This window comes from Paenibacillus sp. PastF-3, assembly GCF_029893135.1.
Classification (GTDB): Bacteria; Bacillota; Bacilli; order Paenibacillales; family Paenibacillaceae; genus Paenibacillus_AQ; species Paenibacillus_AQ nitricinens.
Genome location: NZ_JARXWM010000002.1, coordinates 519,044 through 703,306, shown reverse-complemented (window position 1 = coordinate 703,306; position 184,263 = coordinate 519,044). Strand labels below are relative to the sequence as shown.

At 44.2% G+C, this 184,263-nt stretch carries 174 protein-coding genes, 2 riboswitches and 1 other annotated feature (1 of these 177 running past the window's edge); of the genes, 151 read left to right on the top strand and 23 right to left on the bottom strand.

The genetic code is table 11. The features are described 5' to 3' along the window. Positions 1-289 precede the first annotated feature (289 nt). The 3 genes from M2444_RS07240 to M2444_RS07230 all read left to right on the top strand — a co-directional run bounded on the left by M2444_RS07240 (position 290) and on the right by M2444_RS07230 (position 3,981). Positions 290-1,942: a spore germination protein gene (locus tag M2444_RS07240; protein WP_256989805.1), complete on the top strand. Its 1,653-nt coding sequence runs from the start codon at positions 290-292 to the stop codon at positions 1,940-1,942. Positions 1,943-2,069: 127 nt separating this feature from the next. Then, on the top strand, positions 2,070-3,404 hold the full coding sequence (lysA, locus tag M2444_RS07235; RefSeq protein WP_094870107.1) for a diaminopimelate decarboxylase: 1,335 nt from the start codon (positions 2,070-2,072) through the stop codon (positions 3,402-3,404). 145 nt (positions 3,405-3,549) lie between these two features. Continuing rightward, on the top strand, positions 3,550-3,981 hold the full coding sequence (locus tag M2444_RS07230; protein ID WP_042190291.1) for a peptidylprolyl isomerase: 432 nt from the start codon (positions 3,550-3,552) through the stop codon (positions 3,979-3,981). A 58-nt stretch (positions 3,982-4,039) separates the two neighbouring features. On the opposite strand, the gene M2444_RS07225 is transcribed toward M2444_RS07230, so the two are convergent. After that, positions 4,040-4,798, bottom strand: a complete 759-nt coding sequence (locus tag M2444_RS07225; protein ID WP_280786614.1) for a YwaF family protein — start codon at positions 4,796-4,798, stop codon at positions 4,040-4,042. Positions 4,799-5,076: 278 nt separating this feature from the next. Here M2444_RS07225 and M2444_RS07220 point away from each other — a divergent pair, with 278 nt between their 5' ends. Next, the gene (locus M2444_RS07220; protein ID WP_280786613.1) at positions 5,077-8,529 is read left to right on the top strand and encodes a collagen binding domain-containing protein; all 3,453 of its coding nucleotides are present in this window, start codon (positions 5,077-5,079) and stop codon (positions 8,527-8,529) included. 110 nt (positions 8,530-8,639) lie between these two features. Here M2444_RS07220 and M2444_RS07215 read toward each other — a convergent pair whose 3' ends face one another. Further along, positions 8,640-9,743 (bottom strand): sensor histidine kinase, encoded by a 1,104-nt coding sequence (locus M2444_RS07215; RefSeq protein ID WP_280786612.1) that lies wholly within the window; start codon positions 9,741-9,743, stop codon positions 8,640-8,642. Further along, the gene (locus tag M2444_RS07210; RefSeq protein WP_280786611.1) at positions 9,740-10,450 is read right to left on the bottom strand and encodes a response regulator transcription factor; all 711 of its coding nucleotides are present in this window, start codon (positions 10,448-10,450) and stop codon (positions 9,740-9,742) included. The genes M2444_RS07215 and M2444_RS07210 overlap by 4 nt, the downstream gene beginning before the upstream one ends. A gap of 521 nt (positions 10,451-10,971) precedes the next feature. Between M2444_RS07210 and mscL the strand changes: the two genes are divergently transcribed. The 21 genes from mscL to M2444_RS07105 all read left to right on the top strand — a co-directional run bounded on the left by mscL (position 10,972) and on the right by M2444_RS07105 (position 30,160). Then, on the top strand, positions 10,972-11,376 hold the full coding sequence (mscL, locus tag M2444_RS07205; RefSeq protein ID WP_076284542.1) for a large-conductance mechanosensitive channel protein MscL: 405 nt from the start codon (positions 10,972-10,974) through the stop codon (positions 11,374-11,376). 318 nt (positions 11,377-11,694) lie between these two features. Next, positions 11,695-11,870: riboswitch (FMN riboswitch) on the top strand. A 216-nt stretch (positions 11,871-12,086) separates the two neighbouring features. Further along, entirely contained in the window at positions 12,087-13,187 is a 1,101-nt protein-coding gene (gene ribD, locus M2444_RS07200) for a bifunctional diaminohydroxyphosphoribosylaminopyrimidine deaminase/5-amino-6-(5-phosphoribosylamino)uracil reductase RibD (protein ID WP_094870102.1), read from the top strand. A 101-nt stretch (positions 13,188-13,288) separates the two neighbouring features. Next, positions 13,289-13,957, top strand: a complete 669-nt coding sequence (gene ribE / locus M2444_RS07195) for a riboflavin synthase (RefSeq protein ID WP_094876364.1) — start codon at positions 13,289-13,291, stop codon at positions 13,955-13,957. A 62-nt stretch (positions 13,958-14,019) separates the two neighbouring features. Next, positions 14,020-15,273: a bifunctional 3,4-dihydroxy-2-butanone-4-phosphate synthase/GTP cyclohydrolase II gene (locus M2444_RS07190; RefSeq protein ID WP_094870100.1), complete on the top strand. Its 1,254-nt coding sequence runs from the start codon at positions 14,020-14,022 to the stop codon at positions 15,271-15,273. 36 nt (positions 15,274-15,309) lie between these two features. Continuing rightward, complete coding sequence (ribH, locus tag M2444_RS07185) at positions 15,310-15,777, top strand: 6,7-dimethyl-8-ribityllumazine synthase (protein WP_036676377.1); 468 nt, start codon at positions 15,310-15,312, stop codon at positions 15,775-15,777. 136 nt (positions 15,778-15,913) lie between these two features. Then, on the top strand, positions 15,914-16,705 hold the full coding sequence (locus tag M2444_RS07180; protein WP_094876365.1) for a segregation and condensation protein A: 792 nt from the start codon (positions 15,914-15,916) through the stop codon (positions 16,703-16,705). Beyond that, positions 16,674-17,276, top strand: coding sequence for an SMC-Scp complex subunit ScpB (scpB, locus tag M2444_RS07175; RefSeq protein WP_094870098.1), 603 nt, complete (start codon positions 16,674-16,676; stop codon positions 17,274-17,276). Before M2444_RS07180 ends, scpB begins: the two co-directional genes overlap by 32 nt. 185 nt (positions 17,277-17,461) lie before the next feature. After that, on the top strand, positions 17,462-18,175 hold the full coding sequence (locus M2444_RS07170; protein ID WP_280786610.1) for a DUF2953 domain-containing protein: 714 nt from the start codon (positions 17,462-17,464) through the stop codon (positions 18,173-18,175). 84 nt (positions 18,176-18,259) lie between these two features. Next, entirely contained in the window at positions 18,260-18,769 is a 510-nt protein-coding gene (ytfJ, locus tag M2444_RS07165; RefSeq protein WP_094876366.1) for a GerW family sporulation protein, read from the top strand. Positions 18,770-18,935: 166 nt separating this feature from the next. Next, positions 18,936-20,135 (top strand): D-alanyl-D-alanine carboxypeptidase family protein, encoded by a 1,200-nt coding sequence (locus M2444_RS07160; RefSeq protein WP_094876367.1) that lies wholly within the window; start codon positions 18,936-18,938, stop codon positions 20,133-20,135. A gap of 35 nt (positions 20,136-20,170) precedes the next feature. Continuing rightward, positions 20,171-20,836, top strand: coding sequence for a nucleoside recognition domain-containing protein (locus tag M2444_RS07155; RefSeq protein WP_094870094.1), 666 nt, complete (start codon positions 20,171-20,173; stop codon positions 20,834-20,836). Between the two features lie 52 nt (positions 20,837-20,888). Then, entirely contained in the window at positions 20,889-21,377 is a 489-nt protein-coding gene (locus tag M2444_RS07150; RefSeq protein ID WP_042190265.1) for a spore maturation protein, read from the top strand. Between the two features lie 66 nt (positions 21,378-21,443). Next, positions 21,444-21,788 (top strand): peptidoglycan recognition protein family protein, encoded by a 345-nt coding sequence (locus M2444_RS07145; RefSeq protein ID WP_094870092.1) that lies wholly within the window; start codon positions 21,444-21,446, stop codon positions 21,786-21,788. Between the two features lie 20 nt (positions 21,789-21,808). Continuing rightward, entirely contained in the window at positions 21,809-22,567 is a 759-nt protein-coding gene (locus tag M2444_RS07140) for a pseudouridine synthase (RefSeq protein ID WP_094870091.1), read from the top strand. Positions 22,568-22,687: 120 nt separating this feature from the next. Then, positions 22,688-23,209 (top strand): redoxin domain-containing protein, encoded by a 522-nt coding sequence (locus tag M2444_RS07135; protein ID WP_094870090.1) that lies wholly within the window; start codon positions 22,688-22,690, stop codon positions 23,207-23,209. After that, positions 23,209-24,894 carry a cytochrome c biogenesis protein ResB gene (gene resB, locus M2444_RS07130; RefSeq protein ID WP_280786609.1) on the top strand — a complete coding sequence of 562 codons (1,686 nt, stop codon included), beginning with the start codon at positions 23,209-23,211 and terminating at the stop codon, positions 24,892-24,894. Before M2444_RS07135 ends, resB begins: the two co-directional genes overlap by 1 nt. Next, positions 24,891-26,153, top strand: coding sequence for a cytochrome c biogenesis protein CcsA (ccsA, locus tag M2444_RS07125; RefSeq protein WP_094870088.1), 1,263 nt, complete (start codon positions 24,891-24,893; stop codon positions 26,151-26,153). Before resB ends, ccsA begins: the two co-directional genes overlap by 4 nt. A 77-nt stretch (positions 26,154-26,230) precedes the next feature. Further along, complete coding sequence (locus tag M2444_RS07120) at positions 26,231-26,947, top strand: response regulator transcription factor (RefSeq protein ID WP_036676174.1); 717 nt, start codon at positions 26,231-26,233, stop codon at positions 26,945-26,947. Then, complete coding sequence (locus tag M2444_RS07115) at positions 26,948-28,384, top strand: ATP-binding protein (RefSeq protein WP_280786608.1); 1,437 nt, start codon at positions 26,948-26,950, stop codon at positions 28,382-28,384. 118 nt (positions 28,385-28,502) lie between these two features. Beyond that, on the top strand, positions 28,503-29,996 hold the full coding sequence (gene glpK, locus M2444_RS07110) for a glycerol kinase GlpK (protein ID WP_280786607.1): 1,494 nt from the start codon (positions 28,503-28,505) through the stop codon (positions 29,994-29,996). A 14-nt stretch (positions 29,997-30,010) separates the two neighbouring features. Continuing rightward, on the top strand, positions 30,011-30,160 hold the full coding sequence (locus tag M2444_RS07105; RefSeq protein ID WP_179283631.1) for a helix-hairpin-helix domain-containing protein: 150 nt from the start codon (positions 30,011-30,013) through the stop codon (positions 30,158-30,160). 222 nt (positions 30,161-30,382) lie between these two features. On the opposite strand, the gene M2444_RS07100 is transcribed toward M2444_RS07105, so the two are convergent. The 4 genes from M2444_RS07100 to M2444_RS07085 form a co-directional block, all read right to left on the bottom strand. Next, positions 30,383-30,751, bottom strand: a complete 369-nt coding sequence (locus tag M2444_RS07100; protein ID WP_094870084.1) for a carboxymuconolactone decarboxylase family protein — start codon at positions 30,749-30,751, stop codon at positions 30,383-30,385. A gap of 10 nt (positions 30,752-30,761) precedes the next feature. After that, entirely contained in the window at positions 30,762-32,402 is a 1,641-nt protein-coding gene (locus M2444_RS07095; protein WP_094870083.1) for a thiamine pyrophosphate-binding protein, read from the bottom strand. Between the two features lie 157 nt (positions 32,403-32,559). Further along, positions 32,560-32,655, bottom strand: a riboswitch (cyclic di-GMP riboswitch). 190 nt (positions 32,656-32,845) lie between these two features. After that, a complete protein-coding gene (locus M2444_RS07090; RefSeq protein WP_094870082.1) occupies positions 32,846-34,096 on the bottom strand; it encodes a methyl-accepting chemotaxis protein in 1,251 nt (416 codons plus the stop codon). Between the two features lie 122 nt (positions 34,097-34,218). Further along, on the bottom strand, positions 34,219-35,175 hold the full coding sequence (locus tag M2444_RS07085) for a helix-turn-helix transcriptional regulator (RefSeq protein ID WP_280786606.1): 957 nt from the start codon (positions 35,173-35,175) through the stop codon (positions 34,219-34,221). 173 nt (positions 35,176-35,348) lie between these two features. On the opposite strand from M2444_RS07085, the gene M2444_RS07080 reads away from it, so the two are divergent. After that, entirely contained in the window at positions 35,349-36,182 is an 834-nt protein-coding gene (locus tag M2444_RS07080) for an SDR family NAD(P)-dependent oxidoreductase (protein WP_280786605.1), read from the top strand. Positions 36,183-36,254: 72 nt separating this feature from the next. On the opposite strand, the gene serA is transcribed toward M2444_RS07080, so the two are convergent. Both serA and M2444_RS07070 read right to left on the bottom strand, forming a co-directional pair. Then, entirely contained in the window at positions 36,255-37,847 is a 1,593-nt protein-coding gene (gene serA / locus M2444_RS07075; protein ID WP_042190237.1) for a phosphoglycerate dehydrogenase, read from the bottom strand. A gap of 246 nt (positions 37,848-38,093) precedes the next feature. Further along, positions 38,094-38,324 (bottom strand) — a binding site (T-box leader). 110 nt (positions 38,325-38,434) lie between these two features. Beyond that, positions 38,435-39,346, bottom strand: coding sequence for a hypothetical protein (locus M2444_RS07070; protein ID WP_094870079.1), 912 nt, complete (start codon positions 39,344-39,346; stop codon positions 38,435-38,437). Between the two features lie 115 nt (positions 39,347-39,461). Here M2444_RS07070 and M2444_RS07065 point away from each other — a divergent pair, with 115 nt between their 5' ends. Genes M2444_RS07065 through M2444_RS07055 form a run of 3 tightly spaced genes read left to right on the top strand, consistent with a single transcriptional unit; the run spans position 39,462 to position 41,259 of the window. Beyond that, positions 39,462-40,055, top strand: a complete 594-nt coding sequence (locus M2444_RS07065) for a CPBP family intramembrane glutamic endopeptidase (protein WP_042190233.1) — start codon at positions 39,462-39,464, stop codon at positions 40,053-40,055. Then, positions 40,052-40,420 (top strand): hypothetical protein, encoded by a 369-nt coding sequence (locus M2444_RS07060; protein WP_094870078.1) that lies wholly within the window; start codon positions 40,052-40,054, stop codon positions 40,418-40,420. Before M2444_RS07065 ends, M2444_RS07060 begins: the two co-directional genes overlap by 4 nt. Continuing rightward, positions 40,414-41,259 (top strand): metallophosphoesterase, encoded by an 846-nt coding sequence (locus tag M2444_RS07055; RefSeq protein WP_280786604.1) that lies wholly within the window; start codon positions 40,414-40,416, stop codon positions 41,257-41,259. Before M2444_RS07060 ends, M2444_RS07055 begins: the two co-directional genes overlap by 7 nt. Positions 41,260-41,355: 96 nt before the next feature. On the opposite strand, the gene M2444_RS07050 is transcribed toward M2444_RS07055, so the two are convergent. Beyond that, on the bottom strand, positions 41,356-42,264 hold the full coding sequence (locus M2444_RS07050) for a polysaccharide deacetylase family protein (RefSeq protein ID WP_373455816.1): 909 nt from the start codon (positions 42,262-42,264) through the stop codon (positions 41,356-41,358). An 85-nt stretch (positions 42,265-42,349) separates the two neighbouring features. On the opposite strand from M2444_RS07050, the gene M2444_RS07045 reads away from it, so the two are divergent. The 40 genes from M2444_RS07045 to M2444_RS06850 all read left to right on the top strand — a co-directional run bounded on the left by M2444_RS07045 (position 42,350) and on the right by M2444_RS06850 (position 79,497). Continuing rightward, positions 42,350-42,745: a hypothetical protein gene (locus M2444_RS07045; protein ID WP_094870076.1), complete on the top strand. Its 396-nt coding sequence runs from the start codon at positions 42,350-42,352 to the stop codon at positions 42,743-42,745. 263 nt (positions 42,746-43,008) lie between these two features. Beyond that, positions 43,009-43,623, top strand: a complete 615-nt coding sequence (locus tag M2444_RS07040; protein WP_042190227.1) for a genetic competence negative regulator — start codon at positions 43,009-43,011, stop codon at positions 43,621-43,623. 148 nt (positions 43,624-43,771) lie between these two features. Next, complete coding sequence (gene prsW, locus M2444_RS07035) at positions 43,772-44,467, top strand: glutamic-type intramembrane protease PrsW (protein ID WP_094876377.1); 696 nt, start codon at positions 43,772-43,774, stop codon at positions 44,465-44,467. A gap of 360 nt (positions 44,468-44,827) precedes the next feature. After that, the gene (ypeB, locus tag M2444_RS07030; RefSeq protein ID WP_280786603.1) at positions 44,828-46,186 is read left to right on the top strand and encodes a germination protein YpeB; all 1,359 of its coding nucleotides are present in this window, start codon (positions 44,828-44,830) and stop codon (positions 46,184-46,186) included. 130 nt (positions 46,187-46,316) lie between these two features. Next, positions 46,317-46,970 (top strand): flagellar brake protein, encoded by a 654-nt coding sequence (locus tag M2444_RS07025; protein ID WP_280786602.1) that lies wholly within the window; start codon positions 46,317-46,319, stop codon positions 46,968-46,970. Between the two features lie 207 nt (positions 46,971-47,177). Further along, positions 47,178-47,888 (top strand): (d)CMP kinase, encoded by a 711-nt coding sequence (gene cmk, locus M2444_RS07020; protein ID WP_280786601.1) that lies wholly within the window; start codon positions 47,178-47,180, stop codon positions 47,886-47,888. Then, entirely contained in the window at positions 47,885-48,472 is a 588-nt protein-coding gene (locus tag M2444_RS07015) for a lysophospholipid acyltransferase family protein (RefSeq protein WP_094870073.1), read from the top strand. The genes cmk and M2444_RS07015 overlap by 4 nt, the downstream gene beginning before the upstream one ends. Positions 48,473-48,647: 175 nt before the next feature. Beyond that, entirely contained in the window at positions 48,648-49,970 is a 1,323-nt protein-coding gene (gene rpsA, locus M2444_RS07010; protein ID WP_179281584.1) for a 30S ribosomal protein S1, read from the top strand. Between the two features lie 169 nt (positions 49,971-50,139). Next, positions 50,140-51,465, top strand: a complete 1,326-nt coding sequence (gene der, locus M2444_RS07005) for a ribosome biogenesis GTPase Der (protein ID WP_280786600.1) — start codon at positions 50,140-50,142, stop codon at positions 51,463-51,465. A gap of 12 nt (positions 51,466-51,477) precedes the next feature. After that, positions 51,478-52,095 carry a glycerol-3-phosphate 1-O-acyltransferase PlsY gene (gene plsY, locus M2444_RS07000; RefSeq protein WP_094870072.1) on the top strand — a complete coding sequence of 206 codons (618 nt, stop codon included), beginning with the start codon at positions 51,478-51,480 and terminating at the stop codon, positions 52,093-52,095. After that, entirely contained in the window at positions 52,088-53,128 is a 1,041-nt protein-coding gene (locus M2444_RS06995; protein ID WP_094870071.1) for an NAD(P)H-dependent glycerol-3-phosphate dehydrogenase, read from the top strand. Before plsY ends, M2444_RS06995 begins: the two co-directional genes overlap by 8 nt. 66 nt (positions 53,129-53,194) lie before the next feature. After that, a complete protein-coding gene (locus M2444_RS06990) occupies positions 53,195-53,470 on the top strand; it encodes a stage VI sporulation protein F (RefSeq protein WP_076284557.1) in 276 nt (91 codons plus the stop codon). A 195-nt stretch (positions 53,471-53,665) separates the two neighbouring features. Continuing rightward, the gene (locus tag M2444_RS06985; protein WP_094870070.1) at positions 53,666-53,845 is read left to right on the top strand and encodes a DUF2768 family protein; all 180 of its coding nucleotides are present in this window, start codon (positions 53,666-53,668) and stop codon (positions 53,843-53,845) included. A 34-nt stretch (positions 53,846-53,879) separates the two neighbouring features. Further along, complete coding sequence (locus M2444_RS06980; protein WP_280786599.1) at positions 53,880-54,248, top strand: 2Fe-2S iron-sulfur cluster-binding protein; 369 nt, start codon at positions 53,880-53,882, stop codon at positions 54,246-54,248. A gap of 30 nt (positions 54,249-54,278) precedes the next feature. Beyond that, positions 54,279-55,025: a hypothetical protein gene (locus tag M2444_RS06975; RefSeq protein WP_280786598.1), complete on the top strand. Its 747-nt coding sequence runs from the start codon at positions 54,279-54,281 to the stop codon at positions 55,023-55,025. A gap of 231 nt (positions 55,026-55,256) precedes the next feature. Beyond that, positions 55,257-57,311, top strand: coding sequence for a serine hydrolase domain-containing protein (locus M2444_RS06970; RefSeq protein ID WP_280786597.1), 2,055 nt, complete (start codon positions 55,257-55,259; stop codon positions 57,309-57,311). Positions 57,312-57,721: 410 nt separating this feature from the next. Continuing rightward, a complete protein-coding gene (gene spoIVA, locus M2444_RS06965) occupies positions 57,722-59,200 on the top strand; it encodes a stage IV sporulation protein A (RefSeq protein WP_094870067.1) in 1,479 nt (492 codons plus the stop codon). Between the two features lie 375 nt (positions 59,201-59,575). Beyond that, the gene (locus M2444_RS06960; protein WP_036676223.1) at positions 59,576-59,848 is read left to right on the top strand and encodes an HU family DNA-binding protein; all 273 of its coding nucleotides are present in this window, start codon (positions 59,576-59,578) and stop codon (positions 59,846-59,848) included. Positions 59,849-59,965: 117 nt separating this feature from the next. Then, on the top strand, positions 59,966-60,214 hold the full coding sequence (gene mtrB, locus M2444_RS06955; protein ID WP_042190204.1) for a trp RNA-binding attenuation protein MtrB: 249 nt from the start codon (positions 59,966-59,968) through the stop codon (positions 60,212-60,214). A gap of 94 nt (positions 60,215-60,308) precedes the next feature. After that, entirely contained in the window at positions 60,309-60,851 is a 543-nt protein-coding gene (locus M2444_RS06950; RefSeq protein WP_094870066.1) for a hypothetical protein, read from the top strand. Positions 60,852-60,966: 115 nt separating this feature from the next. Beyond that, a complete protein-coding gene (locus M2444_RS06945; protein WP_094870065.1) occupies positions 60,967-61,836 on the top strand; it encodes a heptaprenyl diphosphate synthase component 1 in 870 nt (289 codons plus the stop codon). A 3-nt stretch (positions 61,837-61,839) separates the two neighbouring features. Further along, complete coding sequence (locus M2444_RS06940; protein WP_094870064.1) at positions 61,840-62,592, top strand: demethylmenaquinone methyltransferase; 753 nt, start codon at positions 61,840-61,842, stop codon at positions 62,590-62,592. Continuing rightward, positions 62,585-63,460, top strand: a complete 876-nt coding sequence (locus M2444_RS06935) for a UbiA-like polyprenyltransferase (RefSeq protein WP_042190197.1) — start codon at positions 62,585-62,587, stop codon at positions 63,458-63,460. Before M2444_RS06940 ends, M2444_RS06935 begins: the two co-directional genes overlap by 8 nt. Continuing rightward, positions 63,457-64,059, top strand: coding sequence for a UbiX family flavin prenyltransferase (locus M2444_RS06930; protein WP_042190195.1), 603 nt, complete (start codon positions 63,457-63,459; stop codon positions 64,057-64,059). The genes M2444_RS06935 and M2444_RS06930 overlap by 4 nt, the downstream gene beginning before the upstream one ends. 4 nt (positions 64,060-64,063) lie before the next feature. Then, entirely contained in the window at positions 64,064-64,924 is an 861-nt protein-coding gene (locus M2444_RS06925) for a menaquinone biosynthetic enzyme MqnA/MqnD family protein (protein WP_094870063.1), read from the top strand. Further along, positions 64,921-65,889 (top strand): polyprenyl synthetase family protein, encoded by a 969-nt coding sequence (locus M2444_RS06920; RefSeq protein WP_094876383.1) that lies wholly within the window; start codon positions 64,921-64,923, stop codon positions 65,887-65,889. Before M2444_RS06925 ends, M2444_RS06920 begins: the two co-directional genes overlap by 4 nt. A 99-nt stretch (positions 65,890-65,988) precedes the next feature. After that, positions 65,989-66,432: a nucleoside-diphosphate kinase gene (gene ndk, locus M2444_RS06915; protein WP_094876384.1), complete on the top strand. Its 444-nt coding sequence runs from the start codon at positions 65,989-65,991 to the stop codon at positions 66,430-66,432. A gap of 27 nt (positions 66,433-66,459) precedes the next feature. Further along, on the top strand, positions 66,460-67,263 hold the full coding sequence (locus M2444_RS06910; RefSeq protein WP_280786596.1) for a CheR family methyltransferase: 804 nt from the start codon (positions 66,460-66,462) through the stop codon (positions 67,261-67,263). A gap of 107 nt (positions 67,264-67,370) precedes the next feature. Continuing rightward, complete coding sequence (locus tag M2444_RS06905; protein ID WP_170880309.1) at positions 67,371-67,532, top strand: hypothetical protein; 162 nt, start codon at positions 67,371-67,373, stop codon at positions 67,530-67,532. A gap of 533 nt (positions 67,533-68,065) precedes the next feature. After that, on the top strand, positions 68,066-69,235 hold the full coding sequence (aroC, locus tag M2444_RS06900; RefSeq protein ID WP_094870059.1) for a chorismate synthase: 1,170 nt from the start codon (positions 68,066-68,068) through the stop codon (positions 69,233-69,235). A gap of 2 nt (positions 69,236-69,237) precedes the next feature. Next, positions 69,238-70,341: a 3-dehydroquinate synthase gene (aroB, locus tag M2444_RS06895; protein WP_280786595.1), complete on the top strand. Its 1,104-nt coding sequence runs from the start codon at positions 69,238-69,240 to the stop codon at positions 70,339-70,341. Further along, a complete protein-coding gene (gene aroH / locus M2444_RS06890; protein WP_042190180.1) occupies positions 70,335-70,709 on the top strand; it encodes a chorismate mutase in 375 nt (124 codons plus the stop codon). Before aroB ends, aroH begins: the two co-directional genes overlap by 7 nt. Positions 70,710-71,045: 336 nt before the next feature. Next, on the top strand, positions 71,046-72,611 hold the full coding sequence (gene trpE / locus M2444_RS06885) for an anthranilate synthase component I (protein WP_280786594.1): 1,566 nt from the start codon (positions 71,046-71,048) through the stop codon (positions 72,609-72,611). A gap of 39 nt (positions 72,612-72,650) precedes the next feature. Then, positions 72,651-73,691 carry an anthranilate phosphoribosyltransferase gene (trpD, locus tag M2444_RS06880; protein ID WP_280786593.1) on the top strand — a complete coding sequence of 347 codons (1,041 nt, stop codon included), beginning with the start codon at positions 72,651-72,653 and terminating at the stop codon, positions 73,689-73,691. Continuing rightward, a complete protein-coding gene (trpC, locus tag M2444_RS06875) occupies positions 73,681-74,511 on the top strand; it encodes an indole-3-glycerol phosphate synthase TrpC (RefSeq protein WP_280786592.1) in 831 nt (276 codons plus the stop codon). Before trpD ends, trpC begins: the two co-directional genes overlap by 11 nt. Then, positions 74,504-75,181, top strand: coding sequence for a phosphoribosylanthranilate isomerase (locus M2444_RS06870; protein ID WP_280786624.1), 678 nt, complete (start codon positions 74,504-74,506; stop codon positions 75,179-75,181). The genes trpC and M2444_RS06870 overlap by 8 nt, the downstream gene beginning before the upstream one ends. Beyond that, the gene (gene trpB, locus M2444_RS06865) at positions 75,178-76,377 is read left to right on the top strand and encodes a tryptophan synthase subunit beta (protein ID WP_042190170.1); all 1,200 of its coding nucleotides are present in this window, start codon (positions 75,178-75,180) and stop codon (positions 76,375-76,377) included. Before M2444_RS06870 ends, trpB begins: the two co-directional genes overlap by 4 nt. Further along, positions 76,374-77,198, top strand: coding sequence for a tryptophan synthase subunit alpha (gene trpA, locus M2444_RS06860; protein WP_280786591.1), 825 nt, complete (start codon positions 76,374-76,376; stop codon positions 77,196-77,198). The genes trpB and trpA overlap by 4 nt, the downstream gene beginning before the upstream one ends. A gap of 59 nt (positions 77,199-77,257) precedes the next feature. Next, complete coding sequence (gene hisC / locus M2444_RS06855; protein WP_280786590.1) at positions 77,258-78,355, top strand: histidinol-phosphate transaminase; 1,098 nt, start codon at positions 77,258-77,260, stop codon at positions 78,353-78,355. Between the two features lie 47 nt (positions 78,356-78,402). Further along, positions 78,403-79,497 (top strand): prephenate dehydrogenase, encoded by a 1,095-nt coding sequence (locus M2444_RS06850; protein ID WP_094870050.1) that lies wholly within the window; start codon positions 78,403-78,405, stop codon positions 79,495-79,497. Between the two features lie 343 nt (positions 79,498-79,840). Here the strand turns inward: M2444_RS06850 and M2444_RS06845 are convergent, their stop codons facing one another. Continuing rightward, on the bottom strand, positions 79,841-81,073 hold the full coding sequence (locus M2444_RS06845) for a CynX/NimT family MFS transporter (RefSeq protein ID WP_280786589.1): 1,233 nt from the start codon (positions 81,071-81,073) through the stop codon (positions 79,841-79,843). A 249-nt stretch (positions 81,074-81,322) separates the two neighbouring features. Continuing rightward, on the bottom strand, positions 81,323-81,889 hold the full coding sequence (locus tag M2444_RS06840) for a helix-turn-helix domain-containing protein (protein ID WP_280786588.1): 567 nt from the start codon (positions 81,887-81,889) through the stop codon (positions 81,323-81,325). An 808-nt stretch (positions 81,890-82,697) separates the two neighbouring features. Here M2444_RS06840 and M2444_RS06835 point away from each other — a divergent pair. The 5 genes from M2444_RS06835 (at position 82,698) to M2444_RS06815 (ending at position 86,243) form a co-directional block, all read left to right on the top strand. Continuing rightward, a complete protein-coding gene (locus M2444_RS06835) occupies positions 82,698-83,285 on the top strand; it encodes an RNA polymerase sigma factor (RefSeq protein WP_042190156.1) in 588 nt (195 codons plus the stop codon). Between the two features lie 5 nt (positions 83,286-83,290). After that, entirely contained in the window at positions 83,291-83,881 is a 591-nt protein-coding gene (locus tag M2444_RS06830) for an anti-sigma factor family protein (protein WP_143812129.1), read from the top strand. Between the two features lie 179 nt (positions 83,882-84,060). Next, positions 84,061-84,648: a histidine phosphatase family protein gene (locus M2444_RS06825; RefSeq protein ID WP_094870047.1), complete on the top strand. Its 588-nt coding sequence runs from the start codon at positions 84,061-84,063 to the stop codon at positions 84,646-84,648. Between the two features lie 89 nt (positions 84,649-84,737). Further along, positions 84,738-85,820 (top strand): hypothetical protein, encoded by a 1,083-nt coding sequence (locus tag M2444_RS06820; RefSeq protein ID WP_280786587.1) that lies wholly within the window; start codon positions 84,738-84,740, stop codon positions 85,818-85,820. A 243-nt stretch (positions 85,821-86,063) separates the two neighbouring features. Beyond that, a complete protein-coding gene (locus tag M2444_RS06815) occupies positions 86,064-86,243 on the top strand; it encodes an IDEAL domain-containing protein (RefSeq protein WP_042129535.1) in 180 nt (59 codons plus the stop codon). Between the two features lie 95 nt (positions 86,244-86,338). Here M2444_RS06815 and M2444_RS06810 read toward each other — a convergent pair whose 3' ends face one another. Further along, the gene (locus tag M2444_RS06810) at positions 86,339-86,566 is read right to left on the bottom strand and encodes a hypothetical protein (protein ID WP_280786586.1); all 228 of its coding nucleotides are present in this window, start codon (positions 86,564-86,566) and stop codon (positions 86,339-86,341) included. Between the two features lie 268 nt (positions 86,567-86,834). Between M2444_RS06810 and ltrA the strand changes: the two genes are divergently transcribed. From ltrA to M2444_RS06770, 8 genes are all read left to right on the top strand, one after another. Beyond that, positions 86,835-88,097 (top strand): group II intron reverse transcriptase/maturase, encoded by a 1,263-nt coding sequence (gene ltrA / locus M2444_RS06805; RefSeq protein ID WP_280786585.1) that lies wholly within the window; start codon positions 86,835-86,837, stop codon positions 88,095-88,097. Between the two features lie 131 nt (positions 88,098-88,228). Continuing rightward, positions 88,229-88,384 (top strand): hypothetical protein, encoded by a 156-nt coding sequence (locus tag M2444_RS06800; RefSeq protein WP_280786584.1) that lies wholly within the window; start codon positions 88,229-88,231, stop codon positions 88,382-88,384. 881 nt (positions 88,385-89,265) lie between these two features. Continuing rightward, positions 89,266-89,685 (top strand): DUF2487 family protein, encoded by a 420-nt coding sequence (locus M2444_RS06795; protein ID WP_280786583.1) that lies wholly within the window; start codon positions 89,266-89,268, stop codon positions 89,683-89,685. 239 nt (positions 89,686-89,924) lie between these two features. Further along, positions 89,925-90,479, top strand: coding sequence for a QcrA and Rieske domain-containing protein (locus M2444_RS06790; RefSeq protein WP_094874664.1), 555 nt, complete (start codon positions 89,925-89,927; stop codon positions 90,477-90,479). A 6-nt stretch (positions 90,480-90,485) separates the two neighbouring features. Next, positions 90,486-91,157: a menaquinol-cytochrome c reductase cytochrome b subunit gene (qcrB, locus tag M2444_RS06785; protein ID WP_042129529.1), complete on the top strand. Its 672-nt coding sequence runs from the start codon at positions 90,486-90,488 to the stop codon at positions 91,155-91,157. A gap of 26 nt (positions 91,158-91,183) precedes the next feature. Beyond that, positions 91,184-92,056, top strand: a complete 873-nt coding sequence (locus tag M2444_RS06780) for a menaquinol-cytochrome c reductase cytochrome b/c subunit (RefSeq protein WP_094874665.1) — start codon at positions 91,184-91,186, stop codon at positions 92,054-92,056. Positions 92,057-92,149: 93 nt separating this feature from the next. Then, positions 92,150-92,791: a DUF1405 domain-containing protein gene (locus tag M2444_RS06775; protein ID WP_256990515.1), complete on the top strand. Its 642-nt coding sequence runs from the start codon at positions 92,150-92,152 to the stop codon at positions 92,789-92,791. 154 nt (positions 92,792-92,945) lie between these two features. Beyond that, entirely contained in the window at positions 92,946-93,845 is a 900-nt protein-coding gene (locus tag M2444_RS06770; protein ID WP_280786582.1) for a sporulation protein YpjB, read from the top strand. A 137-nt stretch (positions 93,846-93,982) separates the two neighbouring features. Here the strand turns inward: M2444_RS06770 and M2444_RS06765 are convergent, their stop codons facing one another. Continuing rightward, positions 93,983-94,852: a YitT family protein gene (locus tag M2444_RS06765; RefSeq protein WP_042190138.1), complete on the bottom strand. Its 870-nt coding sequence runs from the start codon at positions 94,850-94,852 to the stop codon at positions 93,983-93,985. A 168-nt stretch (positions 94,853-95,020) separates the two neighbouring features. Between M2444_RS06765 and M2444_RS06760 the strand changes: the two genes are divergently transcribed. The 26 genes from M2444_RS06760 to M2444_RS06635 all read left to right on the top strand — a co-directional run bounded on the left by M2444_RS06760 (position 95,021) and on the right by M2444_RS06635 (position 120,012). Next, positions 95,021-95,350, top strand: coding sequence for a nucleotide pyrophosphohydrolase (locus M2444_RS06760; RefSeq protein WP_036676271.1), 330 nt, complete (start codon positions 95,021-95,023; stop codon positions 95,348-95,350). Positions 95,351-95,409: 59 nt separating this feature from the next. Continuing rightward, on the top strand, positions 95,410-95,931 hold the full coding sequence (locus M2444_RS06755; protein ID WP_280786581.1) for a tetratricopeptide repeat protein: 522 nt from the start codon (positions 95,410-95,412) through the stop codon (positions 95,929-95,931). Positions 95,932-95,964: 33 nt separating this feature from the next. Next, complete coding sequence (gene dapB, locus M2444_RS06750) at positions 95,965-96,768, top strand: 4-hydroxy-tetrahydrodipicolinate reductase (protein WP_094874669.1); 804 nt, start codon at positions 95,965-95,967, stop codon at positions 96,766-96,768. 15 nt (positions 96,769-96,783) lie between these two features. Continuing rightward, positions 96,784-97,206: a methylglyoxal synthase gene (locus M2444_RS06745; protein ID WP_042129517.1), complete on the top strand. Its 423-nt coding sequence runs from the start codon at positions 96,784-96,786 to the stop codon at positions 97,204-97,206. Continuing rightward, the gene (gene bshB1, locus M2444_RS06740) at positions 97,203-97,913 is read left to right on the top strand and encodes a bacillithiol biosynthesis deacetylase BshB1 (RefSeq protein ID WP_280786580.1); all 711 of its coding nucleotides are present in this window, start codon (positions 97,203-97,205) and stop codon (positions 97,911-97,913) included. Before M2444_RS06745 ends, bshB1 begins: the two co-directional genes overlap by 4 nt. A 20-nt stretch (positions 97,914-97,933) precedes the next feature. After that, positions 97,934-99,091, top strand: coding sequence for an N-acetyl-alpha-D-glucosaminyl L-malate synthase BshA (bshA, locus tag M2444_RS06735; RefSeq protein WP_094877091.1), 1,158 nt, complete (start codon positions 97,934-97,936; stop codon positions 99,089-99,091). A gap of 10 nt (positions 99,092-99,101) precedes the next feature. Further along, entirely contained in the window at positions 99,102-100,466 is a 1,365-nt protein-coding gene (locus M2444_RS06730; protein ID WP_280786579.1) for a CCA tRNA nucleotidyltransferase, read from the top strand. Further along, complete coding sequence (locus M2444_RS06725) at positions 100,456-101,256, top strand: biotin--[acetyl-CoA-carboxylase] ligase (RefSeq protein WP_280786578.1); 801 nt, start codon at positions 100,456-100,458, stop codon at positions 101,254-101,256. The genes M2444_RS06730 and M2444_RS06725 overlap by 11 nt, the downstream gene beginning before the upstream one ends. A gap of 345 nt (positions 101,257-101,601) precedes the next feature. Next, positions 101,602-102,468, top strand: a complete 867-nt coding sequence (gene panB, locus M2444_RS06720) for a 3-methyl-2-oxobutanoate hydroxymethyltransferase (protein ID WP_094872550.1) — start codon at positions 101,602-101,604, stop codon at positions 102,466-102,468. Position 102,469: 1 nt separating this feature from the next. Next, positions 102,470-103,360, top strand: a complete 891-nt coding sequence (panC, locus tag M2444_RS06715) for a pantoate--beta-alanine ligase (protein WP_280786577.1) — start codon at positions 102,470-102,472, stop codon at positions 103,358-103,360. Beyond that, positions 103,353-103,736: an aspartate 1-decarboxylase gene (panD, locus tag M2444_RS06710; protein WP_094872553.1), complete on the top strand. Its 384-nt coding sequence runs from the start codon at positions 103,353-103,355 to the stop codon at positions 103,734-103,736. The genes panC and panD overlap by 8 nt, the downstream gene beginning before the upstream one ends. A 111-nt stretch (positions 103,737-103,847) precedes the next feature. Next, positions 103,848-104,489, top strand: a complete 642-nt coding sequence (locus M2444_RS06705) for a tetratricopeptide repeat protein (RefSeq protein WP_042190119.1) — start codon at positions 103,848-103,850, stop codon at positions 104,487-104,489. A gap of 136 nt (positions 104,490-104,625) precedes the next feature. Beyond that, positions 104,626-107,487 carry an ATP-dependent DNA helicase DinG gene (dinG, locus tag M2444_RS06700; RefSeq protein WP_280786576.1) on the top strand — a complete coding sequence of 954 codons (2,862 nt, stop codon included), beginning with the start codon at positions 104,626-104,628 and terminating at the stop codon, positions 107,485-107,487. A 131-nt stretch (positions 107,488-107,618) separates the two neighbouring features. Further along, entirely contained in the window at positions 107,619-108,272 is a 654-nt protein-coding gene (locus tag M2444_RS06695; RefSeq protein ID WP_094872557.1) for a redox-sensing transcriptional repressor Rex, read from the top strand. Continuing rightward, positions 108,259-109,560 (top strand): amidohydrolase, encoded by a 1,302-nt coding sequence (locus M2444_RS06690; RefSeq protein WP_280786575.1) that lies wholly within the window; start codon positions 108,259-108,261, stop codon positions 109,558-109,560. The genes M2444_RS06695 and M2444_RS06690 overlap by 14 nt, the downstream gene beginning before the upstream one ends. A gap of 169 nt (positions 109,561-109,729) precedes the next feature. After that, positions 109,730-110,248 carry a cell wall elongation regulator TseB-like domain-containing protein gene (locus M2444_RS06685; RefSeq protein ID WP_094872560.1) on the top strand — a complete coding sequence of 173 codons (519 nt, stop codon included), beginning with the start codon at positions 109,730-109,732 and terminating at the stop codon, positions 110,246-110,248. 405 nt (positions 110,249-110,653) lie between these two features. After that, positions 110,654-111,196: a hypothetical protein gene (locus M2444_RS06680; protein ID WP_094872562.1), complete on the top strand. Its 543-nt coding sequence runs from the start codon at positions 110,654-110,656 to the stop codon at positions 111,194-111,196. Further along, positions 111,189-112,691 carry an AAA family ATPase gene (locus M2444_RS06675; RefSeq protein WP_280786574.1) on the top strand — a complete coding sequence of 501 codons (1,503 nt, stop codon included), beginning with the start codon at positions 111,189-111,191 and terminating at the stop codon, positions 112,689-112,691. Before M2444_RS06680 ends, M2444_RS06675 begins: the two co-directional genes overlap by 8 nt. 133 nt (positions 112,692-112,824) lie before the next feature. Beyond that, on the top strand, positions 112,825-113,697 hold the full coding sequence (locus M2444_RS06670) for a 3-hydroxyacyl-CoA dehydrogenase family protein (RefSeq protein WP_094872565.1): 873 nt from the start codon (positions 112,825-112,827) through the stop codon (positions 113,695-113,697). Beyond that, the gene (locus M2444_RS06665) at positions 113,694-114,902 is read left to right on the top strand and encodes an acetate/propionate family kinase (protein ID WP_094872567.1); all 1,209 of its coding nucleotides are present in this window, start codon (positions 113,694-113,696) and stop codon (positions 114,900-114,902) included. Before M2444_RS06670 ends, M2444_RS06665 begins: the two co-directional genes overlap by 4 nt. A 21-nt stretch (positions 114,903-114,923) precedes the next feature. After that, a complete protein-coding gene (gene asnS, locus M2444_RS06660) occupies positions 114,924-116,222 on the top strand; it encodes an asparagine--tRNA ligase (protein WP_094877086.1) in 1,299 nt (432 codons plus the stop codon). Positions 116,223-116,245: 23 nt separating this feature from the next. After that, positions 116,246-116,995 carry a DnaD domain-containing protein gene (locus M2444_RS06655; protein ID WP_094872571.1) on the top strand — a complete coding sequence of 250 codons (750 nt, stop codon included), beginning with the start codon at positions 116,246-116,248 and terminating at the stop codon, positions 116,993-116,995. Positions 116,996-117,143: 148 nt separating this feature from the next. Beyond that, positions 117,144-117,677, top strand: a complete 534-nt coding sequence (locus tag M2444_RS06650; protein ID WP_280786573.1) for an RNA polymerase sigma factor — start codon at positions 117,144-117,146, stop codon at positions 117,675-117,677. Next, positions 117,674-118,162: a hypothetical protein gene (locus M2444_RS06645; RefSeq protein ID WP_280786572.1), complete on the top strand. Its 489-nt coding sequence runs from the start codon at positions 117,674-117,676 to the stop codon at positions 118,160-118,162. Before M2444_RS06650 ends, M2444_RS06645 begins: the two co-directional genes overlap by 4 nt. A gap of 18 nt (positions 118,163-118,180) precedes the next feature. Then, complete coding sequence (locus tag M2444_RS06640) at positions 118,181-119,284, top strand: hypothetical protein (protein WP_094877082.1); 1,104 nt, start codon at positions 118,181-118,183, stop codon at positions 119,282-119,284. Then, positions 119,281-120,012 carry a hypothetical protein gene (locus tag M2444_RS06635; RefSeq protein ID WP_094877081.1) on the top strand — a complete coding sequence of 244 codons (732 nt, stop codon included), beginning with the start codon at positions 119,281-119,283 and terminating at the stop codon, positions 120,010-120,012. The genes M2444_RS06640 and M2444_RS06635 overlap by 4 nt, the downstream gene beginning before the upstream one ends. Positions 120,013-120,091: 79 nt before the next feature. Here the strand turns inward: M2444_RS06635 and proC are convergent, their stop codons facing one another. The 5 genes from proC to M2444_RS06610 form a co-directional block, all read right to left on the bottom strand. Continuing rightward, a complete protein-coding gene (gene proC / locus M2444_RS06630) occupies positions 120,092-120,961 on the bottom strand; it encodes a pyrroline-5-carboxylate reductase (RefSeq protein ID WP_094872578.1) in 870 nt (289 codons plus the stop codon). A 49-nt stretch (positions 120,962-121,010) separates the two neighbouring features. Further along, positions 121,011-122,258, bottom strand: coding sequence for a glutamate-5-semialdehyde dehydrogenase (locus tag M2444_RS06625; protein WP_280786571.1), 1,248 nt, complete (start codon positions 122,256-122,258; stop codon positions 121,011-121,013). A 36-nt stretch (positions 122,259-122,294) separates the two neighbouring features. Continuing rightward, positions 122,295-123,398: a glutamate 5-kinase gene (gene proB / locus M2444_RS06620; protein WP_094872581.1), complete on the bottom strand. Its 1,104-nt coding sequence runs from the start codon at positions 123,396-123,398 to the stop codon at positions 122,295-122,297. A gap of 612 nt (positions 123,399-124,010) precedes the next feature. Continuing rightward, positions 124,011-124,922 (bottom strand): LysR family transcriptional regulator, encoded by a 912-nt coding sequence (locus tag M2444_RS06615; protein ID WP_076284590.1) that lies wholly within the window; start codon positions 124,920-124,922, stop codon positions 124,011-124,013. Between the two features lie 189 nt (positions 124,923-125,111). Further along, a complete protein-coding gene (locus tag M2444_RS06610; RefSeq protein WP_280786570.1) occupies positions 125,112-126,461 on the bottom strand; it encodes an FAD-binding oxidoreductase in 1,350 nt (449 codons plus the stop codon). Positions 126,462-126,719: 258 nt separating this feature from the next. On the opposite strand from M2444_RS06610, the gene leuC reads away from it, so the two are divergent. The 25 genes from leuC to M2444_RS06485 all read left to right on the top strand — a co-directional run bounded on the left by leuC (position 126,720) and on the right by M2444_RS06485 (position 163,742). Further along, a complete protein-coding gene (gene leuC, locus M2444_RS06605) occupies positions 126,720-128,144 on the top strand; it encodes a 3-isopropylmalate dehydratase large subunit (RefSeq protein WP_094877077.1) in 1,425 nt (474 codons plus the stop codon). Positions 128,145-128,173: 29 nt separating this feature from the next. After that, positions 128,174-128,776: a 3-isopropylmalate dehydratase small subunit gene (gene leuD / locus M2444_RS06600; protein WP_094872585.1), complete on the top strand. Its 603-nt coding sequence runs from the start codon at positions 128,174-128,176 to the stop codon at positions 128,774-128,776. A gap of 186 nt (positions 128,777-128,962) precedes the next feature. Then, positions 128,963-130,531, top strand: coding sequence for an N-acetylmuramoyl-L-alanine amidase family protein (locus M2444_RS06595; RefSeq protein WP_280786569.1), 1,569 nt, complete (start codon positions 128,963-128,965; stop codon positions 130,529-130,531). A 147-nt stretch (positions 130,532-130,678) separates the two neighbouring features. Further along, positions 130,679-132,118 (top strand): N-acetylmuramoyl-L-alanine amidase family protein, encoded by a 1,440-nt coding sequence (locus tag M2444_RS06590; protein WP_094872588.1) that lies wholly within the window; start codon positions 130,679-130,681, stop codon positions 132,116-132,118. 114 nt (positions 132,119-132,232) lie between these two features. Continuing rightward, positions 132,233-132,892 carry a GerMN domain-containing protein gene (locus tag M2444_RS06585; RefSeq protein WP_094877075.1) on the top strand — a complete coding sequence of 220 codons (660 nt, stop codon included), beginning with the start codon at positions 132,233-132,235 and terminating at the stop codon, positions 132,890-132,892. Positions 132,893-132,979: 87 nt separating this feature from the next. After that, entirely contained in the window at positions 132,980-135,712 is a 2,733-nt protein-coding gene (locus M2444_RS06580; RefSeq protein WP_280786568.1) for an S-layer homology domain-containing protein, read from the top strand. 219 nt (positions 135,713-135,931) lie between these two features. After that, on the top strand, positions 135,932-136,612 hold the full coding sequence (gene nth / locus M2444_RS06575; protein WP_280786567.1) for an endonuclease III: 681 nt from the start codon (positions 135,932-135,934) through the stop codon (positions 136,610-136,612). A gap of 25 nt (positions 136,613-136,637) precedes the next feature. Beyond that, positions 136,638-136,904, top strand: coding sequence for a hypothetical protein (locus M2444_RS06570; RefSeq protein WP_042129455.1), 267 nt, complete (start codon positions 136,638-136,640; stop codon positions 136,902-136,904). A gap of 292 nt (positions 136,905-137,196) precedes the next feature. Next, a complete protein-coding gene (locus M2444_RS06565) occupies positions 137,197-140,883 on the top strand; it encodes a dynamin family protein (protein WP_280786566.1) in 3,687 nt (1,228 codons plus the stop codon). A 149-nt stretch (positions 140,884-141,032) separates the two neighbouring features. Next, complete coding sequence (gene purT, locus M2444_RS06560; RefSeq protein ID WP_094872595.1) at positions 141,033-142,223, top strand: formate-dependent phosphoribosylglycinamide formyltransferase; 1,191 nt, start codon at positions 141,033-141,035, stop codon at positions 142,221-142,223. After that, positions 142,213-142,677, top strand: coding sequence for a GNAT family N-acetyltransferase (locus M2444_RS06555; protein WP_256989949.1), 465 nt, complete (start codon positions 142,213-142,215; stop codon positions 142,675-142,677). Before purT ends, M2444_RS06555 begins: the two co-directional genes overlap by 11 nt. 345 nt (positions 142,678-143,022) lie before the next feature. Further along, complete coding sequence (locus M2444_RS06550) at positions 143,023-144,675, top strand: response regulator (RefSeq protein ID WP_280786565.1); 1,653 nt, start codon at positions 143,023-143,025, stop codon at positions 144,673-144,675. A gap of 2 nt (positions 144,676-144,677) precedes the next feature. Further along, entirely contained in the window at positions 144,678-146,507 is a 1,830-nt protein-coding gene (locus M2444_RS06545; protein WP_094872598.1) for a sensor histidine kinase, read from the top strand. Next, positions 146,504-147,526 (top strand): substrate-binding domain-containing protein, encoded by a 1,023-nt coding sequence (locus M2444_RS06540; RefSeq protein ID WP_076284597.1) that lies wholly within the window; start codon positions 146,504-146,506, stop codon positions 147,524-147,526. Before M2444_RS06545 ends, M2444_RS06540 begins: the two co-directional genes overlap by 4 nt. A gap of 282 nt (positions 147,527-147,808) precedes the next feature. Beyond that, the gene (locus M2444_RS06535; protein WP_094872599.1) at positions 147,809-148,885 is read left to right on the top strand and encodes a galactose ABC transporter substrate-binding protein; all 1,077 of its coding nucleotides are present in this window, start codon (positions 147,809-147,811) and stop codon (positions 148,883-148,885) included. A gap of 145 nt (positions 148,886-149,030) precedes the next feature. Further along, complete coding sequence (locus M2444_RS06530) at positions 149,031-150,542, top strand: sugar ABC transporter ATP-binding protein (RefSeq protein WP_094872600.1); 1,512 nt, start codon at positions 149,031-149,033, stop codon at positions 150,540-150,542. 52 nt (positions 150,543-150,594) lie between these two features. Then, on the top strand, positions 150,595-151,602 hold the full coding sequence (gene mglC, locus M2444_RS06525; protein WP_280786564.1) for a galactose/methyl galactoside ABC transporter permease MglC: 1,008 nt from the start codon (positions 150,595-150,597) through the stop codon (positions 151,600-151,602). A 604-nt stretch (positions 151,603-152,206) separates the two neighbouring features. Then, positions 152,207-154,171 carry a WG repeat-containing protein gene (locus M2444_RS06520; RefSeq protein WP_280786563.1) on the top strand — a complete coding sequence of 655 codons (1,965 nt, stop codon included), beginning with the start codon at positions 152,207-152,209 and terminating at the stop codon, positions 154,169-154,171. A gap of 256 nt (positions 154,172-154,427) precedes the next feature. Beyond that, complete coding sequence (locus M2444_RS06515; protein WP_280786562.1) at positions 154,428-155,183, top strand: CAP domain-containing protein; 756 nt, start codon at positions 154,428-154,430, stop codon at positions 155,181-155,183. Between the two features lie 248 nt (positions 155,184-155,431). Next, positions 155,432-156,268, top strand: coding sequence for a GDSL-type esterase/lipase family protein (locus M2444_RS06510; RefSeq protein WP_341135303.1), 837 nt, complete (start codon positions 155,432-155,434; stop codon positions 156,266-156,268). Between the two features lie 64 nt (positions 156,269-156,332). Beyond that, positions 156,333-157,313, top strand: a complete 981-nt coding sequence (locus M2444_RS06505) for an ABC transporter ATP-binding protein (protein WP_094874813.1) — start codon at positions 156,333-156,335, stop codon at positions 157,311-157,313. Beyond that, complete coding sequence (locus tag M2444_RS06500; RefSeq protein ID WP_094879024.1) at positions 157,306-158,295, top strand: ABC transporter permease; 990 nt, start codon at positions 157,306-157,308, stop codon at positions 158,293-158,295. The genes M2444_RS06505 and M2444_RS06500 overlap by 8 nt, the downstream gene beginning before the upstream one ends. Positions 158,296-158,462: 167 nt before the next feature. Continuing rightward, positions 158,463-160,445 (top strand): DNA topoisomerase IV subunit B, encoded by a 1,983-nt coding sequence (parE, locus tag M2444_RS06495; RefSeq protein WP_042190046.1) that lies wholly within the window; start codon positions 158,463-158,465, stop codon positions 160,443-160,445. 252 nt (positions 160,446-160,697) lie between these two features. Beyond that, positions 160,698-163,139 carry a DNA gyrase subunit A gene (gene gyrA, locus M2444_RS06490; RefSeq protein ID WP_094870246.1) on the top strand — a complete coding sequence of 814 codons (2,442 nt, stop codon included), beginning with the start codon at positions 160,698-160,700 and terminating at the stop codon, positions 163,137-163,139. A gap of 171 nt (positions 163,140-163,310) precedes the next feature. Further along, positions 163,311-163,742 carry a MarR family winged helix-turn-helix transcriptional regulator gene (locus tag M2444_RS06485; RefSeq protein ID WP_094870245.1) on the top strand — a complete coding sequence of 144 codons (432 nt, stop codon included), beginning with the start codon at positions 163,311-163,313 and terminating at the stop codon, positions 163,740-163,742. 107 nt (positions 163,743-163,849) lie between these two features. On the opposite strand, the gene M2444_RS06480 is transcribed toward M2444_RS06485, so the two are convergent. Continuing rightward, entirely contained in the window at positions 163,850-164,596 is a 747-nt protein-coding gene (locus tag M2444_RS06480; protein WP_280786560.1) for an RluA family pseudouridine synthase, read from the bottom strand. Between the two features lie 3 nt (positions 164,597-164,599). Further along, the gene (locus M2444_RS06475) at positions 164,600-165,463 is read right to left on the bottom strand and encodes a class I SAM-dependent methyltransferase (RefSeq protein ID WP_042190039.1); all 864 of its coding nucleotides are present in this window, start codon (positions 165,461-165,463) and stop codon (positions 164,600-164,602) included. A gap of 228 nt (positions 165,464-165,691) precedes the next feature. Here M2444_RS06475 and M2444_RS06470 point away from each other — a divergent pair, with 228 nt between their 5' ends. The 4 genes from M2444_RS06470 to M2444_RS06455 all read left to right on the top strand — a co-directional run bounded on the left by M2444_RS06470 (position 165,692) and on the right by M2444_RS06455 (position 168,413). Beyond that, the gene (locus M2444_RS06470) at positions 165,692-166,552 is read left to right on the top strand and encodes a helix-turn-helix domain-containing protein (RefSeq protein ID WP_280786559.1); all 861 of its coding nucleotides are present in this window, start codon (positions 165,692-165,694) and stop codon (positions 166,550-166,552) included. Positions 166,553-166,644: 92 nt separating this feature from the next. Further along, the gene (locus tag M2444_RS06465; protein ID WP_076299603.1) at positions 166,645-167,010 is read left to right on the top strand and encodes a VOC family protein; all 366 of its coding nucleotides are present in this window, start codon (positions 166,645-166,647) and stop codon (positions 167,008-167,010) included. 169 nt (positions 167,011-167,179) lie between these two features. Continuing rightward, positions 167,180-167,632: a flavodoxin gene (locus M2444_RS06460; protein WP_094870242.1), complete on the top strand. Its 453-nt coding sequence runs from the start codon at positions 167,180-167,182 to the stop codon at positions 167,630-167,632. A 25-nt stretch (positions 167,633-167,657) separates the two neighbouring features. Continuing rightward, entirely contained in the window at positions 167,658-168,413 is a 756-nt protein-coding gene (locus M2444_RS06455) for a hypothetical protein (RefSeq protein ID WP_143812133.1), read from the top strand. 78 nt (positions 168,414-168,491) lie between these two features. Here the strand turns inward: M2444_RS06455 and M2444_RS06450 are convergent, their stop codons facing one another. Together M2444_RS06450 and M2444_RS06445 are read right to left on the bottom strand one after the other, a co-directional pair. Further along, positions 168,492-169,337: a GNAT family N-acetyltransferase gene (locus M2444_RS06450; RefSeq protein ID WP_094870240.1), complete on the bottom strand. Its 846-nt coding sequence runs from the start codon at positions 169,335-169,337 to the stop codon at positions 168,492-168,494. 83 nt (positions 169,338-169,420) lie between these two features. Next, positions 169,421-169,714, bottom strand: a complete 294-nt coding sequence (locus M2444_RS06445) for a GNAT family N-acetyltransferase (RefSeq protein WP_042190028.1) — start codon at positions 169,712-169,714, stop codon at positions 169,421-169,423. 809 nt (positions 169,715-170,523) lie between these two features. On the opposite strand from M2444_RS06445, the gene M2444_RS06440 reads away from it, so the two are divergent. From M2444_RS06440 to M2444_RS06375, 14 genes are all read left to right on the top strand, one after another. Then, positions 170,524-171,426, top strand: coding sequence for an ArsR/SmtB family transcription factor (locus M2444_RS06440; RefSeq protein ID WP_280786558.1), 903 nt, complete (start codon positions 170,524-170,526; stop codon positions 171,424-171,426). Positions 171,427-171,658: 232 nt separating this feature from the next. Further along, positions 171,659-173,407, top strand: coding sequence for an ABC transporter substrate-binding protein (locus tag M2444_RS06435; RefSeq protein ID WP_280786557.1), 1,749 nt, complete (start codon positions 171,659-171,661; stop codon positions 173,405-173,407). A gap of 60 nt (positions 173,408-173,467) precedes the next feature. Beyond that, positions 173,468-174,421: an ABC transporter permease gene (locus M2444_RS06430; protein WP_094870237.1), complete on the top strand. Its 954-nt coding sequence runs from the start codon at positions 173,468-173,470 to the stop codon at positions 174,419-174,421. Between the two features lie 16 nt (positions 174,422-174,437). Beyond that, positions 174,438-175,361: an oligopeptide ABC transporter permease gene (opp4C, locus tag M2444_RS06425; protein ID WP_094870236.1), complete on the top strand. Its 924-nt coding sequence runs from the start codon at positions 174,438-174,440 to the stop codon at positions 175,359-175,361. Positions 175,362-175,372: 11 nt separating this feature from the next. Beyond that, positions 175,373-176,356, top strand: a complete 984-nt coding sequence (locus tag M2444_RS06420) for an ABC transporter ATP-binding protein (protein ID WP_280786556.1) — start codon at positions 175,373-175,375, stop codon at positions 176,354-176,356. After that, the gene (locus M2444_RS06415; protein WP_280786555.1) at positions 176,349-177,314 is read left to right on the top strand and encodes an ABC transporter ATP-binding protein; all 966 of its coding nucleotides are present in this window, start codon (positions 176,349-176,351) and stop codon (positions 177,312-177,314) included. The genes M2444_RS06420 and M2444_RS06415 overlap by 8 nt, the downstream gene beginning before the upstream one ends. A 211-nt stretch (positions 177,315-177,525) precedes the next feature. Then, a complete protein-coding gene (locus M2444_RS06410) occupies positions 177,526-178,134 on the top strand; it encodes a 50S ribosomal protein L25 (RefSeq protein ID WP_179281591.1) in 609 nt (202 codons plus the stop codon). 323 nt (positions 178,135-178,457) lie between these two features. Then, a complete protein-coding gene (locus tag M2444_RS06405) occupies positions 178,458-180,302 on the top strand; it encodes a fibronectin type III domain-containing protein (RefSeq protein WP_256990350.1) in 1,845 nt (614 codons plus the stop codon). A 450-nt stretch (positions 180,303-180,752) separates the two neighbouring features. After that, a complete protein-coding gene (locus M2444_RS06400; RefSeq protein ID WP_280786554.1) occupies positions 180,753-181,298 on the top strand; it encodes a hypothetical protein in 546 nt (181 codons plus the stop codon). A 189-nt stretch (positions 181,299-181,487) separates the two neighbouring features. Continuing rightward, entirely contained in the window at positions 181,488-181,820 is a 333-nt protein-coding gene (locus M2444_RS06395) for an HIT family protein (RefSeq protein ID WP_280786623.1), read from the top strand. 241 nt (positions 181,821-182,061) lie between these two features. Further along, entirely contained in the window at positions 182,062-182,706 is a 645-nt protein-coding gene (locus M2444_RS06390; RefSeq protein WP_094870231.1) for a YhbD family protein, read from the top strand. A gap of 11 nt (positions 182,707-182,717) precedes the next feature. Beyond that, positions 182,718-183,404 carry a hypothetical protein gene (locus tag M2444_RS06385; RefSeq protein ID WP_094870230.1) on the top strand — a complete coding sequence of 229 codons (687 nt, stop codon included), beginning with the start codon at positions 182,718-182,720 and terminating at the stop codon, positions 183,402-183,404. Beyond that, positions 183,397-184,053 carry a hypothetical protein gene (locus M2444_RS06380; protein ID WP_094875523.1) on the top strand — a complete coding sequence of 219 codons (657 nt, stop codon included), beginning with the start codon at positions 183,397-183,399 and terminating at the stop codon, positions 184,051-184,053. Before M2444_RS06385 ends, M2444_RS06380 begins: the two co-directional genes overlap by 8 nt. Positions 184,054-184,098: 45 nt before the next feature. Next, a protein-coding gene (locus tag M2444_RS06375) for an MDR family MFS transporter (RefSeq protein WP_094875525.1) crosses the window boundary here: on the top strand, positions 184,099-184,263 show its 5' end (the start). Its footprint extends 1,374 nt past the window's final position; only the first 165 of its 1,539 coding nucleotides appear in the window; it begins with the start codon at positions 184,099-184,101; its stop codon lies off the right edge, out of view.

The window sequence follows — 184,263 nt, the reverse complement described above, 5'->3', positions numbered from 1 at the left end:
CTCAGATGAGCTAGGGTCAGAAGAGCAAAGCGCTGAAGCATCAGCACAACCGGATTCCGGGCAGCAGGATGCAGAGGCCTCAGATGAGCTAGGGTTAGAAGAGCAAAGCGCTGAAACATCAGCACAACCGGATTCCGGCCAGCAGGATGCAGAGGCCTCAGATGAGCTTGGGAATCAGGATCAGAATGAGCCTAGTAAAGGATTTTTTGCCAGATTATTCGGCTTAGATTCAGACTCTGAATCCGAAGATGAGGCGCAAGATCAGAATACCCAACAAGCAGGCGGGTCATTGTCTGCAACAGAGTCAGGGGAAGAATCGCAAGCCAAAGTGACGCCAAAGTCCAAACTATCTAAGAAGCAAGCACAACAAGAATCACAAGACAGTAATCTAAAGGGAAGCGGCGGGCTACAGAAGAAACGAGACCGCGAGCACTCCAACTCGTTAAAAGAATCCGTCATTTACTGGCAAGGTAATGATGAAATCCCTATGTCCCTGCAAGATACGAAACAAACACTTACTGAGGTAATGGGACTTGGCACAAGCTTTGATGTGACGTTTAGACAGATGTCCTTTGGCGGACATAAGACAGCTCTACTCTGTTTAAGTGGATTTACTAATACAGATGTGACCGATGATATTCTGAAACGTCTGACCTATCTCACATCTGAGAATCTGTCAACGGGTGTGCTGTCTAGCTTTATGAATGAATATGTCCCTCACATTCAGGTGGAAGAGGGAAATTCTTTAAGTGAAAGTATCGAGAAAGTACTAGAAGGCTTGAGCGTGCTATTCGTCGAAGGTGAGAACAAAGTTATCATCATGGATACTCGTTCTTATCCTAGTCGCAGTCCAGCCGAGCCTTCGATTGATCGGGTGGTGCGCGGTGCGCGCGACGGTTTTACAGAGACTTTACTGAGCAATATCTCGCTTGTAAGAAGACGGGTTCGTGATCCAGGGCTGAAATATGAGCTATTTCGGGTTGGACGACGGACACAGACAGATGTCTGCGTGGCTTACATTGATGATATTGTTGATAAAACACAAGTTAAGTCTGTTATCGACAAAATCAAAAGCATTGATATTGATGGTATTCCTCTGGCAGATAAACAATTAGAGGAGGCAATTATCGGCGGTGGATGGAATCCATATCCTATGGTGCGTTATTCTGAACGCCCTGACGTCGTAGCTTCCAATTTATTAGAGGGACGGGTAATACTGTTTGTAGATACCTCACCTATTGTTATTGTTCTTCCAACTACTTTTTTTGATCTTTGTCAGCATGCAGAGGAGAATCGTCAGACTCCTTTTATGGGAACGTACTTGCGGTGGGTCCGTTTCATCGGTATATTTGCGTCCATGTTTCTGCTGCCGCTATGGATGTTGCTTGTCATTCATCCTGAACTAAAGCCGGCTGTGCTGGATTTCATTGGACCTCAAAAGACCGCCAGAATTCCAATACTCGCCCAGTTTCTAATTGTGGAGCTTGGGGTTGATTTACTGCGGATGGCCGCAGTACACACACCAACGCCTTTAGGATCAGCGATGGGTCTGATTGCTGCCATACTGATTGGTGATATAGCGGTACAGAGTGGTTTGTTTGTAAATGAGGTAGTTCTGTATATGGCTGTTGCCTCCATCGGTATGTTTGCAACCCCGAGTTATGAGCTGGGTCTTGCGAATCGAATAGTCAGGCTTGTGTTATTAGTAGCCGTTGCGGCATTCCAGGTGCCAGGATTTATGATTGGCACGACGTTACTGACTATTTTCCTAACTACCCATCGGTCCTATAACTCCTCTTATATGTGGCCGTTTATACCTTTTAATGCAAAGGCAATGAGTGAAATTCTAGTGCGCAAGCCAGTCTTAAGCTCGAAGAATAGGCCGTCTTTCAATAAAACTAGAGACAATACAAGAGTGCCGCCTACTCAAAAGAATGATTAACAATCGTAGGAAAATACAAAACTACTGCAAATTAGTCCATTCAATGGAGTTCCCACTGTCTGTTATACTGAATACACTAAAGACAGGGTGGAACCTTGATATTCCACAGAAATTGGAGGACTAAAGAATGTTTCTACACGGTACTAGCCGAATTAACGATGCTGGGCATTTGGAGATCGGCGGATGTGATGTAACTGAATTGAAGGCGGAATATGGAACCCCGCTATATATATTGGACGAGCAATTGGTGAGACAACGTTGCCGGGAATATATGGATGCTTTTAAATCCTCTGGACTTGGGTTCCAAGTAGCTTACGCAAGTAAGGCGTTCTCAGTAATGGCTATGGTTCGTTTGGCTGATGAAGAAGGCTTGTCGCTTGATGTTGTATCGGATGGCGAACTTTATACTGCTTTGCAAGCTGGCTTTCCTGCAGAACGTATTCATTTTCATGGCAACAATAAGACGTCAGAAGAGATTGAAATGGCGATTGATGCCGGGATCGGCTGCTTTGTAGTCGATAATCTGGTAGAACTTAATCTTTTGCAGTCGATTGCATCACGTAAAGAAGTTAAGGTTAACATCTTATTACGTGTGACACCAGGTGTCGAAGCACATACGCATGAGTATATTACAACAGGCCAGACCGATTCCAAATTCGGATTTGATATCGGTAATGGAGCAGCTTATGAAGCAGTTAAAGCAGCAGTCAGCAAAAAGAATTTAGTGCTGCTTGGCGTACACTCCCATATTGGTTCTCAAATTTTTGAAACGGATGGATTTCAGCTTGCTGTTGAACGTGTAGCGAGTTTTGCTCGTAGTGTTAAAGAAGGTTTGGATGTGGACTTCCGTGTAGTAAACCTAGGTGGAGGTTTCGGTATTCGTTATGTTGAGGGTGATACCCCGTTACATGTTTCTGAATATGTAGGTGCAATTACGGATGCCGTGAAGACTCATTTTGCTGGAATTTATAATGCTTTGCCTGAAATTTGGGTGGAGCCGGGCCGCAGTATTGTTGGAGATGCAGGGACTACACTTTATACAGTAGGTACGAACAAGGATATTCCAGGCGTGCGTAAGTATGTTGCTGTTGACGGTGGGATGACTGATAATCCACGTCCTGCATTGTACCAATCTAAATACGAGGCATTACTTGCTAATCGTGCGAATGAAGAGGCTACAGAAACTGTATCCATCGCTGGTAAATGCTGCGAGAGCGGAGATATGCTGATATGGGATGTTGAACTGCCTGAGGCTGAAAGCGGTGATCTGTTGGCTGTAGCCTGCACAGGCGCTTACAATTACTCGATGGCGAGCAACTATAACCGGATTCGTCGTCCGGCCTTAGTGTTCGTTCAGAACGGACACAGCGATCTTGTAGTGCGCCGCGAAAGCTATAATGATCTTATTGCCAACGATATTGTTCCTGAGCGTATCGCTAAACAAGCTGCTGTAGCTAAGTAACAGCCGTTAATGTTAGGTAGGGAAAACTGGTAAGGCATAGAGAGCAAGCAGGAATTACTCCTGCTTGCTTTGCTTTGTGCGTGGTTTCATAGTAATATAATTGAGGTATTCTAAATTTGTTAATTTTGAAAGGGGTCATTTACATATGGCAAAGCAAGCGAAAATTACTCTTGAAAATGGCGGCGTAGTGCTGATCGACTTGTTCGATCAAGATGCACCAAACACTGTAGCTAACTTTGAAAAGCTAGCAAAAGATGGTTTCTACAATGGATTGACATTCCACCGTGTTATCCCTGGTTTTGTAGCTCAAGGCGGATGTCCTAACGGAACTGGATCTGGTGGTCCAGGATACACAATCAACTGCGAAATCAACCCAAACAAACACGAGCGCGGAACACTTGCTATGGCACATGCGGGTAAGAACACAGGCGGAAGCCAGTTCTACATCTGCTATGCACCGCAACCACACTTAGATGGAGTTCACACAGTATTCGGTAAAGTAGTTGAAGGTATGGATCTTGTTGATACTTTCAAAGGACGCGACAAAATGACTTCGGTAGAAATCATCGAAGCTTAAGAATTCTTAATTTAAAAAGGCTAGTCTCCAGATTATCGGAGGCTGGCCTTTTTCTTATTTAATAAGGAATCCGGCTTATTCTTTTACGTCTCGATTTACGCTGCTCTGGCACCCAGAAGAATACCAAATACATGAGCAGAAACACAAAGAAGGCAAACAACTCTTCAACAAGCAGGTAATAAGGATAAGGTCCGAAATAATCCAATACAGAATAAGTGCTGGGCTTATGAGATAGGAACATGTAGTTAGACCCTAGGATGTAATTGGCGATCCACACACAGGCGGCCACAATGTTTAGTCCAAACAGGGTGAACAGGAGAGATTTCCAAGTGGGCTTATAGCCCTCAATCCAGGTCATATAAAGAGAAGCCAGAACAATACCACCATGTGCTATAAAGAACAGTAGAAATCGGAAATGAGGGAACGGATAGACCAGATTCGGTGTGAGTAAAGCAATGAATGCTCCACCTATCCCAGCAAAATACAGAAAGGAGTAAAGTGTTCGGCTGCGAGTTATCAGCATGATAACAGATAATAGTAAAGTAATTCCGCATAGTTCGAATGGGAGTGAGCTGCTGGATTGCCATACGCCTTGAGAGAGGTACCATATTTGAAGTCCTGTTTCTGAGAATAAAAGTACAATGATCAGCAGCAAACGCACACTTTGCCGAAGTCTCACATCAGTCCGAATCTCGAATCTTAAACTGTAAAACAGTATACAGACCAATGTAATGATAGACAGAGCAATCCAATGTGAAGGGGAGAACATAATGAAATCCTCCGTACGCTGTCGATCAAAATAAGATGAAAGATGCATGAACCAACCTCCTTCGTACCTGAAAAGTACTTCAAAAAACAAATTTATAAACATTGATATTTTCTGTTTCTGAACATCCATAAAATGGTTAAATATGTATGGATTCTGTCAACTGCCCACAAAAGGATGTCTTTTCATTATTTTAACATAAGATGGGGCGATGGGCGCGGTATTACATAAGAAGCAATCGAGCATGCGGAATGGCAGAGATTACGCTTCAAGTGGGGATACAAACACAGAAAAATCAAATTGGAAAAGGAATTGGAGGCTATAGGATAATGTTAAAGAAAAGAATAAGTGTGATGATCGTTATTCTGTTGCTTGTAGCGCAATATGCTTATGGCATCGGGTTCACTCCACAAGTACAAGCAGCGGCAATCGATCAAGAGCGGAATATCATCACCAGTGTCTCAATGGCTGTATATGGTGCAGACGGGCAGACGGTTACGGATAGCGTCTATGAACAAGATGCTAATGTAACATTAGATTATGCGTGGTCTCTTCCTAAAGCTCATCAATACAAGCAGGGAGATACCTTTACCTTTCAGCTTCCAGAGCAGTTTCGGCTTTTTAATGATATTAACGGTGTGTTAGTCTCAGAGGATGGAGATGTAGGAACTTTTACAGTTGAGCAGTTATCACATCAAGTAACTATGATCTTTAATGACTACATAGAAACGCATGATGACGTGCAAGGAACGCTTCGGATCAATACTAAGTTTGATAAACAAAAGATCTCAGGAAGTACTATTCAGCAGATTTTATTTCCGGTAAGCGGTGGTGTTCAGACGGTTACTGTGAATTTTAAACCAAATGTAGGATCGACCATTGAGAAGAGGGGGATTCCTCAGGGTTTTAATGCAGACCATATTCTATGGTCGGTTGACGTAAATAAATCATTAAAAACTGTTGGAAATGCAGTTGTAACGGACCCTATACCATCAGGTTTGTCACTTAGCACTCCGGTTACTGTGAGTGTGTATCAACTGAGTATCCAGTTGGACGGTTCGGTAACGCAAGGAGCACTACTCGATACCAGTAAATATTCTACAGCGTTCACTGGAGGAACGTTAAATGTTCATTTCACTGATCCTGCGATATCGAGTGCATACCGTATTGAATACTCCACAGCTATTACTGATGAGCATCGGCTAAGCTTCACGAATACAGCGACTTTTGCAGGAGAGGGGCAAGTTCCTGTAAGTTCCTCTGCTACTGTTCAAGTAGAACGAGGAGGAAGTTTGAACAAGTATTCTAGCGGATATGACTGGAGCAATCAAATCATTTCCTGGGCAATCGAATATAATTTTAATGAACAAAAGATCTTGCAGGGAGATGCAAAACTAGCGGATTTATTTGATGATTCTCAAGCGTTAGTAGCGGATTCGTTAAAAGTGTATAAGGTGCAGTTGGATTCAACGGGTGCTCCAACGTTAGGAAATCTTTTGAAAAAGGATCTTGATTACACTGTAGTTGCAGCTTCAGACGTGAGTAAGACGGGGTTCTCCTTGCAATTTAATCAGGATGTATCCTTCCCCTTTCGAATTGAATATAAGACTAAAGCAGTAAACCGTGTGTTTGCAGATACTACAATCACGAATACAGTTACGGATAGTACCTACACTGAACAGGCTACTCGTTTAATACGTTCAGCCATTCTGTATAAGAATTTATCAGACGTAAATTATCAGAATAAAACGGTTGGATGGAAAGTCACATTAAACAGTGATAACTATCCAATGGACCGGGTTGAAATTACAGAAACGTTCCCGTTTGGTGGATTGAAATTCATCCCAGAATCGCTTGTCATTAGAGATTCTAAAGGGTCCGTATTGAATCCTTCCAAATATAGTTTGGTTTACAATGCTCCTGTTCAGTTCAATAAAGGATTCAAGGTGGTCTTTAATTCGCAGATTACTGGTCTTTATACGGTTAGCTATACAACGGAATTTAATAAGGATTGGATTTGGTCTAATACTGAAAATTTCAATAACAAGGTTAGGATGGACTGGATTGACACGTCCGAAATTCCTCGCACCACAGAAGCAGAAGGTCTATTTATCCCAAGAGATGAAGCGAAAAGTAATGGCTTGAAATTTGGTTCCTATAATGCTTCGACTAAAGATTTAGCTTGGACATTAGGGGTCAACTATAATAGCAAAACGGTTGCAGAGTCAGAGGTCGTGGATATTTTGAAATCGGGTCAAACCCTGGTTCCTGGATCGCTGAAAGTGTACACCATGAATGTTGCTAAGAATGGAGATCCAACGAAAGGTATCGAGGTAAACAGTAGCAAATACACTTATAGTGTCAGTGCTACTAACGAGTTGAAGGTCTCTTTTAAAGACAGCATTCATTCCGCTTATTATATCGACTTTCATACAAGTCTTGAAGGCCAAGTCATCGGTACTTCTATTGAGAATAAGGCCAATCTTTATGATGGAATAAAGAAGGCTTCCAAGGATTTAAATGCTTCTGTAACGATCCCTCATGGGGATGAATATCTCTTAAAGGATGGTGCTCAGAAAGGTGATAAAATAGATTGGAGTATTCAAATCAATAGCGGTCAGTCTACGGTGAAGAATGCTGTAATCAAAGATACGCCTAGTGCTAATCAGATTTTACTGCAGGACTCCTTCCACTTGTATCCAACAAACGTAGCAGAGAACGGGGACATAACCAAAAGATACCCTGAATTGATTCAGGGTATCGATTACAGCCTAGAAATAAAAACGGATGTAGACGGCAAGCAGTCGTTTGATTTAAGCTTCGCCAAGGAGATTAGTAAACCTTATATTCTCGACTATCAATCCCTGATTATGGCGAATACAGGAGATAAAGTTACTAATACTGTTCGTTTCAGTGGTCATAATGTTAATGAAATTAGTAAAGATTCTTTTAAAGAAATTATCGTCGGTGTGTCGAGTGGTTCAGGATCAGGTAGCGGGGTTAGAGGCTCCTTGATGATCAAGAAGCTGGATGCAGAGGACAACTTGAAGACGCTGGGAGATGCAACTTTTGCACTCTATCGTCAAAACGGCTCAGACCGGGTATTTATGAATAGCTTAACCACAGATTCCACAGGTACAGCAACATTCAATAAATTATGGTTGGGTAACTACGTATTGATTGAGACGATAGCTCCTATTGGCTATGTACTTGATCCTACAGAGCATCCAGTGTCCGTTCAGTCTTCATCAACGAATCAACTCGTAATTACAAATCAAAAAGCAATTGAGCCTACGCCTACTGCAACACCAGAGTCAACTATAGCTCCAACAGCAACACCGACACCGACCTCATCAGCTTCGTCGGAACCAATGGTTACTCCGTCAACAGATCCGACTGTAGCACCAACTTCAACACCGATATCAGGAATCCCAGGAGGCACGGTGACACCAACATCCACGAGTTCGCTGGTGCCGGGAGTAATCATCAATGATCCGGCAGTACCTGCTGGCCCTGGGAATACGACCAATCTGGAATCCACGACATCAGAAGAAGTGGGAACTCCGGATTTAGTTATTACAGATGAAGATGTTCCGTTAAGAGAAGTCGACATTGTTGATGAGGAAGTACCGAAGGGGCCGGTGAACAACAGCACTTCAAGTGCTCCTCAGCTTCCTAAGACGGGAGAAAGTAGCTCTGCACCGCTTTATATGATTGGTATTGGATTAATAGCCATTGGCTTTATTCTAAACCGTGTGTTTAAACGGAGGGGAAACAGGTAGCAAGTCTTTGTTTAGAGTATGAACAGCGATTGAAATAAAAAAGCATCCGGCAAAAAATTGTCGGGTGCTTTTTTACGTTTGCCCAAAACTCAAAAACATCCCCACAAACATCAATCGATCGCTGGGAAGGAAGTCTCAAATTCAGTTTGTTTGGGTGTGCTTTTGGCAGAAATAGCCCCACCGTGGAGCTCTGTGATGCTCTTAGCAATCGCGAGTCCTAATCCGCTTCCACCAGTCTCTCGGGAACGTGATTTATCGACGCGATAAAATCGCTTAAATAAGTGGGGGAGATCCGTGGCAGGGATCGGGTTGCCGTAATTCTTGCATGTAGCAATCACTCTATCGCCTGTTCTATAAACTGTAATATCTAGAATCTTACCTTCTTTACCGTATCTAACCGCATTGGTAAATAGATTCTCATATAATCGAACTAACTCATCCGCATCACCAAGGATAATCAAAGGGCCCTTATCCGTATGAATACGATAGGTCATATCCGCTTGCTCAAGTACGGGAGCGAATTCCTCGACAAGCTGTTCAAGCAGCTTTCCGAGATCAACAGGCTCAATATTAAGGGGGAGCCCGCTGCTGCTAACTCGTGTATATTCGAATAAATCGTCAATTAGCTTTTTAAGAGTCAGAGATTTCTCATAGGCAATATTCACATAATAACGAAGCTCGACCTCGGTCTTATAACGATCCTTTTCGATATACTCCAGAAATCCGAGTACAGAAGTTAGAGGGGTTCGGAGATCATGTGATACACCTGTAATTAGGTCGTTTTTGGCTTTCGCAGCTGCTCGTTCTTCCTCTATAGCAGATTTTAGCTTGCCAGCCATGAGGTTCATATTTTCGGCGAGTTTACCAAGTTCATCCGTACCTGATACCGGTACCTGAAAAGATAAATTGCCGTCTGCAATAGCTTGAACCCCGCTCGTAATGTTTTGAAGATTACTGGTTGTATTTCTGGATAGTTTAAGGATGAAAAAAATAAATAAAGGAATTCCAATAAGAATCACTACAGGAATAGACCCGATGTTATTGATTACCCAGTGGATGAGTCTAACCCCCCAGAAAGAACGAGAAGGGTTTAGCCATAGCAATAGGGATATACCATAATAGCCGACCAATACGATTGCTGCTGTAAGTGCTAGACTCGTTAGGCTGAAGCCAACGATTTTCCAGGATAGGGTATCGAATCGTTTAAAGTTCAACTAGAAGGACCTCCTTTCTCCAATTTGTAGCCAACGCCCCATACCGTCTTCAAATATTGTGGTTTTCTCGGATTAGCTTCAATTTTTTCTCTGATTTTTCGAATGTGAACCATGAGCGTATTATTGCTTTCGAGAAATTGTTCTTTCCATACTTTAGCGTAAATTTGCTCCATGCTTAGTACTTGTCCCCTGTGACGGGCGAGCAGCTCCAGAATTGCAAATTCTCTCGGAGTAAGTTTTACTGGGTGATCATCCACGCTAACTTCATGCGTAATCGAGTTAATAACCAAGCCATCAATGATGATATCATCCTGTTTGGCACTTAGATCTAACATGTAATTCCGGGTTCTACGCAGCTGAGATTTAATGCGGGCGACAAGCTCCAACGGACTAAAAGGCTTCGTAACATAATCATCCGCACCTACACTGAGTCCCGTGATTTTGTCTAGTTCCTGACCCTTAGCAGATAACATAATAATTGGAAATTTATGTGTTTCGCGAATTTTAATACAAGCCTCGATACCATCCATGTTGGGCATCATGATATCTAGAACCATTAGGTCTATAGTTTCATTCTTGATAATTTCAAGTGCTTCCAGCCCGTCACGGGCAGTGAACAGACGGTATCCCTCGTTCTCCAGATAGATCTGCATGAGTTTAATAATTTCTGCTTCGTCGTCAACCAAAAGTAATGTTGCGTTGTGCATTACTCAGCGTCCTTTCTTGTAAAGCCTCCTTACTACAAGAAGTATACATTTCCGTAAAACATTCAGGCAAATGGCAGATCACGTGCTGAAAGACTAACAACGATCCAAGAGAAACTTAAAGCTAGAATATAGCCGCCTGCATAACAGAGATGCGGATGCAAAAAAGTACTGATAGCTTGGGAAAGCTGTCGGTACAGCCCCAATTACCCAAATACTCGAAGCACCATTCTAGGTTGTTATTTCCTTTAGCTTGCTCCCATCGAAGAGCCTCAATCCATGTTTTAATCTGTGCAGAAAGAACGAGCTGGGGCTTGGAATGCTTTTTTTAAAAGTTGAAAAAGTTTCCATGTTAGGAATCTTCCTTTTTGTAGTTCGTAATCCTTATTTAACATGAGATTTCTTAACAACGGTGGCAGGCAAAAGTAAAGGTAAACTTAATAGTTTCTTAACAAGTCTTAAGATTTGGGAAGCGGCTATGCTATAATAATTTCAAATTCAATAGGTTGGAGGAGAATTGGAAGATGTGGAAAGAGTTTAAAGCTTTTGCCCTGAAAGGAAATGTACTAGATTTAGCCATTGCTGTCGTTATCGGAGCAGCTTTTGGTAAGATTGTGACCTCATTAGTATCTGACATCATTACGCCAATTGTTGGCTTGATAACAGGTGGTATAGATCTGAAGGATCGGGCTCTAAGTGTTATGGTTATGCATAATGAACTGATTATTCCTTATGGGCAATTTTTGCAGGCGGTCGTTGATTTCTTTATTATTTCCTTCTCAATCTTTATGGTGATTAAACTGGCTAATAAATTCCAGCGCAAAGAAGCCGTTAAAGTTGAAGTGGTGGAGACGCCAGCACCCGCAGAAGATATCGTGTTGCTAACGGAAATTCGTGATCTATTGAAACAACAAGAACGTGGTTTGTAATTGAAAAGGAAAAGAAGCGCCTGGAGATAAAGTCCTGGCGCTTCTTTGTTTTCTTCTTTTTATGAAATTATGGAATGGATTATAACTGTACCTCCGTTGGCTTTCTATAGCCCAATAAAAGGGATGGATGTGTAAGAGAGAGACGAATTCTTATAAAAGTTTGTTAATATAAAACCATATCGTTTCTTCTTGTAATCACCATACCTCTCAGAATCAAGTTACAAATTTTAAGTAAATATATAAAACGCACTTGCATTTCGAAGGTGTAAGTGATAATTTTGTTAGTAAGGAAAACTTGAACCTCAATTAAATAAAGGATCAATCCTTCAGGGCAGGGTGTAATTCCCTACCGGCGGTGATGTTGTTGTAGAGTGCTTATTTCTTAAGTTTATCTACCACACTTAGTCCGCTACCCGGCTCGCGTTGTTGACGCGAACGGTGGACCCGGTGAAATTCCGGGACCGACAGTATAGTCTGGATGGAAGAAGGAGAGGTTAACCGCTTGTCTGTTTTAGACAGGTGGACTGCAGTGTTTTCATTTATTATGTGCGATATTTCACAATTACCGTCGTTTGACGGTTATTTACGCACACTTTTATTTGGACTGCCGCTAAACTCTCGCATAACCCATCTTTACTCCTCCTGGAGAATGAGATGGGTTTTTCTGTTTTTATGCATCAGATAGACAGTAAGTGGATAGGAGGAACGAGATGGACAACATGAATGACGAGTTTTATATGTCGCTAGCGCTGGATATGGCAGAACGGGCCCAAGGACAGACCGGAATTAACCCAGTTGTTGGCTGCGTGGTTGTAAAAAATGGAGCGATGATTGGGCTTGGAACTCATTTGCAGCGCGGAACGGGTCATGCTGAGGTGCATGCCTTGAACATGGCGGCTGGTCAAGCTCAAGGCAGCACTGCCTATGTAACACTCGAACCGTGTAGCCACTATGGTAAGACCCCGCCCTGCAGCCAAAGGCTGATCGACGAGGGAGTAGCCAGAGTGGTAGTCGCTTGTGAAGACCCTAACCCTCAGGTGGCGGGTCGTGGGGTTCAAATGCTGCGTGAAGCTGGTATTGAAGTAGAGGTAGGGTTGCTGCGTGATCGTGCGTTGCGGCTGAATGAGCGGTTTATCAAATATATTTTGACAAAACAGCCGTTTGTTACACTCAAGAGTGCCAGTACGCTGGATGGTAACCTAGCTACCAAATCTGGTGACAGTAAATGGATTTCGAATGGAGAAGCGCGGGAGATCGTACATACACTGCGGCATCGGCATCAGGGAATTATGGTCGGTGTGAACACAGTCATTGCAGATAATCCTTCACTGACCACAAGAACGGAAGTGCCGGGCATTAGCCCGATACGGATTGTAATTGATTCTGGACTACGTATTCCATTGGATTCAGCAGTTGTAAGTGACGGTCTAGCGCCTACTATCATCGTGACAACTGAAGCTGCAGATGCTGAAAAGAAAGCAGCGCTTCTTCAAGCAGGTGTGCAAATCATTGTTAGCGGAGCAGGACCACGCGTGGATTTGAAGGCTGCTATGGTAACGCTCGGTGAAATGGAAATCGGATCGATTTTACTTGAAGGCGGAGGTACGTTAAATGGAGCGATGCTGGAGAGTGGGCTAGTTGATCGAGTGATTCTCTTTTTCGCTCCAAAGATTGTTGGCGGTGGTGCTGAAGCGAAAGGGACGTTTGTATTTCCAGGTGTAGAGTTAATGAAGGATGCGATTTCTCTGGAGGGATTGGAAGTAAAAGTGCTCGGAGATAATGTATGTATCAGCGGTACTCCGGTACGCTAAAGTGAATGGTTACAAAACTTAATCGTGTGCTTCCAGAGCAATTTTTGTTCGGAGAGATAGCGGAGAAGTGTTACTCACATAAAACTCCTAGGAGGGAAAGCATGTTCACTGGATTAGTCGAAGAAGTTGGCACTCTGAGAAGTGTCTCCGCCGGTGGAGAAATGATGGTGCTGAACATTGCCGCTTCCGTCATCATGGATGATTTGAAGATTGGTGATAGCGTATCGGTTAATGGCGTCTGTCTTACAGCGACAACTTTAGGCGAGAACTATTTTACTGTGGATGTCATGCCTCAGACCTATCGAAACAGTAATCTGAAGGAGCTACGTCCTGGCAGTAGGATGAATCTGGAGCGAGCAATGGCTGCCGGTGGTCGGTTTGGAGGTCATATTGTTCAGGGACATGTAGATGGCACTGCTGTCATCAAAAGCGTAAAGCGTGATCAGAATGCAGTAGTCTATGAGATTGCGCCGGATCGCAAATCGCTGTTTAAATATATCATCCCTAAAGGGTCGATCACGATTGATGGCATTAGCTTAACAGTAGTAAAGACGACGGCTTCATCGTTTACTGTATCCATTATTCCGCATACGCTAGGGGAAACTGTGCTAACTTATAAGCGGGCAGGGGATAGTGTAAATATTGAGTGTGATGTCCTGGGCAAATATGTAGATCATCTTCTGCATTATGGCTCTGCTGCACAGGATGAAGAAAATGATAGCAGCTCCGGGATTAGTCGTGATTTCTTGGCGGCAAACGGATTTGTATAAATAATGAGTAAGCTTACGAAGATGGAAATAACCCTTCGTAAAGCTATTAGGAGGATAGGATCATGAGCGAACAATCGAAGAAGGATAGTGTCTTGGATCCGATTGAAGAAGCGATATATGATTTAATGCGCGGCAAAGTCATCATCGTCGTGGATGATGAAGATCGTGAGAATGAAGGGGATTTTATAGCTCTTGCTGAACGGGCGACACCAGAAGTCATCAATTTTATGATCACTGAGGGACGTGGTTTGGTCTGTATGCCAATTACCGCTGAACGTGCGGAAGAGCTTGAACTACAGGCTATGGTCAGTCACAATACAGATAATCACGGCACAGCCTTTACTGTATCCGTTGACCATATAGATACAACTACTGGTATATCAGCGGGGGAAAGATCCTTGACTGTAAAGGCCATGATTGACCCTAAAGCGAAGCCGTCTGATTTCCGTAGACCTGGCCATATGTTCCCGCTGATTGCGAAAAAAGGCGGCGTACTGCGCCGTTCCGGACATACAGAGGCTGCTGTTGATTTAGCCCGTATGTGTGGTGCATATCCGGCCAGTGTGATTTGTGAAATCATCAAGGAAGATGGCACGATGGCCCGGTTGCCTGATCTGGTTGAAATTGCGAAGAAGCATGATCTGAAGTTGATCAGTATCAAGGATCTCATTCACTATCGTAATGAAAAGGAACAGCTCGTGAATCGTGAGGTATCCGTGCGTCTGCCTACCGATTTCGGTGAGTTTCAGACCATTGCGTATACGAATGAAGTGGATGATAAAGAACATGTAGCTTTGGTGAAGGGCGATATTTCTGGTGATGAGCCCGTATTAGTACGAGTACATTCCGAATGCTTGACGGGTGACGTATTCCACTCCCATCGCTGCGATTGTGGTCCCCAGTTTGAAGCAGCGCTTCGACAGATCGAAGCTGCTGGTAGAGGCGTATTGCTCTATATGCGCCAAGAAGGCAGAGGCATCGGTCTTATTAATAAGCTTAAAGCTTATAAGCTTCAAGAAGAAGGACTCGATACTGTAGATGCCAATCTAAAGCTTGGTTTTCCAGCAGATTTACGTGATTACGGGATCGGTGCACAGATTCTGAAGGATTTAGGGATAAGCCAAATTCGTCTCTTAACCAACAACCCGCGTAAGATCAAAGGGCTGGAGGGCTATGGACTGGAAGTTGTTGAGCGTGTGCCAATACAAATGCCGGAAAATAAAGATAACACCAATTATCTCCATACAAAGCAGGCGAAGCTTGGACATTTGCTGTCTTTTGACGACATTGAACAAAATGAGGATTCCAAAGTATAATCACACACAATAAAAAACGAAGGGTAGATGAATGATATGCCGAAATATTTAGAAGGACATTTAGTTTCCGAAGGATTAAAATACGGAGTTGTAGTAGGACGTTTTAATGAATTTATTACCAGTAAGCTATTATCCGGTGCACTAGATGCCTTTAAGCGCCATGGTGTTGGTGATGATGAGGTGGATGTAGCTTGGGTTCCAGGTGTGTTTGAAATTCCGTTGATCGCTCAAAAAATGGCGGAAAGCGGTAAATACGACGCTGTAATCACTTTAGGAACCGTTATTCGTGGGTCTACAACGCATTATGATTATGTATGTAATGAAGTCGCTAAAGGGGTAGCGGCTATTAATCTTAAAACCGGCGTACCGACAATTTTTGGCGTAGTTACTACTGAAAATATTGAACAGGCCATTGAGCGTTCAGGAACCAAAGCAGGAAATAAAGGCTGGGATGCTGCGACTGCTGCGATTGAAATGGCGAATCTTAACAAACTGTTTAAGTAAGACAGCTATTGACGAATCAGTCGAATTCGTGCTTATTTATAGTATAAGAAGAAAGCATGGATTATAGAGCCCTTTCTACTTGTGTAGCGTCCATTTGGGCGCTGCACTTTACTTTTTTTTGGCGGGAGGATGCTTCGTGACTGTATTGTACAAGCTGGAAACGTTTGAAGGTCCGCTGGATCTGCTATTGCATTTAATTGATAAGGCGGAAATCGACATCCAGGACATTCCGGTCGCCGAGATCACCGAACAGTATATGGAGTACCTGCGAAGTATGCAGGAGCTTGAACTGGATATTACGAGTGAATTTCTCGTGATGGCCGCAACCCTATTATCTATAAAGAGCAAGCTATTGCTGCCCAAACCACCGGTCATTGAGATCGATGATTTTGAATATTACGAAGAAGATGAATTTGATCCACGAACTGAACTCGTTCAGCGACTGATTGAGTATCGTAAATTCAAGAGTATTGCTGTTCATTTAATGGATATGGAGAGCGAGCGGAGCTTGATTTTTACGAAGGAGCCGGAGGATCTGGGGCCATTCGTGCCAGAAGAGATTGACCATACGCTAAAAGGATTACATACTTCCGACCTTATAGCTGCTTTCCGTAAAGCACTAAGTAAGGCGGCAAGAAGGTCATCTTACCAGCGGATCACCCGGGACGAAATATCGGTAAAAGATCGTATACGTGATGTATCGGATGCGCTGCAGCGCAGAGGAAAGGGCGGAAGGCTCCACTTCTCAGCACTGCTGCACGATGAAATGGCGCGACACGAGATCGTAGTTACTTTTCTTGCGATTCTGGAACTGATGAAAATGAAGGCGATATTGTGCTACCAAGAGAAATTGTTTGATGACATCGTAATGGAGTGGAGAGGAGGAGAACACTTCAATGGATTACAAAACGCTGAAATCGATTATTGAGGGCCTGTTGTTTCTATCAGGTGATGAAGGGATCTCTGTGCGGCAAGTTGCCGAAATTACGGAGCAGCGTCCAGAGCTAGCGGCTGGAGCATTAGAAGAACTCAAAGAGGATTATGTAACACAGGAACGGGGGCTGCAGGTAGTCCAAATTGCTGGGAATTATCGGCTGGCAACCTTGCCTGAGCACGCCCATTATTTTGAGCGTTTGGCTTATTCCCCTTCCAGATCAACGCTGTCTCAGGCTGCATTAGAGACATTGGCGATCGTGGCCTATCGTCAGCCGATTACACGGGTAGAGATCGAAGAGATTCGAGGCGTGAAATCGGAACGTGCCATTCATACGCTGAATAATAAGGATTTGATTCATGAGGTAGGTCGTGCGGAAGCCATAGGGCGCCCAATCTTGTATGGGACGACGAAATCATTCTTGGAGAGCTTTGGTCTCGCAAGTCTGAATGAGCTGCCTGAACCATCAAACTTCGAATCCACTGATAATTTGGAAGAGGAGACACAGCTATTGTTCAATAAGCTGGATACCCAAATGTCGTTTGAGGATATTGAGCAATCATAGCTTTTTTTGTTATTCCGCAATGATTTGTATTGCTGGGACAGCCCATAAACCATTGATATGGTTTATGGGCTGTCCCTATTTTTATGAATGGCCACATTTTTTAATCAAACCCCGAATTTTTTCCAGCATAAATTGCCATACTAAACCAAAGGTTCCCATAATTAAGGTTTCTTGGAGGTAAATACGTGACATTATGGCTTGGAATTCCCCTCGGATTGCTGGTAGTGGCAATGATTCTGCTTTTGTCTTCATCTATTGATTTCCGCATCCGGTGCTATAAACATGACAAAAATGATCTGCTCGAGTTAGATGTTAAAACTCTTTTTGGTCTGATCAAACTCCACTATGAGCTGCCCCGATTGGTCTTTAAGGGATTGGAGCAAGGCGTGATTGGGAAGTTTAAAGAAACGGGTACGGCAACAACAGGTGTCGATACTGTAAAGGAAGAGCATTTCGATAAAGAGAGAGTAGAACACTGGCGGAAAAATATACAGCTAGCAGTGAGATCTACACGTGGATTGAAGAAGTGGTTTAAGGAAACCGTATCTCATGTCAAAATATCAAAGCTTGACTGGTCCACGGACTTCTCACTAGGTGATGCAGCAGACACAGCCATAGCATCAGGAGCCGCCTGGGGATTGAAATGGAGCATCGTAGGGTTTATTTCGCAGAGGGTTAAATTGAAACATAATCCACGAGTGTTTGTGAAGCCTGTTTTTCAGGATGAGCCAAGTTTTTCAATGGAGTTGGTATGTGAGGGGAAAATGTCCGTTTCCTATACCTTATACGCATTATTGCGGCTGCTTCTACGTGTCTTGCGAGTGTCGGGGGGAATCGGTAAGTGGAGAAAGTTACTAAAACGGATGCGAAGGGAACCTCACGGGCAAAGTTTAGAATGAAAGTTACATACAAATGTGTGGAAGTGGGGATGATAAGCGCTGTAGAAGCAAGAGTAATCGTACTCAATCAAAGGAGGAAACAATATGAGCGACCATCCTATTCAGGGCCTAATGCAAACAGCGATGGAAAATATTAAGGGTATGGTAGATGTTAATACGATTGTTGGAGATCCAGTACAAACACCTGATGGTAGTATTATTCTGCCGATCAGTAAGGTGGCTTTTGGGTTTGCTGCAGGGGGTAGTGATTATCGAGTGGAGGATTCTATAAGTGGATCCAGCTCCCAAGGCGGCGTCAAAATGCTTCCTTTTGGTGGCGGTAGCGGGGGTGGGGTTTCCATCAGACCGATCGCTTTTCTAGTGGTTGGTAAGGATGGGGTGAACATTGTGCCACTCGACAATCAAACACATTTGTTCGAGAAAATCATCGATGCTACACCTGGGCTCATCGACAAAATCCAGACGATGTTCCAAAGCAGCAGTTCCTCAAGCCAAGCTGGGACACCCGCTGCTCAAGCTTCACAACCACCAGCTCAAGCCTCACAAGCACCTGCTAAACCCGATCCAAGTACATCTCAATCTTCAACACATTAGATACACATAATTGTTCAAATAGCCTCGGGGATATCGCCATACATCAGGCGGTGTCCCTTTTTGTGTGGAGAGGACATACCCTAAGGCTGGTCCGCATACACTTGTACAACATAGGCATGAAATGAATCACTCTACTTAAGAACCGATAAGAATCCGGAGGATAAATATGAAGACAATAACCCGTAAATTTCCAATCGCCTTATTACTGAGCATTTTGCTGCTGTTTCTGACACCGCTAACGTTGATTCATGCGGAGAACAGCTCCATATCTACGCATGCAAGGGCAGCGGCGCTGATTGATGTGGAATCCGGGCGTATTTTGTATAGCAGTCGAGGAGATGAGCCTATGCTTATTGCCAGCCTGACTAAAATAATGACCGCCCTCGTTGCTATTGAGAATGGTGATTTAGCCTCAAAAGTCAAAGTTGGTAAAAATGCTTTCGCCAAAGAAGGCTCCTCTATTTATTTACAGCAAGGTGAAGAGATGACGCTGGAAAATATGCTGTATGGTTTAATGCTGCGCTCAGGGAATGATGCGGCAACAGCGATCGCTGAACATATCGGCGGTTCTGAAGAAGGGTTTGTATACCTGATGAACAATAAAGCTGAAGAGCTCGGATTAAAAAATACTCATTTTGCTAATCCGCATGGTCTAGATGCTGAAGGCCATTATTCGAGTGCTAATGACTTAGCTGTACTGACAGCGTATGCTCTTCACAATCCTGTATTTAAGCAAATCGTGAAGACGCAGGAGAAAACTGCTGACAATCCAAATGAGAAATGGGATTACAAGTGGAGAAACAAGAATAAAATGCTGTACTTATATGAGGGTGCTGACGGTGTGAAGACAGGGTATACCAAAAAAGCGCTACGATGCCTTGTCAGCTCTGCGACCAGAAACGGACAGCAGCTTGTCGCAGTCACCATAAATGATGGAGATGACTGGAATGATCATGCCTCACTGCTGAATTTTGGGTTTAATCACTACCCACTAAAAACAATGATCGAACGCGGGGACCCCGTGAGCGGTTATAACTTCGTGACAGCTAAAAAGTTTGCCTATCCGCTCGGACCAGGCGAGCAGGATAGAGTGACCACCAAACTTGTCTTAAATCAAAAGATTACCGAACCCGCTCAAGCAGCAAGATCGAACTTTGGATTGCAAGGGGTTCTGGTTCTAGATCTCGGTGGCAAGGAGATAGGCCGGGTTCCAGTGTATACACGAGAGTCCTTACCTCCTGAGGAATCTGCTTATACTAAAAAATATAGTACAACGCAAGCGCTAACTTATCCTGCCGATAATTGGTTTCAGGCTATAGGGAGTGCACTGAAGGCGTTATTTAAATTGGGCGAAAGTTCCAAGTAAGCAGATAGCTGATTAATGAAGAGGGAGGCGTATCCATGATTAACGGGATCTGGCTAGGAATGATCATCATCGGTTTTCTGTTCGCCGCCGTTAACGGCAGAATGGATGAATTTACAGCCGCCGTATTCGACGGAGCCAAGAGTGGGGTTACAGTAAGTTTCGGCTTAATAAGTGTACTTGTATTCTGGCTAGGAATCATGCGGATCGCAGAGGATGCTGGTTTGCTTAAAAAAATAGCCAAGATTCTTGGGCCAATCGTAGCCTTCCTCTTTCCAGATGTGCCAAAGGGTCATCCTGCAATCGGATATATTCTCTCCAACATGAGCGCTAATTTGCTTGGACTTGGCAATGCGGCTACACCTATGGGGATCAAGGCGATGCAGGAGCTGCAGAAGCTCAATCCGGATAAAGAAACGGCCACACCAGCCATGTGTACCTTGCTAGCGCTTAACACAGCAAGTATTACGCTGATTCCCGCGACCCTAATTGCGATCCGATTGAATTATAATTCGACAGATCCTGCGGGGATAGTCGGCACAACCCTTGCTGCAACAGCAGTGGCGACTCTTGCAGCGATTGCGGCGGACCGTTTTTTCCGAAGGATGACATTGTTGCGCAAACCTCCAAAGCCGCCGTCAGCCAAGTCTGGTTCTGTTCCAATGGCGAAGACTTCGCTGCCTAATTCTTCATTGAAAGGGTGAACATGACTTGTACCAGTTAATCAGTCTCATATCGGCATGGGCGATTCCGGTCATGATTACGTTCATCCCGCTCTATGCTTTTACGCGTAAAGTCCCAGTGTATGAGTCATTTGTTGAAGGGGCAAAAGATGGATTTGGTACGGCAATCGCGATTATTCCTCATCTTGTAGGTATGCTTGTAGCGATCAGCGTCTTTCGCGCATCGGGCGCACTCGACTTCCTAATGGGATTTATATCTCCTGCGCTAAGGGGGCTTGGTGTACCTCCAGAAGTGCTGCCACTAGGCCTTCTGCGGCCTCTCACAGGGACAGGCTCTCTTGCTTATACCACGGATCTGATTCGCGTTCATGGACCAGACTCTCTAATCGGCATGATTGCCTCTACCATACAGGGCAGCACGGACACAACACTTTATGTATTAACAGTTTATTTTGGAGCTGTAGGTGTGCGTAACGGCCGTTATGCGCTTAAGGTAGGTCTCTTCTCCGATGTCGTTGGCTTCGTCGCCGCGATCGCGGTCTGCCTCTTGCTTTTTGGTTAGTCGGCGTCACCCTCAAACCTCCCTCGACATATGCTATTGCAGCAATGTGGAGGGAGGCAATCCGCTATGAACTATAAAGGTTTTATCCTGCATCAGTCTCGCTGTACTTCCATAAATGGCAAAGGTTTTGATTTTTGGGTTGGTGTTGAAGGAGCCATTTATGCAGCACCGCTGCTGACCGATCCGGAGTATATTCACATTTGCTTGGAAGGTGATTTCAGCCGGGAAGACGGCACCCCTCCATTATCTGGAAGGAAAGAGCAGCTATTTGCCACAGATAAACTCATTTTAGAACTGGTAGAGCGCTACCAAATCTCCCCTTTAATCATCGAACCCCACAATAATTACTGCCCAGGAGCATTTTTTCCATGGAATGAACTTGTGATTTATCCCTCTGATGGTTATCATTAATCTGAGGTGACTAGTCGAAAATGGAAAGATTACAGAAAATTTTGGCGCAGGCCGGTGTGGCGTCCAGACGTAAGTGTGAAGAAATGATTTTGGCCGGTAAAGTGGAAGTCAACGGGGAACTCGTAACTACGCTTGGCACGAAGGTGGACCCCGCAACAGATATTATTAAAGTCTCCGGTAGACTGATCCGGGGCGAGAACAAAATCTATATTATGTTCAACAAACCTAAAGGCGTTATTACAAGTGCTTCCGATCCAAAGGGTCGCAAGGTTGTAACAGACTACCTTAAAGGAATTACAGAACGGGTTTACCCTGTAGGCCGTCTGGATTACGATACGGAAGGACTGCTGCTGTTAACGAATGATGGAGATTTCGCTAACTTGCTTACCCATCCTAAGCATCATGTACCTAAGACGTATCATGCAACGGTCAAGGGTATTCCGCATGGCACCGCATTGGACAAGCTAAAAGCCGGCATCAAGCTGGAGGATGGCATGACAGCGCCTGCTGAGGTGGAGTACAAGGATATTGACGAAGCGAATAAAGAAGCAGTAATCAGCATAACGATTCACGAGGGACGTAACCGTCAGGTACGACGCATGTTTGATGCGATTTCACACCCCGTTATCCGTCTGAAGCGGATTTCTTTCGGGGATATTATGCTGCAAAATCTTAAACGTGGCTCCTACCGTCATTTGACCAAAGATGAAATTAACCATCTGCAGCAAATTGCCAAAGCAGGATTACTCAAAGAAAGAACTCCACGTAAAGAGTCATAAAGACACACAATATTCACAATTAAACCCCCTAATGCTGTGACGAAATTCGCTATAATGTTCATAGGATGTTCACACCTTACAACATAAGTATGAGTTGCGTCACAGAAGGGGGCTTTACATGTGGGTAAAGCGAGAAAACCAATTCAAATCGTAATTCTGTTTCTAATCGTTCTAGTGGGTGGTTATGCAATTGGTTCCTCTGTATTTGGTGGAAGCGGAAAACCAGAGGAAGGTAGTAAAGCGCCTGCCATTGATTTGCTGGGTCTTGATGGACTAGGGCATACATTAGACGAGTATAAGGGTAAGACTATTGTGCTGAATTTCTGGGGCTCATGGTGCACGCCTTGTGTAAAAGAAATGCCGGCTCTCCAAGCACAATGGGAAAAATGGAAGGACAAAGATGTAGTCGTTATTGGAATCAACGTAGGTGAAGATCAGATGACTGTTGAAAATTTTGTGAAGCAAGTCGATATTGATTTTCCGATTTTGATGGACACGGGACGAGACGCTGTACGAAGTTATGGTATTTCTCCACTCCCCACTACTTTTTTCATTAATGCAAAGGGTAAAATTGACAGCATTCATATTGGCCAGCTTGATTTAGATTCACTAGATGATCAAATTGGGAAGCTGGTGGATTGATGAGTGAACGCGAGGCTTTTATAACCAATACCAAATGTGAATGTGGCCACCAGAACCCTGTAGGCACTGTTCTATGTGAAGCATGTGGAAAGCCGCTTGGCAAAGAATCGGACTGGGGCGAGAATCTGGAAATGCGTTATGATGGTGTAGCCCGTCGTTCGCAGCGTGTTAATCCAAGCATTATTGATCGAGTTTGGAACTTTTTTTCATCTGTAAAAATAGCCATTTATCTTATCGTTTTGACACTGTTAGGCTCTATGCTGGGAACCGTTTTCCCACAGGAGAGTACTTTTCTTAATATTGATGCATCGACTTATTATAAGCAGGAGTACGGAACAGCTGGGGACATCTACTATAAACTTGGACTTTCACATACATACGAATCCTGGTGGTTTGTGACTCTACTCGTAATGATTGGCGCTTCATTAGTCATTTGTAGTTTGGACAGAGTACTTCCGCTGTATAAGGCATTAACTAGGCAGAAGATTCGGAAACATCGTCAGTTCTTAATCCGGCAAAAGGCTGTGCTAGTTACTGAAGTGCATGAAGAACCAGAAGCTTGGGTTGCTCGGGTGGTTCAGCCTATGCGTAAAAAGGGCTACCGAGTCAAGACGGATGGAGGAGCGCTGCTGGCAGAGAAACACCGCTTCAGCCGCTGGGGACCTTACGTAATACATATTGGTTTGATTATTTTTTTACTTGCTGTACTGGCAAGAGGATTGCCGGGTCTCAACATGGATCAGCATCTTGCTTTCCCGCAAGGGGAGATTACACAGATTCCGGATACCACCTACTATTTGAAAAACGAGAAATTCACCGTAGAGTTCTACACAGATGAAGAGATGCCTGAGGAGTTTCGGGGCAAAAAAATCCTTCCAAAATTATTCCAAACTAAAGCAGTGCTATATAAATGTACCGCGGATTGCGCAGATCCTACTAAGGAACCGCAGCTTACCGAGGTGACAACACATGATATCCAAGTAAACTCACCTTTGGATTATAAAGGATTGAAAGCGTATCAGTTTGATTATGATCTAACACCTGTACTGCGTTCTGTACAGCCAGTGCTTAAGAACTCCACCACTGGGGAGTCGTACGGTAAATTTAAACTGGATATGAAGAATCCGCAGCGTACAATTACAGCGGGACCCTATACGATGACTTTAAAAGAAAAGTATATGGATTTTGGACTCAATGAGGATGGTCAGCCGATATCTAAGTCGCCTTATCCGAATGCACCAGCATTCTTATTCTTGATTCAAGGACCGGATTTGCCAGCAGAAGGGCAGCAGTACTTCTATTTTCCTAAGCAGGTAGATAAGTCTCAGTTTCAGCAGGTGGCTATTAACGATAAGCTTGGTGGCAGCAATAGATTTCTTGAGCTTGAAGTGGACAACATGAGCGATGTTGATTTTTCGGAATCGACTACATACTTGAATATACGTATTGATCGTGCAATGCCTTTTGTATGGTTAGGTGCAGCAATCGTGATGCTGGGTTTAGTCCTTGGATTCTACTGGCAGCATAGACGCATCTGGCTTACCGTTGTAAACGGAGAGCTAATACTCGGAGGACATACGAACAAGAATTGGTTCGGTTTCCGTCGTGAGATCGTTTCTATTTTAGAAAAAGTAGATATGGTAGTCGATGAAAAATCAATAGATAATGGAGGAGGCCTAACATGAGCTTGCTCGATATCAGCAGCGCTGTCTTTATTGCCGCATTCTTATTATACAGCGGGTCGTTTATGTTATTCACTATCGCTATCATGGGTCGCAAGTGGTCGGGCCGCAAGCCAGAGGAACATACTGCTCGATGGGGTAAAATAGCTTTTATTGTTTCTTCTATAGGTCTTATCTTTCATCTTATTTATTTCTTTACACGTTGGTTTGGTGCAGGACATATTCCAGTCAGCAATATGTATGAGTTCATGACTTTCTTATCCATGATGGTTATGGTAGCCTTTACAGTGATATACGCGATCTATCGCAAAGTTATTCTCGGTCTGTTTGCAGTTCCAATTAGCATCATTGTGATGGCGTACGCAGCTGTATTTCCACAGGAGGTTCAGCCGTTAATTCCATCCCTGCAATCGAACTATCTCAAGATCCACGTAACACTGGCAGCACTGGGTGAATCCTTTTTCGCGGTAGGATTTGCGGCAGGACTGATGTATCTGCTGCGGACTGTTAATTTTGCAAGTAAAGAGAAGGCGGATCGTAAGCAACAGAGACTGATTGAATTTACTCTCTTTTCAATCATTGTTATAATTGGGTTTCTGGGTTCAGTTTTTGCTTTCCGCGGAGCAGGTTATGAGACTGTTTTTGTCCGTCACAACGTTACGATTGACAGCGCAGGGCAGGAAAATAGTACAATAGAGAAAGTGAGTTATCGAATGCCGCCGATTGTGGCTCCTCACAATAGCGAAATTGAAAGCTTCCAGTCGTTTCTTGGCATGAAAGAACCTCTCTTTGAAGCTCCTTCATGGATGAATGGTGTGAATGCTGGCCGGAAGTTTAATACTGTAATCTGGTCGATTCTTTCCGGATTACTCCTTTACGGAATTCTTCGCTTGATCGTACGCAAGCCGCTAGGCGCAGCGATTCACCCGGTTATGGAGGGGATTGATGAAGGCGATCTAGATGAGATAACGTATAGGGCGATAGCCATTGGCTTTCCTATTTTTACATTAGGCGCTTTGATTTTTGCAATGATATGGGCGCAAATAGCCTGGGGAAGATTCTGGGGATGGGACCCCAAAGAGGTCTGGGCACTCGTTACTTGGCTCTTCTATAGTGCTTATCTTCATTTACGATTGGCTCGTGGATGGCAAGGGCGAAAATCTGCCTGGCTTGCCGTTCTAGGTTTTTTGGTCGTAATGTTTACCTTAGTTGGCGTTAATCTAGTCATCGCCGGACTTCATTCTTATGCGGGGACGGACTGAGCATAGTTTACCTGCTAACACAGCACAATGGATTTAAGGTTACGTTCTACTGTATTTGATGAAGGGGTTGTTGTGAAATGGCAGATCATTTAAACAGAATTCTGGTAGTGGATGATGAGGAACGCATTCGCCGCCTGCTAAAGATGTATCTTGAAAAAGAAGGTTATGAAATCGACGAAGCTGAAGATGGCGAAATTGCTCTTCGTAAAGCAACAGCAAATGACTACGGTCTAATTTTGCTGGATGTTATGCTGCCTGGCATTGATGGAATGGAAGTGCTGACCCGACTCAGAGGGGTCAAGTCGACACCTGTCTTAATGCTTACAGCTAAAGGTGAAGAGATTAATCGTGTACAGGGCTTTGAAATGGGCGCGGATGATTATGTCGTGAAGCCATTTAGCCCTCGCGAAGTGATTTATCGCGTGAAGGCTATTATGCGCCGTTCTTCGGCAACAGCATTTTTGTCCAAAGAGAGCAACTCCAGTAATAACATTGTATTCACTCATCTTATTATTGAGCATGACGCACACCGGGTTACTGCTGGTGGTGAAGAAGTGAGTCTGACACCGAAAGAATACGAACTGCTGCATTATTTGGCGATTTCACCGGATAAAGTGTTCTCTCGTGAAGAACTGCTTAAAGATGTTTGGAATTATGAGTTTTTCGGAGATTTGCGTACAGTCGATACCCATGTTAAGCGTCTTCGTGAAAAACTGAATAAGGTTTCACCGGAATCCGCGGCGATGATTACAACTGTATGGGGTGTAGGTTATAAACTTGAGGTACCTAAATAAGTGAACTTCTGGAGAAGTCTTGTCGGCAAGCTGTGGGTCACGATCATCTGCCTGGTCGCTGTCGTGCTGATTACACTCGGGTTGTTTCTACTTCCCTATATCGACAGCAACTTTGCTAATTCCGGCGATATCAAACGTTTATTTATGTATACGTGCATGATCGGATTTTCCTTGACGACATTCTTCGCATTGTTCTTGTTCACCAAGATCACTCAACCGATGCAACGTGTCATCGAGGCTGCAAACAACATTCGACGTGGTGAATACGGAACAAGGCTGACGCTTGTCACAAGCGATGAAATTGGCCAATTGGCAACTTCCTTTAACCATATGGCTGAGGAGTTGGAAGAGAATATTCGCAGTCTGCACCATGAAAAGGGTCATCTATCCAGTGTATTGCGTAGCATGAGTGATGCTGTAATCACCTTTGATACCCTAGGCCAGATTATTCTGACCAATCCGCATGGTCAATCGCTACTTGAGAGCTGGAGCGATTTAGAGTGGGAACAAGAGAGCGACATTGAACCTCATACGGAAACGGTTGAGAGTAATGTTCCACCTCCCCTGCGTCCTTTATTTTTGAGCACGTTGAAGCAAGGCGGCGATGAGCGCTCGAATGTACATGTCCGGCAGGGCGTGTGGTCAGTGCATATGGCACCTTTATACTCTGAAGGAAGCATTCGTGGGGTGGTTGCTGTTCTGCGTGATGTGACTGAAGAGGTACGGCTCGAGAAAATGCGCCGTGACTTCGTGGCAAATGTTTCTCATGAGATTCGGACTCCGTTATCGATGATGCAAGGTTATAGTGAGGCTTTACTTGACGGTATGGCTTCTTCACCAGAGGAAAGCAGTGAACTGATTCAGGTCATTCATGATGAATCACTCCGTATGGGACGTCTTGTAAAGGATCTGCTCGACCTTGCGCGAATGGAAGCTGGACATACGGATATGTTGAAGGCAGAAGTAGATGTGAACGAACTGCTGGAACGAGTGTATCGCAAATTTTCCGTACGTGCGAAAGAGCGTGATATTCATCTGCAGCTAAATAAAGACAGCGATGTTCTTGTTCTTAAAGCGGCGGATGAAGATAAGCTTGAGCAGGTCTTAACAAATTTGCTCGATAATGCTTTTCGTCATACGCAGGGTGGCAAGAAGATCACAGTTCATACAGGAACTTGTGTCTTAGAAGGGCGTCGCTATTTTGAAATTAAAATTCAGGATGAAGGCGTCGGCATTCCGCAGGAAGATCTGCCGTATATATTTGATCGTTTCTACAAAGCCGATAAGGCACGTGTACGGGGAGAATCAGGTGGAACGGGACTTGGGCTTGCGATTGTTAAAAATATTGTTGAGTCGCATCACGGAACCATTTCAGCTTCCAGTAAGTTGGGCGAAAGTACAACCTTTACCCTAAGACTTCCTGTCGAAAAACAGTAATTCCAAACACAATGTGTGATAGCGCCTCTGACAGCAGAGGTGCTTTTTGTTGAAACAAACACATTAATCTTGTTCATCGTGGAACATATCTCATTGTTTATGCTTGGGAGGCCAGCAAATGATTTTATCTTTAGACCAAGGGACTACTAGTTCACGAGCCATAGTGTTCGATAAGGACGCTAGAATCGTCTCACAAGGGCAATACGAGGTTAAACAATCTTTCCCACACCCTGGCTGGGTGGAGCATGACCCAGAGCAAATTTGGGCGTCACAGCTTGCAGCTGCAAGAGATGCGATTACTCGGGGCGGGATAACACCTCAGGAAATATCTTCTATTGGAATTACAAATCAGAGGGAAACGGCCCTAATCTGGGATAGAGCAACGGGTAAGCCGATTTATCCTGCGATTGTGTGGCAGGACAGACGTACTGCAGAGCTGTGTGAAGAGATCAAGAATAAGGGATTAGAGGGACTCATTGCTAGCAAGACTGGACTCGTTGTGGATGCTTATTTTTCTGCAACTAAATTCTCCTGGATTCTTGATCATGTGGACGGCGCACGAGAGCGGGGGAATAATGGCGAGCTACTAGCTGGGACCGTAGACAGCTGGCTAATCTGGAAGCTTACTGGTGGAGCTGTACATGCTACTGATGTAACTAATGCTTCGCGTACAATGCTATATAATCTACATAAGCGCTGCTGGGACGAAGAGCTGATGGAAGAGCTTGGTGTACCCCGCTCCATCCTGCCGGAAGTGAGAATGTCCGGTAGTGAATTTGGAGCAGCAGATGCGCAGTGGTTCGGGGCAGAAATACCTATTCACTCTGTATTGGGAGATCAGCAGGCTGCTTTGTTTGGACATACTTGTCTTGAACCCGGAAGTGCCAAAAACACATATGGAACTGGATGCTTTATTCTAATGAATACAGGTACAGAAGCTGTAGTCTCCAGTCATGGATTGTTGACCACTGTAGCTTGGGGAATGGGGGATGAACTCTACTATGCACTCGAGGGCAGTGTGTTTGTAGCCGGAGCGGCTGTACAATGGCTTCAGGAGGGGCTAGGCCTCATAGCGGAGCCAGCAAGCTCAGAAGACAAAGCGCGGGAAGTGGAGGACAGCGAAGGGGTTGTGGTCGTTCCTGCTTTTACTGGACTAGGTGCACCTTATTGGGATATGTACGCACGTGGAGCAGTCTTCGGTCTGACAAGAGGGACGACCTCGGCACATTTGGTACGAGCAACGTTAGAGTCGCTAGCATTTCAGTCTAGAGATGTAATTGGGGCGATGGAAAAAGACGCAGGCATGCCATTGACCGGACTTCGTGTAGATGGGGGAGCTGTTCGTAATGATTTGCTGATGCAGTTCCAGTCTGATATCCTCGGGAGTGAAGTGACTCGAACTACATATGCGGAGACGACTGCGCTGGGGGCAGCACTTCTGGCTGGATTAACCTCAGGAGTCTGGACAAGAGAACAACTAGAAAGCTTTAACAAAGCTGAGAGGTTTTTTTCACCTGAAATGGGTATAGATGAGCGTGAACGACGTTACAACGCCTGGAAAGACGCTGTAGCGCGTACCATGGGTTGGGAAAAACATGAAAGATATCAGTAATCAGGGAGATGTATATGTCCATGGTTAACGGAACAGAATCTGATCTACCGAGTGGACTTTCAAAGCCTGTACTTCGGGCACTCCATGGGATGGGACCAAAAGGGCTTGATGAAATACGGCGTGCGCTAACTGAAAAGGGGTTATCCTTTGCTGGCGAGTCCTAAAGACCAGATCAACATAAAAAGCGGCAAGCTAAGGTTAATCCTTGGCCTGCCGCTTTTTATGTTGTAACGCTTGATATTCAATAACAAATGTTACATTTTTCCATCCAGCGCCCACTGTCCAGGACAGAACTTTATCTCCACGTTCGATCTTTCCTATAGTAATCTATCTTCTTAAATCACAATAATAAAGACGAAATGTGTATATTTATGTCGAATTATTATTTATTGGATCTCTTCTATGGTTTCAAGAAGAATATTAAAGGCTGTGATGATTCTAGGTGCCCCTATAGCGGGTACTAAGTGTAGTAGAATGCCTTTGAGCTGTTCTACAGTAACTCCTACACGAAGAGCCATAACATAATGAACTCCTAATTGATCGAACTGGCCCATTGCAATTAGAGCAGAAATAACAGAGACTTCCTTCCAGTCAGCTTCAATGGTATTGCGTTGAAAAATATCTCCATACGCATTACCCATGATGAATTCTGCCAAGTCAGGGAAATGTTCCTTAATCGGAGCTAGTGCTTTAGCGCCATAGTCTCCTGAGAGATTCGTGAAGTGGTTCAGACCACTGTTAACATTATCTTTCATAGTGAGCCTCCTAATTTAGGTTCAAAGTACGGTGTGCAGTCGGAGGGACTTCATCACGGTCTGTTAATAATTCAATAACTGCAACACGGTTAAGAGCAACGGCGTCCTTAATTGCAGTCGAGAATTGTTCCGCAGTCTCACACTTATAGCCTGTCGCTCCTAGAGACTCGGCAAATTTCACAACGTCCATTGGGACTTCGTATATCGTTCCATCAATACGGCCAGTAGTTTTTTCCATCCCTTTAAGCGCCATATCGAGTTGCTTATTATTTACTACGATAAAGATGACAGGGATATCTTTGCAGACGGCGGTGTTTATTTCTGTACCTAGCATCATAAAACAGCCATCACCTGTAATACAGAAGACAGTTTCTTCAGGAGCTGCAACCTTTGCACCAATAGCCATACCGATAGAATTACCCATGCAAGCAAAATAAGCATCAAATACAAAACTGCCTGGTTTCTTAACCTTGTACCATTTAGCAGCATTGAATCCATGACTGCCGTCATCAACAAATACTGTATTATTGTCAGGAATCAGATCACTCATCGTGCTCATAATAGACGCAAGGGAAAGATTCTTCAGACTGGGAAGCTCTTCTGAATAATCTACATAAGGGATAGCTTCACGTTTAGTAATATGATTAGGATCAATATGATTTAGGTAGCACACTAGGTTATCACGTAGATCACCAGTGACTGGTATCGTTTTGGAGAACAAGATTTTTCCAACAAAGGTCGGATCAATATCAAATTGAATTAATGTTGTCGGGTGATTCTCCCGTTTTAGGTTACAGACGGTCATATCACTTAATCGTGATCCTAGAACTATAAATAGATCACTTTTATTCAACAGGTCATCCCCGTGGGTGCAACCTCCAACACCAATAGGACCATGATAGAGTGGGTGATCCCAAACCATAGCCCCTTTACCACCAGGTGATGTTACTACTGGTATATTAAAAGTTTCAGCGAGCTGAATAAGCTGGCTATGCGCCCCAGATCGATTGACCCCTTTACCCGCAATAATCAAAGGATTCTTTGAGGCATTGATAGCATCAACTACTCTGTCGATATTCGCTAGACTTACTAGAGATTCGCGTTCGGGAATTACAATATTGCACTCTTCCAATCCTTCTGTCTGTACATCAAACGGCACACAAAGATGAACAGGCCCACGTTGGTTAAGAGCAATTGAAATCGCATGATTAAAAATAGTACTAAAGTGATCACCGCGTTCAATAAGTTTACTGAACAAGGTGGCAGGTCTGAACATCTCCGCTAAATCAGCTAAGTAAGAGGAAGAGTCCTGACATTGGGGGATTCCAAGCTCTTTAATAGATTGGTGGCCCGTAATAAACAGCACTGGCAAGTTGTTGGCTTTCGCATGTGCTGCTGCTGTAAGTAGGTTAGTTCCGCCTGGACCAGAAGTACCAAATGCTACGCCTAGATTACCAGTTTTCAGCGCGTATCCAGCTGCTGCGAATCCGGAGCTGGATTCATGTCTCCCTGGAATAAATTCAATACCATAGTCTACCATCTTAAGAACTACGGGACAAATCGATTTACCAATGATCCCAAAAGAATGGGTCACTCCGAGGTTACGTAGTGCTTCCGCCATATAATCTGCGACTGTCTTCAAAAGATACACCTCACAAGTTGATTAATATTTATTATGTTATTGATCTTTCGAAGTGATCTGATTGATCAATAAACTCAAAAATAGAAAACCTGTGCTCCGAAAAAGGGCACAGGTTGGTGGCGTAAATCGCCGTAAAGACTGAACAATAGTTCAGCCGTCCCGGGTCCTTAGCAACCTGGCAATCATGGCCTCAGAGTAAAAATGAGGCTGTAGATCCATGGTTTTGCGTCATCCTCTTTCGAAGATTTTGCCTATATTAATTTAAAATTTATAAGAAGAATTTTCCTTTACAATATATTCCTTGGGATCATCCTTTGTCAATATATTATCGCAAATTAACTCGAATTTTGACGAAAGTCTTGTCAAACCTATGAAATAATAGAAAATAAACCGTCCCCTAAGACAAACTTAGAGGACGGTTTATGGCTTGGTTTATTCGTTATGCAAGTTGTTTAAAACTTGAAGATATGGATCGTTTTCTGTAGATTAAATACGGCTTGAGTCATTTTCTCAGTTTCTTCTGCGACGGACTGCAGGGCATTAATTTGTTCATTCATTGCAGCCGATACTTCTTCGGTGCCAGCAGCAGTTTCCTGAGTGATTGCAGATATATTTTCTATTGCACCTGAGATTTTCAAGGCACTTTCCAGCATAAGATCACTTTCAGAAGAGAAGGAAGAGATCTGCTCGGTAATATACTGCACACTTTGTACAATTTGAGCAAAGATATGAGCAGATTGAGTGATCATCTCATTCTGTACCTGTACGACTTCTTCGTTGATAGCGATATTGTCAATCGCTTGTTTAATATCAGTTTCAATGCTCCGAACTAAACCAAAGACTTCCTTTGTTGAAGCCGTTGATTCTTCGGCAAGCTTACGGACCTCCTGTGCGACTACTGCAAATCCTCGACCATGTTCTCCGGCACGTGCTGCTTCGATGGAGGCATTCAGCGATAACAGGTTAGTCTGTTCAGCGATCTCAGTGATGGTCTTTGTGATCATCGTTATTCCGCGAGCATTATGAGACAAGGCCTCGATAGTATCCGCTACTTTTTGAGTAGCCTGGATGTTTTTGCGCATGCCTTCAGCTTGAGTATCTACGGATTGGCGCCCTTGTTCAACTAGTTCTAATGTATGTATTGAACGTCTGTTCATTTCTTTCGTTGAGTTCGTATAATTGGAGACTTTATTCTCAATATCTTTAATAGATTCTGTCATTTCAGCGATATCCGTAGATATTTCATTTGCCCCAAGAGCTAGCTCATTTGACGAAGAGGCTACCTGTGCCATGACAATTTTCAAGTTCTGATTCTTATCTTCGATTCCACGGCTTGCATCCATAACCTGGCGCGTGATCTGCGATGCTTCTGTTAAAATCTTCTTGAGCTTGTCAATCATAGTATTAAAGGAACGACTTACGTCCCCCATAGACCCGTTCTCGTCAGCTCTACTAGTAAAATCCCCTTTAGAAATACTATGAGATACATTCGCGATGTCATCAAAAGAAGATGTAAGCGTTCTCTCGATAAAGCGGGCCACGGGTAAAGTTAAAGCAGCAAGAACAACGATTAGAACAATACCCAAAATAATGTTGCCTAAGATCATAAAAGTAACTAAAACAGGAATGGCAAATAGTGCGGCAATGAGATAACATCCGGCAACAATTCTTTGTTTTAACGGAAGTTTATGCATCCAGTTCATTGGTATAATGTCCTCCTTATTAATATTATGTATTGGTGTTATTATATGGGATTTAAAGGTGATTGGTCTATAGTAAGAACTGACATAAATCTTCTTTTAGGAGCAGTTCTTTAGATTTCGTGTCAAAAATCCTCATAAATAGCGGAAATTTTTGTGATAGCAGACTTTACCATCTCTAAAAGTTCTTGTGGTGAAAGTACAATAACTGAGGGACTAAAAGAAAGGATTATCCGGCAGGCAGACTCGATCGTATTAAATTCGGCATCTACGTTCACCCACTCTGCATTGCTGGTTGGCTCTATCAATTGGACAGAGACGAATCTTTCTCGCTGTAATTCTTTTAAGACAGATGTTCTAACCCTTAGCTTTACTTGATACTTTGGCAGTGCTGCTTTAAAGGCCATGGTGGACTCTTCCCAGTACTGTTTTAAATCAAAGTCATCAGGTCTTTTAAACCCCTCATGAGTCTCCTCAACGTTAACTAATCTGGACACACGAAAGGTTCTTAGTTCATCCTCGCTTTTGGCTACGACATACCATACACCGCGTTTTGCAACCAATCCAAGAGGATCAATGAAACGGACTGTAGTCTCATTACTCCGGAGATAAGTGATTTTAACTTTACGGTCCTCCCAAAGTGCTCCCTGCAGTACAGAAAGGAACGGATAAGTCTCATCTGAAGGATGCCAACTAGCACCATCAATATGAATACGCTCGCTTAGGTGATGTGCTGGGTTACTAGTTCGGTGTGAGGATGCAGCTTCTAGTTTGAGAACAGCGGAAGAGAAATCGTCTTGTATCCCCAGATCCTTCAATATAGATGCGTCAGTGGACAGAAGCAGTGAACCAATCTCTTGTGGCTTCATTCCCGTTAGGGAGGTTCGGTACCCTTCAGTAAGCATCCAGCCTCCTTCACGGCCACGTTCAGCTAAAATGGGTATCCCTGAAGCACTTAATGCTTCCATATCACGAAACACAGTTCGTTCTGATATCTCGAGTATTTGGGCCAGTTCTCTAGAAGTCATTTTTCCGCGATTTTGTAACAGAAGCAATATAGATAACAAACGGTCGGCTCTCATTAGGCTATTGTGCCTCCTCGAATTAATTATTGGACGATCACCATTAATCTTTTCTAAATCATGATTATATTATATATGTCAGTTGATGTCATATATACGGGCTATACTTATAAAACGTAAGGAATGATCACAGAATATTGAAATCCGAATTTATGTGGAAAGGGTTGAGGGCTATGACATTGAAAGGGAAAGTCGCTTTGGTTACCGGGAGCAGCAGAGGTGCAGGGAGGGGAATCGCTTTAGAATTAGCAAGAAGAGGCGCTTTTGTCTATATTACAGGGAGGACCACAGATATATCCGCCACAGAACATACTAAGGGGAGTATAGATAGTGTACTTAGAGAAATAAAAGAGAGTGGGGGTTCTGGTGCGGTAATACGATGTGACCATACGAAGGATCAGGAAACAGAAGCAGTGATCCGTCAAATCGCTGAAGAGAAGGGGCGACTCGATATCTTAGTTAACAATGTATGGGGAGGCAATGATTTAACTATTGAGCAGAAGCCTTTTTGGGAGTTACCTACAACTCATTGGGACAATATGTTTAATGCCGGTGTGAGAGCACAAATGATCACAAATTATTACGCAATCCCCTTCATGCGCAAGGCAAAAACTGGTGGTCTAATTATCCATACAACCTTCTGGGATCATTATAAATATTTAGGCAACTTTTATTATGATCTTTCTAAAAATGCACTTTTACGTATGGCTTTCGGATTGTCGAAGGAGTTAAAGGATGACGGTATTGCGGTTATTCCACTTTCACCTGGATGGATGAGAACAGAAGCGGTTCTAGAAGCCATGAATACAGATGAGGAACATTGGCAAGAAGTTGAGGAACTGAAAATGAGTGAATCGACGAGATATATTGGTCGAGCAGTGACTGCACTAGCCGCTGATCCAGAGGTTATCTCTATGTCCGGTGAGCCGCAGGTGGTTGGAAAGCTTGCTGAAAAGTATGGCTTTACTGATATTGATGGAAGGATAATCCCTTCGTTCATAATATAGGAAGAAAAAGATTCGTTAAATTAAAGAAAGGCCACTCCAGTACGTTCTGGAATGGCCTTTCTATATTATAGATTAAAGAAGGATGATTTCTTCAGCAGTATTAATTTCTGGTAATCCAGCGAGTTTCACAAGGACATGCTTAGGAACAGCTTTGTCAACGGTCAGCAGCATGATTGCAGCACCTCCAACAATTTTACGTCCTACTTGCATGGATGCGATATTTACATCATTCTCGCCAAGCAATGTACCCACGAGTCCGATAATCCCTACTTTGTCGTTATGGGATACAAAGATTTGATGACCTTCAGGAGCAATATCAACAGGGAACTTATTCACTTGAACAATTCGTTCTCCATAGCCTTGCAGCAGGGTACCGGCAACAAGATACTCTTGGTCACGATCAGCTTTTAGAGTAACAGTAATCAGATTGGTAAAACCTTTTGTTTTAGAAGCTTTAGTTATTACTACGTTCACATCTCGTGTTTTCGCCAAATGCATGGAATTTACAATATTAACGTCCTCTGCAAAGTGGCGGGAGAGCACGCCTTTTACAATGTAGCGGGTTAGTGGTTGGGTATCTACATCCGAAAGATCACCGGCGTATTCCACATGGATCTCACGGATAGCAGCAGCTGCAATTTGGGTAACAAAGCTACCCAGTTTTTCCCCAAGCGTGAAGTAAGGTTGAAGCTTATTCATTACACTTGGAGCCACTGGAGGAATGTTTACCGCGTTAATGAACGGTTCATTACGCAGAATATGCAATACTTGTTCTGAAACATCGATCGCCACATTTTCTTGAGCCTCAATCGTAGAAGCGCCAAGGTGAGGCGTCACGATGATTTTTGGATGAGATAAGAAGGGGTGATCCGCTTGTGGCGGCTCTTTTTCGAATACATCAAACGCGGCGCCAGCAACGATACCGCTATCTATAGCTTCTACTAACGCCATTTCATCAATTACACCACCACGGGCACAGTTGATGATGCGCATGCCCTTTTTCATCACCTCGAATTGTGGGCGAGAAATCATATGGCGTGTTTCCGGAGTAAGTGGAGTGTGCACAGTAATGAAGTCTGCTCCGCGAACAACATCGTCTACGGAAGCCAATTTCACTTCCATCTTTTCAGCACGTTCAGCGGTTAGGAAAGGATCAAAAGCAAGAATTTCCATACCGAATGCTTTAGCACGTTTAGCCACTTCACTACCAATTCTGCCCATTCCGAGTACACCTAAAGTTTTGCCGCGAAGCTCTACACCAACGAATGTTTTTCTATCCCAGGTTCCGCCAATTGTTTTTGCATAAGCTTGTGGAATATGACGGGCTAGAGCCATCATCATTGCGAAAGCATGCTCACAAGTCGTAATTGTATTTCCATCAGGAGCATTGATTACAACAATACCACGTTTTGTTGCAGCATCCAGTTTGATATTATCTACACCAACACCTGCACGGCCAATTACTTTTAGGTTTTTTCCTGCTTCGATGATTTTGTCTGTTACAGTAGTTTGACTGCGGACAAGGAGGCCATCGTATTCACCGATAATTGCAATGAGTTCGTCTTCGCTGAGTCCTGTTTTTTTGTCAACAACTACATCTTCTGCGTCCATCAATTGCTGAATGCCCAAATCACTGATTGGATCCGATACTAATACTTTAAACATGGTTTCTTATCCCCCTTAAAGTTGAAAAGCTTTATATGTCGAGGACGCCTTTTTGGGCAATCCACAATACCTGAAGATTCACGAACTAGTAGAGAAAAAACATGTGATAATAGTAGATCAACGCGGTGTCGCATAAAAGAAGTTGTGTGCAGAAGTGCCGCGGAATCGGTAACTTTGGGCAAAAGGATAGTATAGATTAGGTATTTAGAAATTAAAAAAACTCCCGACCCCCATACTACTGCCGTAGTAAGGGACGAGAGTTATCTTCGTGGTACCACCCTAATTCACTGCAACTTGGAAGAAGCAGCCTCATTGGCCTGCAAAGGCCACACTGGTAACGGAGTTGATCCGATTGCACCTACTTTAAGGTTCGATACAATATCTCAGGAGCGCTAAAGACATCTGTGTGTCACCGGTTTGCACCAACCACCGGCTCTCTGAAGACTTCCAGAATCTTTGTTCCATCATCGTTTTTGATTGATTAATTTTTTCATAATGTAACACGGTAATGTAGATGTGTCAATAGGCTTTGAAAGTAAGCTTTCTTGAAGTGAACTTCATTTTTCGTTATGATTCAATGACTGGTTCTATTCATAAAAAAACGGGAGCTGTGGAATCGTCTCCTTGCTGTAGTACTGCTCTCGCCACTTCATAAAATCCTCTACCTGTATAGCACCTGTGGAAATAAGCAGGGTTACTGAGGACTGAACATCTGTAAGATTCAATGAACTGGCTGTACCAGAATGAATCAAATCGTCAATTTTTGCGGTAATGTCCTGAGGATCATAGGCTGCAAAAATTCCGCGATTTAACATCATATCTGCAATGGATGCGTTCTTTTGAAGAAGAGGCATTTTTTTCCACTGTATAAAGGACATGGTCTTAAGCTCACCAGCATCAGAAGGAATTTTCTGGTTTGTCTTAGAGCCCCACTTTAGCATAGAATCATAAAAGTTCTTTTGAGCGAGCAATCCGAATTTAACCGCACCGGCAGTATAAGGATCATTTTTCAGCAATTTTGCCGTCTCTGCACCAGATGCACTTGCACTTACTTCACCAGAAGCTTTTGAGAATAAGGTTAAGCTTTTGAGTATGTTTAGCTGTGATTGATGTAATAAGGGAGAGTCAGAAAAGATAGAGTCCTGGTTAACTCTTTCATATTGTTTATCTGCTAAAAGGCTAAGATTCTTCATAGCTGCTGCATTTACACGGGCATCTGTACTGCGTGCCAGCTTGTCCACTTGAGTGTTCCAATTCTGCTTGAATTCCCGATAAGGCAAAAATACGTTATGATAGAAAGTAACAAGATCCTTCTGTTGGTAAGAGCCCGTGAATTCTTCTAATCCATATCCATTACTGCTCTTTTGTTGCTCATATTTAGCTTCCGTTTTGTCTGCGCCAACCTTGACGCCTGTGAAAAATGCGGCGAAGGCGCAAATAAGGAAAAACAAAAAAAATAGAGTGTACAACATTTGTGTACGGGAGTTACGTTGGCTCATAATAAGTGCTCCTTTTTCTGGGGGAATTATCCTATGTATTATGTATTGATAGCAACATTATGGACGGTTTCTCTTTCGGAGCTGCCCCAAAAAATTAAAGAACAGGCAGGTCACGATGAAAAAATTCAAATTTGGCGAGATTAAGATAAAAAAAGTAGAGCCAGGTCAGTTAACAGACCGTCTTCTGCTCCTCAATCTCTACATTACTCAGGGGCTTACATTAATTATCGGTTTGATATGGATATTATTTCAGAAAAGAAATCCTTTTCAGCTATTAATTTTTCCAGAAAACGTACATTTTGTGGCATGGGGTCTTGGACTTGCCGCTGTAATGCTGGTAGTTGATTATTTATTGACTCATATTGTACCTGAAGAAAGTATGGATGACGGGGGAATAAACGACCTATTATTTCGAAATAGGCCCGTATGGCACATTGTTGTAATTGCAGCTATGGTATCAATCTGTGAAGAGCTTCTGTTCAGAGGAGCCATACAGTATTCCATTGGTCCTTATTGGACGAGTATTTTGTTTGCTCTTATTCATGTTCGCTATTTGCGCCACTTTGTACCTACCGGATGGGTTTTCTTAAGCAGCTATGGTCTTGGGTATATATACATTCAATCAGGAAGCCTATGGGCACCTATACTATGTCATTTCTTCATCGACCTTTTCTCTGGTCTGGTGATCCGCTACAGGAGGGAATCATGAGTGAGGAATTGAGCCGGTTGAAGTCTCGTCAGAAAAAGCGCAGTGGCGAAGGCAAAACTTCTGGCAAAAGTAAAAAAACGAATCCGCGATCGGAGGGGGCTCCTAGAAAGAGCAATCCTTCCCAGACAACAACGGCAACTTTATCAAGGAAAGCGCGCCGTCCGGCAGCTTCTGCGAAAGGATCTAACGCTGGAAACAATGAGCAGGAAGAATCTGTTCCATCACGTTCGAATACGTATTCATCAGAACGTGTTCGGCTTAGTAAAATGTTTGTTAACTCTCTGATTTTCATTTTTGTAATATTGCTGGTAGCGCTCCTATGGTGGGGAATCGAAGGGGCGCCGCCTTTGAGTACGTTATGGTGATTTTTTGGATTTGTGGATTAGTTGTGGTTGTGCTTTTGATTACGCTAATCATTGCAGTGATTATGTTAAGTAACGCCTTTCGAAATAGAATTATTACCGAGGAAATATTTTTGAAGTCACTCCCAGATGAGTTTGATGGATTTCGTCTCTTATTTATAACCGACATCCATCGCCGCCGCCTTCCAACAGCACTGCTGATTCCGTTAAAGGGAAAGGTGGGTGCTGTTTTATTAGGCGGTGATCTGACGGAAAAAAACAGTCCTCTGGATCGACTGACTGATAATATGACTTTAGTTACTTCTATTGCTCCTACCTATGTAGTACATGGCAATCATGATTATCGAGCTGATATTTCACTAGTTGATCAGATTATTCGGAGCAGTGGTGCAAAGCTGTTAATGGATGAGAATGTGCGTATTGAACGTGAGGGGGCTTCTCTTTGGTTAACGGGAGTGGATTTTCCGAAAAAGGGTGGCAACACTTCTTATCGTCCATTTCCACGATTAAAGACAAATGCTTCTTCTATAGATGATACTTGCCGCATCATTCTTGTTCACGATCCGCTCTGGTTGTCCAAACGCCAAAGTGTGCCAGCAGATCTGATATTAGCAGGTCACACGCATGGAGGGCAGGTCATTCTTCCTTTTTTGGGACAAAGGCATGTGGAAAATTTTTATCATAAATATGATGCAGGAATGTTTCATTGGCCAAGAAGAGATGGGACAGGAAGGGATGCGAAGCTGCTGATTAGCAGAGGGTTTGGAACCTCTCACTTGCCAATCCGCTGGGGAAGTCCTGCTGAGATGCACATTCTAACGCTCCGTAAAGAGAAACATTAGAAAGCTGTCCTTCTACATTTGAATGGGTGGACAAAAAAACAGGTAATCTCCTTTGCTTCAAGGGGATTACCTGTTTTTATTTATCCTAAATAGGAATTAGCGCATCTTAAGCTCAATGCTGCGAGGGTCTACAAAGCTATAGCCCTTGCCTTCAAGAGTAGTAAGCAGTTTATCCAACGCTTCAACTGTCCAAGGTAGTTCATGCATTAGAATATTACTGCCAGAATGCAATTGATCCGTCACATTTTTGATTAACTTATCTGTTTTTCCGGTTTCTTTCTCTTTCATTTCCCAGTCCAGTGATCCATTGGACCAGGTCATATACAACATCCCATTCTCAGCGGAAATCTTCTTGCCTACATCTCCGCCAGCACCATGTGGGGGACGGAAAAACTGAGGGACTTCACCGATAATCTCCTTGACCGCATTTTGAACGTCTTCGATTTGCTTTTTGACCTCAGTGTAAGACTTGTCCTTCAACACAATATGATCCCAGCTATGGTTGCCGATAATTCCTCCGCGGTTATGAATTAACTCTAGAAGCTCGGGATGGGCTTTAACGCGGTATCCATTTACGAAGAAGATCGCTTTGGCCTGATGTTTGTCCAGAACATCCATTAACGGATTGATCATATCCGCATCTTTGGGACCGTCATCAAAAGTGAGCAACACGACTTTTTTATTTGTAGTTTCCTCATTTGGGACAATGTCGTAATTTTTGTTCATATGGTACAGCAGTGGGATTTTAGCGGAGGCTTCATCCTTACTGGCTGTATTATTACTACCTGTAGTTCCTCCATCTGCTGATGCTTCAGGGGTAGGGCTGGCTGTAACCTCAGGCGAAGGCGCTGTAGTTGCTGCGCTCTGTGTAGCTGCCGCCGTAGGCGTATTCTTTGTGGTGTTTGTATCCTCGGCGGTCTTTCCATTTGCACCGCTGTTGCCACAGGCTGTCAGCAGTAAGGTAGCCAGTAGGAGCACTGATGTCATTTTACCCACTTTTTTCAACTCACTTTCTTCTTATTAGGTTGCATGAGCGGCAATCTTTCCGCGAACACTAAACATGATTTTACCATACAAGGAGGCTGGAAATATGAATACTTCGTCATTTTTATGTGGGGTGCTGATGGGCGTTGCAGCCAGTATGATTATGTCCAAAAAGCGGAATTCTCTAATGTCTTCGCTGGGGCAATCGGGCGGTTCCATGAGTGGAGCAGCAGATAAAGCAAAAGAAAAAATAATTGGTATGGCTACGACAGGGTTTGGAAACACTGCTGCTTCAAGCAGCAATGCAAGCAGTAATACAAGCAGCAATGCTCAAAGTAATGGTTCGAACAGCGGAACCTCTGAGCATAAATCGGAATCACCGGTTAAATCAAAAGAATCCAATCTCAAATTACTGAAGGATTTCATTCGTAACAATCCTGAAGTGAAGAGCGAAGTGGAGCAAATTCTTAAAGAAACGCATACTGCCATACCGGGATTGTAACCGTAAAGGACTCCTTCAGAATCATTTTGAGGATGAAATATTCCGCAGAATGATTCTTTTTTATATTCAAGGGCTTGAAAATGGTTTATGAATTAGAATAAGCTCTTCAGTAGTAGCAATGCTTTAAGAGGATTTTATATATTTATTTTCGTGCATTTATCTCTGCAAAATGATAACATACATACATAGTAACCATTTTTGGCTCATTACTCGGGACTCATCATACATTATAATAAATGAGCTTGCAAAAGGAGGATCCTGTCATGAGAATAGAGCGATTAAGTCAAGATAAGATACGGATTTTCCTCACTTTTGACGACCTGAGCGAGCGGGGCATCCAGAAGGAAGACATGTGGCAGGAAGTTCCCAAGGTTCATGACCTGTTTACGGAGATGATGGACCAAGCATATAGTGAACTAGGTTTTGATGCTACCGGTCCGCTTGCCGTAGAAGTTTTCGCATTGCCCGCCCAAGGCATGGTCGTTATAGTGACCCGAGGAAAATATGATCACCATCAGTACGGTGCGTCCGGGGAAGAAGAATTGCCAGAAGAGATTTACGAAATGGAAGTTACTCTTGAACAAAGCGACTCCATTGTATATGCATTCCGCGATTTCGAGGTTCTTGTTGAAGCGGCTCATGTGCTCATTGGTAATATTACTTCCCAGGGGAAACTGTATTCTTATAACAATAAATGGTATCTGTATTTCGATCCTAAGGAATTTGAAGAAACAGCGTTGTCAGGTCTTGTTGGCGTACTAGCTGAGTTTGGAGATTCCTCGCCGGTTACTGAAGCTGTTCTCGATGAATACGGGAAGACAGTAATGCCGGAGAATGCAGTCCAGTTATTGTGCACTCATTTTAAGCGTCAGGATTAAATAACATGATAGGGCTGATATGCATTATTTTAGCTGTTTAGCCCTATTCTTGTTCTTGATGGTATGGCGGTCATTCTTGAATTAAAGCTGTTATCTGCCTTGCTGTAATCAGCAGAATAAGGCGCTAGGGATATAGGGAGGTTATTCGGTGCTCGTGTTATCGGTTATTTCGTCGGCAGTAGCGCCGGGACTTGCTCTGCTGACCTTTTTTTATTTGAAAGATAAGTATGATCAAGAACCGCTTCATATCGTTATTAAGGTGTTCCTGCTAGGCCTTCTGATTGTATTCCCTGTTATGATCATTCAGAGAGGACTAATGCTGGGACTGAATGGCGGTCCTTATGTGGAGTCGTTTCTCATATCTGCTGGCGTGGAAGAATGTTTAAAATGGTTTGTGCTTTACCATATGATTTACAATCACACCGAATTTGACGAGCCATATGATGGGATACTATACGCCGTAGCGATTTCGCTCGGCTTCGCAACAATAGAAAATATAATGTACGCTTGGTATAGCAATGCATCAATCGGTTCCATGTTCCTGAGAGCCTTGCTTCCGGTTTCTGGACACGCTATGTTTGGTGTAATCATGGGCTATCATTTAGGGAGAGCCAAGTTCTCAAAAGGAGTTAAAACAAAAGGGATCCTGTTAATCTCTATCTTGCTTCCATGGTTGTGGCATGGGATTTATGACTTTATTTTGAGTACGACAGCTAACTACTGGATATGGTTTATTGTTCCTCTGATGGCTATTCTATGGTACGGAGGGATGGGGAAAGTGGATAGGGCGAATAGCCGGTCCCCTTTCCGCTTTCTGAAACGAGAAGAAGAGGTTAACCTATAATCGAGATGGACACACTTATATTCAAAGGATTGTTCCTTAGCGGGAGATTCCAGAGAGGAGAGAGGTGTCTTTTTTTGCGTATAAAAGTCCGTATACTTTGCAAACAATGCGGTGAGACCTACATATTAAGAGGGATAAAAGAGCAGGGTGTGATTCAAACCGGCTTTAAGCAATGCCTTTGTAGTAATAGCAGTGGCTTTGAAATTGAAGAGAGAGCATAAGCGCTATGCTATGCAAATTTGGAGTGAAATCCCTCTATCCAAACACTTTGGTCATATTCTGTTACAGAAGGGTGCATAAGACTCCTAGTTTATTGTCAAACTAACGCCAATAAGCTATCGAAAGGAGTCTTGTAGCCCTATGTACAAAAGATTAAGTGCTGTAATGTTCCCGCTGACTGCGCTGCTGTTAATTGGAGCGCTCGTGTGGGGTTATCAGGAGAATCAGGAGAAGAATGCGATCTTAATTAAGGCGGAGAACCAATATCAGCGTGCCTTTCATGATTTGTCTTACCACGTGGAGCGTCTTCATGGAGAGCTGGGAAACACACTAGCTGTTAACTCCGCTTCTAACGGGATGCACCGCAAAGGACTTGTTAATGTGTGGCGGATGACCAGTGAGGCACAAAATGAAATTAATCAGTTGCCACTCACATTACTGCCTTTTAGCAAAACGGAGGAGTTTCTGTCCAAAATCTCAAACTTTTCTTATAAAGCTGGGATTCGTGATTTCACTAAGAAGCCTTTGACAGATGGTGAATTGAGCAATTTAAAAGCATTGTATAAGAGCTCTGGAGAAATCTCAAAAGATTTGCAAGATGTTCAGAATAAAGTGATTGGTAGCCGCTTGCGCTGGATGGATGTTGAAACCGCATTGGCTACAGAGAATAAGGCAGAAGATAATTCGATTATTGACGGCTTCAAGTCGGTGGACAAACGTGTCGAAGGTTACCCTGACCTGGATTGGGGTCCTTCAGTTGCTAGCATTTACGATAAACGCTCTGTAAAAATGCTCGGAGGTACCCCTGTTTCAGTTGAAGATATTAAACGTAAAGCCATTAAGTTTGCTAACGCAGGCTCGAATGCTAAGGTAGACGTTAAAGAAAACGGCAAAAATACGAAGTGGCCTTCTTATACGGCTACAGTCAGTGGTTCGAATAATAAGCAGATGACCAGTATGGATTTCACTAAAAATGGTGGTTTACTGATCTCTTATTACGATAACCGAGAGATAGGACCTGCTAAGGTAACCCTAGAAGAAGCAGTTACCAAGGCGGAGCAGTTTCTTAAGAAAAAAGGATATCCTCATATGACTGCGGTTAATGCTGACCGTTATGATAATATCGGGAATTTAATCTTTGTAACGAGCCAAAATGATGTCTTGATTTATCCTGAGAAAATGACGATCCGTATTGGACTTGATACTGGGACAGCGGTTGGTTTTGAGGCTAGCGAATATGTCAATGAGCATAAGGACAATCGCAAGATTCCAAAGCCAAAGCTGACCCTTGCAGAAGCGAAGAAATTTCTGAATTCGGATTTCAATGAGAATTACCATCGCATGGCTTGGATTAAAAATGATGACTCCGTAGAAGTCTTGACTTACGAATTTGGCGGAGAGGTAAATGGTACTCAGTATCGTATTTATCTTAATGCGGACGATGGCATCGAAGAGTCCGTGGAAGAAATCAGGCCTTCTTCAGGCCTAGAACAAAAATGAGCAAACAGGGCGCATCCATTATTTGGATGCGCCCTGTTTGCTTTTTAAAATTCAAAATAATATTTATCTCATTGGGTGATATTCCCATGCTATAATCATTGTTAACTATACTGATTTGGCGGTGACATCTTTGTATCCTAAAATTAATGAATATCTATACATACAGGTTGCTTCCAGTGACGCTGCTGAAGCAGAAGTTGAATATAGATCGAGAATTGCAGAGACGGAGGACGACGCATTCCTCATTGAAATTCCTATGTTGGAGAGTAACGGTCGTCTGAAACGACTTTTTATGGGGGACGAGCTTTCGGTTTATTTTATTACTGAGGGTGGCATTAAAAATTACTTTAATACTCATGTTCTGGGGTTTAAAGAAGATGTAATTCGTATGATCCGGATACAAAAACCAGAGGCGGATTCTATTTTCAAAATTCAGAGACGAAGCTTTTTTCGGGTAAATGCAGATCTTGAATTAGCTGTGAAGGATAACTTTGGAAAAAGATTCCTTGTACGTACAGATGATATCGGTGGCGGAGGAACGTCTTTCTTGGTGGATCACCAAGTGAAGCTCGAGGTGGGAGCGAAATTATCCTGCTGGGTTCTAGTACCTTATCGAAATGGTAGTATTGAGCATGTGGACTTTGAAGGTGAAATAGTTCGGATTAAAAAGCTTGAAAACGGGCGCCAATTGGCCATGCTGAAATTTGTGGCTATTACGGATAATGAGCGTCAGAAAATAATACGTTACTGCTTTGAACGGCAGTTTGATTTCCGCAACCGATAGGCATTTTTCTTAGCTCTATTAAGCGTTCTGATTTTGCACTGAAGTATAAACTGTGGTATAATTTTATAAGTCGCAGGCAATGCCTGCTTTTTTCTTGATAATATCATCAAGCATATCCATTTGTATGTGCTCCTTGATATTGCAGGAACGAACTTGACATCGCTAGATGCTTTTCTTATGAAAGAGTGTTTGAGGAGGAATGCCCCGTTGGATAGGCAGGGTACACATACTTACGACAGAATTAACGTCGCCATCGACGGACCTGCCGGGGCAGGCAAGAGTACTGTAGCCCGATTGGTAGCCCAGAAGTTGTCTTATATTTATGTCGATACAGGCGCAATGTACCGGGCAATCACCTGGTATATGATCCGAGAAGGCATAGAACCGGAAGATCAGAATCAAGTGAACCAGAAAGTTCACGATATGGTTATTGAGCTTATTCCGGAAAAAGACATCCAGAAGGTGCTGATTAATGGGGAAGACGTAACGCCGCATATTCGGAGTCTTCAGGTTAGCGGCCTTGTGTCGCAGTATTCGAAGATCGAAGGTGTAAGGTCCAGACTGAGTCATTTGCAGCGTCAGATGGCGCTTCGCAAAGGCGTTGTAATGGATGGCCGCGATATCGGTACGACCGTGCTGCCCGATGCCGAAGTAAAGATTTTTATGACGGCAAGTGTGGAAGAAAGAGCTCTCCGTCGTTATAAGGAATTGAGAGGCGCGGAATCGGTGACGCTTCAGCAGCTTGAACATGATATTGCACAGCGGGATCGTCTGGATGAAGGACGGGAAATTTCACCGCTGCGCCGTGCGGAAGATGCAATTCTTCTGGACACGACCTTTATGGATATCGATCAAGTTGTGGAGGCCATTGTATCCCATTGTAGATCTCATGTTGACGGGGAGAGAAATCATTTATGATTTATGTATTTTGCCGAGGATTGCTTCGCTTGATTTACGCAATTGTTTTCCCGCTTAAGATTGTGGGGGAAGAGAATGTGCCAAAGGAGGGCGGGGTGCTGCTCTGTGCCAACCATATTAGTTTGCTGGATCCGATGACTATCGGGATTAAGTTAGACCGTCAGGTGAAGTATATGGCTAAGGCAGAACTTTTTAAGGTTCCTGTGCTTGGCTGGCTCATTAACAAATTGGGTGCTTTTCCGGTTAAACGTGGTGGCGTAAGCAAAGAATCCATTAAAACGGCCCTTAACACACTTCGTGGTGGTAATGTCATGGGTATCTTCCCGGAGGGTACGCGTAACTCTGATGCCGGAGTTGCCAAGAAAGGTGCTGCAAGCTTTGCACTTCGAAGCGGTGCTGCAGTTGTTCCAGCCGCAATTGTCGGTGAGTACAAACCCTTTCGACGGATGGTTGTAGTCTATGGGGCTCCTATAGATCTCAGTCAATTTGCCGGTGCAGGAAGTGAATCTCTCGAGGCTGTTACCGATGTCATTATGGAACGCATCAATGAGATGAAGAAGTCGGGTATACCAACCGTTGGTTAAGGGATAAACGGAATCACAAATTTCGTCCTGTGCTATGATTAAATAACGGCATAGTCGCTATTTTTTGGAACATACTATCTTCAAGTGTAATTTGTAATACCAAGCAATGCTTGTTTTGAACTCTGCTATACGCAGGTTTAAATAAATGGGGTTTTGAATCGAGGAGGCTAATCACATGTCTGAAGAAATTAAAAATCAGGAAGCTACGGAGAGTAATGAAACCGTAGAAGCGGTGGAATCCGCTGTGACAGAAAATAACGGAGCTGTAGAAGAAGTTGCTGCCGTTAACGAAGAAGAAGTGACTAACCAAGCTGACTTGGAAATCATTTCTTTGAAAAAAGGCGATACCGTGAAAGGAACAATCGTCAAAATCGAAGATAACCAAGCTTATGTAAGCATTGGATATAAATACGACGGTGTGATTCCAATTCGCGAATTGTCCGCAGTACAACTGGACAACGCTGCTGCAGCAGTAGAAGTTGGACAGGAAGTAGAATGTAAAGTTGTTAGCATCAACGACAACAAGGAAAGCCTTGTTCTTTCCAAACGTGCTATTGACAGCGAAAAATCATGGGAAGATCTTGAGAAGTACTTTGCTTCCCAAGAAGCTTTCGAAGTTACTGTGGCTGACGTTGTTAAAGGCGGTCTAGTAGCTGATGTTGGAGCACGTGGATTTATTCCAGCTTCCATGGTTGAGCGTCACTTCGTTGAAGATTTCAGCGATTACAAAGGCCGTACCCTTCGCGTTAAAGTGAAAGAACTTGACCGTGAGAACAGCAAAGTAATCTTGTCCGCTAAAGAAGTTCTTGAAGAAGAGTTCGAAGCTAACAAGCTTAAAATTATGGCTGAACTGTCTGAAGGTCAAATCATTGAAGGTACTGTACAACGTCTGACCCAATTCGGCGCATTTGTTGATGTTGGCGGAGTTGACGGTCTTGTGCACGTATCCGAAATCGCTTGGAATCACGTAGAGAAGCCTTCTGATGTAGTTTCTGAAGGTGATAAAGTACGTGTTAAAGTACTTAAGGTTGATCCTGAAAAAGGAAAAATCAGCCTGAGCATTAAAGCTGCTGCTCCAGGTCCTTGGGACTCTGCTGCTGGCGAAATCAACATCGGTGATGTTGTAACAGGCGTTGTAAAACGTCTTGTGAACTTCGGAGCATTCGTTGAATTGCTTCCAGGTGTGGAAGGTCTTGTGCACATTTCACAAATCTCCCACAAACACATTGCTACTCCACACGAAGTATTGAAAGAAGGACAAGAAGTACAAGTGAAAGTACTGGACTTCAATCCATCCGAGAAACGTGTTAGCCTGAGCATCAAAGAAACTGAAGAAGCTCCAGCACCTACTGCTAGACCTGAACGCAGCAACAGCAGAGACAGAGCTCCTAAAGAAGTATTGAATAACCCTAACGTTTCTCTAAGTAACGAAGGCCTTAGCTTTACGCTTGCTGAACGTTTTGGAGACAAGTTAGACAAATTCAAAGGTAATAACTAATCCTGCTTTTTGAATATACGGGTAAAGTAATCGGCGAGCCCTCGATACGGGGGTTCGCCGATTCTCTTTTTCCAGCGACAGAAAGATTTATTGGAACTAACATGAGTGTTAGCCAATTTTAATGTTTTTTGCTATGATGAGTATCGTAAGGATGACAGGAGGAATGAATATGGCAAGACCCGTTGTGGCAATCGTTGGGAGGCCTAACGTCGGGAAATCGACGATTTTTAATCGGCTGATTGGCGATAGATTGGCCATTGTAGAAGATAAACCGGGGATTACACGTGACCGGATTTATGGTATTTCAGATTGGAACGGTAAGTCGTTCAGTGTGATTGATACCGGAGGTATTGAAATTGATGGAGATGACACGATTCTGAAATCCATCCGCGTTCAAGCGGAGCTGGCGATTGAAGAAGCAGATGTTATTGTATTTATGTGTGAGGCGAAGAGTGGTGTGACGAATTCAGATGAAGAGGTAGCTCAGATTCTGTTCCGTTCAGGTAAACCGATCGTTCTTGCCATCAATAAAGTGGATAATATGAAGCGTGCAGATGATATTTATGAGTTCTATAGCCTGGGCTTTGGAGATCCAATCGGAATTTCCGGTAGTCATGGTACAGGACTCGGTGACTTATTGGACGCTGTTGTAGAACGTCTGCCGGAAAAAATAGATGATGAGTATGATGAAGATGTCATTCGTGTAGCTTTGATTGGCCGTCCGAATGTAGGTAAATCCTCTTTAGTTAACGCAATTCTGGGTGAAGAACGCGTTATTGTTAGTGATATTGCAGGTACTACTCGAGATGCTATTGATACACCTTTTGAACGTGATGGACAACGTTATGTGCTTATCGATACTGCAGGTATGCGCAAAAAAGGCAAGGTATATGAGAACATTGAGAAATACAGTGTTATGCGTGCTATGCGGGCGATTGAACGGGCTGATGTGGTTCTCGTTGTAATTAACGGTGAAGAGGGCATCATCGACCAGGACAAGCATATTGCTGGTTATGCACATGAAGCTGGTAAAGCATCTATTTTTGTTGTGAATAAATGGGATGCCATCGAGAAAGACGACAAGACTATGCAGAACTTCGAGTCTAAGATTCGTGACCATTTCTTGTTTATGAGTTACGCACCGGTTGTCTTCTTGTCGGCTTTAACTAAACAGCGCCTGCAAAAACTGCTTCCAGTGGTTCAGCATGTATCTCAACAACATGCACTACGCATTACTACGCATCTGGTGAACGATGTTGTATCGGATGCCATTGCAATTAACCCTCCTCCAACTGACAAAGGCCGTCGCTTACGTATTAACTACGTAACGCAGGTTGCGGTGAAGCCACCGACGATCGTGGTGTTCGTAAATGACCCATCGCTGATGCACTTCTCCTATGAACGTTACTTGGAGAATAAAATCCGCGCGGCGTTTAATTTCGAGGGAACGCCAATCCGTCTCTTTACACGGCGCAAATCCGAAAACGAAGGTTAGGGGAGAAGAAGTGTGGCGCTTGAACTTCTGGTTATCGTTGTAAGCTATTTGCTTGGTTCTGTCAGCTTTAGTGTGCTGTTCGCCAAGCTACTAAAGGGAATTGATATCCGTCAATATGGGAGCGGCAATGCGGGGGCTACCAATACACTGCGTGTACTGGGAAAAGGCCCTGCGATAGCTGTGCTAGTTCTGGATGTACTGAAGGGTGTTGCCGCAGTTTGGTTAGGAACTTGGGTAGGCGGCTGGGGAACCTGGGTTGCTGCTCTTTGCGGAATCGCTGCCATTGTCGGACATAACTGGCCGCTTTACTTTCGTTTCCGTGGGGGAAAGGGCATCGCTACTACGATCGGTGTTATGGCCACACTGTGTTTATGGCCTGCACTGCTCGCTGGTGCTATCGCCATAGGATCTATCTTTATCACTCGTTACGTATCACTTGGCTCGTTGATTTTTGTCGCGCTGACACCAGTCTTTCTATTGTTGACAGGATTTACACAGCCTGTGCTCTGGACCAGTATTATCATCGCGGTTTTTGCCTTCTGGCGGCACCGGACGAACATTGTTAAGATTGTAGAGGGCCGTGAGAACAAGATAGGCTCAAAAGTAAAAGGAGGGAATCGTGTTGTCTGATAAAGTAACCGTACTAGTAGCGGGGAGCTGGGGAACTGCGCTGGCAAGTGTGCTGGCTGCGAATCACTCGGAAGTTTATCTGTGGACACGTAACTCTGATCAAGCTGCCGAGATCAATGGTTCTCATATCAATAATAAGTATTTACCTGGGATTTCCCTGCCCGCAAACATCATTGCAACCACCGATATGGAGACCGCAGTTTCCGGTTCTAAAGCGGTTGTTATTGTAGCCCCATCTTCAGGTATGCGACAGGTTGCTCGCAGTCTGAAGCCGTTCTGGAAGGATGAAATGCTATGCGTTCATGCTACGAAGGGCTTTGAGACTGAAAGCAAGAAACGGATGTCGATCGTTATTGCTGAAGAACTCGGCTGTGACGAAGGGCAGATTGTCGTTCTCTCCGGACCGAGTCATGCAGAGGAAGTAGTTCGCCTGTGTCCTACTACAGTTGTTGTGGCTTCACCTGATGATAAGCGTACTGCTGAAGCACAGGAATTGTTCATAAACAATGATTTTCGTGTATATACGAACCGTGATCAGGTAGGAGTAGAGCTTGCCGGCGCACTAAAGAATATTATTGCACTCGGTGCAGGTCTATCCGATGGTCTTGGGTTTGGGGATAACGCTAAGGCGGCGCTTTTGACACGTGGTCTGGCCGAGATTTCCCGGGTAGGAGTCGAGCTTGGAGCGAATCCATTGACCTTTGCAGGGCTTGCAGGTGTTGGCGATCTTGTAGTGACTGCTACGAGCCAGCACAGCCGTAACTGGCGTGCTGGCTTTATGCTCGGGCAAGGAAAACCACTGGATGAGGTGCTGGAGTCGATGGGAATGGTTGTCGAAGGTATTCGTACCACGGAGGCTGCTTATGCCATTTCCATCAAGCTAGGGGTCCAAATGCCTATTACAGATCAAATTTATCATGTTCTTTTTAAAGGTAGAAGTCCACGTAGTGCTGTTGAAGCTCTGATGGGCCGTGATCGTAAACCTGAGCTTGAGGCGATTTCTCAGGAAACTTGGGAGCAGTGGCATTCCTGATCCTGTTCACCTTTTTCCGCAAATTCTCATATGTTGTATTGGGGATTGACGGAGGAGGGATGAAAAGTGAGCAGAGATTTTTCCAAGGATGCATTGAACGCCATTAACAAAAAGGCGGGCAAGAACATTACGGAAAGTGCCGTCAAAAAGCTAGCCAGTACGGTCAAACCAGGAACTACGCAGAATGAAGCCCAGCTCCGCCAGTTAATTAAGCAGGTGTCATCGATGGCGAAAGTGCCGGTCAGTGAAGCTACTGTGCAGGAAATTGTTAATGCCGTCAAAAAAGGCGGCGCAGGTTCCGGCACAATGGAGTCTTTAATGAAAATGATGCTTAAAAAATAGCTTTAGGTTGGGTGAGCAAAAGGTTCAGAATCCATGAGATTCTGTTATCTTTTGCTCTTTTTTTATTTATTGGTAAACTCTCACAGCTAAAATATCTTAATAATAATATATAAAAAATGATGTTTTTTTACAGAATAGGATAAGGTCATGATATAATAATCCCTAATATATTACAGGCGAATGGGGGCTTTGACCTTGGATCCGATGACAAAAATGTGGTTGTCCCTGATTGCAATGCTGATTATGGGACTGTCTGTATTTCTAATAACTTTTGCTCGGAGCAAAACAAAGGGACTGCTTAAAGCACTGCTGTCTATCCTTGCGTTTATCATCATGTTAGTTGGCCTATTGGGCGGAGTTGTTTCGATTATGTAAGCAGTTACATAATGTTAAGGAAGGAAGTAACATCATGAAATCGCAAAATGGCGTCACCGTTATATTTCAACCTGTAGGTCGTAAAGCTGTGGTAAATCGCGGTATCTCGTTACTGGAAGCAGCTCGTAAAGCCGGAGTGACGATAACCACACGCTGTGGAGGAAAAGCAGGCTGTCTGATGTGCAAGGTTAAAATTGCGAATGAAGAGGCCACAGCGCTGAGACCGCCAGGGGATATTGAACAACGTAAGCTTGGAACTGCTTTAGAAGAAGGAGTGCGTCTGGCCTGTCAGGCTGCCGTATGGAGCGATGTGACCGTTCAGGTGCCAGAAGATCCACTTAAGGCTGCTGTACGCCGTAAGCTTGAAGCTGCGCGGCGTGGGGAAGAAGATGAGCTGTGGTAGTGTTAGATTGTCACCGTGGGAGGGACTCGGTTGGAGTTTATACGCAGAAAGAAGAAACTAAAGGCAGGAGCAAGACTTTTTCTAGTAGTGGTGTCAATCACTCTTACTCTTTCGGGATGTCTGTATCCCGGAGAAGAAAAGCGTGCTAGCGTTAATTATCGAGAAAGTGTTAAGCGGATACAAGCAGCGGTTGATGATTTTCAACAGGAGGAAGGTGTGCTTCCGATCCTTAATGCGGATGAAGCCACTCCAAGATATGAGAAGTTCCGGATAGACCTAGGCAAGCTGAACAATAAGGGATATTTGGATGATATTCCGGCTACGGCTTTTGAACAGGGCGGAAGTGCTTATTTTCTTATATTGAATGAGGAAAGCGATCCTGTTGTTAAGGTTATGGATCTTGTTACCGTCCAGAAGGTGAATGATGTGCAGCGTCAGATAAATCGTTATAAATCAGCTCATGACGGCTCTTTGCCCGTACTTGATGAGCTATATCCAGGAGTTTACACCATTGATCATAAGAAGGCAGGTACAAGCTCCATATCATTAACTAGCGTCTATTCCGGTCAGAATCTTGATTTCATTATGGATAAGGCTGGAACGGTCTACGTAGATTATGTCTTTGATATTATCGCTGCCATCGAAAAGAATGGTGGAGAACATGACAAGAAAAAGGACCTGCGACTGGATTTGGAGGAAGCTTCGTATTACGTGCCCGTGAAGTCTTTGCCGTATCAATGGATTAAGAATCAGCCGGTTCCGCAGCCTCCTAGTTAAAGTTAAAGAGCGTCTAAGCTTCGGATATTTTCCGAAGTATTAGGCGTTTTTTTGTCTTAACAGAAGCTTAACGGCCTGTAATAAATCGCAGATGGAATTAAGGCTAAGTTCAATAGCGCGTAAGACTGGAATGCTAGAATGAAGGTGAGAAAGGAGATTCAGTTCAGGCTAGAGTTGAATCGTGAATAATTCATAATCGTTCAAAATTACAGACAAAAGGATGTTGATGAGATGAAACAAAAATTCATATGGACGCTTGCAGCGGCATTACTCCTGACCCCGCTTATTCCAATAGGCGCAATGGCTTCCAGCAGCGTAGTTGCGGTTTCTTCTAAACCGCTAGAGAAGCTCGCTTCTGAGAAAGCAGCGCTTCTAACTGAACAATATGGGATAACCAGCGTGCAGTATGCCTTGATCGACAATGGAGTGATCAAAGTATCGGGACAATCAGGAATTAACGACATAGAAGGAAAAATCCCTTTAACGAAGGAAACCATCTATGGCATTGGCTCTACGAGCAAAATGTTTACCGCCTCAGCAGTCATGAAATTAGTGGATGAAGGTAAAATCAATCTCGATACACCCGTTGTACAATATATTACGGATTTCAGGATGGAAGATGATCGTTACAAAAAGATTACTCCGCGCATGTTGTTGAATCATTCATCAGGTTTTCAAGGTTCGACTTTAACTAGTGCATTTCTATTTGATGATCCAGATACGCACGTACACGATACGCTGCTAGAGCATTTGTCTAAACAGAAATTAAAGGCAGAACCGGGAGCTTTTTCAGTGTATTGCAATGATGGGTTTACGCTCGCAGAAATTCTTGTAGAAAGAGTCAGTAAAATGACTTTCACGGAATTCATTCATCATAATTTTGCTGTACCTATGGGTATGAACCATACCATGACGCCACAAGACAAGGGAGATTCAAGCAAATTTGCCGGTCTTTACTCTCCTGCATATGAGGGCCAGCTCCCGACGGAGACGACCAATGCTATTGGTACAGGCGGAATCTACTCTACTGCTGAGGATTTAGTCCGATTCTCGGAAATCTTTACTGGGGAGCGAGCAGATGTACTCTCAACCAAATCAGTACAGGCCATGGAGCAAGAAGAGTATAGAAAGGGATTTTGGCCCAAAGATGACGGGGATAATTCTGCTGACTACGGACTTGGTTGGGACAGTGTACGATTATTCCCTTTTAACGATTATGGTATAAAAGCCCTTGTTAAAGGAGGAGACACACAGATGTATCATTCCTCCCTCGTCGTGCTTCCAGAACAGAATATGGCTGCAGCAGTCATTTCCTCGGGGGGGAGCTCCGTAATTAATCAGCTGCTGGCAAGTGAACTGCTCCTTCAGGCGATGAAAGAGAAGGGCGCAATTAAAGAAATCAAGCCAGATAAATCATTTGGCAAGCCAGTTAAGGCTGACATGCCAAAAGACCTTGTGAAGTTCGCAGGTTATTTCAGTGCGCTTAGCAGCCAATGGAAGGTAACTATTAAAGGCGGGGAACTCTTTTTATCAGGAACGACTGCCCCGGAACAAAAATTTATTTACACCACAGATGGAACTTTTGTTGATGAGGAAGGCAGCACAAAGGTTAATTTTGTTAAGGAAAGTAACGGACGGACTTATTTGTGGATGAGTCAGTATATTTCGGTTCCTGAATTAGGCCAGCTTGCATTTTCTGAATACAAGGCGGAGAAATTGGAAGTTGCAGCATTGAATAAAGAAACCGCAGATGCGTGGGCAAAAAGAGAAGGTAAGTCATACTATCCAGTCAGCGAGAAATTCAGTTCCATCACCTATATGAACATGATTAGGCCAACAATACAGACAAGCGAAGGTTACTTCAGAGATATGAAGATAACAGGTCCAAATACGGCTCAGGGCCAGCACGAAATTCCTGGCATCGCGGGCCGAGATACATTGGATATTCTTTTCTATGCAAAAGAAGGCATAGAGTTCTTTAATGCGGCTGGAACCTTGTATATGAGTGAAGACGGCGTGATGCCGCTGTATAAAGGCAAATCGTCGATAACTACGATACAGGCGGATGGTTATGCTAGATGGTTCAGCGTTCCTGAAACAGCAGCTGGAAAGAAAATGGTAGTCAAGATGCCGGCAAAAGGGGCTTTTATGGTATACGATGAAACGGGAGCCCTTGTAAATAACACGGTCATAAGCAGTAAAAATGAAGTTGTACTGCCAGAGAAGGGCTATATTGTATTTGCCGGGAATGCCGGATCTTCTTTTGGTATTGCCCTAGTGAAATAGTGAGTAGAATGAAAGCATTCTAAGCTTCCAAATATTCTATAATTTTCTTCATGCATATCCACTAAAATAGTTCTATCAATGAATCCTACCTCATATGATGAATGAGTAAGCTTCCGGGCGTCAGACGCCTTGCGGCGCGCACAACTGATTTTTAGAAATTACATTGCAAAATGCGCGATTATGGGTCATAAATTCGTTCCGGATACATATGATGATACTAGTCCAAATGCATGTCCGAGCATTCGGAGTTTAGCGCGGGGCCAGTACGTCCCGGTCGAAAGCAGCTAGGCTTCGGGCGGGCATACGATAAGTCCGGTGGATGTCCTGCAAGGGTCAGATTACCGGCGGAACGCGAAGTCGATGCTCTTCAGGCATTTTTTCTTCGGAGTAATATGAGGAGGGGATCTCTTTTGGAAAAAGTGGATATTTTCAAGGACATTGCCGAGCGTACCGGCGGAGACATTTATCTTGGCGTCGTCGGCGCGGTTCGCACGGGGAAATCGACATTTATCAAGCGCTTCATGGAAACAATTGTCCTGCCTAACATCACGAATGAGGCAGATCGGGTAAGAGCTGTGGATGAGCTTCCGCAAAGCGCAGCAGGCAAAACAATTATGACCACTGAACCTAAGTTCGTGCCTAACAGCGCAGTCCAAATCAAGGTTGCGGAAGGGCTTGAGGTTAATGTTCGACTGGTAGACTGTGTGGGTTACGCTGTAGAAGGCGCTAAAGGCTACGAGGATGAGAATGGACCAAGAATGATCTCTACACCTTGGTTTGAGGAGCCAATTCCTTTTCAGGAAGCGGCAGAGATCGGGACCCGTAAGGTCATCCAGGAGCATTCAACGCTTGGTGTTGTAGTAACAACAGATGGTACGATTGCAGAAATTCCGCGGAACTCGTACGTGGACTCTGAAGAACGCGTCATTGCAGAGCTGAAGGAAGTGGGTAAGCCATTTGTGCTGGTCATTAACTCGACTCGGCCGCGCAGTGAGGAAGCACAGCAGCTCCGCAGTGAGCTAGCCATCAAATACGATATCCCTGTCATGACGCTCAGCGCAGCAAACATGACTGAAGAGGACGTAACCGGTGTACTTCGTGAAGTATTATACGAATTCCCTGTTCATGAAGTGAATGTGAACTTGCCGAGCTGGGTCATGGTGCTTGGAGAGAATCATTGGCTGCGTAGTAGCTATGAAAACTCCGTTCGCGATACGGTAAAAGACATTCGCCGCTTGCGGGATGTTGACCGGCTCGTATCTCAGTTCACAGAGTATGACTTTATCGATAAAGCTGGCCTAAGTGGTATGAACATGGGTCAGGGTGTAGCAGAGATCGATCTGTATGCCCCAGAAGAGCTGTATGATCAGGTTCTGATGGAGGTAGTAGGGGTTGAAATCCGCGGTAAGGATCACTTGCTCCAGCTGATGCAGGAATTCTCACACGCGAAAAGAGAGTACGACCGTTTCTCGGAAGCTTTAGAAATGGTCAAGACTACCGGTTATGGTATTGCTGCTCCTTCGCTAGCTGAAATGGCGCTAGATGAACCAGAGCTGATTCGTCAAGGCTCTCGCTTCGGGGTTCGCTTAAAGGCCACCGCGCCATCAATTCATATGATTCGTGTTGATGTTGAATCTGAATTCTCACCAATCATTGGTACAGAGAAACAAAGTGAAGAGTTGGTTCGTTATCTGATGCAGGATTTCGAGAACGACCCGATTAAGATTTGGGAATCCGATATTTTTGGGCGCTCCTTGCATTCCATTGTGAGGGAAGGTATACAAGGCAAGATCGCGATGATGCCGGATAATGCACGCTACAAATTGCAAGAAACGCTTGGCCGGATCATCAATGAAGGCTCAGGCGGGCTTATTGCAATTATTCTCTAACTTAAATTTAAGCAGATTGGAAGAGTGGGAGAGATCCCACTCTTTTTATGCGTAAAAATAATGAAACTTGATTCCTAGTTCCTATAATAACGGTGAATCTGACTCAATTTATTTCTGAAAAGAAGAATTAACCTGGTCTTATAGGTCTATAAAATTAGATAGCAATTGGATGTTTATGCAAGTGTAGATGATAATTTCTACTCCTTTTTTGTCTAACTGCTTGAATTTATGGATGGGCTGTATTACTATAAGTTTGTTGCGCTTCAAGGTCTATGGGCGCCAGTGTTCAGTAATAAACGGGATTATCACGTATATTTTACGTTTAAACGGAAACAGTGTATGATACCGGAAATTTACTCAGGGAGGTGAGAAAACATGAATAAATCTGATTTGATCAATGTAGTTACAGAAGCAACTGAACTTCCCAAGAAGGATGCTACTAAAGCTGTAGATGCGGTTTTCGAAGCAATTACAGAAGCGCTGCAAAGCGGTGATAAAGTACAATTGGTTGGATTCGGAAACTTTGAAGTGCGCGAACGTTCCGCACGTAAAGGCCGTAACCCACAAACTGGTGAAGAAATCGAAATTCCTGCAAGCAAGGTACCGGCATTCAAACCTGGTAAAGCGCTGAAAGACGGAATCAAATAAAGATTTCTACATATCAATCCCATAGTCTTTTTAAGTAACAACTATGCCGCCCTCCAAGGCGGCATTTGTTTTTTGGAATAGCATGGGCTGTACATTAGGTTTAGAGGAGGATCAGCGATGACGGATAAAAATACGAGCGAAAATCCGCTTCCGACAGGTAGCGACTATATTGTGGTGAAGGCTAAAGAAAATGGCGTTCAAGTCATTGGGCTAACTAGAGGTACGGATACACGCTTTCATCATACAGAGAAGCTAGACAAGGGTGAGGTGTTGATTGCCCAGTTTACCGATCATACCTCAGCAATGAAAATTCGCGGAAAAGCTGAGATTTTAACGAAACACGGACAATTGGAAAGCGAAAGCTGAAAAGCAGGCATAGCCTGCTTTTTTTCAAAATATAGTAAGGGTGAATGATCATATCCACAAAAAAGTGGGTACTATGGATAAGGGGGGCGTGTCCATGAACAAAGCCTGGTTGATTGGTGCCGTATTACTCTTGACTGCGACCTCTGCTATTATTTTGCCGAAACTGGCAGACTTAGACTCATCCGTACAGCAGAGAAATGGGACAGTGGAGACTTTTACCGGCAACCATAACACAGTGCTTGACAACGACAATCTTGTTGATGTTCTAGGCGCTCTTCCGTTGACCTTACCCATAGATAGCGTAGGCTGGGAAGATCATGTTCTGTCACTGGATCTGAAAGTGAGCGGGAACGATCATGAACCTGAGGAACTCTATCAAAATATGGCTCAGGCTATATCCTTTGCCATTCAAGAAACCTCGAATGTGGATCAACTTCTACTTCGCATTGTGGTAGAAGATAAATGGCTTGGTAGCCGCCGGCTGCTGTTAGCCGGGGATATCAGACGTTCTGAGTGGTCTTATACGCTGCAAGATGAACTTCAGTCTGCGGGTAATCATCCTATATCGGATCGTCTCAAAACGGGCTTCCGCATTAGTGAAACCGAGCTCTGGAAGAAACAGTTCATTTATCCTTGAATGGATTAAAAGAAACTCAGGCGTACCACAGTGCGTGACAAAAAAACATGTGATATAATAGACAAGATTGTGAACAAAATGAATTATTATTATGTCAATGGCTTCGGAGGCTGAAATGAAACCGTACTGCATACCGCAACTGGCTAAACCCTACACCGACTACGACATGATTCAGAAGCATACGGATTTGCCGCCGTTTTCTGATGGCCGGGGTCATTTGTTATATATTTTTCTAAATCATGCTTCTTCTGCAAAAGGAAGTGCCGGAGAGTTGTACACGCTTGTGACAGCGCTTGTTCAACTAGGTCTGGATACGCATGAGGTCATTGACCGTTCGAATGATAGACGGGGGGGAGACCCTATGCGTTCCCGTCAATTGAAGGTACTGGCTGGCGATTACTTCAGTAGCTGGTTTTACCATTTGCTTGCAAAGAGTGATCAGATCGAGATGATTGGAATCTTGAGTAAGGCGATTGCAGATTTCAATGTCTTGAAAGCGAATCTCTACGTGAAGATGAGAGGCATACGTCTTTCGGCTGAACAATACTTGCGGCACATGGTACAGCTGAATATGCGGCTGTTCCTTTCTTTTACGCCTATGATTGAGAACTCCTTAGTGGAGTTGTGGGAGAAACTGCTGGCAGAATTCAGTCAGTGTGAGACCGTTGCTATTGAGCTTCTTCGTAGTGATAATCCTGCGAATGCAGGGAATGGTTATTGCTACTGGAAGATGATGGAGACTGCAACGGAGGAAGAACGCAAGCAACTTCAAGACCTGAACCTTGATCAGAAGGAATGGAAGATGCTGAAAATGAAATATAAATGTGATTCGCAACTGACGGACAAGCTTCATCAATCGCTTCAGTCTATTCAGGGACTATTGCAAAGCGTTAATGACGAGAGTTTACTTAGAGAGCTAGAGATCGCGCTGGATCGTTTTCTCCTGCAGATGAAGGTCACAGGACAAGCAGCCGTGGAGGGTTAAGGGATGACTATGGAAAAAACGACAACTGCTGTAGGTGACAACAGCAAACCAAAAGAGCAGTTTGTACATTCCGTATTTGAGAGTATTGCTGGAAAATACGATTTGATGAATGACATCCTAAGCTTTCGCCGCCACAAGGCATGGCGTAAATTCACGATGAAGAAGATGGGGATGAAGCGCGGGGATTCGGCCGTTGACCTATGTTGTGGAACCTGTGATTGGAGCATCGCTTTGGCGGAAGCCTCGCAGACTGGCAATGTAATCGGACTGGATTTCAGCGCAGGTATGCTTGAAGTAGGTCGCCGCAAAGTGGAAGAGCGCAAGCTTCAGGATCGTATTTCCCTGGTGCAGGGCAATGCTATGGAACTGCCTTTTGAAGACAATGCATTTGATTATGCAACGATTGGATTCGGACTACGCAATGTGCCAGATCCTGTTCAAGTGCTTAACGAAATGAAGCGGGTAGTAAAACCTGGTGGAATGGTTGTATGTTTGGAGCTATCCAAGCCGATGAAACAGCCGTTTAAAGGTGTATATTTCTTTTATTTCCAGCGTGTGCTTCCATTGCTTGGTAAGTTATTCGCGAAAAGGTACGAGCAATACAAATGGCTGCCAGAATCGTTGGCAATGTTCCCAGACCGGGAGCAACTGGCCACTATTTTCCGTGAAACCGGACTTCAAAAAGTGGAATCCTTCCCCTTGACCGGAGGCATCGCGGCATTACATATTGGGCTCAAGGAGAACGGGAATGTTTAAGAAAATCGGTATCTTTTTACAAATGATTAAGTTTGAACATACGGTATTTGCTTTACCCTTTGCCTTTATGGGTGCTTTACTGGGATCCGTTGTCATGAATGATAGCCTCCCATCCTGGAGTCAAATTGGCTGGATTGTAATCGCTATGTTTGGAGCACGCAGTGCAGCTATGGGATTGAATCGATTGATAGACCGAATCAGTGATGCCAAGAATCCACGCACAGCGGGAAGAGCGATTCCTGCAGGGTTACTTAAGATCGGTGAAGTTGTCATTTTTATAGGCATTTCGTTTTTCTTGCTCTTTTGGGCAGCCTTTAAATTAAATCCTTTGTCAGCTAAACTGTTACCTATCGCTGTATTCCTTCTTGTTATCTATTCATTCACTAAGCGCTTTACATGGGCATGCCATCTTATCCTCGGCCTCACCATTGCGCTTGCACCGCTGGGCGGCTGGGTAGCTGTGACCGGTAGTGTGAATTGGACTTCAATGGTATTTTACTTCACAATAGTGTTTTGGACGGCTGGTTTTGATGTTATATACTCTTGTCAGGATGTTGAGTTTGATCTTAAAGAGGGCTTGAAATCCATTCCGGTGCGGTTTGGGGTCCAGGGCGCGCTAGTTATTGCTCGCGTGTTTCACATTCTCACGGCGATTGGATTCGTATCGCTGTTGTTTTTGACGGATTTAAGCTGGTGGTATGTAGCAGGTATGATCCTCGCTTATATTATTCTTTTTTATGAGCATTATATCGTATCTCCGAGTGATCTCAGTCGGTTACAGACAGCTTTTTTCACTATGAACGGCGTGCTGAGCATCGTGGTGTTCTCTTTCACTTTGATTGACTTGGTGGTGCATTTCAAAAAATGACGCTTACTAAACCGAAAAACTTCGTGGTTGGAATTACAGGGGCAAGCGGTGCTATCTATGGTATTCGTCTGATCGAAACGTTGCTATCGCTGGGCTACTCCGTTCATTTGGTAGTAAGTAATGCGGGCTGGCGCGTTTTTAAAGAAGAACTAGGTTATATCGCATCAGACCGGGAAGGCTTTTTGAACGAAAAGTTCAAAGGCTATCCCGGTTCTCTACTTTATCATCCTGTCGCTGATATCGGTGCATCTATTGCAAGCGGTTCGTTTCGTGTGGAAGGGATGATTATTATGCCTTGTTCCATGGGAACATTGTCTGCGGTTGCTAATGGAACCTCCGACAATCTGATGACTCGTGCTGCTGATGTTATGCTTAAGGAAGGACGTCCGCTGGTCCTTGTTCCTCGTGAGACACCTCTGCATGCTATTCATCTTGAGAATATGTTGAAGCTGTCCCGTCTGGGGGTTCGGATCATTCCGGCAATGCCGGCGTTTTACTTTGGGCCACAAAGTATGGATGATCTGATTAATTTCATGGTGGGTAAAGTGCTTGACAGCTTTAATATTGAACATCAATTATTTCGCAGATGGGGGGATTGAAAGGATGGAGAATAACAGCCACACCATCATAGGCAAAATCAGCTATACTAACTCATGGCCGGTATTTCACAATTTTCATCCCTCTGCACTGAAATATCCGGCAGAGATGGTGAGTGAGGTACCTGCCATTCTTAATCAGGGGATGAGTCGTGGAACGATTCATGTGGGTGCATTATCCTCTTTTGCGTATGCTGAAGCCAGCGATAAGTTATTGCTGTTACCTGATTTATCGGTAAGCGCGGACGGTCCTGTGAGGTCAATATTTCTTTTTTCTCGGGTGCCTCTTGCACAGATAGGTTCCGGCACGATTGCTGTTACGAACACTTCTGCAACATCGGTAAATTTGCTGAAAATTTTAATGGAAAAGGCTTTTGGCAATAAACCAGAATATATTAGCGCTAATCCTGATTTGGATGCCATGATGCATCAAGCAGATGCCTGCTTACTCATTGGTGATCATGCGATTAAAGCCTCTTGGCAGGATCAAGGGTATATCGTTACGGATCTGGCGGAGCTTTGGAAAGAATGGACGGGCTTAGGGATGACCTTTGCAGTCTGGGCAGTGAATCGAAAAGCTGCGAATGATAAACCGGAAGCCATTGCGGAGATTGCAGAAGCTTTTGCTGAGAGTAAACTGCGGGGTCTAAGTGATTTAGATCCTATAGTACTTGCAGCCTGTACGACAATTGGAGGGACTAAGTCTTATTGGGAAGGGTACTTTCGCAATTTATGCTATGATTTTGGAGAAAGGCAGCAGAAAGGTCTGAACCTCTATTTCCGCTATGCCTATGAGATGGGTCTGCTGCCGCAGGCAGTGAAGATGGAGATTTGGAGTCATAAACTGTTGACACGGGTGAAAGAATGAAACGACTGCAAATATTCGGATTACTGAACAGAGACATGGATCAGATTGAAAAAGATTTGTACCGTAGCGTACAGGGTGATGACGACCTACTAACCGAGACTTCTCTGCATTTATTAAAAGCTGGCGGTAAAAGATTGCGTCCCGTATTCGTTTTGATGGGTGGGAAATTTGGTAAGTATGATCTTGAGAAGCTGAAACGTGTGGCGATACCGCTAGAACTCATTCATAGCGCTTCACTAGTTCACGATGATGTCATTGACGATGCAGAACTGCGCCGAGGTGAACTTACTGTTAAGGCCAAATGGGGCGATAAAATTGCCATGTACACCGGTGACTACATATATGCGAAAGCACTGGTGATGACGACGGAGCTGAAGAATCCACGAATTCATCAGATTTTGTCCAAGGCCATGATTGAAATGTCGATCGGAGAGATGGAGCAGATTCGTGACTTCTTCAACAGTGAGCAAAGTGTGCGTCATTACCTGCGGCGGATTCGCCGCAAAACAGCGCTGTTGATTGCAGTCAGCTGCCAATTGGGTGCACTTGCTGCTGAAGCTGAACCAGAGGTGGCTCGTCTACTTTATAATTATGGATATAATGTAGGGATGGCCTTCCAGATTCGGGATGATTTACTTGACCTCTCAGGCACCGAGAAGCAAATCGGTAAACCTCCAGGTAGTGATATGCGGCAAGGGAACATCACCCTCCCTGTCATTTATAGCCTGGAAGATGAAAGATTGCGAGCTCCGCTTCTTGAGGAGTTGAAGTCTATTCGTGAAGGGCACAGCACAGTAGGGCGTGCTATTGATCTTATTCTTTCTGGAGACGGAATTGCCCGTTCTGAGGAGCTGGCTTCGCGTTATATCGCGAAGGCACTTGCTGCGCTAGATCAGTTGCCTAACAACAAGACTAAGCGTAATCTGCGCGATATTGCCTTTTTTGTAACAGGCAGAGCTTATTAGTATTTTGGTGATCGTGAAATTAAACGTTTCCAGAAAGCGCGGTTTCTGTTAAGATAGCGTCAAAACAACCCAGCTAATGGGAAATTGGAGAGTGCCTCTATGGAAAAGACGTATCTGATGGTCAAACCGGATGGAGTACAACGTGGATTAATTGGGCGTATTGTCTCACGCTTTGAAGATAAGGGCTTTAAGCTGGTCGCTGCAAAGCTGATTACAGTCAGTGAAGACCAAGCAAAAAGACATTATGCGGAGCATGCTGGCAAGGACTTTTTTGCAGAGTTGGTTTCTTTTATAACTTCAGGTCCTGTGTTTGCAATGGTATGGGAAGGTGATGATGTTGTAGCATTATCCCGTACGCTCATTGGTAAGACGAAGGTAGGAGAAGCCTTGCCGGGTACGATTCGAGGCGACTTTGCCAGCCATACACCGCTTAATTTAATTCATGGATCTGACTCGCCTGAAAGTGCAGAACGAGAAATTGCTAATTTCTTTACTCCAGATGAATTGAATCTTTATAGCAAAGAGATCGCAGTCTGGATGTAGGAGCCAAGCGGGAGGCGGGGGATTAACATGTCTGATCGTAATGTTGCAGCATTAACAGCAGATTCAGATTACATCGGGTTTATTCATCATGTTAAGCAAAGCACCGGAATTGATCTGGCTCAATATAAAGAAGCGCAGATGAAGCGGCGTTTAACGACTCTTCGTGTGAAGAATGGATATCAAACCTTTAGTGATTTTTTTGCCGCAATGATGAAGGACAAGGAATTATTTTATGAATTTTTGGACCGAATGACGATTAATGTTTCCGAGTTTTGGCGGAATCCGAATCGGTGGGAAGTACTGCGAGATATCATTCTTCCTGATTTGCAACAATCTGGCCGCAGATTGAAACTGTGGAGCGCTGCATGTTCCACTGGAGAAGAGCCCTATACGCTGGCTATGATTTTATCGGATAAGAATTTATTGGGACAGACTGGCATTCTGGCTACGGATATTGACGACGGTGCGCTTTCTAAAGCAAAGCAAGGTTTGTATCTGGAACGTTCTTTGAAGGATGTGCCTAATGATGTTGCTGCGCGTTATTTTAAACCCGAGGGTCCATTATTCAAGGTTAGCGACATACTTAAGAAAAACATAGATTTCCGTAAACAGAACCTACTGCTGGACAAGTTCGATGAGGGTTTTGATCTTATCATTTGTCGCAATGTAATGATCTATTTTACTGAAGAGGCGAAGAATAAGCTCTACCATAAGTTTTCGGCTAGTTTACGTCCAGGCGGGTATTTGTTTGTAGGCAGTACAGAGCAGATCTTTACGCCAGCGCAATATGGCTTTGAATCGACGGAAACCTTTTTCTATCGTAAAAAATAAATACTTCTTGCTCCTTCATCTGTGTACTTTTTTAGGTATACTTTCGCTATCGTTCAGTGATACTGGGTAGTAGAATCTGTAAGCTAAGCGAAAGGATCGTTAAACTGATGGACAAAAGCAAGGTCATTGCCGCGTACAAACGAGGCTTTATTACCGTTCGTGAGTGCGGGCAAATTCTCGGTGTAGAAGAAATGCAATTGAAGCGCCTTCTGCAACTGGAAGAGCGTAAGTCTACATTTCCTTCAACAAGTCAGCGGATCGGAAGCTAACAAATGCCGGACCGTGCCGAGGAGCGCCATTTATACTCTATTGAGTATGAATGGCGCTTTTTCTTTAAAATATAAGAAAGTATAAGTTTCACGCTTCCTCAGTAGTAACGCTCATAAATGTGAATTAGGGAAAATGTACCTAATTATTCTGATAAATACACGGAAATAAGGGAGAATTCCCTCAATTCATAGATAAAGGATCAATATCTGCTTATAATCAGGGAGATTTCCCCTAATCATCAACACCTTAAAGATACCTGGCTCACTGAAGCCACCGAACCATTTCACCCTCAGCCATATTATTTCACCATAGGGGTTACAAACCACTAGCTCATGTGTAAACGGACTCAGATGCAGCTAATTGTGCGTTTTGGGTCTTTTTGAGCAAGTTTCGGACACATTATTTTGTCATGGATGGAGTCATTTTGGGAAGATCCCTTTCTTGTCAAAGAGGATTGCCTATACTATAATGAGCAAAGATCATTAGGATTTTAGCGGTTTACAGTTTAAAAGTATAAAAGGGGGAACGCAGCATGAGTTTGCGCTATTTAACAGCGGGGGAAACGCACGGCCCCCAGCTTACGGCCATTATTGAGGGATTGCCAAGTAATTTGACATTGGATTTTGAAGAGCTTAATTTTCAATTACAGCGTCGACAAAAGGGTTATGGACGCGGACGTCGCATGCAGATTGAGAAAGATACGGCACAAATTGTAGGTGGAGTGCGTCATGGCTATACTACAGGTGCTCCAGTAGCCTTGATAGTAGAGAATAAAGACTGGACCCACTGGAAGAACATCATGAATATCGAGCCTATTCCTGGCAGTGACGAAGAAAAACGCCGCGTAAATCGGCCGCGTCCTGGCCATGCAGACCTGAATGGCGGATTGAAGTACAACCATACGGATCTTCGTAACGTACTGGAACGCTCCAGTGCTCGCGAAACAGCAGCCAGAGTCGCATGTGGCGCTGTAGCGAGACAGCTGCTTGCAGCTTTTGGTGTGAAGGTAGCAGGGCAAGTTATTCGTATCGGTGAAATTGAAGCGCCTGCTAACGATCTGCCTATCGATGAGCTGATTGAGCGGACAGAACAGTCCTCTGTCAGAGTTGTCGACAAAGAAACGGAACAGAAGATGGAGGCTTACATAGATCAGATTAAGGAAGAGGGCGACTCCATCGGTGGAATCGTTGAATGTATCGTCGAAGGACTTCCTGTCGGACTTGGCAGTTATGTACAGTCTGACCGGAAGCTTGACGGAGCAATCGCTGGGGCGGTAATGTCGATTAATGCATTCAAAGGCGTTGAAATTGGCATTGGGTTTGAAGCTGGCAAATTGCGTGGATCGCAAGTCCATGATGAAATTATGTATGAAGCATCTAAAGGATACTACCGTGCAAGTAATCGCTTAGGTGGTTTTGAAGGTGGTATGACTAACGGCATGCCTGTTGTAGTTCGCGGTGTCATGAAGCCGATCCCTACCCTTTATAAACCGCTTCAAAGTGTGGATATCGACACCAAAGAACCATTTACAGCGCAAGTCGAGCGTTCGGACGCTTGTGCGGTTCCAGCGGCATGTGTTGTTCTGGAGAACGTAGTGGCTTGGGAAATCGCAAAAGCATTCCTTGATAAGTTCGGTGGCGACTCCCTGGAAGAAATTAAGGCGAACTATGAAAATTACCTATCACAGCTGGAGAGTTACTAATTATGCGTACAATTAATGTAGATTTAGGTGACCGTTCGTATCCTATTCTTATCGGTAGTGGATTACTAAAGGACATTGCCCATTATTGTGCTGAGGCCGGATTTTCGGAGCGTAGTCCACTGTTAGTAGTAAGTGATACTGAAGTAGCACCAAGGTACCTGCCAGCTCTTGAAGAAGCTTTGCGTTCTCACGGTTATACAGTGGTTAGTCACATAATGACGGCAGGTGAAGCCTCTAAATCATTAGCCGTGTATGAAGAAGTTATGACAACCGCGATTCAAGCTGGATTAGACCGCAATTCAGCGGTTTTAGCTTTAGGCGGCGGAGTGGTTGGCGATTTAGCAGGTTTTGTAGCAGCAACCTATATGCGTGGAATCGGGTTTTTGCAAATTCCGACGACGATTCTAGCTCATGATAGTAGTGTGGGTGGCAAAGTGGCTGTCAATCATCCATTAGCCAAAAATATGATAGGGGCCTTCTATCAACCGTCAATGGTACTCTACGATTTGGACACACTACGTACTCTTCCAGCACGGCAAGTTTCATCAGGTCTGGCTGAAGTGGTAAAGCACGGTCTCCTCGTGGACAAAGAGTTCGCCTATTGGTGTCGTGATCATGCCGAAGAGCTGCTAGCGCTGAATGTCGAAGCCTTAGGTTATGCTTTAGAGCGTGGCTGTGCAATTAAGGCAGATGTAGTGGCGAATGATGAGCGCGAGCATGGACTTCGGGCGATATTGAACCTTGGACATACGATCGGACATGCCATTGAAGCCGTTGGTGGGTACGGTGTGTTTCTGCATGGAGAGGCGATTGCGATTGGCATGGCGGGTTCAGCGTTATTGGCCGCAAAGCTTGGACGGGATACTTCCATTTATGAGGATACTGTATCCATGCTGTCTGCGCTATCACTGCCGGTACGACTTCCTTCCGAGTATGATGAAGATGAACTGATGGAAGCAATGATGCATGATAAAAAATTCAAAGAAGGCAAGATGACCTTTATCGTGCCTGATGCCATAGGCTCTGTTTGCATTGTGAACGATGTGCAGGAGCCGCTTGTGCGAGAGGTTCTCGCAGAGCTTAAGAAGGAGGGAAGACCGTGGTAAACCGAGGAATTCGCGGAGCAACAACCGTGACTAAGAACGAAGAGGCAGAGATTTTACGTGAGACCGTTATACTGCTGCGGGAGATCGTAGAACGTAATGATGTTATAGCTGAGAATATAAGCAATGTCTGGATTACGATGACCAATGATCTGGATGCTACATTTCCTGCAAGAGCGATTCGTGAGATTGAGGGCTGGGAAATGGTTCCACTTATGTGTTCAACGGAAATCCCGGTTAAAGGAAGCTTGCCGATGTGTATCCGGTTGATGGTACAGATTAATACAGATAAATCGCAGCGTGAGATTCGCCACGTTTATCTGAATGAGGCTCAGAAGCTACGTCCGGATTTATCAGAGAGTAAGTCTTAAATTGTAGTTGTGGGTTGTCAATGACCCTTGTCATCATGTATAGTGTAGTTAGCCGAGTATAGAAGAGTTTAGTTTAGTTGAGATGAGTATAGTTGAGCAGAGTGCGAGAAGTTTTTTTAGATTAGCATGTACCGTGTAAGCAGAGTCTTTATTTTGATATGCACTGAAGTCATTTATCATCAGTGAAATATCTTATTTAGGGATAAGTCTGTAGACACTACATAATAATGCTGATCTATGCTCAAAAACATATACTTACTAACACAAACCCTCTACTTCGGTAGAGGGTTTTTTTGTATTTCGGAACCATTCATATATCTAAGGGGGCATCTAACAATGACGAATCCAAGTGTTCAAGAGGTGATAAAGCTATCGCGGGATTATAATCTGATTCCTGTTGTAAAGCGACTGCTCGCAGATATGGAAACACCTATCCGGTTATTCCAACGTTTCGCTGAACGTGATCGCGCGTTCTTGCTCGAAAGTGTAGAGGGTGGAAAACAATGGGCACGGTATTCGTTCATCGGTAGCGATCCCTTTTTGATGATATCCGGTAAAAAGGGTGCAATTAACGTAGAAGTCGGCGGAGAGAAGAAGCAACTATACGGAAAGCCGATTGAGGAGCTTAAAGCGTTACTCCGTTCATACCGTAGTCCTAAGCTTGACGAAATGCCTCCATTTACTGGAGGGGCTATCGGATTTTTCGGATATGATCTGCTTCAGTATTATGAGAAGTTACCTCAGCATCCTGTGGATGATCTCCAAATGGATGATATAAGATTTATGTTTTGCGATCGGATCATTGTTTTTGACCATGTGAAGCAACAGATTCTGCTTGTTGGTAACCTGCATGTAAAAGACGGAGATACAGATTCGGATATCCGATCCAATTATGAAAGCCTGAGTCGTAAGCTGGAGGCAATGGCCGAAGATCTACAAAAAGAAGGCCCTAAGGAAAATGTGAATCGCCGCAGCATTCCGCAGGATATCGAGCTTGGAGAGATTCATTCTAACCTCACTAAAGAGCAGTACATCAACAATGTAGAACAGGCGAAAGAATATATTCGCTCAGGCGATATTTTTCAAGTGGTATTGTCACAGCGGTTGCATATTGAAACGGAAGTTTCTCCATTGCATGTATACCGGATGCTCAGAACTCTTAACCCCTCTCCTTATATGTACTATTTAAAAATGGACGAGGAGATTATTGTTGGCACATCACCTGAAGCGCTCGTAAAGGTGGATGGAAATCGTGTGGAAACAAGGCCGATTGCTGGAACTAGACCAAGGGGTGACAGTGAAGCATCAGACCGGGCGTATGCTGCCGAGCTCTTGGAGGATGAAAAAGAACGTGCGGAACATTTGATGCTTGTTGATCTGGGTCGTAATGATCTAGGGAGAGTATCCAAATTTGGTTCAGTAAAATGTGATTCCTTTATGGAGATTGAAAGATACTCCCATGTCATGCACATGGTATCGAATGTATCCGGCACACTCAGCGAGGATAAAGATTTCTTTGATGCCTTCCTCTCCTGTCTGCCAGCCGGTACCGTCTCAGGTGCTCCTAAGCTGCGGGCCATGGAGATTATCGCTGAACTGGAGCAAGAAGCACGTGGTGCTTACGCCGGGGCCATTGGTTATCTGGGATTCTCAGGAAATATGGATTCTTGTATCACGATTCGTACGATTATCTTCCGTAAGGGTAGAGCGTATGTGCAGGCTGGGGCGGGTATCGTTTGGGACTCGGTTCCCGAGAAAGAGTATGAGGAGACGGTAAATAAAGCGAAGGGCATGCTGAAAGCTATTCGTATGGCAGAAGCTATGTTTCCATCCGAAGTGAAAGAGAAACAAGTCATCAACCAAGATTATATGTACGAATATACCCCTGAACAAGTGGTTTGATTTATATAGTAACTCATTAAGGCTGGGAGGAAGAACATTATGGATAGAGCGAAATTAATTCAATCAGGAATCGCCGGACTGATCGAAGGCAAGAATCTGACACGTATAGAAGCAAGGGAGATAATGGGTGCTATAATGCTAGGAGATGCTTCACAAGCACAAATTGGTTCACTGCTGACTGCTTTACGAATTAAAGGTGAAACCGTGGAGGAGATTACGGGTTTTGCAGAAGCCATGAGAGGGTTCGGCACATCCGTACTCACTGATCGCGCACGCTTGTTAGATACTTGTGGTACGGGCGGTTCCGGCATCCATAAATTTAATATTTCAACCGCCTCAGCGATTATTTCATCAGCGGCTTCTGTAAGAGTTGCCAAGCATGGAAATCGCTCTGCTTCAGGCAGAGCGGGAAGTGCGGATGTACTTGAAGCCCTTGGCGTAAACATTCATCTGAATGCAGACCAAGCCCGGGAATGTCTGGACCGTATCGGGATTTGCTTTTTATTCGCCCAAATTTATCATCCTTCGATGCGGCATGCCGCAGCTCCTCGTAAAGAGCTTGGTGTACGTACGATCTTCAATATGCTGGGTCCTCTTACGAACCCCGCTGGAGCTGACCGTCAGCTCCTAGGGATTTATGACCGGAATAAGACGGAGACGGTGGCTAATGTACTGAAGGAGCTGGGTTCCAAGCGTGCAATGGTTGTAAGCAGTTGGGATGGATTGGACGAAATCAGCATCTCAGCCTCTACAATAGTGTCTGAACTAAAAGAGGGTATAGTGAGCACTTATGAAATCACTCCAGAGGGATTAGGTCTTAACAGACATCCGCTTGAAGCCGTTCTGGGTGGAGATGCAGCTGAGAATGCAGCTATTATTACCTCTGTGTTTCAAGGTGAGCGTAATCCTTATCGTGATATCGTGTTAGCTAATGCAGGAGCATGTATATATGTTGCAGGTCTGGCTGATACCTTGGCCGGAGGTGTTGAGAAAGCTAAAGAAGTAGTGGATTCGGGTAAGGCATTATCCAAGCTGGAACAGCTTGTTGTGATGACGGAGGAGCTTAATTATGTATCTTGATAAAATTGTCGCTACAAAGATTAAAGAGGTGGAGGTGCTCAGCGATAGCTTTTCTCTAGCTCAAGTTGAACGTGATATTGCAGCACTCCCTAAGCCTAGAGGTTTTCGTAAGGCTCTGACCCAAGGGAAGAACAGAGAGATGGGTTTAATTGCAGAGGTGAAGAAGGCTTCCCCTTCTAAAGGGTTGATCCGTGAAGATTTCGATCCTGTTTCCATTGCAAAAGGGTATGAAGCGGGAGGCGCAGATTGTTTATCAGTTCTGACGGACAGCGATTATTTTCAGGGCAGTGCAGCTTATTTGCAGCAAGTGAAGGAGGCAGTGAAGCTGCCACTACTTCGCAAAGATTTTATTATCGATGAGAAACAGATTTACGAGGCGCGTATTCTTGGAGCAGATGCTGTGTTGTTGATCGTCGCTATTTTGACACCGGATCAACTGTCACATTTTATAGAAATAGCTACTGGGCTTGAAATGGATGTATTGATCGAAGTCCATGATCGAAATGAGCTTGCGGTTGTATTAAGTACAGACAAGATCACTCATCCTAATGTACTGCTAGGCATTAATAACCGTAATCTTCGTACCTTTGAGACATCCCTAGAGACAACGGCAGAGCTGGCAGCACTAGTACCTAAAGGGGTTCCTGTGATCAGTGAAAGCGGAATTGCAGGGCCAAGTGATATTGACTACTTAAGAACGACTGGCGCTCACGGGGTACTCGTAGGGGAATATTTAATGCGTCAAGTAAATGTAGAAGAAGCGGTAAATGGATTGCTAGGAATGCTTCCAAATGGAAAGGACCGTGTCCGGCATGGCTGAGACATTGGTAAAAATCTGTGGACTTCAGGACGTTGAAGTGCTAAAATCTATGTTACACTTACCACTAGATTATATTGGATTTGTATTCGCTCCTAGTCGTCGCAGGGTTACTCTGGAGCGTGCTTCCGAACTGATTGCTGAACTTCCGCAATGGAAGGCTAGTGAAAAACCTAAAGCTGCTGGGGTTTTTGTTAATCCAGAGCTGGATGAGCTGAGCGAACTGCTCTCTGTTGTGTCACTGGATGTCATTCAGCTACATGGAGAGGAAAGTCCAGCCTTTTGTCAAAAGGTTCGGCAAGCTTTCCCACAGGTTCAGGTGTGGAAGGCATTGTCTGTTGCTGATAAAGAGCGTGATGACGCTGATAACAAATATACATTGGAACAATACGCAGGCTTCGTTGATGCTGTATTGTTAGATACTTATGATCCTCAGCAGAGCGGCGGCTCAGGGCGCACGTTCGCTTGGGAGAGGTTGCCTCATTATCAGGAAATCGCGCTACGAAATGGTTTGCCGTTATTTGTGGCTGGCGGACTTCATCCTAATAACGTAGGAGAGTTGCTAGATACTTATTCTCCGTACGGAGTAGACGTATCTAGTGGAGTAGAGAGTGAAGGCGTTAAAGATATTATTAAAATGACAGCTTTTGTGGAAAGGGTGAAGCAATCATGACACAAGTACCGGACCAGCATGGACGTTTCGGTTCATTCGGAGGGCGCTTCGTGCCCGAAACTTTGATGACTGCATTGATTGAGCTGGAGGAAGCCTATGAGAAGTATTCGGCAGACCCTGCTTTTCAAGAAGAAATAGATTATCTTTTAAAGCAATATTCCGGACGCGAGACCCCACTGTATTATGCGGAGCGCCTAAGTAAACATCTGGGAGAAGCAAAAATATATTTGAAGCGTGAAGATTTGAATCATACGGGTGCTCATAAGATTAACAATGCCATTGGTCAGGGAATTCTGGCTAAAATGATGGGTAAAACCAAGGTGATCGCTGAGACTGGAGCTGGTCAGCATGGTGTAGCTACGGCTACGGTTGCAGCCCTACTTGGTATGGAATGTAAGGTGTTTATGGGGGAAGAGGATACTCGTCGCCAGGCACTCAATGTATTCCGTATGAAGCTGCTTGGTGCTGAAGTGATTCCGGTTACATCCGGATCGCGCACCTTAAAAGATGCCGGCAACGAAGCGCTTCGCTACTGGGTTAGCAATGTGGAAGATACTTTTTACATTCTCGGTTCTGCCGTAGGCCCACATCCTTATCCGATGATGGTTCGTAACTTTCAGCGGGTTATTGGTGATGAAACGCGGCGCCAGATTCTGGAGGCTGAAGGAAGACTGCCGGATGTGCTTGTTGCTGCTGTAGGTGGCGGCAGTAATGCTATCGGTATGTTCTATCCATTCGTAGAGGATAAAGGCGTCGGTATGATTGGTGTTGAGGCAGCAGGCAAAGGAATTGATACACCATTTCATGCGGCGACGATGAGTAAAGGGACTCATGGCGTATTCCAGGGTTCGATGAGTTATCTACTACAGGATGAGCATGGTCAAGTAACAGAGGCTCATTCCATCTCCGCAGGTCTGGATTATCCTGGTGTAGGTCCTGAACACTCCTATTTAAAAGATATCGAACGCGCAAAATATGTTCCGATTACGGATGCAGAGGCGCTCGATGCACTGAAGCTGCTATGTGTAACGGAAGGTATTATTCCAGCTTTGGAGTCTGCACATGCGATAGCCCATGTTGTGAAGATGGGTCCAACCCTTACCAAGGATGATATTGTTGTTATCTGCCTGTCAGGCCGGGGAGACAAAGATGTGGAATCGATCATGGCGTACACAGAAGGGAAGGGAAACGAATGACAACCGAAACTACAAACCGAATGGATTTGGTATTCCGGAAGCTTAAAGCTGAAGAGCGGACGGCATTAATTCCTTTTCTGACGGTTGGAGACCCAGATCTGGAGACTACGCTTGCCATCATCGCAGAACTGGAGACGGCAGGTGCAGATATTCTGGAGCTAGGAGTACCTTACTCTGATCCGCTAGCAGATGGTCCTGTTATTCAGCGAGCGTCTGCACGAGCTCTGCGGGGGGAGGTTCACCTGCGTACCTGTATGGAGACCGCGTTAAAAGCTCGTCAAGCCGGAAGCGGCTTGCCCTTTATTTTGTTTTCCTATTACAATCCTATCCTGCAAATGGGGCTGGATACATTTTTCGCAGAACTGAATGCTCATGAGATTAGTGGGCTTATTATTCCAGATCTTCCTGTCGAGGAATCAGAGGAGATGCGCCGCCGCAGTAGTGAGGTTGGCGTTAATCTCATTCCACTAGTTGCACCGACCTCAAGTGAACGTATTGCGAAGATTGTCTCAGGTGCGAGTGGGTTTATCTATTGTGTATCCTCGTTAGGTGTGACAGGGGAACGATCCACTTTCCATGCTGATGTAGAGGCATTTATAGACTCCGTGCGTCAAGCAACGGATCTGCCAGTAGCTGTAGGATTTGGGATCTCAAATGGCGAACAGGTTGCCCGTTTTGCTCAGATTTGCGATGGTGTGGTGGTAGGTAGTGCCATTGTTCGCAAAATAGAAGAGGTCATTCCGTTGCTCGATAATCCCGCTACACGGAATGAAGGGCTGTTGCAAATTCGAGAATTTGTGGCACAATTAAAAAGACCATAACAGTGTCATTTTGACCTGTGTATAGTGGAGTAATCAACTATGGAGAGCGAGGACTATTCATGAATCCAAAACCGAATATAGTTAATCTCCCTGTCTACAAACCAGGGAAACCTATAGACGAAGTTAAGAAAGAGCTCGGCTTAAGTGAGGTTATTAAGCTTGCATCCAATGAGAACCCGTATGGAGCTTCCCCGAGTGCTAAAGAAGCTATTCTAGCAGAGCTTGATAATCTTTATCTATATCCAGATGGATCGGCCGTTGAGTTGACGGCAGCACTTGCCAGCCGTCTTGGTGTGAATAGCGATAATATTATTTTTGGCTGTGGCTCTGATGAGATTATTGCACTTATTGCTCGCGCCTTCTTCTTGCCGGGTGATGAGACACTCATGGTTGATCAGACCTTCTCTGTTTATAAGAGTAACGCAGATATCGAAGGTGCCGTGTCCATCGAGGTACCACTTGTAAAGGGTACACATGATCTGGATGGGATGCTGGCCCGTATTACGGACCGTACGAAGGTTATCTGGATCTGTAATCCAAATAACCCAACGGGTACAATTGTACCAGAGGAAGCCTTGATTTCTTTCCTTGATGCTGTTCCTTCCCATGTAATGGTTGTCCTTGATGAAGCGTACTGTGAGTACGTAACAGATCTTTCTTACTCAAACGGTATCCAATTATTAAATCGTTATGCGAATCTGGTTGTGCTTCGCACATTCTCCAAAATTTATGGCTTAGCTGCATTGCGTATTGGTTATGGTGTTGCTAGTCCTGAAATTATTTCATTGATCAACAAGGTACGCGAGCCTTTCAATACCTCTCGTCTTGCGCAAGCGGCGGCTCTGGCTGCCTTGAATGACCAAGAATACGTAGAGGAATGCCGTCGCCTTAATAGCGCGGGTATTGTCCAATTACAAGCTGAATTCAAACGTCTGGGCCTAGAATCCTTCCCTGCACACGGGAACTTCATTATGGTAGATGTTCGTAAGCCAGCTACAGAGGTTTTCGATGCTTTGATGCGTAAAGGAATCATAGTAAGAGCAGGGCATCAAGTTTACCCTACTTATATTCGTGTTACTGTTGGGTCGGCAGAGCAGAATACAGCGTTTATAACCGCTCTGGAACAAATTCTTATAGAGTATGGTGTGCGCGCCTAGTAGTAAACAGCATGACTAGACTAAAAAAGGCAGGTAGTTCAAAGAACATGACGACAAAAATAGCTATATTCGGTGTCGGTCTGATCGGAGGCTCACTGGCCCTTTGCTTTAAAGGCAAGGAGGGCCTGACCGTCGTAGGGCATGCCCACCGTCCTGAATTCGTAAGTAAATATATAAGCAGAGGTGTGGTAGACCATGCCACGCTTTCTGTTGAAGAAGCAGCACTTGATGCTGATTTCATTTTTTTGTGTGTACCGGTAGGGATGTTAGAGGATTATCTGCAGCAATTAAGTAAATTGCCTCTAAAACCCGGCTGCATTATTACAGATGTAGGAAGCACGAAAGCTAGTATTGCCGCATGTGCGGTCTCCTTAGAAATTCCTGGAGTACATTTTATCGGCGGACACCCAATGGCAGGATCAGAGCGATCAGGTGTTGAGGCAGCTTCATCATTGCTATTTGAGAATGCCTATTATGTGTTGACGCCTCCTCCAGGCGTACCAGACGAGGCTTATCATGCACTGGAGTCTTTACTACACCACACAAGAGCGCAGATTGTACGCCTTGATCCAGAACGCCATGATGAGATTGTAGGTGCCATTAGTCATTTACCGCATATTATTGCTGTTGCTTTGGTAAATCAAATTCGTGCCTATGACGATACTGACTCCTTATATAGTACGCTAGCTGCAGGAGGCTTTCGGGATATCACTCGGATTGCTTCCAGTGATCCTATAATTTGGCGAGACATTTTGCTGAACAATCGTTCCGTAATGCTTCGTTTATTGAAGGATTGGAACGAGGAAGTTTCTTCTTTTGTTCGTCTACTGGAAAGTGAAGATGGCGTAGGAATTGAAGAGGCCTTCCAAGAAGCGAATGGCTTCCGCAGTCAGTTGCCTGAACGGCGTAAAGGCATGATAGCACCTTTATTTGACCTACATATTGATGTACCGGATCATCCGGGGATTATCGGACGTATTGCTACTGAGCTGGGGGACCAAGGCATTAACCTTAGCAACGTACAAATCATCGAGAGTCGTGAAGATGTGCCGGGTATTATGCGCCTATCTTTTCGTCAGGAGCACGATATGGAACGTGCGAAGGTGCTTCTGCAGCAGCACGATTATACCGTATATGTGTAGTATTAAGGTTCGCTCCGGGTCATTTTCAAATCGTAATAAACAGCAAAAACAGCGATTCTCATGTTATTAGAGAATCGCTGTTTTGTTATTCTGGCTTGTTGGTTGCTAGCTTCAACATGCCGCCGTCAGTATCGTCATCAGTACCACCTTTGAGGCAGTCTTTCGGACTCCACTGACGCTATTTCATTTGGAGAGGTTAATATTGGGTGTTTTTCTTGCCAATTGCTATGCGGTCCGTTAACATCCCAAAAGTGGAATAATGCTGCGCTGAAGGTCAACTGTGTCCGATAGCGTCTTCGTACGTGCCAAATGTTATTGGATCAACGATGAAAAGAAAGGGGTATTAGCCAATGTAACTTGAGTTTATTTCGTCGTAACTATTTCGGCTATCTACAAAACGATTTCTTGCTGCTCCTATACCGACTAAAAAGAGAAAGACCGAAGCTCCAATTAGAATGAAAAGAGGCAGGTTCCAACTATTTGTCGCATCATGGAGATATCCTATAAGGGCAGGGCCGATTGCGGCAAGCAGATATCCGATCGATTGTGCCATACCAGACAGTTCCGCCGCTTGCTGCGCATTTTTAGTACGTAAACCGAAAAACATCATGGACAAGCTAAAGGCGCAGCCTCCACCAATTCCGAGTATGATGATCCACAACAGAATGATATTGGAGCTTCCGTAAAGCAGTCCGAGCGTTCCCGTCAAAAGCAAAAGGGTTGTGATGACCACTAACGAACGTTGACTTGACATTCGCCCAGCAATAACGGGGACAATAAAGGTAAAGGGAAGTAGCGCTAACTGCATTATTGAGAGATACCATCCTGATTGGCTTGAGTCAATGCCTTGCTGCTTTAAAATTTCAGGCAACCATGCGATCAGCACATAGAAAATCATGGACTGCATACCCATAAACAAGGTTACTTGCCAGGCAAGAGGGGAACGCCAAACATTCACATTATTGCAGACCATCTGTTGACTCGTCGAGGTTGTTTGCTTCGTATGCTTCCTTAATTGAGGCAACCAGCAGAGGATCGATACAAAGCTTAGGATCCCCCATATTCCCAACGCTCCCTGCCATTTTATACCTACGTTTGCGGCTAGCGGTACACTAAATCCCGATGCGATCGCTCCAGATAAACTCATTGAAATTCCAAAGATACCAGTCATGGCACCGATTTTATTAGGAAAATCACGTTTGATTAAACTTGGCATTAATACATTACAAACGGCAATTGCAAATCCAAGAATTGCAGTTCCAATATACAGATTTGCAGCGCCAGATAAAGAACGTATTACAATACCAACAGTCAAAAAGATCAGGGCAAACAAAATTAAAAGTTCTACTCCATATCTGCGTCCTAGTTTTGGTACTACAGGCGATAATAAAGCAAAGGTAAGTAAAGGGACCGTTGTTATCAGGCCTGCAAAAGTATTGGAGATATGAACGTCTTCCCTTATGAGACCTACTAAAGGACCGACCGAGGTTAAGGGAGCACGTAAATTTGCGGCAATAATAATAATGCCGAGTATTAGCAGCCCTATTGATGATGATAAGATTTTTTTATTCGGCATTCTTCATTTCCCCTTCCAGAATTAATGTGTACTATTGGTTTTCTGCTGATTGGAAAGCTATAAAATAATATCCGCGCGGACAATGAAAGTATATTATAGTATACTAAAATTAACAATAAGTATTTTATAGTTAACTTTATAGAGAGTATCCTATCAATTGAAGTGCTTATATTAGTAAAAAAAACAACTCTGAGTTTCCATAAATAATGGAAACTCAGAGTTGTTTTTTATAAGTGAAATTTTTGGTTTTTAGAAACCATATTTTAAGGAGATATGGAGCACTGTTTCGCTATTCGTATGATTGGTATAAGAGTGAGGGCGATCAGCACGAAAACTGATCGTATCATATTGATTCAATATGTACATCTCACCATTGACTTGAATTTCAATGGAACCAGTCATTACTGTCGCAATTTCAGTTGTATTCACATGATGACCTTCAGGGTGATATGAACTATTTGGCTGTAAGTAAGCCCGACACATTTCAATATCGTGGCTTACGTTTTTAAAGACGGGTTCAATGATCCAATTCTTTTGATCATTAGAAAACCGAAGACCTTCGCCTGCTCGATACAAACTAACAGGGTCTTCAGATTTGAACAAAGCTAATAGGGGTAAAGATAGGCCTTTTGAAATTTTCCATATAATCGCCAAAGTTGGATTTGTCTCACCGCGTTCGATATTCCCCAGAGTAAGTTTACTTACGCCCGTTAATTCTGCTAAGTCATCTAAGTTCATGTTTTTTTCTTTTCTGTACTTTTTCAAGGCACCGCCGATTTGTAGTACAAGTTGTTTTGATTCATCGATTTCATTCATTTCATATTCACCTCAACAAATAACTTTATAGCTAGTATATTGTTTATCTTGACTCTTTTCCATACCTCTTCAAGTGGACGCAGACGGGGTAATAGATGACTGTGGGGATTTGTGGAAGCTAATTCGCTGGCTATAGTAAATAACCTATTATAGATCATCTAACAAAAGGTAGAGCGCTTTCAGAACAAAAAAAGACCGCTTACAAAGTAAGCGGCTACAGTTCACAATAAATTGGAACCGTCTAGTATTTGGATAGGAGTGGAGAGAAACCATACTGTACTTTTATTATATGTATACGTTTACATTTTGTCAACAGTTTATTAAAAAGAGATTAAAGTCATATTACAGTGATCAAAGTCTTATTGACGGAGTTAATGTTCGTTTATAATCTGTTGTCAGGTCTTGCTGACGAGATTACTGCTCTGAAGTCTATTAATGTCATCCTATGAGAATCTGTGATACAATAGATCTGGTATATTTCTAGATTCGTTATAAAATTTATATGCTCTAAGAAATATGCCATTTTTCTTTTTATATTCATCACAATCATCATGCCTTAATTATTGGGTGTTTGAATATACATAGGTGTATTTCAAAATTGAAGAACGGATAAGTTGCACGTCATATATTTTCCCTAAAATTCCCACAAGGAACGTTTGTCTTACATAAAAGGTCGACAATATCGTTTCTTCTTGTAATAAACTAAAAAGTTGCAGTAAACCAGCGCAACTTTTAAAGCCCAAACCGGTATAATAAGTACGGACCGGACGGGAAAAGACGTGCAAGGGCGAGGAGGGCCAATCTCACCATGACGGATTCCCAGTTGATCCAGGAAATCAAACAAGGTAACACAGAATTATATTCAGAATTAATGCGTCGTTATCAACGAAAAATATTGGCATTTGTATATCATATGCTTAGAAACTCACAAATGGAGCTAATTGCAGAGGACCTTTGTTCGGAGACTTTCTACAAGGCATTCCGTAGCTTGCATTCCTTTCGAGAGGTAGATGCTTCCTTTTCAACGTGGTTGTACACTATTGCTCGTAATACCGTGCTAAGTGAGCTTCGTAAGAATCGTGCCGGAAATGTATCCCTAGAAGAGAGTGGATATACTCCAGTTGCACCGTTTGAAGTAGCGCCTGAGCAGGCTGCATTGCGTAAAGAACGGATGAACTTGGTTCGTGAGGCAATTAATAATCTTCCGGAGAAACAACGCTCTGCGCTAATCCTGCGTGAATACGATCAGATGGATTATCAAGAAATTGCAGAAATTTTAGATCAGAGTGTAAGCTCCGTGAAATCATTGTTGTTTCGTGCCAGAAGTAGTGTGAAGCTTCAACTCGAATCCTATTTCAATGAGCCTGAAGTTGAAGAGCAGGTTGAGAGGGTGTAAGGCGAATGAATTGCAGGGAAGCGCAAGAATGTATTCCGCTCTTGTGGGACGCTCCCCCCACACATCCTAGGCGGATTTTGCTCGAACAACATATTGCAACTTGTCCTTACTGCGCTGCTGAGTGGTCTCTGTGGCAAGAGAGTAGCCAGCTTATGCATGATTTGAAAGAAGAGATTAGTGAAGAGCGTGCAGAAGTTATAAATGTTAAAGTTATGGAGCGGATTTATCTAGAGAGTCCTTGGTTAATGCCAGGGGATGGGAAATCCGCAGGGACATCTGCCATTGTTCGTCATAGGCTTAGTCTCTGGATCGCTTGCTTCCTGGCGGTATTTTTGTCCAGTGTTCTTTACTTTACTATGTTTAGAACACCTGCTGATATCACTGTGGCTCAAAGTGGAATTGTAGAGACAGGCGTTGCTGGCTCTATGGAATGGACATCCACTTATCCCATTTTAGGCTCTGAAGGTGGGATTATTGAACCGCTTGTGGTAAATATGGGACCTACTCATCCTCAATATTGGATGATGTTATCCATGCTTGGCGTGGGTTTTGCAGTGTTTTCGTTAACCCGGCTGAATCGATATCGCAGATCATAAAGGGTCTATTGATGTATGACTTAGCTATTGCAGTATATAATAGTGTTAAGAACGATGTAGGAGTCCCTTTATGTAAAGATAAGGGGATTTTTTGTATTATAATACGCATAAAAGAAGACTTTTTATTTCATCCATGTTACATTAAGAGACAAATACTTGGGTGAAAAGGGGGAGGCAATATGCTAATCGGCTTGATACGCCATGGATTGACGGACTGGAACGCAATTGGAAAGATACAGGGGCAAAGTGATATTCCGCTTAATGATGAAGGACGGATGCAAGCTGCTATGCTTGCTGACCGCTTATTACAAGAGCCGTATCGCTGGGATTATTGCATTACAAGTAACCTTTCCCGGGCAGCAGAGACAGGTAGGATTATCGCAGATAAATTAAATGTACCGTTACTTGATCCGGATGATCGGATCCGGGAACGTGCCTACGGACAGGTTGAAGGACTTACTGCCGCTGAGCGTGAAGAGAAGTGGGGGAAAGATTGGAGTCAGCTTTCGCTTGGTCAAGAAACTGACGAACAGCTTCAAGCGCGTGCACTTGCCTTTATGGAGGATATTTCTGCGCAGCATCCCAATCGCAACATACTAGTCATATCTCATGGAGGGTTCCTCGCTCAACTGTATACTGCATTTTACAAAGATAAGTATTCTGAGCGGATTGGGAATTTATCCCTGACGATTTTGGAGAAGAAAGAACGGGAATGGAACCCTATTCTTTATAATTGTACTCGCCATATCCTGCAAAATCAGCGTTAACCCGTGCATCGGGTTATTTTTTTTGCGCAAAGGGGAATAAAAAGGGCTGTATTTCCCATAATGGTAGTAAAACGGTGAGGCGATAAAACATGAATCTGGCGGATATGCTCACTTATGCAGATATTGGACAGCTGACCGCCATAGCGGGACGCTACCGGTGTGAATGCAAGCAGAATTCCAAACATGACTTGATCCAGAGTATTTTGATTATGCTTGGAAGCAGAAGTTTTATGGAGTCTCATATCCGGGAATGTGCTCCGGAGGATCTACGGTTTCTGAATACATTACTTTTTGATGAACGCAGCTACTTTAGTCTGGAAGATTTGTTGGCAGTAGCTAGGCAAGCTTCTTTTGATACCCAAGAAGGAAAGACCGGGGGTTTCCGAGAAATGGTTTCTCGTTTCAAAAGCGGAGGCTGGCTCTTTAGCGGTTCTTCCCAGCAAACGAGATATTTGTTCCAAGTGCCCAAAGACTTGAAAGAGCGCTTTCGTGAGACGATGAGCGCACATATCAAGGATAAGGTTACGGTTAGCTCTGAACCAGCCATGTATCGAAATGAAGGAGAATTGTTATTAAGTGATCTGGTTATGCTTCTGAGATATATCAAGGAAAATGAGCCAGAGCTTAATCAGGAAGGGGCAATGTATAGGCGGTATCAGCAAGGAGTGATGAATGCACTTCATATTCCGGAGGATCTGCTTAGCAAAGGCGGCTGGAGATTTGGTTATGGTAGGGCATGTGAGCATTATCCACCTAGATTAGCGCTCCTGTATGATTATGTTCGTCACCGCCGCTGGATCACTGAAGAAGGTTTTCGGTTAAGGCTCACGGCGACAGGAGAGGCAGTGTTGGCCGATGGGAAATGTGACTCGTTGATGCAGATATTCTCTTTTTGGTTAAAACTATATAAGGGGGCTGTACCAAACCTGCCTTCACTGGTGTATTGGGTAAGCATTAGTGCTGGGAATTGGGTGAGCGTACCTTCATTAGTGGATGGTATAGGGTGGTTAATTAAACCTTTCTATTATGACAATGCTGCCTCTATTCTGGAGCAACGAATTATTCGGATGATGGTGCACCTTGGGATGCTGAAATTAGGGGAGACCACCACTGGTCTCGCTGTGATGATGACGCCGTGGGGGATGGAGATAGCCGTGCCTAAACATCTATAGCAGTATGGAGGCATCAAGCCAATGCTTATGGGGATTACATATGTAGATGTGGACTGTACTTTGGTTGTTGATAGGACAATAAATGAAGTATTGACCAGAATGGGTAAATATGTAGAACGTAGACAGGATTGTTGAATATGATTTAGTAGGTGCCGTCACTTTTGAAAACGAAAACAAAATCATCTTGATGGATATCAAAATATTAAAGCAATAAGGATCTCTTAAACAGCGGAGGTGTATCGAATGGACAAAATGAAGGCTACGTACGAAGTGATGCTAGGACTTGCGGCAGAAATGGTGTGGGATGAAGCGCTGCGAAAGCGTCGCTCCGACATCTTGCACCGTGAGATTGACACGGCGCTGGCTACAGGAGATAAATTAGCTTTCCGAAATCTTACAGAAGAACTTAAAAGTTTGGCATAAAGAAATGTGCTTAGCGCATTTCTTTTTTTATGTGCGCCCAGCATGGGCGCTATCTATAGGGTTGAAGTCCCGAATGGCGAAGGCAGTAGTAGCCATTAGTCTAAGGCAAGGATGTCCACCGTGAGGTGGAATCTGAAGGAAGCCGGCGGCAAATCTCCGGTCTGAGGAACACGAACTTTATACAAGGCTAACGTAGGCTGGATGAGGTTGCATAACAAACCAAAGTCCATACTGTCAAAGGCGTACGGGAGTAAATGAAGCAGATAGATGGAGAGGAAGATAGCATCCTTACCTGGGGAGATCTGTGCGGTAGGCGAAGCCACTTCGTAACCCTGCTTGTGAGAGCAGGCTGAACGCACAGAAGTCAGCAGACGCCATAGTACGCAAGCTGTTGCAACAGCTGCGGAAGGGCTGAACATGAAGTAGGTATTTGTACATCCAGGCGTTCAAGATGAGTAATGAAAGCAGAAAAAAATCCGAAAGGACCTGACTGAAAAAGAAAGCGGTGAATCCCGTGAGGAGCTTCGGCAGGGCAGAATCCATCTCTGGCACAAGAGGAAGATACAAATCACGTAAAGAGAGGTAAAAAAAATGTTGGAACAGCTGCTGTCACGGGAAAATCTTCTGCAAGCCTTAAAGCGTGTTGAAGCGAATAAAGGAAGTCATGGCGTAGATGGGATGTCCGTAAAATCCTTACGAGAACACATCGTACAAAACTGGCAAACCTTGCGGCAATCGATAGAAGAAGGAACCTATGAACCGAGCCCTGTGCGCCGAGTCGAAATCCCGATACCCGGTGGCGGAGGCGTTAGGTTATTAGGAATAGATACCGTGACAGACCGAATGATTCAACAAGCAATCGCTCAGGTACTAACCCCATTATTTGATCCAGAGTTTTCTGACCACAGTTATGGATTTCGTCCGGGAAGGCGAGGACATGAGGCGGTAAGGAAAGCTAGAGAATTCATGAAAGAAGGCTATCGATACGTCGTTGACCTTGACTTGGAGAAATTCTTTGATCGCGTCAACCATGACCGACTGATGATGAAGATTTCGGCTAAAGTGAAGGACAAGAAAGTTCTCCTGCTGATTCGAAAATATCTTCAGTCAGGAGTGATGGAGAACGGGTTAGTAAAACCGACAACAGAAGGGACACCGCAAGGTGGTCCACTCAGTCCGTTATTATCTAACATCGTCTTGGACGAGCTCGACAAGGAACTCGAGAAACGTGGACACCGCTTCGTTCGTTATGCGGATGATTGCAATATTTACGTGAAAACGCCAAGAGCAGGAGAGCGAGTGAAGGCATCCATCACTGTATTCATTGAGACAAGACTAAAACTAAAGGTGAAGCAAGCGAAGAGTGCGGTGGACCGCCCATGGAGACGAAAATTTCTTGGGTTTAGCTTTAGTCACGATAAAGAGCCCAAGGTGAGGATAGCGAAGCAGTCCTTGCAGAGAGCGAAAACTCGAATTCGGGAGATCACGTCCCGGAAGAAAGCGATGCGAATGGAAGAGAGAATCCAGGAGCTCAATCGATACTTGATGGGATGGCAGGGATATTTCTGTCTGGCGGATACGCCAAGTGTCTTAAAAGCGATGGATATGTGGATTCGAAGGAGATTGCGAATGTGTCTCTGGAAGCAATGGAAGAACCCGAGAACCAAAGTCAAAAGGCTTATATCTTTAGGCGTGCCTAAGGACATAGCATATGAGTGGGGAAATACTCGGAAAGGGTACTGGCGAATTGCAGGGAGTCCAATTCTGCAACGTGCATTGAATAACCAATATTGGGAATCCAATGGATTAAAGAGTGTATTGGACAGATACAACTCCTTACGGAATATTTCATGAACCGCCGTATACCGAACGGTACGTACGGTGGTGTGAGAGGCCGGGGGCTAGCCGCCCCCTCCTACTCGATTGTTTAGGAAATTATACAATACAAAAAAATGTGGATAACTCCGAAGAAAGAGGAGGGAGTGATGAACGTGAAGAAGCAGGAGACTGGAAAAAACGAGAGTCGCCGTCAGATTCTAAAAAACCGAGCGGACCTTATATCCTCCGAAATGCATGTTTTAGTCGAGCTTACGGACAAATGTATGCAAAAAACCGAATACAATGTGCCACCGGTAACGTAAACGAGCCAAATGTATGCGAAAAACCGAATGCAATGTGCCATCGGTAACGTAAACAGCTAAATGTATGCGAAAAACCGAATACAATGTGCCACCGGTAACGTAAACGAGCCAAATGTATGCAAAAAACCGAATACAATGTGCCACCGGTAACGTAAACGAGCCAAATGTATGCGAAAAACCGAATGCAATGTGCCATCGGTAACGTAAACAGCTAAATGTATGCGAAAAACCGAATACAATGTGCCACCGGTAACGTAAACGAGCCAAATGTATGCGAAAAACCGAATGCAATGTGCCATCGGTAACGTAAACGAGCCAAATATATGCGAAAAACCGAATACAATGTGTCACCGGTAACGTAAACGAGCCAAATGTATGCGAAAAAACCGAATACAATGTGTCACCGGTAACGTAAACGAGCCAAATGTATGCGAAAAACCGAATACAATGTGCAATTGGTAACGTAAACGAGCCAGCGCTGTTATTCGCACCAAATCACCCGGGAAGGGGCTTGTTATTAGGGAATAAGTGCAATACGGTCCGTCCCTAATATATGTGCTCATTTAATCGAAATTAAGGCCATACGGTCCGTTAGCGGAACCTCACTACGAAGGTGTATATAGAACGTGTATGGAATTACGGATGTACTCAGCTTGTAACTCTACCTCCAAGAACGCGACCAGGCGTCTTTCTTGTTATACGCTGTGATTTTTCTAATGGAGTAATGAAGCTTTCTGTATCAATTAGAGGTGAAGGAAAACCTATGAAAATCTAAATATAGACGTTCGTCCCCCTCTTTCAATATAATGGGATTTATAACTTCGGGCAAATTTGTGAAATGTGAAAGTAACGAAGGATCGTAAATAAGGAGATGGACATAAATGAAATTCAGTGATTTTGAAGTTGAGCAGTGGAAAGAAAATCGAAAGTTCTATGATACATGTCTCATACCTTTTACAGGATTAAGCGGGGCTGAAAGTCCTCCTGAGACGGTTCAAGCTTTAGAAAGATTACGTGATTTTATGGATTTGGTGGAAATACCGTTTAAGGGACGGATTGTAACTTATCCAGCGATTCAGTATGGAGGGGGAGGATATGTTGACCTAATTAATGAGGTTTGCCAAAAAGTCAAATCCAGTGGTTTCCAGTATGCTGTGGTGTTGACAGCAGATATAGCACTTCTGGAACAAGAAATTTTTGAAAGCGATTTAGTACTCTCTCTGCCTATCATTGAGGGTTCTCTGGGAGGTAAGATTAATAGTGACATTGGTATGAAAATTCAAGAGATGTGGCGACGGTGAGCCCCTTTTAAATGTGACAGAAAATCAACAATTATAAGTTAAAATCACTTTTTGGCCTGTCACAAATTAGACAATATTCTTGACGGGTTTTGGTGCCTAAGCTATTATTAGGTTGAATCGAAATGGTATGTGATGTATTTCATTGAAAAGATTTGAAAACGGATTATTTATAGTAAGGCATCTCTGATCGGACACCTTAGATACTTTCTTATATCTTGAGAAGGGGGTTATATAACAGTATGAGCAGCCATAATGATCAACAGGATATTTGGCCTGAACAACCACCCAGCCGTAAAGAGATGTCGCGCAGGCAATTTTTGACCTACACGCTAGGTGGCGCTACTGCTTTTATGGGGGCAGGTACAATTCTCCCAATGGTCCGTTTTGTCGTGGACCCAATATTACATAAGAAGGGCGCGGGTGATTTTATAAAGGTTGCTGAAATTAGCAAAATCACCGAAGAGCCCCAAGAGTTTACGTTTGAATTGAAACAGAAAGACGGATGGTACGACAGCACAGCGACGCTGACTGCGTGGATCCGTAAAGACGCAAAGGGTGATATTTATGCGCTTTCACCCATTTGTAAACATTTAGGATGTACGGTCGGATGGAACAATGATAAGGCATATCCGGACGAGTATCACTGTCCTTGCCACGGTGCACGTTATACCAAACTCGGCAAAAATCTCGAAGTAGCTCCAAAACCGCTGGACCAGTATAAAACGAAATTTGATAACGGGTGGGTTCTTTTGGGTGATATTGTGCCTAATACAGTAGCTAGTGAGGAGGCGTAGGTTCTAATGTTTAAAAATGTCTATAACTGGATTGACGAACGTTTGGATGTTACGCCAATTTGGAGAGACGTGGCCGACCACGAGGTTCCTGAGCATGTTAACCCGGCCCATCACTTCTCTGCGTTTGTGTATTGTTTTGGCGGACTGACCTTTTTTATTACAGTGATTCAGATCTTATCGGGTATGTTCTTAACGATGTATTATGTTCCAGATATTATCAATGCTTATGCAAGTGTTGAGTATTTACAATCTAGTGTTGCCTTTGGACAAATCGTTCGCGGAATGCATCACTGGGGTGCTAGTCTTGTCATTGTTATGATGTTCCTTCATACGATGCGCGTCTTCTTTACAGGCTCTTATAAAGCTCCACGCGAGATGAACTGGGTAGTTGGAATGCTCATCTTCTTCGTAATGTTGGGGCTCGGTTTAACGGGTTACTTATTGCCTTGGGACAATAAAGCTTACTTTGCGACTAAGGTAACACTCGAAATTGCTAACTCGGTTCCAGTGATGGGACCCGTATTGAAAGAACTTATGCAAGGCGGTACGATTGTTGGTGCAGAAACGTTGACTCGGTTCTTCGCACTACATGTATTCTTCCTCCCAGCGGTGCTTCTTAGTCTGCTCGTAGGACACTTTATTATGATCCGCAGACAAGGGATTTCTGGACCGTTGTAAGTTAATCTGAGAGAGGAGGAATATGGATGGCACATGGAAACAATTCTAAGGAAAAGGTTGTATATGTCGGTGATACCAGAGTTCGTAAAGGCAATGGATTTATCACACCTCCAGACTATTCAGCCTATCCTGGTAAATCGGAAGCCTTTATCCCTAACTTTCTACTAAAAGAATGGATGGTTGGCGTCGTTGTACTTGTAGGAATATTAGTGCTTACTATTTCAGAGCCAGCGCCGCTAGGGTTTCCAGCGAATGCGAGTGCTACGGTTATCCCAATTCCTGACTGGTATTTCTTGTTTCTCTATCAGTATTTGAAGCTTCCTTATGCTTCAGGTGATTATATCGTACTGGGTACATTAGGAGTAACCGGTGTAGCTTTTGGTTCACTTCTTTTAGCTCCATTTCTTGACACGGGCAGAGAACGTCGCTTCTACCGTAGACCGATCGCTTCATCTTTGATGTTCTTATCGCTAGCGGCGATTGTGTACCTAACAAATACCGCTTGGACTGAATACAAACATGAAATGGCTGAAACTGGTCAAATTCCTGAAGATGTTCAACGGGAAGAGAAGGCGGCAGAGAATAGGGCGAAGGGGCTTCCAACCTCTAGTGCAGTTAAGGCGAAGGAAGTAGCGATTGTAGATAAGGATGATCCAGCTATGGGGCTATTTAAGCAAGCTACTTGCATCTCTTGTCATGCAGCGGATTTGAAAGGGGCAGGCGGACCTTCACTTCGCGGCGTTGGGGACACCCATGATAAAGAAGCAATCCTTACTATTATAAAAGAGGGTCAAGGGCAGATGCCGAAGATGTATGATACTGCTCTGGGAGCGGGGCTTTCTGATCAAGACATTGATGCCTTGGCAGACTGGCTTGCCAAACAAAAAAGCGAACAGTAAAATAATAATAACGCAAAACCTGATCGAAACTGCGGTCAGGTTTTTGTATGTCTAAATGTAAAGTTGCCACTACTTGGGAGGTTAATGATCTGTATGTCCGTTCTTGATAAACTGTTTAAGCACCGAGGAATCATTTGGTTGTTATTCATTGTGAATCTTCTCGGTACCATTTATGGCTACATATGGTATGGCAATCAATTGGAGTTCACGGCGGCTAACTTTCCGCTTTGGTTGCTCCCGTTTGTTCCAGATAGTCCAACCGCGAGCTTGTTCTTTACCTTGGCGCTGTTGCTAATGCTCTTTCCTCCAAAAGGCTATACGGGAAACAATGTAAGGGAGCTTATTGAGGCGTTAGCGGTTGTGACGTCTGTGAAGTATGGGATTTGGGCAGTAAGTATGATTTTTGCTGGAGGTTATCAAGGAGATATTCTAGTCTGGAAAGATTGGATGCTGGTGATCTCTCATTTGGGGATGGCAGTAGAAGCTTTGATCTATGCACGATTCTTTTCTTTCCGCAAAATGATTCCGCTAGCGCTGTTCTGGACCCTTGCAAACGATATGCTGGACTATTCCTACGGAATATACCCGTGGCTACCTTCTGTACTGAATGATGATGTCACACAGGTGCAATATTTCACGATGGCGCTTACAGTGTTTAGTGTGATTGTTGCTTGGTTGTTTAGTAGTAGACAAAGACCAGTAGACTCTATCTATCAATTTAAGAATAGGTTCTAGTAAGCAGTTCTAACCCTTGTCCCCCTGCCATACATTTAGAATTATAAGAAGTATGAGTTTTATACTATGCTTAATCCTTATAATTTTACGAGAAACGAATCTCGTCTTTAAAAGATGACAACGTCGTTTCTTCTTAAGTAGGAGGGGGTATTTCATGCTCCGAGGGAGATATTATGTGTTGGTTATTCTAGTATTTTGCTGGTTACTGACCAGCATGAATGTTGAAAAAGCTTCGGCAGCGCAAGGGAATGCTGGTGAAGGCTCTGGCAAGGCTTCGAAGCAAAGCGCCGACGTTAGTTCGGGCAACGGCTTGACAGTGATGAGCGGAAAGACCGGAGCACAGTTGCTAGAACAAGCCGCTGAGGCATTGTATGGGTATGTCTTGGAAGGGGATGTGATGAAGGTCCGACAAGAGACTGAAGATATCTCTAGGATCATAGTGTCCTCTTCTTTTGAAGGAATGACCTCTGTAGAGGGCATTAACGCTTTATCAGGGGTCATTATGGACCTGAAGGCTGCTGTGGCAAGCGCAAAAGTATCTCAGCAGCAATTGGAGGCTACAGCGGCCAAATTACGGTTAGCTGCCAATAGTCTAAATCAACCCGGACAACCCATTTGGCTTCAGTATTATAAGCTAATCCGCGAGGATTTAAATGCGATGGAGCAAAGTGGTGCTACAAATGATCTGGCGGGATGGAAAACGGCTGTAGAGAGGCTACAGGGCAGGTACGAAAATATACGGCCAGCGGTGATCGTCTCTCGGCAACCTGAAGTTGTAAATGCTTTTGATTCCTGGCTCTCTTATGCCGCAGGCATTTCTTCTTCCTCACAAAAAATCGAACGGGCCCGGTTGCTTGAAATTGTGTCTTATGGTCAGGATACTGTGCGGGTAATGTTCGGAAAAGAGAAGGATGAGCCGGCTTTGTCAGTACCCTTGGCTTCACAAGAATTTGGGATTTGGGGAGGACTAGCCGCAGGTTTTATTATCGCTGTATTAGCTTATGCGGGTTATCGTAAGTACCGTGGAGAGAATCAGAACTTCAAACCCATTTAGTGGAATGTTTATATAACCAAAAGGAGCGGGGAAGAGTCCCCCGCTCCTATTTTTAACGAATTAGAAATTATTTATTTGGGGCCCCCGCAAAGTACCTGAGTACGCATCGAAGCAAGGCCACACTTTGTGGGGATATTTTATGTTTCTCTGAATCCCTCGCCTTGTACGTCGTGCACATCGCTAATAATTACAAACGCATGCGGATCAATCGATTTAACCAGTAAACTAAGACGGCGAATTTCCTGCCTTGAAACTACACAATACACCATATGTTTGGCTTGCTTAGAATACGCACCGATTGCAGGAATGAGTGTTACCCCTCGTTCTAGTTCAGCAGTGATTAAATCAGCAATTTGGGGTGCCTCATCACTAATGATTGTAAAAGCTTTGGCGGCATAAGCGCCCTCCTGGATAAAATCGATGACACGCGATGCAATGAACACTGCAACGAGTGTGTATAGAATTTTTTCTTTGGGGATATAGAAGATGGAAGAGCCGATAATGAAAATGTCGATGGCCAGAATAATCTGCCCCATGCTCCAGCCGAAATTCCGTCCCAAAATTCTTGCCACAATGTCCACACCACCTGTAGTGCCACCAAAACGGAACACAATCCCAAGCCCGGTTCCTAGTGTTACCCCTGCGTATAGCGCAGCAAGAATAAAGTCATGTTCGGTACTGAAAGGAACAATCCATCCAGCAGAGATCAGTCTTTCGAAGATCCACAAGAAAAGGGACAAAGATCCGATTCCTACACCTGTGTATACGATTTGGCGGCCGCCTAGGACTTTCCAACCGAGCAGAAACAATGGGAGATTGATTAGCAGTGTTGTTAAAAAGATTGGAATGTCAAAGGCATAATTAAGCAGCAATGTGATTCCCGTTACGCCGCCTTCCATGAGTTGACTGGGAATGATGAAATACAGTAGTCCGAATGCATATACTGCGGTTCCGAGCATGATAGGGGCAACTGTTTTGCTGATTGAAATTACCTTGTTTGAATTCATGGAATCCCTCGTTAGGCCTTGTTAAGGCAGTTTTTCTTTTCCTATAATAAGTATACCTTTTCTTGCAGGTGTTAAAATATTCAAAAAAGATTTGTCTTCAAAACGTCTTTACGATAACATAGGGGCAAACAGAAGGCAAGATATACAGAGGGGGCTAAGATACATTTTATGGACAAAAGTCTTGGTGACATTCAGCGTGAAGTAGACGCTTATATATCGCAATTTAAAGAAGGATACTTCAGTCCGCTGTCTATGTTAGCCCGCATGTCCGAGGAAGTCGGAGAGTTGGCGCGGGAAGTCAATCATGAATTCGGTGAGAAGCCGAAGAAATCAGATGAAGCAGAGAATTCTATAGAGCTTGAACTGGGAGATATTTTGTTTATTACCGTTTGTTTTGCAAATTCTCTTGGGATTGATCTGACTGAAGCACATAATAAGGTCATGCATAAGTTTAATACCCGAGATGCTGGGCGCTGGACACCAAAAGACACCGATTAGGCCTCTATAACATATGCTGTACCAAACGAACGGGATTTAGCCGTGAGGATGGTGAGGATATGGATCAAAGGGATTATGTAAGAGAAGCCTACCGCTCAATATTGCGTAGTGACTTTGCGGAAGCTATTGTTTGCTTTGAGGCTGCGATTGCAGCAAGTCCTGCTGATGCTGAAGTCAGATATCGTTGTTCCATAACATATGCCCGCAGTGGTATGCTAGATAAAGCTTTAGTTCATGCTCAGGCGGCTATGAAGTTAGATGGCAGCAAACCTGAGTATAGTCTACATCTACAGCATCTTCAAGCTATGATGCATGTACAGGAAGCTAAGCGGTTGATAGAAGATGAAGAAAACAAAACTCGTAACCCGTACCATCCGATTACGCTACTTAAAGAGGCCATCGCCCTGGATCCATTATACGGGGATGCTTATGTATGGCTTGCCATCGCACATAGTCGGGTGAATGAACATATGCAGGCTATGGCCGCCTTAAAAGAAGTGATTTCTTTACATCCGGATGATTCTGGCTTGCGAGAATTGATGGTAGACCTTCAGAAATCCATACAATCGTATATGCAATAACTATATAACTAGTGAAAGCGAGGATGAAAAGATATGAGCAACAAGATCAGAGTTATCGTATCCGGCGCAGGCGGGAGAATGGGTAAAGAGGTTGTTAAACTTGTGCTGCAAGACGAAGAGTTGGAGCTAGCGGCTGCGGTAGATCGTTCATCGATGGATATAGATGCAGGCCGTCTAGTAGGTCTGGAAGACTCAGGAATTATTGTAACTTCAGATTTTGAGGCTGCCCTCGCAGGAAGCAACGGAGATGTTGTGGTCGATTTCACTACACCGCAATCAGCGTATACGAATACAGTGTTAGCCATTAAATATGGAGTGCGTCCGGTTATCGGTACAACCGGATTCACACCGGAGCAAATTGTGGAACTGGACAAGCAGTGTCAAGACCAGGGGATAGGTGGACTTATTGCTCCGAACTTCTCCATAGGGGCTATTCTGTTGATGAGATTTGCGGCTCAAGCTTCAAAATACTTTCCACATCTGGAGATTATCGAGTATCATGGTGACCAAAAACTGGATGCTCCATCCGGAACTGCAGTCAAAACAGCAGAGATGATTTCAGAAGTACGGGAAGAGCTTCGTCAAGGAAACCCTAAAGAAGAAGAAACGATTGAGGGTGCGCGTGGGGGTTACTATAATGGATTCCGGATACATAGTGTCCGTCTTCCTGGTGTGTTTGCCCAAGAAGAAGTGATTTTTGGTGGGTTCGGACAATCCTTAAAAATCCGGCATGATTCTTATGAGCGAGCAGGCTATATGCCAGGCGTTAAGATGGGGATTCAAAAGGTAATGGGATACACTGGCTTGATCTATGGATTTGAGCACTTTATAGAATAGACAGGGGAGAACACCATGTTAAAGATCGCATTTATTGCGCATGATCGTAAAAAAGATGAAATCGTAAATTTTGTATTAGCCTATGAGCATGTATTTGTAGGTCATGAACTATTTTCTACGGGGACTACTGGCCAACGGATCATGGATGTGACTAGCTTGAAGATTCACCGCTATATGTCAGGACCATTGGGTGGAGATCAGCAAATTGGGGCAATGGTAGCCCAAGATGAATTGGATCTTATTATTTTCTTGCGCGACCCATTAATGGCACAACCACATGAACCAGATATTACAGCTTTACTTCGTCTATGTGACGTATATGGTATCCCTGTAGCAACGAATATCGCAACAGCTGAGGTGCTTGTGAAGGCGATTGATCGTGGTGACTTTGCTTGGCGAGAACTCGTCCATAAATACAAACCAGGTGTTGATGAATGAAGCTGGACATTCTTGTATTTGGGGCTCATGCGGATGATGCGGAGATCGGAATGGCAGGTACGATTGCGAAGCATACCGCTGCAGGACTAAAAGTAGGTCTGTGCGATTTAACAGCTGCGGAAATGTCCTCGAACGGTACTGTAGAGCTACGTAAGGAAGAGGCACAGCAAGCTGCTGATCTACTTGGCGTGTCTGTGCGGACGAATTTGGGCTTATCTGACAGAGGGCTGTTTATAACAGAAGAGCATGTGGCCGCTGTGACAGCAGAAATTCGCCGGTTTGCTCCTGCGATTGTTTTTGCTCCTTATTGGGAAGATCGTCATCCGGATCATATTGCGTGCAGTAAGCTGGTAGAAGAAGCTGTGTTTAATGCCAAACTACGTAAATACATGTCGGACAAGCCGGCAGTTCCGGCTCCACAGCTGTTTTTTTATTTTATAAATGATCTAGGACGTACGGATCTTATTGTAGATGTTACTAAACAATATGGGCTGAAAGAACAGGCGTTGTCCTGCTATCGCTCCCAGTTCACTAAGCCGCTGGGTGCCGATACTGTATCCACACCGCTGACAGAAGGTTACATTGAACGTGTCCGTTCCAGAGACATGTTGCTTGGACAGCGGAGACTCATTCCGTATGCGGAAGGGTTTGCAACAAAAGTGCCTTATGCAGTAGATTTGTTTACTGCAGGGGATCAAACTATATAAGGTATAGAAGGGGACGGAATATGGACCGTTTGAAAATAGGCATCACTTGTTATCCGTCTCTTGGCGGCTCAGGCGTAGTAGCCACTGAATTAGGAAAACTCTTGGCCGAAAAGGGACATGAAGTTCATTTTATTACACACAGCATCCCGTTTCGGTTAGGGAAATTCCAGAAAAATATATTTTACCATGAGGTAGAGGTTAATGATTATTATGTATTCAAATATCCTCCTTATGATTTAGCGCTCGCTACGAAAATGGCTCAGGTTGCCAAAATGCAGAATTTGGATTTATTCCATGTTCATTACGCCGTTCCGCATGCTGTTTGTGCTTTCCTTGCTAAGCAGATGCTTGGTAATGATATAAAAGTTGTGACGACCTTGCATGGTACGGATATCACGGTACTTGGACAAGATGAATCTCTAAAGGATCTAATCCGTCTTGGGATTAATGAAAGTGATGCAGTAACAGCTGTATCGAAGGATCTCATTAGAGAAACTCGAGAAGTGCTGGATATCACGCGCGAGATCGACCTCACTTATAATTTTGTTGACCATCGTGTCTATTACCCACGGGATGTTACGAATTTACGGGATGATTTTGCTTCCCCTGAGGAGAAGATCCTGATGCACATCAGTAACTTCCGCCCAGTTAAAAGGGTAAGTGATGTTGTGGATATCTTTGCTAAAGTGAATCGTGAAATCCCTTCACGTCTGCTGCTTGTTGGCGAAGGGCCAGATCTTCCTAAGATTCAAGCTAAGATCAGTGAAATGGGTCTGGATGATAAAGTCCGCTTCTTAGGAAGACAGGATGAGATTGCTCAAGTTATATCGTTGGCTGATCTTCTTCTGTTACCTTCTGAGAAGGAAAGCTTTGGACTGGTGGCCCTGGAAGCAATGGCATGTGGCGTTCCGACTATAGGTTCTCAAACCGGAGGCATTCCAGAGCTCATAGAACACGGCAAGACAGGATTCATTGCTCCAATTGGGGATACAGATAATATGGCGAAATATGCAATCAAACTCCTTTCGGATGATCGTATGATGGAGCAGTTCAGACAGGCTTGTCTGGAAACGGCCTGCAAAGACTTCTGTAAGGATTCGATTACAAGTCAGTATGAGGATATATATTACCGTGTGCTCGGGCGCAAGGTCCCTAGACTGGATACAGTCAGGGGGTAAGGAGTTCGTAATGAAATGGAAAATGGCGCCATCTGCTATGGCTGTTGCGGCGGAAAATGTAGTTTCTGAGCTAACTCAAAACGGCCATGAGGCATTTTGGGTCGGAGGCTGCATTCGCGATGAGCTATTGGGTAGGCCAGTGCATGATATGGATATTACAACTTCAGCAGTGCCGGAGGAAGTAATTGCCATCTTCGCACGCAGTATTCCAACAGGGCTAGCGCATGGGACGGTCACCGTGCTTCAGGATGGGCATGGATTTGAGGTGACGACATACCGAACTGAAAGCGGCTATGTCGATCACCGTCGTCCGGACCATGTTGAATTTGTTAGCGATGTGAAGGAAGATCTTCGTCGTCGTGATTTTACGATTAACGCGATATGCTGTGGGCTGGGTGGAGATTTGATTGATCCTTTCGGAGGCGAGAAGGATCTAGCTCTCCATGTGATCCGCTGTGTGGGTGATGCAGAGGAACGGTTCGATGAGGATGCGCTTCGCATGCTTCGCTGCATTCGTTTCGCATCGGTGTTAGATTTCTCCATCGCTAAGAATACGTGGAGGGGGCTACTGCGCCAGCGAGATAAGCTGGCGCATATTGCTGTGGAGCGTGTCCGCGCGGAGCTGGACCGCATCATAGAGGGGCCGCATCCTCGGCGCGGCCTTGCTATGCTAGCGCGCTGCGAGCTGCTAGCGCGCGGCAAAGCCCCGTTCCCCTGGACCGGAACCGATATGGCGGCAGCTGCCGCCTTAACGGCCGGGATAGGGGAACTGGAGAGCGCCCACCTGCGGTGGGCGCTTCTCCTCCATGCCCTGAAGCAGTCGGCCCAGGAGGCCGACGAGCTGCTGCGGGCATGGACGTTCTCTGGGACGACGCGCGTAAGCGTCGTCCGGGTGCTGCGGGTCCGCGAAGCTTGGACCGCTGCCCTTGAGGCAGTGCCGCCGGGGGAAGTTGGCGGCACGGATCTACTGCGGCGGCGCTGGATCGCCGCCGTGCTGACCTTCGGCGTAGAAGCCGCCGAAGGTTGGCTCTCGCTGCTGGCGATCTTGCCAGCAGCAGCCCTTCCCGCTGCGAGCAGCTTGCCAGCGGGCTCGAAAGACTCGCGCGCTGTCACTACTCCAGCGGCGCCAGATCTTGTAAATGGCCTGATCTATTTACAAGCTGCAAGAGAGTGGGTCGCACAAATGCCGCTGCAGAGCCTCTCAGAGCTTGCTGTTACAGGGAATGAGTTGGCGGAGGCGCTTGAGAAACGTCCGGGGCCTTGGCTGGGTAATATGCTTAGTGCTCTGCTGCAAGCGACTGCTGCGGGTGATCTGTTAAACAATAAACGAGAATTGTTGCTTGAAGCAAAAAGGATGGATGGACATGAGCTATGATAAGGCATTGTCTCTAACCGAATTGAAGCAGGAAGCTTCTGATTCGAATTGGATAGACAGCGTTCAGCTCCTGGAGTCTGTCGCATCTACTCAGGAGGAAGCCAAACGATTGGCAGAAAGCGGTGCGCCAGAGGGAACAACCGTAATCGCTGAAGAACAAACCGGAGGTAGAGGCAGAATAGGTAGGAAATGGTACTCACCGCGTGGCAAAGGGATTTGGATGAGTATAGTACTGCGGCCGAATTTACCCCTGTTACAGACCCCTCAGTTAACACTGCTTGCTGGAGTTGCTGTTTGTAAGGCCATTCGCCAGGTAACCGGAGTAGATGCCGGGATTAAATGGCCGAATGATCTGCTTGCGGGCGATCGTAAGATATGCGGGATTTTGCTTGAGTCTTCTCTAAGAGAAGGAGAGCTTCATTATTGCATCGCCGGGATTGGAATTTCTGCGAACATGACTGAAGACGATTATCCTGATCATCTGAAAGAAGTAGCGACCTCCCTGCGAATTCTGCGGGGCGGTGTCCCTGTTGACCGTTCCGAGCTGGTAAGAGCTGTAATGGATGAGCTGGAGAGGCATTACATTCTATACATGAATCAAGGGTTTAAACCTATCAAAGAGCTGTGGGAGTCGATGTCAGTTACTTTGGGGCGCCAAATCGCTCTGAATAGCCCTCAGGGACGCTCTGAAGGAGTTGTAGTAGGTCTGGATGAATTAGGTGGACTACTACTTAAAAATAGTTCTGGAGAGATTTCTAGCGTGTGCTCAGGTGAAATCGAGCTTTTATAATCCCTTGTGAGTCTTTTCAATATGGCAGGGTGTCATCCCCTGTCATATTTTTTTCGTGTATTTCCGTGTCCTTTTTGTTATACTATGGGGCAGAGGCGGTATCGTTTTGCGAACTGTACTCTTGATTTGATGAACTTATAATGGTTTTATTATTGGAATCACCTTCATAACTGCGTTAGACGGTTACGTTGGATTCTGCTCTGAGCCGTAAGGACCGAGACAGAAGGGACGATCGCGAGTGACTCTTTTTTGCCCTTCGGACCTTTTTAGCAAATTATTGCTAAAGGGTTTTTTTGTTGCGATTTTTACGGGGATGTAATTTCAAAAAGGAGGACGAAGAGAGAAATGGCAAACAAACAAGCACTTAATATTGTGAAAATGAAAAAAATGAAAGCAGATGGGGTGCGGTTAAGTATGTTGACCGCTTATGATTACCCGTCGGCATTACTTGCTGAAGAAGCCGGTATCGACCTTATCCTGGTGGGTGACTCCTTAGGAAACGTGGTACTTGGATATGATACAACTTTACCTGTTACAATTGACGATATGGTTTATCACACTCGTTCAGTAACCCGGGGTGCACAGAATACGTTTATTGTGGCAGATATGCCATTTATGACCTATCACGGAAGTATAGATGAAACTCTGCGTGGTGTGCGCAGACTAATGCAGGAAGGGCGGGCTCATGCCGTCAAAATGGAAGGTGGTCTCGAAATTTGTGAGACAGTCACTGCGGTTGTAGCTGCAGGCGTTCCTGTGCTCGGACATATTGGGCTTACACCACAATCGGTCAATATGATTGGTGGCTACCGTATTCAAGGTAAGGATGCCAAAGATGCAAAACGTCTGATGGATGAGGCTAAAGCGCTTGAAGCCGCCGGTGCTTTTGCAGTGGTACTGGAACTAGTGACTGAAGAAGTAGCACAAGCGATTTCTGAGGCACTGAGCATACCGACCATTGGGATTGGTGCAGGTCGTTATTGTGATGGACAGGTACTGGTTTTCCATGATTTGTTGCGTTATGCCTCACCCTACCGTGAGAAACGTTTTGTCAAAACTTACGCGGATGTGGGTAGTCTGATTCGTGAGGGTATCAGTCAATATGTGAAAGAAGTGAAGGATCGCTCGTACCCAGATGAAGGTCATGTTTTTAAAGCAGATGAAACCGTTCTGGAATCTTTATACGGCGGTGCCGGAAAGGATGGGGAATAAGATGAGAGTCGTCAGAAGCATTAAGCAACTGCGCGAAGCTTTGGAATATATGAGACAAGGTGGGCACACTCCAATTGGGTTTGTTCCAACGATGGGATACCTGCATGAAGGACATGCCAGTCTGCTTCGGCGGGCAGGCGAAATGAGCAACACGGTCGTTATGAGCATATTTGTGAACCCGCTGCAGTTCGGACCGAATGAGGATTATGATTCCTATCCGCGCGATGAAGAGCGTGATTTGGAGCTTGCGGAACGCGAAGGTGTCGATATTGTATTTATCCCCAGTGTGGAAGAAATGTATCCGCAGCCTACCCGGACTACAGTCTCGGTATCTGAGCTTACCACTCGACTCTGTGGGGCATCACGTCCAGGACATTTTAATGGGGTAACGACAGTCGTTAATAAACTATTCAATATTGTGCAGCCTGATTATGCCTTCTTCGGACTAAAGGATGCTCAGCAAGTAGCAGTGCTCCGCCGAATGGTGTCTGATCTAAATATGAATGTTGAAATTGTTCCTTGCCCTATCGTTCGTGAAGGAGATGGACTTGCACTTAGCTCACGTAACGTATTCCTATCTCCGGAGGAACGTAGCCAGGCTCTGGTGTTATCTCGTTCCCTGCGTGAAGCGCGTGAGGCCATCGAAGAAGGAAAGGTAAGAACTATAGCTGAAGTTCGGGATTTGTTGACATCCGTTATTTCTAGCTCACCTTTGGCGGTTATTGATTATGCGGAAATCCTGACCTTTCCTAATCTGGAAGGCTTGCGGAACGAAGTTGTATTAAAGGATGTAGATGGGGAAATGATTATAGCGCTTGCCGTGAAGTTTGGCAGAACGCGCTTAATTGACAATAATGTATTTATTCCAAAGGAGGTTGCCGCTCTTGTTTAGACATATGATGAAGTCCAAAATTCACCGCGCGACGGTGACAGAAGCGAATTTGAATTATGTAGGAAGTATTACCATTGATGAGAACTTAATGGAAGCGGCAGATATTCTTGAGAATGAAAAAGTACAGATCGTCGATAACAATAATGGTTCCCGGTTAGAAACTTATGTTATTCCTGGGCCTCGCGGCAGTGGTGTGATCTGTCTGAATGGTGCAGCTGCTCGTCTGGTTCAGCCGGGAGATACAGTAATTATCATTTCGTATGCGATGCTGTCCTCAGAAGAATTGGAGTCGCATAAGCCAACAGTGGTATTCGTGGATGAGAACAACAAACCCGTGAAGCTGGCCGATCACGAACTGCATGCTACAATCGCTTAAAGGATGGACTTACGCCATGTAATGAATGGCAGGGATGAAAGACCCCGATCTCGCAGAAAATGAAGTCAGGCAAGCTGAACTGATTTCATCTTCAGTAAGGGGGGATAGCCCATGTTTCAACATTTGTTTGCTGAAATGAACAAGGTGCTTCAGGAGATCGTTACAGATTACCCTACAGCGGAGGGTGCCCGCCGGAATGAGCTTTTATGCAATTATAATATGCTGCATCGACTTAGCGATAAAGTCATGGATGAATGGCTGGCCTTTGCAGAGAAGCTAAGCCACTTTCGTGAAAGTGTAGATTTTACGACTGTGGTCGAAGAGGAAGTGCCAGAGCAGGAAGCACCCGAGCTGTGCATGGATACTTTTGTCAGAGGTCAGGGGTATTATAAGCTCTTGATGTATGGAAAATGTATTGAGCAGTTTAAGGAAGTTATTGTACAATATCCGGATAGCCTGGCTGCTCGATTATATTTAGCCATCTCTTACCTTCAAGAAGGGGAAGGGGAGGCTGCTTGGAGTCATCTGAACCATATGCTCGGTTTGATAAGGGAAACCAAGCTCAAAGCCATGGTGTATAATGCTTTAGGCTGTATCCGGGCCTCACAGGAACGTTTCAATGAAGCACAGGAGCTGTTTGGCCTTTCTTTGCAACTTGACCCGGCTCTTCCTGAACCGACTGTGAATTTGGAGGTTTGCCGCCGCCGAGGAGGTAAGCTTCATTTCGGAAATCAGCTTGTTTCATTATTGTAAATTATTACGTTTACGGTTTATTATTCCGCATTTTCATTCAAGCGATGCATCCCCTGAACCAGTGGTGTGCATCGCCTTTTTTCGCAACTTCTGTTATGCTGATTAAGAGTCTCAATTGAAAGGGAATAGAATTATAATGAAATTTGCCGTGCTTGATTTTGAAACAACGGGAACCCAATCCGTGGGTGAAATCATCCAGGTTGGCCTTGCAATTATAGAAGAAGACCGGTCCATCTCCCGGGTATATGGTTCCTACGTCAAGCCCGGAACGCCGATACCTCCTTTTATAACTGGTCTAACGGGGATTACCGACGATGATGTAAAGGATGCACCTGAGCTGGATGAGATGATGATGGAGCTTGTTCCACTCTTGGATGATGTTGTGCTTGTAGGGCATAATGTCGCATTCGACTTCCATTTTTTGCAAAATGCTTTAGACCGATGTGGGTATTTACCATTTCAAGGACGGATTTTAGATACGATTGATTTTCTGAAAATCTGCTTTCCTTCCCTCACATCCTATCAACTAGGATCAGTTAGTGCACATTTTGGTGTGACGCATGAGCGTCCGCATCAGGCAGACAGTGATGCACTCGCAACTGCTCTTGTATTGCTGAAATGTCTGGAGGAGCTCTACGATTTGCCTCTGCTGACGATCCAGAGACTCTGTGAGCTGTTTACGGAAGAGGATAGTGATCTTGGTTGGTATTTCGATGGTCTGCTGCGTGAACGGGAAGCGGAGACGCTTCAGCCCGAAGGTGATCTGACTTTTTATCGTCAATTAGCGCTTGCTGTAGGAGACTGGAACGAATTAGCTCCACCTCGAGACGAGCATGCTGAGAATCCGCTACAGAATTTATCTTTTACAGATTATATGGATGAAGTAACGAAACGACTTAAAGAAACTTTGCCGCAGTATGAAAGCCGAGAAGCTCAGGATATTATGATCAAAGAGGTAATGACGGCACTTGCCGAAGACAAACATCTATTGATCGAAGCAGGGACAGGAACCGGCAAATCACTTGGTTATTTGTTGCCTGCCATATACCAAAGCGTTCGCACGAATGAAAAAGTTATGGTCAGCACTCATACTATTAATCTGCAGGATCAATTGCGTGAGCGGGATATTCCTTTATTAACACAGGTAGTTCCATTTCCATTTAAAGCTGCAATTTTTAAGGGCAGAGGGCATTATTTGTGTCTTCGTAAGTTCGAACATAAAATTAATAAAAAAGACTTTGTCAGTCCGAGGGAAGATGCGCTTACTGCGGCTCAGATGATCGTTTGGCTGACGCAAAGCGAATCAGGAGATGACGAAGAGCTCAACTTAAGCGGTCGTGGAGGAGATTTCTGGGAGACGGTGGCTAGCGATACCGATTCTTGTCTGGGGCGCTCCTGTCCTTGGTTCCGTAAGTGTTATTACCATCGGGCAAAGCATGAAGCTGGTATTGCAGACGTAGTCATTACGAACCACTCTAAGCTTTTCGCAGATGTTAAGGCTGGGCACCAGCTACTTCCGGCTTATGAACATCTTGTAATTGATGAGGCCCATCATCTGGAGGACGTGGCTGGCAAGCATTTAGGCATGCATATGAAGCATTTCACGGTGGCACATACACTATCGCGTCTTTATAAGGATAGTCGAAATGGCCAACTTCCTACGCTTCGCCAAATGCTTCAGTCATCAGGCAGTGAGGAAGCTTCTGAATGGAGCGGAGTGATCGATAGAATCTATCCGGACCTGCTTACCATAAAAGAAACCTGGGATCTGCTTAGTGATAAACTATTCAGCCTCTTGCCGGAACGCAGCGATGCAGCAGCGGGAGAAGCTGGCCAGTTAGTCATGCGGCTACTTCCTACCCGTAAACCGAAAGATTGGGATGAATTGGTTGCTTTAGAGAATACTATGAATCTGACATTAAGCGAAATTATCCGTAAAGGTGATAAAATGCTTAATGAAATGCGAGATCAAGAAGGTCAATCTTCCTCAGATAGTCTAGTTACCGATATTAGCGGCTTATTTAAGGATTTAGCTTCAATACGTGAGCAAGTACGGTTTTTTATGGGATTAAACGATGAGAATGTAGTATATTGGCTGGAGGCGAATGGAAATTATCGCAGTAAATCGCTACAGCTGTATGCCGTTCCTGTTGATGTCAGTACTCAGCTTAAGGAGCTGTTTTTCGACAAAAAGAAAAGTATCGTGCTAACTTCGGCGACACTCTCTGTTGATAAATCGTTCCAGTTTATGATTGATAATCTCGGACTTAATGAAGCTGCGGAAGAGGGGCGTCTGATGACATCACTCCTGCCTTCTCCTTTTAAGTATCGGGAGCAGGCGCTGTTAGTTATTCCACGGGATTTCCCTAGTGTGAAGGGCAGTGTGGGCGATGCCCGATTTGTTGATACACTCGTACAATCACTAGCAGAAGCAGCGACTACAACACGCGGGCGGATGCTTGTCCTGTTTACTTCTTACAAGATGTTACGCCAGGTTTACGATCCTTTGAAAGAGGCTCTAGCCTCACAAGAGATCACGGTGCTGGGTCAAGGCGTGGAGGGGGGCAGCCGTAGCAAGCTGATCCGCCGTTTTCAGGACAGTGCAGCCTCTGTACTGTTAGGAACAAGCAGCTTTTGGGAGGGTGTTGATATTCCGGGTGAAGCATTAACATGCTTGGCCATCGTGAGGCTCCCGTTTCAACCGCCAAACCACCCCCTAGCGGAAGCGAAGTCTGAGTTATTACAAGCCCAGAAAAAGAATCCGTTCATGAAGTTGTCTGTTCCTCAGGCGGTTATTCGCTTTAAGCAAGGATTTGGAAGGCTGGTGCGGACAGCGCAAGATCGGGGTATTGTTATTGTGTATGACACCAGGGTGATCGAATCTCACTATGGGAAATATTTCCTCTATTCGTTGCCTGGCCCAAAAATGGAGCATATGCTTACGGATCAAATGGTTCCTCGTATAGCGGAGTGGTTGGAAGACGGAGGCGTTTCTTAAAAAGAACGTCATCGATCATATTAATCACTCTACAATGAAGGGCGGTATAAGAATACCGCTCTTCATTGAGACGAGGTACACGAATTAGTATAAGGTTAGTAAAGAATATTACTTACATTAGGAGGTAAATTATGAAATCGGAAAAAATATCAGAAGCCGTTGTTCGCAGACTTCCTGTGTACTTACGTTTCCTAAATGATCTTCAGAAACGTGAAATATTAACCGTTTCCTCTCAAGAGCTAGGACAGAAACTTGATTTGAATCCCGCTCAAATTCGCAAAGATTTAGCTTATTTTGGAGATTTCGGCAGAAAAGGTATCGGGTATGACGTAACTTATCTTATTGAGAAAATCCGTCATATTCTGAAGCTGGATCAACAACTGAATGTGGCTTTAGTGGGTGCCGGTAACCTTGGACATGCATTATCTAATTATAATGCTTATTTGAAAGATACTATGAAGATTACCGCTATATTTGATTCCTATGCGCCTAAGGTAGGGCGGAAAATCAACTCACTTACCGTTCAACCGATGGAGGAGCTTGGTCAGACGGTTCGTGAGCAAGGTATTCGAATTGGGATAATTACAGTACCTGATTCAGAAGCGCAGAATGTAGCGGATATTCTCATTGAGTCTGGCATTGAGGCGATTTTAAATTTTGCACCAGTGATTCTAAAAACACCATCGAATATCCGGGTTCATGCTGCTGATTTTACAACAGATTTGCAAAGCCTTGCTTATTATTTGAAGGATGGAAAGGAAGAAAGCAGAAATGAAGAGCAATAAAACGATTATCAAGGGCGGGCGTTTTCTTACTCCGGGAACGGATGAGCCGGTTCTTAGTGGATATATGACTATTGAAGATGATTTGATCACTTACATAGGAAAAGAAGAGCCTTTAATAGAAGACGATGTGCAAGTTGTTGATGGCAGTCGTCTGTTGTTTATGCCAGGTCTGGTAAACACGCATGGCCATGCCGCAATGTCATTGCTTCGTGGTTATGGAGATGACTTAGCGCTTCAGGTGTGGCTTCAGGAGAAGATGTGGCCGATGGAAGAGAAGTTCACCGGAGAAGATGTATACTGGGGAACCTCCTTGTCTGTACTTGAAATGCTGAAAGGTGGCACTACAACCTTCCTGGATATGTATGATCATATGGACCGAGTAGCGGAGGTCGTCGAATTATCAGGTATTCGTTCCGTATTAATGAGAGGCGTAATCGGTCTATGTCCAGAAGAAGTACAAAATCAGAAGCTTGCGGAAGCGGTTTCTTTTGCGCGTAACTGGCATGGTAAGGCTGAAGGTAGAATTACGACAATGATCTCGCCACATGCCCCATATACATGCCCACCAGACTTCTTTGTTAAGTTTGTGCAGGCGGCTCATGATTTGAATTTACCGATGCATACCCATATGTCCGAAACGAAACGCGAAGTGGAGCAGAATGTGGTGGATTACGGACTGCGACCAGTAGCGCATTTAGAGAAGCTTGGAATGTTCACACGTCCGTCTATAATCGCTCATGGTATTCATTTGAATGATGAAGAGATCGAGATACTGGCTCGTCATGATGTAGGTGTATCCCATAACCCTGGAAGCAATCTTAAGCTGGCTAGTGGAGTTGCTCGAGTTACGGATCTTCTAAAGGCCGGAGTGAAGGTGTCACTGGGTACAGATGGAGCGGCAAGTAATAATAATTTGGATATGTTTGAAGAAATGCGTCTTGCAGCACTCATCCATAAAGGTGTAAGTGGTGATCCTACGGCTGTTCCGGCTCCGGAAGCTCTACGTATGGCTACGGAGTATGGCGCGAAGTCTATCTTTTTAAATGATGTGGGTAGACTCGCTGTAGGTATGAAAGCTGACTTTATTGCTATTGATATAGACCAGCCGCATTTGCTCCCACACACAGATCTGTTGTCTCACGCTGTTTATTCTGCCAGTGCCAAGGATGTTGAGCATGTATGGGTGAATGGTAAACAGGTTGTTAAACATGGACAATGTGTAACGCTAGATGAGGAAGCCATCCGTCGTAAGGCGCAAGAAGCCTTTGATGGACTGCTTAAACGATAGTCTAAGATCATAACAAATAACTGAAAGGCTGTGACTTTCTGCAATTGCAAAGTTACAGCCTTTTGTGTTTCTGATCATTAGATCATTGAAAGAGATATGAAACTTTGGATAAACACACGGGTGTGTTATATAATCAAAAAAGATATATTACTAGAAAGGGAGCTGTACCTTGAAGAAAAGGAAAAAATGGATCCTCCTGGGGTCAGTTCTGATTCTGCTCCTTCTGTTCGGACTCATCCAGTTCTATGCTTATATTATGAAAGATCAATGGAACGAGCGAGATATCGCTAAGGATGTCGCCAAAACCAGCGCGGGTCTAACAGAGGTAACTAAAGCACAGAAATCCGTGTGGGATGAAAATGCAGTCTACTGGGTCTTAACAGGGAAGAATGAATCCGGGACCGAGTTGATGGTTTGGGTACGCTTTACTGTAGATGGGAAGTTTGCCGAAGGCGCCGACGCAGTATTCGCCGAGGAACTAAGTAAAGGGACCTCTGAAGAAAAAATGCGTAGTCTTATAAAAGCCGATCTCCCGGATATTAGCATTGAACGGTTGTTACCGGGGGTGTATAACGGAGAGTATGCTTGGCAGCTTTTTTATAAACAAAGCGGTCGGTATTATTATCAATTTTATCGGTTCTCAGATGGGGCTCGAATGGGTGAAGGATACAGTTTACCTAGCCGCTAAGTTAAACAAAATTACTTTAGGAGAAACAAGCGGACTATTTATGGTTCGCTTGTTTTTATATAACATATTAGATTGATACACTAAAAGTATACGTAATGTGATATACTATAAGAGTAGTTTTTATATATTGTCGTCAAAACCGCATACGAAAATAGGCCTGTTAATTAGAGATAAAGGCCTGTTTTTGTCGAAATAAATCAATATTTTTAATGAAATGGAAATATTTAAAAAATAAAATTTTAAATATATTCACACTTTTTATCATTTTCGTATATACACCTGTGATATACTACTGTTTGTAATTAGAAGAGTAGTAGTAGAACGTTAGGCTCTGATGAGCATTAACGGCTGTGATTTTGGATCATCCTGTTTATCGTTTTGTCATCTTTGAGAGGAGGACGTTTCTTGAAATTACGTCTTGTACCTGTACTGATAACGTCTCTACTGTCCGCTACGCTATTATTCGGAGGATTCTTTTTATATCGTCAGTTTGCTTTACAGGAACCACTCCAAAAGATAGTATCAGGCTATGAAGGAGTGAATACTTCACATATTAGTATTAACCGTGATGAGGTCACTTTGAAACTTGAATTACAGCCGGGCACGAATTTACGTGATCTGGTATCGTATGTTTCCAAAGAAGGAAAATCAGTGATTGAGGGACGTAAACTTAAACTGGATGTGGAGCAAAACTCCAGTGAATTATTGGATAATTACTGGGATAAAGCGTTGTTCTCTGTAGCTGAAGCGATGGAGAGCCGTAAATATACTCTTATACCTGCTGAACTTGATAGATTGAAAGAGCAGAATACCGACTATAAAGATGTGATAGCAACAACTGAAATCGACGACACAAACGTGTATGTAAGCTTGAGTAACGGGAAAGAAAGCAAATTTATAATTTTACCACGCAAACCTGCGACCTTGGGGGTATGGAATAATGCCTAAATACCTTAAAGAAATTTTAATCGGATTTATTCCTGTACTGTTTATTTTCATGGCTTTTTTAGGTATTAATATATTCCCTATAGTTATAGCAGCTGGGATGCTTACTGCACTACTTATCATTGCTCATTTACGTGGCGGGCTTACGGTGAACGCCGGTGCTGGAAAGAAACGCAAGAAGGAAGGACCTTCAAAACTCACTTTTGAAGAAATTGGTGGGCAAGACAATGCAAAGCAGGAGCTCCGTGAAGCACTCGATTTCTTGATCCGGCATGAGGAAATCAGTAAATTTGGGATTCGTCCTTTGAAAGGGATTCTGCTTACAGGCCCTCCAGGAACAGGTAAGACCCTTATGGCTAGAGCGGCAGCCCATTATACAAACTCAGTATTCGTAGCTGCATCAGGCAGTGAATTTGTGGAAATGTATGTGGGTGTCGGTGCTGGCCGTATTCGTGATTTGTTTAAGGATGCACGTACCCGTGCCGCTAAAGAGAACAAGCAAAGCGCTATTATTTTCATAGACGAAATTGATGTAATTGGCGGTAAGCGTGAAGGTGGGCAGCAGCGTGAATATGATCAGACCTTAAATCAGCTGCTGACTGAAATGGATGGTATTTATAATAATGAGACACCGCGTATTCTGTTGGTAGCTGCAACGAACCGCAAAGAGATGCTGGATTCGGCATTGCTACGTCCTGGACGGTTTGATCGTCATATTCAAGTGGACATGCCTGACAAGAAGGGCCGCAAATCGATTCTGGAATTGCATGCTAAGAATAAACCTCTTCATGAAGAAGTGAGTCTCGATAAAATCGCAGAAGAAGCCTATGGCTTTTCCGGTGCTCAGATTGAAAGTGTCATGAATGAGGCTGCGATTTATATGATGCGTGAGGACTTGACGAAAGTTGAGCAGCGGCATCTGTCGATGGCAATTGACAAGGTAATGATGGGTGAAAAAACGGATCGAGAAACCAATCACGAAGAGAAAAAGCGGGTCGCCATTCATGAATTGGGACATGCCATTATGGCAGAGCTCCTGCGTCCCGGAAGCGTCAGTCAGGTTACATTGACTCCACGTGGGCAAGCCCTTGGTTATGTGCGGCATAATCCTCAGCAAGAGCAGTATTTGTACACCAAAGATTATTTGGAAGATCAGATTATGATTGCACTTGGTGGAGCGGCGGCTGAAGAGATGTATTATGGCGGACGAAGCACAGGTTCGCGGGGTGACTTTGATCAGGCGCTGAATATTGTGGAAACGATGATGAAGTCAGGTTTAACTTCGCTGGGTATCGCCAAGCTGGAAATGGTTACCACTGAAGAGCTTATGAAGGAAAATAGTAAGATATTGGATGAACTGATGGTTCGTACTCATGAGCACCTTGAAAAGCAACGAAATGTATTTGATTACTCTCTTGACATTTTAATGAAGGAAGAAGTACTCTCTGGAGAGCAATTTCGATGTCAATTTCGTGACAGCGTCCTTTTACCAGCATAAATATTTATGCTGGTTATTTTTTTTTACTTTTCAGGCATGCTAAGATATCATTATATGTCGGGCTTTATAAATTTTTGCGACAGACAAGGTACAATACAAAAGTATAGATACCTGAAAGGATGGAGACTTTTTTATGAATTTCAAAAAAATAGGTGTCATCGGCGGTGGCACAATGGGACAAGGTATTGCTGAAATGTTAGCAGCCAAAGGCCTGGATGTATTGCTGGTGGAGAAAACCGCAGAGAAACTGGACTACTCTTACGAAATGATCGAGACAAGTCTAGATAAGCAACTGGAGAAATGGGCGATCACTCAAGCTGAGAAGAAGTTGATTCTTAGCCGCATTCAAAAAGTGACACATTTCGCGGAGCTTAGCTCTTGTGACATGGTTATCGAAACAATCGTTGAGGATTTGGAAGAAAAGAAAAAGATTTTGAATCAACTGGATCAAGTATGTCCAAACCACATTATTCTTGCCAGCAATACGTCAACACTTAGCTTGACTGAACTTGCAAGTTCTACAATGTATCCGGAACGCGTTATCGGTATGCATTTCATATATCCTGTAGCTAAAGTAGATCTTGTTGAAATTGTACGCGGTCTGAAAACCTCAGATGCTACTTTTGAAGATACAAAAGCCTTTGTTGATGAGATTGTTGAGAAAAAAGGTGTAATGATTTATGAATCCCCAGGATTTGTAACATCACGCCTCATTTGCTTGTTCATCAATGAAGCTATGCATGTGCTGCAAGAAGGCGTTGCCTCTGCACAGGATATTGACGATGCTATGCGTATTGGTTATCAATTCCAATATGGACCGCTTGAAATGGCTGACAGATTCGGCCTGGATTCGGTACTTGCTGCACTCGAAAATATGTTCCGTGAATACGGAGAACTGAAATACCGTCCTTCTACTATTCTTAAAAAGATGGTACGTGCAGGACAACTGGGTATGAAATCAGGAGAAGGCTTCTTCAAGTACGACAAGGATGGTGACCGTGTATGAATATTCTAGTTATTAACTCAGGTAGTTCTTCATTGAAATATCAGCTGTATAACATGACTGATGAATCGGTTTTGGCTAAAGGTCTGGTTGAACGTATTGGAATGGATTCCTCCATTCTGAATCATAAACCGACTGGCAAAGCGGAAGTGACAGAAGTAAGCGAAATTCTGGAACATAATACTGCAATCCGTAAAGTCATTGCCTGTCTTACAGACAAAGAGCATGGTGTTATTGAATCCATTAAAGAAATTGATGCTGTAGGTCACCGTGTAGTACATGGTGGTGAGTTCTTCAAGGCCTCCGCTCTTGTGGATGCTGACGCAAAAACGAAAATTCGTCAATTGTTTGACCTTGCACCACTGCATAACCCGGCAGCAATGATGGGGATTACGGCTTCTGAAGTAAATATGCCGGGTGTACCGCAGGTTGTTGTATTCGATACTGCATTCCACCAAACTATGCCTGAAAAAGCTTATATGTACGCTATTCCTAGAGTACTGTACAATAAATATAAAGTTCGTCGTTATGGCGCACACGGTACATCACACGACTTCGTAAGCAAGGCTGCTGCGGAGTACTTGGAGCGTCCGCTGGAAGATCTGAAGATCATTACTTGTCATATTGGTAACGGCGGTAGTGTAACTGCAGTTCAAGGTGGAGTGTCCGTGGATACTTCCATGGGTATGACCCCTCTGGAAGGTTTGATGATGGGTACTCGTAGTGGTGATCTTGACCCAGCAATTGTCCCTTACGTGATGAACAAGGAAGAATTGTCCGTAGGTGAAGTGAACTCCATGTTGAATAAACATAGTGGTCTCTTAGCCATTTCGGGCGTAAGCAGTGACATGCGTGATATTATTGATGGTATGGAAAAAGGTGAGCCTAATTCCACGCTAGCTTTTGAAATGTATGAGTACCGCTTGCGCAAGTATATCGGTTCATATACGGCTGCGATGAACGGTGTAGATGCGATCATATTTACTGCCGGTGTTGGTGAAAATGCTTCATTGCTTCGTGAGAAACTGCTAAATAACCTTACTTTCTTGGGTATTGAGTTGGATGCTGAAGCTAACAAAGTTCGTTCCGGCGATCCACGTCGTATCTCTACGGTAGATTCTAAGGTACAAGTGCTAGTAGTTCCGACAAACGAAGAACTTGTCATTGCACGTGATACACACCGTATTGTGCAAGGAATTAACGGCTAAATTAGAGGAGAGATTGAAGGCATGGCTAACAAGAGTGTAATTAAGAACGTGAATGAACATGTTGGAGAGAGTGTTGTTATCGGTTGTTGGGTAAACAACAAGCGCTCCAGTGGTAAAATTCAGTTCCTGCAGCTTCGTGATGGTACAGGTTATATTCAGGGAGTTGTAGTGAAATCTGAAGTACCTGAAGAGGTATGGGATGCAGCTAAGAGCCTCACACAAGAAAGTTCTTTGTATGTGACCGGAATTATTCGCGAGGAACCTCGCAGTCAATCAGGTTTTGAAATGACTGTAACTGGAATTGAAGTCCTGCATCTTACAGAGAATTATCCAATTACTCCGAAAGAGCATGGCGTAGATTTCTTGATGGATCACCGTCACCTCTGGCTACGTGCCTCGAAGCAACGGGCTGTTCTGGTAATTCGCGCGGAAATTATTCGTGCAATTCAACAGTTCTTCAACGAGAGTGGATTTACAAAGGTTGATCCTCCGATTCTGACGCCAACGTCAGCAGAAGGAACTACTAACTTGTTCCACACGAAGTACTTCGATGAGGATGCCTATCTAACACAAAGCGGACAGTTGTATATGGAAGCTGCGGCAATGGCCCTGGGCCGTGTCTATTCCTTTGGACCCACTTTCCGTGCGGAGAAATCAAAGACTCGCCGCCACTTAATCGAGTTCTGGATGATCGAGCCAGAAATGGCTTTTACAGATCACGAAGAAAGCTTGAAAGTACAGGAAGAGTTCATTAGCTTCGTAGTGCAATCCGTATTGAAGAATTGCCGTGCAGAGTTGGAAACGGTAGGTCGCGATATTTCCAAACTGGAGAATATTAAAGCCCCATTCCCACGTATTACTTATGACGATGCAATTAAGTTCTTGAACGATAAAGGCTTTGAAGATATCTCTTGGGGCGATGATTTCGGTGCACCTCACGAAACAGCAATCGCAGAAGCATACGATAAACCTGTATTTATCACTCATTACCCTGCTTCTTTCAAAGCGTTCTACATGAAGCCAGATCCAAATCGTCCGGAAGTCGTGCTGTGTGCGGATATGATCGCTCCAGAAGGCTACGGTGAGATTATTGGTGGTTCTCAGCGGATCGATGATCCTGCACTGCTTGAAGAGCGTTATAAAGAGCATAACTTGTCAATGGACTCTTACAAATGGTACATGGATCTGCGTACTTACGGATCAGTACCTCACTCTGGTTTTGGACTTGGACTTGAGCGTACTGTAGCATGGATCTGTGGTCTTGACCATGTACGTGAGACTATTCCATTCCCGCGTACACTGTACCGTCTCTACCCATAATTTATATTTAAAGGGGGACGTTCATGGACGGCAAAGGATGGAGTACCTGGGGCGAAGGCGTCTCCTTCGGTCTGGAGAACGGAATGGCCGTCATACCTTACGCATTACTGAAGTATTACCGGAAGCTCAATTTAAGCGGAAGTGAAGCGATGCTGCTGATACATCTGCTTTCTTTCAGGCAGGTGGAAGGGATTGATTTCCCTTCTCTTGAGGAGCTTCAGGTTGTAACAGGCCGTAGCATTTCTGTTCTAGCAGGAGAATTGCAGAAGCTTATGAAGGAAGGTTTTATTAGCATCGATGGAGACAACGATGAGCTAAGAGACATCCATTATGAACGCTACAATTTCTCAGGGTTATACGGAAAGCTTGGTGCTTATCTAGCGACAGTTGTTCAAGAACATGAGCAAGATAAGCACGCAGGTGGCTATGCAACGTCGGCACCGCGGGCTGCTTCAGGGGGCGGATTCGGAACGCCTCCCTCATCTCCTTCTCAACTTGGAGCTGAAGAGGAAAGCCGGAATCTGTTCAGTATTTTCGAAAAGGAATTCGGTCGTCCGTTATCTCCGATGGAGTGTGAGACGATATCTAGTTGGGTGGATCAAGACCGGTATCCCGAGGAGCTGATTCTGTTAGCACTGAAGGAATCTGTATTTGCAGGAAAGGTTCATTTCCGTTATATTGATCGAATATTGCTGGAATGGGCCCGTAACCGGGTCAAGAACGCTCAGGATGTTAAGGACTATACACAAAAGTTCCGCAATGGCGGAAGATAGATCATTTTGGAGAGAACCGTATTGCTTTAGCCCATCGCTAAAGTCAGTACGGTTCTTTTTAATATTTTATAAAAAAAGTGCAGGGGTAGTTATAATTGAGAGCGTCTATTGCTGTGGGAAGGAGGGGAGAGTCATTGATGATGAGTTATTGATCAAGCGAATTTGCCAAGGAGACGAAGAGGCCTTCCGCCAATTTGTGAATACATACAGTCAGCAAATATACAAAGTTACTTATTCTGTATTACGCGATGTCAGGATGGCTGAAGATGCTGCTCAGGAAGCTTTTTTACAGATGTACAAATCTCTCCCTGAATACCGTTATCAAGGCTTGAAGTCATGGATTACACGGATCGCCTTAAATAAGGCAATAGATGCTAAGCGTAAACGTGATCGACTCAGAGAACTACCCGTTGACTATGAGCTTGTACTGAGCCAGACCGCTTCCAACGAGGAGGATGTGTTGTCAGGTGTTATACGCCGTGATCGGATGGATCGGCTGCTGGTTGAAATCAATAGCCTGCCTGAAACTCATCGTGAAATTATGGTGGCTTATTATCTGGAACATAAAAAATATGATCAGATTGCTGCAGAGCAGGGAATTAGCCTGAAGACGGTAGAGTCCAGATTATATAGGGCAAGACAATGGATTCGAAATCATTGGAAGGAGGACGAATGGCTATGATGAAGCATGGAGACGATCCAATCCAAAGGGAACAAGCAAAAGCTTATATTGAAGGTCATATGGAAGAGGCGATGAGAGAAGATTGGGAACAGCTACTGCTGGAAGATGAAGAAAGTCTTACTTCATATATGGAAATGTTGGATGAGCTACAAGAGGAACTGCCTTCATTGGAGAATTCGTCTGCTTTTACAGAGAGAATTATGGGAGCATGGGTTAAACCAATGGCGGAATCTTCAGCATTATTGGAACAAGTGGCGGTTGAAGAAGGTGGACGGCGATATCGCTGGTATGAAAAAACAATCTTTCATTATGCTGTTGCCGCGTCACTTACGCTGTTGATCATGTCCTCTGGCATGTTTGATAAGCTGCACACAGGTCAAATGGAGCTTATGATCCCTAAAAAAGATAATTTACCGTCATTTAGCGAGCAAGTCATACAGGCAACTAGCGGATGGTTGGATCAGCTAATGGGCAACAGAAAGTGATGAGAGGAGAAATGAAACATGCAACAGCAGCGTAGTAATTTAAAGGCCTTTTTTCTTAATTTGATTCCTGGAGCAGGTCATTATTATATCGGAAAACGTCCACAAGGCATTGTTTATCTTCTGTTAAGCTTTGGCATCTTATTTATGTCATTCTTGATAGCTGTGGCTGAAGGCGCTGAGGATATTTTAATAATGGGTGTGATGGGGTTCCTACTTATTGGGACAGTTTCTATGGTGCATCTGGTGGTAAAAATGCTGCAGATGCCTGCTCCGGCGATGGCTCCAGATGGATCGAGGGTTGATTTTATTTCGGTGCCCGTTAAAACTGCGGATAATGAGCGTGTCCATGTAATCTTATTATCGTTCATTCCAGGATTAGGTCATTTTCATATGGGGCTGATGCAGCGAGGGTTATCCTTCCTCATTTCTTTCTTCGGTTTTATGACCGTGATGTTATTCCTGGCTGGAATTACGTCTAGTGACGCTTTTCTTCTCTTGTTTGGCGTATTACCCGTTATCTGGTTGTATTGCATGTTTGATGCGGTTCAGTTAATCCATCGCAAGCAAGCTGGAGAAGAGATGGTAGATCGGACTTTATTCGAAGAGATGGAGGCGGGTCGTGAGGAGGGGCGCCGCAGCAAAGTTTTGGCAACGCTGCTTTCTGCTTTTCCAGGTGCTGGACAAATGTATCTAGGGCTGCAAAAAAGAGGTTTACAGCTCATGCTGCTATTCCTGGGAAGTATTTATGTCATGGATCTACTGCGATTAACATTGCTCTTCTTCCTGATCCCAGTCATTTGGTTCTACAGTTTGTTCGATGGCTTACAGCTTGTCAGCCGACATGGTCGGGAGCCCTTGCAGGATAAGCCAGTTATCGAAGGATTCTTAAATCATCAAGGGTGGCTTGGAGCTGCATTATTGTGTCTAGGATTGTATTACATTGTAGTGAATGTCGCAGTTCCTGCGCTTGATATCAGATTTCCTGAATGGCATTTGGAGTATATAGTCAATGAATATTTCAGAACCATTATCGTATCTGTGCTATTAATTGGCGGTGGTTTGAAGCTGATGGCGGGAAGTAAGAACAATAAAGGGAGAAAAGGGACAGGTGGTCATTCTTGAATAATCCGACTGAATTACAGCAGGGAGTCATTGTTCCAAGCGAGCGTCCAGTCACTGAAGATAAATCAAGACGCTGGCGTGTAGGGACATTATCGATGGGACTGAGCCTTTTATTTCTGGGGGCTTTAATTATGGTCTCGCAGTGGAAGGGAGCGGAAGTGTTTGAGACGACGCTTGCTTGGTGGCCGGTCATTTTTATATTGTTAGGTTTGGAAATAGTGATATACACTTTATGGTTTCGTGGAAAAGGAAAAATGTATTATGACGTGTTAAGTATTCTTTTCGTAGGGTTTATATCTGTATGTTGTCTGATTTTTGCGGGATTTAGTTCCTTAGGATTAACTCAGGAATTTCGCCGTACCGTCTCAGCTGTGGAGGAAAGTTATACATTACCTGATTGGCAGGGAACCGTTCCAGACGGCGTTAGTACCATCATTGTCCAAGCTGCCGAGCCTTACGGGATTAAAGTGGATCAAACGGGTGGGCACGAGCTGAATGTATTTGGAAGTTATTCTACAAATAAAGGGAAGCTAAAAGAAGCACAAGAGCAACAACTGCTTCAGACTAAGCATGTCGGGAATACGCTATACATCATTTTAGGGGAAACTCCTAGAGATTTGCTATTTGATAATTCTAGGAACAACCTTGACGTGACTGTTGGGGCTCCGGCTAATGTTAAAGTGATTGTTCGAGATACTTATGGAAATGTCGTATCGGGCAAATCATAGCCTTAACTTCAAAAAAAGATCGCTTCCTGACCAAGTTGGTCTGGGAAGCGATCTTTTTTGAAAGATAAGGAATTTTAGGTTACGAATGCAGCTCTTTTTCAAGCGCCGCGCCCATTTCGCGGGAACGTTCGGCACATCGGTTGACTGCCGCAATGACAGTTTCAAAGAATTCTCCGTGCTCCAGCACTTCTATTGCTGCTTGTGTAGAGCCATTCGGGGATGTGACCTTCTTACGAAGTGCAGCTGGCTCCTCACCCGTTTGTTGTACCATTCTGGCAGCGCCTAGCACTGTTTGGACAGTTAGCTGTGTGCTTTGTTCAAGCGGCAATCCACCACGGATACCTGCGGCGATCATTGCTTCCATCATGTAATAAATATAGGCAGGTCCACTGCCGGAGATACCTGTCAAGGTTTCCATGCGTTCTTCATCAATGACGGTTGTAAGTCCAACAGCTTCAAAGATGTTGAGTGCAAGGCGTCGGCCTTTCTCATCAACTTCTTTGGAGAAGGCTATGCCAGTGGCCCCGAGACCAATGGAACTGGAAGTATTCGGCATTGTACGGACGATAGGTTGCTCTTTGCCAAGCAGTCCTTGCATCGTTCGAATAGACAATCCAGCGATTACAGAGACTATGATCTGATCAGGAGAAAGAAGAGGACCTATTCCTCGTAGCGCTTCTGCAGCGTCTTTTGGTTTCATAGCTAACACGATTACTGGTGAATTCTTTAGATAATCTATTTTTTGCTCAGGATCATTTGTACCCATTACACCGTATCGGCTTCTTAATTCTGCCAGGCGTTCACTACTGCTGCGATTAAGCATAATAACATGATCGGATTTCACGATACTGCGGCTAATCATCCCGCGAACGATGGCTTCTGCCATGGAGCCTGCGCCATAAAATACAATATTATGATTCATAAGTGGAATGGAAGGTTGCTGACACATGGCTAAAATCCTCCTAAAAGTTGTGAGATTGAAAACAGAAGCGTGGACACTAACCCCGAATTTGACCTGTTCCGTAAATCTTATACTTAGTTGAAGTAAGGGCAGGCAGACCCATCGGTCCACGGGCATGTAGTTTCTGTGTACTAATGCCGATCTCTGCACCGAATCCAAATTCAAAGCCATCTGTGAAACGGGTTGAGGCATTGTGATAAACAGCCGCAGCATCAATTTCTTGTAAGAAGCGTGCAGCATTTCCTTGATCTTCTGTTACGATACATTCCGAATGTTTTGTTCCATACTTAGCAACATGCAACATGGCTTCGTCCAAATTGCTGACAATTTTGATATTCAAGATATAATCGTTATATTCTGTGGCATAGTCTTCTAAGGTTGCAGGTAATGCCCATGGGACAAAGGATAATGTTTCCTGGCAGCCACGCAATTCAACATTAACATCACGGAAAGCTTCGGCCAAAGAAAGCAGATACTCGTTTGCGTAATCCCGATGAACGAGCAGTGTCTCCATAGAATTACATACTGAAGGTCGCTGTGCTTTGGCATTCAAGCTTATGTTCTTTGCCATTTCTGGCAAGGCACTTGCATCGAGATAGGTGTGGCAGATGCCTGCTCCCGTTTCAATGACGGGTACTGTTGCGTTAAGCACTACATTTTGAATAAGTGAGCTGCCTCCGCGTGGAATGATCACATCCAAAAGTCCGTTCAGCTTTAGCATTTCATCTACCGAAGAACGATTAGGGTCTTCAATCAGCTGAAGGGCATTAGGTGGCATTGAGGTCTCAGCAAGAGCGCTGTGCAGAACCTCGACAATCTTACGGTTGGAGGATAGGGCAGAGGAGCCACCGCGCAGCACTACGGCGTTGCCTGTCTTGAGACATAGACCAGCAGCATCTACAGTCACATTTGGACGTGCTTCATAGATAATGCCGATCACACCAAGCGGAACGCGAAGCTTCTGGATGCTAAGGCCGTTAGGGCGTTCTATGCTTTCTAGTGTATCACCGATAGGATCAGGTAATACTGCGATTTGTTGCAGACCTTCAGCAATGCCGTTAATTCGGCTTACATCTAACGCGAGACGGTCAAGCATGGACTCAGGGGTCCCGTTAAGTCTTCCTCGTTCCAGATCCTCCACGTTGGCTTCGATAATGGCGGGAGCTTCACGGCGTAGTGCATCAGCCATAATTAGGAGTGCTTCATTTTTTTGGCCAGTTGTTAGACTAGCTAATATTCCGGTGGTTTCTTTGGCTAATTTTGCTTTATTGACAACTTCACTCATGACGATTCCTCCTTAAATTTATATGGACAAGATTTCTTACCTCAGGGTAATCCATTCGTCACGGTGAATGACCTCCAGCCGGTGAACTTCGCCCAGCTTCGGTACAATCTGACCGCTTGGCAAACCTTGAATACTGCGCAGCTGAGCATCATCGTAATTCACAATCCCGCGTCCAAGTAATTTGGAGTCTGGACCTAGAACCTCTACAACATCACCTGCATGAAAGTTACCTTCGGTCTGCTTGACGCCGACAGGCAGCAGACTATGGCCGCCATGGAGCAGCGCTTCAACAGCTCCTTCGTCTATATACAGAGAGCCCAGTGGGGTGGACATGAAGCCAAGCCATTGCTTTTTGACTGGGAGTGACGATAACTTGGTTGCAAAATAAGTACCTCTGCCAGTTCCAGCGGCCGCGAGCTGCAAATCTCCCGGTTCGGTAGCTCTTCCAACAAAGACAGGTACACCGCCTCGCGTAGCGATCTTGGCAGCATCGATTTTTGAACGCATGCCACCTGTTCCCACGCTAGATCCAGCACCACCAGCAATCGCATAAATCTCCGGCGTAATATCATCTACGAACTGATAGCGAACAGCATCGGGATGTTTCCGAGGATCTCCACTATACAAGCCATCCATGTCAGTTAAGACGAGCAATCTAGACGCTTTTAGCAGGTTAGCCACAAGCGCGGACAACGTATCATTATCGCCGAATTTCAACTCATCTACGGAGACGGTATCATTCTCGTTAAATACGGGCACCGCTCCTTGACGAAGCAGCTCTTCTACCGTCATCATAGCGTTGTTCATCGCTCTGCGACTACAAAAGTCGGTACGGGTTAGCAGGATTTGTGCTGTGGTTATTCCATGCTCGGCAAAAGCTTCCTGATACGCCTGCATGAGCAGTACTTGGCCTACAGCTGCTGCTGCTTGCTTCTCATGCAGCAGCTTCGGACGTGTAGGATAACCGATACTGCGAAAGCCTGCTGCTACAGCACCGGAGGTTACTAATAACACCTCGCAGCCGTTTCTCTTCAATTCGGCAATCTCTGAAGCAAAGAAGGACACGGCTTCGCGATTCAATCCGCCTTCCGTTCCAGTCAGTGAGCTGCTGCCTATTTTGACTACGATTCGTGCCGTCATATCTGTTCACTTCCTCAGTATTTTTATAGATGCTGAAAACGACAAAAAGCCCCCATCCTTAGACTTAGCAAAGGACGAAAGCTTGTAAACTTCCGCGGTACCACCTTCATTGATGAGGGATCATCCGACTTCATTCTCGTAACGGGAGGATCCGTCCTGCTTAGCACAGGCCGCTCGGGGGTAGGATTCGGAACGAAAACCGCGGTAAATTCTTTCAGCCTGTCGGAATTCACTCTCTAGGCGCGGTTTGACTCATTCTTACTGGTCCCGTCTGCACGTTTCACTTATTTTCAATAGAATACCATGGAGATGGTTGCTTTGCAAAGGAAAAACAAAGGAACTATTTCACCCATTAGAAAGCTTTGATTATTCTGTTTAACCTCTAAGCAAGGGGTCGGAATACTTATAATCTGTTGCCAAGAGGTGTATTTAATTGACTAAAGACAACAATCCTGAGCAGATGCAGAATCAAGATCTAAACGAAAAAGCAGAGATCCAGAATAGTGTGACTCGGGAATTTTTGGGATATCATACTGGGAATCCGAACAATAATAGGCCAGTTAATGAAAGTGCGGCTCGGGTGTCAGATGATCAGAACAGCCTTCCACGGGTCTATTCTTCGGTTAATTCAGATACCGTAGATTTAAAGGTTTCAACAAAAGCCTTAGCGGCTTTAGATAAATAACGTCCACGTCGATAGGCTACGACAAGTGTTCGGCTAGGGGCAGGATCAGTGAGCGGTAAGTAGACAGGGACGAATTCACTCCGCGGTGCACGGGCAATAAAATGAGGCACAAGAGTTACACCCATTCCAGTGGCGACCAGAGACTGAACTGTTTCCATGTTATTGCTCTCAAAAACAATTTTTGGCTCGAAGCCAGCGTTTCGGCAAAGATCCATAGTCATTTTACGGAAGCCTTGACCTTCTTTAAGTACGATAAATGGCTCGTCCTTTAGTTCTTCCAAAGAGGTCTTAGTTCCATCTAAGCTACGTTTAGCTAGCGGGTGTTCGGGTGGAACTGCAAGATCGATCCTTTCCTCACCCAGTTCTTCGTAAGCAAGAGCCGGGATTTCGAGCGGCAATGAGAGCAGACTTAAATCAGTCTGACCACTCGCAGTGAGCTTTTCTAGGTTCATGGAGGAGTCTTCGAGCAGTGTGATTTCTACTTCCGGGTAATTTTGTTTAAAAACCGGAAGCACATGCGGTAGTAAATGTGCACCAGTGATCGGCATACTGCCTACAACGACGCGCCCGGTACGCAGTTCAGAAATATCAGACATTTCTTGTCGCAGCAGTTCTACGCCATCAATGATGATTTGGGCTTGCTCTACAAATTTAGATCCAGCATAAGTCAGTTCAACAGAGCTGGTGTTTCGCTGGAACAGCATTACACCGAGCTCTTTTTCCAGTTTGGAAAGCTGCTGGCTGAGTGATGGTTGGGCAATGTGCAGCTTGTCCGCTGCACGGGAGAAGTTTTTTTCGGCTGCGATCTGCAGTACATATTGTAGTTGTCTCAGTTCCATGTATAAACTCCTTTGGGAGATTGTTTTTACTTATAAGTATAACCTATGAAACTGGAGTTTTATATAGGTTCGAATGTAAGTTCGTGCACGAACGCACTGACCGGCAATTAGGAAGGTGTGGTTTACCAGTATCCGCTGGAGTCCTTTATGTTTGCCGGTCTAATTTCGATGCTACCCTATTACGTCTTACTATACTTTGCGGGCTGGAGAGATGCTTTGAGGGTTGTTAAATATATTTCCCGGGTCATATTTAGCTTTGACTCTCCGTAATCTAGGATAGTTCGCTCCATAATATACTGGTCCGGAATTTTTAATTCCCTGGTCTGGAACGTTGATGTAGCTCCCCACGATAAATGGCTGCAGCTTCCGACGTGTATTTCGTACTAGGAATATATTTCTGGCAGCTTCCGATTTCTTGATCCATGAGCTATTCCACTCTACATAAAATTTCGCTTTACGCCAGTAAAAGGCTGTTGATTTGGGTGACTTACGGCTCACAGCTCCACCCCAGTTGAGGAAAAAGAAACCTGCGAACTCTCCCTCCACTTTTTCTAAGAATTCACGCATGGACTTAATTGCCTTGTCCGGGAAGGGTTTTCTTACGAAACCGCTGGAGAACTGGTTGCTGACTCTTTGAGTTAGCACTGGATCGGGCGCTAACATAAAACTCACTACTTTTGAATAGGGCAAAGAGCGGATGATTTGATTCGTAGGCGTTCCAATGCTCGTAACGGGCTTTAAGAGGCGGGAAGCCTCTGCTTTTGACCCGAGGAACAGCCCCGTCATAGTGACATTACCGCCTTTTTTCGGACCAATGGATAATTCACTGCCCAATTTGGTATTCACGGAAGGAGCCCAGAGTTGCCAAGCTTTGAATACCTTCTCGAACTGATTCCAAGGCCAGGTGATACGAAAAACGGTAGCCGAAGCTGGAGCTGGACGTACTTTGAATTTGTAACTGGTGTAAACTCCGAAATTACCCCCGCCACCTCCGCGGGAAGCCCAGAGAAGATCAGAGTTACTATTCTTATTGGCATGAATAATTCTCCCTTTGGCATCAACCATTTCGAGTCCGATTAGATTATCACTAACAAGGCCCACGGTTCGCTGGAGCGGCCCGATACCCCCGCCTAGGGTGATGCCTCCGATTCCAACCGTAGGGCTATCGCCGAATGGAGCCATATATCCTCGCCCAGCAAGCGTGTGTGCAATTCTCCCCACTGTATTTCCGGTACCTACAACAACAGTTCCAGATTTTTTATTTAGTTTGATTTCCTTCATTTCACTCACATCGATGACAATTCCTCCGGTGATTTGTGAAAGATTAACCTCCAAAGAATGTCTGCCGCTTCTTGCACGGATGGGGACTTTATTCTCGTTAGCCCATTTTATGGCGTTCGCAACATCTTGTGTTTTTTGTGCGAAGACAAACACTTTCGGGAATTTGTCAGTATGCGGATCCCAATTCTTGCGTGCCGTTTCATACCCTTGATCACCTTTGAAAATAACTCGCCCGGTAAGTCTCGTTCTTGACTTCAATTGTTCCAACTCCTTCTGAGATAACAAATGCACTGCATTTCAACAACCAGGACCCGATATAGTATGAAGGACATTCGTCTAAGGAGTGGGCTGACTAGGGTCTCAGCAAAAAAATCGTCTTCAATCTTATAGGTTAAACCTATCAGTTCTATAGATATCATATCTTGGAATTATAAAGACGGTGATGTTATATTTAGATCATTCAAGAGAGACTCCACGCTCTCTTCCAATGAACGATTCTATTAATGAGGTGAAATTATGAGCAACAAGACAATGTTTGAGAAGATTTGGGATAATCATGTTATTCATCAAGAGGAAGGTAAACCTAGCATTATTTATATCGATCTGCATTTGGTTCATGAAGTAACTTCTCCACAAGCTTTCGAAGGACTTCGCCTTAGTAATCGGAAGGTTCGCCGTCCTGAGCTGACTTTCGCTACAATGGATCACAACGTTCCTACCAAGGATCGTTTTAACATTAAAGATCCAATTTCCAAACAGCAAATTGATACACTTTCTAAAAATTGTGCTGATTTTGGTGTTAGATTGTTCGACCTGAATGATATCGATCAAGGCGTTGTACACGTAATGGGACCTGAGATCGGCTTGACGCATCCTGGTAAAACTATCGTTTGCGGCGACAGCCATACCTCCACACATGGAGCATTTGGTGCGCTGGCTTTTGGTATCGGAACTAGTGAAGTTGAACATGTAATGGCTACCCAATGTTTGCAGCAATCCAAAGCTAAGACTATGGAAGTTCGTTTCACAGGTAAACGCAATCCTGGTGTAACAGCAAAGGATATGATCCTTGGTGTTATTGCTAAGTATGGTACTGATTTTGCCACAGGTTATGTAATTGAGTACACAGGTGAAGCTATTCGTGAGCTGTCGATGGAAGAACGTATGACCGTCTGCAACATGTCGATCGAAGGCGGAGCAAGAGCAGGCTTGATCGCTCCTGACGAAACTACTTTTAACTATCTGCGTGGACGTCAATATGTGCCGCAAGGGGAAGCTTATGACGCTGCTGTTGAAGGATGGAAGAGTCTTGTTAGTGACGAAGGTGCTCAGTATGATACAGTAGTTGAATTCGATGTGGAGACATTGATTCCACAAGTGACTTGGGGCACTAGCCCGGGTATGGGTACAGATATCAACTCTAGCGTGCCAAATCCGGCTGACTTCACCACTGAAAATGAACGCAAAGCTGCTGAAAAAGCACTTGAATATATGGATTTGATTCCTGGAACACCTATTTCTGAAATTCCAATCGATTATGTATTTATCGGTTCTTGTACTAACGGACGGATCGAGGATTTGAGAGCAGCAGCTGTGGTAGCAAAAGGCCATAAGGTCTCTGACAAGGTTACTGCCATTGTTGTTCCTGGATCTGGTCGTGTTAAAATGCAGGCTGAGAAGGAAGGGCTTGATAAAGTCTTTACTGACGCGGGTTTTGAATGGCGCGAAGCGGGATGCAGCATGTGCCTTGCAATGAACCCTGATGTACTGCAACCTGGGCAACGTTGTGCATCTACCTCGAACCGTAACTTTGAAGGACGGCAAGGTCGCGGTGGACGCACGCATCTGGTATCCCCAGCTATGGCTGCTGCAGCTGCGATAAAAGGCCGTTTCACTGATGTACGTGATTGGAACTATAAGACGGAAGCTGTCAGCTCATAGAACTAGAGAGAACACGGGAGGATAAAACTATGGATGCTTTTAAAAAATTAACAGGAATTGTTGCACCAGTAGATCGGGTGAATGTAGATACGGATGCAATTATCCCAAAGCAGTTCTTGAAACGGATTGAACGGACGGGATTTGGACAATTTTTGTTCTATGAATGGCGTTTTGATGAAGCGGGTAACGATAACGCAGCTTTTGAAATGAATAAACCACGCTATCAAGGTGCTTCTGTCTTGATTTCACGTGCTAACTTTGGATGCGGTTCTTCACGGGAGCATGCACCTTGGGCGATTATGGATTATGGGTTTAAAGTTGTCATTGCACCTTCCTATGCAGATATCTTCTACAATAACTGCTTTAAGAACGGCATTTTGCCAATCAAGCTATCGGAAGAGCAAGTGGATGAACTGTTCAACCGGACAGCACAGCACGATGGCTACCAGTTGACTGTAGATCTGGAGAGCAACACACTCCATGATGAATATGGACTGAGCATCAGCTTTGAGCTGGATGAGCACCGTCGACAGTTCTTGCTGCAAGGTCTGGATGATATCGGATTAACCCTTCAGCATGCAGATGAAATTGCTGCGTATGAAGAGCGTCATGCAGCTAAGTTATTCTCTTAATAATAGGATATAAGTGGTTTCATTCTTAAATTTTACAAAAATTACGCAAAACTTCTATTTCCGGGTGTCGGAAATAGAAGTTTTTTTGCTATAATCGAAATATTGATTGGTGATAAAGGAAACATTTGGTGATTTCTGTCGTCTTAGTATTTATCTAGATCTATTACTTGCAGAAGGAGCGGGAAAATGAGAAGAGTTGGGTATCGAAAGTTGCTGCTATTGTTGCTGCCATTATTATTACTATCCTTTACTGGACGTGAAGCTGCCGCGGCTGGTAGCAGCTCAGGCAGAATTATTATGGACAATCAAGAACTTGCTTTACCAAAAGGAATTAAACTTGAGAACGTCAATGGTAGCGTTATGATTCCCGTCAGAGTGGTAGTGGAGAATCTTGGATTTGAGGTATTATGGGAGCAGCAGGCCCGCAAAGTAACGGTTCACCAAGATGGAAAAAGCATTGAGCTGGCTGTAGGAAAAAAAACAGCTGATGCGGATGGAGTAACGTTTGATTTAAACGCAGCACCCAAGCAAAGCGGTGGTACAGTTCTCGTTCCGATCCGTTTCGTAAGTGAGCAGTTCGGTCTAAAGGTTGGCTGGGATAATAGCGATAAAACGGTCTATTTGACGGGTGGACAAGCTTCGGTGGCTACACCTGAGGGAACCGTTACTAGTCCAACAGCAACAAGTACACCTTCTCCAACTCCAATGACTACACCCGGCATGGATAATGGCACAAGCGCTGGAAGTGTTTTACCCTCTCAGACACCACAATCATCCTCAGTACCAGGAAGCACTGGTGTGAATGCAGCAGGTCCGCTTGTAAATGGGGCAGTCTTTACTGAGAATCGATTAATCATCGCTGTTTCTGGAGCTCTTAAACCTAGCATCACAAAAATGAGTAGTCCAGATCGAATCGTTGTAGATTTTCCCGGTGCAGCTTTTGCTCCTGATTTCGTAGGCGGCCTACCGAGTATTACCACAAACGGAACTCCGCAAGGCAAGCTGGATGTTACTGGTTACCCTCTAGTTTCTGAGATCCGGTATGCGTTGTTCAGTGTAAGTCCTTCTACTGTTAGGTTCGTGATTCAAACGATCGGTAGCCAGCCTTATCAATTAAGTACGGATGAAAGTACTGGACTGGTGACACTAGATTTGAATGTTACAGGCAGTGAAGGGAACCCCTCAGGTGGTAGTGGAATGACAGGAAAGCCAGTTGTAGTTCTCGACGCGGGTCATGGAGGGACGCAATCAGGAGCAGTCAGTCTCACGGGTAAGCTGGAAAAAGACTTCAATCTGGCAGTTATCCGTAAAGTACAAACACTACTTATGCAGGAAGCTTTAGTTGACGTTGTATTTACTAGAACTGAAGATATTACGCTGGGACTTCAGGATCGAGTAAATATCGCAGAAGCGGCAAAGGCTAATCTATTTATCTCAGTGCATGGAAATTCACTGGAGCTGGGTTATCCGAATAGAGACAAAATAAATGGCAGTGAAACGTACTATTCGCGTAGTGGGAGTCTGCCGCTTGCTCAGATCATGCACAAACATCTGATTGCAGGTACTGGATTTAAGGACAACGGAGTAAGAACGAAAAGTCTGCATGTGACAAGAGAAACTAGTATGCCTGCAGTGCTTCTGGAAGTGGGGTATCTTACTAATTCAGGAAATGAATCAGGGATGTATAATGAGCAGCTTCAAGACAAATTAGCGAGGGAAATTGTAGCCGGTATTAAGGAATATCTAGGCCTTTAATGCTTGATGTTGGTGAGATTTCTCAATTTTTATGGAATATATTCGCAACCTTTATAGATTATTAGCGTCTAATAGAGGTCTGAGGTTGACGTAGACAGGCCATCACGATCGCCATTCACAGGCGAATACTAGATTTAGAGGTGAAGAATGAAGAAATTCAGTTTGATGTTGTTTTTGTTGCTCTTAGTATTTGTTTTGCCTGAAAACGGACATGCTGCTGCCGGAAATAGCAAGATTTATCTGGACGGCAAGGAGCTGACCGCAGGGCAAAATGTCCCGGTTGAAAATGTGAATGATACAATCATGGTGCCGTTAAGGTTGATCTCTGAAAGCCTTGGATATAACGTGGGTTGGGATCAGAAGAGCAAGACGGTAACGATTGAACAGCAAGGAAAGGTCATCAAACTGGTTGTGAATCAAAAGATAGCCTCCGTTGATGACAAGACAGTAACACTTACCACAGCACCTGTCCTTCGTAGTAATACGACACTTGTACCGATTCGGTTCATTAGTGAACAGTTTGGATTAAATGTCTCGTGGGACAACGTGAAGAAGAGTGTGTATCTTATTACCCCAGGATCCTCAAATGATAACGGTAGTTCAGGTGGAAATACTGAAAATGGTGGATCTGAGGTTGTACCGCCGGTAGATCCTTCTAAGAATTTAACGATGGTAAATGGTGTGAGCTTTAGTGAAAATCGTTTGAGCATTGCCATGGAGGGTAGTTCAGTACCAAAAGTGACAGTGATGACTGGGCCGAATCGGTTAGTTGTTGATTTACCTAATGCCACCTTCTCAGACCTATTTGGCACAGGACAGATCCTTGATCCTGACCTAAACGGTAGCTTGGAAGTGAAAGATTATCCCGATGTATCAGGAGTACGTTACTCCCTTTATAGCACGAATCCTTATACAGTACGTTTTGTAATCGATTTGAACTATGCTAAGAATTACAACGTTACCGTAACTGGAGACGATTCTAAGCTGGTTGTAATCGATCTAAATGCGGAAAGTACTGATGATACTACAACACAACCGGGGAATAACGGCAGAAAGCTAGTAGTATTAGATGCAGGGCATGGAGCTAAAGATTCGGGAGCAGTGGGTGTTACAGGTAAATACGAGAAGAATTTTAATTTGGCCATCGTACTTAAGACAGCTGAATTGCTGAAAAAAGAAAGCAATATTGACGTTGTGCTGACACGTAGTAATGATACTTTCTTGGAGCTCAAGGATAGAGCAGCTATGGCTAATAATCTAAAAGCTGATATATTCATATCTGTACACGCCAATAGCTCAGGATCCTCTGCGGCTAGTGGAACAGAAACGTATTATCAACGGGAAGCCAGTAAAGCTTTGGCGAACGTGATGCATAAATATCTTGTTCAAGCTACAGGACTTAGCGATCGCGGTGTACGTTATGGGAATTTCCATGTTATCCGCGAAACGAAAATGCCTGCAGTATTACTTGAAGTGGGATACCTTAGCAATAAAAAAGATGAGGCATTGCTTTTTACAGATGCACTTCAAAACAAAGTTGCGGCTTCAATAGTGAGTGGGATTAAGGAATATTTGGGTATAAAATAACAGACCAGTGGCAGACGAGCGCCGCAAAGTCAGCTTTCTGCTTTTATTTTAAAAGGCAAGAAGTGGTTTTGCGGTACCTGTCTGCCCGTATTCATCTAGAGGAGGCGTTTATTAATGATGAAACAAAAATGGAGTACAATTGGAATCGCTACACTGCTTCTGCTAGTGATTGCTGGCTGTGGAGACAAGCCTACTGCGGCTCCAGCAAATGGTGTGGAGCAAGAACCTTCAAATGTTGTAAGTGGTGCGGGAGAAAGTACACCGGCTCCAAGCGATGAATCAGGAAACGAAGTGGCTAGCACTCCGCAACCGACAGCAGATAACAGCAACACAGAAACTCAGGCAACTGCAAAGCCAGTAGCAGATGAGAAACAAAAACAGAGCCAGAGTATCGATGCATATTATACGGATTCACAAGTTATGGATTTGATTCCTGCTAAGACTAGCATCAGCTTCTCTGACGATGCCCAGAAATATACAGAGACGTTCAAAGCATTGCAGAGCAACGAGAATACGGACCTTGTATCGTTATGGGGCAAGATTGAACTGAAATCGTTAAAGTTTGTTGATGGTCAAATTGTAATGGATATTCATAAACCGGATGAAGCACAGCTGGGTGCTGGTGGGGAGTCCTTAGCGATTTCATCACTTGCCAAAACCTATTTTCAATTTGAAGAAGTAAAAAGCATCGAAGTTTTGGTGGATGGTGAAAAGGTTGAAAGCTTGATGGGTCATGTTGACCTAATGCATCCTATGACTAGAGATAATAGCTAATTGTTATTACAACAAAGGATAAAAGCATCTAACTGACGAACTTTAAACTATACTATTTATTTGAGTCATAGAGAGGGGAATAATCTATTGTCCGCGCAAAAAAGGTCAAAACGTCCATTGAAGGCTTATTCTACGAAAGCAGTATCGGCTGTTATGGCTGGAACCATGATTTTTAGTGGCGCAAGCGCAGTGTTTGCAGATACAGCAGCTACAGCAGCAACAACTACTACACAATCTGTTGGCATCTTTAGCGATGTGAAGACAGGCTTTTGGGCTGAAAAGCATATTTATAAATTAGCATCACAAGGAATTGTAGTTGGTAATAATGGTTTGTTCCGCCCTGGGGATTCTGTCACTCAACAGGAAGCTGTGCTTATGGCATTACGTTTTATGAAGTTGCAGGATAAAGTGGATACTTCTTCAACGGTTGCCTTACCTAATGATTTTAAGGTTACGAATTATTACAAGGATTATGTAGTGTTGGCCTTTCAACAAGGCCTACTTGATAAGGCAACTGAAATGGCTCCAGATAATCTGAAGACTTCTTGGGGAGAGCGTAAAGCCTCCCGCGAATGGATTTCTGAACTCTTAATTCGTGCACTAGGAAAAAGTGCAGATGCTGCTGTAGCAGCTAGTGCGCCGACAGGCTTTGCGGATGATGCTAAAGTGTCTGCAAACAAAAGAGGGTATATCAACGTTGCTGTTGATCTGAAATTAGCTAATGGTCTTGACGGTAATCGCTTTGATCCACAAGGGGCTGTGACCCGTGCTCAATTGGCGACTTTTTTCAGCCGTGCGGAAGCACACAATACGGTTGAATACGACAACACGGTATCAGGAACAATCAGTCAATTAGCAGATGGGAAACTATCCGTTTATAACAATGGCAAGACTTCTACATATACCCTGGGAGCGAGCACCGCTTATTACACAAGCGCTTCTGAAAGTAGAATAAATCTAAGTGATGTCCAACCTTATACAAAGGTTACTGTAATTGGAGCGACATATAACGCAGCCTATGTTGAAGTGACTGATCCTACACAACAAGTGGAGAACCTTTCCGGAAGCTTCGCAATGGTAGCACCTGGTAATAAGCTATGGCTCAAATCAGCTACTGGGTTCACTGAGTATTATTATGATGAAACGACTACCTTTGTAGATGCAAACGGGACATCAATTGAACCTGCTTCCCTGGTAGCAGACAGTGTAGTTACTTTGCAACGTGAGACTTACAGTGGATCACACAGAGTGGTCAGTGTTCAAGTGACTTCAGGGGTAGTTAACAAAACGACAACAGGTACCGTTCAAAGCATAGATCTTACTGGGAAAAGCATTACGTTTAAAAATGCTGCTGGTACGGTGGAAACCTTTAAATGGGAAGATGGAACTTCATTATTCAGCTCGCAATCATCAGTGCTGCAGCCAGCAGATTTAAAGACAGGTGCTGCTGTTAAATATACGATTAAGGAAAATGTGATACGTACTGTAGAAGTGACAGAAGGTGTTGAACGGACAGTTCAAGGTGTACTTACCGAACTGAGCAATTCAACAGTTGTGTATAAAAAAACGGACGGAACACGTGAAGTTAAACTGTTAGGCACGAAGCCGGTGATTGTTATTCCTAATATGAATAGCGCTGTGGCTGATGACCTTATAGCTGATGCAATAGGTGGGGACAAAATTCAGCTTACGTTGAACAGCAGTGATCAAGTCATAAAGATTGAAGTGTTAAGCCGTCAAATTGAGCAGTATAGTGGAGCGACGGTTATTGACTATAATAATAAAACGCAACTATTGACAGTTATGGATACTGATAAAAAGGCACATGTCGTTCAGTTGGATGAAAAAACAAAATTGTTGATTGAAGGCGTACTCCCTAATTTAAGTAATGTCGGTACGAAACTTGTTGAGAACCGTAAAGTGAATTTAACGGCAATAGGTCAACGGGCTCTGTCTTTGGAAATTGTCACAAAGTATGAAGGAACCCTGTCTGCTGTTAATTCTTCTTTTAAAACAATTGTATTGAAGCTTAAGGACAGTGGGCAAACTATAACAATGCCTTATCCACAATTAGTTGATTTTTTTGGGAAGACTAATCCAACCTTAAGTGATGTTCCTGTTGGTAGTAATGTGACAGCCTCACTGACAACTAGTCAGGATCTAATAGCAGTATTGAAAGTAAAGACCGTTCTTCAGGTTGAAGCAGCAACCGTTAATTCTGGAACCAACCGTATAAGTATTAAATGGAATGGGGGGACCAGTGAGATTAATACTGCGGCGCTCCCAATAACAAATGAAGCCGGTGAGAGCATTAAGCTAACCGCTTTGAAATCGGGAGATTATCTGAATGTGACTTTTGATGGAAGCACACCGCTCGCTATTCAGGCAGTTAAGCTTACAACGGGTCAGATTAGTTCAGTAGGAGCAGCAACGAATAGCTTAATTGTGAAGGAGTATGCTGGAGCAGCACAAAACTTTACTGTAAGCGGTGGGGTTAGAATCATACGTGATGGCGCCACAACAACTGCTCTTAGTAACTTAACAACAGCGGACAGAGTGGAGATTCGTAAAGACACGGATGGAGCGACAGTCATTCGTGTGTTACCACAGTTAACTCGTTCATTCTCTCGCTATGACAGTTCGACGAACTCATTGGTGACTAAGAGAGCTAATCTGAACGATAAGTATCAGTTCACGCTTGCTTCAAATGTATATATTCATCAAGGAGATACGACATTGTCCGTGCAATCTCTGAAAGAAAATGATAATATTATAATGTATTTCAATAATGATATCGTGGTTGAAATTGTGAAACAATAGTAGCAATGGTGGATTTCTGAGTGAATCACCGTCTTGACACAGGAGCTTTGCCTGCGTCAAGACGTTTTTTTTGAAATATAAGAAAGTATAAGAGTTGTATTTTCTTGAAATGTATGAAACCATACGTTATAATACAGACTTTGCTTATATTTCTTTACATTAGAGAGGACACGCTCATGTGAGTTTTAATGAGCGTAATCGCTCCGTGGAGGGGACACTATGAAAGTTGCAGAGGTCCGCCACATTTTGGATACGATTGGAAACTTGTTCCCTGATGCTCATTGCGAGTTAAATCATAGTAACGCTTTTGAATTAACGATAGCGGTACTGTTATCAGCCCAATGTACGGATGCAACGGTGAACAAAGTGACCGTGGACCTGTTCCAAAAGTACAAAGCCCCCATCGATTATATTTCTGTACCGCTGGAGGAATTGGAGGGGGATATCCGGCGCATCGGCCTTTATCGTAACAAAGCTAAGCATATCCAAAGCCTATGCTCTATACTCATAGAACAGTATGGTGGCGAGGTGCCTGAGGCTCATGACTTGCTTGTAACTTTACCCGGTGTAGGTCGTAAAACTGCAAATGTAGTAGTATCCAATGCTTTTGGAGTTCCTGCCATTGCAGTGGACACGCATGTGGAGAGGGTTGCTAAACGACTTGCATTAGCAGGCTGGAAAGATTCTGTGCTGGAAGTGGAAAAGAAGCTGATGAAGGCTGTGCCACGTGACGAATGGACGATCACTCATCACCGGCTTATCTTTTTCGGACGATATCACTGCAAGGCACAGAACCCAAAATGTCAAGTTTGCCCGCTCCTTGATGTATGTCGAGAGGGCAAAAAACGTATGAAAACAGCTGTTGTCAGGAAAGATAAAGATCATACGCCAAAAAGTTAGAGTTGAAGAAGAGGATGGGATAGAGATGAAATGCATTTCTGTATACACAGATAATTTTGAAGTGTTCTCGGATATTTTTGACCGCGTAGTGGAAAGCCCACTCGAAGAGAACGAAGAGCAAGAAGTAGAAGGAATCACGATCAGTCATTCCGGTGACGTTCCTGAACACTATTTTGAGCGTATGTCAGTGAAACCTGAAGTTGTTGTAATGAGAGATAAATCTCGTGGTTTGACTATTCTGCAGCACGGAAAAGTATTCGAAATTCTGTTGCCTGTTTCGGAAACTGCATAAATTTAGAAGTGATAAAAGGAGTCGGCCCTAGGGTTGGCTCCTTTTTGCTTCTTACTTTTCTAGCGATAATAGCAGAAAGATGTTTGAATAACCTCATTTCGTAAGAGATGATAGGTTATTTTGTAAGTAGTGTGTATTTAATTTGTGTCAAACTGGTGATAAACTGTAATTATTATTTATAAAAAAGGTTCTGCGTGACATCAAAGAAATTACACCTGTATAAACATTGCATAAGCATAAACGTCTACGGATCAAAGCATGATTAGATGGTAACAGTGGAGGTGGAGAGTCAGTGAGAGCGGAACAGGTTAGAATCGAGAAAGAGACATTAAGTGAAACGGCATCGCTGCTTTTCCAGTTGCGTGGATTAATGCATCGCTGGGGTGATGAAGGCTCTGAACGTATATATGAAGATTTACAACATAAAGAGGGTGGGAATGAGCTGACCCTTGCTTTTTGCGGACATTTTTCGGCAGGGAAATCCAGTATGATCAATCTTCTTTGCGGCAGTTCAGTGCTGCCTTCTGGACCTGTGCCGACTAGTGCGAATATTGTCTCTATTCGCAGTGGAGTTCCACGAGTGCTTATTTATCCTAGAGTTGAAGGAGGTAAAAATGATCCTGCTCCTATAGAGACAACTCCAGAAAGATTACAGGAATACTGTCGGAATGGTGGTGAATATTCCGCAATTGAAGTGTGGAATGAGATACCACTGCTAGGCAAGGATGGCGTACTATTGGATACACCTGGTGTAGATTCGACGGATGATGGTCATCAGGCGGCGACCCGCTCCGCGCTGCATTTAGCTGATGTCGTATTTTATGTAATGGATTATAACCATGTACAGTCAGAGAATAATTTGGCCTTTGCCAAAAATCTTAGTGACTGGGGTAAACCTTTGTATCTGATTGTGAATCAGATCGACAAGCACAGGGAACAAGAGATTTCCATTGAGGAATATAAACGTCAGCTTGAAAATGCTTTTGAACAATGGGGGATTCATTGTGCGGGAATTCTATTCACCTCTCTCAAAAAGAAAGAGCATCCTCTTAATCATTGGGATCATCTGCTCAGCCTTATAACTGAACTGTTGGTACAAAAGGAGCAGCTACTTCAATATAGTCTGTCTCGTTCCATTCATCATACAGCGGATTCTTCTCTAACTGCATTCCGTGAAGATCAGCAGGAGGAAAGAGCAGTTCTCCTTGAAGAACTAGAAGGTACGAATGCAGAGACAGTGACGAATGAACTGAAGTCACTCGAAGAAGAGAAGGAACGACTTGAGGGGTTGCCTCAGCAGTCACGGGCGAGCTTGCGAACTGGCCTCGACACCTTACTTAATAATGCTAATCTAATGCCTGCGGATGTTAGAGAGGCGTCGGGTAGTTATATGGAAAGTGCCAGCCCTACGTTTCGGTTAGGGTTATTCTCTACGGCTGCACGGCGGGAGAAGGAACAAAATAAACGACTGGCAGTCTGGCAAGGACTGTTGACCCGAGAGGTTTCCGCCCAGCTGGAATGGCATTTGATTCAGCTGGTGCGTGATTGGGCGGAGAATCTCGGGCTCTGGGAGGAGGAGTCGGAGACGACTCTGAAGCAAGGGTTCCCGGCGGTGAGCCAGGAGTGGCTGGCGGCTGCAGTTAAGCCGGGAACGGGGTATAGCGGCGAGGCGCTGCTCAATTTCTGCCGCACACTTGCGGCTGATATGAAGAGCCAGTTCCGCCGTGCCGCGTTAGCGGTGAGCGATGATCTGTTAGCGAAGCTGCCACCGCTCATGGATGAGCAGCGTGCCGAACTCCAGCGCCGCGAACAGGCGCTTTCGCGGCAGTCGCGCGCCGTTGACGCGCTAGCTGCGCTGGACCGCGCGGCAGACGCCCGCGCGCACGAGCTCGCGGCGCTGCTGCCGCCGCGCCGGCCCCTCACCCCCGGCATCCTGCCGGAGGTGAGGGTCACCCCGCGTGCGGCTGCGCAGAGCGCCGCACCGCGGGAGGCTCAGCCGCTGCAAAGCGTCGCGGCTGGAAGTGCCGCCGCCGCAAGCTGGGCGGCGGGCACGGCTTCGCCGGCGGGCGGACGCCGCCGGCTATCGGCAGCCGCTGACGCGCTGGCGGCTGCGGCAGAGCTGCTGCGCCGCGAGCCAGCGATGGCATCGGCGGCGCGGAGCCTGGCCGCACGGGCGGAGGATCTCGCCGGCGGCCGTTTTACCCTTGCGCTGTTCGGTGCATTCAGCGCGGGTAAATCTTCCTTCGCCAACGCTTTGCTCGGCGAAGAAGTGCTGCCCGTGTCTCCACATCCCGCCACGGCTGCGGTCAACCGCATATTGGCGCCGGAAGGTGACTTCCGCCATGCCACCGCGGTTGTCACAATGAAGACCATGGCAGATTTCTGGGATGACATCTGCCATTCCTTCAGTGTGCTGCAGCTAGGCGAACCACAGCAAAACTCATGGACAACAGTGCTGGCAAGTTTGCCAGCACGGGGAGTTCATCCCTCTGCGTTGCCACACGCTGGATTTCTAAGAGCAGCAGCGGCTGGCTGGGCAGAAGCTGAGCCCTTGCTGGGAACGGTGCGAACTGTTGATTTAGAAGAATACCGGGGCCTTGTAGCGGAGGAGACCCGGGCCTGTTTTGTGCAGGGGATTGATTTGTATTATGCCTGTCCATTGACCGAAAGCGGAATTGTACTCGTGGATACACCAGGAGCCGACTCATTGCATGCTCGTCATACCGGCGTAACCTTTAATTACATGAAAAATGCAGACGCGATTTGTTTTGTTACCTATTACAACCACGCCTTTTCAAAAGCAGACCGAGGTCTGCTTGCGCAGCTGGGGCGAATTAAAGATAGCTTTGCACTTGATAAAATGTTCTTTATTATCAATGCTTCCGATCTTGCTTCAGGCGAAGATGAACTGGAAGAGGTTCGAGAGCATGTTGCTCAAAATTTACGTGCAGGTGGCTTACGCTCGCCGAGAATTTATGCACTCTCTAGCTTGCTTGCTTTGGAAGGCAAAACTCAGCATGATTATGATCGCTATGAGGCTTCCCGTTTCCATCATTTTGAGCAAGCCTTATCAAGTTTTGCGGGAGATGAACTTCCTCAGCTTTCACTTAAGCGCGCGGAAGAGAGCATCGCATCTGTTCGCCGCAGGGCGGAAGAGTGGCAGAATCTCGCTTCCATGGCGGCAAACGAGCGTGAAGCAGGATTAAAAGAAATGCAAGAACGTCGTCAGCTAGCTATGAAGAGACTTTCCCTATTAGAGACAGAAGAACGTCCTAGCAGAGATCTTGTTCATGAAGGTGAGGAGCTGATCTATCATGTCTGTCAACGGATTAGCTTCTCCTTCACCAGAAATTTTCAGGAATCTTTCCACCCCTCATTATTACGTGAGGACGCAGGGAATTTAAAAGCTATCTTCGCTGCGTGTGGTGCAGAGCTGATGCGTACCACTAAGCGTGAATTGGAGCAAGAGCTATGGGCGACAACGCTGCGACTAGAAAGTACCGGGCGCAGACTTGTTCATGAAGCGGCTGAAGCGGCGGCTACTGAGCTGTTTTTCTCTACTCAAGAGTTTCATCTGACGGAGAATGAAGAAGCAGCATGGCCTTCTCCTAGTGAGCTGGAATGCCAGCTTCAGGGCGTGGAATGGTCAACCTTATGGGGACATTTCAAATCTCCTCGCTATTTCTTTGAGGGGGCCGGTCGGGAGCAAGTCAAAGGTGCGGCCGAGCCTCTTGTGAAAGAAGCTGTTAATGTTGCGGCGGCAATGCAGAAGAAAAAATTGCTTGCGCATTATGTCGATTGCATAGCCAGAGAATTAAAGGTTGCTGCAGATCGCCTACAAGAAGGGTTAGCGGAGCAAGAGAAAGCGATGTTAGATCTCCTTAAAGGGGGTGAATCCGCAGATCATTGGGGTCAACTAGGTCACCAATTATCTATCTTGGAACAATCTTTCGTTGATAGATTAGACAAAAATCTTTGAAATTTGTAGGAAATTGTCGAAGAACACTTGCAATCTGGCGTATGATGGATGAAAATAAAGAAGCCTGAAAATATACAATGAAACTGTTTTGTTTTCAGAAATTTATGGAAACGAGATAGTCAATTTGCCGAAAGAGGTTGAAATCGACAATGTGGGGAGCTCCTTTTTCAGCTCAAAGCCGCAAGCTGCTGCTACTGGGCAGCGGGGAACTGGGTAAGGAAGTCATAATCGAAGCTCAACGTCTTGGCGTAGAGACCGTAGCTGTAGACCGTTATAGCGATGCACCAGCGATGGGTGTAGCTCATCGTTCACATGTTATTGATATGCTGGATGCAGAAGCGCTTAAAACGCTTATTCGCTCAGAGAAACCGGATGTTATTGTTCCGGAGATTGAAGCAATCGCTACTCATGCCCTTCAAGAGCTTGAAGAGGAAGGTTTCTTCGTTGTTCCGACCGCACGAGCGGCTCGTTTAACCATGGACAGAGAAGGCATTCGCCGACTTGCTGCTGAAGAACTTGGATTGCCAACAGCGGATTATCGTTTTGCAGATAGTCTGGAAGAACTTCGTCAAGCCGTTGCAGAACTAGGTACTCCTTGTGTCATCAAGCCGATTATGAGTTCTTCCGGCAAAGGTCAGAGTGTTTGCAAAAGACCGGAGGATGCGGAAGAATGCTGGAACACTGCTTTGGATGGAGCGAGAGCTAAAGGGACTCGTGTTATCGTAGAGGCATTCGTTACCTTTGAAAGCGAGATTACACTTTTGACGGTGCGGTCCGTGGCTGGCACGATATTTTGTCCACCTATTGGGCATATTCAGAAGGATGGGGATTATGTCGAATCATGGCAGCCTCACTTTATGAAGGCGGAACTTCTTGATGAAGCTCAGTCTATTGCCAAAGCAGTTACCGATCAGCTCGGAGGTTTCGGTATTTTTGGAGTGGAGCTTTTCTTGACGGATCGAGGCGTATTGTTTAGTGAAGTGTCCCCTAGGCCTCATGATACGGGGATGGTAACGATGGCCACGCAGGATTTATCTCAATTTGCAGTGCATGTCAGAGCTATTCTTGGTTTTCCAGTCCAGTCAGTACAATTATTGACACCAGGTGCCTCAGCTACGCTGAAGGCTGAAGGAGAAGGACGAGCTTTTGTTGTGACCGGAATTGGTGAAGCTTTGGAACTACCTAGGACTCAGGTTCGGGTGTTTGGTAAACCAGAAGTCCGTCCAGGGCGGCGGATGGCTGTAGCGTTAAGTGCGGCGGAAAATGTGGAAATCGCGCGGACGGTAGCCAAGCAGGCAGCGTCTATGCTAAAAGTGGAGGTAAATGAGGATGAACAGTAGTACCATGGCACCTGTACTGGAAATTCGCAAATGCGGCTTGAATGATCTGGAGAGAGTGACAGCGCTTCTGCGTGAATTCGGCTATCCAACAACGCTTAGCGTGATGAAAGAGAGACTTGAAAGCATGGAGAATAACCATCTCCAATGCACGCTTGTTGCAGAACTAAACAATGAAGTTGTGGGAATGGTCGGTCTTAGACAGGTAATCTCGTATTACAAACAGACAGATTGTATCACTGAGATTACTGCACTTATCGTATCAGAAGAACTCAGAGGAAACGGACTCGGTAAAAGACTTGTGGCCGCAGCTGAAGAATGGGCACGTGAGCAAGGTTGCTGTCAGCTCTTCTTGAGAAGTGGTAACCGCGTAGAGCGCGCACCGGCACATTCCTTTTATCGTCATCTAGGTTTCGAAAAGACAGCAGGCTATCGCTTTAACAAAGCGTTGCTATAATACTTATAGGTTCCGATCATCCCCATCCCAGCTACGGCGGGATGGTTTTTTTTATGTAAATATAAGGAACGATCAAGGATATGAGCCGAGAACATAATCCCTCTAATCTTCATACCCAGTTTTTATATCCATACGACGCTAACTTTCATGTCGCTTTTATTCCGGATTTCCGCTCTCTTATACTCCGAATTTTATAATCCTCTGACTGCCTTATGCAGTTAATAGACCAATTCTTTTAATTTATAATAAATCGATCTAAATAACTAACCATAGATGGAATAGTTTGAATCATATAGAATGAATTTTATGACAGTTAAATAAATCGTTTTCAAAGAGGGATGAGAGATGTACAAGTTAATTCTTGCTGAAGATGAAGAAGATGTAAGGGAAGGGGTCATCAGTCAGATTGATTGGGAGCACTATGGCTTCGAAATTGTAGAACAGGCGGAGAATGGACGAGAGGCAGCGGATGCGATAGATCGTTTGCTCCCGGATGTAGTGGTGACTGATATTCAAATGCCTTTTATGAACGGGCTGCAGCTGGCGGAATGGATTCGCGAGCGGCATCCTAATACCAAGATCATTATTTTGACAGGGTATGATGAATTTGAATATGCACAGAAGGCGATTAAACTGCAAATCGATGAGTATATTTTGAAACCGTTTTCTTCACAGGAGTTGATTGATGTTCTGCTAAAGGTCAGGGGCACTATAGAGGCTGAAATCGCAGAGAAAGAGAATGTTTTTGTACTCAGTGAGCATTATCGAAAAAGTCTGCCTGTGCTGCGTGAGCAGTTTTTATCTTCACTAGTTTCACGCAAGTTACGAATGAATGAAATAGACGAGAAAAGTTCGGAATACGGAATAGATCTACATGGGAAATGGTTCCAAGCCTCGGTAATTAGTGTGGATTATATTCGTCCAGAACGGGAAACCGTTAACCTTACCGGAGGTAAGCAAATTTCTTTGCGAGATACGGGAGAGAGAAATTTACAGCTCTTCGCTGTGCTGAATATTGCGGAAGAATTATGTAATAAGCATAATTTTGGCAGGGTGTTTATCCATCGTGATGAGGTAGTGCTTCTTTCCATTTGTGATGCAGGAGAAGAAACTGAAATTACGGGGAGAACTTTTGAAATTCTAGAAGAAATCCGCCACAATGTGCAGCGGTTTCTTAAGCTAACGGTAACCGCTGGTTCTGGAACGGTTTGTCACTCGCCTGCTATGCTATTTAACTCCTTTGGAGATGCCATGCAAGCGTTAGATTATCGTCTCATTCTTGGCAATAACAGAGTCATTTGGATCGAGGATGTGGAGTCACGTTCGAATACACTCTTGGCCTATGATGAATTGACCCAGCAGTCCTTAATCCGAACGATTAAGATGGGAACCGTACAGGAGCTTAAGGAGGTCGTGGAGGAGTTATTTGGCGGATTGAATGCTGAGCAGGTATCTACTCAGGATTATCAGATTTTTTTGCTGGAGATTATTACATCCATCCTGCGTGTAGCCAAAGAGTCCGGTAGTGATGCTGCTAAGTTCGTTGGATCTGGCATTTCCTCATTAACTGAGATGAATAAATTCAATAGTATGAGTGAAGCCAAGCAGTGGATTATTACCATCTGCAGCCGGCTAATGGACTCCATTGCTTTAGAACGCCAATCTAGCTATAAGCTGCTCATTGATGAAGCTAAAGATTACATCCGTAGCCATTATGAGGAATCGGATATTTCTATCGGAAAGGTCTGTCAGCATTTACATATCAGTACAGGCTATTTTAGCAGTATTTTTAAGAAGGAAATGAAGATGACTTTCGTTAGTTATCTCTTGCAAATCCGATTAGAGGCAGCAAAGGAACTTTTACGCTCCACGGAACTTAAGGCTTTTGAAATCGCCGAGAAAATTGGCTTTGCTGATCCTAACTATTTCAGCTTCTGCTTCCGTAAAAAATATGGTCAGTCTCCCAAAGAGTATAAAAATAGCTCCAGAGGAGGGTAGTTATGCGGCAAGAAAAGCCCTATTCTTTTCGACTGCGGCCGCAGCATTCAAAAGGGGGGAAACGTCGATTGTCCTCTAAGCTGCGTAGTATTCAAGTAACGATTACGCTCACTTTTACATCCGTTGCCGTTCTTGTAGCCGTCGTTGTCAGCCTTATGCTGTATAACAAGTTTGCGAAGACAGCAGAAGAGAATGCCAATATGAATATGCAGCAGATTATTGAGCAAGTGAACTACAATTTGGAGCTTTATGTTAAAGGAATGCGAAATATTTTTGAAACTGCAGAAGATCAAATTACGAATAGTCCCTCCGTAGACTCTGCTTTATTGATGGAAAGAATGGCCATGTTAATGGGAAGTAGAGAGGATCTGGTTTCTGCAGCGGTTTTTACACCACAGGGGAAATACGTCGTGGGTACAGCAGGACAGAAACTGCGCAGCAACACACAGTTAGAAACCCAGAGCTGGTTTACAACGGCCAAAAGAACATCTGAGATCTCCTATTCGGCTCCACATATTCAGAACTTGTTTAAAGGTCAATATATTTGGGTCGTGTCGATCAGTAAACTCATTCAATATCAGGAGAAGGGAGTACTAAAAACGGGTATCCTCCTTATGGATTTTAACTTTCGCACCATAGATGAGCTGAGTAAGCAGGTTAAGCTTGGTAAAAGAGGATACGCTTACATCCTCGATCAATTAGGCAACATCGTGTATCATCCGCAGCAGCAGCTTATTTATGCTGGTTTAAAGTATGAGAATGTGGAGCCGGTATTGGAATATGCTTATCGTAGTTATTTGGATGAATCTACAGGTGAAAAACGATTTATTACAGTACGAACGCTAAAACAGACTGGGTGGAAAATAGTAGGTGTTGCTTATTATGACGAGATCGTGACCACCAAGCGTGATCTGAACACCTTTTTATCCTGGTTCTTAGCGGTAGTTATTTTATGTGTAATTATCGTATCTGTCTTTTTGTCTGCGCGGATTGCCCGCCCGATCCGTAAGCTGGAACGGACACTTCAGCAGGTAGGCGAAGGGGATCTTAATACTCGAATCGATGTAAGTGGCGCCTATGAGGTAGAACAGTTGTCTAAACGCTTTAACCTCATGCTGCAGCGTATTCGTCAATTGATGGATCAAATTATTTATGAACAAGAGACGAAACGTAAGGGTGAGCTTGAAGTTCTGCAATCCCAGATTAATCCACACTTTTTGTACAATACCTTGAACTCTGTGATCCGGCTTGCTGAGCGTGGTAAGACGGAGGAGGTCGTTACAATGATTCAGTCTTTATCTAAGTTTTTCCGGATTAGTCTAAGCAAAGGGAATAATATGATTACCGTGCAGGAAGAGCTTGATCATATTCGTCATTATCTCGTCATTCAGAGCTTTCGTTTTAAAAATAAATTCCGCTACGAGATCATTGCACAGGATGAGGTACTGCAGTGTCAGACGATTAAGCTGATTTTGCAGCCTATTGTAGAGAATGCCTTGTATCACGGAATAGAAATGATGCCTGATGAAGGCTTTATCTCTATCCAAGCAGAACTGAAGGACAATCTTGTCATCATACGGATTAGTGATAATGGATTAGGAATGTCCAAGGAGACTATGAAGGTTATTTTGACAGGCGGCAGTAAGAGTATGAGTGGTTCCGGGGTAGGCGTAAGAAATGTGAACGAGCGTATTGAGTTGTACTATGGCCGTGAATATGGACTTTCTTTTGAAAGTGAAATTGAAGAAGGCACTACGGTTACCTTTATCTTCCCGGCATTAGCAAAAGTCGAAGGCAGTGAAGGGCTTAAGGAGGATGAGACATCGTCATGAAAACCTTTCGTTTTTGGCTAACCTTGTTAATGTGTGCGGTGTTATGGACTACAGTTACCTCTTGTTTTAATTCAGCACCCAATTACATCAATACAAATAAGACCCGTAATATTCATCTAATTGTGAAAATGAACAGGGGCGATTACTGGAATACGGTTAAATTGGGAGCAGAAGCTGCAGCACAGGAATTCAACGTTAAATTAACCTTTAAAGCCCCGGACTCTGAGAGTGACATCACAGAACAGGTGAAAATGGTGCAGGACTCCATTAAAGAAAAAGCAGACGTGATTATTTTAGCTGCAAGTAGTTACATGGGGCTTGCTCAGGTTGTAGATCAGGCAGCTTATTCTAAAATCCCTGTGATATCCGTAGATGCGGAAGTAGGTTCAGCAAGAGTAAGGACATATATTGGCTCGAACGGCTATGAGGCGGGTCAAAAATCTGCAGAACGGTTGATCAAGCTGTTAAAAGGTTACGGCGAGGTGGGCATTATTAACTTCACCAATTCAACGCAGAGTGAGAAGCTGGAGTCTTCTAACGGCATTGAGTATGGGGCAAGAGACGCGGAGGAGCGGGAGAAGGGATTTTTAAATTACACTGCGCGTTATCCGAATATACAGGTGGTTGAGATTTCATACACGACCTCCAGTATTAAGGATGCAGAAGATCTTACACAACTGATGCTGCTGAAGCATCCGAATCTTCGAGGAATTGCGAGCCTGAATGAAACTGCTTCACAAGGGGCTGCAATGGCTATCCAAAGTCGGGGGCTGCAAAATATTAAAATGGTAGCCTTTGATAGCTCTCCTTCCATGATGGAATTGCTGCAGGACGGTACTGTTCAAGCAACAGTGATACAGAATCCTTTTAGCAACGGGTATTTGGCTGTAAAACATGCCGTTGAAGTGATCGAAGGAATCGATGTACCAGAACGCGTCGATACAGGAACAAAGCTAATTGATTTGGACAATATGTTGTGGCCTGAGAATCAAAAGCTGTTATTTCCGTTTGTTAGATAGGAGCTGTTTTAAAATAGGCGCCGAAGGCGTTTATGCTTATACGTTTCGTGTAACGGATACCATCCTTGAATGGGGCGGTATTCGTTTTTTATTTTAGAAGATAAGAAAGTATAAATTTTAAATGAAAATCATCCTTATATTTCTTCTTGGGTTCATTAGAATTTTTATAGTAATGAGTAGGATTTTATATTCGCAAGCGTTTTCAGGTGTTGCATAATATGGATGTACCCGAGACGATCAGGGGCAAATAAAAAAGAAGTATAAATAGGAGGTCAATGAATAATGAAAAAAATCACTTCCGTTCTATTAGCTAGTGCTTTGCTGGGTGCTGCTCTGACAGGCTGTGGTGGCAACAACAAAACTACAGATAGTGCTGCAGACAAGGCAACTAACGCTCCAAAGACTGAGAACTCGGGCACTACAACAGAAACGCCTAAAGTTGGGGTCGCCATTTACAAATTTGACGATACTTTTATGACAGGTGTTCGTAACGCTATCGATAGTGCTGCTAAAGGCATCGCTACAGTAGATATCGTAGATAGCCAAAATTCACAACCAACACAAAATGATAAGGTTGACTTATTCATCACTAAAAAATATAACGGAATGCTGATTAACCCAGTTGACCGTACAGCTGCTGGCGTCATTATCGAAAAAGCAAAAACAGCAAACATTCCAGTGGTATTCCTTAACCGAGAACCGCTTCCTGAAGATATGAAGAAATGGGATAAGGTTTATTATGTAGGTGCGAAAGCAGAAGAGTCCGGTACAATGTCCGGCCAACTGATTGTTGACTACTGGAAAGCGCATCCTGAAGCGGACAAGAACGGCGACGGAGTTCTCCAATATGTAATGCTGAAAGGCGAACCAGGACACCAAGATGCTGAGCTTCGTACTACTTACTCTATTCAAGCTATCGAAGATGCAGGAATCAAGGTGGAGAAACTGGCTGAAGATACAGCAATGTGGGATCGCGTAAAAGGACAAGAAAAAATGGCTGCATTCCTTGGCTCCCACGGCGACAAAATTGAAGCTGTTCTTGCTAACAACGATGATATGGCCCTCGGTGCAATCGAAGCTCTGAAAGCTTCAGGTTACTTTACGGGTGACAAATTTATGCCGGTAGTAGGTGTGGATGCAACTGCTCCTGCGATTCAAGCGCTGGAAGATGGAACAATGCTTGGAACGGTGCTGAATGATGCGAATAACCAAGGTAAGGCTGCTATCACAGTTGCCGCTCTGCTTGCTAAAGGCGAAACGCCTACGAAAGATAATGTAGGTTTTGATATCACTGATAATCAATACGTATGGATTTCCTACAAAAAGATTACGAAAGACAACATAGCTGACGCTAAGTAATTAACCTTGGCTACAGAGTTACTCATGATCATATGACAGCACGGGGAGCGGATAACCGCTCCTCGGTATTTCTTTTAGGCAGGGAACAGGATGGAACCGCTGTGCCTCTCATAAAAAAGAAAAAAAGCGTAGGGGGCGTAACAACATGGAAAAAGCTGAGTTTTTGCTGGAAATGAACAATATTACGAAAGAATTCCCCGGCGTCAAAGCGCTGGATGATGTTAGTTTAAAGGTCAGACCGGGTTCGGTGCATGCCCTTATGGGCGAGAATGGTGCAGGTAAGTCTACACTTATGAAATGTCTCTTTGGTATTTATTCACCGGATGCCGGTGAGATCTTTTTGGATGGCGAGAAGGCATCCATCAGCAGTTCAAATGATGCGTTAAAAAGCGGTATATCGATGATTCACCAGGAGCTGCATCCAGTGCCGTTCCGAAGTGTTATGGAGAATATCTGGCTAGGACGTTTTCCAACGAAGGGAATCGGACCGATTCAGTTTATCGACCATAAGAAAATGTTCACTGACACGGAAAATTTGTTTAAAGATCTGGATATCGATCTGAATCCCGAAACATTAGTGGGTAAGCTTTCCGTATCCAAAATCCAATCCATTGAAATTGCGAAGGCTGTCTCTTTTCACTCCCGAGTTATTGTAATGGATGAACCCACTTCTTCCCTAACCAGTGTGGAGGTGGAACATTTATTCCGGATCATACGGGATCTCAGAAGTAGAGGCGTAGCTATTATCTATATATCTCACAAAATGGAAGAGATTCTTGCCATCTCTGATGAAGTTACTATTATGCGTGACGGTAAAAAAATCGGAACCTGGCCAGCAGAGGAATTAACTACAGATATTATCATTTCCAAAATGGTGGGCCGCGATTTGACCAGCCGTTTTCCTGAGCGCTTCAACGTACCTGGTGAAGTATACATGAAGGTGGAAGGCTTAACCTCCCCTGAGGAAAGATCATTTAAAGATGTGTCTTTCGAATTAAGACGTGGAGAGGTCCTTGGTATTGGGGGTCTGGTAGGTGCCCAGAGAACTGAGGTCATTGAGGCGTTGTTCGGTCTGCGAGCCTTGAAATCCGGAACGATCTCTATTAAAGGCAAGGAGGTTACTATCAATTCTCCGAAGGATGCTAAGAAACACGGAATGGCTTTGCTTACCGAAGAACGTCGTGTAACAGGTATTTTCCCAGTTTTATCTGTCCATGAGAATGGTGCGATTGCTAATCTACATCGTTACCAAAAACCGTACCTCCTGCTGAATAGCAAGAAGAAAAAAGTTGAAGTAGATAAAATGATTGAAAAATTACGAACTAAAACACCTACAACCAAAACGCTAATCATGAATCTTTCTGGTGGTAATCAGCAAAAGGTGCTGCTCGCCAGATGGTTGCTTACTGAGCCCGAAATCCTGCTTCTGGACGAGCCGACTCGCGGTATCGACGTAGGGGCTAAATTCGAGATTTACTCCATAATTGCTGACTTGGCTCAGCAAGGGAAGAGTATCATTATGATCTCCTCTGAAATGCCGGAGCTGCTCGGAATGTCTGACCGTGTAATGGTCATGTCGGAAGGACGGCTTACAGGAATATTAGAAGGCGAGCAAGCTACGGAAACCGAAGTTATGCGTCTCGCTGCACAGCATTAAGGAGTAAGGATAGGAGAATATGCTTGCGTAATTTTAAGGGGGATCACTACAAATGAACGTTAAAAAAGCTCAATCCTTTGTGACTCAAAACGCGATTTACATCGTGCTGGTACTGCTGATTATGGGGATCATCATATACGATCCAAACTTTATGTCTATCAACACCTTGCGTGACGTACTGATTCAGTCGTCTACACGCGTTATCATCGCGCTTGGGGTTGCCTTTATCCTTATTACGGCAGGTACTGACTTGTCCGCCGGACGGGTGGTTGGTTTTACGGCGGTTATCTCCGCTTCGATGCTGCAAATCCCAGACTATTCCCGTCGTTTTTTTCCAGATCTTCCGCAAGTGGAAGTATGGCTTCCAATCCTTATTGCTATCGTTGCTGGTCTTCTCTGTGGACTTATCAATGGTATTGTCGTTTCCAAGCTTCACGTTCCGCCATTTATTGCTACCCTGGGTACAATGCTCATCGTGTACGGGCTGAACTCCCTGTACTTCGATATGGACCCGAACCAATCCCAACCAATTGGCGGTCTGCGTCCTGATTTTACCAAAATCGGGTCCGGCTTCATCGGGAGCGGCAAATATTCAGTACCATACATTGTTCTCATAGCCCTGGCGGTCGCCGCTATTGTTTGGGTGGTATTCAATAAAACCAAGCTGGGTAAGAACATGTACGCTATTGGCGGAAATATGCAGGCGGCTAAAGTATCCGGTATCGATGTTTCCAAGAACCTGATTTATATCTATGCTATTGCTGGTGCGCTATATGGTCTGGCAGGCGTTCTGGAAGCTGCTAGAACAGGTGGAGCAACTAATAACTACGGTAACATGTATGAACTTGATGCCATTGCAGCTTGTGTAGTCGGTGGCGTATCTACAACCGGGGGCATTGGTACTGTGCCGGGTGTTCTAGTGGGGGTTATCATCTTTACTCTCATTAACTACGGTCTGACCTTTATCGGCATTAGCCCGTACTATCAGTTAATTATCAAAGGTTTGATCATTATAGCCGCAGTCGCATTTGATATGCGGAAGTACTCTTCGAAGAAGTAGTCATGGTCGCGGGGTGATTAAGGGCTAACTCCGGGAAATATTGGGCTTACGATCGCTGTTATTCTCAGATTCCTTGATTGATACCGCGTTAGCGGCTGGAATCTGAGAACAAAGGTGACCAATTTGTTTCTACAGCTCCAAAGTTCCTCTCTGTTCTCATTATCACCTCGCTGGGGTAAGACAGAAGAAGCGTTTGCTAGTTACCGCAAACGCTTTTTGGCATGTCTCTTTCAATGGCTTTGCACTGTCACAACCAATATCGCTACAACAACATCGCACAAACATTATCGCCTACTGCCGCAGATAAGTCCTACACCGACTTCCACGGTTAAGACCAACCTATACTATACGCTGGCACTGCACTCGTTTTTGTTTGAAATGTAGTAAATGAACGGTATCAATCCCGGATAATTGACTGAATTGAGCTAAATGAAGTGTAAGAGTTTTTGTTCCCGCCTAATACCCACCGTGCAACCAGTATCGACACATCTTACTCGCTTGATGCGTTTTCATCTTCATCCCACATCTAGAAGATCAAAATCACATAAACCAACATTCTCCCATATTCTATAGGCAAATGCCTTTGTTAAAGGGGAGCGACTGGATGTTAAGGATTAGATTGAATGAGCTGGGAAAAGGGAATGACAATGGTCCATTGCAAGCGGATGTATGGAGATGGGACGGCATTGGCTGGAACGAATATATTACGCAGCAAGAAGAAGATTTCATACGTACAGAAGAGGAACTGTTCGTTACGATCCCAGCAGAGGCGGGATTATATCGTGTAGACTACTCTAATAAGCCTTATGAGACACCGTATGTATTACCGGAGTGGGTTGACGACGAATTAAGAAATACTGGGCTGCATCCGGCGCCCTTTAATCTTAAAGAGGGTACGCTTTGGGGATATATTAACGACGAAGGTCGTGTTCAGATTGAACCTAGATACGAATATGCTGAGGATTTTCAGGAAAATGGGCTAGCAATTGTACAACGAAAAAACAGTAGCGGACTGATCGACAGCTCTGGACGGGAGCGGGTGAAGCCCATTTACTCGTTTATTGCCCCTTTTTCGGAAGGACGCGCAGTAGTATCAGATGCGAAAGGGTACACATTTATTGATGAAAAAGGTAAGGAGGTGACTCCAGCCCGTTATGATTATCTAAACTCATTACATGAGGGACTTGCATTATTTTCGAAACAAAACACAACGGGTGGTCAATCCCTATACGGGTATGTAGATGCGCAAGGCAAAGAGGTTTTGCCTGCAATTTATTTGGATGCCAATGATTTCATGAATGGTGTGGCTTTAGTCAAGATTAAAGAGGGGGAGTACGCACTCATTGATCCTGAAGGGAAGATTCTGCATACGTACAATCATCCATTCGTAGGGAGTCCGGGTGATGGGCTGCTCTCCTATCAAGCGACTGAGAACGGTAAGTACGGTTACTTAAACACTGATGGAACAGTAGCTATTCAGCCACAATTCACTTCTGCCTTACCTTTTTCGGAGGGGCGTGCAGTGGTGAACACCGCGGAGAACTATGGCAACGCCTATGGGCTGATTGATAAACAAGGAAAAATGATCATCCCTGCGAAATATTATGAAGTCCTGCAGCTTGGTGAGGGCAGAGCAGCCATAGGAACACCAATATTCCCTAGTCAACCTTATCGAGGCTCACGTTACATTATCGCTGATGCAGAGACAGGAGCGATTCTGAGCAATCATACCCTGCTTGGTGTGAATAATTATCAGGACGGACTGGCGTCTGTGTATGATGCTAAGGAGACTTTTTTTATAGATCGAACTGGAAAAAGAGCAGCTCAGCCTCCAGTTATTCAAGGGACGGGAACACTTACCCTCAGTGGGCGCCTAATTAGAGCAGATATAGATCAACGTACAGCATATTATGATCGTCAAGGGAAACAGATTTGGAGGCAAAATGGAGTCATCCCACTGAGACCGCCATATTCCGTAGTAGAGAAGAAGTACAAACCGAACAGGGATTATCTGGTTTACTATCCGGTTGTTGAGGGAATTGCAAGTGCGGAAGTTTCTAGAGAGGTTAATGATAAATTACGGAAGCTTTCCCTAGTTGAAGACCCAGGTAGTAATGGAGCAACACAGGATTTCAGTTACAATGGTGATTTTTCAGTGTCCTTTTTCCGCAAAAACCTTCTAGTGCTGGAATTAACGGGTTATCGATATCCTTTTGGAGCAGCCCACGGTATGCCTACCAAAATCTATACCCATACTAATTTGCGAAATGGAAGGTTCTATAAGCTGGGTGACCTGTTCAAGCCAGGAAGCAGATATGTGGAGAAGCTAAGTAAAATCGTCGGAAAGCAGATTGAGAATGACCCTCAATACTCTTATGTTTTTCCGGATACGTATAAAGGAATTACCTCGGATCAGCCTTTCTTTGTAGATAATGAAGCGTTGTATCTTTATTTTGCTCCTTATGAGATTGCTCCTTATGTTGCGGGTTTTCCCACTTTCCGTATTCCATACGCAGAAATTATGGGACTTATCTCTACTGAGGGAGACTTTTGGCAGTCGTTTCACTAGTTCCCTCATATCCATTAGCACTTAGAAGTTGCTATTCTCTCGAGAATGGCGACTTTTTTGTTTTTTATCGTGAAAATCTAATGCATTCAGACTTAGAAAACTTACAGTCAAGACTATTAAATGTTAAAAATTAGAAGAGCACAGCTGATAGAATTATGCTACAATGACTGAGGAACAAATTACAACTTTGTAACATTTGTAGCTGGTCACTCTAAGCAGAAACATATATTACACACAAGAAAGAGGAGATGGCAGAATGAAGAACAAGAGATTAAGAGCAATTATTGGTGGTAGTGTAGCAGCTGTTATGGCCCTTAGTATTTCACTTCCACTCGAAGCGAATGCGGCCTCAACTGAAGTAACAGTAATTAAATCAGGTACTAGCTATGAGCAAGTTTTACAATATCTAAAACAAGCCAACCTACAGGGATTCCCTATTTTTAATAGCACAATCGTGGTGTCCAAGCCTCAAACAGGAACGGTTCCAAATAAAGATACATCTACCGCAACTCCGGTTACTAAGCCTTCGGATACGACTACTGTAACTAAGCCTGTAACTAAACCTTCGGATACGACTACTGTAACTAAGCCTGTAACTAAACCTACAGAAACTACACCTAGTACAGGTGCTGCGAGCAATAAAGGAACTTATGTTCAACAGATCGTAACGCTGGTAAATAAAGAGCGTGCAGCAGCTGGTCTGAAACCTGTTTCTGGATTGGACAGCCTTCATAAAGTAGCAGCTACAAAAGCTACGGATATGCGTACTAATAACTATTTTTCACATACTTCACCTACGTATGGTTCACCATTCGATATGATGAAATCCTTTGGGATCACGTATAACGCCGCAGGCGAGAACATTGCTATGGGTCAAAAAACACCAGAAGAAGTAATGAAAGCATGGATGAATAGTCCTGGTCATAAAGCTAATATTTTGAATGCTAATTTCAATTATATCGGTGTAGGTTATGACAATAACTATTGGGTTCAAGAATTTATTGGTAAATAATTGAAAATATCATTACTGAAATCAACGTTCTCCGATGAAAATCGGGGGACGTTTTTTTGTGCCCAAACTTTAATCGCTGAATTTTTTTGAGAATTTTCGTATTCATATTTGGGTTAAATAAGCGGAGCAGCTGGATTTATTTCTGTTCTAGACATTTGCAAAACCGGTATGGAAGATTTATGTTTATGTACATAGTTAAGATCTTTGTAAATTGTGGAACAATACATAATAGAACGGCACACGGAGGGATGGCTTTGAATGATTCAAAGTGGACATGGCGCAGCGTTAGCCTGATTTCCATAGTAACAACCATAATTCTAATTGTAGGTTTAGTTTATGCGGTCAGAGACATTATCTATCCGGTTGGAGAAGCCGCAGACACCAACATACCTCAACAAACAGCTGCTCCAGCGGCGGAAGCTGACAAGAAGCTCAAAGTTGTTGCTCTCGGAGATTCGCTAACCAAGGGAACTGGTGATAACACCGGGGAAGGATTTGTTAAGCGTACAGTTAGTGGTTTATCTGCTAAAGGTGTTGAGGTTGATTTTTTAGGGAATATGGGGATTAATGGTTTAACTACTGCAGGACTGCTAAGCAAGCTGGAAGAAGATGGTGTAGATTACGCGCTGCATATGGCGAATGTCATTCTGCTCTCGATCGGAGGGAATGATTTATTCAAGGACTCAAATATTTTGCAGAATAGTGGCGCACTTCAAAGTGAATCCACGACCGATCAAGAGCTGACTCCAGAGTCTTTGCTAGCAGCCCTTCCAGAAGCAGTAGGAAGATTAGGTAAGATTCTGCAGAAAATCACGGAAATCAATCCAAATGCTCAAATTTATTATATGGGTCTATACAACCCCTTTGGTGATATACCAGATCTGCTTGTACCAGGTAATCAGGCGGTTGCGAAGTGGAATAATGCGGCAATGGATGTTATTAATAAGCACAGCAATATGACATTGGTTCCAACCTTCGACTTGTTTAACAAGCATTTGGACAAATACTTATCAACGGATCATTTTCATCCGAATGGGGATGGCTATCAGCGAATCGGAGAGCGATTCATTCAGGCTATACACTAGAACACAATTGAGAGCCAGCTTTCTAAGAAAGATGATTTGTGTTTAACAAGGAGCTAAAGAGAATATGACAAAAGCGAACAGTGATGAATCCAGTCCGGTCGTCTTGTCTGTAGACGGGGTACGGAAAAAAATAGGGCGAAAGTGGATTATAGATGATGTTACGTTTGATGTGAGAAAAGGAGAAATTTTTGGCTTCCTCGGACCCAATGGAGCTGGAAAGACAACTACGATTCGAATGCTTGTCGATTTGATTCGTCCAAGCGAGGGCAAGATTACGGTATGTGGTTACAATGTAAACCGAAATCCGGAAAAAGCGTTGCAATTTGTTGGCTCTATCGTGGAGAACCCTGAGGTATATACCTATTTGACGGGATGGGAGAATTTACAGCATTTTGCCCGGATGCAGCCTGGTATTGATAATACTCGCATTAGTGAAGTGGTAGATATCGTACGGTTAGATCAACGAATCCATGATAAGGTAAGTACATATTCGCTTGGGATGAGGCAGCGACTTGGTATAGCGCAGGCTCTTCTGGGACATCCGCGTCTGCTTATTCTGGACGAGCCAACAAATGGGCTAGATCCAAAGGGAATTAAGGAGCTGCGAGAATTTATACGCAAGCTAGCAGATGAGGGGTTGGCGGTATTTGTATCGAGTCATTTACTTAGTGAAATCCAGCTTCTCTGCGACCGTGTTGCGATTATTAGTAAAGGGCGAGTACTTGCAGTGGGTTCGGTAGATGAGCTTATTGCCCGAAATTCGCCGTATGTACTTTGGGAGCTAGAGCCTTTTGCTGAAGCTAGGACATTACTGGCTGATCGCCCAGATATTCAGATTCAGAATCTGGAAGACGTTACCTTGGATGATTCAATAATTGCAGGTATGGGCCCGAATTCTTTAATCACAATTATGGAGCAGGATTTGATCCCCGAGATTGTGGCTGTTATGGTGACTGCTGAAATCGAAGTTAGGGCTGTGCATAAAATCAATCCGACACTGGAACAGCTATTCTTGAAACTAACGGAGGGTGAGAACGTTGAATAATATGCTTCCGCTAATCCGTAATGAATGTTTAAAAATCATAAAAAAGAAACGGTTTTATGTTATACTGCTGATTCTGATTGTTCTGGTGCCTATGTTCACCTACGCGCAAATGCGATCTGCTGAGCGTAGCCGAGATAAATTCAACTCCGATTGGCGCCTGGAGATCCAGCAGCAGATCATTGATAATCAAAATTCTTTGGGTAGCGACCGGATTCCAGAGGAATGGAAGACTTATCGGCGAATATTTGTACAGCAGCTTCAATATTACCTTCACCATGATGTGAATCCGAACGAGCCAAGTGGCGTTACCTTTACCCGTGAGTTTATGGATAATTCCGTTACTTTATTTATTCCACTACTCATTATGGCTGTAGCTTCGGATTTAGTTTCTGCGGAGCGGACTACAGGGACGATCAAAATGCTGCTGACAAGGCCAGTTAAGCGTTGGAAAGTTTTGTTTAGCAAAATGGCGGCACTGCTTATGTTTGTCTCACTCATCGTACTCTCCACATTTGTGATCAGCTATTTGATCTCTGGTCTCGCTTTTGGATATAAGGGCTTCAATATCCCTGTTTTTACAGGCTTTAAGATCAGTGGGGACTCGGTAGATATGTCTACTGTACATGCAATACCACAGTGGAAATATATGCTTATGCAAGGTGGATTGGTCTGGTTCGTAAGCGTTGTAGTTGCCCTGCTTGCTTTTATGATCTCTGTACTTGTAAGGAGCACTGCTGCTAGTATAGTGGTCATGATGGCAGCGCTGATCGCTGGAAATATTTTGACCAATATGGCTTCAGCCTGGACAACAGCGAAATATTTATTTATGGTAAATCTTGGACTGACCGGCTATTTGTCAGGAACTCCCGCCCCTATAGAGGGGATGTCCTTGTCATTTTCCATGGCTGTGCTGGCAGTATGGGGGGCTGTTTCGGTGATCATTTCATTCGCCGTCTTTACGAAAAGGGATATTTTGAATTAGAATGTACAAAGTGACGAAAACGTTTGTTTGCATTTTTAGAAATATAAGAACGTATAAGTTTTGCACCTATACTTTATATCTTATGTTTCTCGCTAAAAGGCTTACCGTCCTTATAAGGACGCCAAAGGCGCAATGCTTTAGTATAGAGAAAAGAAGGAGGAGCATGAATGCTCGAACAGATCGATATGTTTGCTGAAGTTTCTAATAACGGCGAGAATAGCCGTACTGGATACGATGCTGACGACATTCAAGTGCTCGAAGGTCTGGTTGCAGTGCGCAAACGACCTGGCATGTATATCGGCAGTACAAGTTCTTCGGGACTACATCATCTAGTATGGGAAATTGTAGATAATGCTGTGGATGAGCATTTAGCCAAGTATTGTACGAAGATTGACTTACTACTTCGCAAAGATGGCTCAGTAACAGTGACAGACAACGGCCGTGGAATTCCAACTGGAATGCATAAGACAGGAGTGCCAACGCCGCAGGTTGTATTTACAATTTTGCATGCAGGCGGTAAATTCGGTGGATCTGGTTACAAGAAATCAGGCGGTTTGCATGGCGTAGGGGCTTCAGTAACGAATGCTTTGTCTGAATGGCTTGAAGTAGAGATTTATCGTGAGGGCAAAATCCATCGTCAACGTTTTGAATATTGGGTGGACAAGAAGGGGAAAGAGCATGTTGGCGAGCCAGTAACGGGCCTTGAAATTTTAGGAAACACCAACAAAACCGGTTCGAAAATTACTTTTAAACCGGATATTCGCGTCTTTCCAAATGGAATTGCCCTGAATTATGACACGCTGGCAGAGCGGGTACAGGAGATTGCCTTTCTGAATTCCGGTCTGCGTATTACGCTGCATGATGAGCGGAGCAATCGTCAGGACGAGTTCTTTTACGAAGGTGGCGCCAGCCAATTTGTACAATTCCTGAATGAAGGCAAGGATGTTCTGCATGATGTCATTCACTTCAGCGCAGAAAAAGACGATATCGAAGTGGAAGTGGCTCTTCAGTACAATGGAGGCTATACGGAAACTCTGGCTTCCTTCGTTAACTCCATTCCTACTCGTAGTGGTGGTACGCATGAGACGGGCTTTAAGACTGCGTATACTCGTGTGTTAAATGACTATGCCCGCCGCACACAGTTGCTTAAAGAAAAGGATAAGAATTTAGAAGGAAATGATCTCCGCGAAGGTATGATGGCTGTTATTAGTGTTAAAATGTCCGAGGTTGAGTTTGTTGGACAGACGAAGGATCAGCTCGGAAGTGCTTCTGCCCGTAGTGCAGTAGACTATATCGTATCTGAGAATATGGCTCGTTTCCTGGAAGAAAACCCACAGGTAGCGCAGAGTCTTTTGAAAAAATCAATTCAGGCTTCGAAGGCTCGGGAAGCGGCTCGCAAAGCCCGCGATGAGATTCGTACAGGTAAGAAACGTAGCGAGAGCTCGAATCTTGGTGGGAAATTGTCACCTGCGCAGTCCAAGGACGTTACACGTACTGAGCTGTTCATCGTAGAAGGTGATTCAGCCGGTGGCTCAGCGAAGCAAGGCCGTGATTCAAAGATTCAGGCGATCTTGCCGCTAAAAGGGAAACCTATGAATCCGGAAAAAGCCAAGCTGCTGGATATCCTGAAGAACGATGAATATAAAGCAATCATTTCCACGATTGGTGCAGGAATTGGCCCGGATTTTACCGTCGAAGACAGCAATTATTCCAAAATTATCATTATGACCGATGCGGATACAGATGGAGCGCATATTCAGGTGCTGCTGCTGACATTTTTCTATCGTTATATGAAGCCGTTAATAGATGCCGGAAAGGTTTTTATCGCCCAGCCTCCGCTTTATAAGCTGACCCGCAAAACGGGCAAGCTGGAGACCGTAAGGTATGCATGGAGTGACGAAGAATTGCAAAATTATTTAAAGGAATTTGGCAAAAACTTCGAGCTTCAGCGCTATAAAGGATTGGGTGAGATGAACCCTGATCAGCTGTGGGAAACAACGATGAATCCAGAATCGCGTACACTGCTTCAAGTGCAGATTGAGGATGCGGCTAAGGCTGAGCGTCGTGTTTCTACACTGATGGGTGATAAGGTCGATCCTCGTAAACGTTGGATTGTTGAAAATGTCGATTTCACTGAAATTGTAGAGTAGCTGCAGTTAGTAGTGCTGCAAGTGACGATAATCCCGATTTTCTAAAAGCTTGTGATTCTTGGAACGTAGGGGAATTTTGGAACTGTAGGAGCGATAGCGTCCGCCTTTGTCTCCTGATTTTATCCGCATTAGCGGTATAATCAAAGAAATCTGGAGACAACAGCGGCTGGAAGTCCAAGAATCCCAGGAGTGTTCATGAGAAGCACCATACTATTATAAAACGGGCAGTTTGAGGAACAGAAGGTGAGCAAAGTGAGTAGTTTATCAGAACAATTTTTGCCGGCTTTTCTGGAAGAGGTCGTCGGTGACCGCTTTGGTCGGTATTCCAAATATATTATTCAGGACCGGGCGATTCCCGATGTCCGCGATGGACTTAAGCCTGTACAGCGCCGGATTCTTTATGCGATGTACGATTCTGGCAACACGCCTGACAAGCCGTACCGCAAGTCAGCCAAAACCGTCGGGGATGTAATGGGTAATTACCATCCACATGGTGACTCCTCGATTTACGATGGTATGGTTCGTATGGCACAGCCATGGAAGATGGGGCATGTTCTTGTTGACGGTCATGGCAACTGGGGCTCGATGGACGATGACCCAGCTGCGGCAATGCGTTATACGGAAGCACGCTTATCTCCGATTGCAATGGAGATGATGCGTGATATCGAGAAGCGGACGGTGCTGTTTAAGGACAACTTTGACAATACAGCCAAAGAGCCTGTAGTTGTTCCTTCCAGGTATCCGAATCTACTCGTAAATGGCACGAGTGGGATTTCCGCAGGCTTTGCCACGGAGATTCCGCCACATAATCTACGGGAGGTTATTGATGCTTGTATCGCAGTGATGCAGAAGCCGGATATTGAACTAGAAGATATCATGACCTTTATGAAAGGTCCGGATTTCCCTACAGGCGGCACTATTATGGGCGGAGATGGCATCATGGATGCTTACCGTACTGGTAAAGGCCGTATTTATTTACGCTCCAAGACTGAGATTGAAAATATGCGTGGCGGCAAGCAACAAATCGTGATTACGGAAGTTCCATTCCAGATTGTAAAATCACGACTAGTTACCTCCATGGAGAATATTCGATTAGAGAAGAAGATCGATGGCATTGCTGAAGTTCGTGATGAGAGTGGACGAGAAGGACTTCGGATTGTGGTGGAGCTCAAGAAAGAAGCGGATGCCCAAGGCGTTTTGGCATATCTGCTCAAAAAAACCGATCTTCAAATTACCTATAACTTCAATATGGTGGCGATCGTCAACAAGGCTCCGCAACAGCTTGGCCTTAAAGCCATCCTGGAGGCCTATATCGCGCATCAGCGTGAAGTAGTGACTCACCGCACCCAATTTGATCTGGAACGCGCAGAAGACCGTGCTCATGTCTTAGAGGGCTTGGTTAAGGCACTGAATATTCTTGATGAGGTCATCGCTGCCATTAAAGCATCGAAGAACCGTCAGGACGCTCAGAACAATCTCGTGTGGATGTTCGGGTTCAGTGAACGTCAAGCGGATTCTATTCTTACCTTACAATTGTATCGTCTGACGAATTTGGAGATTACTTCACTCCAAAAAGAATTGGATGAAATGATGGTCAAGATTACACATCTGCGTGGCATATTGGAAAGTGACAAGAAGCTCGTAGCTGTAATCCGTAAGGAATTGCTTGAGATCCGCGACAAATACGGGATCGATCGCCGTTCGCTCATCCAAGGCGAAGTTGAGGAGCTTAAGGTTAGCCTTGAAGCGCTGGTCAACGCAGAGGATGTGCTAGTAGCACTTTCCGCAGACGGTTATATTAAGCGTACAAGTATGCTTTCCTTTACCCGCTCTGGTGGGGAACGTCATACTTCAGGCGTTAAAGAAGGCGATCATATCGTTAAGCTGCTCGATGTGAATACCCGTGACAGTCTGCTGGTATTTACGCGCAAGGGGCAGTACTTCTTACTTCCGGTTCACCAGATTCCAGAGTTTAAATGGAAAGAACCTGGTACTGCGATTGTTAACGTTATCGGGTTGTCTAAAGGGGATGGAATCATTAGCGTGATTCCGGTCAATAATCTTGATGATCCGCAGCAAAGCCTTGTGTTTATCACCCGCAGAGGTCAGGTTAAGCGTACAGAGCTCAAGGAATACTCTACAAGCCGCTCTGGAGCCGTAGCAGCCTGTAAGGTAGCAGACGGTGATGAGATCATTACAGTCGTTACTAGTACGAATGACAAGGACATTGTACTAGTGACTCGTGAAGGAATGAGTATTAGATTCCATGAGAATGAAGTTAATCCTATGGGCCGTGTTGCATCCGGTGTAAGAGGCATTCAGCTTCGTGAGGGCGATGAGGTGATTTCTTGCTTCTGGGTCAGTGAAGATGAAGGTGAGATCCTTTCTATCTCCGATATCGGATATGCGAAACGTTCATTACTAGTGGATTATCCATCTCAAAGCCGCGGTGGCAAAGGGATGCCAACCTTTGAATTTAAGGAAGGCAAGCGAGTACGGCCAAATGGCAGTAAATTGGCAGGGGCTTTCTATTGCAGAGAGCCGCTGGAACTTAATGCAATTACACGGGAGAATGCACATCACACGTTCTCTTCTGAATCTGCACCACTTGGAGAGCGTCGTTCTACAGGCAAACAGATTGTCCCTGTGGAGAAAAAGGATGAGATTGTTAATCTTTTCCCAGCAGTGAAGTAAACAAGCCAAGGCACGTAGTCAATTCTTCTTGAGAATTGACTACGTGCCTTTTTCTAATTTTCTCGCTTATCAGTTATGAAGATTTATTTTTCTTCTTTTGCAGGAAATGGAATTTGTTTCGCGAAAATGTAGTTATACCGGATAGAACCGCAAGGAAAGGAAGGAATCAGTGTGCACGCTTCTGAATTCAGTAAAATTTGGCATAAAATTTTAAAAGATTACAAACTACATATGGACAGTAATCTTGCCCCATCGCTAACGGATGCCCAACTCACAGTACTTGAACTGCTTCAGGAACGTGATGCCATGAAGCCTTCTGATCTGGCTCCACATCTGGCGACCAGTCCTGCAGCGGTTACTATGTTACTTGATCGGATGGAGAAAAATGGGCTTATCATTCGGGAGAGAGATGCTGCGGATCGCCGTATTGTATGGGTGAGTATAACGGAAATTGGAACGCAGGAGACTGCACGTGGTTTGAAGATCCGCAGTGATTTTTTTGCAGAAGCGCTTGATCCGATATCCTCTCATAACCAACAGCTACTACTCTATTTAATGGGCAAAATGGTTGTTACAACAACACCGGAAGGTTCTACACCATGAATAATCGGGGTGACAAGGGCCGGAGAAATAGATTGAGGTACAAGCTTGCGATGACAAGCTATTAAAAAAGTACAACAACACTTATTTTTAAAAAAGAAGGCCATCCATTAACGGATAGCCTTCTTTTGTAATTCCTTGGACCATAAATCCCAAGGATGGGTTTGCGGGGGCAGGGAAATAAGTTCTACTTCTTCTTTAGTAACAGGGTGGGGAAAGCCTACAAGTGCAGACCACAGTGCAATTTGCTGTCCAGGTCTGTTCACCGAAGCCCCATACTTCTGATCACCGTATAATGGGCAGCCGATGGAGCTGAGCTGCACTCGAATTTGATGGGAACGACCGGTGAGTAAATCGATCTTGAGCAGGCTGTAACCCTCAGCGCTGCCAAGTACTGTGTAATCCAGAATGGCTTCCTTACCGCCGGGGGTTCCTTTACGGACGACAGTGACGGTATTGCTCTTGGCGTCTTTAAGCAGTGTATCGGTAAGACGGCCATGAGATGCTGGTGGTTTACCGTGCACGACCGTTAAGTACACCTTATGAAAGCTGTGAGTTCTGACACACTCGGATAGTCTTGATGCTGCTTTTGATGTCTTGGCAAAGATCATTGCACCCCCAACTGGACGATCCAGGCGGTGGACTAGCCCCATATATACGTTGCCAGGCTTGTTGAAGCGTTCCTTCACATCTTCTTTGAGCAGATTGAGCAGATCAGGATCTCCAGTAGCATCCTCCTGAACAGGAATATTCACGGGCTTCACTATGCCTAGAAGATGATTATCTTCGTATAACACTTCAAAGCGCTTCGATATTCCGTCCAGCGGCTCGTTGCTGCCAGATAAATGCTGTGTCATGGCTTACGCCTCCCAGCGTCCCAGAATACCGCATGGCAGGTTCATGCCGGAGGAAGTGATCGGAAGACCGATTTCACCGGAGGTGAGCTTCCCGCCATAACGTTTACCCATGGTCATCGACAACATATTACGTAGGACCGTTGGAGAAATCCCAGTGGTGTATGAATTGATTAGCATAAACAAAGGTTTGTCGCTCATGATTTGCATACAGCTCTCAAGGAAAGGATATAAGCTGGACTCCAGCTTCCACATTTCTCCGCCAGGCCCTCTTCCATAGGAAGGCGGGTCCATGATAATCGCATCATACTTACTACCACGACGTTGTTCACGTTGTACGAATTTGAATACGTCATCCGTGATGTAGCGAACTGGACGCTCGCCTAGGCCGGACAGCTGGACATTTTCTTTTGCCCATTGCACCATTCCTTTGGCTGCATCCACGTGAACAACCGAAGCGCCGGCACTTGCTGCGGCTACAGTAGCTCCACCTGTGTAAGCAAATAGATTTAGTACTGAGATCGGACGGTTAGCAGCCGCAATCTTGTCCATCATCCAGCTCCAGTTGGCCGCTTGTTCAGGGAATAACCCTGTATGTTTAAAATTCGTAGGACGCAAATGGAATTTTAATTTTCCGTAACTAATTTTCCAATCATCCGGAATTGTTTTCTTCATTTCCCATTGTCCACCACCCGCTGAGGAACGGTGATAATGACCGTGTACATCACGCCATTTCGCTGTCTCATTGGAGAGTGGCCAAATAATTTGTGGATCCGGACGGCGCAGGATGATGTCACCCCAACGTTCAAGCTTCTCTCCACCGCCAGTGTCAATTACTTCATAGTCTTTCCAGTCGCTAGCTATATACATTTTTTAATCCATCCTTCAAAAATTCATTTAGCCTTTATTGTACATCATTTCACCATATAGCTACAAACAAAATAAGCACAAGCCCAACACTCTGCTTATTTTATCCAATGAAGATAATGTGTATAATATTTCCATGCTCACAGCTATTATTCTGGCAGATCAAGCAATGATTGTGTATGATCAGATACCAGAGTCTTTACAATATTTATGATCGGAGAATAGCAGCTTATGTTCAATCTCGCACCTCTATATTTCCCGATAACTGCAAATCCAGCACAAACTAGTGAATTTCTACCTAGTCGAGCTTTGCAGCCATATATTCGCTGTTTCTGGGGCTCTGTTACACCGCGTATTTCTACAGAGGCATCCGTTCACGTAGTGGACAAGGCATCTGGTTACAAAATTCGAATGGAAACCATTATTCCAGATACATGCATGGACATTATTTGGAATCTGAATGAATCGACAGGCTTAACAACTACCGTTTTTTCCGGCATCAATGATGCTCCTTTTGAAGTCCCTTCAGACAGGGGGAAGGGTATGATCTCAACCTTTGGTATCCGATTTCATTTCTGGGCCGTTCATTTTTTTTCAGATGACCATCTCCGGGATGTCCTGAATGCATTTGTAGATGTGGACCAGTACTTTTGTACTTTTAAAAAAGAGCTAGGACTTCTGCTGGAACAAGCAAATTCTATGAATGAAAGGATAGCAGCAGCTGAGGCATATCTTTTTCAGCGTCTTGAGCGTGGAGGACGGACTAATGATCGGATGATGAATGCAATTTATACCCTAATTAAACAAAAGGGTGTGGTAACAGCTGAGGATTTGGAAACCAGCTCTAATCTAAGCAGACGCCAACTCGAAAGACTTTTTCAAGAATACGTAGGTGTATCCCCTAAAAAAACAGCTGACCTTGTGCGATTTCAGAATGTATGGCGGGAAATGTATCAACTGCCTGTGCAGACGAAGAATATTCAGGATCTTATTTTTACTTATGGATTCAGCCATCAGCCTCATTTTATAAACAGTTTTAAAAAATATGCAGGAAGAACACCACTTGAGGCTTTAGTCTATGCGGGCAGATAAATGTCGCATTTTTGCAATACAAAGGATGCTAGCCTTGTTAAACTCAAGTAAGAAATGGATACTATGATGATGAGAATGAAAGGGGACAAATTATGATTTCGTCTTTTGAAGGTACTAACATCTACACTAAGGATACTGCTGCGTTGGCTGCATTTTATTCGGAGGTGCTAGGGATTCCAATTCCGTTCGAAGGCTACGGCAATTTTGATGGTGCAAAGATTGGATTCGACAAGAAGCAGCCTGGAATCATCATTTGGGATGAGACGAAATGGGAAAAGCTCACAACTGGCTTTGTTAATTTAGTATTCGGCTGCGATAATCTCGATGAGACGTACGAGCAGTTAAAGGCTAAGGGACTGGATTGTCAGCCACCGGTTACGATGGCGTATGGCGGGAAAGAAATGAATTTCCGCGATCCAGATGGTAATCACATTACCTTGCTCGAAGGAGCATACTAAAACATTTTGAACAAAAAAGGGATTGAACGCAAACATCAACCGTGTGATTAAACGGGAGTTTGCGTTTTTTTTATTTTATTCATTTGACAATGATAATCATTATCAAATAGAATGGGGGTGAAGCACACATCATTTAAATTTTATGTTTAGTAATGGGAGGAACAGAAAGATGACTAAAGTGCTAGTGGCATACGCCAGTCTAACTGGAAACACTGAGGAAATGGCTGAGTTGATTGTAGAGGGAATACGCCAAGCAGGTGGTGAAGCCGTTTTGAAATCGGTCACTGAATGTAATGCGGTTGAGATAAATTCATATGAAGGCGTTCTGTTAGGAGCATATACTTGGGGAGATGGAGAGATACCAGATGAAGCTCTTGATTTCTATGAGGAGATGGATGAGCTTGATTTGACTGCTATGAAGTCAGCAGTTTTTGGAAGTGGAGACACAGGGTACGCGATTTATTGTGGAGCCGTGGACTTATTCGTGGAGAAGTTAAAGGAACGTGGAGCTGTGATATTACAGGATAGTCTTAAGATTGAATATGGCCCGAACGCTGCTGAAAAAGAAGCCTGCCGTCAATTCGGTCGTCAATTTATCGAAGCTTGTATGGTGGCATCATAGGATGGGCGGGCCAGCAGGAAGTTGGATGAAGAAACAAGTGAATTTACATACGCCTCCATATAAACGACTGCATGATTATCGAGTGGAGCACATTATGCTTGGTGGGGCCGAGAATTTATCAAGCGGAGCTCCAGCGACCGGGCTCCCACGCTGGCGCCAGCAGGTTCAATATGCTGTAGGGCATACACTTAACGACTTTTATAGTTTGCTGCCTGAAGTTCGAAGGGAGATACCGATACAATTTCTGTTAGAGCGTCGTTGGCCGCCTAGAGGGGATGCTTTTCCTTCATTACTGCAATATTGGGATATCAAGACAAGTATAGCGGATGAACTAATGCGTATCGTTTCGACCAATCATTTACTGGAAATTCCGGTTATGCTATACGAGCAGTGGTATGTGCCAGTCCCGGAGCTGAACTTGGAGCTTTCGATGATTACTCAATTAGCTTGGAATTCTATTCAGAATGGTCGAAGCCTGAACATTCAGAAATTTATGGTGAATGGCAATGAGGATACAATTGCGGGCTTTTTGCATATGACTAACGTCTTTTGTTATGCGGCTTACGGTGAACCTGCGGAGACCGTGGAAATCTACTCCTTGCTAGAGGGTCGTAAATACTCTTACAACGGAAATGCAGTCCCGTATAAGGAGTCTTTGGATTATGTTCGATTGTTATCTGTATTTCTGGAGCAGGAAGTGCACGCGGATGGCTCATTAAACTGTAGTGACCGTAGAAATGATAGAGGCGAAGCTAATGTTGGAGGCTTTGGGCTCATGTGATTACTTCTTATAATAAAATAAGGCCTCCTGCTCTACAGGCGAAAACGCCCATTAGACAGGAGGCTTTATTTCTATGGATTAGCCGATATAACGGTAATAATCCTGCTTATTCTGAATGATAAAGCCACAGCTTTCATATAGCTTAAGCGCATTGGGATTATCTAGAGCGACCTCGAGATTAATTCCATTATAGTTTTTACGTTCTCGTTTGATCGTTTGAAGAAGGGCACTTCGTCCAATGCCTAGCCCCCGTAGCTTCTTGCTGACAGTAAATCCATAAATCCAGGTTTCATTATCTTCGGTCCACAGCCGCATTTTACCAACAGGTTGTCCATCCATTTCGATCATAATATGTTCTTGCAGGCCTTCCTGTTTCTGCAGGTCATAGAGTTCGGCAGCATCTTCTGTCTTTATATCAAAGCCTCCACAATCCAGCTCAACAAGAATTGGGGCTTCGTCTTCACGAGCAGGGCGTAAGATCACAGTCCCTGTGGCTGAGCTTGCTTCAGAAGAAGCAACCGAATTTCCGCCCCATTTCATTTGGTATTCTGCATGATTAAACTGTAGTGGTAGTGTTCGAAGGAATGCTACACCAGATGACGAAGCAGCGGGAGCGTTTAGAAGTAGGGTAGCGACATTGCCCCGTTGGATAATAGTCTGCGCTCGGTTCCACAGTGAGGTGAAGATGCCCCGTCGGCGGTAGCCTGGCCGAACCATGCCGCAGACCTCCATATCGCTTCCGAATCCATAAAGTCCTAAGAAGCCGACGAGTAATTCATCTTCATAAGTCACGAGCCATTCCGTATCTCCTACGCTTGATGGCTGGCGAAGCATATCCCAATTCAATTTCAGTGAAATTCCGTCATATTGCTCACAGCGTTCTTGTAATTCTTCTATATTTCTCAAAGTATCGGTAGTAGTCAAACCCGTTTCCTCCTAATGTGTATTTGAACTAAGTGTATTAGTTCGAATAGGTTAATAAAGCTTCACGGAAACGGGAACGGAGATCAGTCTCGCTCGCCTGTGTTTCCGCTCAGCACGTCCTTATACTCCGGATGCTTCTCGAATTGATGAGCTGCATAGGAGCACACAGGAACAATTTTCAAATTTTCATTTCGAGCCTTATCTACAACAGCCCGTACAAGTTCTTCACCGGTACCTTGACCGCGCAGTTCCTCAGAGACACGAGTGTGGTCAATGACCAATTCCCCAGCATCTTTATCCAAACTGTATGTGATCTCAGCAAGGTCCTTACCGTCATTCGCAACAAAAAAACGTCCTGTTCCAGTTTGAATTTGCATCTTATGGCTTCACTCCTAAAATGTTATTGCCTATATTTTACTACCACGATTTGCAAAAAGCGAGGAACGAAGCAGATTGATTGCTCGCCCTGGATGTTTGATGGCGTTCCATAGATGGATTTATCGAGGAAGTTAGGATTACTGGTGTGAATAATGCGCTCTTGTTACTCGAGGCAGTTGCTTGTAATGTTTGTTCTGACGCGATCGAGTGACTTTTGGCGAGCCGAGAAGGTGGGGGCTGGAATTTCTGGACAAGCTAGTGTGCTGGATACGTAAGGCGGGCCAGACATTCCCGGCACTCTGATGCAGGAACATCCAGGACTGCCGGAAACATGGGAATCCTTGAGACCTCAACATGTCCAAAACTCCTGTCATCATAATCATCCATTGGAGCTTTCGGACTCCATTGCAGCTATCCTTAGGAAAAGGCACAAATTAGGGGAATACTGCGTATAAGGTCCACTGTGTCCGATAGCAACTTCGTTCGAGTATATTTTACCGATGGAATCGCTATGACTAGGTGGTTGATCGCATGGGTTAAGATCCCCGATGCAACCGTACTGAAATGTCCCTTAGCTGTATTTTACGAGTAGAAGTCCCCTTGCACGAACACCTCGCAAACAAACCTAAATTAAAGTTAGATACGCAGAAATTCTGCGGTCAAACGGCAGTCAATGAGCAGTCAATCAGCAGTCAATGAATTTTTATACACTCCCGTTTATAAAGTAGCTTGCGTATACTCAGGATAATACAATAAGATTAAGAGAATATCTCACTACTGAAAAGAACCGCTAGCAGGAGGAATCATTGTGGAATACAAGGTTGAGGTTGAATTTAGGTCCATTTATGAATTATTGAACAGCTTACATACTTATTTGTGCAAAAAATCCTATAAGAAGATTGATTTAGGAATGGCGTGGGTCACAGAAATTGAGAGCAGCCTCAGTCAAGAACTGCTATCACGCCTGAAAGAAACCGAACTAAATAATGAATGGAAAATGTTGAATCTGCTCATTTACTGTTGTCCATTTAAGGATGATGTAGACAGTGTGTTGAACTGGATTGAAGGGTTATCTGTTGGCGAGTTATATGAGACCTTATCAAAATATGTAAAGGTTTTTCCAAGCCATATGGAGAATTACCGTAATCGCGTAGTATTTTTACTCTCCGAATGGAACCGCCAGTACTTTAGTCAATGTAATCCTGCGATTCTAAGCAAATTACAGCAGCATGTAGATTTGAAGAACATGGAGCTTAATGAACTGGAAACGGCTGATTTTGTGAACAAGACGACCAACGGATTTTACTTCATTCCTACGGATGGGCTCAAGAAGCTCGTTCTGATTCCACAGTACCATTTTCAGCCTGCTAATATCATCTATTGCTACGGTGAATTAACGATCTGTCATTATGCGGCCTGGATTTCGATAGAGAACGAAGAGATTTCACCATTTATGTACAGAACGATTCGTAGTCTAAGCGAAAAAAGCCGCCTGAAAATCCTCCAAGCCCTTAGCGGTGGCCGCAAAACGTTTACCGAAATTGTAAAGCATGCAGGAATCTCGAAGGGGATCGTTCACGATCATATTTTTAATCTTCGCTGTGCAGGTTTGCTTCATGCCTATATTGAAGGTGAGAATGTCACCGGATATAGTCTGCGTCTGGAAGGCATTCATCGGATGAATGAGCAGCTTTTTGATTATTTAAAATAAAGATTTCGAAAAAATTGTACGGTCTGAAGGTCAGAATTCTCTTATGCAGAGAGGGTTTTGGCTTTTTTTGTTTTTTTTAATATTTGCATAATTCTGTTTGTGGAGAATTTTTTTAAAGTTCTCTCTTTACAGAACTTAAAAACCTTTCTATAATGAACATCAGAAGTTATTCATACTTAACAGGTAGGAATTATAGTTATTATTCTATTAGAGTGAAAAGGGAGATAGGTACATGAGAAAAAATGCGATTGTAATCACTTCATTACTGCTTACGGGTTCACTGTTACTTTCGGCTTGCGCTAACAACAGTACTAACGAATCCTCGTCCGCGAACAATGCAGCTAAAGGGTCCAATTCAACTAATGTGGAAGCAGCAACTACGCCAGAAATTATTCCTGCTGGTGCGCTAAGCGAGCCTTTTACCGCAACTGATTTGTCCAAACTTCCAGCAGTTGCACAGAAACGCACAGACACCATTATCGTAGGGTTAACGGACCCAAGTGGAGCTTTCACTCCGTATTTTCAGCAAAGTGGTTATGATGGCAATGTATCCTCACTGCTATACGCATCTCTCGTAACTGTAGACGATAAAGGCATTCCAACACCGGAGCTTGCGGAGAGCTGGGATGTTTCGGACGATCAGCTTACATACACGTTCCATTTGCAAAAAGATTTGAAATTCAGCGACGGTTCTCCATTAACAGCGGATGATGTAGCCTTTACTTGGACGATCCAATACGACAAATCGTATGACGGTAGCTCGCAGCTTCCATCCCTAAATATTAAAGGCGGCAAAGCCTATAAAGAAGGTACTTCTCCAAAGATAGAAGGGATTAAGGTGATTGATCCACAGACGATCTCAGCTACGCTTGAGCAGCCCAACGCAACAGCGCTGGTACAGCTCGGCTCGAATGTATTGTCTAAAGCTTACTATGGCAAGGACTATACATTTGGAAATCTCGAATACATCAAGAAGCTGCATGAGAAGCCACTGGGGGATGGACCTTACAAGCTGGAGAAATTTATTCCGGGGCAAGAGGTACGTTTTGTAGCGAATGAGAATTATTTCAAAGGTAAACCAAAGACAGAACATTTCATCTACAAAACTACGGAAGGCGATGTATGGCAGTTCGTAGAAACGGGTGAGGTAGACTACGCTTCTTTTAGTGCAACAGACGAGAATATCGAGAAGCTGAAAGCGCTCGGCTTTGTGAATATTATTCCTTACACTCCAAGCACGTACGGATACCTGCAAGTCAATTTGAAGCATGAGCAGCTCAAGGATAAGCTTGTACGTCAAGCTATTGTGTACGGTTTGGATCGTCAGAGTATTTATGTGGATGCAGCACAAGGTGCAGGTTCTATTGCGAACATTCCGGCATCCCCAATCTCTTGGTCTTACACGGAGGAAGGCATTAATCCTTACAAATATGATCCGGAAAAAGCTAAACAATTGCTCGATGAAGCCGGCTGGACTGTAGGAGCGGGTGGTATCCGTGAAAAAGATGGCAAACCGCTCAGCATTCATTACCTTGGTTCGAAGAGTAAAAACACAGATATTTTCATCGCTGTAGCGAAAGAGAATTTTGAAGCACTGGGTATCGACTTCCAGCCTGAGGTGTTCGCAGACTTTAACTCACTGGTATCTAAGGTAGAAGGTGGGGATTACGACCTCGTATCCTTCTCCACAAGTATGTTGACTGATCCGTCTGACGGGTTCATGCAGTTCTTTGATGGCGAGATCACGGATTATGACAATCCGAAATTCCTGAAGTTATACAATAAAGCTTTGGCAACTACAGATATTGAAGCCCGCAAAGCGGTATACAAAGAGCTGTACCAGCTCTTCAATGATGAACTGCCTATTATTTTCACAAGTTACAAAAAGACTGTATACGCCTATAACGGACGTATTGAGAATCTATCGGTCAGCCCGTTCATCGGTCTTGCTGGCAGTCTGCCAACTTGGAGCCTGAAATAAATAAAACAGTGTCCCCTGTTCTATATTCTTGGGCAGGGGACAAATCATAAGGAGTCTGTCATGAGCGCTTATTTATCGAAAAGACTGTTGTATATGGTCATTATCTTATTTGCGGCATCATTATTGATCTTCTGTCTGTATGCTTCAACACCGGGAGATTTCATAACCGGAAATATTAAATTGACGGCAGAGCGCAAAGCAGAGCTGCGTGAGATCTACGGCTTAAACAAGCCGATGCTTGAACGGTATGGAGTATGGATGAAAAATGCGCTGCATGGCGATTTCGGGTATTCCTTAGCCCAGCAAAAGCCTGTGCTTCAGCTTTTTAATGATTATATTTGGAATTCCTTTCTGCTGGCTGCCGTTTCCACGTTTCTGACGTGGGTGATTGCAGTTATTATTGGTGTGATTTCAGCTTATAAGCAATATTCATGGTTCGATACACTCGTGATGATCGCAATATTCGCAGCCATGTCGCTGCCGTCATTTTTTATAGGCTTATTCCTGATTAAAATCCTGGCTGTCGATCTCAAGTGGCTGCCTCCGGGTGGAATCATCACTACAGGCAGCAACGCTACGGGTCTGGCGTACTTTAAGGAGATTGTTATGCATATGACCCTTCCGGTTGTTGTTATGACCCTCCTTGGATTAGGCTCGCTCACGCGTTATTTCCGGAGCAATATGATCGATGTCTTAAAGCAGGATTATATCCGTACTGCCCGCGCTAAAGGTCTAAGGGAGCGTAAGGTGCTTTTTACACATGCCTTGCGTAATGCCTTATTGCCTGCGATTACACTGGTTGGCTTCGAGCTTCCAGCGCTATTTGGCGGATCACTGATTATTGAGAAAATATTTAATTGGCCGGGGATTGGGCAACTGTATATGCAGTCCTTCGGGCTTAGGGATTATCCTTTACTGATGGGCTTTACGATGTTTATTGCGATACTTACCGTCATAGGAACGTTGCTTTCGGATGTTTTGTACCGGATCGCCGATCCTAGAGTTCGGCTATAGAGAGGAGGAAGCTGACGTGGCAGTTCAAAGTAATGTAGCGGGGATTTCAAAACCCCAGACCACCAAAGGAAAATCCTCTTTATTCCGGCAATCCCTTCGAAGATTGTTAAAGAACAAGCTGGCGGTATCCGGGTTTGTGGTAGTGATTTTTATGTTTGCGCTTTGTTTTATAGGTCCTCTGTTCTCTCCCTATACCGATAACAAAATTAATATGGCATTGATGAACAAAGCACCTAATATGAAGCATTGGCTGGGTACCGACGCGCTGGGCAGGGATATTCTGACCCGGGTGATGCAGGCAGGACGCATTTCACTGACAGTAGGACTGGCATCCATGGTGCTTTCGGTGTTTATCGGGGCTCTTTTGGGGGCCATAGCTGGATATTACCGTGGAATCGCTGATCAAATCATAATGCGGATTGCGGATCTGTTATTGACGGTTCCGAGTCTGCCTCTGCTTTTTATTTTTGGAGCATTGTTATCAGAGTGGAAAATTCCAACGGATTATCGCATGTATATTGTTATGCTTATGCTTAGCATTGTGAGCTGGCCGGGTATGGCGCGTATGGTGCGGGGGCAAATGCTTAGTCTGCGAGAACGTGAGTTTATGCAAGCAGCCGTAGTATTAGGCCTTCGGGATCGGCGTAAATTGTTTAATCACTTGCTGCCGAACATTGTCCCGCTGCTGATCGTTATGGCAACGCTCAACATCGGTGGCGCTATTCTGAGTGAATCGGTTCTTAGCTTTTTTGGGCTAGGTGTTATGCCGCCAACGCCAACCTGGGGCAATATGATTGATGCAGCGAATAATATGATCGACTTTAAGGATCGGCCGTGGCTGTGGATTCCGCCTGGGCTATCCATCTTCGCGACAGTAATCGCGATCAATATCTTTGGTGACGGACTCCGGGACGTACTTGATCCTAAACAGAAGAGGTAGGTGACCCTCACATGAGTGATTTAATGAATATAGACGGTCTAAGTACATACTTCTTCACGGAAGAAGGAAAAGTGAAAGCCGTTGATGATGTAAGCTTCCGTGTTCGTGAAGGAGAGACGGTCTGTATCGTCGGAGAATCGGGTTGCGGCAAAAGTGTAACTGCGATGTCCATCATGGGTCTTGTTGAAGAGCCAGGGGGCAAGGTTGTCCATGGCAAAATTGATTTTCAAGGTGAAGATTTGTTACAAATGGACAAAAACACACTGCGAGCCATCCGTGGCAACGAGATTGCAATGATCTTCCAGGAGCCCATGTCCTCTCTTAATCCTGTAATTAAGATCGGTGAACAAATTATGGAGCCGTTGATCGTGCATTTGAAGATGAACAAGAAGCAGGCACGTATCCGGGCAATTGAACTGATAAAACAGGTAGGCATATCACGCCCTGAACAAATAGCAGATAGTTACCCACATGAACTGAGCGGAGGGATGCTGCAGCGGATAATGATCGCTATTGCCATCGCCTGCAGTCCAAAGCTATTGATTGCAGATGAACCGACAACGGCGCTGGATGTAACGATTCAAGCACAAATTCTGGATATGCTTCGTGAAATTAAAGACAGCTCCGGCATGTCTATTCTATTAATCACCCATGATCTGGGTGTAGTCGCGGAGATGGCTGATTACGTGATTGTTATGTACTCCGGAAAGATTGTGGAGGAGGGGGAAGTTGTTGAATTGTTCACCAATCCCAAACACCCGTATACGAAAGGGCTGCTCAAATCGAAGCCAGTTATTAATCAGCGGCAGGATGAGCTGTATTCCATACCAGGCCAAGTGCCAAATCCGCTTGAGCTGGTACCTTCTTGCTATTTTCATGAACGCTGTGAGCATTGCATGCCTGTATGTGCCAGCCAGCAGCCCCAGCTTAAAGAAGTGGCCAGCAGACAAAAGGTAGCTTGCTGGTTGTATGAGGAGGCGGTTGTTCATGCCTGAGGCATTGCTTGAGGTCAATCATCTGAAGAAATATTTCCCTGTCACTAAGGGATTGCTTAACCGAACGGTTGGGCATGTAAAGGCTGTTGATGATATTAGCATCACGCTTCAGCCAGGGGAGACGTTTGGGCTTGTAGGAGAATCCGGGAGCGGAAAGAGTACGGTCGGACGGACGATTTTACGGCTAACGGATAAAACGGCAGGTGAGATCAAATTCAAAGGGATAGACATTCATTCTTTGTCTCCCGCTGAATTGCGAAAGATCAGACCGCAAATGCAGCTAATCTTTCAAGACCCTTATAGCTCACTTAACCCTCGGGTCCGCATAGGTGATGCTATCGGAGAAGCTTTACTGGATCATGGGTTATGCTCAAAATCAGAGGTTCGTGATCGGGTGTTTGAGGCGCTTGAGGCATGTGGTTTATCCTCTTATCATATTGATCGCTTCCCGCATGAATTCTCGGGGGGGCAGCGGCAGCGGATCGGAATCGCGCGTGCGCTTGTGCTGAATCCTGAGCTAATCATTGCAGACGAGCCAGTCTCGGCCTTGGATGTATCCATCCAAGCGCAGATTATTAATTTATTCAGTAAGCTGCAGCAGAGCCGTGGGCTAACCTATTTGTTCATCTCTCATGATTTGAGTGTAGTGGAGCATTTATGTTCAAGAATCGGTGTCATGTATCTGGGATCTATGATGGAGACGGCTTCTAGAGATGAATTATTTAAGAATCCGCTCCATCCGTATACCAAGGCATTGCTATCAGCTGTTCCAATACCTATTCCGAAGCTGAAAAGGGAAAGAATCGTTCTTAAGGGGGACATTCCGAGTCCTGTGAGTCCCCCGGCTGGCTGTAAATTTCATACTCGTTGTCCCTATGCCCAAGAGGTTTGCAAATCGGAGATTCCTGTATTCCGCGATGCTGGTAATAATCATTTTGTAGCCTGTCATTTGGTCTGAGCTTTGTCAGAGATATAATGATGATTCAATCCTAAGTCTTGAATAATTAATGTTGAATTGTATAATAATACAATTTGACCTTATTTTTGCCTGTGCTTAAAAAGTTTAAAAGGGTTTCAAAGCCAGGTTAATGGGGTAATTAGAGAGTGGTTAGGTTAGACGTACATATCTAATCGGTCTAGTATAAAATCCCTACTTAGGAGGAATCATCGTGAATACAACAGTACGTTTGACAGAAAGATCCGGCTCGACTTCTTCACAGCGCAGAAAAGGCTTTGTACCGGTCGTCGTGTACGGTGCAGGTTCAGATAGCCAGTCCTTTACAGCGGATGCTAAGACAATTACCGGGATTTTGGCTAATAACCCTCGGGCGGTATTAACCTTGGAATTGCCAGATTCAGGTAAAAAGAACGTTGTCATCCAAGAAATTCAGCGCCAGCCCGTATCCAAACAACTGCTGCATATTGATTTTCAGCAGATCGACATGAAAGCCAAATTGGATACGAAAGTAGCCTTTCACTTTACAGGTGATCCAGTAGGTGTGAAGAGTGGCGGTGTGCAGCAAATTGAATTGCATGAGCTAGATATTCGTACACTTCCAGATAAATTAACGGCATCCTTTGAGGTGGATATCAGCGGACTAGATATTGGTGACCAATTGCTGGTATCTGATCTGCCGAAGCATGAGGGCTGGGAAGTGTTGACGCCTGAGGACACTTTGATTGTCCGGGTTGCGCCTCCAGCAGCTCAAGAGCCAACAGATGAGGATGCTGCTGAACCAGCTGCAGACGAAGCTACTGGTGAAGATAAAGCAGAATAGAATAGGGATTGAATCAAAAGAGCAGATAGATCCTTCTCAAGGAGCTGTCTGCTCTTTTTGTTTTATCTTCGTGAACACGTATTAATAAAATAATTGCGGTCTTTCGTATGGTTTCTTAAATGGAATTTATGGTTATTTCGCCTCATTTAGTTAAAAATTTACATAAAATCGTTGACGAATAGGTTGCAAAGGCTGAAAATGAGGACAATTACCATGGTAAAGAATTCAAAAAGTTCTTGTTATCGTTGTTTGAAAACGCTTTATTTATTTTGCTTCAAAGATCTCTCATTACCCTGTTCATCATGATTATGAGGAGGAAAGTTATGAAGATGAGGAAGCTGTTTTCGATTTTAATGACAAGTCTGCTGGTTTTTGGAGTAGCTCTACCTATGGGTGGAAAAGTGAGTGCGGATGCTGCAAGTGATGCTTCAAATCGTGCTTTAGTCTGGTTAAAGACCCAGCAAGATGCTACAGCAGGGTATGCTTTTGAAGGCTTGGTAGATAGCTTTGAGGATTTCTGGGGACCTAACAATCCCAAACAGATTGTATACACGTATGATCAAGCTGTTGCAGCCATAGCCTTTATTGTAAAAGGTGAACGGACGCGGGCAGAGCAGGTTTTGAACAAAATGCGGGACATTCAGGACCCTTCCGGCTTCTGGCTGAACTCTTATTGGTATAACAATGGCTTCGGAGAAGAAATTCGTAAACATGTGGGGCCGGTTGTATGGATGGCAATGGCTGCTATGGCCTATGAAAAGCAATATAATGACACGCGATATCGCCCGATGGCGCTCAAAGCACTTGATTGGAGCTTGTCGTATAAAAAAGCCAACGGCAGTATTGCTGGAGGGTGGAGTGGTTGGAGCAATTCAGATGAGCCTTGGAGCTCAACCGAGCATAATATCGATATTTACCGGGTGCTGCAGTATTATGCTTCGGTAGATTCCTCAAAGGCTGCCTCATATAATAGCGCAGCTTCTGGAGTGAAGACCTTCCTGGATAATTATGTGTGGGATGACAGTGTCAAACGCTTCAAGGGAGGCTGGAAAAACGATACGAATCTGATTGATCCTAAAATTCCATTGGACGTGAATCCATGGGGAGTACTGGCTTTAGGAGTATCCGGAACCCATAACTACGGTGCAAGCTTAACTTATGTGGAAAATGCTTCCGGCACCCCGGGGACCCTTGCGAATCCGCGTTACAAGCAGACGCTTACTTACAATGATGCTGGGAATACGCTGACCGGCTATGATTTTGACTGGACGGATGAAGTTTTGCCTGCATATGACGATAACGGGAATCAAATCGGTAATACGGGTGCTGATGTATGGTTTGAAGGAAGCGCATTTATGTCGCTCGCCTACTATATGCAAGGCAATGTATCCAAAGCGGATGCCATTAACACTGAAATTATTAAAAAGCAAGGCACAAGCGGCGCTTCACTGGGGGGAATTCCGTACTCGCTTAAAGGGACCAGCAACAGCTATTGGGTTATGGCACAGCAAAACTGCGTGTCTAGCACGGGTTGGTTAATTCTATCACTACACCGGTTTAATCCTTTCACTGGTGAATACTTGACGGGTGGAGGTAATACTGGAGACACGACAGCACCTACTGCACCTGCTAATCTGACAGTAACCAGCAAGACGGATTCAGCAGTTAACCTGAGCTGGTCTCCTTCAACTGATAATGTTGGTGTTACGGGATATTTCGTTTATCGTGGAACACAGCAAGTAGCCTCTGTGGCAGATACTACAGCTACTGTTACTGGACTAACTCCAAGCACAGCTTATACGTTTACAGTAAAAGCTACGGACGCAGCAGGTAATTTGTCATCTGCTAGTAATACCGCAACAGTTACTACTAATCCCACTGGCGGCGGGGGTGGTGATCATGTGACGGCTGACTTTACGGCAGGGGTAACGAGACTTTCTTCAACAGAAGCGAGCATTTATATTACACCTGTGACCAGTGCTCTTTATGTAGATGTGCATTATAAGGTTAACGGGGGGCCACAGCTTAATTACCGGATGATCAATAGCTCAGGTACATGGAAGCAGACGGTGAGTGGTTTAAGTGCTGGCAGCAGCATTGAGTACTGGTTCACTTACGAGAAATCCGGCCCACAATATGATTCAGCGCATTATACCTATGTGCAGTGAGATTTATGAAAGACTTGACCGGTAAGATTTATAGATAGAGCAAGTAAAATAAAGAAGGCTGTCCCAGATGCCATAGTATTGGCTCGGGAGGGCTTTCTTTTCTTTGTATTAGGCTATGTTAAACCACATTGTTGATATTTGAGTTTTACGAACGTCGTTTTATGATTAAGATGACACTATGTAAGGAGGTGTGGCAAGCGAGAGCTCATTCACTTTTTTACTGTCCAGAACCAAGGGGATGTCAGCTCCTATTCGTGCGCTTGATGAAATCCAGGAGCAAAAGCATAATGGCTTGTCTGCCCCATTGCAACAAATTTACTTTTACAACGTATATATAATTATTCCATATTTTAGGTATATTAAAGGAGTTAAAAGGAATGTAACTGAAGTATATCTACAAACTACTAAGGTTTTCCATTAGTATTAATTCAAATCATAAGAGGTGATTTCATGAACAAATTTGGATTTGTATTTTTTATTGCTGCAATAATATTTTTAATATCAGGATGTCAAAAGGCTGGTTCCAACGATGAATTAGCTAAAGCGCAGGTGCAGGTTAGTGCATTAGGATCATCATTTAGTATCCCTGCACTGGATGGTTATGAAGTTAGTTATGTACAATATAAATTCCCTCCAAAGGATAAACAAGGCAACTTTATTGGAGATAATCAAGAAGTTTTAGTCACATATACGAAAAACAAAGGGAAGCTGGAGAAGTTAACAAAGGGGCAAAAAGAGTCCAGTGAAAGAGAAATCATCTACGGACCTTATCAAGGAGAAACACTCTTTGAAATAACCTATAGCAATACTCAAGTTGATTTGAACGATGCTGATATTATTGATATTAGCGGCAAACAGGTGCAAAAAATAAAAAATAGTGATTATACGTATTTAGCATTCAATGATTCAAAAGGTTCAATCACTTTAAAGTTTAACAGTTTGGATGAGGATACAATTCTAAGCATTGCTCAACAAGTAGTAAATGAAAATAAATAAGGAATAGTTAGTTTTTGTGCTGAACGGATGGAAATGTTAGTTTAATAAACCGCCTTTTACTAAGTGAAGCCATTTGATTGATCGTTTTGGGAAACTTATATTCACTGTTCTTGGTTATGTTGTGAAGTAACGGCGATATCGTTGTAAGGAGTAATGTAAAATCCCATTTAGGATGGTGTAATGCTATACATGGAATGCTTAGGATGTAGAATCGCTAACGGCATTGAACCTGACTTAAATATTGTTTATGAAAATGAATTTATTACTTGTGTGCTTGATATTGCTCCTTTTAATGAAGGGCATACTCTAATCCTCCCCAAAAAGCATTACTGTGATGTCGAAGAGATGGAGGGAAATTTTAACGATCTTACTCATTACCATATGCATCTCATTCCGAGGTACGAAGGCGATGGATTTATCTGGGGTGAACCCTTACACCCACATGGTGCTGAAAAACGATTAAGCCAAACCAAAAAAAAGATTCTAAAGACATTAAGTGAAGAAAAGAGAAGGGGTCGATAAAGACTTCTTCTCTTTTCTTCCTAAATTAACATTTTACCTTAACATAGCTTAAATCAAAGAATACATTTGGAGTAAAAGAGCGAAGATCCTCCTCTAGACGGAGGTTCACTCTTTTCTTGTGTCGTAAAATCTTGGAGGGAAACTTTAATGCAATGATTTGTTGCAGAGGAGATTCAAGGGGGATTGTTTTATTTACAACGTAACAGTGTTATGTTACGATGTTTTCAAGGAGTGATCGGATATGGAAGATGATTTGATTTCGAAGAAACAACTGCTGGATTTAACCGGTATTTCATATGGGCAATTGTACCGCTGGAAAAGGAAGCAGTTAATCCCTGAGGAATGGTTTATCCGTAAATCTACCTTTACTGGACAAGAGACTTTTTTTCCTAAAGAGATGATCCTGTCCCGGATTCACAACATTGTGAATATGAAAGATGGGCTTTCTCTGGATGAAATGGCTGATAAGCTATCGGATAAAGCATCCTTTGAGAAGGTGAGTGTAACTGTTAAGGATATTTTAGAACGTAACATTGTTTCGAGAACAACGCTGAGGAAATTTGGAGAAAGTCTCAGTGATGAAAGTAAATATACTTTTGGGGAGCTCGTTCATTTATTCGCTGTAGACCGCCTGCTTAGTGCTGGGGAAATGAGTATGGAGGAGGCGGAGCTTCTGTTTCGCACGTTGCAGGAGAAAGTTTCAAGGCTTGAGAGTGGAAGCTGGGAATTGTTTTTTATCCGGAAAATGGGGGTTTCATCCTTCATTCTGGCACAAGCGCCTGCGGAGTTATGGTTTGATGAAGGGGTTAGATTGGTCAGTAAAATGACCTATGCAGATTTGATCGAACAATTGAAAGGTAAGCTTGCCTACAAGCTTGTTGAATAGGAGGAAGAGTAATGGACAAACATCAGCTGCCTGATTTGATAATAAACGGGGTTAGTGGTGGGGCCGGTGGTACTTACAACAACGTAAACATGGATGGTGTAGGTAAAGTAGTCGGGCCGATTGTGGCGCGAATGTTTAAAGGAAATGGGCATATGAATTTGAATGATGATCTAGCAGCAGAAGAAGCAGAATGCAACGGGGTCATCAAAGTGATGGGTAATATGCGGTTTGGCACCCTAAAGGTGGATGGGGTTCTTAATGTAGGTAAGAGTTTTCGAGGTGAAAGCTGTACCCTTAACGGAATGGTGAGTATCAAAGGGGATTGTGAGCTTGAGGATTTGGTAGGTGAAGGTAGCTTTAATGTTGGTGGTTTACTAAGTGCCGGTCATGTGGATTTTAAACTGCAGAGTCAGGGGAAGGCCAATGAAATTGGTGTGGAGAGCCTCGTGATTCGGCAAGTGAATAATGGATTTTGGAGTAAGATGTTTAGCGGAATTATCCCTAAACTTCGGCCTGAGCTATGTGCTCGAACGATCGAGGGAGATTTTATAGATGTAGAATATACAACTGCGGATATCATCAGAGGAAATATTGTCATTATTGGCCCAGGCTGTACACTCGGACGGGTAGAGTATCGCGAACAAATTACAGTGCATCCAGAGGCTAAGGTTGGAAAGGTGGAGAAGGTCGGTGAATGATAATCTGAAAATAATTGGAACGACATCTTCAGCCGGTGGCTCTTTCAAAGATGTTAAGATCACTGGAGAATGCAAATTCGCTGGAGATGTGAATTGCGAAAAGATGAATCTGACTGGAAATGCCAATATAGCTGGAAATCTGCATATGAAGCAAATGAAAATCACTGGCGAAATTGCACTCGAGGGTAGTCTTGAAGGAGATTCCTTACGTGGACAGGGTGAAATAAAAGCAACCTCCGTAAAAATCGATAAGCTTCATCTCTACGGAAATTTGGATGTGAAGGGTGATTGTGAAGGAGAAAAATTGCAAATTTCCGGTGCCTTAAGCGTTGCGGGATTACTTAGTGCTGAGCATTTGGAGATTAAATTGTTTGGTCCAAGTAGTGCGAAGGAGGTTGGGGGCAGTATCTTAACCATTAAGAAGAGTAAAACGGGAAGACTGCTGCATATGATGAAGCCAACTTCGAAAATACTGTTTGAAGCGGGGCTAATCGAAGGCGATGCTATTGATCTGGTCAATACAAAGGCTAGTATGGTAAGGGGAGAACGTGTAATCATTGGTCCGGATTGTGAAATAGAAACGGTGGAATTCCGCGATATACTAGAAGTTCATAAGCACGCAACAGTGAAGCATCAAGTGAAGATCTAAAGACAATTTTATAGTTATTTTTTGAGGAAAAGAGGAGTGGAACATATGAGTGCTGCCAAATCGCCCAATCTGGGTATTGTTATCGCAGGTCTCTTATTAGGAATTCTTATGGCCTCCATGGACAGCACCATCGTTGCTACTGCAATGGGTAATATTGTTGGGGAGCTGGGCGGAATGGACAAATTTGTCTGGGTCACCTCAGCTTATCTC

Coding starts and splice junctions, on each gene's coding strand:
- lysA (WP_094870107.1), top strand. CDS start 2,070: ATGTTTCTACACGGTACTAGCCGAATTAACGATGCTGGGCATTTGGAG.
- M2444_RS07230 (WP_042190291.1), top strand. CDS start 3,550: ATGGCAAAGCAAGCGAAAATTACTCTTGAAAATGGCGGCGTAGTGCTG.
- M2444_RS07225 (WP_280786614.1), bottom strand. CDS start 4,798: ATGCATCTTTCATCTTATTTTGATCGACAGCGTACGGAGGATTTCATT.
- M2444_RS07220 (WP_280786613.1), top strand. CDS start 5,077: ATGTTAAAGAAAAGAATAAGTGTGATGATCGTTATTCTGTTGCTTGTA.
- M2444_RS07210 (WP_280786611.1), bottom strand. CDS start 10,450: ATGCACAACGCAACATTACTTTTGGTTGACGACGAAGCAGAAATTATT.
- mscL (WP_076284542.1), top strand. CDS start 10,972: ATGTGGAAAGAGTTTAAAGCTTTTGCCCTGAAAGGAAATGTACTAGAT.
- ribD (WP_094870102.1), top strand. CDS start 12,087: ATGGACAACATGAATGACGAGTTTTATATGTCGCTAGCGCTGGATATG.
- ribE (WP_094876364.1), top strand. CDS start 13,289: ATGTTCACTGGATTAGTCGAAGAAGTTGGCACTCTGAGAAGTGTCTCC.
- M2444_RS07190 (WP_094870100.1), top strand. CDS start 14,020: ATGAGCGAACAATCGAAGAAGGATAGTGTCTTGGATCCGATTGAAGAA.
- ribH (WP_036676377.1), top strand. CDS start 15,310: ATGCCGAAATATTTAGAAGGACATTTAGTTTCCGAAGGATTAAAATAC.
- scpB (WP_094870098.1), top strand. CDS start 16,674: ATGGATTACAAAACGCTGAAATCGATTATTGAGGGCCTGTTGTTTCTA.
- ytfJ (WP_094876366.1), top strand. CDS start 18,260: ATGAGCGACCATCCTATTCAGGGCCTAATGCAAACAGCGATGGAAAAT.
- M2444_RS07160 (WP_094876367.1), top strand. CDS start 18,936: ATGAAGACAATAACCCGTAAATTTCCAATCGCCTTATTACTGAGCATT.
- M2444_RS07155 (WP_094870094.1), top strand. CDS start 20,171: ATGATTAACGGGATCTGGCTAGGAATGATCATCATCGGTTTTCTGTTC.
- M2444_RS07150 (WP_042190265.1), top strand. CDS start 20,889: ATGATTACGTTCATCCCGCTCTATGCTTTTACGCGTAAAGTCCCAGTG.
- M2444_RS07145 (WP_094870092.1), top strand. CDS start 21,444: ATGAACTATAAAGGTTTTATCCTGCATCAGTCTCGCTGTACTTCCATA.
- M2444_RS07140 (WP_094870091.1), top strand. CDS start 21,809: ATGGAAAGATTACAGAAAATTTTGGCGCAGGCCGGTGTGGCGTCCAGA.
- resB (WP_280786609.1), top strand. CDS start 23,209: ATGAGTGAACGCGAGGCTTTTATAACCAATACCAAATGTGAATGTGGC.
- ccsA (WP_094870088.1), top strand. CDS start 24,891: ATGAGCTTGCTCGATATCAGCAGCGCTGTCTTTATTGCCGCATTCTTA.
- M2444_RS07120 (WP_036676174.1), top strand. CDS start 26,231: ATGGCAGATCATTTAAACAGAATTCTGGTAGTGGATGATGAGGAACGC.
- glpK (WP_280786607.1), top strand. CDS start 28,503: ATGATTTTATCTTTAGACCAAGGGACTACTAGTTCACGAGCCATAGTG.
- M2444_RS07105 (WP_179283631.1), top strand. CDS start 30,011: ATGTCCATGGTTAACGGAACAGAATCTGATCTACCGAGTGGACTTTCA.
- M2444_RS07100 (WP_094870084.1), bottom strand. CDS start 30,751: ATGAAAGATAATGTTAACAGTGGTCTGAACCACTTCACGAATCTCTCA.
- M2444_RS07090 (WP_094870082.1), bottom strand. CDS start 34,096: ATGAACTGGATGCATAAACTTCCGTTAAAACAAAGAATTGTTGCCGGA.
- M2444_RS07085 (WP_280786606.1), bottom strand. CDS start 35,175: ATGAGAGCCGACCGTTTGTTATCTATATTGCTTCTGTTACAAAATCGC.
- M2444_RS07080 (WP_280786605.1), top strand. CDS start 35,349: ATGACATTGAAAGGGAAAGTCGCTTTGGTTACCGGGAGCAGCAGAGGT.
- serA (WP_042190237.1), bottom strand. CDS start 37,847: ATGTTTAAAGTATTAGTATCGGATCCAATCAGTGATTTGGGCATTCAG.
- M2444_RS07070 (WP_094870079.1), bottom strand. CDS start 39,346: ATGAGCCAACGTAACTCCCGTACACAAATGTTGTACACTCTATTTTTT.
- M2444_RS07065 (WP_042190233.1), top strand. CDS start 39,462: ATGAAAAAATTCAAATTTGGCGAGATTAAGATAAAAAAAGTAGAGCCA.
- M2444_RS07060 (WP_094870078.1), top strand. CDS start 40,052: ATGAGTGAGGAATTGAGCCGGTTGAAGTCTCGTCAGAAAAAGCGCAGT.
- M2444_RS07055 (WP_280786604.1), top strand. CDS start 40,414: ATGGTGATTTTTTGGATTTGTGGATTAGTTGTGGTTGTGCTTTTGATT.
- M2444_RS07045 (WP_094870076.1), top strand. CDS start 42,350: ATGAATACTTCGTCATTTTTATGTGGGGTGCTGATGGGCGTTGCAGCC.
- M2444_RS07040 (WP_042190227.1), top strand. CDS start 43,009: ATGAGAATAGAGCGATTAAGTCAAGATAAGATACGGATTTTCCTCACT.
- ypeB (WP_280786603.1), top strand. CDS start 44,828: ATGTACAAAAGATTAAGTGCTGTAATGTTCCCGCTGACTGCGCTGCTG.
- M2444_RS07015 (WP_094870073.1), top strand. CDS start 47,885: ATGATTTATGTATTTTGCCGAGGATTGCTTCGCTTGATTTACGCAATT.
- rpsA (WP_179281584.1), top strand. CDS start 48,648: ATGTCTGAAGAAATTAAAAATCAGGAAGCTACGGAGAGTAATGAAACC.
- der (WP_280786600.1), top strand. CDS start 50,140: ATGGCAAGACCCGTTGTGGCAATCGTTGGGAGGCCTAACGTCGGGAAA.
- M2444_RS06980 (WP_280786599.1), top strand. CDS start 53,880: ATGAAATCGCAAAATGGCGTCACCGTTATATTTCAACCTGTAGGTCGT.
- M2444_RS06970 (WP_280786597.1), top strand. CDS start 55,257: ATGAAACAAAAATTCATATGGACGCTTGCAGCGGCATTACTCCTGACC.
- M2444_RS06960 (WP_036676223.1), top strand. CDS start 59,576: ATGAATAAATCTGATTTGATCAATGTAGTTACAGAAGCAACTGAACTT.
- mtrB (WP_042190204.1), top strand. CDS start 59,966: ATGACGGATAAAAATACGAGCGAAAATCCGCTTCCGACAGGTAGCGAC.
- M2444_RS06950 (WP_094870066.1), top strand. CDS start 60,309: ATGAACAAAGCCTGGTTGATTGGTGCCGTATTACTCTTGACTGCGACC.
- M2444_RS06945 (WP_094870065.1), top strand. CDS start 60,967: ATGAAACCGTACTGCATACCGCAACTGGCTAAACCCTACACCGACTAC.
- M2444_RS06940 (WP_094870064.1), top strand. CDS start 61,840: ATGACTATGGAAAAAACGACAACTGCTGTAGGTGACAACAGCAAACCA.
- M2444_RS06935 (WP_042190197.1), top strand. CDS start 62,585: ATGTTTAAGAAAATCGGTATCTTTTTACAAATGATTAAGTTTGAACAT.
- M2444_RS06930 (WP_042190195.1), top strand. CDS start 63,457: ATGACGCTTACTAAACCGAAAAACTTCGTGGTTGGAATTACAGGGGCA.
- M2444_RS06925 (WP_094870063.1), top strand. CDS start 64,064: ATGGAGAATAACAGCCACACCATCATAGGCAAAATCAGCTATACTAAC.
- M2444_RS06920 (WP_094876383.1), top strand. CDS start 64,921: ATGAAACGACTGCAAATATTCGGATTACTGAACAGAGACATGGATCAG.
- ndk (WP_094876384.1), top strand. CDS start 65,989: ATGGAAAAGACGTATCTGATGGTCAAACCGGATGGAGTACAACGTGGA.
- M2444_RS06910 (WP_280786596.1), top strand. CDS start 66,460: ATGTCTGATCGTAATGTTGCAGCATTAACAGCAGATTCAGATTACATC.
- M2444_RS06905 (WP_170880309.1), top strand. CDS start 67,371: ATGGACAAAAGCAAGGTCATTGCCGCGTACAAACGAGGCTTTATTACC.
- aroC (WP_094870059.1), top strand. CDS start 68,066: ATGAGTTTGCGCTATTTAACAGCGGGGGAAACGCACGGCCCCCAGCTT.
- aroB (WP_280786595.1), top strand. CDS start 69,238: ATGCGTACAATTAATGTAGATTTAGGTGACCGTTCGTATCCTATTCTT.
- trpE (WP_280786594.1), top strand. CDS start 71,046: ATGACGAATCCAAGTGTTCAAGAGGTGATAAAGCTATCGCGGGATTAT.
- trpD (WP_280786593.1), top strand. CDS start 72,651: ATGGATAGAGCGAAATTAATTCAATCAGGAATCGCCGGACTGATCGAA.
- trpC (WP_280786592.1), top strand. CDS start 73,681: ATGTATCTTGATAAAATTGTCGCTACAAAGATTAAAGAGGTGGAGGTG.
- M2444_RS06870 (WP_280786624.1), top strand. CDS start 74,504: ATGGCTGAGACATTGGTAAAAATCTGTGGACTTCAGGACGTTGAAGTG.
- trpB (WP_042190170.1), top strand. CDS start 75,178: ATGACACAAGTACCGGACCAGCATGGACGTTTCGGTTCATTCGGAGGG.
- trpA (WP_280786591.1), top strand. CDS start 76,374: ATGACAACCGAAACTACAAACCGAATGGATTTGGTATTCCGGAAGCTT.
- hisC (WP_280786590.1), top strand. CDS start 77,258: ATGAATCCAAAACCGAATATAGTTAATCTCCCTGTCTACAAACCAGGG.
- M2444_RS06850 (WP_094870050.1), top strand. CDS start 78,403: ATGACGACAAAAATAGCTATATTCGGTGTCGGTCTGATCGGAGGCTCA.
- M2444_RS06845 (WP_280786589.1), bottom strand. CDS start 81,073: ATGCCGAATAAAAAAATCTTATCATCATCAATAGGGCTGCTAATACTC.
- M2444_RS06840 (WP_280786588.1), bottom strand. CDS start 81,889: ATGAATGAAATCGATGAATCAAAACAACTTGTACTACAAATCGGCGGT.
- M2444_RS06835 (WP_042190156.1), top strand. CDS start 82,698: ATGACGGATTCCCAGTTGATCCAGGAAATCAAACAAGGTAACACAGAA.
- M2444_RS06830 (WP_143812129.1), top strand. CDS start 83,291: ATGAATTGCAGGGAAGCGCAAGAATGTATTCCGCTCTTGTGGGACGCT.
- M2444_RS06825 (WP_094870047.1), top strand. CDS start 84,061: ATGCTAATCGGCTTGATACGCCATGGATTGACGGACTGGAACGCAATT.
- M2444_RS06820 (WP_280786587.1), top strand. CDS start 84,738: ATGAATCTGGCGGATATGCTCACTTATGCAGATATTGGACAGCTGACC.
- M2444_RS06815 (WP_042129535.1), top strand. CDS start 86,064: ATGGACAAAATGAAGGCTACGTACGAAGTGATGCTAGGACTTGCGGCA.
- ltrA (WP_280786585.1), top strand. CDS start 86,835: ATGTTGGAACAGCTGCTGTCACGGGAAAATCTTCTGCAAGCCTTAAAG.
- M2444_RS06800 (WP_280786584.1), top strand. CDS start 88,229: ATGAACGTGAAGAAGCAGGAGACTGGAAAAAACGAGAGTCGCCGTCAG.
- M2444_RS06795 (WP_280786583.1), top strand. CDS start 89,266: ATGAAATTCAGTGATTTTGAAGTTGAGCAGTGGAAAGAAAATCGAAAG.
- M2444_RS06790 (WP_094874664.1), top strand. CDS start 89,925: ATGAGCAGCCATAATGATCAACAGGATATTTGGCCTGAACAACCACCC.
- qcrB (WP_042129529.1), top strand. CDS start 90,486: ATGTTTAAAAATGTCTATAACTGGATTGACGAACGTTTGGATGTTACG.
- M2444_RS06780 (WP_094874665.1), top strand. CDS start 91,184: ATGGCACATGGAAACAATTCTAAGGAAAAGGTTGTATATGTCGGTGAT.
- M2444_RS06775 (WP_256990515.1), top strand. CDS start 92,150: ATGTCCGTTCTTGATAAACTGTTTAAGCACCGAGGAATCATTTGGTTG.
- M2444_RS06770 (WP_280786582.1), top strand. CDS start 92,946: ATGCTCCGAGGGAGATATTATGTGTTGGTTATTCTAGTATTTTGCTGG.
- M2444_RS06765 (WP_042190138.1), bottom strand. CDS start 94,852: ATGAATTCAAACAAGGTAATTTCAATCAGCAAAACAGTTGCCCCTATC.
- M2444_RS06760 (WP_036676271.1), top strand. CDS start 95,021: ATGGACAAAAGTCTTGGTGACATTCAGCGTGAAGTAGACGCTTATATA.
- M2444_RS06755 (WP_280786581.1), top strand. CDS start 95,410: ATGGATCAAAGGGATTATGTAAGAGAAGCCTACCGCTCAATATTGCGT.
- dapB (WP_094874669.1), top strand. CDS start 95,965: ATGAGCAACAAGATCAGAGTTATCGTATCCGGCGCAGGCGGGAGAATG.
- M2444_RS06745 (WP_042129517.1), top strand. CDS start 96,784: ATGTTAAAGATCGCATTTATTGCGCATGATCGTAAAAAAGATGAAATC.
- bshB1 (WP_280786580.1), top strand. CDS start 97,203: ATGAAGCTGGACATTCTTGTATTTGGGGCTCATGCGGATGATGCGGAG.
- bshA (WP_094877091.1), top strand. CDS start 97,934: ATGGACCGTTTGAAAATAGGCATCACTTGTTATCCGTCTCTTGGCGGC.
- M2444_RS06730 (WP_280786579.1), top strand. CDS start 99,102: ATGAAATGGAAAATGGCGCCATCTGCTATGGCTGTTGCGGCGGAAAAT.
- M2444_RS06725 (WP_280786578.1), top strand. CDS start 100,456: ATGAGCTATGATAAGGCATTGTCTCTAACCGAATTGAAGCAGGAAGCT.
- panB (WP_094872550.1), top strand. CDS start 101,602: ATGGCAAACAAACAAGCACTTAATATTGTGAAAATGAAAAAAATGAAA.
- panC (WP_280786577.1), top strand. CDS start 102,470: ATGAGAGTCGTCAGAAGCATTAAGCAACTGCGCGAAGCTTTGGAATAT.
- M2444_RS06705 (WP_042190119.1), top strand. CDS start 103,848: ATGTTTCAACATTTGTTTGCTGAAATGAACAAGGTGCTTCAGGAGATC.
- dinG (WP_280786576.1), top strand. CDS start 104,626: ATGAAATTTGCCGTGCTTGATTTTGAAACAACGGGAACCCAATCCGTG.
- M2444_RS06695 (WP_094872557.1), top strand. CDS start 107,619: ATGAAATCGGAAAAAATATCAGAAGCCGTTGTTCGCAGACTTCCTGTG.
- M2444_RS06690 (WP_280786575.1), top strand. CDS start 108,259: ATGAAGAGCAATAAAACGATTATCAAGGGCGGGCGTTTTCTTACTCCG.
- M2444_RS06675 (WP_280786574.1), top strand. CDS start 111,189: ATGCCTAAATACCTTAAAGAAATTTTAATCGGATTTATTCCTGTACTG.
- M2444_RS06670 (WP_094872565.1), top strand. CDS start 112,825: ATGAATTTCAAAAAAATAGGTGTCATCGGCGGTGGCACAATGGGACAA.
- M2444_RS06665 (WP_094872567.1), top strand. CDS start 113,694: ATGAATATTCTAGTTATTAACTCAGGTAGTTCTTCATTGAAATATCAG.
- asnS (WP_094877086.1), top strand. CDS start 114,924: ATGGCTAACAAGAGTGTAATTAAGAACGTGAATGAACATGTTGGAGAG.
- M2444_RS06655 (WP_094872571.1), top strand. CDS start 116,246: ATGGACGGCAAAGGATGGAGTACCTGGGGCGAAGGCGTCTCCTTCGGT.
- M2444_RS06645 (WP_280786572.1), top strand. CDS start 117,674: ATGATGAAGCATGGAGACGATCCAATCCAAAGGGAACAAGCAAAAGCT.
- M2444_RS06640 (WP_094877082.1), top strand. CDS start 118,181: ATGCAACAGCAGCGTAGTAATTTAAAGGCCTTTTTTCTTAATTTGATT.
- proC (WP_094872578.1), bottom strand. CDS start 120,961: ATGTGTCAGCAACCTTCCATTCCACTTATGAATCATAATATTGTATTT.
- M2444_RS06625 (WP_280786571.1), bottom strand. CDS start 122,258: ATGAGTGAAGTTGTCAATAAAGCAAAATTAGCCAAAGAAACCACCGGA.
- proB (WP_094872581.1), bottom strand. CDS start 123,398: ATGACGGCACGAATCGTAGTCAAAATAGGCAGCAGCTCACTGACTGGA.
- M2444_RS06615 (WP_076284590.1), bottom strand. CDS start 124,922: ATGGAACTGAGACAACTACAATATGTACTGCAGATCGCAGCCGAAAAA.
- leuC (WP_094877077.1), top strand. CDS start 126,720: ATGAGCAACAAGACAATGTTTGAGAAGATTTGGGATAATCATGTTATT.
- leuD (WP_094872585.1), top strand. CDS start 128,174: ATGGATGCTTTTAAAAAATTAACAGGAATTGTTGCACCAGTAGATCGG.
- M2444_RS06595 (WP_280786569.1), top strand. CDS start 128,963: ATGAGAAGAGTTGGGTATCGAAAGTTGCTGCTATTGTTGCTGCCATTA.
- M2444_RS06590 (WP_094872588.1), top strand. CDS start 130,679: ATGAAGAAATTCAGTTTGATGTTGTTTTTGTTGCTCTTAGTATTTGTT.
- M2444_RS06585 (WP_094877075.1), top strand. CDS start 132,233: ATGATGAAACAAAAATGGAGTACAATTGGAATCGCTACACTGCTTCTG.
- nth (WP_280786567.1), top strand. CDS start 135,932: ATGAAAGTTGCAGAGGTCCGCCACATTTTGGATACGATTGGAAACTTG.
- M2444_RS06570 (WP_042129455.1), top strand. CDS start 136,638: ATGAAATGCATTTCTGTATACACAGATAATTTTGAAGTGTTCTCGGAT.
- purT (WP_094872595.1), top strand. CDS start 141,033: ATGTGGGGAGCTCCTTTTTCAGCTCAAAGCCGCAAGCTGCTGCTACTG.
- M2444_RS06555 (WP_256989949.1), top strand. CDS start 142,213: ATGAACAGTAGTACCATGGCACCTGTACTGGAAATTCGCAAATGCGGC.
- M2444_RS06550 (WP_280786565.1), top strand. CDS start 143,023: ATGTACAAGTTAATTCTTGCTGAAGATGAAGAAGATGTAAGGGAAGGG.
- M2444_RS06545 (WP_094872598.1), top strand. CDS start 144,678: ATGCGGCAAGAAAAGCCCTATTCTTTTCGACTGCGGCCGCAGCATTCA.
- M2444_RS06540 (WP_076284597.1), top strand. CDS start 146,504: ATGAAAACCTTTCGTTTTTGGCTAACCTTGTTAATGTGTGCGGTGTTA.
- M2444_RS06535 (WP_094872599.1), top strand. CDS start 147,809: ATGAAAAAAATCACTTCCGTTCTATTAGCTAGTGCTTTGCTGGGTGCT.
- M2444_RS06530 (WP_094872600.1), top strand. CDS start 149,031: ATGGAAAAAGCTGAGTTTTTGCTGGAAATGAACAATATTACGAAAGAA.
- mglC (WP_280786564.1), top strand. CDS start 150,595: ATGAACGTTAAAAAAGCTCAATCCTTTGTGACTCAAAACGCGATTTAC.
- M2444_RS06520 (WP_280786563.1), top strand. CDS start 152,207: ATGTTAAGGATTAGATTGAATGAGCTGGGAAAAGGGAATGACAATGGT.
- M2444_RS06515 (WP_280786562.1), top strand. CDS start 154,428: ATGAAGAACAAGAGATTAAGAGCAATTATTGGTGGTAGTGTAGCAGCT.
- M2444_RS06510 (WP_341135303.1), top strand. CDS start 155,432: ATGGCTTTGAATGATTCAAAGTGGACATGGCGCAGCGTTAGCCTGATT.
- M2444_RS06505 (WP_094874813.1), top strand. CDS start 156,333: ATGACAAAAGCGAACAGTGATGAATCCAGTCCGGTCGTCTTGTCTGTA.
- parE (WP_042190046.1), top strand. CDS start 158,463: ATGCTCGAACAGATCGATATGTTTGCTGAAGTTTCTAATAACGGCGAG.
- M2444_RS06480 (WP_280786560.1), bottom strand. CDS start 164,596: ATGACACAGCATTTATCTGGCAGCAACGAGCCGCTGGACGGAATATCG.
- M2444_RS06475 (WP_042190039.1), bottom strand. CDS start 165,463: ATGTATATAGCTAGCGACTGGAAAGACTATGAAGTAATTGACACTGGC.
- M2444_RS06470 (WP_280786559.1), top strand. CDS start 165,692: ATGTTCAATCTCGCACCTCTATATTTCCCGATAACTGCAAATCCAGCA.
- M2444_RS06465 (WP_076299603.1), top strand. CDS start 166,645: ATGATTTCGTCTTTTGAAGGTACTAACATCTACACTAAGGATACTGCT.
- M2444_RS06460 (WP_094870242.1), top strand. CDS start 167,180: ATGACTAAAGTGCTAGTGGCATACGCCAGTCTAACTGGAAACACTGAG.
- M2444_RS06455 (WP_143812133.1), top strand. CDS start 167,658: ATGAAGAAACAAGTGAATTTACATACGCCTCCATATAAACGACTGCAT.
- M2444_RS06445 (WP_042190028.1), bottom strand. CDS start 169,714: ATGCAAATTCAAACTGGAACAGGACGTTTTTTTGTTGCGAATGACGGT.
- M2444_RS06435 (WP_280786557.1), top strand. CDS start 171,659: ATGAGAAAAAATGCGATTGTAATCACTTCATTACTGCTTACGGGTTCA.
- M2444_RS06430 (WP_094870237.1), top strand. CDS start 173,468: ATGAGCGCTTATTTATCGAAAAGACTGTTGTATATGGTCATTATCTTA.
- M2444_RS06420 (WP_280786556.1), top strand. CDS start 175,373: ATGAGTGATTTAATGAATATAGACGGTCTAAGTACATACTTCTTCACG.
- M2444_RS06415 (WP_280786555.1), top strand. CDS start 176,349: ATGCCTGAGGCATTGCTTGAGGTCAATCATCTGAAGAAATATTTCCCT.
- M2444_RS06405 (WP_256990350.1), top strand. CDS start 178,458: ATGAAGATGAGGAAGCTGTTTTCGATTTTAATGACAAGTCTGCTGGTT.
- M2444_RS06400 (WP_280786554.1), top strand. CDS start 180,753: ATGAACAAATTTGGATTTGTATTTTTTATTGCTGCAATAATATTTTTA.
- M2444_RS06395 (WP_280786623.1), top strand. CDS start 181,488: ATGGAATGCTTAGGATGTAGAATCGCTAACGGCATTGAACCTGACTTA.
- M2444_RS06390 (WP_094870231.1), top strand. CDS start 182,062: ATGGAAGATGATTTGATTTCGAAGAAACAACTGCTGGATTTAACCGGT.
- M2444_RS06385 (WP_094870230.1), top strand. CDS start 182,718: ATGGACAAACATCAGCTGCCTGATTTGATAATAAACGGGGTTAGTGGT.